The organism is Flavobacterium sp. FlaQc-47, from assembly GCF_044006475.1.
In the GTDB taxonomy this organism is placed as follows: domain Bacteria; phylum Bacteroidota; class Bacteroidia; order Flavobacteriales; family Flavobacteriaceae; genus Flavobacterium.
Genome location: NZ_JBIPCQ010000001.1, coordinates 1,268,772 through 1,447,667 on the forward strand (window position 1 = coordinate 1,268,772; position 178,896 = coordinate 1,447,667).

The 178,896-nt window shown below is 33.2% G+C and carries 152 protein-coding genes and 1 tRNA gene (1 of these 153 cut by a window edge); 97 read left to right on the top strand and 56 right to left on the bottom strand.

Annotated features, from left to right (window positions below; all coding sequences use genetic code 11):
• A protein-coding gene (locus ACHRVX_RS05325) for a zinc dependent phospholipase C family protein (RefSeq protein ID WP_395329960.1) crosses the window boundary here: on the top strand, window positions 1-650 show its 3' portion. Its footprint begins 349 nt before the window's first position; 650 of the gene's 999 nt are visible here — the last part of the coding sequence; its start codon lies beyond the left edge, outside the window; it ends in the stop codon at window positions 648-650.
• A 370-nt stretch (window positions 651-1,020) separates the two neighbouring features.
• Here ACHRVX_RS05325 and ACHRVX_RS05330 read toward each other — a convergent pair whose 3' ends face one another.
• Window positions 1,021-3,111, bottom strand: coding sequence for an LTA synthase family protein (locus ACHRVX_RS05330; protein WP_395329962.1), 2,091 nt, complete (start codon window positions 3,109-3,111; stop codon window positions 1,021-1,023).
• A 196-nt stretch (window positions 3,112-3,307) separates the two neighbouring features.
• Between ACHRVX_RS05330 and ACHRVX_RS05335 the strand changes: the two genes are divergently transcribed.
• From ACHRVX_RS05335 to hisIE, 10 genes are all read left to right on the top strand, one after another.
• Entirely contained in the window at window positions 3,308-3,973 is a 666-nt protein-coding gene (locus ACHRVX_RS05335) for a response regulator transcription factor (RefSeq protein WP_395329964.1), read from the top strand.
• A complete protein-coding gene (locus ACHRVX_RS05340) occupies window positions 3,974-5,374 on the top strand; it encodes an ATP-binding protein (protein ID WP_395329966.1) in 1,401 nt (466 codons plus the stop codon). It begins immediately after the preceding gene.
• A gap of 309 nt (window positions 5,375-5,683) precedes the next feature.
• A complete protein-coding gene (gene hisG, locus ACHRVX_RS05345; RefSeq protein WP_395329968.1) occupies window positions 5,684-6,541 on the top strand; it encodes an ATP phosphoribosyltransferase in 858 nt (285 codons plus the stop codon).
• Window positions 6,542-6,644: 103 nt separating this feature from the next.
• The gene (gene hisD / locus ACHRVX_RS05350; RefSeq protein WP_395329970.1) at window positions 6,645-7,937 is read left to right on the top strand and encodes a histidinol dehydrogenase; all 1,293 of its coding nucleotides are present in this window, start codon (window positions 6,645-6,647) and stop codon (window positions 7,935-7,937) included.
• Between the two features lie 146 nt (window positions 7,938-8,083).
• On the top strand, window positions 8,084-9,130 hold the full coding sequence (gene hisC, locus ACHRVX_RS05355) for a histidinol-phosphate transaminase (RefSeq protein WP_395329972.1): 1,047 nt from the start codon (window positions 8,084-8,086) through the stop codon (window positions 9,128-9,130).
• Between the two features lie 300 nt (window positions 9,131-9,430).
• On the top strand, window positions 9,431-10,567 hold the full coding sequence (hisB, locus tag ACHRVX_RS05360; protein WP_395329974.1) for a bifunctional histidinol-phosphatase/imidazoleglycerol-phosphate dehydratase HisB: 1,137 nt from the start codon (window positions 9,431-9,433) through the stop codon (window positions 10,565-10,567).
• A 40-nt stretch (window positions 10,568-10,607) separates the two neighbouring features.
• The gene (gene hisH, locus ACHRVX_RS05365; protein ID WP_395329976.1) at window positions 10,608-11,240 is read left to right on the top strand and encodes an imidazole glycerol phosphate synthase subunit HisH; all 633 of its coding nucleotides are present in this window, start codon (window positions 10,608-10,610) and stop codon (window positions 11,238-11,240) included.
• 129 nt (window positions 11,241-11,369) lie between these two features.
• Window positions 11,370-12,098: a 1-(5-phosphoribosyl)-5-[(5-phosphoribosylamino)methylideneamino]imidazole-4-carboxamide isomerase gene (gene hisA, locus ACHRVX_RS05370; protein WP_395329978.1), complete on the top strand. Its 729-nt coding sequence runs from the start codon at window positions 11,370-11,372 to the stop codon at window positions 12,096-12,098.
• A gap of 79 nt (window positions 12,099-12,177) precedes the next feature.
• Entirely contained in the window at window positions 12,178-12,933 is a 756-nt protein-coding gene (gene hisF / locus ACHRVX_RS05375) for an imidazole glycerol phosphate synthase subunit HisF (RefSeq protein WP_395329980.1), read from the top strand.
• Window positions 12,934-13,127: 194 nt separating this feature from the next.
• Complete coding sequence (gene hisIE, locus ACHRVX_RS05380; RefSeq protein WP_395329982.1) at window positions 13,128-13,727, top strand: bifunctional phosphoribosyl-AMP cyclohydrolase/phosphoribosyl-ATP diphosphatase HisIE; 600 nt, start codon at window positions 13,128-13,130, stop codon at window positions 13,725-13,727.
• A gap of 86 nt (window positions 13,728-13,813) precedes the next feature.
• Here the strand turns inward: hisIE and ACHRVX_RS05385 are convergent, their stop codons facing one another.
• The gene (locus ACHRVX_RS05385; protein WP_395329984.1) at window positions 13,814-14,512 is read right to left on the bottom strand and encodes a carbohydrate-binding family 9-like protein; all 699 of its coding nucleotides are present in this window, start codon (window positions 14,510-14,512) and stop codon (window positions 13,814-13,816) included.
• 182 nt (window positions 14,513-14,694) lie between these two features.
• Between ACHRVX_RS05385 and ACHRVX_RS05390 the strand changes: the two genes are divergently transcribed.
• The 4 genes from ACHRVX_RS05390 (at window position 14,695) to ACHRVX_RS05405 (ending at window position 20,536) form a co-directional block, all read left to right on the top strand.
• Window positions 14,695-16,350, top strand: a complete 1,656-nt coding sequence (locus ACHRVX_RS05390) for a M1 family metallopeptidase (RefSeq protein WP_395329986.1) — start codon at window positions 14,695-14,697, stop codon at window positions 16,348-16,350.
• Window positions 16,351-16,701: 351 nt separating this feature from the next.
• Complete coding sequence (locus ACHRVX_RS05395) at window positions 16,702-18,333, top strand: NADP-dependent glyceraldehyde-3-phosphate dehydrogenase (protein ID WP_395329988.1); 1,632 nt, start codon at window positions 16,702-16,704, stop codon at window positions 18,331-18,333.
• A 258-nt stretch (window positions 18,334-18,591) separates the two neighbouring features.
• Entirely contained in the window at window positions 18,592-19,410 is an 819-nt protein-coding gene (locus ACHRVX_RS05400) for a 1-acyl-sn-glycerol-3-phosphate acyltransferase (protein ID WP_395329990.1), read from the top strand.
• Between the two features lie 169 nt (window positions 19,411-19,579).
• The gene (locus ACHRVX_RS05405; protein ID WP_395329992.1) at window positions 19,580-20,536 is read left to right on the top strand and encodes a YheT family hydrolase; all 957 of its coding nucleotides are present in this window, start codon (window positions 19,580-19,582) and stop codon (window positions 20,534-20,536) included.
• Window positions 20,537-20,570: 34 nt separating this feature from the next.
• Here the strand turns inward: ACHRVX_RS05405 and ACHRVX_RS05410 are convergent, their stop codons facing one another.
• Window positions 20,571-21,050, bottom strand: coding sequence for a hypothetical protein (locus ACHRVX_RS05410; protein WP_395329994.1), 480 nt, complete (start codon window positions 21,048-21,050; stop codon window positions 20,571-20,573).
• 479 nt (window positions 21,051-21,529) lie between these two features.
• On the opposite strand from ACHRVX_RS05410, the gene ACHRVX_RS05415 reads away from it, so the two are divergent.
• The 3 genes from ACHRVX_RS05415 to ACHRVX_RS05425 all read left to right on the top strand — a co-directional run bounded on the left by ACHRVX_RS05415 (window position 21,530) and on the right by ACHRVX_RS05425 (window position 25,334).
• Complete coding sequence (locus ACHRVX_RS05415) at window positions 21,530-22,303, top strand: hypothetical protein (RefSeq protein WP_395329996.1); 774 nt, start codon at window positions 21,530-21,532, stop codon at window positions 22,301-22,303.
• A gap of 114 nt (window positions 22,304-22,417) precedes the next feature.
• Window positions 22,418-24,997, top strand: coding sequence for a DUF6892 domain-containing protein (locus ACHRVX_RS05420; protein ID WP_395329998.1), 2,580 nt, complete (start codon window positions 22,418-22,420; stop codon window positions 24,995-24,997).
• Between the two features lie 145 nt (window positions 24,998-25,142).
• On the top strand, window positions 25,143-25,334 hold the full coding sequence (locus ACHRVX_RS05425; protein ID WP_072958530.1) for a cold-shock protein: 192 nt from the start codon (window positions 25,143-25,145) through the stop codon (window positions 25,332-25,334).
• Between the two features lie 139 nt (window positions 25,335-25,473).
• Here ACHRVX_RS05425 and acnA read toward each other — a convergent pair whose 3' ends face one another.
• On the bottom strand, window positions 25,474-28,245 hold the full coding sequence (gene acnA / locus ACHRVX_RS05430) for an aconitate hydratase AcnA (RefSeq protein WP_395330000.1): 2,772 nt from the start codon (window positions 28,243-28,245) through the stop codon (window positions 25,474-25,476).
• A gap of 671 nt (window positions 28,246-28,916) precedes the next feature.
• On the bottom strand, window positions 28,917-30,128 hold the full coding sequence (hmpA, locus tag ACHRVX_RS05435) for an NO-inducible flavohemoprotein (protein WP_395330002.1): 1,212 nt from the start codon (window positions 30,126-30,128) through the stop codon (window positions 28,917-28,919).
• Between the two features lie 716 nt (window positions 30,129-30,844).
• On the opposite strand from hmpA, the gene ACHRVX_RS05440 reads away from it, so the two are divergent.
• The 3 genes from ACHRVX_RS05440 to ACHRVX_RS05450 all read left to right on the top strand — a co-directional run bounded on the left by ACHRVX_RS05440 (window position 30,845) and on the right by ACHRVX_RS05450 (window position 34,695).
• Window positions 30,845-31,663, top strand: coding sequence for an alpha/beta fold hydrolase (locus tag ACHRVX_RS05440; protein WP_395330004.1), 819 nt, complete (start codon window positions 30,845-30,847; stop codon window positions 31,661-31,663).
• A gap of 333 nt (window positions 31,664-31,996) precedes the next feature.
• Complete coding sequence (locus ACHRVX_RS05445) at window positions 31,997-32,404, top strand: aegerolysin family protein (protein ID WP_395330006.1); 408 nt, start codon at window positions 31,997-31,999, stop codon at window positions 32,402-32,404.
• Between the two features lie 71 nt (window positions 32,405-32,475).
• Entirely contained in the window at window positions 32,476-34,695 is a 2,220-nt protein-coding gene (locus ACHRVX_RS05450; RefSeq protein WP_395330008.1) for a hypothetical protein, read from the top strand.
• A 142-nt stretch (window positions 34,696-34,837) separates the two neighbouring features.
• Here ACHRVX_RS05450 and ACHRVX_RS05455 read toward each other — a convergent pair whose 3' ends face one another.
• The 4 genes from ACHRVX_RS05455 to ACHRVX_RS05470 form a co-directional block, all read right to left on the bottom strand.
• Window positions 34,838-35,401, bottom strand: coding sequence for a hypothetical protein (locus ACHRVX_RS05455; protein WP_395330009.1), 564 nt, complete (start codon window positions 35,399-35,401; stop codon window positions 34,838-34,840).
• Between the two features lie 122 nt (window positions 35,402-35,523).
• Window positions 35,524-36,648, bottom strand: a complete 1,125-nt coding sequence (locus ACHRVX_RS05460; protein WP_395330011.1) for an FAD-dependent monooxygenase — start codon at window positions 36,646-36,648, stop codon at window positions 35,524-35,526.
• A 78-nt stretch (window positions 36,649-36,726) separates the two neighbouring features.
• Complete coding sequence (locus ACHRVX_RS05465; RefSeq protein ID WP_395330013.1) at window positions 36,727-37,599, bottom strand: helix-turn-helix domain-containing protein; 873 nt, start codon at window positions 37,597-37,599, stop codon at window positions 36,727-36,729.
• A gap of 975 nt (window positions 37,600-38,574) precedes the next feature.
• Window positions 38,575-38,979 carry a helix-turn-helix domain-containing protein gene (locus tag ACHRVX_RS05470; protein WP_395330015.1) on the bottom strand — a complete coding sequence of 135 codons (405 nt, stop codon included), beginning with the start codon at window positions 38,977-38,979 and terminating at the stop codon, window positions 38,575-38,577.
• Between the two features lie 517 nt (window positions 38,980-39,496).
• On the opposite strand from ACHRVX_RS05470, the gene ACHRVX_RS05475 reads away from it, so the two are divergent.
• The 9 genes from ACHRVX_RS05475 (at window position 39,497) to ACHRVX_RS05515 (ending at window position 48,089) form a co-directional block, all read left to right on the top strand.
• Window positions 39,497-39,718 carry a tautomerase family protein gene (locus ACHRVX_RS05475; RefSeq protein WP_395330017.1) on the top strand — a complete coding sequence of 74 codons (222 nt, stop codon included), beginning with the start codon at window positions 39,497-39,499 and terminating at the stop codon, window positions 39,716-39,718.
• A gap of 37 nt (window positions 39,719-39,755) precedes the next feature.
• Window positions 39,756-40,160 (top strand): nuclear transport factor 2 family protein, encoded by a 405-nt coding sequence (locus tag ACHRVX_RS05480; protein WP_395330019.1) that lies wholly within the window; start codon window positions 39,756-39,758, stop codon window positions 40,158-40,160.
• Window positions 40,161-40,171: 11 nt separating this feature from the next.
• On the top strand, window positions 40,172-41,134 hold the full coding sequence (locus tag ACHRVX_RS05485) for a zinc-binding alcohol dehydrogenase family protein (protein WP_395330021.1): 963 nt from the start codon (window positions 40,172-40,174) through the stop codon (window positions 41,132-41,134).
• Between the two features lie 87 nt (window positions 41,135-41,221).
• Window positions 41,222-42,016: an SDR family NAD(P)-dependent oxidoreductase gene (locus ACHRVX_RS05490; protein ID WP_395330023.1), complete on the top strand. Its 795-nt coding sequence runs from the start codon at window positions 41,222-41,224 to the stop codon at window positions 42,014-42,016.
• Between the two features lie 192 nt (window positions 42,017-42,208).
• Complete coding sequence (gene egtD, locus ACHRVX_RS05495) at window positions 42,209-43,204, top strand: L-histidine N(alpha)-methyltransferase (RefSeq protein ID WP_395330025.1); 996 nt, start codon at window positions 42,209-42,211, stop codon at window positions 43,202-43,204.
• A 17-nt stretch (window positions 43,205-43,221) separates the two neighbouring features.
• Window positions 43,222-44,403 carry an ergothioneine biosynthesis protein EgtB gene (egtB, locus tag ACHRVX_RS05500; RefSeq protein ID WP_395330027.1) on the top strand — a complete coding sequence of 394 codons (1,182 nt, stop codon included), beginning with the start codon at window positions 43,222-43,224 and terminating at the stop codon, window positions 44,401-44,403.
• Window positions 44,404-44,419: 16 nt separating this feature from the next.
• On the top strand, window positions 44,420-45,343 hold the full coding sequence (locus ACHRVX_RS05505) for an ABC transporter ATP-binding protein (protein ID WP_395330029.1): 924 nt from the start codon (window positions 44,420-44,422) through the stop codon (window positions 45,341-45,343).
• Window positions 45,340-46,908: an ABC transporter permease/substrate-binding protein gene (locus tag ACHRVX_RS05510; protein ID WP_395330031.1), complete on the top strand. Its 1,569-nt coding sequence runs from the start codon at window positions 45,340-45,342 to the stop codon at window positions 46,906-46,908. The genes ACHRVX_RS05505 and ACHRVX_RS05510 overlap by 4 nt, the downstream gene beginning before the upstream one ends.
• A gap of 23 nt (window positions 46,909-46,931) precedes the next feature.
• Window positions 46,932-48,089 (top strand): MalY/PatB family protein, encoded by a 1,158-nt coding sequence (locus ACHRVX_RS05515; RefSeq protein ID WP_395330033.1) that lies wholly within the window; start codon window positions 46,932-46,934, stop codon window positions 48,087-48,089.
• Window positions 48,090-48,160: 71 nt separating this feature from the next.
• On the opposite strand, the gene ACHRVX_RS05520 is transcribed toward ACHRVX_RS05515, so the two are convergent.
• On the bottom strand, window positions 48,161-48,826 hold the full coding sequence (locus tag ACHRVX_RS05520) for a YceI family protein (protein WP_395330035.1): 666 nt from the start codon (window positions 48,824-48,826) through the stop codon (window positions 48,161-48,163).
• Between the two features lie 334 nt (window positions 48,827-49,160).
• On the opposite strand from ACHRVX_RS05520, the gene ACHRVX_RS05525 reads away from it, so the two are divergent.
• On the top strand, window positions 49,161-49,718 hold the full coding sequence (locus ACHRVX_RS05525; RefSeq protein WP_395330037.1) for an NADPH-dependent FMN reductase: 558 nt from the start codon (window positions 49,161-49,163) through the stop codon (window positions 49,716-49,718).
• A 130-nt stretch (window positions 49,719-49,848) separates the two neighbouring features.
• Complete coding sequence (locus ACHRVX_RS05530) at window positions 49,849-50,466, top strand: Crp/Fnr family transcriptional regulator (protein WP_395330039.1); 618 nt, start codon at window positions 49,849-49,851, stop codon at window positions 50,464-50,466.
• Window positions 50,467-50,548: 82 nt separating this feature from the next.
• Here ACHRVX_RS05530 and ACHRVX_RS05535 read toward each other — a convergent pair whose 3' ends face one another.
• The 3 genes from ACHRVX_RS05535 to ACHRVX_RS05545 form a co-directional block, all read right to left on the bottom strand.
• Complete coding sequence (locus tag ACHRVX_RS05535; protein WP_395330041.1) at window positions 50,549-51,517, bottom strand: NAD-dependent epimerase/dehydratase family protein; 969 nt, start codon at window positions 51,515-51,517, stop codon at window positions 50,549-50,551.
• A 76-nt stretch (window positions 51,518-51,593) separates the two neighbouring features.
• Window positions 51,594-52,172 (bottom strand): Crp/Fnr family transcriptional regulator, encoded by a 579-nt coding sequence (locus tag ACHRVX_RS05540; RefSeq protein WP_395330043.1) that lies wholly within the window; start codon window positions 52,170-52,172, stop codon window positions 51,594-51,596.
• Between the two features lie 21 nt (window positions 52,173-52,193).
• Window positions 52,194-52,577: a winged helix-turn-helix transcriptional regulator gene (locus ACHRVX_RS05545; protein WP_395330045.1), complete on the bottom strand. Its 384-nt coding sequence runs from the start codon at window positions 52,575-52,577 to the stop codon at window positions 52,194-52,196.
• A gap of 151 nt (window positions 52,578-52,728) precedes the next feature.
• On the opposite strand from ACHRVX_RS05545, the gene ACHRVX_RS05550 reads away from it, so the two are divergent.
• The 11 genes from ACHRVX_RS05550 (at window position 52,729) to ACHRVX_RS05600 (ending at window position 69,512) form a co-directional block, all read left to right on the top strand.
• Window positions 52,729-53,721, top strand: coding sequence for a Gfo/Idh/MocA family protein (locus ACHRVX_RS05550; protein WP_395330047.1), 993 nt, complete (start codon window positions 52,729-52,731; stop codon window positions 53,719-53,721).
• A gap of 72 nt (window positions 53,722-53,793) precedes the next feature.
• Window positions 53,794-55,494 carry a right-handed parallel beta-helix repeat-containing protein gene (locus ACHRVX_RS05555; RefSeq protein ID WP_395330049.1) on the top strand — a complete coding sequence of 567 codons (1,701 nt, stop codon included), beginning with the start codon at window positions 53,794-53,796 and terminating at the stop codon, window positions 55,492-55,494.
• 501 nt (window positions 55,495-55,995) lie between these two features.
• On the top strand, window positions 55,996-56,574 hold the full coding sequence (locus ACHRVX_RS05560; RefSeq protein ID WP_395330051.1) for an RNA polymerase sigma factor: 579 nt from the start codon (window positions 55,996-55,998) through the stop codon (window positions 56,572-56,574).
• Between the two features lie 222 nt (window positions 56,575-56,796).
• Window positions 56,797-57,642, top strand: a complete 846-nt coding sequence (locus ACHRVX_RS05565) for a FecR family protein (RefSeq protein WP_395330054.1) — start codon at window positions 56,797-56,799, stop codon at window positions 57,640-57,642.
• A 146-nt stretch (window positions 57,643-57,788) separates the two neighbouring features.
• Complete coding sequence (locus ACHRVX_RS05570; RefSeq protein WP_395330057.1) at window positions 57,789-61,022, top strand: TonB-dependent receptor domain-containing protein; 3,234 nt, start codon at window positions 57,789-57,791, stop codon at window positions 61,020-61,022.
• Between the two features lie 446 nt (window positions 61,023-61,468).
• Window positions 61,469-62,776: a hypothetical protein gene (locus ACHRVX_RS05575; RefSeq protein WP_395330060.1), complete on the top strand. Its 1,308-nt coding sequence runs from the start codon at window positions 61,469-61,471 to the stop codon at window positions 62,774-62,776.
• 64 nt (window positions 62,777-62,840) lie between these two features.
• Window positions 62,841-63,698, top strand: a complete 858-nt coding sequence (locus tag ACHRVX_RS05580; protein ID WP_395330062.1) for a T9SS type A sorting domain-containing protein — start codon at window positions 62,841-62,843, stop codon at window positions 63,696-63,698.
• 57 nt (window positions 63,699-63,755) lie between these two features.
• A complete protein-coding gene (locus ACHRVX_RS05585; protein ID WP_395330065.1) occupies window positions 63,756-64,544 on the top strand; it encodes a hypothetical protein in 789 nt (262 codons plus the stop codon).
• A gap of 56 nt (window positions 64,545-64,600) precedes the next feature.
• Window positions 64,601-65,956 (top strand): S41 family peptidase, encoded by a 1,356-nt coding sequence (locus tag ACHRVX_RS05590; RefSeq protein ID WP_395330068.1) that lies wholly within the window; start codon window positions 64,601-64,603, stop codon window positions 65,954-65,956.
• Between the two features lie 69 nt (window positions 65,957-66,025).
• A complete protein-coding gene (locus ACHRVX_RS05595) occupies window positions 66,026-66,283 on the top strand; it encodes a hypothetical protein (RefSeq protein ID WP_395330071.1) in 258 nt (85 codons plus the stop codon).
• Between the two features lie 286 nt (window positions 66,284-66,569).
• Window positions 66,570-69,512: an Ig-like domain-containing protein gene (locus ACHRVX_RS05600; protein ID WP_395330074.1), complete on the top strand. Its 2,943-nt coding sequence runs from the start codon at window positions 66,570-66,572 to the stop codon at window positions 69,510-69,512.
• A gap of 134 nt (window positions 69,513-69,646) precedes the next feature.
• On the opposite strand, the gene ACHRVX_RS05605 is transcribed toward ACHRVX_RS05600, so the two are convergent.
• Complete coding sequence (locus ACHRVX_RS05605) at window positions 69,647-71,149, bottom strand: ATP-binding protein (protein ID WP_395330076.1); 1,503 nt, start codon at window positions 71,147-71,149, stop codon at window positions 69,647-69,649.
• Between the two features lie 540 nt (window positions 71,150-71,689).
• Between ACHRVX_RS05605 and ACHRVX_RS05610 the strand changes: the two genes are divergently transcribed.
• Window positions 71,690-72,148 carry an RNA methyltransferase gene (locus tag ACHRVX_RS05610; RefSeq protein ID WP_395330285.1) on the top strand — a complete coding sequence of 153 codons (459 nt, stop codon included), beginning with the start codon at window positions 71,690-71,692 and terminating at the stop codon, window positions 72,146-72,148.
• Between the two features lie 134 nt (window positions 72,149-72,282).
• Here the strand turns inward: ACHRVX_RS05610 and ACHRVX_RS05615 are convergent, their stop codons facing one another.
• From ACHRVX_RS05615 to ACHRVX_RS05630, 4 genes are all read right to left on the bottom strand, one after another.
• Window positions 72,283-73,125: an alpha/beta fold hydrolase gene (locus tag ACHRVX_RS05615; protein WP_395330079.1), complete on the bottom strand. Its 843-nt coding sequence runs from the start codon at window positions 73,123-73,125 to the stop codon at window positions 72,283-72,285.
• A 17-nt stretch (window positions 73,126-73,142) separates the two neighbouring features.
• Window positions 73,143-74,144 (bottom strand): amidohydrolase family protein, encoded by a 1,002-nt coding sequence (locus ACHRVX_RS05620; protein ID WP_395330081.1) that lies wholly within the window; start codon window positions 74,142-74,144, stop codon window positions 73,143-73,145.
• Window positions 74,145-74,155: 11 nt separating this feature from the next.
• A complete protein-coding gene (locus ACHRVX_RS05625; RefSeq protein WP_395330083.1) occupies window positions 74,156-74,773 on the bottom strand; it encodes a hypothetical protein in 618 nt (205 codons plus the stop codon).
• A gap of 102 nt (window positions 74,774-74,875) precedes the next feature.
• A complete protein-coding gene (locus ACHRVX_RS05630) occupies window positions 74,876-75,442 on the bottom strand; it encodes a Crp/Fnr family transcriptional regulator (protein WP_395330085.1) in 567 nt (188 codons plus the stop codon).
• 292 nt (window positions 75,443-75,734) lie between these two features.
• Between ACHRVX_RS05630 and ACHRVX_RS05635 the strand changes: the two genes are divergently transcribed.
• From ACHRVX_RS05635 to ACHRVX_RS05645, 3 genes are all read left to right on the top strand, one after another.
• Entirely contained in the window at window positions 75,735-76,757 is a 1,023-nt protein-coding gene (locus ACHRVX_RS05635; RefSeq protein ID WP_395330088.1) for an LLM class flavin-dependent oxidoreductase, read from the top strand.
• 187 nt (window positions 76,758-76,944) lie between these two features.
• Window positions 76,945-77,112 (top strand): hypothetical protein, encoded by a 168-nt coding sequence (locus ACHRVX_RS05640; protein ID WP_395330091.1) that lies wholly within the window; start codon window positions 76,945-76,947, stop codon window positions 77,110-77,112.
• 195 nt (window positions 77,113-77,307) lie between these two features.
• Window positions 77,308-77,814, top strand: a complete 507-nt coding sequence (locus ACHRVX_RS05645; protein ID WP_395330093.1) for a PRC-barrel domain-containing protein — start codon at window positions 77,308-77,310, stop codon at window positions 77,812-77,814.
• Between the two features lie 230 nt (window positions 77,815-78,044).
• Here ACHRVX_RS05645 and ACHRVX_RS05650 read toward each other — a convergent pair whose 3' ends face one another.
• Both ACHRVX_RS05650 and ACHRVX_RS05655 read right to left on the bottom strand, forming a co-directional pair.
• Window positions 78,045-79,817 (bottom strand): DNA mismatch repair protein, encoded by a 1,773-nt coding sequence (locus ACHRVX_RS05650; protein ID WP_395330095.1) that lies wholly within the window; start codon window positions 79,815-79,817, stop codon window positions 78,045-78,047.
• 66 nt (window positions 79,818-79,883) lie between these two features.
• A complete protein-coding gene (locus tag ACHRVX_RS05655; RefSeq protein ID WP_395330097.1) occupies window positions 79,884-80,717 on the bottom strand; it encodes a universal stress protein in 834 nt (277 codons plus the stop codon).
• Between the two features lie 184 nt (window positions 80,718-80,901).
• Between ACHRVX_RS05655 and mnmE the strand changes: the two genes are divergently transcribed.
• Entirely contained in the window at window positions 80,902-82,302 is a 1,401-nt protein-coding gene (gene mnmE, locus ACHRVX_RS05660; protein WP_395330099.1) for a tRNA uridine-5-carboxymethylaminomethyl(34) synthesis GTPase MnmE, read from the top strand.
• Between the two features lie 221 nt (window positions 82,303-82,523).
• On the opposite strand, the gene ACHRVX_RS05665 is transcribed toward mnmE, so the two are convergent.
• The 3 genes from ACHRVX_RS05665 to ACHRVX_RS05675 all read right to left on the bottom strand — a co-directional run bounded on the left by ACHRVX_RS05665 (window position 82,524) and on the right by ACHRVX_RS05675 (window position 84,770).
• Complete coding sequence (locus tag ACHRVX_RS05665; protein WP_395330101.1) at window positions 82,524-82,877, bottom strand: DUF4260 domain-containing protein; 354 nt, start codon at window positions 82,875-82,877, stop codon at window positions 82,524-82,526.
• A gap of 77 nt (window positions 82,878-82,954) precedes the next feature.
• Entirely contained in the window at window positions 82,955-83,776 is an 822-nt protein-coding gene (locus ACHRVX_RS05670) for an AraC family transcriptional regulator (protein ID WP_395330103.1), read from the bottom strand.
• Between the two features lie 130 nt (window positions 83,777-83,906).
• Window positions 83,907-84,770: an MBL fold metallo-hydrolase gene (locus ACHRVX_RS05675; protein ID WP_395330105.1), complete on the bottom strand. Its 864-nt coding sequence runs from the start codon at window positions 84,768-84,770 to the stop codon at window positions 83,907-83,909.
• Window positions 84,771-85,489: 719 nt separating this feature from the next.
• On the opposite strand from ACHRVX_RS05675, the gene ACHRVX_RS05680 reads away from it, so the two are divergent.
• The 4 genes from ACHRVX_RS05680 (at window position 85,490) to ACHRVX_RS05695 (ending at window position 86,977) form a co-directional block, all read left to right on the top strand.
• Window positions 85,490-85,879, top strand: coding sequence for a hypothetical protein (locus tag ACHRVX_RS05680; protein ID WP_395330107.1), 390 nt, complete (start codon window positions 85,490-85,492; stop codon window positions 85,877-85,879).
• Window positions 85,880-85,888: 9 nt separating this feature from the next.
• Entirely contained in the window at window positions 85,889-86,305 is a 417-nt protein-coding gene (locus ACHRVX_RS05685; protein ID WP_395330109.1) for a hypothetical protein, read from the top strand.
• A 343-nt stretch (window positions 86,306-86,648) separates the two neighbouring features.
• Window positions 86,649-86,849: a hypothetical protein gene (locus tag ACHRVX_RS05690; RefSeq protein ID WP_395330111.1), complete on the top strand. Its 201-nt coding sequence runs from the start codon at window positions 86,649-86,651 to the stop codon at window positions 86,847-86,849.
• Window positions 86,846-86,977, top strand: a complete 132-nt coding sequence (locus tag ACHRVX_RS05695) for a hypothetical protein (protein ID WP_395330113.1) — start codon at window positions 86,846-86,848, stop codon at window positions 86,975-86,977. Before ACHRVX_RS05690 ends, ACHRVX_RS05695 begins: the two co-directional genes overlap by 4 nt.
• 133 nt (window positions 86,978-87,110) lie before the next feature.
• On the opposite strand, the gene ACHRVX_RS05700 is transcribed toward ACHRVX_RS05695, so the two are convergent.
• Window positions 87,111-87,518 (bottom strand): XRE family transcriptional regulator, encoded by a 408-nt coding sequence (locus ACHRVX_RS05700; protein WP_395330114.1) that lies wholly within the window; start codon window positions 87,516-87,518, stop codon window positions 87,111-87,113.
• Window positions 87,519-88,037: 519 nt separating this feature from the next.
• On the opposite strand from ACHRVX_RS05700, the gene ACHRVX_RS05705 reads away from it, so the two are divergent.
• Complete coding sequence (locus ACHRVX_RS05705) at window positions 88,038-90,050, top strand: M13 family metallopeptidase (protein WP_395330116.1); 2,013 nt, start codon at window positions 88,038-88,040, stop codon at window positions 90,048-90,050.
• A 172-nt stretch (window positions 90,051-90,222) separates the two neighbouring features.
• Here ACHRVX_RS05705 and ACHRVX_RS05710 read toward each other — a convergent pair whose 3' ends face one another.
• The 6 genes from ACHRVX_RS05710 to ACHRVX_RS05735 all read right to left on the bottom strand — a co-directional run bounded on the left by ACHRVX_RS05710 (window position 90,223) and on the right by ACHRVX_RS05735 (window position 96,538).
• On the bottom strand, window positions 90,223-90,852 hold the full coding sequence (locus ACHRVX_RS05710) for a DsbA family protein (RefSeq protein ID WP_395330118.1): 630 nt from the start codon (window positions 90,850-90,852) through the stop codon (window positions 90,223-90,225).
• A 378-nt stretch (window positions 90,853-91,230) separates the two neighbouring features.
• Window positions 91,231-92,349: a DNA polymerase III subunit beta gene (gene dnaN / locus ACHRVX_RS05715; protein WP_395330120.1), complete on the bottom strand. Its 1,119-nt coding sequence runs from the start codon at window positions 92,347-92,349 to the stop codon at window positions 91,231-91,233.
• Between the two features lie 80 nt (window positions 92,350-92,429).
• Window positions 92,430-94,142, bottom strand: coding sequence for a gliding motility-associated ABC transporter substrate-binding protein GldG (gene gldG, locus ACHRVX_RS05720; protein ID WP_395330122.1), 1,713 nt, complete (start codon window positions 94,140-94,142; stop codon window positions 92,430-92,432).
• Window positions 94,142-94,867 (bottom strand): gliding motility-associated ABC transporter permease subunit GldF, encoded by a 726-nt coding sequence (gldF, locus tag ACHRVX_RS05725; RefSeq protein WP_395330124.1) that lies wholly within the window; start codon window positions 94,865-94,867, stop codon window positions 94,142-94,144. Before gldF ends, gldG begins: the two co-directional genes overlap by 1 nt.
• A 226-nt stretch (window positions 94,868-95,093) precedes the next feature.
• The gene (locus ACHRVX_RS05730; RefSeq protein ID WP_395330126.1) at window positions 95,094-95,390 is read right to left on the bottom strand and encodes a putative quinol monooxygenase; all 297 of its coding nucleotides are present in this window, start codon (window positions 95,388-95,390) and stop codon (window positions 95,094-95,096) included.
• 320 nt (window positions 95,391-95,710) lie between these two features.
• A complete protein-coding gene (locus tag ACHRVX_RS05735; protein ID WP_395330128.1) occupies window positions 95,711-96,538 on the bottom strand; it encodes an S-adenosyl-l-methionine hydroxide adenosyltransferase family protein in 828 nt (275 codons plus the stop codon).
• A gap of 336 nt (window positions 96,539-96,874) precedes the next feature.
• On the opposite strand from ACHRVX_RS05735, the gene ACHRVX_RS05740 reads away from it, so the two are divergent.
• From ACHRVX_RS05740 to ACHRVX_RS05765, 6 genes are all read left to right on the top strand, one after another.
• Window positions 96,875-97,825 (top strand): PhoH family protein, encoded by a 951-nt coding sequence (locus tag ACHRVX_RS05740; RefSeq protein ID WP_395330130.1) that lies wholly within the window; start codon window positions 96,875-96,877, stop codon window positions 97,823-97,825.
• A 315-nt stretch (window positions 97,826-98,140) separates the two neighbouring features.
• A complete protein-coding gene (locus tag ACHRVX_RS05745; protein ID WP_395330133.1) occupies window positions 98,141-98,503 on the top strand; it encodes a DUF1801 domain-containing protein in 363 nt (120 codons plus the stop codon).
• 139 nt (window positions 98,504-98,642) lie between these two features.
• Window positions 98,643-99,476 carry a Cof-type HAD-IIB family hydrolase gene (locus tag ACHRVX_RS05750; protein ID WP_395330134.1) on the top strand — a complete coding sequence of 278 codons (834 nt, stop codon included), beginning with the start codon at window positions 98,643-98,645 and terminating at the stop codon, window positions 99,474-99,476.
• Window positions 99,477-99,668: 192 nt separating this feature from the next.
• Entirely contained in the window at window positions 99,669-102,014 is a 2,346-nt protein-coding gene (locus ACHRVX_RS05755) for a prolyl oligopeptidase family serine peptidase (protein ID WP_395330136.1), read from the top strand.
• A 309-nt stretch (window positions 102,015-102,323) separates the two neighbouring features.
• Window positions 102,324-103,277 carry a phosphoribosylaminoimidazolesuccinocarboxamide synthase gene (locus ACHRVX_RS05760; RefSeq protein ID WP_395330138.1) on the top strand — a complete coding sequence of 318 codons (954 nt, stop codon included), beginning with the start codon at window positions 102,324-102,326 and terminating at the stop codon, window positions 103,275-103,277.
• Window positions 103,278-103,791: 514 nt separating this feature from the next.
• A complete protein-coding gene (locus tag ACHRVX_RS05765) occupies window positions 103,792-104,169 on the top strand; it encodes an ankyrin repeat domain-containing protein (protein ID WP_395330140.1) in 378 nt (125 codons plus the stop codon).
• Window positions 104,170-104,959: 790 nt separating this feature from the next.
• Here ACHRVX_RS05765 and ACHRVX_RS05770 read toward each other — a convergent pair.
• The 6 genes from ACHRVX_RS05770 to ACHRVX_RS05795 all read right to left on the bottom strand — a co-directional run bounded on the left by ACHRVX_RS05770 (window position 104,960) and on the right by ACHRVX_RS05795 (window position 113,680).
• A complete protein-coding gene (locus ACHRVX_RS05770) occupies window positions 104,960-108,058 on the bottom strand; it encodes an efflux RND transporter permease subunit (RefSeq protein WP_395330142.1) in 3,099 nt (1,032 codons plus the stop codon).
• A 3-nt stretch (window positions 108,059-108,061) separates the two neighbouring features.
• Window positions 108,062-109,147: an efflux RND transporter periplasmic adaptor subunit gene (locus tag ACHRVX_RS05775; protein ID WP_395330144.1), complete on the bottom strand. Its 1,086-nt coding sequence runs from the start codon at window positions 109,145-109,147 to the stop codon at window positions 108,062-108,064.
• A 12-nt stretch (window positions 109,148-109,159) separates the two neighbouring features.
• Window positions 109,160-110,404: a TolC family protein gene (locus ACHRVX_RS05780; protein ID WP_395330146.1), complete on the bottom strand. Its 1,245-nt coding sequence runs from the start codon at window positions 110,402-110,404 to the stop codon at window positions 109,160-109,162.
• 83 nt (window positions 110,405-110,487) lie between these two features.
• Complete coding sequence (locus ACHRVX_RS05785; RefSeq protein ID WP_395330148.1) at window positions 110,488-111,849, bottom strand: ATP-binding protein; 1,362 nt, start codon at window positions 111,847-111,849, stop codon at window positions 110,488-110,490.
• A complete protein-coding gene (locus tag ACHRVX_RS05790; RefSeq protein ID WP_395330150.1) occupies window positions 111,846-112,526 on the bottom strand; it encodes a response regulator transcription factor in 681 nt (226 codons plus the stop codon). The genes ACHRVX_RS05785 and ACHRVX_RS05790 overlap by 4 nt, the downstream gene beginning before the upstream one ends.
• A 65-nt stretch (window positions 112,527-112,591) precedes the next feature.
• Entirely contained in the window at window positions 112,592-113,680 is a 1,089-nt protein-coding gene (locus ACHRVX_RS05795; protein WP_395330152.1) for a M42 family metallopeptidase, read from the bottom strand.
• Between the two features lie 81 nt (window positions 113,681-113,761).
• On the opposite strand from ACHRVX_RS05795, the gene ACHRVX_RS05800 reads away from it, so the two are divergent.
• The 3 genes from ACHRVX_RS05800 to ACHRVX_RS05810 all read left to right on the top strand — a co-directional run bounded on the left by ACHRVX_RS05800 (window position 113,762) and on the right by ACHRVX_RS05810 (window position 122,386).
• A complete protein-coding gene (locus ACHRVX_RS05800) occupies window positions 113,762-114,445 on the top strand; it encodes a DUF4294 domain-containing protein (RefSeq protein WP_395330154.1) in 684 nt (227 codons plus the stop codon).
• A 304-nt stretch (window positions 114,446-114,749) separates the two neighbouring features.
• Window positions 114,750-121,643, top strand: coding sequence for a S8 family serine peptidase (locus tag ACHRVX_RS05805; protein ID WP_395330156.1), 6,894 nt, complete (start codon window positions 114,750-114,752; stop codon window positions 121,641-121,643).
• Between the two features lie 533 nt (window positions 121,644-122,176).
• The gene (locus ACHRVX_RS05810) at window positions 122,177-122,386 is read left to right on the top strand and encodes a hypothetical protein (protein WP_395330158.1); all 210 of its coding nucleotides are present in this window, start codon (window positions 122,177-122,179) and stop codon (window positions 122,384-122,386) included.
• Window positions 122,387-122,480: 94 nt separating this feature from the next.
• On the opposite strand, the gene ACHRVX_RS05815 is transcribed toward ACHRVX_RS05810, so the two are convergent.
• Window positions 122,481-124,025 carry a hypothetical protein gene (locus ACHRVX_RS05815; protein ID WP_395330160.1) on the bottom strand — a complete coding sequence of 515 codons (1,545 nt, stop codon included), beginning with the start codon at window positions 124,023-124,025 and terminating at the stop codon, window positions 122,481-122,483.
• A gap of 155 nt (window positions 124,026-124,180) precedes the next feature.
• Here ACHRVX_RS05815 and ACHRVX_RS05820 point away from each other — a divergent pair, with 155 nt between their 5' ends.
• The 7 genes from ACHRVX_RS05820 (at window position 124,181) to acs (ending at window position 134,876) form a co-directional block, all read left to right on the top strand.
• Window positions 124,181-125,356 (top strand): 2-isopropylmalate synthase, encoded by a 1,176-nt coding sequence (locus ACHRVX_RS05820; RefSeq protein WP_395330162.1) that lies wholly within the window; start codon window positions 124,181-124,183, stop codon window positions 125,354-125,356.
• 106 nt (window positions 125,357-125,462) lie between these two features.
• Window positions 125,463-126,581 (top strand): 3-isopropylmalate dehydrogenase, encoded by a 1,119-nt coding sequence (gene leuB, locus ACHRVX_RS05825; protein WP_395330164.1) that lies wholly within the window; start codon window positions 125,463-125,465, stop codon window positions 126,579-126,581.
• Window positions 126,582-126,849: 268 nt separating this feature from the next.
• Window positions 126,850-128,523, top strand: coding sequence for a dihydroxy-acid dehydratase (gene ilvD / locus ACHRVX_RS05830; protein WP_395330166.1), 1,674 nt, complete (start codon window positions 126,850-126,852; stop codon window positions 128,521-128,523).
• 115 nt (window positions 128,524-128,638) lie between these two features.
• A complete protein-coding gene (gene ilvB, locus ACHRVX_RS05835) occupies window positions 128,639-130,327 on the top strand; it encodes a biosynthetic-type acetolactate synthase large subunit (RefSeq protein WP_395330168.1) in 1,689 nt (562 codons plus the stop codon).
• 87 nt (window positions 130,328-130,414) lie between these two features.
• Complete coding sequence (gene ilvN / locus ACHRVX_RS05840) at window positions 130,415-130,936, top strand: acetolactate synthase small subunit (protein WP_395330170.1); 522 nt, start codon at window positions 130,415-130,417, stop codon at window positions 130,934-130,936.
• A 65-nt stretch (window positions 130,937-131,001) separates the two neighbouring features.
• Window positions 131,002-132,471, top strand: a complete 1,470-nt coding sequence (gene ilvC, locus ACHRVX_RS05845; protein WP_395330172.1) for a ketol-acid reductoisomerase — start codon at window positions 131,002-131,004, stop codon at window positions 132,469-132,471.
• A gap of 494 nt (window positions 132,472-132,965) precedes the next feature.
• Complete coding sequence (gene acs / locus ACHRVX_RS05850; RefSeq protein ID WP_395330174.1) at window positions 132,966-134,876, top strand: acetate--CoA ligase; 1,911 nt, start codon at window positions 132,966-132,968, stop codon at window positions 134,874-134,876.
• Window positions 134,877-135,080: 204 nt separating this feature from the next.
• Here acs and ACHRVX_RS05855 read toward each other — a convergent pair whose 3' ends face one another.
• The 5 genes from ACHRVX_RS05855 to ACHRVX_RS05875 all read right to left on the bottom strand — a co-directional run bounded on the left by ACHRVX_RS05855 (window position 135,081) and on the right by ACHRVX_RS05875 (window position 139,196).
• Window positions 135,081-135,677, bottom strand: coding sequence for a PolC-type DNA polymerase III (locus ACHRVX_RS05855; protein ID WP_395330176.1), 597 nt, complete (start codon window positions 135,675-135,677; stop codon window positions 135,081-135,083).
• A 2-nt stretch (window positions 135,678-135,679) separates the two neighbouring features.
• Window positions 135,680-137,596: a DUF294 nucleotidyltransferase-like domain-containing protein gene (locus ACHRVX_RS05860; RefSeq protein WP_395330178.1), complete on the bottom strand. Its 1,917-nt coding sequence runs from the start codon at window positions 137,594-137,596 to the stop codon at window positions 135,680-135,682.
• Between the two features lie 392 nt (window positions 137,597-137,988).
• Window positions 137,989-138,288, bottom strand: a complete 300-nt coding sequence (locus ACHRVX_RS05865) for a hypothetical protein (protein ID WP_395330181.1) — start codon at window positions 138,286-138,288, stop codon at window positions 137,989-137,991.
• Between the two features lie 14 nt (window positions 138,289-138,302).
• Window positions 138,303-138,680 (bottom strand): hypothetical protein, encoded by a 378-nt coding sequence (locus ACHRVX_RS05870; protein ID WP_395330184.1) that lies wholly within the window; start codon window positions 138,678-138,680, stop codon window positions 138,303-138,305.
• Between the two features lie 96 nt (window positions 138,681-138,776).
• Window positions 138,777-139,196, bottom strand: coding sequence for a hypothetical protein (locus ACHRVX_RS05875; RefSeq protein ID WP_395330186.1), 420 nt, complete (start codon window positions 139,194-139,196; stop codon window positions 138,777-138,779).
• 149 nt (window positions 139,197-139,345) lie between these two features.
• Between ACHRVX_RS05875 and ACHRVX_RS05880 the strand changes: the two genes are divergently transcribed.
• Entirely contained in the window at window positions 139,346-140,575 is a 1,230-nt protein-coding gene (locus tag ACHRVX_RS05880; protein WP_395330188.1) for a multidrug effflux MFS transporter, read from the top strand.
• A gap of 299 nt (window positions 140,576-140,874) precedes the next feature.
• Here the strand turns inward: ACHRVX_RS05880 and ACHRVX_RS05885 are convergent, their stop codons facing one another.
• From ACHRVX_RS05885 to ACHRVX_RS05905, 5 genes are all read right to left on the bottom strand, one after another.
• A complete protein-coding gene (locus ACHRVX_RS05885; protein ID WP_395330190.1) occupies window positions 140,875-142,134 on the bottom strand; it encodes an NAD(P)/FAD-dependent oxidoreductase in 1,260 nt (419 codons plus the stop codon).
• 122 nt (window positions 142,135-142,256) lie between these two features.
• A complete protein-coding gene (locus tag ACHRVX_RS05890; RefSeq protein ID WP_395330192.1) occupies window positions 142,257-142,781 on the bottom strand; it encodes a GNAT family N-acetyltransferase in 525 nt (174 codons plus the stop codon).
• Window positions 142,782-142,854: 73 nt separating this feature from the next.
• A complete protein-coding gene (locus tag ACHRVX_RS05895; RefSeq protein ID WP_395330194.1) occupies window positions 142,855-144,189 on the bottom strand; it encodes a DEAD/DEAH box helicase in 1,335 nt (444 codons plus the stop codon).
• 375 nt (window positions 144,190-144,564) lie between these two features.
• A complete protein-coding gene (locus tag ACHRVX_RS05900) occupies window positions 144,565-146,109 on the bottom strand; it encodes a DEAD/DEAH box helicase (protein ID WP_065450162.1) in 1,545 nt (514 codons plus the stop codon).
• Window positions 146,110-146,217: 108 nt separating this feature from the next.
• Window positions 146,218-146,751, bottom strand: coding sequence for a DUF6155 family protein (locus ACHRVX_RS05905; protein ID WP_395330196.1), 534 nt, complete (start codon window positions 146,749-146,751; stop codon window positions 146,218-146,220).
• A gap of 103 nt (window positions 146,752-146,854) precedes the next feature.
• Here ACHRVX_RS05905 and ACHRVX_RS05910 point away from each other — a divergent pair, with 103 nt between their 5' ends.
• Window positions 146,855-147,145 carry a DUF3817 domain-containing protein gene (locus tag ACHRVX_RS05910; protein WP_395330198.1) on the top strand — a complete coding sequence of 97 codons (291 nt, stop codon included), beginning with the start codon at window positions 146,855-146,857 and terminating at the stop codon, window positions 147,143-147,145.
• On the top strand, window positions 147,135-148,394 hold the full coding sequence (locus ACHRVX_RS05915; RefSeq protein WP_395330200.1) for a mechanosensitive ion channel family protein: 1,260 nt from the start codon (window positions 147,135-147,137) through the stop codon (window positions 148,392-148,394). The genes ACHRVX_RS05910 and ACHRVX_RS05915 overlap by 11 nt, the downstream gene beginning before the upstream one ends.
• Window positions 148,395-148,807: 413 nt before the next feature.
• Here the strand turns inward: ACHRVX_RS05915 and ACHRVX_RS05920 are convergent, their stop codons facing one another.
• Entirely contained in the window at window positions 148,808-149,233 is a 426-nt protein-coding gene (locus tag ACHRVX_RS05920) for a hypothetical protein (protein WP_395330202.1), read from the bottom strand.
• A gap of 196 nt (window positions 149,234-149,429) precedes the next feature.
• Between ACHRVX_RS05920 and ACHRVX_RS05925 the strand changes: the two genes are divergently transcribed.
• From ACHRVX_RS05925 to ACHRVX_RS05940, 4 genes are all read left to right on the top strand, one after another.
• Window positions 149,430-149,837 carry a glyoxalase gene (locus ACHRVX_RS05925; RefSeq protein ID WP_395330204.1) on the top strand — a complete coding sequence of 136 codons (408 nt, stop codon included), beginning with the start codon at window positions 149,430-149,432 and terminating at the stop codon, window positions 149,835-149,837.
• An 8-nt stretch (window positions 149,838-149,845) separates the two neighbouring features.
• The gene (locus ACHRVX_RS05930; RefSeq protein ID WP_395330205.1) at window positions 149,846-150,301 is read left to right on the top strand and encodes a hypothetical protein; all 456 of its coding nucleotides are present in this window, start codon (window positions 149,846-149,848) and stop codon (window positions 150,299-150,301) included.
• A gap of 20 nt (window positions 150,302-150,321) precedes the next feature.
• Complete coding sequence (locus ACHRVX_RS05935) at window positions 150,322-150,897, top strand: Crp/Fnr family transcriptional regulator (protein ID WP_395330207.1); 576 nt, start codon at window positions 150,322-150,324, stop codon at window positions 150,895-150,897.
• 146 nt (window positions 150,898-151,043) lie between these two features.
• Window positions 151,044-152,015, top strand: coding sequence for a zinc-binding alcohol dehydrogenase family protein (locus ACHRVX_RS05940; RefSeq protein WP_395330209.1), 972 nt, complete (start codon window positions 151,044-151,046; stop codon window positions 152,013-152,015).
• A gap of 555 nt (window positions 152,016-152,570) precedes the next feature.
• Here the strand turns inward: ACHRVX_RS05940 and ACHRVX_RS05945 are convergent.
• Both ACHRVX_RS05945 and ACHRVX_RS05950 read right to left on the bottom strand, forming a co-directional pair.
• Entirely contained in the window at window positions 152,571-154,313 is a 1,743-nt protein-coding gene (locus ACHRVX_RS05945; protein ID WP_395330211.1) for a DUF885 domain-containing protein, read from the bottom strand.
• Between the two features lie 67 nt (window positions 154,314-154,380).
• Window positions 154,381-156,357, bottom strand: a complete 1,977-nt coding sequence (locus ACHRVX_RS05950; protein WP_395330213.1) for a thiamine pyrophosphate-dependent enzyme — start codon at window positions 156,355-156,357, stop codon at window positions 154,381-154,383.
• 172 nt (window positions 156,358-156,529) lie between these two features.
• On the opposite strand from ACHRVX_RS05950, the gene ACHRVX_RS05955 reads away from it, so the two are divergent.
• The 19 genes from ACHRVX_RS05955 to ACHRVX_RS06045 all read left to right on the top strand — a co-directional run bounded on the left by ACHRVX_RS05955 (window position 156,530) and on the right by ACHRVX_RS06045 (window position 170,790).
• Entirely contained in the window at window positions 156,530-157,480 is a 951-nt protein-coding gene (locus tag ACHRVX_RS05955; RefSeq protein ID WP_395330215.1) for an isopenicillin N synthase family dioxygenase, read from the top strand.
• Between the two features lie 101 nt (window positions 157,481-157,581).
• Window positions 157,582-157,965, top strand: a complete 384-nt coding sequence (locus ACHRVX_RS05960) for a GxxExxY protein (protein ID WP_395330217.1) — start codon at window positions 157,582-157,584, stop codon at window positions 157,963-157,965.
• Between the two features lie 34 nt (window positions 157,966-157,999).
• Window positions 158,000-158,332, top strand: coding sequence for a translation initiation factor (locus ACHRVX_RS05965; RefSeq protein WP_395330219.1), 333 nt, complete (start codon window positions 158,000-158,002; stop codon window positions 158,330-158,332).
• A gap of 241 nt (window positions 158,333-158,573) precedes the next feature.
• Window positions 158,574-159,443 (top strand): nucleoside phosphorylase, encoded by an 870-nt coding sequence (locus ACHRVX_RS05970; protein ID WP_395330221.1) that lies wholly within the window; start codon window positions 158,574-158,576, stop codon window positions 159,441-159,443.
• 40 nt (window positions 159,444-159,483) lie between these two features.
• Window positions 159,484-159,957 carry a DUF4265 domain-containing protein gene (locus tag ACHRVX_RS05975; protein WP_395330223.1) on the top strand — a complete coding sequence of 158 codons (474 nt, stop codon included), beginning with the start codon at window positions 159,484-159,486 and terminating at the stop codon, window positions 159,955-159,957.
• Window positions 159,958-160,036: 79 nt separating this feature from the next.
• Entirely contained in the window at window positions 160,037-160,888 is an 852-nt protein-coding gene (locus ACHRVX_RS05980; protein ID WP_395330225.1) for a substrate-binding domain-containing protein, read from the top strand.
• An 18-nt stretch (window positions 160,889-160,906) separates the two neighbouring features.
• Window positions 160,907-161,839 carry a transglutaminase gene (locus ACHRVX_RS05985; protein ID WP_395330227.1) on the top strand — a complete coding sequence of 311 codons (933 nt, stop codon included), beginning with the start codon at window positions 160,907-160,909 and terminating at the stop codon, window positions 161,837-161,839.
• 242 nt (window positions 161,840-162,081) lie between these two features.
• The gene (locus ACHRVX_RS05990; RefSeq protein WP_395330287.1) at window positions 162,082-162,222 is read left to right on the top strand and encodes a DUF2798 domain-containing protein; all 141 of its coding nucleotides are present in this window, start codon (window positions 162,082-162,084) and stop codon (window positions 162,220-162,222) included.
• Between the two features lie 49 nt (window positions 162,223-162,271).
• Complete coding sequence (locus ACHRVX_RS05995; RefSeq protein WP_395330229.1) at window positions 162,272-162,847, top strand: Crp/Fnr family transcriptional regulator; 576 nt, start codon at window positions 162,272-162,274, stop codon at window positions 162,845-162,847.
• Between the two features lie 56 nt (window positions 162,848-162,903).
• Window positions 162,904-163,602: an FAD-binding oxidoreductase gene (locus ACHRVX_RS06000; RefSeq protein ID WP_395330231.1), complete on the top strand. Its 699-nt coding sequence runs from the start codon at window positions 162,904-162,906 to the stop codon at window positions 163,600-163,602.
• A gap of 174 nt (window positions 163,603-163,776) precedes the next feature.
• Window positions 163,777-164,145 carry a hypothetical protein gene (locus ACHRVX_RS06005; protein WP_395330233.1) on the top strand — a complete coding sequence of 123 codons (369 nt, stop codon included), beginning with the start codon at window positions 163,777-163,779 and terminating at the stop codon, window positions 164,143-164,145.
• Window positions 164,146-164,295: 150 nt separating this feature from the next.
• Window positions 164,296-164,604 (top strand): ArsR/SmtB family transcription factor, encoded by a 309-nt coding sequence (locus tag ACHRVX_RS06010; RefSeq protein WP_395330235.1) that lies wholly within the window; start codon window positions 164,296-164,298, stop codon window positions 164,602-164,604.
• Between the two features lie 113 nt (window positions 164,605-164,717).
• Window positions 164,718-165,275 (top strand): DUF4256 domain-containing protein, encoded by a 558-nt coding sequence (locus ACHRVX_RS06015; RefSeq protein ID WP_395330237.1) that lies wholly within the window; start codon window positions 164,718-164,720, stop codon window positions 165,273-165,275.
• 151 nt (window positions 165,276-165,426) lie between these two features.
• Window positions 165,427-165,930, top strand: a complete 504-nt coding sequence (locus ACHRVX_RS06020) for an endonuclease V (protein ID WP_395330239.1) — start codon at window positions 165,427-165,429, stop codon at window positions 165,928-165,930.
• An 81-nt stretch (window positions 165,931-166,011) separates the two neighbouring features.
• Complete coding sequence (locus ACHRVX_RS06025) at window positions 166,012-166,419, top strand: VOC family protein (protein WP_395330241.1); 408 nt, start codon at window positions 166,012-166,014, stop codon at window positions 166,417-166,419.
• Window positions 166,420-166,714: 295 nt separating this feature from the next.
• Complete coding sequence (locus tag ACHRVX_RS06030) at window positions 166,715-167,791, top strand: calcium:proton antiporter (protein WP_395330243.1); 1,077 nt, start codon at window positions 166,715-166,717, stop codon at window positions 167,789-167,791.
• A gap of 343 nt (window positions 167,792-168,134) precedes the next feature.
• Window positions 168,135-169,700 carry a serine hydrolase gene (locus tag ACHRVX_RS06035; protein WP_395330245.1) on the top strand — a complete coding sequence of 522 codons (1,566 nt, stop codon included), beginning with the start codon at window positions 168,135-168,137 and terminating at the stop codon, window positions 169,698-169,700.
• Between the two features lie 148 nt (window positions 169,701-169,848).
• Window positions 169,849-170,139, top strand: a complete 291-nt coding sequence (locus ACHRVX_RS06040; protein ID WP_395330247.1) for a helix-turn-helix transcriptional regulator — start codon at window positions 169,849-169,851, stop codon at window positions 170,137-170,139.
• A gap of 156 nt (window positions 170,140-170,295) precedes the next feature.
• Entirely contained in the window at window positions 170,296-170,790 is a 495-nt protein-coding gene (locus ACHRVX_RS06045) for a GyrI-like domain-containing protein (protein WP_395330249.1), read from the top strand.
• A gap of 451 nt (window positions 170,791-171,241) precedes the next feature.
• Here ACHRVX_RS06045 and ACHRVX_RS06050 read toward each other — a convergent pair whose 3' ends face one another.
• The 5 genes from ACHRVX_RS06050 to ACHRVX_RS06070 all read right to left on the bottom strand — a co-directional run bounded on the left by ACHRVX_RS06050 (window position 171,242) and on the right by ACHRVX_RS06070 (window position 175,137).
• A complete protein-coding gene (locus ACHRVX_RS06050; protein WP_395330251.1) occupies window positions 171,242-171,928 on the bottom strand; it encodes a hypothetical protein in 687 nt (228 codons plus the stop codon).
• A 164-nt stretch (window positions 171,929-172,092) separates the two neighbouring features.
• A complete protein-coding gene (locus ACHRVX_RS06055) occupies window positions 172,093-172,506 on the bottom strand; it encodes a helix-turn-helix domain-containing protein (protein ID WP_395330253.1) in 414 nt (137 codons plus the stop codon).
• 158 nt (window positions 172,507-172,664) lie between these two features.
• Window positions 172,665-173,834 carry a PQQ-binding-like beta-propeller repeat protein gene (locus tag ACHRVX_RS06060; RefSeq protein WP_395330255.1) on the bottom strand — a complete coding sequence of 390 codons (1,170 nt, stop codon included), beginning with the start codon at window positions 173,832-173,834 and terminating at the stop codon, window positions 172,665-172,667.
• A gap of 341 nt (window positions 173,835-174,175) precedes the next feature.
• A complete protein-coding gene (locus ACHRVX_RS06065; RefSeq protein WP_395330257.1) occupies window positions 174,176-174,637 on the bottom strand; it encodes a MarR family winged helix-turn-helix transcriptional regulator in 462 nt (153 codons plus the stop codon).
• A 140-nt stretch (window positions 174,638-174,777) separates the two neighbouring features.
• On the bottom strand, window positions 174,778-175,137 hold the full coding sequence (locus ACHRVX_RS06070) for a VOC family protein (RefSeq protein ID WP_395330259.1): 360 nt from the start codon (window positions 175,135-175,137) through the stop codon (window positions 174,778-174,780).
• A 309-nt stretch (window positions 175,138-175,446) separates the two neighbouring features.
• Here ACHRVX_RS06070 and ACHRVX_RS06075 point away from each other — a divergent pair, with 309 nt between their 5' ends.
• A complete protein-coding gene (locus ACHRVX_RS06075) occupies window positions 175,447-175,968 on the top strand; it encodes a GNAT family N-acetyltransferase (RefSeq protein ID WP_395330261.1) in 522 nt (173 codons plus the stop codon).
• A gap of 589 nt (window positions 175,969-176,557) precedes the next feature.
• Here ACHRVX_RS06075 and ACHRVX_RS06080 read toward each other — a convergent pair.
• Window positions 176,558-176,632: transfer RNA gene (locus ACHRVX_RS06080), tRNA-Val, on the bottom strand.
• A 264-nt stretch (window positions 176,633-176,896) separates the two neighbouring features.
• Between ACHRVX_RS06080 and ACHRVX_RS06085 the strand changes: the two genes are divergently transcribed.
• Window positions 176,897-178,684, top strand: coding sequence for an ABC transporter ATP-binding protein (locus ACHRVX_RS06085; RefSeq protein ID WP_395330263.1), 1,788 nt, complete (start codon window positions 176,897-176,899; stop codon window positions 178,682-178,684).
• The last annotated feature ends 212 nt before the right edge of the window (window positions 178,685-178,896 follow it).

A 178,896-nucleotide genomic window follows, 5' to 3' on the forward strand; every position in this document is an offset into this window, starting at 1 on the left:
ATATTGAAGATATGATGGCAAAACTAACAAAAGCATTTAAAGATAAAAACAGAGCCGAAATCTTGTTTCTTGCTGCAGATTTAGGTCATTATGTTGGTGATGCGCACATGCCTTTGCATACTTCTGCGAATCATGATGGACAATTAAGCGATCAAAAAGGAATTCATTCACTTTGGGAAAGCAAACTTCCTGAGTTATTTGCTAAAAACTACAAATTAAATGTTCCTCAGGCAGTTTATTATGAAGATGTTCATAAAGAAATCTGGAAGATGATCAACGATACACATAGTTTTGCTCAGCCATTATTAGACATTGATAAAAAACTAAGAACGGCAACTCCGGAAAATCAGGTTTTTAAAATGGACGCCGACGGTAAAGTATTGAAAAGCAAATACAATACAGCTGTTTTTTCTGATGAATATGCAAAGAAACTGCACGAACAATTAAACGGAATGGTTGAAAGCCAAATGCGAAAAGCCATTACAGCAACAGCAAGTTTCTGGTATACTGCATGGGTAAATGCAGGAAAACCAGATTTAAGCAGTCTTGATGCACCGGCAGTTACACAAAGAAACTACCAGGCCTTAAAAGATGATCAAAAGTTGTTTCAACAAGGAGATCTTTTCGGAATCAGAAATCAGAATGACTAGTGACAGTTTTCAGTCTCAGTTTACAGACTTATAACAGTTTTCAGTCTCAGTTTACAGACTTGTAACAGTTTCAGTCTCAGTTTACGGACAAAAACAATAAAAGCCTCAAATTTTAATGAATTTGAGGCTTTTATTTTTGATTAAAACTATGTGGATTTAAATATTCAGAATAATAGAAAGAGACAAGAAGCAAGACAATAGAAAATAGAAAAGAGACAATAGACAAGGAGCAAGACAAGACAATAAAAAATAAAAATCCGCGTCAAACCAGTTCAAATCAGTGTCATCCGTGTGCCATTTTCTCCAACATCCACAAAACCTGCGCACTCATAATTTTGGAATTTGGAATTTAAAAATTTGGAATTTAATTTTACTTTTGATATTTCTTATGTTTCAACATATCCGAAGCCGTTTGATAAAAAGAAATCGTTTCATTTATCAAATCAGTTCTTTTCGTTTTTAAACACTTTTCATTATAATAAATTTGATATTCCGGAGCAATTCCGGGTTTAGGATTAATTTGTAAATCAAACTGTTTCACTTGTTGTTTAGGTGATAAAACCGTCAGAACATTATCTTTTATCAAACCCAGATCCTGATAGGTGGCAATAAAAGCCCTTGGTTTGTAATCGGGTTTCAAAACATCCTGACCAAAAAACTTACTTTCATAGCTAAAATGCAATAATCCAAAAAGCGTTGGCATCAAATCAATCTGCGACATCAACTGATTGTATTTTGCAGGTTTTCCTGTAGGATCATAAATAAAAGCCGGAATTCTGTACTTATCTAACGGAAGTTGCGTTTTCCCCGCGCTCGAAGCACAATGATCTGCTACAATCACAAAAACAGTATTTTTAAACCAAGATTGTGTACTAACCATTGCAAAGAATTTTCTCAACGCATAGTCCGTATATTTTACGCCACCGTCACGAGATTTAATATCACCCGGAATATCAATTTTATTATTCGGGTAGGTAAAAGGCCTGTGATTACTCACCGTCATAATATGATTAAAGAAAGGTTTATTTTCCTTCGCTTCGGCATTCATAACCTTAATCGCCTTGTTATACATATCTTCATCACAAACTCCCCAAACATTCGAAAACGTAATTTCGTCAGGAGAAAAACTGGATTTATCTACAATATCATATCCATTTCCGGAATAGAAATCCTGCATATTATCAAAAAACGCATCACCGCCATACATGAATTTTACATTATAACCTCGTTGTTTAAAAAGCGCTCCCGTCGAAAATTTATTTTTATTGTCTTCCCTTTTTAAAACACTTTCACCTGCAGTTGGCGGTAAACATAAAGTCACTGCTTCAAGACCGCGAACCGTTCTGTTTCCCGCAGCATAAAGATTAGTAAATTCTAAACTTTTCTGCTTTAAACTATCTAAGAAAGGCGTAATATTTTGCTCGTTTCCGTACGTTTTCATGAACTCGGCACTATAACTTTCGATAGTAATCAAAACGACATTTTTATGATTTTCAACAGAATCGCTTGTTATTTTTCTAATTGTATTTTCTCCTGAAATAGCAGGAAATTGTTGTTTTAAAATTGCAAAAGCTTTCTCGTTTGAAATTGTTTTGTAAAACTTAAAATAGTCAAGTTTGTTATTTTGAAAAGCAAGATAGAACTTATACAAACCATTAGCTTGTAATTCGTTCACGAAAACATTTTTAGAATTTTCTGTTTTTGCCAGAGTTGGAATCGCAATCAAAGAAATTAAAAACAAGCCCAGATAAATACAGCTCATCTTTAGTTTTTCGCTTAAATTAGGAATCTCACTAATATAATTTTTAGATTTTTTCAGAATAAAATAAGTAACAGTTCCCGTTACTAAAAACAACGCAGAAAATATCGGGATTACAGGATAAGACTGCATAATGTTTCCGATAACTTCATTGGTATAAATCAAATAATTAACCGCAATAAAATTGTATTTAACACCAAATTCATTCCAGAAAAAGTATTCACTCAATCCGTTTTGTAAAATCAACAAAACGTACAAAAACAGCACAAAAGCAAACAACCAATATCTGATTTTGTCTCTTAATTTTGGAATAAAAAGCAAAAGCGCAAAAAGAGCCGTTTTGATTCCAATAAACATCAAGACAATTCTGGGTAAAGCACCGCCATATTCATCGAGAATACTTTTCCCGGAAGCCACATATACAAACAAGGCAATAAAAAAGCCCAAAATAATATAACCGTAAGGTTTATTGTATTTACAATTGGAGATAAAAATGAGATACAACCATAAAAATAAACTGGCAATTACAAAAACAAAAAAATCTGAAATAAGTCCTAAACTAAAGATTTTCAAACTCTCAATTATTGTAAACGAACTTTGAGTTATGGGATGAAAAAATAAAACAATTCGTAAAATAAAGCTTACGATAAAATAGAATAATGCAAGATTGTAAAACGGAGAAAACTTCTTGTAAAATGTCATGAAATTAATTTTTTACAAAATTAATTCTGATTCATTAGTTCCAGATGAAGTTACGCTTTTACCTTGCTTACGGTTAACTTAATGTTTACTTAAGATAAAGTTGTTTGCGTTATTATCGTGATTTTAAGCATTTTCAAAGTCATAAAATATTTATCTTTGAATCATAAAAAAATACTTAATCTTAACAAACAAATAAATGCACATATTAATAGTTGAAGATGAATTAGGTATTGTTCAGTTTTTGCAACAAGGTCTGCAGGAAGAAGGATATCAAATTACGACAGCAAGTGATGGCTCAAAAGGTTTTGAATTGATTCAGAATCAAAAATTTGATTTGATTTTATTAGATTGGATGCTTCCAAAAATCAACGGATTAGACTTATGTAAAGCTATTAGGGTGAAGGATAAGTCAACTCCAATTATTTTTTTGACTGCAAAAGATACCGTTCAGGAAACTATTGAAGGTTTAAAAGCCGGAGCCAATGATTATATCAAAAAGCCTTTTAGTTTCGAGGAATTGGTTGAAAGAATAAAGATTCATTTTAGAAGTCAAAAAGGGTCAGAATTACTGACTTTGGGAACCATAAAAATTGATTTGTCTAAACATGTTGTTTTTAAAAACGAAGATGAAGTATCCCTTACGCAGCGTGAATTTGAATTGCTGACGTATTTGATTAAAAATAAAGGAACAGTATGTACCCGAAATCAGATCTTAAAAGATGTTTGGGAAATAAATTTTGAATATGATACAGGCGTAATTGATGTTTTTATGAACGCAATCAGAAAAAAACTCAATTTAAAAATAGAAGAAGATTATATTAAAACAATTCGCGGTATTGGTTATATCGCTAACGATTTATAAATGGCACAGCTTTCCTTTAAAAACAGAATTGCATTAAATTATATCATTACAACCGGTTTGATGATAGTGGTTGTTTTTTCGGTTATTTATTCTATTGTAAAACATACCGTTTACAGTCATATAGATGAAAATATAAATGTCGAAGTTAACAATCATCTTGAAGAAATTAAGGAAGTTGGAGGTAAGGTGATTCTTATTGATGAGGAAGAATGGAAAGAACGTGAGCACAATACCGTAGACGTAAATCCTGTTTTTGTAGAGTTTCTCGATGTCAATAAAAACATCATAGAAAAAGCGCCAAATCTTAAAAAGGAAACTCTTGAATTTAATGATTCTGTAAAGGATTTTGAGTTATTTGATACAAAAATGGGCGATCACGCCATCAGGCAAATTCAGGTTCCACTTCAAATAAAAAACAAGAAAATAGGATATGTTATTGTAGCAATGTCATTAGCAGATTCTACAATGGTTTTAGATAATTTGTTTGATATCATGTGTTTGTCTTTTTTAGGGATTTTATTATTGTTGTTTTTTATAGCGCGTTTTTTTGCCGGAAGAAGTATAAAACCAATAAATGCTATCATCAATACTTCGAAAATAATTACGAAAGACAATCTAAAAACACGTATTACGCTCCCCAAAACAAAAGACGAATTATACACACTTTCTAAAACCATCAATAATTTACTGAACCGTATTGAAGACGCCATAGAACGTGAAAAGCAATTTACATCTGATGCTTCACATGAATTAAGGACACCATTAACGGTTATTAAAGGAACTCTTGAAGTTTTAATTCGTAAACCTCGTGACAATAAGGAATATGAAGAAAAAATAAATTATTGTATCAATGAGGTAGATCGTTTAAATACATTAGTGGATCAGCTGCTTTTAATGGCTAGATTTGAAAATCAAAAAAAGACTATTAATACAGAATCAGTTCATTTGAATTCATTAATTCTCGATGTTCTGACATTGAAGTCAGAAAAAATAAGCAATCAAAATATCAGGATTAACTTCGATGCACAGGAAGATTATTACATTGAATCAGATAATTTTTTAGTAGTTACAATTCTTAGAAATATTATTTCTAACGCAATTAAATATTCTAATAAGGATGGAGAAGTAAATGTTTTACTTTACCGACAAAATGAAATCATTCTCTGTAAAATTTCTGACAACGGAATTGGAATTGCAAAGCAGGATTTAGAGTCGATTTCTAATCCGTTTTTCAGATCAAATTCAACAGATCATCCTGAAATTAAAGGAACTGGATTAGGATTGTCTATTGTGAAAAGAATTACAGAATTGCTTCATATTAACTTCAAAATCGAAAGCGAAATAGGCGTGGGAACTACGGTGGTTTTAAGTTTTAACGAAAAAATGCAAACGTTATCGTAAATGCAAAAGAATGAATTAGAAAAGCTTGTCAGCTTTTTTTTAACAATAAACTACCGTTAAGTTAAATTAAAAATTGTTTTTTTATGAAATTAACTAGTATATTTGCAAACGAATCAAAGAATTATAAAACAAACCCAGTCATGATTTCTATTCAATTACATCATCATCATTTTCATAATTGCTCTCAGGCGATGTGTTAATGGTATGCATGTAAATCATCATATTTTAAAACCCGTTTGAGTACATCAAACGGGTTTTTTAATTCCTATTCTTTGTACTCAGATTATTAATCCAACAAAAACAAGAAAAATGAGTACGTTAAAAATTGCAATTCAAAAATCAGGTCGTTTAAACGAAGACAGCATTCAAATTCTAAGAGATTGCGGTATTTCGATCAACAACGGAAACGATCAGTTAAAAGCCGAAGCTTCGAATTTTCCTTTAGAAGTTTTATACCTTAGAAATTCAGATATTCCTCAATATTTAATTGACGGAGTTGTAGATCTGGCAATAGTAGGAGATAATCTTTTAGTAGAAAAAGGAAAACATATTGAAGTAATTCAAAAGCTTGGATTTTCAAAATGCAAAGTTTCCGTTGCCGTTCCTAAAACCTTCGAATACAATTCTATTCAGGATCTGGCAGGATTACGAATCGCAACTTCTTACCCCAATACAGTAACAGAATATTTCAATTCTTTTGGATTAAAAGTGGATATTCACCAAATTTCAGGTTCTGTAGAAATCGCTCCAAATATAGGTCTTGCCGATGCAATTGTAGATATCGTTTCAAGCGGAAGTACGTTATTCAAAAATAACTTACGTGAAGTAGAAGTAATCCTGAAAAGTGAAGCAGTTTTAGCCGTTTCACCAAAAGTTTCACCGGAAATTCAGAAACATATCGATACTTTAAAATTTAGAATTCAGGCAGTTTTAAGAGCAAGAAATTCAAAATATATTTTGATGAACGTTCCAAACGATAAAATCGACGAAATTGGAAAAATTCTTCCCGTTTTAAGAAGTTTAACTGTTTTACCATTGGCTCAGGAAGGATGGAGCAGCGTACATTCGGTAATTGATAAAGATACTTTTTGGGACGTCATTGACAAATTAAAAGACGCCGGAGCCGAAGGAATTTTAGTTTGCCCAATTGAGAAAATGGTACTTTAATGCGCTTTGCGCGCTTTAGGCAATAGGCTTTAAGCTTTACGCCAAAAAAACACAAAGTTAAAAAGCTTAAAGCCTACAGCTTATAGCATAAAGCAAAAAAATAATGAACAAAATAGACAATCCAAAACCAGATACCTGGTCAGAAATATTAAAAAGACCAACCAAAACTATCGATGATATCGAAGTTACGGTAAAAGAAATTTTTAAAGAAGTACAGAAAAAAGGAGATGAAGCCGTTGCAAAATACACTTCAATCTTTGATGGAATTGCCCTAGAGAATTACGAAGTTTCGCCGGAAGAAATTCAGGAAGCTGTAAATTCAATTTCTGCCGAATTAAAAGAAGCGATTCAATTAGCAAAAGCTAATATTTTAAAATTTCACACCGCTCAAAAAACCGATAAAATTTCAATTGAAACTATCGAAGGCGTAAATTGCTGGCAGGAAAAAAGACCAATTCAGAAGATTGGTTTGTATATTCCAGGTGGAACCGCGCCTTTATTTTCAACCGTTTTAATGTTGGCAGTTCCAGCAGAAATTGCGGGTTGTAAAGAAATCGTATTATGTTCACCACCGGATAAAACAGGAAAAATAAATCCTGCTATTTTGTACGCTGCAAATTTATGCGGAGTAACAAAAATCTTAAAAGTAGGCGGAATCCAGGCAATCGCCGGAATGACGTTTGGGACAAAATCAATACCAAAAGTGTATAAAATTTTCGGACCGGGAAACCAGTTTGTAACCGTAGCAAAACAATTGGCAACACAATTTGGAGTAGCGATTGATATGCCGGCAGGACCTTCGGAATTGCTTGTTGTGGCAGATGACACAGCGGTTCCGGCATTTGTAGCCTCAGATTTATTGTCTCAGGCAGAACACGGAACGGATAGTCAGGTGATTTTAGTTTCGACTTCAAAAAAACTAATTGACGAAGTAGAAAAAGAAATTCAGATTCAGGTTGAAGTACTTCCACGAAAAGAAATTGCAAAAAAAGCAATCGAAAATTCAAAATTAATTTATGTCGAAAATGATCAGATTGCTTTAGATTTAATCAACGAATATGGACCGGAACACTTTATAATTTGTTCTGAATATGATAATTTTTATTGCAACGGAATTGTAAATGCAGGTTCGGTTTTTATTGGGAATTATACTCCGGAAAGTGCAGGAGACTACGCTTCAGGAACCAATCATACATTGCCAACAAACGGATATGCAAAGAATTACAGCGGTGTAAATCTGGATAGTTTTATGAAATCAATGACGTTCCAGAAAATAACCGAAATAGGAATTCAAAACATAGGAAAAGCAATTGAAATTATGGCAGAAGCCGAAGGTTTACAAGCGCATAAAAATGCTGTAACTTTGAGATTGAGGAGTTTAGAAGAAAGATTGTAAGAGCAAGAAAGAAGCAAGAAGCAAGAAGCAAGAAGCAAGAAGAAACAAGATGCAAGAAACAAGATGCAAGATTTAGGATTTAAGAAATGTAGGTAAGTCTACAATCTTGCATCTTGCATCTTTCATCTCATAAAAAAAATAAAATAATGGAATTCGATATAAATACGATAACAAGAGAAAACGTAAAAATATTAAAACCCTATTCGTCGGCGCGGGATGAGTTTGAAGATTTTGATACTGCCGATATGATTTTTTTGGATGCCAATGAAAATCCGTTTCAAAATGGTGTGAATCGTTACCCTGATCCGCAACAGAATTCGGTTAAAGCGATTTTGGCGAAGAATAATAGCGTAAAATCAAGTCAGATTTTATTAGGAAACGGAAGTGATGAAGTTTTGGATTTACTTTTCAGGGCTTTTTGCGAACCAAAAATCGATAATATTATTTCGTTGCCGCCAACGTACGGAATGTATAGTGTTCTGGCAAATATTAACGCAGTAGAAAACAGAGAAGTTTTACTTTCAACCGATTTTCAACCGCAAGTAGAAAAGATTTTAGACGCTGTTGACGACAATACAAAAATCATCTTTTTATGTTCGCCAAATAATCCAACCGGAAATTCTTTTTCGGATGAAAGTGTGGTAAAATTACTTCAGAACTTTAAAGGATTGGTTGTAATTGATGAAGCTTATATCGACTTTTCAGACAAAGAAAGCTGGTTGACAGAAATTGATACCTATCCAAATTTAGTGATTACACAAACTCTTTCAAAAGCATATGGTTTAGCGGGAATTCGCTTAGGAATATGTTATGGTTCTGAAGCTGTAATTTCTGTTTTAAACAAAATAAAACCTCCGTATAATGTAAACGAATTAACCCAACAAAGAGCAATATTACGTTTGAATGATTCGGATAAAATAAAGCAGGAAATAGGTTCTATTATTGAACAAAGAGAGGAATTACTTAAAGTGTTACTGGAGGTTGATTTTGTAGAAAAAGTTTATCCTACAGAAGCTAATTTTGTGTTGGTAAAAGTAGATGATGCCAATAAAAGATACGATCAGTTAATTGCAAAAGGAATCGTAATTCGTAACAGAACAACCCAGCCTTTATGCGAAAATTGCCTGCGTTTTACGATTGGAATTCCAGAGGAAAATGCCATTTTAATTAAGGAATTGAAATTGTTGAGCTAAAAGAATTGACCCACAGATTTTACAAATTAAACGGATTATTTTTTCACGAATTTGAAGGATTAGAAAGATTCTTTCATGCAGATTTTGCAGATTAAAGCAGATTTAATTTTTAATTAAAAAATAATTTGTGTGCATCTTCTTAAATCTTTTTAAAATCTGGGTGAAATTGATAGCAGAATAAAAAATATCTTGAAAACGATTTGCGTGAGGGATAGAGGCGGTATCCTTTTGTGAAGAGAAACGGAACAAAAGATATAGCCGAAAGCCCGACCCGGAGGGACACGCCCAAAATAATAAAATATGAAAAAAGTACTTTTTATCGATCGTGACGGAACGATTGTTTTAGAACCAGAAAATTTACAATTAGATGCTTTGGATAAAATAGAATTTTACCCAAAAGCGTTTCAATATCTGGCTAAAATTGCCAGTGAATTAGATTACGAATTAGCGATGGTAACCAATCAGGATGGACTTGGAACGGATAGTTTTCCGGAAGATACGTTTTGGCCAACGCAGAATTTCATTTTGAAAGCCTTTGAAAATGAAGGCGTTTTGTTTGATGAAATCTTTGTAGACAGATCGTTTCCTGCAGATAACGCGCCAACCCGCAAACCAAGAACAGGAATGTTGACAAAATATTTAAACAATCCTGAATATGATTTAGCCAATTCATTTGTTTTAGGAGATAGATTGACGGATGTTGAACTGGCTAAAAACCTGGGCGCAAAGGCTATTTTCGTGAATATGACAGACGGAGCCGGAAGCAATGAGATTTCGTCGAAACGTGAAGAATTAGACGATACCATCATTTTACAGTCAACAAGTTGGAAAACTATTTATGAGTTTTTGAAACTGGAAGCACGTTCGGCTTCGATTACGCGTAAAACCAATGAAACGGATATTTTTATCGACCTAAACCTTGACGGAACCGGAAAAAGTAAAATCGAAACCGGAATTGCTTTTTTTGATCATATGTTAGATCAAATCGCGCGTCACGGTCAAATGGATTTGGAAATTTTCGTAAAAGGCGATCTGGAAGTTGATGAACACCACACGATTGAAGATACGGCAATTGCTTTAGGTGAAGTTTTCGCCAAAGCTCTCGGAAATAAACTGGGAATTGAACGTTACGGATTTTGTCTTCCAATGGACGATTGTTTAGCGCAGGTTGCGATTGATTTTGGCGGAAGAAACTGGTTGGTTTGGGAAACCGAATTCAAACGCGAAATGGTAGGTAAAATGCCAACAGAAATGTTTTATCATTTCTTTAAATCATTCTCTGACGGTGCCAAAGCAAATATCAACATTAAAGCTGAAGGAACAAACGAACACCATAAAATTGAAGCAATTTTTAAAGCTTTTGCAAAAGCCATAAAAGTTGCGGTGAAAAGAGATACAGAGAAAATGATTTTGCCATCGACAAAAGGGATGCTGTAGCCCCCTAACCCCCGAAGGGGGAATTAAAAAACAAAAACTAATGAATCAAGATACAACACAACTAAGGTCAACTCCCCCTTCGGGGGCCGGGGGGATAGTAATCATAAATTACGGAGCAGGAAATATTCAGAGCATTATGTTTGCTATTGAAAGGCTTGGTTTTAAAGCTGTTTTGAGTAATAATCCAGAAGAAATTCTGGCAGCTGATAAAGTGATTTTTCCGGGAGTTGGAGAAGCAAGTTATGCTATGAAAAAACTGAAAGAAAGCGGTTTGGATAGTTTGATTCCGACTTTGAAACAACCTGTTTTAGGTATTTGCCTGGGAATGCAATTGATGTGTAAATCGACTGAAGAAGGAAATACTGAAGGTTTGGGGATTTTTGATGTTGATGTGATTAAGTTCACGCCAAAAGTAAAAGTGCCACAAATGGGATGGAACCAGATTTATGATTTAAAATCGGATTTGTTTAAGGGAATTCAAGAGAATGAATTCATGTATTTGGTGCATAGTTTTTATGCCCCATATTGCGATGAAGCCATTGCCACAACGAATTATGAACTGGAATATGCATCGGCTTTGAAGAAAGATAATTTTTATGGGACTCAGTTTCATCCTGAAAAAAGTGGAGTTGTTGGGGAGAAAATATTGGAGAATTTCTTGAAAATCCCCTAGCCCCCAAAGGGAGAAGCCACAACCGATAAAAAAGTATTAATAACGGCTCTAATTTGTATAAAAATGTTAGAGTTTTAAAACCTATTACCCTCTAATAGGATTCCCCCTTTGGGGGTTAGGGGGATAAACATGAGAATAATACCAGCCATAGATATCATTGACGGAAAATGCGTTCGTTTATCCAAAGGTGATTATGATACAAAAATAATTTACAACGAAAATCCGCTTGAAGTCGCGAAATCATTTGAAGCACACGGAATCGAATATTTACATTTGGTAGATCTTGACGGAGCAAAATCGAGTAAAATTGTCAATTATAAAATATTAGAGCAAATTGCGACACAAACCGGATTGAAGATTGATTTTGGCGGTGGTTTAAAATCAGATGAAGATTTAAAAATTGCTTTTGAAAGTGGTGCAAACCAAATTACAGGCGGAAGTATTGCGGTAAAAAACAGGGTAATTTTCGAAAAATGGATTTCAGAATACGGTTCGGATAAAATTATTTTAGGAGCTGATGCCAAAGATGAAAAAGTAGCTATTTCAGGCTGGCTAGAAGATTCAAAGGAAGATTTGATTCCGTTTATTCAGGATTATCAAATCAAGGGAATTCAATATGTTATCTGTACGGATATTGCAAAAGATGGTATGTTAGAAGGTCCTAGTTTTGATTTGTATGAGAAAATATTAAAAGAAGCTATTGGAGTAAAATTAATCGCTTCAGGAGGAATTTCAACTTTCGACGAATTGCCAAAATTAGCCGAATTAGGTTTCGAAGGAACGATAATAGGGAAAGCGATTTATGAAGGCAGAATTACTTTGAAACAATTGGAAAATTACATTATTGGTAAAATGTAAAAAGTGAATTGTAAAATGAAAGCTGGATTTTTAGGAAATAGCATTTCACATTTTACATCTAACTATTAACAACAAAAAAATGTTAGCAAAAAGAATCATTCCTTGTTTGGATATAAAAAACGGAAGAACCGTAAAAGGGGTTAATTTCGTGGACTTGCGTGATGCGGGAGATCCGGTTGAACTGGCCGAAATTTATTCGGCAGAAGGTGCAGATGAGTTGGTCTTTCTGGATATTTCGGCTACCGAAGAACGTCGTAAAACGTTGGTGAATATGGTGCGAAGTGTTGCCGAAAAAATCAATATTCCGTTTACGGTTGGTGGTGGAATTTCGTCTGTAGAAGATGTGGAGATTCTGCTGAATAACGGCGCTGATAAAGTTTCGATCAATTCATCAGCAGTAAAAAATCCGCAATTGATTAATGATTTAGCTCAGAAATTCGGAAGCCAATGTGTTGTTGTTGCAATAGATGCCAAACAAATTGACGGACAATGGATTGTACACTTAGTTGGTGGAAAAGTACCAACGGAACTTAATTTGTTCGATTGGGCAGTTGAAGTAGCTGAACGAGGCGCAGGTGAAATTTTATTTACATCGATGGATAATGACGGAACTAAAAATGGTTTTGCCAATGATGCTTTGGCTAAACTTTCAGGACTAATTAATATTCCAATTATTGCTTCTGGGGGAGCGGGAAATATTCAGCATTTTGTAGATTCCTTTAAAATAGGAAAAGCGGATGCGGCTCTGGCTGCGAGCGTTTTTCACTTTAAGGAAATTGAGATTAAGGCTTTGAAAGAAGAATTGAGAAATAATGGGATTGAAGTAAGGATTTAGAAGGAAGAGGGAAGAAGCAAGAGGGAAGAAGCGAGAGGAAAGAAGCAAGAGGGAAGAAACAAGAGAAAAGAAGCAAGAGGAAAGAAGCAAGAGAAAAGAAACAAGAGAAAAGAATAAAGAGAATAGAAATAAAAATATAGAATTTAGGAAGATCTGAAAATCTGAAATCTAAAGTCTAAAATCTAAAATAAAATATGAACGTAGATTTCACAAAAAACGCAGACGGATTGATTCCGGCAATTATTCAGGATTCAGAAACAAAAAACGTTCTGATGTTGGGATATATGAACGAAGAATCACTTCAAAAAACAGTAGAAACACAAAAAGTAACTTTTTTCAGCCGTTCAAAACAAAGACTTTGGACGAAAGGCGAGGAGAGTGGTAACTTTTTGAATCTGGTAGATATTAAAAACGATTGCGATGGCGATACGCTTTTGATTCAGGCAAAACCTGTTGGACCAACGTGTCATACTGGTGCTGATACTTGTTGGCAAGAGGAAAATAAGGAGAATTATGGTTTTCTTTCGAATCTTGAAAATACAATTAAAGTTCGTAGAGAGAATGCTGATTCAGAGAAAAGTTATGTCGCTTCATTATTTGAAAAAGGAATCAATAAAATTGCCCAAAAGGTAGGTGAAGAAGCTGTAGAAGTGGTCATTGAAGCAAAAGATGATAATGACGATTTATTCCTTAGCGAAAGCGCTGATTTATTGTTTCATTATTTGATTTTACTGCAAGCAAAAGGCTTTCAGCTGAATGATGTGGTAGATGTTTTGAAGAAACGTCAGAAGTAAAATATTTTGTTTCAGGTTTCAAGTTTCAGGCTATCTCACAGAACTTGAAACGTGAAACCTGAAACAAATTAAAACGACTAAACTTTTTACTCCACAAACTCAAAAACCGCAAATTCTTCCGGTTGATGAAAACCATGTTTTGTACTCTTATAATTTTTTAAAGCGAGATATTCAATTGTATTGCCGAAATCGATTCTAAAAATATTTCCTTTCCATTTTGTTCCCGTTTTCGGTTTACTGAAATTACCGTTTTTAATATTTTCTAAACTTGAATATGGGATTTTAATTTCTGTATTGAAACCTTCCGGATCTATTTTGCTTTGCGCTTCTAATCCTTGAATATCAAAAGTCATTTTTGTATTCCAGCCTCCGCAAACTGGAGAAATACATTTGAGTAACATATCATAATGTGATGAAAATGCATTTACTCCAATTTCGATATAATGCTGACCATCACCATCAGGATCGATAAAAATCTCGACTAAATCATCTGTAGTAAAAATTGGAGAATCTTTTTTCTGAGCTTTTCCTATTATATTAGAATCGGCAGTACGATAGGCAATATATAGATTTTCGTCATTCCAGGAAAGTGAAACAAATGTATTTTGAGTAGCTTTTTCGCCCGAATTATGAATCACGAACGGACCCAGAAAAGGAGTTTTCCAATCTGATAAATCGCCATCGACAGTAATTATTTCATTTGTTTTATAGATCGAAATGTTTTGTGAATAGTTTGTTGCTGTGCTCATAAAACATAAAAAGGCGATGATTGTACTAATTTTCATAAGAGAAATAAAATGAAATTTGATTGGCTAAAATAAGGAAGAATACATGATTTAACATTAAATCTTATGATTAGAGATTGTAAAATGAATTAAAAATTGATTCGAATGTTTACATTTGTTGGAAGTTAAAGTTAGTTGAAATACCTTTTTTTATTTCGATTAAAGGAAAATATTTACTTCGTATGAAAAAATACTTTGGTGGCGTCTTTATCGCCTTTTTGTTTGGTTTTACTGCCAATGCACAGGGACTTTTGAATAAGTTTGAAACGGTTTTTACACATCAGGATTCTTTACGCGGAAGCATTACTAAAGAACGTGTTTGGTGGGATTTAAAATATTATCATTTAGATGTTAAGGTAAATCCAAAAGAAAAAACTATTAGCGGTTCAAATACAGTTCGTTATACTGTTTTGACAGAGAATAATAAAATGCAAATTGATTTGCAGGAACCAATGCAGATTTCCAAAGTGACTCAAAACGGAAAAGAATTGAAGTTTGAAAGAGATGGAAATGCTTTTTTTGTTCAATTGACTGAAAAACAAAAAGTTGGAGAAACTAAAGAAATCGTAATCTCGTTTGGAGGAAAACCTAAAGAAGCGATTAAACCACCATGGGATGGCGGAATTACCTGGAAAAAAGATAAAAATGGTAAAGATTTTATTGCTTCTTCATGTCAGGGATTAGGCGCCAGTGTTTGGTGGCCAAACAAAGATCATATGTATGATGAAGTAGAAAATATGTTGATTTCTGTAAATGTTCCCGGAGATTTGACAGATGTTTCGAACGGAAGATTGCAAAGCGTTAAAAAAGAAAAAGACGGTACAAAAACTTTTAATTGGTATGTTTCAAACCCAATTAATAATTATGGTGTCAATATTAATATTGGAGATTACGTTAATTTCTCAGAGAAATACAAAGGAGAAAAAGGAGATTTAGATTGTAATTATTACGTTTTGAGAGATAATCTGGCTATAGCCAAAGAGCAATTTAAAGATGCTCCAAGAATGCTAAAGGCGTTCGAAAACTGGTTTGGACCTTATCCTTTTTATGAAGATAGTTATAAACTGGTTGAAGCTCCATATTTAGGCATGGAACACCAAAGCAGTGTAACGTACGGAAACGGTTTTAAAAATGGTTATTTAGGTCGTGATTTAAGCGGAACCGGCTGGGGATTAAAATTTGATTTTATTATTATCCATGAATCCGGACATGAATGGTTTGCAAATAATATCACGTATAAAGATATTGCAGATATGTGGATCCACGAGAGTTTTACCAGTTATTCTGAAAGTCTTTTTGTTGAATTTTATTATGGAAAAGATGCTGGTGCTGAATATGTAATTGGCTGTAGAAAAGGTATCAAAAACGATCAGTCAATTATTGGTCATTATGATGTAAACAATGAAGGTTCAGGCGATATGTACCCAAAAGGTGCAAATATGCTGCACATGATGCGTCAGATTATTAATGACGACGCAAAATGGAAATCAATTTTGAGAGGTTTAAATAGTACTTTTTATCATCAAACAGTTACGTCTAAACAAATTGAAGATTATATCAACACACAATCAGGAATTAATTTTAACAGAGTTTTTGCTCAGTACTTAACAACAACTCAAATTCCGGTTTTTGAATATATTTTTAAAAATGGTGCTTTAGGGTATCACTGGACAAATTGTGTGGCTAAATTTGATATGCCGGTTAAAGTAACTTTAAATGGTCAGGAAATTTGGTTAAAACCAACAACAGAATGGAAATCAGAGAAAACAACCACTGATGAACGAAAAGTTGAAGTTGACAAGAATTTTTATGTAACAAGTTCTAATATTGTTGAATAGAATTTTTTGAATTCCAGAATTTTTTAAAAATCCCAAATTTCAATTTAGAATTTCTTATAGCAAAAACGATAGTTTGAAATGCCCCCAAAAAGTTAGACACTATTTGGGGGCATTTTTATGGAAAAAAGAATAAAATACAATTAATAGTATTCTGTTTTTTGTGAACAGTACTTAAGGATTTAAGTCTAAATAGCTGTAATATAAATAAAACCTAATTTATTAGCTCTGGCTTGGGTATTTTGGCAGAAATTCACTAATTTACATCTTCAATCCGGCCAATGAAAATCAACAATAAATTGGTCAGGAATTTGTCTAATTAAGAAATTAATATTTCAACTAAAAAAAATATTTATGGATTCTCAACAAAATTCTCCTCTGCATAACAAGATTTTTAAAAGCGAAAGCGAAATACCTGATGAATTTAAAGTAGAGGAAATACACCAAAGAACCTATTTGCTAAATGGGGAACTGGTTGAATGGAACGGCGAAGTTTTAGAACTTTATTCTCCGGTATGTATTCCAACCGAAAACGGGTTACAAAGAAAACTTTTAGGAAGCGTACCCAATACAGGAGTTAAAGAAGCTCTGGAAGCGCTTGACGCCTCTGTAAAAGCATACGATAACGGATTTGGCGAATGGCCGAAAATGCCTGTCGAAGACCGAATTAAATGCATGGAAAAATTTGTGTATTTGATGGGACAGCAACGCGATTTAATCATAAAATTATTAATGTGGGAAATAGGAAAAACACTGCCGGATTCGACTAAAGAATTTGACAGAACCGTTGACTATATTAATCAGACAATTGATGCATTAAAAGATATAGACCGCGAATCGTCAAGATTTGAACAGGCAGAGGGAACTATTGCTCAGATTAGAAGAGCGCCTTTAGGAGTTGTACTAAGTATGGGACCTTTTAATTATCCTTTAAATGAGATATTTACAACGCTTATTCCGGCGTTAATAATGGGGAATACTATTTTATTTAAGCTTCCTAAACACGGTGTTCTGGCACATTATCCTTTGCTAAATGCCTTTAAAGAAGCTTTCCCAAAAGGAACGGTAAATACTCTTTACGGAAAAGGCGCGGAAATTATTACTCCAATTATGGAAAGCGGAAAAGTAAATGTGCTGGCATTTATTGGTTCAAGTAAAGTAGCAAACGGACTTAAAAAACTCCATCCTAAAGTTAATCGTCTTCGTGCAATTTTGAGCCTCGACGCTAAAAATGCGGCAATTGTAACCAAACATGCCGATCTTGATGTTGCAGTGAGCGAATGTTTGTTAGGTGCTTTATCGTTTAACGGACAAAGATGTACTGCCTTAAAATTAATCTTTGTACAAAAAGAAATTGCGGACGAATTTAATAAAAGGCTAACAGCTGCGGTTTCTCAATTAAAACCAGGACTTCCGTGGGAACAAAACGTAAAAATTACGCCATTGCCAGAGGTGAATAAACCGGCATATCTTAAAGAATGTCTGGACGATGCGATTGCAAAAGGCGCTAAAATCCTTAATGAAAACGGAGGATATAGTGAAGAATCATTTGTTTTTCCGTCAGTCGTTTTTCCGGTAACTCCAGAAATGAAATTGTATCACGAAGAACAATTTGGACCAATTATTCCCGTAGTTCCGTTTGAGGATATTCAGGATCCTATTGACTACCAAATTAATGCTTCGCACGGGATGCAGGTAAGTATTTTTAGTGAAGAACCTCAGGAAGTTTCCGTATTGATCGATTCATTTGTCAATTTAGTAAGCAGAGTAAATATCAACTGTCAGGCACAAAGAGGACCGGATGTTTTCCCATTTACAGGAAGAAAAGACAGTGCAGAAGGAACACTTTCGGTTTTTGATGCCTTGCGTTCTTTCTCTATCAGATCTCTGGTTGCAGCAAAAATTACACCTGCTAACAAAAAACTTTTAAATACAATTGTAAAAGATCACGATTCGAGCTTTTTAAGCACAGATTATATCTTTTAATACATTTTAATAAGTTGTAAAAAATCCGGATTTTTGAAATCCGGATTTTTTTTTACCCTCAGTTTACGTCAGTTTTAAAACCTGTTGGATTTAATTTTTATTATCTTACTACCATTTTTTAAGAGAACCTTGTACTAAATAATTTACTTTTTGATCAATTATCCTCAAACAACATTTATTACAAATAATTAACATGACTAATTTCAATTTCTTTCCTCTTTTTTAATATCTTTCGCTCCAACCTAAAAGCTTTACACTATGACATTGATTTCCAAAGAAAAATTTACTAAAGCTTCGGGACTTTCTAAAATTCCTATTCCGGGATTACCATCGTATTTAATGAAAGTAATGAAAATTAACAATTTAAATGCAATTGTAAAAGAAGCAGGTACTCTTGAGGGTGCAGATTTCTCTAATTATGTCTTAAATAAAATAGGCGTAAAAGTGCAATATGACGCAACCGAATTACAAAATATCCCTCGCGAAGGAGCATTCATAGTAATTGCAAATCATCCTTATGGTGGTATTGAATCATTGGCTTTATTAAGTACTATTTCGAAAATCAGACCTGATACAATGTATATGGGGAATTTTTTATTAAAGGAAATTCCAAATTTGGCCAAATGCATTATAGCCGTAAATCCGTTTGAAAATGTGCAAAATTCTGCGAGTATTACGGGATTAAAAATGACATTTAAAGCGCTTGCCGAAGGTACTCCTGTTGCTATATTTCCTGCCGGAGAAGTTTCTTCCTATAATTTTAAAACCAGTAAAATTACAGATCCTGAGTGGCATCCAGTAGTTGGGAAAATTATTTCAAAAGCCGATGTGCCTATTATACCAATATACTTTCACGGAAATAATGGTCTTTTCTTCAGTATGTTAAAAACAATTCATCCTATGCTGCAAACGTCAAAACTCATCTCTGAGCTTTTTAACAAGCAAGGATATATACTTAAACTGACTATTGGCAAAGCTATTCTTTTAAAAGGGGCAAAAGGAAAAGCTTTCGATCCTTTATTACTGCAAAATCTTAGAAATAAGCTTTATGCACTAAAAAAGCAACCACAAAATTAATAACATCTATTATAAAATACAGCCTCCGGAGTCATTTGATCCTGGAGGTTTTTTTATTTCTGAAGATCACAGTTGATATAAATTCTAAAGAATGAAATAAAAAAGGCAGTTTTAAATTACTTGTTGATGGATTGCTTAGATTTGTATAAAGCCAAAAACATTTGTTATCATGCCTATAATTGAACAATCAGAATATAATTTTCCTTCGATTATTCATCGTAACAAGCACATTACTACTATTTATGCTGCGTTGTTTAAAAGGTTTGATGCTCCGGGTTACACCAGAGAAAAGCATGAATTAAGTGACGGAGACTTTATCAATATTGATTTTATCATAAATGACCCTAAAAAAGCAGTTATTTTATGTCATGGTTTAGAAGGCGATTCCCGCAGAACGTACGTTAATAGCTGTTCGACATATTTTGAGGAGAAAGGTTTTTCGGTTTTTGCATGGAATAACCGTACTTGTGGAGGCGAAATGAATCGTTTGCCAAGACTGTATCATCATGGCGCAGTTGATGATCTGGACGAAGTGGTTCAGTTTGTTTTGCAAAAAGGATTTGAAGAGGTTTATTTGATTGGATATTCAATGGGAGGGGTTCAGCTTTTGAATTATTTAGGCTGGTCAAAAATCGATAAACGTATAAAAGCAGCAGTTACCATCTCGGTTCCAACCCATATCGCCACAAGTGCTGAAATACTCAAGCAAGGTTTTAACAGAGTATATTTAAAGAATTTTACAATTGATATTAAAAGAAAACTAAAGCATAAAGCCGCGCAATTCCCTGATTTTATAAACAGTGATCAAATTGATAAAATTACTTCTTTTGATGAAGTCGATCATTATTTTACGGCACCATTACATGGTTTTGCAAGTCGTGACGACTATTATCAACGCGTTTCTCCTGAATTTTCGCTTAAAGATATTACAACTCGTGTTTTAATTATTAATTCACTTGATGATCCTTTTTTAGGCGAAAGATGTTATCCAACGGCTATCGCAAAAGAAAGCGCTTATGTATATCTGGAAACCCCAAAGTATGGAGGTCACTGTGCTTTTCCATTGCGCAATTCAACTTATTCGTATGCAGAGAAAAGAGCTTATGAGTTTTTTACTTCTAAATAATCAGGAGATATTCCAAAAAAGATTAGAAAAAAACTTATATTTTATTTTCAAGTTCCACTCTGAATTTACCCCAAAAAGGACTGTCGGCCATTTGCGAATGTCCAATTACTATAATATGATTTCCTTTTTGTTTTAGCGGAACTTTTAGATCTATACTAAAAGGTCCGTCTGAAGTATTATCAGGAAAAATAATTTGATTGAAACGGATATTTCCCTTTCCGGTAGTTGGAACAATCTTTCCGGTCAATTCACCTAAATCTTCATTGTTGAATTTGACATATATTCTGGGATGAATAGAATCTAAGGAACCTTCAGCGATAAAAAGACCTTGTTCATTTTTAAACTTCATGAAGATCGTGTCGCCAATTTGTTTGTTTTCTTCTTTTGGTTTGACCTCTTCCTTATTTGGTTTTACGCCAATTGAATCTTGAGCATCAACGACAGTATTCTTGTTATCTTTCTTTTGACATGAAAAAAAGAAAAGCGAGATTAAAAGTATGGAGAAAATTTTCATGGGAGTATTTTTAGTGATCATTTCAAATTTAGTTTTTTTACAGGATTTTTTGTTACACAATTGCAGTTTTGATTTTGCAGAATTTCTAATTTTTTGAATTATAGAATAGCATGTGGAGCGTAAGGGTGAATTTAACGCAAAGTGCGCTAAGATTTTTTTATAGGTATAGTGTAAAAAAAAAAGTTCGCAAAGCTTTATGTTGATCTAGCTTTGGGAACTTTGTGTTTTTATGCGTAAATTAAAATTAATCTAGCGGACTTTTGCGGTTAAATTTTTTACTCCATTATTTTATCAAAATGCTCTCCTCAATGTGTTATAATTAATGTTTGTGAATTTATTTTTTGGATACCCTTAAATCATGAACAATCATCTAATATGTCTTGTTTTTATTACTAAAACAAAAAGCTTATGTTTGTGATAAAATACCATAATTATAAATTTCCGCAGACATTTAACCCTTTAAAAAAGCAAAAACATAAATGATTTTTATTTATCAAATTGTAACAAAACCATTAACGTCAAGGCTAATTGCTGACGAAAGTTGTCCTTCCTGTAACGAAAAAAATTCTCTTGAAGTAACCTTGTATATGAGATACATTGCCATGGGAATACCTATTTTTGGAATGGGCAGAAAAACGAGTGTCGTTTGTAGAAACTGCGGAAATGTCATTAAAAAAACAGACACATCTATATTTAAAAAACGAAAATATTCTGATAATGTAGCTGCAGCCATAAAGGATATTAGAAATCATAAAAGAACCTTATGGCAACTGCTTTATCCCTGGTCACTTTGTTTTGTTTTACCCGTTTTGATTTTAGTATTTATGGGAATTGCTGCTATTAATAAAAAAAACACCAACAATAAAGCCAAAGAATATGCCGCGCTTTTAATGAATCCTAAATCAGGAGATATTTATAAGGCAACCTGGTCAGAAAACGGAATGTCTGAAGGAGTTCTGGTAAAATTACTGCGTACAAATGGAGATACAATGTACGTGGTTAGAAGCAAAACAAAAATCCCAATGAGTTTTGCAAAAGAAGAATGGGATAAACTTTCTTCAGATGCAGGAGCATTTGAAACTAAAGAATATAAGGTAAAGAAATTTTCGGCATTAAAAGAAACCAATTATGCTGATTTCTTCCAATATAATAAAGATGCAAACAATAAAGAATATCCAATATATTTAGGTCAGGTACTTAACAGTAAATGCGAAATGGATCTGGATTTTGAAACGATAGAACGTAAAAAATAGAAACAACATTCTATTTTAAATAAGTGAAATGCTTTAGCTAAATAACCTATATTCTGTGTTAAAATAATTACGCCCAATGGATTAAATATTGTATCAGAATAATTTTAAAACACAATGAAAGACGAAACAAGTCCGTTTAAAACCATGCAATTTAGTGGAATCACTTTTCAAGTTATAAATAGAGATCAGGCTCAGGAAATTATTGGTGAACTGACTGATTTTAATGACGAAAAAATCTATGATGTTTTTGAAGACAAATGGCGTTTTCCGGATTTTCAGGATAATTCTTGTTTTCTACTGGCAGAAGACGATGTAGAAACGGATACTTTTCTGATGGATTATAGTACAGAAGAATATCCGGATGTTTTTATTTTAGGATTTATTTTTAAACGAAATCTGACAGTTCATAAAGTAATAAGCTCTTATGACACAGATAATTCTCCTGCTTTTATTGTAATAGGTAAAACTACCGTTCCTAATATTACCTTATTTGGAAACGTACATTACATTGGCAGCGGTTTAGACTGCGATTCGCTTTTAGGCAAGTACAATCATGGGGAACTTTTTGTAAAAGGCGAGACCAACGCAACACTTGTTTATAGTGATGATATGCGAATGCATTTTGAAAATTTCAGATCTGTTCAGGCAATTATTAATAAACAGCATCCTGAAATATCGATATTATTTAAAGTATCGGATCAAAATGGAACTATCACCACGCTGGAAAACTTTATGCCTTCCAGTCATAAATTATCTGATATTGTAAAGGATAATTATATTGAATATTCTCAGGATTATTATAAAGACGTTTTTAATAGTACTTATTATGATGCTTTTAAAACCGGAATTTCCCTTATTGATCCAGATAAAAAAGAGTTGTGCGAATATGCCAATTTTCGTACCCAATTTATTGATAGCATCACGTTTTTAGAAGATACAGATGATGCAAAAAAAGATGGTTTTTTATTTATAGAAGAAGATAATTGCAAATATTCATTTCAATCTTTTACGCATGACGAAAAGATGTACAAGGAAATAAGTTCAGAATTAGAAAATTTTGACCTTAGAATGCGTGTTTTACTTTGCGTCAATACAAATGAAATTACGGTTGTAATGGAATATCTTGACGAAGCCGGAAATTCAAAATATCAATTTTATGAAAGTGAAAAAGCCGCCGGAGTAGTTTTTTGTGCGGTAAAATATGCTGTTTTAGAAACCTTTGAGATTCTTAAAGCAAGTGTTTTTGATACGGCTATTGAAGATAGGAATACAAACGGACATGGCTTAAGCCTTATTGATTTAAAAAAAGTTATCGACTCTCAAATCGTTCAGAATAGTGAAACGGACGGTATTAATTTTGAAATAGGAAATGCTGAAATTTCTATTAATAAAACCGGTGTAGATTCTGATGGTAACGAAACAGGCAACAGTATTTATGTTTCTCATCCTGATCATACTTTGTTTTTTAAAATTATTGAAGATTCGCCTTTTGTATTGTTTCTGGAAAAGGAAACAGATGAATTTAGACATATAAAAAAAGACAGTCCTGCCGAAATTGTAGAATTCTACAAGGAAATATGGACAAAAATTGTCAATGAAGTGGAACAATTTGATCAAGATATCGCTAACAGGTTAACTCTCGAAGATTTCACGGCTCAGTTTGATCATCATGAATTGCCTCAGGATCTGAAAAAACTGTATGAAATTGAACATATATACGGCGCAGAGAATTTATCTCAATGTTTCTGTTTGAGTTCAATAGATAAAACGGGTTTAAAAACGTATTCATATGATGCTGCTTTTTATGACAGCTTTATTGAGTTTGCATCTGCTAACGGAAGCGGAAGCACTTATGCCTATTGGTTAATTGATAATGATTTAAACAATTGCCCAATAGTAGTTTTTGGAGATGAAGGCGGTATATATGTAGTGGCAGAAAACACTAAAGAACTTATTCATTTACTTACTTTAGGAACAGAGATTAGCGTAAATCATGATGGAGCGAGTTTTTATGAATTAGAAGATGATGAAGAAGAACCTCCATACAGACAGGAATATCTGGACTGGGTTAAAAAGAATTTTAATCTTGAACCAGTTTCAGATAAGAAAGCAGTGCAAATTTTAGCTGAAGCCAAAAAGAAATACCAAAAGAAACTAAATGAATTTCTGGAAAAATTTGGCATTGAAACCAACGATGAAGCCGAAGAAATTGTTTTAGATAATGTTTCAAAAAAAGAAAAATCAGATAAATATGCGTTTCAAAAAATTGAAGGCGAAAAGATAGAATTTAAGGATTTCAATTTCAAACTTGCCGTAATACAGATTTTGATGTATGAAAAAGAATTAATTACGCCAAAATTTGATCTCTATGAATTTGTTGATTTATATGGTCAAAGAGAAATAGATATAGAGGAGGAAGGTTATGATTTTATCCCGGAAGTAACAGCATATTTCGAGAATTTAGAAATTGATTCAGCCTTTGCCGAACATGTTACAGAGATAATTCAGGACGGTGGTGACGATATTTATTTAGAAATGTGTCGCTTTTGGGATGGTGAAGATGATATTTTTAATATAAAATCTTCAAAGGACTTCGTTAATTTTAAAAATATTACAAAAGTAGAATTGTTTTATGATCAGGATGATACTTTGTCGAACGAGCTAAGGAATATGGGAATTCACGTAGAAAATTAAGGTAATATCTTGCGTTAATAATACTTATTGATGCCGGAAAATTCGTGATCTTTTCTGTAAAATAATTTTTTTTTGAATAAAAGTGAGTATTTTACGAATTGTACTAGTAAATAGACTACATTTATACTCTATAAATAATTATAATATGCAAGAAGGTACAGTAAAATTCTTCAATGAAGAAAAAGGTTTTGGTTTTATTACGCCAAAAAACGGTGGAAGTGAAATTTTTGTTCATGTTTCAGGTCTATCTGAAAATATCCGTGAAAATGATGAAGTACGTTACGACATAGCTGAAGGTAAAAAAGGACCTAATGCTGTAAACGTAGTAGTAGCTTAAGATACTAATGTGACTCAATCTTTTTAGATTGACCATTTTACATAAGTAAGGTAAAACCAGTGAAGTTTATTCACTGGTTTTTTTATGCTTACAATTCAATGAAATCAAAGTATCTCTGCTATGATTTGCATATTTTTAATTATTCCTTTTCAAGAAATTGTCTTAAAACATATTGCAGGATTCCGTCATTTCTGTAATATTCAATTTCAATTTGTGAATCCAGTCTGGCAATAGCGTTAAAATTGATTTCCTGACCATTTTCCTTTACAGCTTTTATAGCTAACTCTTTTAAAGGTTTTATGTCTTGTGCGATTCCGGATATAGAGAAAGTTTCTTTTCCTGTAAGACCAAGACTCAAAGCATTTTCACCATTTTTATATTGTAAAGGCAATACGCCCATACCCACTAAATTGCTTCGGTGAATTCTTTCGTAACTTTCGGCAATTACTGCTTTTACGCCTAAAAGAAAAGTTCCTTTTGCAGCCCAGTCTCTTGATGATCCGCTGCCATATTCTTTTCCGGCAAGAATAACTAAAGGCGTATGATCTTCTTTATACTTTACAGATGCATCGTACACGCTCATTTCTTCACTCGTAGGAAGATATTTTGTATAGCCGCCTTCTTTATCTGCTAATGCATTTTTAATACGAACATTGGCAAAAGTTCCTCGTATCATAACCTCATCATGTCCACGACGTGAACCGTAAGAATTAAAATCGGCTTTTTGTACATCACGGCTAACCAGATATTTACCAGCTGCCGAATTTTCATTGAATGATCCTGCCGGCGAAATATGATCTGTAGTAATACTGTCACCAAGAACTAATAAAGTTCGCGCATTTTCAATGTCTTGTAACGGTTTTGGGTTTTCAGGAAGATCTTTAAAAAAAGGTGCTTCTTTAATATAAGTAGAATCATCATTCCAGGCGTAAATTTTTTCTTCAGGTATTTTTAAATTTTGCCAGGTTTCATTTCCGTCAAAAATAGTCTCATAACTTTTTGCAAACTGTTTAGGAGATAATACAGCGCTTAAAACTTCATGGATTTCATCATCACCAGGCCAGATATCCTTTAAATAAACCGGCAATTGATTAGAGTCATAACTTAAAGGTTCATTAAGTAAGTCGATATCAACTCTTCCCGCAAGGGCAAAAGCCACGACAAGCATTGGTGACATTAAAAAGTTCATTTTGATCTGAGGGTGAATTCTTGCCTCAAAATTTCTGTTACCGGATAAAACAGATGCCAGAACAAGGTCATGATCCTCAACAGCTTTAGCAATATGTACAGGCAAAGGTCCTGAATTTCCAATACATGACGTACAGCCGTAACCTACAACATGAAATTTTAATGCTTCAAGATCGCCCAGTAAATCAGCTTTTGCCAGATAATCAGTTACTACTTTTGAACCTGGTGCAAGTGAAGTTTTCACCCACGGTTTTACGTTCAGTCCTCTCTCTCTTGCTTTTTTGGCAACAAGTCCGGCACCAATCATAACATACGGATTAGAGGTATTGGTACAAGATGTAATTGCTGCGATTGCAACTGCACCATCCGAAAGCATAAACTGTTCGTTACCAAGAGTTACGGCAACAGTTTTTATACCATTTTCAATTTTTTTCTCAATTTTTGCATTATCAGGAAGTACAGCTTCACCTTGTATAGGTTGTGAACCGCCTTCACCTTTCCAGCGTTCATCTTGTTTCGCAGGTGATTTTTTTCGTCCAAAGGTTTTATCCAGCATATCTATAAGTGACGGCTGAAGATTTTTAAGCAAAATTTTATCCTGTGGTCTTTTTGGTCCTGCAATAGTAGGTTCTATAGTAGATAAATCAAGTTCAAGAATATCAGTATACGTTATCGATTCATCTCCTGTTCGCCATAATAAATTGGCTTTGCAATATTGTTCAACAAGATCAATTTGTTCCTCAGACCGGTTGCTGAGGCGCATATATTCTAACGTTTTTTCATCAATAGGGAAGTAAGTCACAGTACAGCCAAATTCAGGTGACATATTACCAATTGTGGCACGGTCAGGAACACTTAAACTGTCAAGTCCGGGACCAAAAACCTCTACAAATTTACCTACAACTCCATATTTTCGAAGCAGTTCTGCAATTGTAAGCACCATATCTGTGGCTGTAGATCCAAGCGGAATTTTACCTGAAAGCTTAAGTCCGATAACTTCCGGCATGATAAAATAAATAGGCTGACCTAAAATAGCAGCTTCGGCTTCAATTCCTCCAACTCCCCACGCTATAACGCCAATTCCGTTAACCATAGGAGTGTGGCTGTCGGTTCCTACCAGAGTATCTGGGAAAATTTCACCGTTTCTTTCAATAACACCTTTTGATAAATATTCCAGATTCACCTGATGGCAAATTCCCATTCCGGGAGGAACTACGCTAAAATTACTGAAAGATTGCTGTGCCCATTTTAAAAATTCGTAACGCTCAGAATTTCGTTTGTATTCTTCCTCCATATTTCGCAGATACGAATATTCTGTTCCAAAGTAATCCACCTGAACAGAATGATCAATCACTAAATCGACCGGAATCAGTGGGTTTATCATATCTGGGTTTTTTCCTCTTCTTGCAGCTTCAGCTCTTAAAGAAGCAATATCTACAACAGCAGGAACTCCGGTGAAATCCTGCATAAGGACACGTGCAGGTTTAAAAGGAATGTCTTTGTCTGATGCTTCGGGTTTCCAGTTGAGGATTGTTTCGATGTTTTCTTTTGTAATGGCGAAATCATCATAATTTCGTAATACATTTTCTAAAAGAATTCGGATGGAGAAAGGCATTTTTTGAATGTTAAACCCCTGATTTTCCATCTCAGCCAGACTGTAATATGAAAATGTTCTGTTTTTTGTAGTTAGAAGTCTTTTAATTTGATAGATATCATTTTGCATAATTAACAATGTTTAATTTAAATAATGAGACTTTATTGATGCCCGCGTTGTATCGCAAGATTTTGAAATAATTTATCGTGAACATTTTTGACTGAGCTTGTAATTATTTTCAAAAATCCTGCCATCTGATTAAGGTTCAGATTGTCAGTTTATTGCGATTTTAATAATTATTTTTTTTTCGATATATCACTAATTTACAAATTTCTTCGGGAACATTGTAAAAAGTAAGAACGCCTTAACAAAAATTTATCCTTCGCGTTTCAATAGCGCATCAGTTTATGCAGAAACTACTTTCACATCATATCAAATAGGAAATATTTTACATAAAGATAAGATTTTTACAGATAGCTATAAATGTATAACGTATTTAATAACAGGTATCTAAAGTTTAATTTTGAAATATAACCTTAAAAAAATTATATATCGCGCATAAAAAAGCCCTCACGTTAATGAAGGCCTTTTGGTTATTTGTTATTCGGAAATATAAAAAATGAAAATAAAAGTGATATTGAACTGGCGATTATCCAGGAGCGCATCCAAAAAATTAAGATATGAGATCTGTCGGCGCAATTTACACATGCCAAAATCAAGGTAATAAAAAAGGTCGTCGTCAGGTTTTTTAAGAACTTTTGCTACGCATTTTTGAATGTAGTTTTGCACAGCTTCCATGCTTATTTTAAATTCATTAATTGAGGTCCAAATTCTTCGTAAAAAATATTTTCATGACTTACGTTTAAATTAATTAGTGATTCATATTGTGTTTTGATAAACATTTCAGGACCGCAGATATAAAATTTTGCTCCTTCTAATAAAATAGAATCTTTGCATTTATCAAGATCTACACGACCCTGAATGATTTGATTAGATTCAAGGTGATGATCATCGACAGTGTCATAAAATGTATAGCTTTCAAGCCATTGTGCATTTTCTTTTAAAGTATCGATTTGACTCTTAAATGCGTGAACGGATTCATTTCTGCAACCGTGAATCCAGACTGTTTTTTTATTCTGAATTGCATTCAGATTGGTTTCTAGCATACTTAACATCGGTGTAAAACCAACTCCGCCGCTTATTAAAACCAGTGGATTTTCAGATTCTTTTTCTAAATGGAATAATCCGGCTGGAGCCGAAATTGAAATCACGTCGCCTTCAGATTTAGAATGAAGCGTATTAGAAACCATTCCGGAAGGATTATCAGCGATTCCATTTTCTTTTTTAACAGAAATTCTGTAGTATTCAGGATTAAAAGCGCTTGATAAACTGTATTGTCTGGGTTGTAAAAGACCTAACTGATTAACAAAAACCTGTATGCTAATAAACTGACCAGAATAGAAATCTGCAATTTCTTTTCCGTCTTCAGGATACAAATAAAAAGATTTTATTTCTGTTGATTCCTCAACAATTTTCTTAATTATAAATTTTCGCCATCCGTTCCAGCTGCCTGGTTTAGCGGCATTTTCAGCGTAAAGTTCTTTTTCAAGTTCAATCATAATTCCGGCAAGCTGGTGATAAGCGACGGTCCACGCGTCAAGAATTTCAGGCGTTGCAGCTTCGCCAATAACTTCACCTATTGAAGCAACAAGATGAGTTCCTACAATTTTATATTGCTCCGGCTGAATGTTAAGGCTTCTGTGTTTTGTACCAATCGCTTTTAATACGCCCATCAAAACGCTTGGATCATCTATGTTTTCGGCATAAGCCAATACTGCGTTTGCTAAAGCTGATTTTTGTCTTCCGTTTGCCTGATTTCCCATGTTGAATATGTTTTTCAGTTCAGGATGATGTCTGAACATTCGCTTATAGAAATGTTGGGTAAGATCTTCTCCGTGGGATTTTAAAATAGGAATCGTTGCTTTAATAAGCTCTTTTTGATGTGAATTCATGTTGTGTTTTTTAGGACTATAATATGATGTAAAAAAAATATTTGGATTTGTTTTTTTACAATTACAAAAATAGGTTTGATGTAATCCCTTATTTTATGATTCAAATCATAAGAGTTTTATTCAATTTACAGTCGTAGTTTTTAGTTTAATTGGAAAATCTTTGATTGAATTCTCTACGAGATATCCCTGGCATTTTTAATATTGATAAAAAAACAAAACAATACTCCGTTAGGAGTTATATGTTGATAGAAAAATATCCGCAAGCCTGTCTCAAAAATCGGCAAAATGATGTGTAGTCCCTACGGGACAAATCTTCGAATGATATTTTTATTTTTTACCAATATGTAATCTCTACGAGATATTTCTGGTATTTAAATAGTGATAAAAACAAAGTAATACTCCGTTAGGAGTTACATGTTGGTAGAAAAAATATTGAGAAAAGAAACAAAACAATACCTCGTTAGGAGTTATATGTTGGTAGAAAAAATTGCTAAAAAAATTACATTTTTTTAGATTTCATAACAACGATATAAATTAATGAAATATAGTAAATAAATAAAGTTGGTTATTTTGTATGTTGTTAGTAGTTAGGTATTTAGTAAATTAGCATAGTTGTTGATTTTCAAATTTTAGCTTAGTAAAAGGAGAAAATAGAGTTACAAGTAATGGTAAAAGAATTTAACTTAAGTAAATTAATAATTATTAAAAAAAACAAAATGGACAAAATTACAGTAAAAGACGGAACCGAAATTTATTATAAGGATTGGGGAACAGGGCAGCCTATATTTTTTCATCACGGCTGGCCATTGTCTGCGGATGATTGGGATGCGCAAATGATATTTTTCCTGGAGAAGGGATTTAGGGTAATTGCGTATGACAGACGCGGACATGGACGATCAACACAAACGGTTACAGGAAACGAAATGGATACTTATGCAGTTGATGTTGCAGAACTTACAACATTTTTAGATTTGAAGGATGCCATACATATCGGACATTCTACGGGAGGCGGAGAAGCGATAAGGTATGCAGCAAAATATGGCAAAAACAGGGTGGCAAAAGTAATTCTTATTAGTGCCGTTACGCCTTATATGATTAAAGACGACAGTAATCCGGAAGGAGTTCCTATTGAAGTTTTTGATGATATCCGTTTTAATACAGCAAATAACAGACAGCAATTTTATCAGGATATTACTTTTCCTTTTTACGGATATAACAGAGAAGGTGTAGACATAAAAAAAGGAATTCAGGATAACTGGTGGCGTCAGGGAATGATGGGCGGAATTAAGGCGCATGTTGATTGTATAAAAGCATTCTCTGAAACAGATTTTACCGAGGATTTAAAAAGTGTTGATGTTCCTGTCTTGATTTTACATGGCGAAGACGACCAGATTGTTCCTTATAAAGCAACAGCTTTGAGAGCTGTAAAACTGGTAAAAAACGGAAAAATAATTACATATCCCGGATTTTGCCACGGAATGCCAACAACTAATGCCGATACTATTAATGCTGATATACTTGCCTTCATTAAATAAGAGGTATCGATTTAATAATTTTCAGAATAAAATAGAAATCACTTTTTTAAACATGGGGTGATTAATTTAAATGGAGTCAGTGGTCAAAAGCCACTGACTTTTTTGTTTTTTATAATTTTTGGGGCATTTCTTTTTATGGCAGTAAATGAATGAGTCATAACTAAAAAAAGAGGATTGGTAACAATTTATTCCATGACGAGTTGAATTCAGTTTACATTTATTGTGTTTAAAATGAGATTGTTATTAAAATAAGTTGAATAGTGGAGCAGAATCCACTTTAAAAAACGAGGCAATATCCGAAAGGCCAAGAAGTAGGAACTAAATTTAGAAATTATGGCATATTCACAATGGATTGAAGTTAAAATTGTATCAGAAAACATGACCTTAAGCGTAAAAAACGCATCATTAAGTTGGGGCAAGTTTTATGAAGCCGGTGATAAAGACAAGGAAATTAGTACTGACGATATTAATAAAATAACAGTAGCTTCCGGAAAAACAGCCCTTATTTGTTCTTGCGGAAGATCCGGTTCAGCAACTGGAACAGAAGGCAGTTTTGACCTTTATAACGGAGATACTAAAATTGGTAAATTTTACTGGGATTGCCCTTTTAACAAAAAGACCAATAGCTTTAACTGGACTATCGAGAAAGACATTGAGAAACATTATAATACCGATCGAGAAGGCGGTAATAAAGATTCCGGTGCAATAGGGAATGTTATAATTACGTGCATAAAATTATAAGTTACTGCAATTAAATAATGCAGGAGATTCAATTAAAACCTATTTCTATACAATAAATACTTACAAATATTATGGACAATAATGATAACAATGTAAAAGAAATGAATGGTGCTATTAACCCTTTTTATGCAGTAGAGGTTGGAAGTATTATAAGAGGCGATAGCGGCAGATTCCTGGCATCAATAATAAAGGGGGATATTACCAAAATGGTTCCTGACAAAGAGGTAAAACAAACCATGACAGGAAGCAGTTCATATGCTTACACGGATAGTTTAAATCAGGGTTCAGTGGGAGTTTCAGGATCATACGGAATTTCAGGACTGGCAAGTCTGAATGCCGGATTATCTGTTTATGCCGGTTATGCAAATGCTGAACTCACAAAAACAGTAGCTGTTAATTATAATGTGCAAATGCTGTCTGGCGTTGAATATTTGAATTTTAATGATTTAAAAGCGGAGCATTTAATCGGTGCTTTACAGGAAAATCCAAAGCAAATGATAATGATTGCTTTAGAGAATTATAATCAATTGGTTAAAAAAATAGGCAACAATAACCTGTTAACCATTATGCAGCATCCTGATGAGCATCCTGAAATTATTAAACTTGTTGACGAATGGGTAAAATCTGTTCAGCGATTTTTTAAAGAACATGGAGATGGTATTGTGGTAGGTGTAGTTTGGGGCGGTATGGGAACGGTTTCTTTAAAAATGATAAGTTCATCTGGCGAAAGCAGCTGGAAATACGGCACTAAAGGTAATTTTACTTACTCAGGAGTGGGCAAAGCAATAACCGTTGAAGCTGCCTATGACGGAAGCAATGCTAAAAGAGAATCAAAAGTTGATGTGTCAGCAGATTCATGGTCAAGTGGTGGCTGCGTTTCGGAGCAGGTTCAAAAATGGGGTGATATAGTACAAGGTAAGGCTTTTAGCGAAATTAGTTCGATTAGTTTACTGGAAAAAGCGCCTCAGTTGAGTACAGTAAAAGATCCTCCAAAAATTCCTGAATTTAAATTACCTGCAAAAGATCCAAAGATTACTGATAAAATAAAAGAAATCACAAGTTTAGATGGTTTAAATGCATTAGCGAAAGCATCTGCCTATGAAAAAGCCAAAGAAACAGAGAAAGACCTGACACTGGATGAATTCCTAAAGCGCTCTGAGGCAAAAGCGAACCCTAAAAAGGTTGATGACCTTAAAAAAAACGTTGCTGAAAATAATTTAGATGTACTTCAGGATGATCCATTACAACAAAATCGCAGCCTTGTCGCTAAATCCCGAATAATTGGTCAGCTGGAAACTAAAACTGCGGTAAAATCCGAAACAGAAAAAAAAGATGACAGTTACACCGTACTTGGGGCATGGATCGCTAACTGGCCGGATATATTTCCTTGGTTAGCAACTGGTTATTTAAATTCAATAGACGATATAAGTTCAACGCAGGAAATTATAAAAAAACAATGTCTGATCCAGGATTTTCTAACCTTGGGTAAAACATATTATATGCTTGATGCAAGCGGGATTTCAAATAAGGATTTTAAGATGTCTCCTTTTACACAAATTGCCGCTTCGTTCAGTCAGCAAGCCGGATATATCAGAGATAATTTTGATGATATCGATGTAATAAAAAATGCCTACACCAATTTAAGTAATGATGCCCAGAAAATTTATACAAAATGGAACGATATTAAATTTCTACGTAGTGCAGAGTTAGGTTTAGGGTTGATGTACGAAGGTGAAAAATCTATTGCCAATACCATTAAAAAAACAGATCATGTAGGGAATTACACAAGGATATGGTATACAATGGACGAATGTTCGTTTTTACCTAAAAACTATAGTGCGTTTAGTACCTTTTTAAAATTAATTCCTTTTATTACACCTTCAGGCGATGTTTATGCTTTTGGACCTTCACAAATGTTGTTAAATCAGATTACAACCGATGGTGCAATATTCTCTAAAAACCCCTTAACTGCTGCAAAGCTTGAAGTCGATGCTGTAAACCGTGTATTGAAAAAAGGTGATTTAATACTTTATCCTGTTAAATTTAATGCAGCAAAAGATATTTCATCTTCATGGGAAGGACAAAGTATTAGTACGAATGTTGCGTCTATAAAAAACATTAACGAACATCTTGAACATGCATCAAAGGCAATGAAAGATTTAAATGTTTACAGCTTTAGCAGTTCGAACTGGAAAACGAACTGGAAACCCGAAGACTATTACAGTATTAATTCTATCAAAAAACAATATATTGGAATTGTAGAAGAATTACGTAATGTTTTTGGTAATTAGAGATTCAACTTAAATTTAAATATCCAATCAAGATAGTTCCAGAGCTATTTTGATTGGATATTTTTATAGTAATAAAAATGTATTCGCTAAAGCAAAACGACTTTAACACATAGAAACATAGATTTTTTTAATCCACAGAATATTAATGAGAAGTATTACTTACGGCTGATAATAAATCTAGTTGAAGCATAGCTGTTATTTTTTGTATTGCATCCGGTTCTTGCCGTTCATAATTTTTATTAAGCAGGAGATACGAACTCTTTTCCTCTGAATAAGAATGTGCAAAATTTTCAGGATAGAAAAAACACTCCACAAAGGATTTATACACTAAAAGACGTTTAGTAGTATTAAATCCCGTTGTACCTAACTCATCAGGAGTTGGACTTGCAATAAAACCAAAAGAGGCAAGTGGGTTATTTTCATAAATTGACATTGCGATATGAATACAGGTTAAGATTGCTTTTCGAGCTTGGGTAGCACCAATATTGATAAGTACATTAAATTTATCATTGTTATCCTGATGGTTTTCCAGACAAAATTTAAGAACAAAAACATGATGCTCGTATTCCTCAACGGTTACCAGATAATGATTATTTTCGCCCACATGAAATTTATACCTATGGACTGCCTTAAAATAATTATCAGGATTATTTGATTTTTCTACATCATAATAATCGAACTTATATTCTTTTAGTTTGGATAACATTCGATAACTGTTTTAAATTAAGGTTAGTAACTCATCTTAGTAAATATACAAAGAAATGTATTTTTATACTACCGGATTTCCTACATAGTTCAATTATTATTGACAAATAAAACACTCAAAAACTAAAACTGTTTTGCCTGGGAATTTCTGGTATTTATAGCTTCTATAGTTCTTGGAATAAGAATCTCTAAGCCAAAGCTTACGGCATTTGCCTGAACCTCATCTATAAAAGGACGAAAGTTTTTATTGTATTCCTGAAAGGCTAATTCATAATTTTCGTTATTATTTTGAAAAGCATCTGCTAAAGCTGCAGCTCCGTTTATTGCTAATGAACCGCCCATTCCGGCTGCCGGCGACGCACAATAAGCAGCATCGCCCACAAGTGCAATTCGACCTTTTGTCCAAGAAGGCATTTTTATCTGGCAAAATTTATCAAAGTAAAAAGTTTTTGAATCCTGTACTTCTTTCAATAATTCGTGGGTTCTCCAACTTTCTCCGGCGAACTTTTCTAAAATGATATTTCTTTGCTGTTCCTCATCACGATAATTATAGGGAATCTCAGTTTCTGAGCGAAAGCAAAGAATAATGTCTGTTTTATTGTTGTAAGCATTTAGCATAACTGCTTTATTTGGCACATTATATAAAACGGCAGTATCTTCCTTAATCAATAATTTATTTACTATTGTGATCGAAAAATATTGCTGTAAAAAATGCATGTATTCACTTTCATCACCAAACCAAAGTTTTCGTACAGTAGAATGGATTCCGTCGCAACCAAATACATGATCAAAGTTTTTTTGAGAACCGTTTTTAAAAGTAACTTTTATAGCGTCATCTGTTTCGTTTAATGCCGTGATACTTTCGTTAAAAATAAATTCAACATCATTTTTTACCGTATCAAATAAAATTTTAAGTAATGTATCACGTTCAATTTCAATTTCATCTTCCTGAATTTCCTCATCATCGTTTTGATGATCCATGAATCCTGTTGTAATATTATCAATGTCTTTAAATTCTATTAATCTGGGATTTAGTCGGTTTGATTTTATCTGGTCAAAAATCCCCATTTGCTTGACAATATCAACAGTATTTTCTTTTATATCCACTGGCGTACCGCCTGTTTTCAGGTTGGCTGCAACTTCAACAACCGTTACTTTATAACCTAATTTTTTCATCCAGAATGCAGTTGAAAGTCCTGCAAAACTTGCTCCGGATATCAGCACTTCTTTGTTTTTTAATGTGTTCATTTCAATACGATTTTAGTTCATGGCAAAGGAACATCGTAAAGTGAGGAGATAAAATAGCGAATCGAAGTAAGTATTGGACTAATCGCGGTTTTTGTTTCTGAAAGCTAAAGCAGACATTCCTGTGACTTTAGTAAAAAGCCTTGAAAAATAAGCATAATCATCGTATCCTAAAACCGAAGCGATTTCTTTTACCGATTGATCAGAATGGTAAAGCAATCGTTTTGTCTCTAAAATTATCCGCTCCTGTATGTAATGTGAAACTGAATTTCCGGTTGTATTTTTGACACATTCGTTTAAATAGGATGTAGAAATATTTAATTTTTCGCTGTATTCAGCCGGACGTTTGTTCGTGGTATAATGCTTCTCTAAAATTTCTCTGAAATCTTTGGTTATAACTTCAAATCTTGAAATTTTGTCTGTGGATTTTGTTTGTTCTGAATATTGTGAAATCACTAATGCTATCAATGCATTACAAGTGTCTTTTAATACAGAATGGTATAGTTTATCGCTTTTTCGCTTAGAGAATTGTAAGCCTAATGATACAGTGTCTGAAATAATATTAAATGTTTCCTGTTCTAAAACCAGTGGTTTTACCGGAGTCATTTCTTCCAGCAATTTCAGGTATTCAGGATTAAGATTTTCATTGTTAATTGCCCAGCAGCTCACAATTACATTTTCTGCCGTAACCGTATGATGCACTTGATTTGGGTGAATGTAGATAACGGATAATGGTTTTATAATATACTTCTGGAAATCAATCTCTAGAGAAACCGTTCCTTCCTGAAGCAGAAAAAAAGAATGTCGGTCGTGCCGATGAGCTTGATTTTCATCTTCAAACTCCGCTTTTTCTGCAACGCTTAAATCATTAAAATTCAGCCTTTCAATAACAATACCATTATGTAAATCTTCTGTCATACGATTTACAGGAATGTTCTTTAATTTTTTAGACATCAGTTTTTGATTAAGATTGCAAAGTTAGCTATTTTTCAAATTTAGCTAAATAAAATTATTGCAAACAAAATCCGTTTATATCCGCGTTTTTACGAAGTAAATCTGTTTTTATCTGCATCAAATTAGACGCTGATTTTACGGATTCGCTAAAGCGAAAATACTGATAAAACTTTTTCTACCCTCGCTGGAGCGAGATTCCCGCTCGTGAACGCAATCTAGTATGTGGATATTATGTTTTTAAAGATCTTTAATTACCATTTACTAATTTTATCAGATTCTAAACTTTGGGTTTCACGAGCGGGACGCTCGCGCCAGCAGCGGAGCCGCAGGTACGCAACAAATGTTAAATATTGCGTACCTACGGCACGCTATATTTATTTCATTTCATATTAACTACCAATATTTAGTGCCTAACGGCACAAATAGTAAGTTTTCAAATCGTGATTGTCATGAAATAATATGATTGTCGATTTTATGCTTTTTCACACAATCTAAAATCTTTTTTATCCTTTTTTTTAACTTAATGAAATTGGGCGCGAGCGAAATGTCATTAAGTTAAGCTTTGTTTGATAAATTATGAGTAATGCAAACCAAGAGTTGAAATGTGCCGTTAGGCACTAAATATTGGTAGCTAATTAGATTAGAAGTACGTTGGCGTGCCGTAGGTACGCAACAAATGATAACTATTGCGTACCTACGGCACGCTATAATTATTCCATTTCATATTAACTAGCAATATTTAGTGCCTAACGGCACAAATAGTAAGTTTTCAAATCGTGATTGTCATGAAATAATGTGATTGTCGATTTTATGCTGTTTCACACATCTAAAATCAAAAATATTAAATCTTTTTTATCCTTTTTCTTAACTTAATTAGCTAGCGCCAGCAGCGGATTAAATCGTTATGCAATTTCCAAAACAAAAAAAAGAGACTTCGAAAGTCTCTTTGTAGAATTAATATACCTTTATAAATTATTATTTATTAATCAGTTTTTCAAGTCTCGCCATCATTTCATCTTTCTCTTTCAACAGATGCTCATACAAAGCAATTTTTTCATCATATAATTGTACGATTTTATCAATTGGATTAAAGGTACAAGTATCATTGTTTTGATAACCAATTGCTCCGTTATCAAACTTATTAGAAATAATATTCACTGCTTGTTCTTCATCAAAATTCTGAAAAGCTTCAACAGGAATTCTCATTGCATCTGAGATTTGTTTCAGCAAATTACCTTCAATTACATCTTTTTGCTCCAGCATAGAAATTTTCTTTTGGTTCCATTCATTTCCCAGATCAAAAGCCAATGCTTCTTGTTTGATTCCAAGCATTTCTCTGAAGCGTTTTACGTTTCTTCCCTGATGTATTTTCTGTTCCATAATGAATATCAATTTTTGTAAAGGCTCAAAGATAAAGCCATTTGGATTAAAAATCCTGAATTTCAAAGATAAAAAAATATCCCGTAAAATATCCTTTTTGTAAGATAAGGTTTTTTGATTCAGATTTGTGGAAAGCTTGTAATCTGTGCCGTTAGGCACTAAATATTGGTAGATAATAGGAATCGGAATAAATCCAGCGTGGCGCAGGTACGCAACAAATGACAAGTACTGCATACCTGCGGCACGCCAAGGTATTTATAATCTTTATAGTTGATTTAGTGCCTAACTGACATTTCAACTCTTTGGCATTGCTTTGTAATGCAAGGCAAAATATTTTGTAAATTTAGATATTGCCGTTTTTGTTATTCTTAATCTGGTTTAAGAATTAGTATTAAACTAGATTAAGAGTATTTCTTAAACATGTTTATAAGCACCAATAATAGATTTGATGCAATTTTGTAAAGCAAATTTGCTGATGAAAATCAGCAGTAATAATTCAACTTTAAATAAAAATAATATGCCACACGTAAACGTAAAAATGTACCCGGGAACTTCTGAGGAAGAAAAAGAAAAAATTGCACAGGAAATTACTGAAATCATCATGAAACATACAGGCAAACCTGACGCAGCAGTTTCTATTGCTATAGCTGAAGTTGCTGAAGATGTTTGGATGGAACAAGTATATGACAAAGAAATAAAGCCGAATATGGAAAAGCTTTATAAAAAACCCGGGTATTAAACCTGAATTTAATGCTGAAGTAATTAATAATACAGCTATGAATTACACAAAAGAAAAAGAAGCAATTAGTACATTCCTGGGCAATTTTGCCCAGATACTAAATAATGGAAATACAAAGGCAATTGCTGATTTTTTTGATCGCGATGCTATTTTTATTCCGGATGGTATGAAAAAGATTATTGCCGGTAATCAATTAGGAAAAACCGGCAATGGATTTCTGAAACGTTCTGATTTTAAAATTGGCTACACTATAAAAGATATTACAATAGAAAATCAATTTGCTTTTGTTGAAGCCTTTGCAGATACAACAGAAAATCGAATGTCTGATTTAAAGACAGTACAAAAAAGAAGTATTGATTTTTTTGTGCTTAAAAATGAAAGCGCAAACTGGAAGATTTACCGTTACATTTTCAATAATGTTAGGGAACTGGAATTAATTTAAGACATTAAAAAATGAAGGCAGCGGTAATACGAATTGCAGGCGGGGCAGAAAATTTTTCTTTGGAAGAAATTCCTATGCCAATTCCCTTAAAAGATCACGTACTTATAAAGATAAAAGCCTTTGGACTTAACCGATCTGAGCTCATGACTAGAAAAGGATTATCACCAGCTGTACATTTCCCGAGAGTTTTGGGAATTGAATGTGTTGGTGAAGTTGAAAGTGATCCTTCGGGTATATTGGCAAAAGGACAAAAAGTAGCTGCCTTTATGGGCGGAATGGGTCGTGATTTTGATGGAAGTTATGCTCAATATACTGTAGTCCCAAATGCTATTATTATGCCTTTTGAAAGTACACTTTCGTGGGAAATTTTGGGCGCTCTGCCCGAAATGTTCCAAACTGCGTATGGATCACTTTATCGTGCTCTTAAAATAAAAGAGGGAGAAACATTGTTAATTCGCGGAGGAACATCGTCAGTAGGTTTATTGGCGCTGCAACTGGCTAAAAAATCAGGACTTTTTGTGATTTCAACTACCAGAAGTGACGATAAAAAAGATTTACTACTCACAAACGGAGCTGATGAAGTGCTCATTGACAACGGAAACCTTGCAGAAACAATAAAAAGTCAATTTAAAATTGATAAAGTACTCGAACTTGTGGGTACAAGTACATTACAGGATTCTCTTAAAAAAGTAATTAGCGGTGGAAGCGTTTGCATGACCGGCATGTTATCAGAACAATGGTCAATTCCAGAATTTGCTCCTATGGATTATATTCCAGCAACCGTTAATCTAACGGTTTATGACAGTGGTCAAATTAGAATTGAGGAAACATATTTTCAGGAATTTGTTAAGGATATCGAAAAAGGATTTATAAAACCACCCATAAAACGTATCTTTAATCTGGACGAAATCGTTGCTGCACACCGTTTTATGGAAAGCAGTTCCGGAGGAGGAAAAATTGTAGTACTTCCGTAATGATGATTTCGAGCAGTTCAAAGTTCAGGTTTTTTCTTTGCGATTGATCTGCTTTTTTTTTCTAAAAAATTACTAAAAAATAACAAAATGGATTTACAATTAAAAGGAAAAACAGCTTTTGTAAGCGGTTCAACAGGAGGTATTGGTTATGCAATTGCACTTGGATTGCTTCGTGAAGGAACAAAAGTATACATTAACGGAAGAACTGAAGAAAGAGTACAAGCTACTATCGAAAAATTAAAAAAAGAAGTTCGTGATGCATTAGTTGAAGGTATTGCTGCTGATTTTGCCAAAGTAGAAGAAATCAACAATCTTTTTACAGTTTTGCCTGAAGTTGATATTTTAATAAACAATGTGGGAGTATATGGAGATCAGCCTTTTGAAACCACCGGTGATGATGTATGGCTTCATGATTTTGAGGTAAATGTATTAAGCGGTGTTCGTCTTTCCCGTTATTATGCGCCCAAAATGAAAGCGAAAAATTGGGGACGTATAATTTTTATCTCTAGCGAATCTGCTGTAAATATTCCGGATGATATGATTTTGTACGGTGTAACAAAAACAGCTTATCTTGCTTTAAGCCGCGGATTGGCAAAGCATTTAAAAGGAACTAATGTGACGGTAAATGCGATTCTTCCCGGTCCAACTTTGGCTGAAGGAACGGAAAAAATGTTTGAGGATATTTCTAAAGAAAAAGGCATCAGTATAAAAGAAGCCCAAATTGATTTTATTAAAGAAAAACGTCCTTCATCAATTATTCAGCGTTGGGCAGAGACTGAAGAAGTAGCTAACATGGTAGTTTATATTGCAAGTCCGCTTTCATCGGCAACATCAGGTGCGGCATTGCGGGTAGATGGCGGTGTGGTAGACAGTGCTTTTTAAGGTAAAAAATATTTATTCCATAGAAATTAACCTGTACGAAGTTAATTTTTGTGGAATATTTTGAGACAATAGTACCCTTTTCTACTGATGAACTGCAAAATAAATTGAAGTAATTTTTTCGCAAACTTTATTGTATAAATTACTACCTTTAATAGAACGTCAGAAACTGAGTACTTAATTTAATACGATAATATGATACTAAAAACTGAGAAAACTTTAACCAAAGAAGTTGCAAGTCAGGATAATGCAATTGAGCAGTTTCGTTTTGATGTGCTTAAAGGTTTAAACAGTACACCAAAAAAACTACACTCTAAATATTTTTACGATAAAATAGGTGATACGCTTTTTCAACAGATAATGGCAATGCCGGAATACTATCTGACGAATTGTGAAATGGACATCTTTCAAAATAAAACTGCAGAACTGGCTCAGATTATTCTGGAAACCGATGAAGCATTCGATCTGATTGAACTTGGTGCGGGTGACGGAACCAAATCTGCTTTTTTGCTAAAATACCTTTTAGATCAAAAGGCTGATTTTAATTATATGCCAATTGATATATCCGCCAATATATTAGCTGTTTTAAACCATAAACTTAAAGCAGATCTTCCTGAACTTAACATTACCTGTCTGGAAGGAGAATATTTTAAGATGCTGGAAAAAGCAGCCGATTTATCTTCAAGACGAAAAGTAGTTTTGTTTCTGGGAAGCAATATTGGGAATATGGAGAAGGAGGAAGCGCTTTCGTTTTGTCGCGGTCTTAATACCTATCTTTCACCTGGCGATATTGTTTTGATGGGATTTGACCTTAAAAAAAATCCACAAATTATTCTGGATGCTTATAATGACAAAGCAGGAATTACGGCAGCCTTTAATCTTAATTTACTAACGCGAATTAACAGAGAACTGAATGCTGATTTTGTGGTAGAAAAGTTTGAGCATTACCAGACTTATGATCCAATAAGCGGTGCCTGCAGAAGTTATTTAATTAGTTTAGATAATCAGCTTGTTATTATTGACGGTCAGCCTGTTAATTTTGAAAAAGATGAATTGATTTATATGGAACTTTCGCAAAAATATTCCTTAGAAGAAAGTGAAGAACTGGCCAACAATTCCGGTTTTGAAACAATAAATCATATTATGGATTCTAAATCGTGGTTTACAGACGTAGCCTGGTTATCCGTTTAAAATTTAAAGATAATACTATGCAAGTACAAGCCTCAGCAATTCGTAACCTAAATATACTGGACAAATTCAATAAAATCAGATTGCACTCTGAGAATATCTGCAAACCTCTGGAAATAGAGGATTATGTTGTGCAGCCCATTGTAGATGTGAGTCCGCCGAAATGGCATTTAGGACACACGACCTGGTTTTTTGAAACTTTTATTCTGAAACCAAATTACAAGGATTATCAGGTTTTTAATGACCAGTACGATTTTGTTTTCAACAGTTATTATGAAAGTGTTGGTGCGCGCGTTGTACGCACGGATCGTGGTAATTTAAGCCGACCTTCGGTTACGGATGTATATCGTTATCGTGCTTATGTAGATCAGCACATGGAAGCTTTTCTGCAAAAGAATTCCCTTTCGGCAGAATTAACAGAATTGCTTCAACTCGGACTTAATCATGAGCAGCAGCATCAGGAATTATTATACAGCGACATCAAATATATATTAGGACACAATCCGCTTTTTCCGGTTTATAGTGCAGATGCTGTTTTCGATCAAAAAAGCATTCAAAACAACGAATTTATAAAAGTCGAATCCGGTATTTATGAAATTGGCTATCAGGGCGAAGATTTTTGTTTTGATAATGAACTTGGGCGTCATAAAGTATATGCAGATAATTTTGAAATTGCTAAATATCCTGTAACCAATGCGGAATATCTCAAATTTATTACTGACGGAGGATATACTAATTTTAAGTACTGGCATTCTGAAGGTTGGGAATGGGTAAAAGAAAATACAGCAAAATCACCCTTATACTGGCATTATATCGATGAAAAATGGATGAATTATACTTTTGCCGGTTTGAAAGAAATCGATTTGAATGAACCCGTTTGTCATATCAATTTTTATGAAGCTTCGGCATTTGCCTCCTGGAAAGGAATGCGTTTGCCAACAGAAGCAGAGTGGGAGATTGCTTCGCCAAATTTAAACTGGGGACAACGCTGGGAATGGACAGATAGTGCGTATTTGCCTTATCCGGGATTTAAAAAAGCACCTGGAGCAATAGGCGAATATAATGGTAAATTTATGGTAAGCCAAATGATTTTGCGCGGTGCTTCTGTAGCAACTCCGGAAGGACATAGCCGTACTACTTACCGTAACTTTTTTCATCCGCGCCATCAATGGCAATTTATGGGCATTCGTCTGGCAAAATAATTTATCAGTATTATATATGATTAGTATAGAAGGAGTTTCCAAAAGTTTTGGTGCAAACAAAGCAGTAGATTCAATTTCACTTGAAGCCCATGATAAGGAAATTCTGGTATTATTAGGCACTAGCGGTTGTGGTAAAACAACTACTTTAAAAATGATCAATCGGCTTATTGAACCGGATAGTGGGAATATTTTTATTGACGGCAAAAATATCAGAAATCAAAAGCCCGAGGAGCTTCGCAAAAACATTGGTTTTGTGATGCAGCATGCGGGACTTTTTCCGCATTATAATGTAGCGCAGAATATCGCGATTGTACCCAATTTGCTTAAATGGGAAAAGCACAAGACAGAAAAAAGAACATTTGAACTTTTAGAAAAATTACATCTTACAGCAGACTTGTTAAAGGTTTTTCCTCATGAACTCAGCGGAGGACAACAACAGCGCATTGGTATCGCGCGGGCATTGATTGCCGATACTCCGGTTCTTTTAATGGATGAGCCTTTTGGTGCATTAGATACCATTACAAAGTCGGCGATTCATAATGAGTTTAAGAATCTTGATGAACTTAAAAACAAAACCACTATTTTAGTAACGCACGATATAATTGAAGCCTTTGAACTCGGACATCGTATTTGTCTGATGGATAAAGGAAAAATTGTGCAGACAGGTTCTCCAACCGAAATACTATATCATCCTGCAAATAATTTTGTGAAGGATTTTTTTGCCAGTAATCGATTAATGCTGGAATATAAAATTGCTTCGGTAAAATCAGTATTATCTTTTCTTGGAAAACCATTATCCGTAAAAGCACAGGAACAACTCAATAAAAATGCTACTATTTGGGAAACCTTACAAATTTTTAGTGCCGAAAATGATTTTAATGAGGACTACGAACAACTTGTGCAGGCTTTTAATCACTACAGAAAACTCCAAACAGTATGACACAACAGCAAAGCCTTTGGCAATTTATGGTGTCACAACATGAAAAGCTTTTTGTACAAATTGGGCAGCATCTGGGACTTACTTTTTTATCGTTGCTTCTGGCAATTCTAGTCGGAATTCCGTTAGGTGTTTTAATTTCGCGAAGACGCAGATTAGCTGCTTCGGTATTAGGAACAGCAGGAATATTACAAACTGTTCCCAGCATTGCGCTTTTGGGTTTTATGATTCCGCTTTTTGGTATTGGTGCGGCACCCGCAATAATTGCATTGCTTATTTATGCCTTACTTCCCATTATACGAAATACTTATACCGGAATTACGGGAGTAGATCCTGTAGTTATTGAAGCCGCAACGGCACTTGGAATGAACAAAACCCAGCGATTGTTTAAAGTTGAATTTCCGTTAGCGATGCCCGTGATCATAGCCGGTATTCGAACTGCTGCCGTAATTAATGTTGGTGTTGCTACTCTTGCATCTTTTGTAGCGGCGGGCGGATTGGGCGAATTTATTTTTGGAGGAATCTCGCTCAATAATAGCAATATGATTTTAGCTGGAGCAATTCCTGCGGCGGCATTGGCTGTTTTATTGGATTTGATTATTGGTTATCTTCAAAAGGCGACCTTAAAAACACTTCGAAACGCTTTTTATATTATTTGCGCTATTGTAGTGGTAACAGGTCTTTATTTTATGTTTTCGGCTAAAACGGAACGAAAGATAATTGCCGGATTCACACCTGAATTTATGGGACGTCAGGATGGGGATTTGGGGCTTCGATCTGTGTATGGATTAAAAGTGAATCCGCTTGTGGTTTCAGATGCTATTATGTACGAAGCGGCATATCAGAAAAAACTGGATTTGATTAGCGGTTATTCTACAGATGGAAGGATTAAAGCGTTTGATTTAGTCGTTTTAGAAGATGATAAAACCATATTTCCGCCTTATTATGCTGCGCCGATAATTAAAACCCAAACGCTGAAAAAATTTCACGGATTAGAACAAACTTTAAATCTTCTGGCAGGAAAAATCAACGACAGTATTATGACCGATCTTAATTATAAAACCGAACTTTTAAAACAAAGTCCGGAGAAAGTGGCTAAAGATTTTTTGGTAACTCAGGGTTTATATAAAAAAGGAAATCATGCAAACGGCGAAACGATCAGAATTGGTTCCAAGATTTTTGGTGAGCAATATATTTTGGCAGAAATGTACAAAATGCTCATTGAAGGTTATACCAATTATAAGGTTGAAACCAAAACCGGACTTGGCGGAACAAAAATATGTTTTGATGCTTTAATGAATGATGGTATTGACTTTTATCCGGAATACACAGGAACAGGATTGTTAGTATTGCTAAAACCATCGGAACAAAAAATTAAAGAAGTTTCAAAAAACAGCAGAAAAACCTATGATTATGTTCAGGCAGAATTTCAGAAACAATATCAATTGCAATGGCTCAAACCTATAGGCTTTAACAATGCTTATGCATTAATGATGCGCAGATCTCAGGCGAAACAATTGCAGATTAAAACAATTTCTCAACTTAGTGAGTATTGTGCTAAAAAATAAAATGTAAACCAAAACTTCCTATCATGAAATATAATTTTGATGAAGTAATAGCACGCAAAGACAGTGATTCTATTAAATGGGATGAAGTTCCGTTTGGGGAAGTACTGCCAATGTGGATTGCCGATATGGATTTTAAATCGGCACCAGCCATTTTAAATGCTTTACAGAAAAGAGTAGATCACGGTATTTTTGGCTATACCGCAATTCCCGAAGCATTTTATGCTGCCATCATGAAATGGTGGAAAAAAAGATATGGTTTTACTCTTGAAAAAGAATGGCTCGTACCCGTTTCAGGAGTTATACCTGCATTATCCGCAGCCATACAATCGCTCTCAAAAACGGGAGACAAAGTCATGATACAATCACCGGTTTACAATCATTTCTACAGCAGTATCGAAAATAGCGGACGAATTGCCATCGAGAATAATCTGCTTTACAATAATGGTGAATACAGTATTGATTTTGAAGATTTGGCACAAAAAGCCGCTGACCTTCAAGTCAAGCTTTTGATTATCTGTAATCCCCATAATCCTGTGGGAAGAGTGTGGAAAAGAGAAGAATTACAAACCGTTGGCGATATTTGTTTGAAAAATAATGTGACAATTATTTCAGATGAAATCCATGCCGATTTGGTTTTTACAGGATACAATCACATTCCGTTTGCTTCATTAGGCGAAAAGTACAGTCTTAATTCCGTAACGCTGAGTTCGCCAACGAAAAGCTTTAATTTAGCGGGATTACACGTTGGTTATTTTTTTACCCAAAACGAACAATTCCGTAAAGCAATTCAATCCTCATTTCAATTAATGGGCATAGAATTACTCAATATATTTGGCATCACAGCACTTATTGCCGCTTATGAAGAATCAGAAGAATGGCTTGATACTTTAAAAGAATATCTTTATGAGAATTATCTTTTTCTCGTAGAATTTATCAACTTAAATCTTCCTCAAATTAAAGTTACCCGTTTAGAAGCCACTTATTTGGTTTGGCTGGATTGCACAGCATTAAGAAAAACCGCTGATGAATTAGCGCATATACTTCTTGACGAGCAAAAGCTTTGGATTAATTCGGGCACTATGTATGGAACTTCGGGAGAAGGATTTCTGCGAATTAATATTGCAACGCCACGAGTTCTTTTTCAAAATGGACTTGAAAGACTTTTAAAAGGATTATCATAACTATAAAAACAAAAAAGGCAGTCTAAAATAACAGACTGCCTTTTTTACGAAGAATAATGAAACGTTCCTTATTATTTTCCCGCCGTAACATTGATACCAATTTCGATATCTTTACTGATCATCCATTCTGCAGGATCAGCTTCAGATGCTCCAAATTTAATATCCCAATCGGTACGGTTAACAGTAAATTTAGCTTGTATAGTTACAGTTCCGTTAGCTACAGTAACTTTTGCAGGGAAAGTAACATTTACTGCTTTGCCTTTAAGAGTAAGATTCCCGCTTACTGTTTTATTTGGAGCTTCTGATAAAGTATCTTTTGCAGTTAAGTTAGTTACACTTGTAATTTTAAAGTCAGCTGTTGGATTTTTTTCAACGTCAAAAAAGTCAGCGCTTTTTAAGTGTGCTTCTAGTTCTGAATATTTTTTATCTTTTTCAGTTACAGACGCCGGATCTACTTTAATAGATTTCATATCAATCACAAAATCACCTGCAGTAAGTTCATTACCTTCAACTGATACTTCACCTGATGTAATAGCAAGAGTTCCCCAACGAGGAGCAAAACCTCCTTTGTGAAACGCTTTCCAGTCTACTTTTGACGTCTCAATGTTTACGGCTAATACTTCGCCCTTTTTTTCGGCAACCTGCTTTTCATCGGTCGTTGTTGTTTCCGAAGATTTTTTGCATGCTGTTATAAATAAAGTAACAGCGACTAGTGATAATACAGTAAATTTTTTCATTTGTTTACGTTTAATAAGTTTTGTTAATGAATGCGTCTTATTTTAATTCAAAGTTCATTTTATTAAAAAAAGACAGGTTTATACTAATCGGAAATTTAGTGATAATTTCAGGAAAATCAAATAAATCATTCGTTATACTTATTCAATAATTTGTCTCTCCTGTCAGAATTAGTCGTTTTTAATTTCTAATAAAAATGTGCAGTTCAATTTATTTTGTAAGTATTTCAGGTGTAATTTATGAAGAAATTAAGGTTCCCGCTGTATTTTTTTTGTAAATTAGAGAAGTAAACGATGCCTAAAAAGCATCAGGTTATTAATATAAAACAGAATAATTATGAGTAAAATAATTGGAATCATCGCAGGAAGTCTTCGTAAAGAATCATTTTCAAAAAAAATAGGTAAAGCTTTATTAGCTATGGCGCCCGAAGGATTTGAGTTTAAAACCATCAGGTTAGATGACCTGCCGATATACAATCAGGATTTTGACGATAATAATGAAGTGCCGGAAGCTTATACAACTTTTAGAGAGGAGGTAAAAAAGCTTGACGGATTTATTTTTATTACTCCTGAATATAACAGATCTGTGCCGGCAGTGCTTAAAAATGCACTTGATGTAGGTTCACGTCCTTATGGTAAAAGTGTCTGGGATGGTAAACCGGGAGCGATTTTTAGTAATTCGCCAGGTGCTGTAGGAGGTTTTGGTGCAAATCATCATTTAAGACAAAGTCTTGTATTTTTAAATATTCCTGTGATGCAGCAACCGGAAGTGTACCTTGCTAAAATTAATGAGCTTTTTGATGAAAGCGGAACGATAAAAGAGGGCGATACCAAAGATTTTATTAAAAAAGCGGTTGACGCTTATATAATTTGGTTCAGCCAAAATCAAAAATAATCTTTTGAAGCATATAGCTTCTTAAAACAAAAGGATCTTAAAGAAATGTGAGCCGTATTAAAACTTTTTTAATACGGCTCACATTTCTTACTTTTACTACTTAAACAATTCTATCTTTTTAAACAATTCTATGAATACTACTAAAGCATCAGCCGTTAATGATTCTCTGGCAGAACAATTGATTCGTTTTTTTACGGGCTATTTTGCCCTTGATAAAAAGGAATGTGATGAAGTTATTCGGCTGTTCTCGCAAAGAAATATCAGGCGCAAAGGTTATCTTTTGCAGGAAGGTGATGTCTGTCGTCATTATTCGTTTATAGTTTCGGGCTGTTTTAAAATGTTTGCCGTAGATCCTGTCGGAAAAGAACACAATTTACAATTTGCTGCTGAAAATGAATGGATAAGCGATCTTCATAGTTTTTATGAAGAGGAGCCAAGCCGAATGCACATAGAAGCCATAGAACCTTCGGTTGTTTTGCAAATTCAGCACGATGATTTGCTGTACTTATTTATAAATTACCACAAATTCGACCGCAATTTCAGGATCATAACAGAGCGAAAATACATCAACTTTCAAAACCGAATCCTTCAAAATATCAGTTCTACTGCAGAGGAACGATATGTTAGTTTTACAAAAGAGTTTCCTGCATTTGTAAACAGAATCCCCAATACGCAAATCGCTTCATACTTAGGGATTACTCCCGAGTTTTTGAGTAAGATTAGAAAAAAAATAATGACGGATCAGTAGTATTTAAAATAAACACTTTAACAACCACGGATTTCTTTTATTATATTTCATAAAGCTAAACCCGTGGCTGTTGTCTGTAATTTTATTCCCTCATCAAATTTAGTCCTTCCATAATCGTTACTACAGGCTTGTAATCAAGTTGTTGTCTTGCTTTTTTGTCATTAGTAATAAATTCTAATCCCAATGCATTTACAAGACCTTTGTAAAGTGGCGGATGTCCTTTAAGTTTAAAAGTCTTCCAGAAAAATTCCATTACAGCAGCCACTCTATTTGCCATTGCTAAAGAAATCTCTTTATCAGGAACAAGTATTCCTTGTGTCCCAACATATTTTTTAATAAAGTCCTTGAAAACAGGTGTTTCGCCATCGGTCAGGAAATACGCCTGACCGCCACTTTGTTCAGACTGATTGGCTAAAATGAGGGCGTGACAAACATTAATAACGTGACAAGTTACAAAACGATGATTACCGCCATCAATAAATTGCATATTTCCTTTTTTCACAGTATCGATAATTCCGGCTAACGTATTAGGATCACCTTTTCCCCAAATCATCGGCGGCCTGAGTGACACCGTTTGGAATGTTTTTGTGTTGGCACTTAAGACCAGCTTTTCAGCTTGTAGTTTTGTTCTTGAGTAGCCATCGATAATATGGTCAGATATAAACGTTTCGTCAGCGTTTATAATGGGTTTACCGTTCATAATTACAGATGCAGCGCCAAGATAAACAAATTTTTTAATGTTGGCATTTTTAGCTACTGACAACAATAATTCTGTAGCTTCGACGTGTAGTTTTTTCAATTTTTTTTCAGAAGCAAAAAAATCAACTGAGGCAGCTAAATGGAATAGTGTTGAACATTCTTTCACGCCTTCAGCTAAAGCTTTTGCGTCGTTTAAATCCCCTTTTACTGCTATTGCCCCCAACTTTTCTACTTTTTGAATAGCTGCTGATGAACGTGCTAATGCCTTTACTTTATAGCCTTTTTCGATAAGCATCGGGATCAGATTCTGACCTACAAATCCGGAGCCTCCTGTTACAAATACTTGTTTCATACTTTGATTGTTTAAAATTACAAGGCAAAGTTGGAGATAGCAGCAGATAAAAAACGTTTACAAAAGACAAGAAATGTTAGATCTTCTTAAAAATTCGTTTTCTGATACGGCTTAGTGAAGTAGCAGTAATGCCTAAGTATGTAGCCAGCATATGCTGTGGTACTCTTTTTAAAATTTCAGGATTTTCAGAAAGAAGCTTTTCGTATCTCTCTTCCGGATTGTCAAGAATAAAGGCTGTTAAAGCTTTTTGAAATTGAATTAAAGTCTGTTCTAAAATTCTTCGTATAAACTCATTCATCAAAGGAATTTCTTTATAAAATCTGTCTAAATCTTTTTTGGTAAGAATGAGCATTTCTAAAGGTTCCAGACATTCAATAGTTTCATTACTTTTTGATCCTGTTATCAAACTGGTAAAAGCTCCTATAAAGTTGTTTTCGGTAATGATATTCGTTGTGATTTGTTCTCCATCTTTGACATAATATTTTCTTACACATCCTTTTAATATGAAAAATAATTCATCAGAAGGTTCATCAAACACCACTAGTTCTGTTTTTGCATCCGCCTTTTTAAAAGTTAACGCAGCCTCAAGTAATTCTTTGTCGGTTTGTGTGAATTCGACAAATTTATCAGTGTAATTAAAAAATTGTTCTGTCATTTTGGTAATTCATATCACGATTTAATAATTAGTTTCTCCGTTACGATGTTTTAAAAAACAGCCAAAATTTCTCAATGCCACAATCACAGGAATAATACCTTTGCCACTTTCTGTAAGGCTATATTCTACTTTTGGCGGTACTACGGGATAAACATTTCGGTTGACCAGTCCATCATTTTCAAGCTCTTTCAGCTGATTGCTAAGCATCTTTTCTGAAATTGAACCCAATTCTTTTCTTAATTCACTATATCGTATAAATTCGTGTAAAGACAATCTGAAGAGAATGAGTATTTTCCATTTTCCGCTGATGCTTTTGTTTGCGAGTTCAACATGACAGGAAAAAAAAGTATCACCATCTGTATAGTTTGCTTCCATCGTATTTTTTTCCATTTTTTTTTCGTCCATAACCATTTGGTTTTGTGCAAATCTAACTAATATGTTCATAGCGAACCAAATGGTTAGTACTTTTTCGTATGAAAGCATACTGTTACATTTGATTCCTTAACACGGTTTAATGGAATAAAAAAACCGATAAATTTTAGAAAATATGCTCAAAATGGGAATTATAGGAACGGCTAATGTTTCGCGCTCTTTTATCGAGGTTTTAAAAGAATCTGCCACAATTAAAATTACGGCAGTGGCAAGTCGCAGTTTTGAAAAAGCGCACTTATTTGCACAAGAATTTGGTATCGAAAAAGCATACGCATCTTATCAGGAACTTTTGGATGATCCACAAATCGATGCCGTTTACATCCCGCTTCCTAATTCGCTTCATGCAGAATGGGTGATTAAAGCAGCACAGGCTAAAAAACATATTTTATGTGAAAAACCAATTGCTTTAAAAGTCGAAGATGTAAAAGAAATGTATGAGGAGGCAATAAAAAATAATGTATTCCTGATGGAAGGCTACCCGTATAAGTTTCAGCCACAAACTATTTTGATGCTTAAAATGATACAAGACGGAATTATTGGTGAAGTAGCGCAAATCTATGCTGATTTTGGTTTTACTGTTGATGATGCCGAAAATAATATACGCTTAAAACCAGAACTTGGCGGTGGTGTAATGTGGGATGCAGGAGCTTATCCGGTGAGCATAATACGTGCTGTTACAGGACAAAAACCGAGGGAAATACTGGCATTCGGAAAATTGAATAATCACGATCTGGACACTGCCGTTGCTGCAATGTTCAGGTTTGAAAATGGAATAACCGCACAGTTAAACTGTAATTTTAATGCAGCTCCGCACCGTCATGTTCGCGTAATAGGATCAAAAGGAATCATTACTGCCGGATATAATAATATAACGAAAGCCAATACCGCCTTTATAGAAATTAAAAGAGATTTAGACTGGAATTATGAATTAGAAAAAATTGAAGTTCCTTATGGAAGTGGTCTTTTGTTTGAAGCCGAAACTTTTGTCGATCAGATTAAAAATTACAATAAAGAGAAACAGATCTTGGCGATGAATGAAGCAATAGATAATACGGCTACTATTTTGGATATTTTGAATATTATAAAAAAAAATAACAAAGAGAATATCAGTCTTTAATTAATACATTTGGCTAACCAAATCTCTAACAAAACGCCAAACCCAATGGCGTTTTAAAATAAAAAAAATAAAATGAATAGAAAAATTACAATTGTACTGTTTTGCGTTTTGTCTAATTTTTGTTTTGCCCAAACCAACTATTATGTTGCCGTAACAGGCAGTAATACGAATTCAGGTTCGCTGGCTTCTCCTTGGAAAACCATACAATACGGACTGAATCAATTGCCGGCAAACGGCGTTTTAAATGTTTTTCCGGGAACCTACTTAGAAAAAATTCTAATTCCGAACAATAATATTACCCTGAAAAATTATTCTGCAACACTTCCTGTTATTGATGCAGGAGGAATAAAAACTCAAAATGCTGTTCTTGCCATCAACAATAAAAGTAATGTTACTATTGATGGAATTGAACTTCAAAATAATATTCAAAATGATGCGCAGGGAATTTTAGTCGAAGGAAGCGGGGCAAATATTACCATTAAAAATTGCAAAATACACGATATTCATTTTTCATCAAATGTAAATGCAGCGGTAAGTGAAACCGTAAATGCGCAGGGAATTATCGTTTTTGGTACAAACGGAACAACCGCTATTACCAATTTAAAAATACAAAATAATGAATTGTATAATTGCAGATTAGGCTATAGTGAAGGAATTGCAGTAAATGGAAACGTAAACGGATTTGAAGTCACAAACAATACTGTTTATAATCTAACCAATATTGGTATCGATTTAATTGGTCACGAAGGCACTTGCCCAACTCCTGCAAATGATCAGGCACGAAACGGACTTGTTAAAAACAATATTGCACATCATTGTATTGCAGCCTATTCAACATCCGGAGGAATTTATATCGACGGAGGCAAAAATATAATTGTCGAAAACAATACTTCATATCATAACGGTTACGGAATAGAGGTTGGCTGTGAAAAAAAGGGAGAAACTACAGATGGAATTATCATTAGAAACAATGTTTTTTACGACAATCAAATTTGTGCCGTTGCCATGGGAGGATTTGATTATCCGTCTGGTTCCGGTAAAGTGATCAATTCGTCTTTTAGAAACAATACTTGTTTACAGAATGATTACAGCAATTCAGGAAACGGAGAATTATATCTTTCTTACAGTGAAAATAGTACTATTGAAAACAATATTTTTTATACCCGTACTCAAAATGTTCTGGCTTACGCAGAATTAACGCAGCCAGGTTTAAATTTTAATTATAACACCATTTTTTGTCCGGCAGGTACAGCTGGTTTAACAGCAGACTGGAACGGCAAATCATATTCAGGATACAATGCTTTTGTAACAGGAACTTCAACAAACGCTAATTCAACATTTGCCAATCCACAATTAACTAACGCCACAATTACAAGTCCTGATTTTCATCTTCTGACAAATTCTCCGGCTAAAAATGCCGGAAATCCAACTTATGTTGCTGCCAATACGGAGACAGATTATTACAATGAATCCAGAATCGAAGGTGGAAGAATTGATTGTGGAGCTGATGAGTTTGGAATTACTACTTTGGGACTAATAGATCAAATAGAAATTGCAACATTCAGTGTTTATCCAAATCCAGCCACCAATTTTATCAATATTGATTCTGAAATGAAGGTTGATAAATACGAAATATTTACTATTATCGGGCAAAAAGTTATGGAAGGATTTGATAAAAACAAAATCAATATCTCAGAATTGCCTTCCGGAATGTACTTTATAAAGTTTGAAATTGAAAGTAAAAGTTTCGTATCCAAAATCATAAAAAAATAAAATTTTTACAATACAAGATCTTATCAGTTTGTTTCTATTCTTTGTAATTCAGTAGGAGAGCAGCCCAATTGTTTTTTTAATGTAGAAGAAAAATGCGAATAAATTATAAAAGCCTGTTGAATAATAAATTCCAACAGGTTTTTTGTTTTTTCGGTAAGTGGGTAACGCCCTAATTCTAATCTTTTTGGGTTACGGGTAAATGCTTCGGTCTGTCTGAATTCAAAATCCTTGAAAGTATTGCTATAATTATAACTATAGAGATAGCGATGTGTATTAATGTAAGCGAAACGCCTTTTTTCGAGTTCAATAATTCTATGTTTCTATGTGTTAAAAATAATTACGCACACGGCTTAACACCTTGTATTTTCATTTAAAATCAATTATAAAAATTAAAACGATATCGTAATATTAATAAATTATTAAATGACCGGATCGCAAAAATATCAATAAAGGTTTATTATACTTTTGTAAGGGTCTTCTTTAACAATTTAAAATTACATTATGAGTTCTAATTTGCTAATTAGCTTACGCGCCGGTGATGATTCCAGCTTTAAAGAAATCTATGATCTGTATCATTATAAAGTATTTTGTTTTGTTAAAAAATATACCGCACAACTGGCAGATGCCGAAGATGTGACACAAAATGTATTTATTCATCTTTGGAAATACAGAACAAAAGTAGATCCTGCAATAGATTTAGAAGCTATTTTGTTTAAAAGCTCTAAACAGGAAATTTCTAAATGGTATAAAAAACAAAACAGAATTTTTTCTGTAGAAGATGATCAGTTAATCAAAGAGCTTGATATTGCCTCAGAGACAGATGATGATATTACTTCAAAACTCGAAGAAATAGAATATCTCTTAAATAAAATACCTGAAAAAAGAAGAAAAATATTCAGCCTTCATAAGTTTGAAGACCGAAGCTATAAGGAAATTGCTGTAGAAATGGACATGTCCCAAAGTGCCGTTGCTAACCAGATTTCAAAGACATTGCAATTTCTTAGAAAAAACGCCGTGAAAAACCATGAACTTTATTGGTTTGCATTATTTTTTATAAGTCAGTCAGAATTAGTTTCGTAATTATTTATTTTATTTTTCCTGATTAATAATGCAATGTCACCTCGCGCTTTTGCTGATTTTAGGTCTTATTTCCTTCAAAATTAAAGTGACGATAATCGTCTGTTGCATTAAGAAAACGTTAACTGTAATGTTAGCCCGTGATATTTAATAGACTGAAAATCTAATGTAGTTGAATCGATAAAATTCATGCCTGATTTTTTTAATATTAAATGTTACTTGTAAATGAAATCCAGAAAATTAAGACAAGAGTGGAATGCCATTCCTAACAGAGGGATTCTGCCAAATGAAACTAATTCGCGTATGTGGAACAATATACGCAGTGTTACAATTGACCAGTATAAAAGTTTTTATAATTGGACAGCTGCTGCCTGTGTCTTATTTATTTTTTCGATTACAAGTTATCAGGTATTCACAAAAATGAATAATAATAAAGTTGAAGTTACTGATGCAAAAACATTCAATGATGATATTCGTCTTTTATGTTTATCAGATGGAACGCGTGTCTGGCTCAATGAAAATTCGGAAATTGAATATCCTGTTCAGTTTGCAAAAAATGAAAGAACGGTAACTTTAAAAGGAGAAGCTTTTTTTGAAGTAAAACGTGATCCTTCCCGACCTTTTATTATTACATCAGGAACCATAAAAACTACTGTTTTAGGAACATCATTTAATATTAAGGCTTATAATAATACACCTGAAGTAAATGTGAGAACCGGTAAAGTCCAGGTTGAAAGCTTAAAAAATACCGTTTTACTGGAACGCGGTTATAAAGCCGTTTATACATCAGACAATTCATTACTGCAAAAACAAAAAACAAATGTGTTAGAACCGCAATGGAAAAAGGTTTTAATATACGTAGACGGATTGACTTTAGAACAAGTTTTAAGTAAGCTAAAGGCAGATCATCAATTTGAGGTGAATTATCTTAATGATGATTTAAAAAACCTGACTATAAAAGGAACTCTCGATACAAGGCAAGGTTTGTATGAAATGCTTCAAACTATTGCTTTTGCTCTTGAAATTAAAATCAGATCTACGGGCAATAACACTTATTTAGTGAGTAAATAAATCAGCACAAATTTATTGAAAAATGATTGTGGCTTAGCCAAGTTTAAAAACTGGATTTAAGCGACAGGAAACCTGCTGAATTTCTATAAAAATATTAACGCTAATAATCATATTAAATTAATTACATAAACTAACAATCATCAATTATGAACAATGACATTTCCAGGCAATTTGCCTTTTGGATTTTATTTTTTGGATTTTTCTTCGGAATACACAATAGTTATTCACAAACCGGAACTGTATCGGTTGATTTTAAAAATTCATCTCCACAAAAAATTATTGATAACCTAAAATCCCGCACTCCTTATCAATTTGTGTATCAAAAGGATCTTGATTTGAGTTTACCGCTTATTACGCTTAAAAAAGACAATGTTTCGATAGACGAAATTTTAAGTGATTTACAAAACATGACGAACTTAAATTTTAGAAGAAATGAAAATAATATAGCCGTAAATAGTAAAGACGCGGCCAAAAAAAAAAAGAAAGGAAAAATAACTGGTAAAGTAGTAGATGTCAACGGACTTTCATTACCGGGAGCTAATATCAAAGTGGCTCAGCTAAGTTTAGGGACACAATCTGACATTGATGGTAATTATGTTTTAGAACTTGAACCGGGCGAATATACTATTGAAATTAGTGTTATATCATTTCAGACCCAAAAGATTACAGGAGTAAGGGTAAATGAAGGAATGGAAACTCCATTAGTAGTTTCCTTAAAAGAAGATGCACAATCGCTTAATGAGGTAATTATTGTTCAGGATTATAAAAAAGCAACAGCATCTGTTCAGGGAATGTTATTACAGCAAAAAAAAGCAGCTCAATTCTCTGATGGAATTTCATCAGAACAAATTGCAAGAACTCCGGATAAAGATGTAGGAAGTGCATTAAAACGTATCACGGGCGTAACAACAGTAGGCGATAAATATGTTGTGGTGCGTTCTATGGCAGAAAGATGGAATCAGGCTGTTATGGACGGAATAACATTGCCAAGTACTGATGCTTATCAGCAAAATTTTTCATTTGACATTATTCCTACCGCGATTGTTGAAAGTATTGTAGTCAGTAAATCTGCAACTCCGGATATGTATGCCAATTTTGCCGGAGGTTATGTTGAGGTTAAAACGATGGATATCCCGAAAGAAAATTTCACCAATTTCTCTATTAGTACTTCTTACAATAGCAGAAGTGCTTTTAAAGAAAGGCTGACCAAACAAGAAGGTGATCACGATTATCTGGGTTTTGATGACGGAACACGCAATTATCCCGGCCGTATTAGCGGACTAGAAAAACCTACAAACGAAGCCGAATCAGGACCTTTTATTGAGCATTCAAAACAATTTACTCAGGATAATTTCACGACTTATAAAACATATGGTGCGCCGGGAACTACGCTTCAATTTGGTATTGGGCGAAATTATAAATTAAACAATGATAACAAATGGGGATTTGTAGGTTCGTTAATTTTTAAAAATACACAGGAAAAATTAGATATTGAACATACAGAAAGAGGTAATTATAAAAGTAATTCACAGTTTTTAGCAGAAACAAAAGGGGCACCATATTCTACTTTTACAAAATATGGGTTTAAAAACTCAGGCGCTAATTATAATTTTAATTCGACTTTGGGCGGAATGTTTAATGCCGCAATACAATTGGGAAACCATAAAATTACTAGTCGTAATACGGTAATGCATATTTACAACAATCAATTGAACCAAATTTCTGGTTGGGACAATGCTCAAGAGACTGCGGATATCTTGAGCGGTAACGATCTGGGTTCTGTAGACGAATCTAATTATCCGGTTTACACGACTTTTATTCAGAATAAAATTGAAGGAAATCACAAATTCAACAAATTAGAGATCAATTGGTACGGTGCTTACGGGAACGTGACAAAGGATACAAAAGACGCGACATTTTTAGAAATTATGAAGCAAAAAGTGGGAGATGATGAATTGCTTTATTATACGGTTTATAATGAAGGAACAAGATTGCCGTTTAGCAGAAGTAATTTTACAAATGATGAGGTTGATTATAATGCTGCCATTAATTTTAAATATTCTTTTGATTTTAATGATTCCTTTACAAATGATATTAAGGCAGGATATTTTGGAACCTATAAAAAAGCAACCAATCAGCAGGAATCTTCAAAATTAGTTACAGTTGGTCAAACGACTGACAGAGCAAATATTTACGAACCGCTGACACAATTTTTAGACGGATCAAATTATTATTACGGTGGTTTTGGGTGGCAGAATTTTGGAATTTATGGCAATAAATATGTTGGGGACGTAAAAGTACATTCACCATTTTTAATGCTCGATAATAAAATGAGCCGCTTTGTCAGACTGGTTTGGGGTGTTAGGGCGGAAAGTTATATGTATACACAAATTGAAAGCCAGTCTGAAACTCCGGACGGATTTTCTGAAATTCAGGGCGATGATAAAGTGTGGCAATTTCTGCCATCTGCAAGTTTAATTGTTAGTCCTACCAATAAAATGAATGTACGACTTGGTTACAATAAGTCGGTTTTAAGACCTCAGTTTGCAGAGCGTTTGACAATTCCGTATTACGACCCCATTCGTTCTGCTAAAATTTATAATTATACAGGAGGATTAATTTCGAGTATTGCCAATAATTATGATTTAAAATTAGAATGGTTTCCTTCTGGCGGAGAGATTTTATCTTTTGGCGTATATCATAAAAATATCGATGATCCCATTGAATCTGTTGGTTATTTGAATCCGTCAGGAGTTAGGGATATCTATAATATCAATTCAAGCAACGCCAAACTTTGGGGCGTAGAATTAGAGTTTTATAAAAGCCTTTCTTTTTTAGGCGAAGGCGAGATTTTAAAAGACTTATTTATTTACGGAAACGCCTCTGTAAACGATACAAAAGTTACTTCATATGTCAATTTAGATGGAACAGGCGGACTTTATGAAGCTAACAGGCCACTTTACGGACAATCACCTTATACGTATAATTTAGGTTTGGATTATGTAGGCGAACGTTTAGAATTCAGCTTGAGGCACAATGCAATAGGAGATCAATATATACTTGTTGGTTTTGAGTATTTTGCTGAGGAAATTCGTAAACCTTATGCTGTAACAGACGCTCAGGTGAGTTACAAATTTTTTAAGGAAAGAAATCTGGAATTAAAATGCAGTATGAAAAATATGTTTGATGCCGGTATAGAAACGTATAACAATGCTAACAGTTACAGTAAAATTGAAGATGTGCCTGAAGGAACAAATCCAAGAGCGAGATTTAGTCTGGGAGCCGGAGCAACTACAAAATTTGATCAGGATCTTGACAGAGAAGTATTCAAAGCCAAAAACGGAAGAACAATAAGTGTATCAATCAATTATTCATTTTAAGATTGATAATTACTGCGGTTTATTCTAAATCCAATTCAAATGACGGGATATATTAAGAAACCGTTAACAATAAAAAAAGACATGATATTTTGGTTTTTCAAAAGCTAATGTATGTAGTTATAAGTATCAGATTTGATTTTTGTTTAGTGCATTAAATAAAAATGTAAAAATGAACTTTAAGATGTTCTTTTAAAATTTAGTATTTGAAGTTCTTCTTTATAAGATAGAAATTTTAAAAGAATGGAAAGAAAACCTTTTCACTGCGTTAAAAAAAACCTATGAGTAAAAAGATGGAATTATAGGTATAAACCCCGATGGTAAAGCGGGATCGTTTATTGAAAAAGATCTTTACCAAAAAAAGAGAAAGACCTAAGGAAAGATATTTTGCTGCTCTCTCCAAAGGCCTAGTTTGTAATAGCAGCAAATATAGCATTAATAAAATTATTATGAAAAAATTTTTTCTATGTGCAATGATAGCTCTGGCTGTGAGCTCTTGCCAAAATGATGATTCATCTGCTGATTCTTCTTTTTCAATGAAAGCTTCTGGTGCTGATTACACAGGATATCCTGCAACAGTACAAACTGTAAGTGGCGATATTACAACAAACACAACCTGGACAAGCGATAAAGTTTGGGAAATTAACGGAGTTGTACGTGTAAAATCCGGAGCTACATTAACAATTCAGGCAGGTACATTTATTAAAGCGAAACCATTAGCAGCAGGAGTTGCCACAGGAGTTCTTGTAATTACTAAAACAGGTAAGATCGATGCTCAGGGAACTGCAACAGCACCGGTTATTTTTACAAGTTATAATTTATTAGATGGCAGCGCAGGAACAGTAGCTACTCCGGGAGATTTTGGAGGACTGGTTGTTTTGGGTGATGCTCAGGTAAATAACGGTTCAGTTACTAATATTGTCGAAGGATTAGGAGATCAGCCAACTGTTTCTGATTTTTATTACGGAGGTTCAAACAACGCTCACAACGGTGGAGCTTTAAATTATGTTCGTATCGAGTTTGCAGGACGTATTTTAGATGCTGCAACAGGAGTTGAGATCAACGGATTAACTTTAGGAGGTGTTGGTTCAGGTACTGTAATCGATCACGTTCAGGTTTCATACGGAAGAGATGATTCATTTGAATTTTTTGGAGGAACAGTAAATGCTTCACATTTAGTTTCTTTTGCACCGGATGATGACAATTTTGATTTTGATCTTGGTTATACAGGAACAATAACAAAAGCTATCGCAATTGCCGACAGTAATTCTACACATAGTTTAAGCGGAGGAAATCCGGATTCTAATGGTATTGAGTTAGATAACAACGCTACAGGAACCGTTACAGCACTTATTACACGTCCTGTAATCAATCAGTTATCCATCATTGGTGTAAGCTCAACTACAGTAGCAGATTTATATGAAAATGCTATTCACGTTCGCAGAGCAGGTAACATAAGCCTTACAGATGTTACAGTTACAGGATACAACAAAGGAGTTAATTTTGAGTCTCCATCATTACCAAGTGGTTCTACTTATTCTAAAGTTTCTATTCATGGTTTTGATAATGTAGCATTACCTGCAGGTACAACTTTTACAGGAATTGGTACTGCAACTTCTACGGCAAACCCGGCTACAAAATGGGCTTTGACACAACCATTCTTTAATGATGGTCCGTTGAATTTAGCAGGAGCTACAGGAGCATTCAAAACAGAAGCTACGTGGACAAACACTTGGACTAAGTTTACAAATTTTTAATATTGGTTAATAAAAATTTACATGGGCAGACTATTTCTGCCCATGTTTTTAAAAAATAAAAAAAATGAAAAAAATTATACTTTTTATATTTGTTTTGGTTACTTCAATCTCATCAGCGCAGGTGACTGTTTGGGAGGATGATTTTGATGATGCAGATTTGTCTGACTGGACTTTACTGGACAGGGATGGAGATGGAATAAACTGGATTGCCAGAAAAAACATCAACCTTGATGAAAGCGGAAGCGCAATTGTAGATGGTGAATACAGCATTTTAGGAAATTATCTAATGGATCTTAATGATCTTAGCACCGTAGTTCGTTTAGTAGAAAACTGGGCGATTACACCGGCAATTGATTTATCACAGCAATCCGGCAAAAACGTGCAGCTTATTCTAAATGCGCAAACCAGTATTTATGATACCAATCAGGATTTATTAGTATATGGTTCTACCTCAACAGATCCGGATACATTTACACTTTTAGGCACTGTTAATTTACAAAGACAAACAGAACTTGACGCCGAGTTTAAAGATTACAGCGTAGATATTTCTCAATTTGCAGGCGAAGCAGTCGTTTATTTAGCCGTATCAAACGTAGCAGATGAAAACCTGAACTTTATAGGTTTTGAAATCGATAAAGTTTCAGTGGTAGCAGGAGGAAATTTAGGAACAGGCGATAATATCCTTGATAAAAATGTTTCATTCCTGAAGCAAAATCCAGTAAAAGAAAATTTAGAACTACAACTAGCAGCGCAGTTTCAGGATGATAAAACCTCTTTGAAAATTTATAATGCAGCAGGAAATCTTGTAAAAGAAACAAATTACAGCGAAAATATTGCTTTAGACAATTTACCGCAGGGATTATATTTTCTGTTAATAACTAACGATACCAATTCACAAACAATAAAATTTATTAAAAAGTAAAAAAAGGGCAGCCAATTTTATTTTATATAAAATAGCTGCCTTAATAAAAAATATCATATGAAAAATAAGATTACAAAAGCATTTTTCCTTTCCGTTATACTGGCCATTTTTGGTTCTTGTACAAATGATGAATTAACGCCTTATTATGATCAGAGAAAAAGAGAAATTGGCAAAGTCGCGATACACGGTTACAACGCTTTAAACGACTCTATTCAAATGACGGTAAACGGCAAATTGATTGAGATAGGCAAGGATAAAAACAATACAGCTTTCGTAAAAAAAATAGAAAAAGATTATGATTTTGTTTTTTTTAATGATGAGGTAAAAACGTTGGTAATTACCAATAAAAAAACCAGCCAAATTCTGGGAACGTACCTTTTTACAAACCAGACACCAAGTAGTGCTTTGTATTTTTATGCTAAGGAAGATTTATATATAGATGACGTTTCATTTTTAAAAGCAGGCACATTAACCCAAACCGGAACTGCAGGTTTTAAGTTTCTGTTTCCATCATTAAATAAATATTCCGGCAGCAGTTATCAGGGAACACTAGACGGAATTATTACAAAAAGCAACGGTCAGGTTTTAGGCACCGTAAAAAATATCAGTAAAGATGCTCCAAGTGATTTTATCGAATTTCCGTTTAGCACTCCGGCAGCTATAAAAATGGAACTGGTAAAACACGGCACGAAGGAATCTTATATTACAGGTCAAAAAGTTATTGTGGCATTAACCATGACAAACAATAAATCAAAACAAATTATTCTTGAAGAAAAACAAGATGCAAACGGAAAGTTTTCCGGAGTGGAAGGCGTAATCAATTTAGCCGATTTTTTTACTTTTTAATCCGTTAATTGTCAGGATTCAGGAATCAATATTTTTTTGGAAACAAAAATTAAAAAATGAAATACTTAAATTATAGCCCAATATTTATTTTTCTTTTATTGTCTTTTTTAATCCTTTCCTGTGAAAGTGATGATGCACCAACAATTTATAAAGAAAATTCAAATGAATATGTAAACGATTGGATGTACCAGCAAATGAAAAAATATTATCGCTGGAGCGCAACAATGCCGGCTCAGGGTAATTTATCGGTAAAGCCAAAAGAGTATTTTAAAAATTTATTGCAAAAAGAAGATATTTATTCTTACGCCATACATCCTGAATTGCCTGAAACCGCGCCACAAAGCCTCAGACGAAGCTTTGGGTTTGATGTATCTTTTGTTGAATTTGAAGGGAAATATTATGGTGTAATACTATATGTTTTAGCAGATTCTCCTGCTAAAAATAGTGGTTTGCAAAGAGGTCAGCTGATAACTAAAATCGACGGAACATTTTTGGCTGCGGGAAATTACGACCAATTGTATAAAAATATGATTGGTGCGCAAAAGCTAAACCTGCAAACGACTTTATATTCTTCAAAATCCGGTTTTTCTGCTCTCAGGGAAGTTTCCTTATTGCAGGGATTTAGTTTTTTACAGCCCATTTCGTATCAGGTTATTTCAGATAAAAATACTAAGATTGGCTATGTTGAAATTCCGCATTTTGATGTAGGTCAGGCGCAACAATTTCTGCAGATTTTTCAGGAATTAAAAAGCAAATCCATCACAGAACTTGTATTAGATTTAAGATATAATGGAGGAGGAGATATCGCATCTGCAACAGCATTAAGCAGTATTCTGGCGCCAAATATTAAATCAACAGATGTTTTTATAAAATTTGAAGGAAATGCAAATGGAGGCAATGTCGACCAGACATTTGACCAGGCTTTAAAAAGCAATGAATCAAAAATAACGTTTGATGCTTTGCGAAGTGCTCATCCGTCAATAAACCGAATCTATATATTATGCGGAAACAGGACCGCATCAGCATCAGAACTTATAATTAATAATCTGAAACCTTATACAAATGTTATCGCTCTTGGCGAAAAAACTTTTGGGAAAGACGTTGCCGGATTTCCTATAGAAGATGATCGAATTGCGGGAACTAAAGGCTGGATATTGTATCCATCAATATATAAGTTGTTTAATTCCAGACATGAAGGTGATTATTCTAAAGGAATAAGTCCCAATATTTATGCAAAAGAACTTCAGGAATTAGAAGTTTTTCCTCTAGGCAATCGTTCAGAAATTTTGTTAAGCGAAGCATTAGGAAACATATCCGGAACTACAAGTAAAATGAAGGTTACAAATTTACGATTTCATTCTCCGTCTAAAATCGATATAGATGCAGATCCAATGTTACGTTTTAATCCCTAATAATTTTTTAGAATCTTAGTCAATATTACTGTTATTATGCAAGGAATAAATTCTAAAGAGCATCGGATCTTGCTAAACGCATTTCATAAATTCGAACATCTTTCTACTATTTATAAAAATAAAATTGAAGAAGCGGAAGATGCCAGAACGCGAAAAGCCATGGAAGAACTAGATGCTCTATATGATAAGTTTAAGTTACTATATGCTGAACTAGAAAGATGCACAAAAGCATATGAGATCAAAAAAAAATCAACGAGAAGCATTATTAACAGCAACATCAGGAAAATGAATCCAGTTGTACAAAAAAAAAGCAATTTGTCACGTTGAATTTGTAATCTCACATTATTTTCAATTTAAAAGATGATATTAATATAAAAAGGCGAATAAAAATTCCATATTCACATTGATTTTGGCTTAAATCAGAAACTTCTTACCTATACTTATTCTGGATTATCTGTTTTGAGAAAAAGAATTATTGTGCTGATTATTAAATACTTATGAATAATTCATCGTGGTATAAATCTTGATTTTTAACATATCTTTTTTTTAAATTTTATAATAAGTCTAATTTCGGTTTGTCCTTTTCAGGACCTAACTATTTAAAACCGAAATTATGAAGAATCAATTACATGCTATTTTTAAAAGAGGCAAATTTTGCCTTTTAACAGGGATCTTTTTTGTCCTTTTGACCTCAAATTTATATGCGCAGCGAGGTTATTATGATGCACCCTATAAAAGGTATGAAGCCAATCTGGGTCAATTGTCTAATGGAGCCACAACTACTTCAAAATCATACGTTCAGGCTGATCTTCAATCTGAAGCTACAGATCAGCAATGCGTAAACATGTCTGCAACAAATGCCACAATTCAATGGAATCTTACTGAAGCGGCAGACGGACTTGTAGTTCGTTATAGCGTTCCTGACGGACAAACAGCGACTTTAGGTGTGTATAACGGAAACACAAAAATTACAACTATTACATTGACTTCGACCTGGTCGTGGGAATATTTGTGGAGCAACGGAAATCCTAATAATGGAGGAATTACAAATCAAAATCCAAGAATGCGATTTGATGAAGTACGCTACAAACTTCCCTCCAAAATTGCAGCATCGGGAACCTTAAAACTGGTGAGAGAAACGGGGAATATTCATTTGGATTTTGCAGAAATGGAACCTGTTCCGGCAATTGTTACAGCTCCTTCCGGTTCAGTAACTTATACCGGAAACGGAAATGATCTTCAAACCTTTATTGATGCTAATGGCGGTAAAAAAATATTTGTGCCAAGTGGTGTTTTCAACGTAAATCGCGAATTGTATTTTGGTTCGGCAAACACTTCATTAATTGGTGCCGGAATGTGGTATACTCAAATTAATTTCACCAATACAAGCAGCGGTAATGGCGGATTACGCGCAAATGCAAGCAATATTTCATTTGCAGATCTTTACTTAACAACTAATTCAGCATCCAGAAGTAATTCATACAAAGCGATAAATGGAGTTTTTACAGCCACTTCAACCATAAAAAATATTTGGGCAGAACATTTTGAATGTGGTGCCTGGATTGCCCAATACAATGTGGGAGGTCCGGCTATTGCCGATGGATTTACATTATCACATTGCCGTTTTAGAAATAATTATGCAGATGGAATCAATCTTTGCAAAGGAACTGCAAATGCTATTGTAGAACATTGCAGTTTTAGAAATAACGGCGATGATGATCAGGCAATTTGGTCCGCTGACGGTCTGGAATGTATCAATAATACTTTTAGATACAATACATCTGAAAATTGCTGGCGTGCCACAGGTTTAGCGATTTATGGCGGGAAAAATAACAAAGCCTACAATTTAATTATAAAAGACAATCTGGAAGCCGGGATCAGAGTTAGTAATAATTTCCCCGGAGCGCCATTTAACAATGATGGAAGCCATGAAATACACGATATTACGATAACCTCATGCGGAACCTTTAATGACACGTATAACAATCCGGTGGCGGCAGTAGATATTTTTAGTGCCAGTAATGCAGGAACTCAGGTTAAAAATGTTCAGCTTTATAATATTGATATTTTAGATTCAAGAAATGATGCTATTTCGATAAGCAAAAGGGGAGGAGACGGAATTTACAATCTGACTTTTAAAAATATAACCGTTAACGGAACCGGTAAAGAATATCCAAATAATAATGCACTTAATAGAAATTGGGGCAGAGGATTTTTTGTACTTATAGGAGGTTCTCCAAGCGGAAACGGAACATATTGCAATATGAATTACTCCAATAGAGGCGGTAATGCAACAAATAATGAAGAATTAAGTGCAATTGGTACGTTTTCATGGACACAAAGCTCAAATTGTTCTACCACGTCAATTCCAGTAACAGGAATTACACTTTCACCAGCAACGGCGACTTTAAGCGTGGGCGGAACACAGCAATTGACACCAACTGTTGCTCCGGCAAATGCAACAAACAAAACAGTAAGTTATAGTTCTAATAATACCGGCGTAGCAACGGTAAATGGATCAGGTTTAGTTGCTGCTATTGCTTCAGGATCTGCTACTATTACGGTCACAACTCAGGACGGCAACAAAATAGCAACTGCTGTAATCACTGTAAATTCATCAAATGTAGCTGTTACAAGTGTGAGTTTGAGCCCTGCAACTGCGACTTTAAGCGTAGGCGCAACACAACATTTAACGCCAACAGTTTTACCAAATAATGCAAGCAATAAATCGGTTAGTTATGCTTCAAACAATACAGGAGTTGCAACCGTGAATTCTTCAGGTTTAGTAACCGCAATAGCAAACGGAACAGCAACAATCACAGTAACAACCCAAGACGGAAATAAAACCAGTACAGCTTTAATTACCGTTAATACTGCAACAGGCAACTACTTTACCATTAAAAACAAATGGACGAACAACTATTTATATGATGCGGGAGCAAATGTAGGTTATGGTGCAAGTATTGCCAATAATAATTACAAATGGGAAAAAGTAGCCATTGATGCCACTTATTTTGTTCTGAAAAATGTTGGTACGGGAGAGATAATGCATATTGAAAACTTAACAGGCGCGGTACAATGTACTGCAGGACAAACAACCTGGTATAGTGCACAATGGTCAAACGAAAATGTTGATGGTACCTGGGTAAGAATTAAAAACAGATGGCAAACCGGAAGCATGATTCATATCGAAAACCTCAATGGATCTGCGCAATATGCAGGAGCTCAAAACAATTGGGAAAGCGCACAATGGCAATTTCAAACCACATCGACATCAAAAAGAATTGAAACTATTACAGAAGTAAATGCCGAAAACAACGCTTTCATAGGTATTTATCCGAATCCGGCAATTAACAATGAATTCAATATTGTATTTCCGGAATTGAAAGCGGGAGATATCGCCACAATAACCATTACTGATATAAACGGAAGAGAGGTTTTGGTAAATAAACTAAACTCTTCTTCAACAATCAATCATAATTTAGCAGCAGGAATATATGTTGTAACAATTAGTTCAAATGTATTTAATGTTTCTAAAAAAGTGATTGTCAAGTAATCAATATTAGAAATTTAAATAAATTAAAAAAAAACCAGTGAAGTTAATTTCACTGGTTTTTTCAATTATAAAATAAGTTCTTGTAATTGAAAATATGTTCTGCCAAAATCCTTCTTTATTATTTACTCAATCAATCAATTAATTAATTGTTTTAAAGGAAGCGTAACTGTAAATTCTGCTCCATTATCTTTTTCACCTGTTGCAGTAATTGTTCCATGGTGTCGTATGGCAATTTTTCGGCAAAGTGCAAGGCCCAGGCCGTTTCCTTCATAGTCATCTTTTGAATGTAATCTTTCAAATGCTGAAAATATCCTTTCAGCATACGCAGCATCCATTCCAATACCATTATCTTTAATTACAATTTGTACAGCATCTTTTCCTTCAATAATTGTTTTAGAACAGGTTATTACCACTCTGGGAGGTTCACTTGCTTTAGAAAATTTTAATGCATTTTGCATCAGGTTATAAAAAAGCTGGCTGATGAGAATAGGAACTCCTTCAATTTCAGGAAGATCGCAACCAACAAGTATGGCGCCTTTTTCCTTAATAACAAGTTCCAGATCTATTTTTATATTTTCAATAACTGCGTTAAGATCTATTGGTTGAACAGGCTGTGTATTTTTACCAACAGTTGAGTAGGAGAGGATTCCCTCTATAAGATTTTGCATTCTTTGGGCAGAATGATCTATTTTTTGAAAATACTTTTTACAATTGTCATTATAATCAATATTTTTTTCATCCCGCAAAATGTTATTGTACATTTTAATTTTTCGAACAGGCTCTCTCAGATCATGACTTACAACATTTGCAAAATGCAAAAGATCATCATTAGATCTCCTCAGTTCCTCGGTACTGCTGACAACCTGTTTTTTTAATTCTTCCTCAAATTCGCGCTGCTCAGAAATATCCTGAATTATTCCGATAATAGTAGTTGGCTTTCCATTTTCGTCTTTGATAACTTCGCCTCTAATTTTCACCCACTTAATAGTATGGTCTTTATTTATAATGCGCGTTTGGCAACCTATTTTTGCCGTTATAAGAGCATTTTCATATTCTTTTTTGAGCATGACGAGATCATCCTGATGTATCTTTTCGATCAGTTCCTCATTGGAAGCATCTGTGCTAATGGATAAAATAGAATTGAAACTTCCGGATGTTTGTAGTTTTTTTGTCGTCAGGTCTATTTCGTAAGTTCCCAGATCAGATGTATCAATGGCCATTTTAAGCCTTTCCTCTGAGCTTTTTATTTTTTGTTGTGCCACATACAGATCAGTAACATCTGTACCGGTGTTCATTACTCCATAAATAATTCCTTCCGCATTAATAAGCGGTATAAAACTATAATTGAAATAATGTGTAGTCATTATTCCGTCTATAACCAGGTCCACTCGTTTAATTTTACCATGAAAAGGCATGCCGGTTTTTAGAACATCGGTAGCCTCTTTAAAAAAATCTTCATTTTTGATTTCCGGCAATACATCCAGGTATTTTTTTCCTATTACCTGATCGCCTTTTCCCCAGGTCTTTATCATAGCAGCATTTGCAAGCTCTATTTTAAGTTCATTTCCTGAGTAAACTGCTATGGGCAACGGCGTATTATTAACTATATCATTTAAGAGCCCTATATTTAAGTACATAGTATTGTGATTTAGTTTTGTTTTGAAACTATTTTATTTATATGTATAACTTTATGATACATATAAATATATGTAATATCTGAATGAGTTATTGTCAGAAAAAAATGCTGTTGGTTTAATTAAATCTGTTAATTCCATTCTTAGTTTTTTAATTAACTATTATTTTCAATTAGAAAAAAAATTCTGCAAGTAATTAAAATAGTCAACGTTACTAAGCTAAGTTAATAAATTAAAAAACATTTTGTTTAATATTTATCTTAAATACTTAAACAATTTTAAATCTTTAACAATTATGTATCGCAATATTTTGATTTACATAAAAAATAATTTTTTAGAGAATAATAATTAATAATAAAAATCTCATTTGATTATATCCCTTTCATTTTCTCACCACATTATTACAATGTTCAGATGCTATTTATGTAAAATACAAAATCAACATTTGTGCTATTTTGAAAAGTGATTCTGATACATTTATCAAACCTGTGTTTCATTCAATAAAAATTGACTGATGTACTTACAGTTTGTACTTTTGCCGTTATGAATGATAATTTTATAAATGAATATTTCGGGATAGGAATACAAAATGGTAAAACGCCTGAAAATTTGGGTGTTTTATGGCGATCTGCTCAAAACTTAGGCGCTACTTTTATATTTACCATAGGAAATCGATATGCCAAACAAGCCAGTGATACTCATGATGCGGTAAAGTCAATTCCGTATTTTCATTATGATACTTTTGAAGTTTTTTTTGAAAACTTACCTAAAGGAGCGCGATTAGTTGGTGTTGAATTAGACGATAAAGCTTCGGACTTAGAGACTTTTGAACATCCAAGACGTTGTGTTTATTTATTAGGAGCAGAGGATCATGGGTTATCCAAAAAAGTAATGGATAAATGCCATCATTTAGTGAAATTCAAATCAGTAAAAAGCTTAAATGTAGCTGTGGCAGGAACTATTATTATGTACGACAGAAATTTGCCCAAACCACGATCTTAAAACAAAAACGTAGTTTATTTTCTGACTTCTGCAAATTATATCTTTAAAAAAAAAGTGTTCGGTTACTGAACACTTTTTTTGGTTTAATAGTTACAAATCTTAACTTATTAATGATTTTTATAAGACAGAAGGATCTAGATTTTTCCACGTCTTTGTAAACCTTCAATAAAATCTTTTGCAAAATCAGCAGGATGAAGCGCATATCCTAAATGTCCTCCCGGAACAGATAAAACTTCGGTTCCAAATTGTTTTGCAAGATTTGTAACAGGCCATGCAGGCATTGTATGAACAGAATCTCTTCCTACGCAAAAAAGGATTTTGTCTTTGTTTTCTTCTAATTTACCAGTATCAAAATCAGTCGATGGATATTGTCTCATTTCATGCTGAAACCAGTATTTTGTATTTGGCGTTTCAGAACCTTTTCCGCCGCGCATCAATTCTCCATCTTGTGTTCCGGAAATAAGATCATCTACAAATTTATTTTTTGCAGGGCCTTCACCTTCTTTAGTGTAAATATCATAAATTTCTTGAACAGTGGCTTTCCATTTATCAACATCAGGAAGATATTTTAAAGCTGTTGGCTCATGTGGAATCAATGCTTTAATAATTTCCGGATGAAGCGTCATCAACTGAAGTGAAACCAAAGCTCCTGAACTGCTTGCAAATACAAAAGCAGGTTCAGTTGTAAAAAGTTTTATTAAACTTGCCGCATCATTGGCATCCGTATCTATTCTGTGGCTATAGTCTTGTTCTCCAATAAGTTTTGAGCCTGAAAATCCTCTTCGGTCATATGTAACTACCGTAAACGTTTTTGATAATATTTCGCGAATAGGCGTAAAGATAAAATGATCTCCATTTGCACCCGGAATCATTAATAAAACAGGACCTTCTCCTTTAGTTTCATAATACAATTCAGCTCCTGAAACTTTTAATATGCCTGTTTTTACACCTTCGATTGGTTGTTTATTAGTATCCATTTCTTTCTATTTTAGGGTTATAAATTCAATAATTTTTCTACATTCAAATGCCCGATTTTAGCTTTGTCTTCTTCAGAAATTGGAGCATTTTTAAGAAAATATCCTGTTTCATTTTTTATCAGATAGGGATAATCTCCAGCATAAATAATATGATCGGCGCCCATTTGTGCAATTGCAAATTTTAGTTGTACTTCAGAGAAAATTCCGCTTGGCGTTATGTAAACATTCTCTTTATAATAGTCTGAAATATTGCGTTTCAAATGTGTCATTTCCTGATAAAGTGTTTCATCTAATCTTTCCAGAAAAAAAGGAACAAATTCTCCCCAGTGTCCGGAAATCAGTTTAAGATTAGGCAATTTGTCAAAAACACCTGAAAGAATCATTCTTAAAACATGAATTCCGCTATCCATGTGCCAGCCAAATCCTGCTGCCGGAAAAACTCCGTTCACTAATTTTGACCAATTTTCATTTTTAAAATAATGATCTGCAACACCTTTGTCAATAATTCCGGGATGCAAATAAACAGGCACATTCAATTCAGCTGCTTTTTCAAAAATTGGAAAGAATTCCGGTTCATCAAAGAAATTCCCCTGAAAAGTTCCTGCTAATAAAGCTCCTTTAAATCCCAGAATTTTTACGGCACGTTCTAATTCTGCAGCCGCTGCAATAGGATCAGCAACCGGCAAAGTAGCAAAACCTGCAAATCGGGTTGGGTTCTGTTTGATCAATTGAGCTAATTCATCATTGGCTTCTGCACAAAGTTCAACAGCAATCTTTGGATCTGCAATTCCCTGTGGACTTCCGCTTCCGTAAGAAATGACCTGCATGTCAATACCGCTTTCATCCATAAATTTAAGTCTGCGTGCGCCAACATCTTCAATATCATCATTTGTTGGTAAATAATGTTTTATTAATTCTTGAATATCTTTATCAACATCTGCATTTTTACGCTGAAATTGTTTCATTTTTGCGCTTATTTTCGGAGAGCTGAAATGTTCTTCTATCGTGATAATTTTCATTTTTTTTAATTTTAAGAGTTCAGCCAATTTTCTGATTCCTGATACAATTTTGTTACTGTTTCGGGTTTATCAATTCCTGGTAAATTAACATTTACATCATAACCACTTTTGCTTAAAGCATAAGACATATTAGCATAACTTGGTCTGAATTTGGCAATTTCATCTTTTGGGATCAGGATTCCGTCCGATGGAGAAACGGGTATTAAAGCATCTTTTTCATAAATGCCTTCCATAGAAATGATTGCCCATTTATCGTTTATTTTCTGAGTTTTATACAATAGTTTTACATCAGAGCTTAATTCTAATAAATGTCCCTGAATCACCATTCTCATCTGGATCGTTGCCATTGTAATTGCAACCGCTTTATCATTATTAATCCATACTAAAGTGTCAAATAATTTATGTGGGGCATACGTTTCCATTTTGCTTGATGCAGCTACAAATTCATGTCCGGAACCTTTAAACCATGAAATTGTTACGGTCGAATTTTCTGCAAAACATTTCTTCATTTCTTCCCATTGCGCATTGTCTCTGCAAAAACGTTCGAACTCGATTAATTCTTTGATACTGAATTTATCAATTACGCTTTGAGCAGTATTGAGTTCAGGTTTTTTTAATAATATTTTCATGATCCTAAAAATTTATGTTTGAATCCCAGTTTGTTTTCTGATGATTTATAGTACAAAATTAGGACGATATAAAAACCTGTGCATTGACAAATGTCAAAATCGTTACTTTGATTTTAATCGGCTTAAAGTTTCCTGAGAAATTCCCAGATAGGTAGCCACAACTCTGTTGGAAAGGCGTCTAATATAATGAGGTTGTTCTTTTAAAAGTTTTTCGTAGCGCTCTTTGGCAGACAAAGTGACCAAATCTTCGATTCTGCTATTTTGAAAAGCAAACGCTAATTCTAAGTTTTTTCTGTAGAATAATGCCCAACTTGGAATTTCGTCCAAAAGCATAAAAAAATCAGTCTGAGAGATTGACAGTAGTTCAGAATCTTCTAAGGCATCAATATATTCAAGAGAAGGTTTTTGAGTAATAAAACTGGTAAGTGCTGTTACAGGAGTATTGTCAAAAGAAATTAATCGTGTTTTTTCCAGACCTTCTTTTGTTACATAATAGGTACGCATACAACCTTTTTCTAAAAAATAATAATGAGAACAAATTTCCCCCTGAGATAAAATAATTGTATTTCTTTTTACCTTATAAGTATTAATGCAAGACATTATTCTATCCATGTCCTTCTTATTAACTTTGGCTAATTCAGTAATAAAATCTTTAAATATATCTGTCATAAGAATAATTTGTATTGATGTGCTTAACAATAATTTTTATAATTATTTAAGCAATTAGATACCTATAAATATAAAACAAATTTAATTCCTGAAGAATATAAAAGTAAGAAAAATAACCGTTTTATTAAAAAGATAAAAGTTTTCAATGCTACGCAGAAAGCCAAATATTTTTTTGAGTAACTTATTAATAAATATTTTACAATAGATATTGCTATTATTTTTTCCTAACGGATATAAACTCACTCGATAATGATGCTTATATTTGGAATTGTAAATAATAACAATGGTAACTATGAAGAAAATCGGATTTTTATCGTTTGGGCATTGGGCAGATCATCCTTCCTATAAAGCTCGTACGGCAAGCGATACACTGCTTCAGTCTATAGATTTGGCCGTTGCCGCAGAGGAAATTGGTTTAGATGGTGCTTATTTTAGAGTACATCATTTTGCCAGACAGCTGGCATCGCCTTTTCCTTTACTTTCTGCCATCGGTGCTAAAACGAGTAAAATAGAGATTGGGACAGGTGTAATTGATATGCGGTATGAAAACCCTTTATATATGGTAGAAGATGCCAGTGCCGCGGACTTAATTTCAGAGGGACGTTTGCAATTAGGGATTAGCAGGGGATCGCCGGAGCAGGTCGTTGATGGCTGGCGTGCTTTTGGTTATGAGCCTATACAAGGTGACACAGATGCTGATATGGGACGCAAAAAAGCGTTAGAGTTTTTAGATAAGCTTCGTGGTGTGGGATTTGCCGAACCAAACCCGTATCCCATGTTTCCTAATCCGCCTGGATTATTGCGCCTTGAGCCACATTCTGAAGGATTACGAGACAGGATCTGGTGGGGAGCTGCATCAAATGCTACCGCTATTTGGGCAGCCGAAAACGGAATGCACCTGCAAAGTTCTACACTAAAATATGACGAAAACGGAAAACCGTTCCATATCCAGCAGGCAGAACAGATTAGATTGTACAAAGAAGCCTGGAAAAAAGCGGGACATCAACATGAACCACGCGTTTCAGTAAGTCGTTCCATTTTTGCACTGGTCAATGATCAGGACAGATATTACTTTGGAGATCAAGGTAAAGGATCTGATAGTTTTGGAAATATAGAAAGTGATAAACGCGCAATTTTCGGAAAGAGTTATGCTGCTGAACCGGATAAGCTTATCGCAGAGTTGGCGCAGGATGAAGCTATTCAGGAAGCTGATACGCTGTTGCTGACTATACCTAATACTTTGGGCGTTGAGTACAATATACATGTACTTTCGGCGATTCTGGAATATATTGCCCCGGAAATGGGTTGGCGTTAAAATTTTTTACAGCAAATACAAAAAGCCTCCTCTTTATGGGAGGCTTTTTGTATTTACTTGATTTCTAAATTTCAAGCTGCTGGGAATTGTGTAACATCCTGTTGAAATTAAATACTTTATAACCTCCTGTCATTTGTATCTTTAATGGTAAATAAAAAACTATTAAATAATCAAAAAAAAACAAGTTATGGCAGAAATTAAAATTGAGAAAAAAAAGGCAATATGGCCATGGATTGTATTGGTCCTGTTGCTCTCAGCAGTTATATATTATATCTTTTTGAGAGATAATGACGCACAAAGTCAAAATACTGTAGAAATTGAAAACACTACAAGTACAGACAATACGACTAATTAACCAGCGAATATGCAGGAATAAAAATAGCTCTTTCGTCAGCTTTTGAAATTTGTTAACATAACGTGTTGTGTTTAAAATAAGTTTATAAAGTTATCATCGTGATTTTTATTGCGGCAATAGAAGTGAAGGACTATAAAGCAAAAAATTCCTGCAATGAGACTAGCGGAAAATAATTTTAATACTAAAAAATAATTTATGGAAAATAAAGACAAAAACTTATACAAACTGGACGAACTATCTAATTATAAAATTTCTTCAAATTATTCTGATGTAAGAGGATGGAAGATCGTTGATGCTGACAACCGTACAATAGGTAAAATTGATAACCTTTGGGTTAATAAAGATATGCAGCGTGTGGTTTATCTGGATGTGAAATTAGATAAAGGGTTAGTAGAAGACAACCATAATGAAGTTCGTGATGTTATAGCAAGCGACAACGGAAAAGAGTTTGTTTATAATGAAGGAGATAGTCATATTATCATACCAATAGGATCTGTAAACATAAATAAAGACACTAAAATTGTTATGGCTAACAGTATAGGATATGATACGTTTAGAAACACAAGCAGATATAACAGGCAGCATAATTTTGACAGAGAATATGAAAGAAGAGTAATGAAATCGTATTATCCTGAAAATGATCCGAACTACGACAGCAATGATGATGCTTTTTACAACCGTAGAGAATTTGAAGACAGATAGTGATTTTATGCGATGTTTAGCATTAATAAGCCGTCATTTATAAAGTAAACAATAAAAAAAGATCAAACGTTTTACAATGTTTGATCTTTTTTTATGGATTTTAGTTTTGATTAAAGTTGTAACGATTTACCTGAATATTGGTTTCTTTCGTGAATAAGATGTGCCGTTAGGCACTAAATTTTGATAGTTAAAAGGAATCGGGAATCAGAATCTATCCCGAAATCTCAACATTAAATAACACCCATTTTTTGCATTAAAAAGGTGGCGCTTTTATTTTTACAGATTCCGTTGCGGAGTTTATAATCAAAATGAAGTTCGTTGTTTTGAATTTCGACTTCGAAACACTGATTCGTTAAAATAGCAGGATATTCATTTGTTGTGAGACAAACTTCGATATCGTGTGTAGCGATTGCTCCAATGGCATTTTTGGCAATGATCTTTTTCACGACTTCAATTGTTCCGTTTCGTTTGTCATCAGAATTTGTTCCTCTTAAAATTTCATCTAACAAAACAAAAGCAGGCTGATCTTCCAGCGCGTCCATAATTTGCTTTAAACGCTTGATTTCGGCAAAGAAATAAGATTCACTATCTGCCAGAGAATCCGATAATCGCATTGAAACCAAAACTGGAAGCGGATGGATGTTAGCTTTTGACGCACAGATAACTGAACCAATTCCGCCGAGCACCATATTGATTCCTAAACTTCTCAAAAAGGTACTTTTTCCAGACATATTAGAACCTGTCAAAATCATAAACGATTCCGGATAAAAATGAGTGTCATTACCAACTCTTGTCGATGGATTTAACAAGGGGTGACTTAAATTTGAAAAGCCTATTTTATATTCTGAATTGATTTCAGGAAAAACAAAATCAGAATTATTAAAGGCTAAATTTGCTAAACTATTTAAGGCTTCAAATTCGCCAATTATGGTAATCCATTTTTCAAGTTCGGTCGAATAATTATCTTTCCATTTTAAAAGAGCTTTTAAAACGTGAAGATTGAATAAAAATGTTCCGTTGAATAAAGTCGCCGTGAAAAGATTACTAATCGTATCCATTCGCGAAAACAATTCTGATAAATCTTTTAAATGTTTGCTCGCGTTGGCATTTCTAAAAATAAGCTGCTTTTGTAAATCGATTAATTTCTTAGATTCAAAAGTTTCAGTTTCAATTTTCTGTACTAATAAGCTATATTGTTTAATGATTTTATCGACATTGTCAGCTTTTGCAATTTCGGCTTGAATTCGCTTAAAGGACTTTCCTAAAACTACCATGTTGGCAATAAAAACATACGTTAACCAGGATAATAAAATAGTTTTTGAAGTAATAAAGTAAGCTGTTAAAAGTCCAAAAAACAGCGTTGGAAGAATAATTGATAATGCAACTACAACTTTAGGAAGTGTATTGTTTTTAAATGAATTCCAGTAAATTAAAGAATCAAAAGAATGTTTAGAATCATTACTAATCATTGCCAAAGCAAGGAAATCCTGTCGCCAGTCAATTTTAGTTTTCAGCTCATTGATCGCTTCCTGATTTTCAAGGATTGTTTCATTTGAGGATAAATTCAATAGTTGATGTGCTAACGTTTTTTTTCCGATAAAAGTAGCGGTTCTGTTAATATTCTGGAATAATGAATGTTCCCCAAAAATATCAAGATCATAAGCATACGGATGATGAAAATCATTGAATTCGATTCCGGTTTCAAAAGGGATTTTTTCTCTTTTTAAATACGTAATCTCATTTTGATTCAGCTTCAATAGTGCGGTTGTCAAATCTTTTTGAAAAGATAATTTTGAATGGATTCGCATTAAAAAAAGAAAACCAAAAAAAGAGAGAAAAGCAAAAACTGCGTAAAGGATTTCATTGGTTTTTATATAATAAAATAATAAAAACAAACAAAGAAAAATACTTAAAAGGCGCAGAATACTAATGCTGTTGTATCTTTTATTGATTTGATTAAAAATTGTGGTGTAATGGACCACTTTATTTAGATATGCTTCCATTTTTTTTGATTTAATGAAATACAAATATAGGTTTTACACTTACAAATGTACCATCAAAACAAAATTTTAGGTTTCATGCATTACTAAAACCGGTACAGAAACTTCTTTGGCTATTTTTTGTGTGAAGCTTGAGTCAAAAATGCTTTCAAAAAAAGATCTTTTATGTGTAATTGTGGTTAAAACATCAATATCCTTGTACAATATAAAGTCGAGAATTGTCTCTTTTACTTCATCACTTGGTAAAACTAAAAACTCTACATTTTCGTTTTCGAATTCTTTTTCCCACTCTTTGATAGTTGCGTCAGAAACATCAGAGGATGAAGTTTTAACATACAAGCTTTTTACTTTTGCATTTGTTTTTCCTGCAATCTCCAGAACTTTTATTAATTCGACTTTGTCTTTTTCACGATAACGTGTTGTAAAGCCAATCGTTTTTATTTTTTTGAACTTTGTATCGGCAGGAATACATAAAACAGGAACTTTAACTTCTGAAATTACTGAACTTGTATTTGATCCAAGAAAAAATTTTGTCCAGTCTGAAACTCCTGAAGTTCCCATGATTACAAAATCTACATTATCTTCTTCAACGGCGTTTTTTAAATTGTAAATTAAATCGCCATCCATTAAGCGGTGTTTTATTACAATATCTTCTAAATTCCGTTCCATTGCAATGGTTCTTAATTTCGGAATTTCATCTTTGAACATTTCAAATTTTGCTAATTCTATTGAACTGTAAATTACGGCATAATTTTCAGGAAAGAATTGGCTGTCATAAACCGGAATCTCAAAAGTATGTAACAAAATAAGTTCTGCATTAACAATTTTAGCAAATTCTAAAGCATGCACAAATGCATTTGTTGATGACTCGGAAAAATCTGTGGGAAATAATATCTTTTTCATTTTGATTCGGATTTAGAAGTTGTTCTCTCAAATTTACTCATTCTAAAATAAAAATACTCTGACAATTATCAGTATTTTAACATTTAATAAATTCTTAATAAATGAATTTAGAACAATTTTAGAATATATCGTCAACAAGACATCAACCAGAATAATTTTATAGCTTTTTTTATACCTTTGCACCATGATAAATCAAGATTCTATAGTTGCATTGGCAACTCCGTCCGGAGCGGGAGCCATTGCTATAATTCGAATTTCAGGAGCCGAAGCTATTGCTATTGGAAATTCGGTTTTTAAATCCATCAAAAATAAAGACTTAACTAAACAAAAAACCCACACTTTGCATTTGGGTCATATTGTTGATGATACAAAAACACTTGACGAAGTTTTGGTTTCGGTGTTTAAAGGACCAAACTCTTATACAGGCGAAAATACAATTGAAATTTCCTGCCACGGATCTACATATATTCAACAGCAAATTATTCAGTTACTTTTAAGAAAAGGCTGCAGAATGGCAGATGCAGGTGAATTTACACTACGCGCTTTCCTTAACGGAAAACTTGATTTATCGCAGGCAGAAGCAGTTGCAGATTTAATTTCATCTGATAATGAGGCGTCTCACCAAATTGCAATGCAGCAAATGCGTGGCGGATTTAGTAATGAAATTGCAAAGCTGCGTGAAGAACTTTTGAATTTTGCTTCTTTAATTGAATTGGAACTGGATTTTGCTGAGGAAGATGTAGAATTTGCAGACAGAACTCAGTTTCATGAATTATTAAACCGAATTGAATTTGTTTTAAAACGCTTAATTGACTCTTTTGCAGTTGGGAATGTTATTAAAAATGGAATCCCGGTTGCAATTGTGGGAGAACCAAACGTAGGGAAATCAACTTTATTGAATGCTTTATTAAACGAAGAACGCGCCATTGTATCTGATATTGCCGGAACTACGCGTGACACTATTGAAGATGAATTGGTGATTGGCGGAATTGGTTTTAGATTTATCGATACTGCTGGTATTCGCGAAACTAAAGATGTTGTGGAAAGCATTGGAATCAAAAAAACTTTCGAAAAAATAGAACAGGCACAAGTTGTAATATTCTTGTTTGATGGTTTCAAGTTTCAGGTTTCAGGTTCTGAATATATTGTTGAAATAGAAAAAGTCAAAAATAAATATCCTTTAAAACCAATATTAGTTGTTATTAATAAAGTAGATTTATTAAGTGAAAACGAAATTGAAACTATTAATGCAAAACTTGAAACTTTAAACCTTAAACTTTTAAAAATTTCAGCTAAAGAGAATATTGGTGTGGAAGATTTAAAAAATGAATTATTATCTTTTGTAAATACAGGAGCATTACGTAATAATGAAACAATTGTAACTAATACAAGACATTATGATTCTTTACTAAAAGCTTTGGATGAAATACAAAAAGTAAAATTTGGACTTGAAACTAATCTTTCAAGTGACTTAATTGCACTTGATATCCGTGAAGCTTTATACCAATTCGGACTTATTACAGGGCAGGTCTCGAATGATGAATTGCTAGGAAATATTTTTGCTAATTTCTGTATTGGGAAGTAGGACAACCAAACAACGTAAAGTAACGAAAAGAAAGTGGTAACTATTAATTATAATTCCTGAAGATTTATACTCAATAAATTTTATATAAAAACCTCCAAAAATGAAATGCCCCCAAAATGTCGTACACAATTTGAGGGCATTTTTTTGGAAAGAAAATTAAATCACAAATTGTATTTTTGTTGATGCAATTTAACTTCCCTTTATGTGGTGTTTTTTTATAACTACCAAAATACTTTTGAGCTTAAATTGGTGTGCCAAAATCCATCAGGATATTTTAGACCAGCACCTATAGCTCTGTCCATAGTGGCATGGGCGAGTAGGATTATACCAACGAGCATTAATTTACGATTGTTTTTTGCCAGTCCGTAAAGTCCAATAACAACACCAACACCTTTAAAATGAACAATATTGTACGTAAATGCACCTGTTGCAGGATTGACTAGATATCCCATCATTCCAAGATCAGGAAGTATTAATAATAGCGGAAACCACCACCATTTTAAATTTAAACGGGAGAATAAGTAAATGCAGCCAACAAACATCGTTAGCTCTTCAAGTTGAATTAGAATTTCCATAATTTCTGTTTTTTTAGTTTAATACTATGGAGCAAATGTAAAAGGTCAACATTGACTAAAATTGTATCAAAACGAAATCAGGATACGGGATTGCAAATATTCTGCTGGAACTTGATGTACTTAGTAGGACTTAAATTAATATAGTGCTTAAAATCTTTTATAAGTTGACTTTGATCATAATAACCGCATTCTGTCACCACATCAAGCCAATCGACTTTTGAAGTATGTAAAGCTATATTTTGCAGGTAATCGATTGTTTTTAAAAATCTTTCGTACCGACTGACTTCTTTGGCAGAATAACCAAAATGTTTTTTATGCTGCAGTTGTGTATTACGTTGCGTCTGAGAATTTTGTATCGCAACAGATTTTATCGAATCTAAGCTTTGTGCTTTGAAGTTTGCCAATTGTTCAGCAATTTTATTTCGATGTTGTAAATAGGGTTCGCAAAATTTCAGAATATGATCTACTCTTGCATTGATATCACTAATTTTGTTGAGTTCATGCCACAAAACAGCAAAGCAATTGTTATTTAATAGTTCGTCAGGATTTATTGGCAGATGTTCAGCCATGCTAATATTACCAAAAAAACGGTAAAATGCATCATTTTTAAAGTTGAGCGCCAATATTTCAGCCTGGGGCGGCAAGGAATAATCAAATGCCTGTTTAATTGGTCCCAGGATTAAATATTTATCTATTTCAATAGGATTGTTAAATTGGCTAGAAAAAGAGGGTTTTGCACCAAAGTTGAAAATCAAAATAGTTTGATAGGAGGGGAGTAAAGTTTTGGAGATCACTTTACCGCATTTATTTTCGACAAAATAAAAATGCGAGAAAACTTCATTATACGCTGCAGGCACAGCAATTCTGAAGTCATTATATTCTGAATTTTGTTTTTTCATATCTCTATCGGCTTGCTAATGATAAGCAAGAGTTTTTGATTTCAATTTTTAAAAATTATTTGTAAATCTATACATAAAACTAGTAGAATGAAGTTTTTGCAGGATTTTTTATTAGTACTATCAAGGGATTTTACTTAATCTGAATTATATTTTCGGTTATTTTCGGGAATCTCGAAAACAATAAATTATCATGCCCGGGAATAATAAATTTAACGTCAGAAACTAATGTCTTCATTCTGATCATGGCGTTGATATATCCATCTGCATCAAAAGTGGCATGTGCCGGAGCAGATTTTAATTGTTCTAAATTATAATAGGTAAAAACATTATCTGAAGCAATTATTATTTTGTCAGCACCACTTTTTATTAAAATATACTGTGAGTCAAAAGTATGTCGTGAACCTGTATAAGCTATAATTCCGGGAATTATTTCCTGATCATCGCCATTGATAAGAGTAAGTTTTCCTTCCAGATTTCGTTCGATTATTTTGTGTACATCTTCTTTATTAAAACCTCCATTGTGTCCTTCTTCCTGCCATGCCCCTCCAACAAAATAATTGTAATCTTCTTTTTGAATCCAGACATGTGCATTCGGAAATAAATCAATACCACCCATATGATCCCAATGCGGATGCGTTAGAATAATATCAGTAATGTCTTCTTTCTTTACATGAAGTGCCGTGAGCAGGGCATCGGGTTGGATATATTTTGCGATTCCAAAATCTTTTACTTGCGGTATGTCTGGTAAAAAACCGGCATCAATTAAGATGTTTTTACCCTGATTGTCTTTTATCAGCCAAAAAATAAAAGCAGGATCTACGGTTTCGTTTTCAGGAGCATTTAAAACATTTACCGATAATGGAAGTAGTTTTCCTGTAGATGCAAATTTTAGAGCATATACTTCGTAATTTGGTTTTTGTGAAAATGAAGTTCCACAAATTGCCAAAGAGATTAAAACCCATAAAAAAGAGGGACTTACTTTTTTAACTGTCATATTCTATAATTAATTTTAATGGTTAGTATTTCGACAAATATATTTAAGAGATGTATACTATGTTGTTAACGGCTAGACAATCACTGTTAATGAAATGTCAAGACCATTTAGTAAACTTTTTTAAGAAATGATTTTGTTGAATTATTAGGTCATTATAGCAGCAAGAACAACGAAATTTACCCCTATGTTAGTACGAATAGTATCAACAAATAAAGAGCCCATTTGATGATTTATGAAATAAAAAATCTATTTTTGAATGTAATAAACACTAATATTTAGCAGATATATCTATCTAAAGGCATATATACAAGTTGGCGGTTATTTTGCCGAAAAACTATAGAATTCAGTTAATGAGATAATTTATGAAAAAACTAAATCATATGTTTTTTGGACTTTTTCTAATTATTATAATTAGTAGTTGTTTCTTGATTATAGTTTTACATTTACTTGTACGAAAACCTATCCACTACCAATTTATCACTATAAAAATAAAAAATGGAACCGAATTGAAAAATAAAAAAACTAATGGTTTTTATTAATTTAAAAACGGGCACCAAAAGAATTTCCGTGTTATCGTTGCGAATATCCGAGAGATCGAGTGTTAACTGAATTTTCTTTTAAATCTGTTAGGATATACTTTGCGGGCAAGGATTACAAAACCGCGCGATAGGATCAAGGGGAAATGGAATATAAACAGACATAAAAATATGGTAAGTAAAATGAAATATTATAAATCAATTATATTAGTTGGATTAATTCTAGTCCTTTATGCTTGTGAATATATAGGTAATCATAAGAAGTACAAACAAATTAATTCTAATATTGAATTTGATTTTATAGTTTATCAAATAGAATCAGAGAATGGTTATATATTAAATAAAGAATATTATTATTCTGGAGGAGTTTTTTTGCAAAAAAATAATAATTCTAAGAATTTAATTTTACAAAATATGACTCTTAATGATGGTACAATACTTATTGATGACGATGGTCAAATATTGTTAGATATTTATAAAATAAAAAGACCTTTTCAATTATATAAAAAAAAGAATTCAAATGTTTTAAGTTTAATCAAAGACAATGATACTTTAAAATTTAGAATAAATTAATAATAACTTATGATAAAAATTTTAAGATTAATAATTACGCTAATTATTGTGATTGTATTTTTTAATTGCAATACTAATAATCACAAAGAAAAAGATTTTTATTTTTTAAATTTTAATGATAGTATAAATATTAACGTAGAAAAAATAGCTATTAATAATAAGGCTTTAGTTTTAAATGACTCTATAGTTTTGTATAAAAGCAGTAAATTAATTTATGAAAAACTTAAACCAAAATGGTTATTTAACAAAACTAAAAATAAAGAATTGTTTCAAAATGTTTATATTTATAAACCTGATGTTTCAGAAATAGAACCTCCCTACAAGTTAATAAAATATAAAAAATCAAATATTTTTCAAATTATAAAAGAAACAGATACACTAAATTTTGACTTTGAAAATTTTGAAAAACTAGATTATTGGTTATAACTTTTGCTCTTAGCTGGTGAAAACAATAACAATCGTAACGGCTCGCGCCATACTAACAGCTCGTGTCGGAAACGAACCTGATCGATCTAATATGCGCGCAACGATAGCGCGGAAATTCTTTCGGTGCTCGTTTTTAAATTAATAATAACTGGATTTTCTTTTAGATATACTTTGTGGTCACGGATTTCAAATCCACGCGATCGGGGTTTAATTAAAAATTACTGTATAAAGAATTAGTATATTCTATCTTTACAATAGTAATAGAATAACAACTAAATTTGTAAAAACTTTAAAATAATGAAAGCCATAATATTACATCAATAACAAAACACAATTATCTCTATTGAAAAATTTAGCAAAAGATGGAATGATGTTTAAAACAAAAAATCAAGAAGAAATAATAGTCGGATATACTCTGAATGGTAAAGCTTTTTCTGTTTATGAATATAAAGAAAATATACAGAATCGTATTGATGATGTAAAAGAAGGAACGGCTAAAACGTACACTTCTGAACAAGTCCTAAGTAGTATTCTAAAAAAATGATTGTTTGGGAATCTAGAGGACAACAAGAGTTTCAAGATATAGATTTTTATTCTTCTGAAGGAAAAGATATGTCAGGAACCATCGCATTATTAAAATTACAAGAACAAGGAATAAGAATTAGAAAGTAGAATTTAAAAATCCCTGCTATCCGAATAATTCTTATGAAAAACTGTGCGAATAACTCCTGACTTCTTACCCGTAAATACTGTTCCAAAACAAAAAAAGAGACTTCAAAAGTCTCTTTATAGAATTAATATATCTTTATTTAGTAATTAATTTTTCAAGCCTCACCATCATTTCATCTTTCTCTTTCAACATACGCTCATATAATGCAATTTTTTCTTCGTGAAGTTGGATCAATTTTTCGATAGGATTAACATTAAATGTTGAACTATTACCTGTATTTAAGAAAGCTCCGTTATCAAAAGTATTAGAAATAATATTTATTGCCTGCTCTTCATCAAAATTCTGAAAAGCTTCAACAGGAATTTTTAATACTGCCGAAATTTGTTTCAGTAGTCTGTCTTCGATTACATCTTTTTGCTCCAGCATTGAAATTTTCTTTTGATTCCATTCTTCGCCCAGATCATAAGCTAATGCTTCCTGTTTTATGTTAAGCATTTCTCTAAAACGTTTTATGTTTCTTCCCTGATGTATTTTCTGTTCCATAACAAATATCAATTTTTCTAAAGGCTCAAAGATAAAGCCATTTCGATTAAAAATCCTGAATTTCAAAGATAAAAAAATATCCCGTAAAACATTTTTTTTGTCAGATATTATATCGATTTTTTGAATACCAGAAAAAACAGGAAGTACAAGAATCTCTACGCTGTGAAACTGTTTTTCATCATTCTTTACTGACGAAAAAAGAAAAGATTAAGTAAAGACAAAAGAAATAATTATTATTCAGGATAGAAGGGGAGGTATTTCGAACAATTTTGCCTTGTCCCCAATATTAAAACTCGTTTATTGATTAAATCCCGATATAATCGCTTGTTGGATAATAAATAAAACTTTTCGATCATCTTAGTTCTCAGTCACTTCATGATTGGTAATTCTAACAAAATTTCAGAATTAAAAACCGAATTCGTATATTGTTCTGCTAAATTAATTATGTCGGGCATCTTATATTTTAAAATAGCCGCTTTTAAACGTTTTTCAATTCATTTAATAGAAATCATCCAGATTATGAAAAAATCATTAATCCTCTTAATTGCATTCTTAGCTTTTACAGCTTGCTCAAAACATCAGGGAGAAAAAAATATTGCGATCACCGGAATAGATTCCACATTGCGGCCTGGTGACGATTTTTTTAAATATGTAAATGGAAAATGGTATGATTCTGTAAAAATACCTCCATCTCAAGCCGGTGTTGGTGCCTATATGTTTATGAATTACCCACAACGAATGCGCCTTCAGGGAATATTAGACAGTATTTCGAAAAGCAACAATCCGGCAGGAAGTACCGCACAAAAGGTAGGAGATTTTTATGCATCAGGTATGGATACTCTAACCATTGACATACGCGGCTACACACCTATTAAACCCTTACTTGCTAAAATTGAAGCAATTAGCGATTTACCTTCGTTAATGAAATTTGTAGTTAATGAAGTAAAAGGGGGCAATTCTTCTATTATAGCTTTTGGAGTATCGCCCGATGATAAAAACAGCAGTATGAACATTGCCCAAATTTATCAAACAGGTATTGGTTTGCCTGACAGGGACTATTATTTCAAATCAGATTCATCAACTGTTGCCATACAGGAATCGTACAAAAAGTATCTTGCTACATTATTTCAGCAAACAGGCAGTAATGCCAGTGAGGCTAAAAAGAATGCTAATTTGGTTTACGATATTGATAAAAAACTCGCCGTTTCGCATAAAACAAAAGTTGAACTTCGCGATGTACATGCCAATTATAATAAACTGGCTGTGACAGATCTTGTAAAAAGACATCCCAACATTGACTGGACTACTTTTTTAAATAATTTAGGGGCTAAAACGGATTCTATTAATGTAGGTCAGACTGCCTATTATGATGCTCTTAATAAGCTCTTGAAAACCATCCCAATTAGTAATTGGAAAATTTACCTTAAAGCAAATTCTATTGAAAGATATGCAGATGATTTAAGTAAACCTTTTGCTGATGCCTCATTTGAGTATACCAAAGTACTTTCTGGTCAGGCTGTTCAAAAATCACGTGGCGAAAAAATGGCGAATGTCCTTGATAGTTACTTAGGTGAAGCGTTAGGAGAATTGTATGTGAAAAAATATTTTTCTGAAGATGCCAAAAAACGTATGTTAATCCTCGTGAATAATTTGCAAAAAGCTTATGCCCAAAGAATTGATAAACTGGAATGGATGAGTCAGGATACCAAACAAAAAGCGAAGGAAAAATTGGCAGCCATGACTAAAAAAATAGGATATCCCGATAAATGGAAAGACTATAGTAAGGTGAAAATAGCCAGAAATACTTACTTTGAGAATATGGTTTCGGCCGCTACAGCTGCATATCAATTTCAATTGGCAAAATTGGGCAAACCAGTTGACAAATCAGAATGGTATACTACAGTTCCAACAGTTACGGCATATAATAACCCTACTGCAAATGAAATTGTTTTTCCTGCAGGTATTTTACAACCACCATATTTTGATAATAATGCAGATGATGCGCTTAACTATGGAGGTATTGGAATGGTTATAGGTCATGAAATAACCCATACTTTTGATGATCAGGGTGCGCAATATGACAAGGATGGTAACGTGAAAAACTGGTGGAAAAAAGAAGATTATGCAAAGTTTAAGTCAAAAATACAACAGGTTATCAATTTATACAGTACCTATACCGTTTTAGGCGATCTACATATTAATGGGGCAATGACTGTTGGCGAAAATACGGCGGATATTGCCGGAATAGCAGTTGCTTATGATGCTTTTAAAATGACCGAACAAGGAAAAGGAAATACAAAAATTGATGGTTTTACTCCAGATCAGCGATTCTTTATTTCTATAGCCAAAATATGGAGAGTAAAAATGAAAGATGAATTCCTGCGTTTGTGGATTAACAATAATCCGCATTCTCCACCAAATTGGCGTGTTAATGGTCCTCTAATGAATACTACTCCTTTTTACGAAGCATTTCATGTAAAATCTGGAGATAAAATGTTTTTACCAAAGAAAGACAGAATAACAATTTGGTAGTATAAAAACCAACTGGCTTTTACAAAGGTGGACAAAGCATCGCATAAAATTCAAATGAAAAAAGCAAAAAACGAGTTAAATATTGATAATCAATATTTAACTCGTTTTTTTATTTTGTGCAGGATTACAAGTTTTGTACTACTTTAGTTTTTTACTTCTATCAAATCTAAAATTACTTTTGCATTTCTTTGATCGTATTCACAAAAGCCTCAACAGGCTGCGCTCCGGAAACGGCATATTTTCGATCAAAAACGAAGAAAGGAACTCCTTGAACCCCAATTTCCTGAGCTTCGGTAATATCGTTCTGAACTTCTTTTAAAAATAAGTTTTCATCTTTTAAAACTTCTAAAACCTGATTCTGATCTAAACCAGCTTTTACAGCCAATTCTATTAAAGTTGGTCCGTCATTTAAATCTCGCCCGTCAGTAAAATACGCTTTAAAGAAAACTTCTTCCATTGCATCGCCTAATTTTTTGGTCTTAGCCAATTGTATAATACGATGTGAAGTTAAAGAGTTTGAGATAATGGCTTTATCAAAATGATACTTTAAACCAACGCTTTTTGCGCGCTCTGTTACACCTTTATGCATTTCTATAGATTGTTCAACCGACATACCTTTTCGCTCGGCTAAAAACGTATAAAAATCTTTACCGGATTGAGGGGTAATAGTTGGATCAAGCTGAAAGCTTTTCCATTCAATTTCAAATTCATCATTAGGAAATTCAGCTAAAGCTGTTTCCAGTTGTCTTTTTCCGATGTAACAAAACGGACACATGATGTCCGACCAAATTTCTATTTTCATAGTACAAAGTTAGAAAAAAAGTTTCAGGTTTTAAATTTAACCGCAAAGTGCGCTAAGGTTTACGCAAAGTTCGCAAAGTTTTCACTCAAAGCTTTGCGAACTTTGCGTTTGTAAACGTTAACGCTGGAAAAAACTTTGCGCGCTTTGCGGTAAAATCCACACAATCCACACAATCCAGGAAAAACTTGAAACCTGAAACTTGAAACAAATTAAAACTTGAATCAAAAAATCCTCCAAATAAAAAACCGCAAATCTTTTGAAAGAATTGCGGTTTCCAGGTATAAAAAATGGTTGGTTAATAGCGATGTTTTTTTTTACAATGATATGTCTTTAATTTGAAACTAAAAAAAATCCCTGTAACAAAAAGAGCTTTTGATGTTAACTATTTAACATCACGGGCATTACCAACATTGTAACAGTTTCACCTTCTTCTAAACCATCAACAGGCGTTAAAATCCCGGCTCTGTTAGGTAATGACATTTCTAACATAATCATATCTGATTGCAGGTTGGTTAACATCTCCGTTAAAAAACGAGAGTTAAAACCAATCTGAAGATCATCTCCTTGATAATCACAAGTCAATCTTTCTTCTGCTTTGTTTGAGTAATCGATATCTTCAGCAGAAACATTTAATTCGGCTCCGGCGATTTTCAAACGAATTTGGTGTGTAGTTTTGTTAGAGAAAATAGCAACACGTTTAACTGAACTTAAAAATAAAGAACGGTCAATCATTAATTTGTTTGGATTTTCTTTTGGAATTACTGCTTCGTAATTAGGGTATTTCCCATCAATTAAACGACACATTAATATATAATTATCAAATGAGAAAGTCGCATTTGAATCGTTGTATTCGATTTTTACTTCGGCATCAGAACTTCCCAGAATACTTTTTAGGATATTTAAAGGTTTCTTTGGCATAATAAAATCTGCAACCTGAGATGCTTTTACATCTGTACGTGCATATTTTACTAATTTATGAGCATCTGTAGCAACAAAAGTCAATCCTTCTGGCGAGAACTGGAAAAAAACTCCTGACATTACCGGACGTAAATCATCATTTCCGGCTGCAAAAATAGTTTTACTAACTGCAGTTGCTAAAACATCAGCAGGAACTAGTGTTACAGATGGTTCTTCAAGATTTACTGATTTAGGAAATTCTTCTCCGGCAGCATATGCTAAAGCATATTTTCCTGAGTTGGAACTAATTTCAACCGTATTGTTTTCTTCAACTGTAAAAGTTAAAGGTTGTTCCGGAAACGTTTTTAAAATTTCAAGCAAAAGTTTTGCCGGTACAGCAACGCTTCCTTTACTTGTAGAATCGATTGATAATGTAGCAGACATTGTGGTTTCAAGATCCGAAGACGAAACTGTCAACGCCTCATTGTCCAATTCAAATAAAAAGTTATCTAAAATAGGCAACGTATTGTTACTGTTAATTACACTACCTAAAACTTGTAATTGTTTTAATAAGTACGAACTCGATACTATAAATTTCATCTCTTTTGTTTTATTTTTTTGCTCTTTTTCTTAGTTTTTCTTTCGCTAAGATAGATTTTACAAATATATCGTAAACAATCTTAGTTTCGCAATTTTTTTATTAACATCTCTTTACTATATATTCTTTTTCTTATATATGTAAATACCAATCCGAAAACCAATAAAATTAGAATTGGAAGTCCGATAGTTATGAATTGGGTGAGACTGTAATTTTCATAAACTTTCTCTTTGTCTAATAAAGGCAAATTGACATCTTTGCTTCTAATGTTAATAAGTCCCGTATCATCCAGCAAATAATTAACGCAATTCATCATGAAATCTTTGTTATCATAAAGGTTTCCTGTACGCTGATCATAACCCAATTCCACTGGCATCATGTTTTTATCCAATTGATTTCTTGCTAAATCACCATCGGCAATTACGATCATTTTGTTTGGTTTTCCTTTTGCTAAAAATGCATTTTCTTTAAAAGGTAAAACACGATTCTCAAAAGCCGAGTGAAAATTTCCTTCCAATAAAACAGAAAGTGGAATATTTCCTTTATTGAGGTAATCTTGTGGGGAAGTTTTTTCGGTTACACTATTTAAATTGATTTCAACCGGTGTCCCGACTACTTTTGAATATTGAGACGATTGCAATAAAACTGTTTTTTTGATTCCGTTTTTCAAAGTGTCGATCGGGCTTGCAAAATCAAATTTAATTCCGCCTAAGTTTTTTACAATCGGATGCTGGCTTGCGGGATAAACCTGCGGAGCATATTTCCAGACAAAATCCTGATATTGTGTTGCACTTCCTTGTTCGCCAGTTGCCAGTTTTATTGGACTTCCTTGTTCGTCTTTTATTAAATCGGGATTAATTCTGAATCCGTATTTAAAGAACATGTCATTAAGGTTCAAATCTCTGGGATATGCCAGAGTTGCTCCGGCCTGATTGTACAAACTATCCATATCTGCGGCAACCTGGTCGATTAACCACAGCGTTTTTCCGCCGTTCATGATAAACTGATCCAAAACCTGTTTTTCTTCATCAGAAAAAGTTTCTGTTGGTTTTGAGATAATGGCTAAGTCATATTTTTTTAAAGCTTCTAAAGTTCCGGTTGGATTTTTGGCAACAGAATCCAATGTAAAAGGTCCAATATAATAGCTTTCGCGGATTTGCTGTAATAATTTAGCAATGTGAATTTCGCTTAATTCGCCGTTTCCTTTTATGATGGCGACTTTCTTTTGTCGGTCTTTTGAAATTTTGTTAATCGCATCAGCAATCGAGTATTCTAAATGCTGAATTGACCCAATAACTTTTTGAGTTGTCGAAGCACCCATTATATTTTTCAATAACGGAATATTAACTTCTTTATTATTGTAAACGGCAACTGCCCACGGGAAAACCATTGCCTGGGATTGTTTTCCTTTATCGTCAACAGTAATGTTTATTGGCGTAAGCCCTTTTTGATACAAGGATTTCACAACATCCATGCTTTCGTCTTTGTTCTCCATTGGGTTCACAAATTCAAAAACAATATTGCTGTTATACGCCTGAAATTCTTCCAGTAATTGTCTGGTTTCTTGTTGCAAACGTTTAAAATCTGCCGGTAAGTCGCCTTGCATGTAAATCTTGATCGATAGCGGATTTTTAACCTGTTTTACGATTTGTAAAGAGGTTTCGGATAAAGTATATCGTTTGTCTTTTGTTAAATCGAAGCGATGGAAGAATAAAGTTCCCAATACATTTAAAACGATTAAAACAAAAACCGTAATACCTAATGTTTTGATATTTTGTTGAGTAGATGCTTTCATTACGCTTTAAATGATTTTAATTGATAAACAGTAAAAGACAGAAATAATACCGTGATGCTTAAAAAATAAATAACATCGCGTGTATCAATAACGCCCCGACTCATACTTTTAAAATGATCCTGCATACCAAATAATGAAATAGTATTAGAATATCCTGGAACTAATGAAGCTAGGCCTTCAAAACCAAAATAAAAAATGAAACATAAGAAAACGGCAATAATAAAAGCAACAATTTGATTTTCAGACAGGGTAGAAGTGAAGATTCCGATTGCGGAATAGGCTGCAATTAAAAACAATAATCCGAAATAAGAACCAATCGTGCTTCCCATATCGATATTTCCTTCAGGTGAACCTAAATTAGAAATTACTTTTACATAAATAAATGTTGGAATAATTGCCAAAACGATTAATAGGAGCGAACCCAGAAATTTTCCGTTTACAATTTCCCAAATTGATAATGGTTTGGTTAAAAGCAATTCAAGCGTTCCTTGTTTTTTTTCATCAGAGAAACTTCTCATTGTAACTGCCGGAATCAGGAAAATCAAAATCCAAGGTGCTAATGTGAAAAACGGAGTCAAATCAGCATAACCGGTATTTAATATATTGTAATCTCCTTCAAATACCCATAAAAATAGTCCGTTGCTAATTAAGAAAATAGCAATGACCAAATAGCCAATAGGAGAGCCAAAAAAGGATTTTATTTCTCGTAAAATGATTGATTTCATGTATAACGTTTATTCGTTTATTTGTTTAATCGTTTATTTTGTTTCAGGTTTCACGTTTCAAGTTCAGCTTTGCGAACCTTAATTTTGTTTCAGGTTTCACGTTTGAAGTTGACAAAGCTTTGCGAACTTTACGTTTTCTAAAAACCTTTAATATAATCTTTGCGTTCTTTGCGGTTAAATAGCCCCAATTTTCAGATCCAGCATATAATCTGAAACCTGAAACAATTTAAACTAAACTAACTAATTTATCCACGCTCCACGCTTCCGGTTTTGCATTGAATAGCTTTTTAGTAAAACTCCAAACTGTATTAAAAAGTTCAGATTGTCTGTAATTTTCTAAATCAGCTTCGGTTTCCCAATAACTATAAGTGAAAAAGATACATTTGTCATTTTTATCCTGATACAATTCTAAAAAACGATTTCCTTCTGCATTTCGTATTTTGTTTTTCACGCTTTCAAAATTCTCCAGAAAATCCGGAATTTTTTCTGCGTGAAAACTCATTTTTACTATTCTAATGAACATATTTTAATTTTAGATTTTAGATTGCTGATTTTAGATTTGTTGAAGTCTAAAAAGCATTTCAGGTGCGCAAAAATACCAATTTTGATTGTTCTTTTTAAGAAAATTTAAAATATTATGAAAAGCTTATTTCACAATGCTTTTCTGCAATATTGTCATTTCGACGAAGGAGAAATCTTCGTAAGTAACTCCGCGTAGAAAATTGCTAATTTTTGTAGATTTACTTGTGGAGATTCTTCGTTTCTCAGAATGACAAAAACAACGAGAAAATCTGTGTAAATCTGTTTGATCAGTAAAATCCGTGTGCCATTGAATCTAAAATTTTATTGAAACTGAATCGTAATAACATCGCGATAATTCAATCCCAGCAAACTGTTTGCAGAACCTACTTTTGAAGGATTACTTCTAAAAATAGCGATTTCGAGAAAACCCGCTTCGTTAAAAATTGCCAGTTTTTCACCTTCATAGGTTTTTATGGGATATTTTTCAGATGTTGCAATAGCGGAATAATTGGGTAAAATTGTTTTGATGCTTTTTGGTTTCATTACAATCTCATACGGACGTCCTTTTGCAACTTCTAAGAATTGCTGTTTAGAAATGTTAGTTACGATATTTCCAAAATGATCAATATAAATTACGTATCCTTTAAGTGAATTTCCATCATTTGAAACTACAGGCTGTAACTCGGTAATTTCTTTGATTGAAGTAATTTCTTTACCAATAACATTCAATAAACCGCCTTTTGCAATGTGACAGGCAACTTGTATAAAAATATCCAAATCAGATGATTCACTCGCAAAACGATCGTGAATGTTGATTGCTACAATTTTTTGCGGAACAATTTTCTGCGTCAGCATACTTAGAATACCATTATCGGCACAAATAAAGTAGTGATCGTTCCATTCCATAGCAAGATGCTGATTTTCTTTATTGCGCTCTATATCAACGCCAATAAGATGTACAGTACCTTTTGGAAAACTTAAATAGGAGGCACCAAGAATGTAACTTGCCTCGGCTGTGTTAAATGGATCTATGTCATGTGAAATGTCAATAATTACAGCTTCTGAATACTCAGATAAAATTTTACCCTTAAGCGAACCAACAAAGTGGTCTTTTAAGCCGTAATCGGTAGTAAGGGTAATTATTGACATAATTTTGTTTATAACTATTGGTAGTATTTAAATCTAATTTTTATTAAATTTGAGAAATGCAAAGCTAATAATAGTAAATGCAAAATGAAAGAAAGGATAGACAATTTGCAATAAATATAGAGTAGTCTCAGTTTCCGGTTTCAGTTTTCAGTGTTTTAACAAAAAGCGATTTTATTCAATAATAAAAAGGTTGAAATAGTCTCCGTTTTAGTTTTGAAACTGTGAATGCGTACTGCGACTGAGAACTGCGACTGTAAACTGAAAACTGTCAACTAAAAAATAACCCGACAACCACTAATTATAAACTGATTTATTTTTAATTTAAAATTATCTCATTTGAACGAAAGAATTATCGAGCTCATAGACATCGCTCCAAAAGACTTTTGGGGCGCTCAAGACACTCATCTTGAAATCATTAAAAAGTATTACCCAAAGCTTAAAATCGTAGCGAGAGGTACCACTTTGAAAGCATTTGGCGAAAAAGAAGTTTTAGATGAATTCGAAAAAAGATTTCAGAGACTTATGCTTCATTTTACCCGATACAACAACATTGACGATAATGTAATTGAACGCGTAATAATGAGTGATGGTCAGGATGAAAAAAAATCATTAGATCATGACAAAATATTAGTTCATGGTGTTGGAGGTAAATTAATTAAAGCCATGACGCCTAACCAGCAACTATTGGTAGATACCATCAGGAAAAATGATATGGTATTTGCTGTTGGTCCAGCCGGAACAGGAAAAACGTACACAGGTGTTGCAATGGCAGTTAAAGCGCTTAAAGACAAAGAAGTAAAAAGGATCATATTAACGCGTCCGGCGGTAGAAGCAGGAGAAAATCTTGGTTTTTTACCCGGCGATATGAAAGAAAAACTCGATCCTTATATGCAGCCTCTTTATGATGCTTTACGCGATATGTTACCCAACGAAAAGCTCGAAGATTACATTTTAAAAGGAATTATACAAATTGCGCCATTGGCATTTATGCGTGGTCGTACGCTTGATAACGCCTTTGTAATTCTGGATGAAGCACAAAACACAACGCATTCGCAAATGAAAATGTTTTTGACCCGTATGGGAAAAAATGCAAAATTCATGATTACGGGTGATCCCGGACAGGTCGATTTACCACGCAGAACTATTTCTGGTCTTAAAGAAGCTATTTTAGTCTTGAAAGACGTTGACGGAATTGGAATTATTTATCTGGATGATAAAGATATCGTGCGTCACAGATTGGTGAAAAAGGTAATTGATGCTTATAAACAGATAGAAAATCACGATTAGGTTTTTAATTTGTAAAATGTCAAATGTCAAATGTAAATCGTAAAATGTGTTTTGATGTTTAATGATATTCGTTTTATTCATGTTCTTTTATAGAAATGGGTAAAACGAATATTTTTTATAATAGGTGTTTTGTGCCGCTAGGTACAAAATATTGGTAGAAAAACATGAATTATAAAAGATTAAGCGTGCCGTAGGTACGCAACAAAATTTGATGTTGAGTACCTACGGCACGCCAATAAATTTGGAAACTAATTACTACCGACATTTTGTACCTAAATGTACATTTAAAATCTTAATTTGATCATTATTAGAAAAATGAAACAACTAGATGATTTCTACCTAAACCAACAACAACCCATAAAAGGAACACTTTTGGCATTAAGAGAAATTATCTTAAAACAAGACAAAGACATTACAAATGTCCTGAAATACGGAATGCCGTTTTTTTGTTATAAAGGAAAAATGTTTTGCTATCTATGGATTCATAAAAAACTCCGACAGCCTTATATCGGAATTTTAGAAGGAAAACATTTTAATGAACCATTTTTAATTCAGGAAAATCGGTCACGCATGAAAATTATAATGTTGGATTTTGATAAAGATTTGCCATTGGAACAAATTGAAAAAGTCGTATCTAAGGCATTGAATTTATACAAATCTGGAATTATTAAAGTTTAAATTGTTTAAAAATGATTATTTAATCAAATAGTTAAATAAATAATAAACTTGGCTTATTTTGGGCTTTTATGGCTTTCAATCTTTGTTCTTCTAAGGTTAAAGCAGTAAATTTGCACATCATAAATACTTGATCTTTAATATGAATTCAAATCTTAAAAATATAAAAGTTGTCGTTAGTGATTTAGACGGAACTTTACTTAATCCACAACACAGAATATCAGATTACACCAAATCAATTTTTCAGGAACTTCACGATCAGGGTTATCTTATTTTAGTTGCTACAGGTCGTCATCATCTTGATGCTATGGCCATTATAGAAACGCTTGAAGTGCCTGTTTATCTTGTAAGTTCAAACGGAGCTAGAATCCATTCACCTGAAAAAGAAGAACTTTTTGCCTTCAACTTAAACAGCGACGTTGTAAAAGCGGCTTTGAATGTTGAAATTGATCCTGAAATTACGGTTGTTTTATTCAAGGAAAAGGTTTGGCAAACCAATAAATTAAGCGAAAAACTAAATGCTTTTCAGGCGAAATTAGAATACCATCCAGAATTGGTTGATTATAATAAGCTGGAAGATTTTGGCGCGATAAAAATATTCTTTTCATGCGACAATCATGAAAAATTAGTAAAATTAAAAGATGATATTTTAGCCAATTCATCAGAACATTTGCATCATGCTTTTAGTTTGCCAACGTGTTTAGAATTTATGGATAAATCTATAGATAAAGCAGTTGCAATTGAAATGGTGCTTGAAAAATTAGGTTATACTTTAGATCAGGCAGTTTCTTTTGGCGACGGATTCAATGATGTTCAAATGTTATCAGCGTCAGGAAAAGGTTTGATTATGGGAAATGCTCCTGACTTATTAAAAGAGACTTTACCTAATTTACAAGTAATTAAAACTAATGCCGAAGATGGTGTTGCAAAATATATTGCTTCTGAAATTTTGAATAAAGAATTCGCTGCAAGTTAAATTTAAAATATTTTTTTAGATTCTGAAATCCAAATTTTAGAGTTTTGATAAAAATCAGATCCCTGAAGATAATTCTTCAGGGATTTTTTTTGTTAAATGAATAATACGCAAAGAATTTCGTAAGCTAATGACAAAAACATTTTTTTAGTAATTTTCAAAGTGTATTTTTGTTTTCTCAAAAAAACTACTACCATGACAAAAAACATTTTTATCCTTGCCTTTTTAATTTTTTCAATATCGGGCAAAAGCCAGACGTTGAAATTAGAAGAAATAATGAAAGGCGAATCTTTTATTGGAAATCAACCCACAAACGGACGCTGGTCTTTGGATGGTAAAAAAGTTTATTTTGAATGGAATCCTACGGATGATTTAGGTCAAAACACCTATTCATGGCAAAAAGGGGCAGTAAAACCTGTTTTGGTTGAACCAAAAGAAGCTGTTTTTTCTAAACTTGATTTTAAAAGAAAACCCAATGCTGATGTCGCTTATTATACAGATAAAGGAGGTTTGTATTCGTATACCATCAGCACAAAAGCAGTTAAAAAAATCATTCAGCAAAGTGCGCCGGTTTCAAATCTTGAATTAGGAACAGCAGCCGGAATATTATTTTTTGAACAAAATGATAATCTTTTTAAATACAATGCTAAAGAAGGAACGATTTTACAAATAACTAATTTTTCTAAAGGAACTAAAAAGGAAAAACCTGCCGAAAAAGATTCTTTCTTAAAAACACAGCAAAAAGAGTTGTTTCAGTTTATTAAAGATAAAGAAGCAAAAAAACAATGGAATGTTGCTAAAAACAAAGCCGTTAAATCTGATTTTGCAAAAGAATATTTTTATGGAAAAGATAATTTCTTTAATCTAAAAGCAAACCCGAACGGAAATTTTGCCACATTTAGTTTAGTAGAAGAATCTGATAGTAGAAAAGAAAAAATGGAGGTTATTATAACGGATGATGGTTATAATCAAACTCCGGAAACTAAAAATAAAGTTTCTACATCAAACTTGGTTAAAACAAAATTCGGAATTTATTCTGTTGCAAAAGATACCGTTTATTATGTTAATTTTTCAACTTTAAGTCATATTCAGGATGCTCCAAAGTATTACGAAAACTATGATAACCTAAAAAGTAAAGCCAAAGAAGATAAACTAATTATGGCTCAGCCTCCGGTTTATAATGAAGATGGAACTTTTGGTATTGTTGAAATCAGAAGTCAGGACAATAAAGACAGATGGTTGGTGAGCTTAAACCCTGAAAACGGAACTTTTAAAGAAATCGAACATCAACATGATGATGCGTGGATTGCCGGTCCCGGAATTCCGTCGTATTCTTTTGATTCGGGAACTCTTGGTTTTTTATCAGATAATGAAACAATTTATTTTCAGTCTGAAGCTACAGGATATTCGCATTTGTACACTTACAATTTAAAATCAGGTACAAAAACGCAATTGACAAACGGAAATTGGGAAGTGCGCGATGTAACTTTATCTAAAGATAAAAAAACATTTTACCTAACTACCAATACAACACATCCGGGAAATAGAAACTTTTACAAACTTGCTGCTGTTGGCGGATCTTTAGAACCAATTTTAACTAAAGACGGAGCACATGAAGTTGTAGTTTCGCCTGATGAAAAATCACTTTTAGTTCGTTACTCTTATAAAAACATTCCGTGGGATTTTTATGTTGCAGATAATAAAAAGAACACAACTCTACAACAAATTTCTTCATCAACATCTGAAAGTTTTAAAAACTACAAATGGAAAATCCCTGAAGTGATTACGTTTAAAGCGCAAGACGGAACTCCTGTAAACGCTAGATTGTACACGCCAAATGCAGCAACTGCAAATAAAGCGGCTGTAATTTTTGTTCACGGTGCAGGTTATTTACAAAATGCTCATAATTATTGGAGTACGTATCATAGAGAATATATGTTTCATAATTTGTTAACTGATTTAGGTTATACTGTTTTAGACATTGATTATAGAGGAAGTGACGGCTACGGACGCGATTTTAGAACTGGAATTTACCGTTTTATGGGCGGAAAAGATTTATCTGATCACCTTGACGGAAAGAAACTTTTAGTAGAAAAATACGGAATTGACGCAAATAGAGTAGGGATTTACGGCGGTTCATATGGTGGATTTATTACTTTAATGGGAATGCTGACAACGCCAGGCGAATTTGCTTCGGGTGCTGCTCTGCGTTCTGTTACAGATTGGGCACATTACAATCACGGATATACAGGGAACATTTTAAATTTCCCTGAAACTGATCCTGAAGCTTACAAAAAAAGTTCTCCTATTTATTATGCAGATAATTTAAAAGGAAATCTTGTAATGTTACACGGAATGGTGGATGATAATGTGGAGTATAAAGATATTGTGCGTTTATCTCAACGTTTTATAGAATTACAGAAAAAGAATTGGAGTCTGGCTTCTTTCCCTGTTGAATCACACGGATTTAAGGAAACCTATTCCTGGATTGACGAATATAGCAGAATTTTGAATTTGTTTAATTCGACGCTTCTTAAATAGTTTTTAGTCACAGTTTTCAGTCACAGTTTTCAGTCTCAGTCGCGGTTTTTAGTCACAGTTGAAATGGTTAAAATATTTTGAAAACGTAAACTAAGCTTCGGCAAAGCTTACACAAGATTTTCACTGCAACTGAATACTGAATACTGAATACTGAATACTGAATACTGAATACTGAGACTGTAAACCGAGACTGTAAACCGAGACTGAAAACTAAAAACTGCGACTTAAAAAAAGAATCTGAATAGATTCTTTTTTTATTTTAATTAGTTTTAAATTTGCATTTATAAAAAAACAATACAACTAACAATAATGAGCAATACAATCACAACTACAAATTTTAATTTTCCAGATCAGAAATCAGTTTACCGCGGAAAAGTCAGGGAGGTTTATAACATCAGCGACGAACTTTTGGTAATGGTGGCAACAGACAGACTTTCGGCTTTTGATGTGGTTTTACCAAAGGGTATTCCGTACAAAGGGCAAATCTTAAATCAGATTGCAACAAGATTCATGGAATTAACAGAAGATATTGTACCAAACTGGTTGATTGCCACTCCGGATCCAAACGTTGCTGTTGGTCATTTATGTGATCCTTTTAAAGTAGAAATGGTAATTCGTGGTTATCTTTCCGGCCATGCTGCTCGTGAATATGCTGCAGGAAGAAGACAAATATGTGGCGTAACAATGGCAGAAGGGTTAAAGGAAAATGATCAATTTCCGGAGCCAATTATTACGCCAACTACAAAAGCAGATAATGGATCTCATGACGAGGATATTTCTCGTGAAGATATTTTAGCAAAAGGAATTGTTAGCGAAGAAGATTATCTTGTATTAGAAAGATTTACTCGTGCCTTATTTCAAAGAGGAACTGAAATTGCTGCAGAACGCGGTTTAATTTTAGTAGATACTAAATATGAATTCGGGAAAACCAAAGATGGTGTTATTGTTTTAATTGATGAAATTCATACACCGGATTCTTCCCGTTATTTCTACGCTGACGGATATCAGGAAAGACAGGATAAGGGTGAAGAACAAAAACAATTGTCTAAGGAATTTGTACGTCGCTGGTTGATCGAAAATGGTTTTCAGGGGCAAGACGGACAACAAATTCCGGAAATGACAGATGCTTATATAGAATCTGTTTCTGAAAGATATATTGAATTATACGAGAATATCTTAGGAGAGAAATTTGTAAAAGCTGATATTGCTAATATTGATAATCGCATTGATCAAAATGTAAAAGAATATCTTTTAAATAAATAATAATTTGGTTTAGTATATTCTGGACTAATTACAAAAATAAAAATGCCTTGCTATCACCAATAGCGAGGCATTTTTATTTACATAAATGTCAAATGATATTTAGTGAAAGTTAGGACTGAGACTGAAAACTGAGACTAATTTTCCTACCCACATAACTTATCACTTTAAAATTTATTTAAATACTTTTTTCAATTCTAAGTGTCTAATAACATAGGATTTATATTTAATAAAGTTAGATGAATAAACATTTTGAATTATCGAATTTAAATTTTTTAGATCCTTTTTTAATTAATTTTCATTTTACTGTAACATTTTTGGTTTTATGGCGTCTATTGTAAAGAAGCTTTTAATGAGATAACATAAATTTTAAGTTTTCAGGACATATATTAAGAGAATGTTAAGAATCAGTTAAAACATAGTACTTTGTTATGCATAATACATCAAATAGAATTACATTTACAAAGAATTTAATAATCATCATTAATCAAATCAACAATTAAAACAATCAATCATTATGAAAAATTCAATTATTTATTTAGGAGTAGCTTTAGTAGCATTTGCAAATGTTTCAATGGCTTCCAATCAAACATCATTTGTACAACCACAAATGGAAATCGTAAACAGTTTTTCTACACCACTAAATGTGGCTGTTAGTAAAGGAGATCTTGATTTTGTTAAAAAACTTATCGAATATGGTGCAGATGTTAACGAGATATCTGAAGATTTATCACCGTTAATGATTGCAGCACGTTATAATAAGGTAGAAATCATGAACGTTTTATTAGCAAATGGAGCAAATCCATCTGCTAAAAACGAAAAAGGTTTTACAGCTTTAAAATTCGCACAATTATCAAACGCGAAAGAAGCAATTGCTATTTTGTCAAAAAAATAACAGTTTAAATCTAGTTTGAGTTAGTATAAAAAAACGACCTTCTTTGAGCAGAAGGTCATTTTTTTATTTAAGGGTTTTTAGCCCCGATGGGAGGGAAAATCCTTTTACTTTTTTCGAATCAACACGAAAACCTGTGGAGAGAGAAAAAAAACACCACAGAGCACTCAAAGATTTTTACTAAGGAATATGGATATAGACACAAAGACCACAAAGCTATGTCAACATAAAGCTTTGTGGTCTTTGTGTTTGTCAACACGCTCTACTATAAAAAACTTTGCGCGTTCTTTGCGGTAAAAATCATCCAGTATTTAAATGTAATCTTTCCGGGATATTTTTTTTACTCCGTTAGGAGTTTAATATTGGTAGGATAAAAATCAACAAGAAAAATATCCCGTAGGGATTAAACTTTTTAAGGCCACTTTATTTGTTGAATTATCAACAAGCAACTTCAATTAAGTACTAATCTCTTTTATGTTTTTCCACAACATTTAGTCTTGATCCTTTTTTTCTTTAAAAATTAAAAGATTTGAAAGGACAGCGGGAATAGCTTCTAATTCTTAATTTTATGATTCCTCATCTTTTATTATGGGTATTGGTATTATAAACCAATTTTTTTGACACGGTTTTTTTATTTCTCGCAGATTTTGCAGATAGAGCAGATTTTTTCCTTTTTTACATTATTCTTTTATAAATTATACTGCAAAAATAAAAAAGCACCATTAAAAATAATGATGCTTTTTCGTCAAACCTAATCAAATTAATTTAACCAATTAATTAATCGTAAAGTCCTTTATTCAATAGGAACATGTTTTTTACGGTTGAATACCCAAAATATAATTGGAAAAACCAGGAGTGTTAAAACTGTTGCAGTAATTAAACCTCCAATAATCACAATAGCTAATGGTTTTTGTGATTCTGAACCAATTCCTGTAGAAATTGCTGCCGGCATTAAACCTATTGATGCCATTAGAGCAGTCATTACTACTGCTCTTGTTCGTGCTTTTACTCCCAAAAATATGGATTCTTCAAGGGTGAATTTTGCTTTTAAATTATGATGGAATTCGGATATCAGAATAACTCCGTTTTGAATACAAATTCCGAGTAAGGCAATAAATCCAACACCTGCCGAGATTCCGAAGTTCATTCTGGTAAGATGCAATGCGATGATTCCGCCAATAATTGCAAAAGGCACATTGGCTAAAACCAGTAATGAATCTTTGATGTTTCCGAATAAAATAAACAGCAACACAAATATCCCGATTAAACTTATTGGAACAACCTGAGCTAAACGTGCACTGGCACGAACCTGATTCTCAAATTCTCCTGTCCACCCAACAGTATATCCTGTTGGAAGCTTCATTTTTGCCACTTTAGCCTGCGCTTCGGCAATTGTACTTCCTAAATCACGATCACGAACAGAGAATTTTACGCCAATAAAACGTTTTGTATTATCTCTGTAAATAAAGGCAGGTCCTGTAATTGTTTTTAAATCGGAAATTTCTTTTAACGGAATTTTGATTCCGCTAATTGTTGGCACTTTAAGTTCGGCGATATCATTTTCATCTTTTCTGTATTCTTGTGAAAAACGTACTCGCACATCAAATTTCTTATCGTCTTCATATTTTTGAGTGGCTGTTTTTCCTCCAAAAGCAAGTTCTAAAACTGCCTGAGCATCACTTAATGTTACTCCGTAAGCGGCCATTTTATCGCGATCAAGAACAACGCTTATTTCCGGCTGACCAACATTTCGTAGAATTCCGGCATCTTTTATTCCCGGAATGTTTTTTATCTGAGCCAGAACTTCGTTCGATAATTCATCTAATTTATCAAGATCATCTCCGTAAATTTTTACGGCGTTTGATGCTTTGAAACCGGCAACAGATTCGGCTACGTTATCAATAACGGGCTGCGAATAATTATAAGTGATTCCCTGATGGACTTTTAGTTTTTGATCCATTTGATTAATTAAATCATCCATGCTTATTTTTCGTGTCCATTCTGATTTTGGTTTTAAATCTACCTGAAGCTGGATAAAACCAAAACCATTTGGGTCAGTTCCGTCATTGCTTCGTCCGGTTTGCGATAAAACATTTTTTACTTCGGGAAAACTTTCTAAATCTTTGCGGATCATTGCGGCAGTTTTTACACTTTCCGGCAACGAACTGCTCATTGGCAATTCGGCAGTTACCCATAAAGCACCTTCGTTTAACTGTGGTAAAAATTCTGTTCCTAAAAATGTAGCCGAAAAGAAAACCGCAACTAAAAGTACTATTGAACCAATAAGTGTCTGTACTTTATGTTTGAACGTCCATGCAAAACCGCTGCTTACAATTCGGTCCCAGAAATTGACAAACGGATTGTTTTTTTCTTTTACATTTTTATTTAATAGAATATGTGACAAAACCGGAACTAATGTCAACGTAAAAAGTAATGCTCCCATTAAGGCAAAACCTAATGTGTAGGCCAGAGGAGAGAACATTTTTCCTTCGACTTTCTGGAAGGAGAAAATGGGTAATAATGCGGTAATGATGATTAATTTAGAAAAGAAGATGGCTTTACCCATTTCTGCTCCGGTTTTTTTAATCAGGCTTCCTTTTGCAATTTTATTATAAGCTGTCATTCCTAATTGATGCGCCCTGTGATCTAATACTACAAATAATCCTTCGACCATCACGACAGCACCATCAATGATAATCCCAAAATCGACGGCACCTAAACTCAGTAAGTTGGCGCTCATTCCCATCATTTTTAAGCATAAAAACGCAAATAATAAGGATAACGGAATCACAATTGAAACGGTGAAAGTAGTTCTCCAGTCTGCCATGAAAAGAAACACGACGCAGGTAACGAGAATAATTCCTTCGAATAAATTGTGCATTACGGTTTCGGTCGTGAAATTCATCAAATTATCACGATCATAAAAGGTTTTAATTTTAATGTCTTTTGGAAGCACATTGTCATTTAAATCCTTGATTTTTGCTTTGATTAAAGCTAATGTTTCCTGAGGATTTTCTCCTTTACGCATTACCACAATCCCTTCAACAGCATCGTCATTTTTGCCTAATCCGGTTTGTCCCACCCTTGGCATGGCACTTTCATAAACTGTAGCGAGGTTTTTGACCAGAATTGGGTTTCCGTTTGCATCATCGACAATAATATTTTCTATATCCTGAATTGATTTTAAAAGACCAACCCCGCGAACTACAAACGCTTGTCCGTTTTTTTCAATAATATCACCGCCAACATTTAGATTTCCTCCGTTAACAGCATTAAAAACCTGAAGCGGTGTAATATTATATTTGGCTAACTTGATTGGGTCAACTCCAACTTCATATGTTTTAGTTTGTCCGCCAAAAACATTTAAATCGGCCACACCGGGAACTGAACGCAATTGTTTGTCAATTACCCAGTTTTGATAGGTTAATAATTCTCTACTGTCTCTGCTGTCACTTTTTACAATATATCTGAAAATTTCTCCCGTTGGTCCATATGGCGGCTGAACATCCGGTTCGACATCATCAGGCAGGGAAACATTTTTTAATAAATTATTTACCTGCAAACGTGCAAACTGATCATCGACCCCGTCATCAAAAATAATTTTAATTACAGATAAACCAAACATGGTAATACTGCGAACGCTGGTCTTTTTTTGGACTGAGTTCATGGAGATTTCGATTGGCGAAGTCACAAAACGTTCTACTTCTTCGGCACTTTTTCCGTTCCATTGTGTGATGATAATGATCTGCGTATTGGTTACATCAGGAAAAGCGTCAATTGGCATATTCTTGAAAGAAATAAATCCGGCAACGGCCAATAATCCTACCCAAAAAAAGGTAAATGCTTTGTTCTTAAGTGAAAAAGCAATAATATTTCTAATGAATTTGTTCATGTCTTATTCGTTTAAAGCGCGATAAATAAATAACTGATTGTTGGTAATGACTTTCTCATTTTCTTTTAAACCACTTGATATATAAGTAGTTTCTCCAACAACTCTGTAAACTTCAACTTGTCTGGTTTCTATATTGTTACGGTCTTTAAATACCATTACAAAGTTTTTGCTTTTGTCAAAAACAATTGCCTTACTGGGTACGGCTATCATAGATTCGCCTTCGCTATAGGACAGTTTAATATTAGCGTTCATATCCGGTTTTAACATATAACCGGGATTCTGCAATTTTATACGCGCTTGCATTGCTTTTGTTTCAGGATCGATTACATTGAATATTTTATCGACTTTTCCTTTAAAAACTTTATCCGGATAACTTAATGTGGTGACATCAGCATCGATTCCTAATTTTACTTTATTAATATCAATTTCATTTATATTTGCTAATGCCCAAACTTCGCTGATCTCAGCAATATCAAAGATGTTCTCAGAACGATCGTTTCTTAAAAGCATATCCTGATTGATACTTTTTTGAATGATAAAACCACTTATTGGTGCGGTCACTTCATAAATCGAACCTGCTTTAATATTGTAGATTTTATAGGTTTCCTGAACTTTGCTTAATTGCGATTGTGCTTTATTGACTTCGGATTTAGCCTGAAGTACATCACTTTCAGAGTTTAATTTTCCGTCAAATAATTCCTGAGCAACTTTCATATGGTTTTTTGCTACTAACAAATCATTTTTGGCATCGATGGATTGTTTTTCAAAATCGGCAATATCTGTACTTTTTATGGTCGCCAGGACTTGTCCTTTGCGCACATAATCGCCAAGTTCTACATTTACTTTTACTACATTTCCTCCAACAAGTGGATAAACGTCAATCATTTTATTATTATCAGCCGTAATTTTTCCGTAAAAACTCAATACATTTTTTACGGGTTGTGTTTGCGCCGTTGAAGTTGTGGTTGTTTTAAGCATTGAATCGCTTAAAGCAAATGATGTATTGGTATCTGTATTTTCAACTTCCTTTTTGCAGCTTGCAATTGTTAAGCTCACAAATGCAATTGCTATAATTAGTTTATATTTCATTTTGTCTCGTTTTTAGAATAAGTCTTTGTTAATGGTACTATTTAATTCTTCGCCTGAAAGCACTACTTTTTTCTTTAATTCATTTACCTGAATCGAAGCCTGATTGTAACTTTCCATAAAATCAGTAAATTCTAATAAACTTATATTTCGTTTTTGAAAGTTGGTCAGGATTCCGTTATAAACAGCTTCAAAGTCTGAGTTTACGGTAGGTTTTATTACAACATAGTTTTTGCGGGATTCATCCCATTTGTTCCATGCGGTTGTTATTTCAGTTTGTAATTGCAGGTCAAAATTTTGTTTTTCAACTTTTGACTGTTCTAAAATTGTTTGTGCGTATTTGATATTTCCTTTGTTTTTGTTCCAAAGCGGCAAAGGAATTCCAAGTGTCAAATTCGCTTCTTTATTAAAAGCTCCGCTTCGCTGATCGTAATTGGCTCCAACCGTAATATCCGGAATAGAAAGGGATTTTTGCCATTTTACGTTTAGTTCGTTAGCTTCAATATCTTTTTGTTTGATGAGATAATCCGGACGATTGGCAATTGCATCGTCCTGAAATGTTTTAAGATCAAACGGAATTGTTTTAGTATATTTATTAAAATCTTCCTTAGTAACTTCCGGAACTACATTTTCGGCAGAATTCAACAGTAATTTTAAATTGGCTTGTTCTTCAATATTTTCATTCACAACTTCCATACGTTCGTTTTTAAAATTGAGATACAATGATTGTAAACGAACAAGATCTCTTAACGGAATATTCCCTTTTTGAACCTGGGTAGAGTAGGAGTTGATCAATTCTTCGATATGTGCAAGCTGATTGTCTGTGGTTTCAAGACTTTTTGTGTTGTAATAAACAGTGAAAAAACTCTTTCGAAGTTGTAGCTTTAGCGTTCTCAGCAAATCATTGAATTGTAATTCGGCTAATTTTTCATTGGTTTGAGACAGTTTTATTTCGTTGCGCTTTTTTCCGCCTAAATAAATTAACTGCTCGATGCCAAATGCTTTTTGTCCTTGTTTTCCAATATCAAAATATTGGTTTCTTTCTGGATTGTAAGCATTTAATTCTGCCGTAATTGTGGGATTGTCCCAAATTTTGGACTGAATTGTCAGTGCTTTTGATGCATCGATGTTGTATTGCGATGCTAATAAAAAGAGGTTGCTTTTAAGAAATTGGCTTTCACAGTCTTGAAGGGTAACTGTGTTTTGAGCCAAAACTACCGGACCGAAAAGTACAAGTAGGAATGCACATAGTTTTCTCATTGTATTATTTTTAATTATACAAATATGCTATCACCAGACTTTAAGATGCCTTAAAATCTACCTTAAAAATACCTTAAAAAAGATTACAAATGAAAAAATAAGTGAAATAAATTCGTGTTAATATTTGGTACACTGTAAGTTATGGTTGCATTGTGGAGTGTTAAAATGCGCTGAACGATGCGTAAACCAAGCCCAAAGCCTGAAGTTCCCTTAGAATTTTGTCCCCGCATAAAAGGCTCAAAAAGAATTTTTTGTTCCTCGTCATTTAATGTGGCGCCAGTGTTTGATATCGAGATAATTAGAAAATCTTCATTCGTACTTATAATAACTTTTGCTTGTTTGTTGTCTGAGTAAACGCAGGCATTTTTAAGAACGTTGCTTATGGCAATTTCTAATAAGTTTTTATTTCCTTTTATTTCTAATGCGGTATCTAAATTTTCGCTTTCTTCAATTTCAAATGAAATTACAAATTCGGGAAAGCTTTGATTTAATTTTTCTATTGCCGAAAACAGAATTTCATCCATACGATGTACTTCGTTGTTTTCATGATTTTTATTGTCAATTTTAGATAAAATCAAAAGGGAATTAATTAATTCAGTCAATTGGTTTACATCTGATAAAATGTTGGTCAGAAAACTTTTTCTTTCATCGCTTGTTTTAGTATCGGCAATAACATTTTCTATTTGAGACGTAATTCTGGATAAAGGAGTTCGCAGTTCGTGAGAGGCGTGTGCGGTAAATTCTTTTTGCCTTTGATAGGAAATTTCGATCCTGTCCATCATAAAATTGAACTCGTTGGCAATCAAATCAATTTCGTTTTTATTACTTTTTGATTCGACACGTGTATCAAGGTTATTTTCGTTTATATTTTTTATTTTTTGATGGAAGGTATTTAACGGATTCATTAACTTTTTGACGGTTATTGAGGTTATAACCCAGCAAAGACAGGTAAAAAATATATAAGACGCTACTAAAGTATATCTTAAAAAGAGTAATCGTCGTTGACCGAAATCATCAGTTGCGGATATTAAGGCATAAAAATCCCTGTCTTTTGTATCATAAAAAACACCATAAACTTCGTAATTTCCTTGTTGTTTGAAAAAAGTTTTATTCTTTTTTAAGTATTTCAGATCTTCAATCGACCATTTAATTTTAGCATCGTCAATACTGCTGTAAATAAGGTTGTATTTAGAATCAAAAACCAATGTTTTCTCATCATACAATTTATTGATGGAGTTTTGATCAATCATTTTTAAAAGCTGATTGTCAACTTCTTTTACATTTACTAAAAGTTTAATGTTTGAGAGTGCCTTGATTTCTAATCGATCACGAAATTCGTCTTTTCTAAAGTTAGAATATAAAATGAATATCAATGTAGATGCCAATCCGTAAAGGATTGTAAATAATAAACTTACTAATAATGATATTCGGTTTTTTAATGTCATTCCTGATCGCTTAGATAATATCCGTAGCCTATTTTGGTTCGGATAAGTTTTGTTTCATGATCTTTGTCTATTTTTTTTCTTAGAAAATTAATATAAACTTCTATCGTATTCTGATTGGTTTCGATATGATAATCCCAAAGTTTTTCGGCTATAAACTGCTTTGATAGTACTTTTCCTTTGGCATGAGCCAAAATTAAAATCAATTTGAACTCTTTTGGAGTCAGTTTGATTTCTTCGCCGGAACGAAATACTTTCATATCCTCTTCGAGAATTTCTAAATCCTGAATGATAATTTTTTTCTCTACTTGCTGCGGAATTTCTTTTCGTCGTAAAAGTGACATTATTCGGGCATATAATTCCTGAAAATGGAATGGTTTAACCAAATAATCGTCTGCGCCATTATCAAAAGAAGCCAGTTTATCTTCTATTTCGCTAAAAGCGGTTAACATTATAATGGGTGTTTTTTTGTCGATTTCCCTGATGCCTTTGCAAACATCGATTCCGTTTATTCCGGGAACATTAATATCCAGAATGATTAAGTCATATTCGTACGGGAAATATTTTTTTAATAATAATGAGCCATCGTAATAAGGAAAACACTCGAATTGTTTTGAAGTAAAAAATGCTGAAATTTCTTTTGATAAAGTAAAATCGTCTTCGAGTAATAGTATTTTCATTTTGGTTTTTATTAGCAACTTCGGTTATTAATTAAATACCCGAAGTTGCGTTTTTAGAATTTATCTTATTTGAAATAAGAAAACTTTTCATTGTTTTCAATCTTCAATAAAGATTCATAAATAAGCTTAATTACATTTTCAACATCATCTCTATGAACCATTTCTACAGTGGTATGCATATAACGCAAAGGCAAGGAGATCAATGCAGACGCAACACCGCCGTTACTGTAAGCAAAAGCATCTGTATCTGTTCCCGTAGCACGAGAAGTGGCATGACGCTGAAACGGAATTTTATTTTCTTCGGCTGTATCTACGATCAAATCACGTAATTTATTTTGAACTGCGGGAGCATATGCAATTACAGGACCTTTACCCATTTTAAGATCGCCTTCTACTTTTTTGTCGATCATTGGTGTTGTTGTATCGTGGCAAACATCAGTAACAATGGCAACATTTGGTTTAATGGTTTGCGCAATCATTTCGGCTCCACGAAGACCAATTTCTTCCTGAACTGAGTTTACGATATACAAACCAAACGGAAGTGTTTTTTTGTTTTCCTGTAATAAACGGGCAACTTCGGCAATCATAAAACCGCCCATTCTGTTGTCAATGGCGCGACAAACAAATTTATTTTCGTTCAGGATCATAAATTCATCAGGATATGTAATTACACAACCGACATGGACGCCCATTTCCAGAACCTGTTCTTTGGTTTCGCACCCTAAATCAATAAAAATATTGCTGATTTTTGGTGATTCTTCTTTGTCACGCAAGCGCGTATGAATTGCCGGCCATCCAAAAACTCCTTTTACAATTCCTTTTTTAGTATGAATATGCACTCTTTTTGATGGTGCAATCTGATGGTCAGATCCACCGTTCCTGATAACATATAACAATCCATCATCCGTAATATAGTTGACGTACCAGGAAATTTCATCGGCATGACCTTCAATTACCACCTTAAATGGGGCATCAGGATTAATAACTCCTACAGCCGTTCCATAAGTATCTGTAATAAAAGTGTCAACATATGGTTTTAAATAATTCATCCAGAGTTTTTGGCCTTCGCTTTCATATCCGGTAGGAGAGGCGTTATTGAGGTAGCTTTCCAGGAAAGCAATTGAGGTATCTTTTAAGATAGATTCTGTGCTCATAAAAATATTTTTTTGCTAATTTATAAATTTGGTATTAGAGTTGTATATAAATATATAATTTTACACTTAAATTATGATTCAATGAGATTTACTTACTGCATTTTATTCTTTATACTGATTTCGTTTACAAGTCAGGCTCAGGTCACGCCAAAGGAAAACCAGCAAATGGGGTATATATTGACGGAACAGGATTCTATTTTAAACGATACTATCGAGTTGCCTGAGATTATTATCTCTAAGGAAAAACTGGATCCGGAGTCGCAAAAGCAATTTCTGATTCTGCAAAACAGGGTTTATAAAGTATATCCGTATGCAAAATTAGCTGCGGACAGACTTACTGCCCTGAATAACGGAATGGCGCGTTTGAAAACCAATCGTGAAAAGAAAAAATATTTTAAGATTGTGGAAGATTATCTTAATAATGAATTTGAAGCGCGTTTAAAAAAACTATCCCGAAAGCAGGGGCAGATTTTAGTAAAACTGGTACACAGACAAACCGGAATTACAACGTATGAACTCATAAAAACCTTAAAAAGCGGTTTTAAAGCTTTTGTGTCTAATACAACTGCTAATTTATTTGACATTAGCTTAAAAAGCGAATACAAACCTTTTGAATCCAATGAAGATTATCTGATTGAAACAATCCTTTTAAGAGGATTTGAATCCGGACGATTAGTAAATCAAAAACCAGCAAATCCTGTCAATTATGATGACCTCATGAATCATTGGGAATCTAAGGCGAAACAGGTAAAAGCAGATCGCTAATGTAAATATATCTGTCTTAAAATTTTCACTCTAAAAAAATCCTACAAGTAATTGTAGGATTTTTTTTGGACTACAGTTTTTGGATTACGAATAATTTTGATTTAAAAGAATTTACCTACTTAATTCGTAAATTTTTTTTTTCACGCCATATGCGGTGAATACTGCGTTTTTGTTATAATTTTCTTCGTCGGGGTGTTTTTTTTATGTTTATTTAACAAATTATTTAGAGATAAAATTTGTTGTTAAAAGTATAATTTGTAGGTTTACTCTTCGCAACCATTTGTTAACCAAAATATAATACATTATGAGAATAAAATTACTTAGTTTATTTATGTTATTACTAATCATTCCCCTGTGGGCTCAGAAGGGAAGTGATGCTGATTTTACTATCTCCATTAATGGAAATAGGATTCCAACAACAGCTAATTTTAAACAACAGTTTAAAGATAAAAAAATTACAAGCAAACAAAATCCCAAAACGGAGTACACTTTATTGCAGTTTACAAAAATTCCATCTTTAGACGAGCAGCAAAAATTAAAAAGTCAGGGAATAACTTTGCTAAGTTATTTATCTAACAATGCTTATTATGCTTCAATTTCTTCTGACTTTTACAGCAAAAGCACTGCATCTGATAATATAAGAGCAACAATTGCAATAGATCCGCATTATAAATTAGATCCAATGGTTGTTGATAACGCTATTCCGGATTATGCCGCAGAAGGTGGTAACGGAATCAAAGTGGTGGTTAGCTATTTTGAAGGTGTTGATAATAAACTTATTGCAAATGATTTAGCAGGTTTATTTATCAAAAGCAGTAAAAATGTATCAGAATTCAATCAATTGTACTTATCTGCTTCTAAGGAGAAACTGGAAGAAATTGCCAAACTAAATTGGGTTCAGAACATAGAACTAGTTCCGGCTCCGGTGGAAAGTGATAATAAACCAGGTTTAACTTCGCATAAAGCGAATGTATTAGGATCCGCAATTCCGGGATTAGGATATGGATTAACAGGAAAAGGGGTTAAAGTGGGTATTTGGGATGGAAATCTTGAACAGCATAAAGACCATACCGGACGTGTTATTAATAGAGAATATGAATATAATTCATCACACGGAGATCACGTTTCAGGAACTATTGGAGGTGCAGGTTTATTAGACCCAAGAGCGAGAGGAATGGCGCCTGAAGTTCAAATGTACGGATGGAATTTTAATACTCAGTCCAATCAATTAACAGTTCAGCAGGAAAGGGTTATTGCTGCTAATCAGGATGGTATTGAAATTACGTCAAATTCTTTTGGGGTAAATTTAACTTCGGGATATAATACCAGACGTTATGATGCAGGTGACTATGGCGATGATCAGGTTACCAACTTGTTTCCTTATCTTTTAACGATTTATTCTAACGGAAATGCACAAACGGCATATCCGGGAGGATTTAATACTTCTACAAAAAATTCTAAAAACGCACTGCATGTTGCTGCTAATAATCCTGATGATTTAATTAGTAGTTACAGTAGCTTCGGACCTACGATTGACGGACGTTTAGTTCCTCAAATTGCTGCTGTTGGAAGTGATGTTTATTCATTAGATTACAGCAACTCTTATCAGGTAATGAGCGGAACATCTATGGCAACTCCAGGAACTACTGGAACTGTAGCTTTGCTTTATGAAAGATATAAAAATATTTACGGCACAAAACCTTTGGCTTCCTTAATGAAAGCTTTAGTAACAAATACTGCTAAAGATGCTGGTAATCCGGGTCCTGATTATAAATACGGATTTGGAAACTTAAATGGTCTTAGAGCTGTTAAAGCCTTAGATAACAAAAACTTTTATACGGCAAGTGTCGCTAATGCGGCCACTTACGAAAAAGATATCGTAGTTCCTGCGGGACTTGTTACACTAAAAGTTATGCTAGCGTATACAGATATACAAGGTACGCCGGGAGCAACTTCGATTCAGATAAATGATTTAGATATTAAAATCGTAAAAGATGGTACAACAACTTTACCATGGGTTTTAAATCCAACTGCACCAAATGCTAATGCTGCGCGCGGAGTTGACAATATGAACAATATTGAGCAAATAACTTTAGATAATCCTGCAGCAGGAACGTATAAAATAATTGTTACAGGTACAAAAGTTCCACTTGCTACTCAGGAATTTTCTGTAGTGTATGATTATGTGGCTCCTGAATTAATTTTGACTTATCCTATTGGAGGAGAAAAATTCAATACAGAAACTACAGAATATATTCGTTGGGATTATGAAGGAGAACCTAAAAACTTTACTCTTGAATATTCAGTTGACGGCGGAATTAACTATCAGTTAATAGCAAAAGATATTCCATCAGCAGCTAGGAATTTTGCATGGAAAGTTCCTGCGGGAATTGTTGCTAATGCAAAAATCAGAGTTATTGCGGGAACAAAAGTTGACGCTTCAACAGCTATTTTTAATATTATACCAGAACCTAAAAATTTAGTTATTGCACCATCTGTTTGTGGTACATCATCTTATAAAATGGATTGGGATCCAATTGCAGGAGCTAAATATGAAGTTTTAAAAATGAATGGATACAAGTTTGACGTTGTAGCAACTGTTACGGATCCTACTTATACATTTACAAATCTTACTTCGGGAACTGATAACTGGTTTTCAGTACGAACTGTAGATATTGCAACAGGAATTGTTTCTGAAAGAGTTAGAGCTGTAAATGTAGAGCCGGTTTCTGCACCAGTAATCAATGCTGTAACCTTACCTTTTGTTGAAAATTTTAATTCAAGAAAAGCAACTAACTACGTTTTTTCAAAAGGAACAACAGGAATTGTAAAATACGAATATATTGATGCTAATTTCTTAGATGGAGCAAAAATGGCTGGATCAGGTGACGTATCTGCATCTCCGTGGGTTGCCAGCACATCAGCAAACGCTTTTGCAAATAATCCTAATTTTATTAAAAAAGTATCTTTTTGTGATATTGATGCCTCAACACTTGCAGGAAAAGCACTTCGTTTAAAATTTAATCTAATCTGGAACAGTGTTGGCGCAGTAAATAAAAACTTTTTCAGACTTGTCGTAAACGGAACTCCGGTAAACAGCTATGAAAATGTAGCAGTTTACGGTGGAACTGCTTTAGCAGGAAATACGGAATTAATATATGATTTATCTGCGTATGCCGGCACTACATTTAGCATCGCTTTTGAGTCGGTTATGGATAATGATGTTATTGTGGTTAGTAACGAGAACGTTTATAGTTCAGTATTTATTGATAATGTTTCACTGTTTGAAGCTACAGCTACAGATCTTGAATTGTCCTCTTTAATTCCTAATACAGGAGTTACAGCTGCCGAAACAGTAAAAGTAAAAGTGTACAATCACTCTCCGGTTGCAGTAAGCAATATTCCGGTTTCCTATAAAATAAATGGTGGAGCAGAAGTAGTTGAAACTATTCCTGGACCTGTAAATCCTTTGAGTGAAGTATCTTATGACTTTGTACAAAAAGCAGATTTTTCAGCTCCGGGTTTATATACGGTAATAGCAAATGTTAATTATACAGGTGATACTGTAATTGATAACAATACTATTGAAAAAACAGTGACAAATGTAGGAACTGATGTCGTAATAGGAACAATGCCTTCTGTAACAACTTGTTCGGCCTCATTTACAGATGGCGGAACTCGTTATGGAAACTATGGTGATCAGCTAACTCAAGTAATTACATTTAAGCCTCAAACAGCCGGAAGCAGCATTAATGTAAATTTTACAGACTTCGATTTAGAACAAGACTATGACTTTTTATACATTTATAATGGACCAACAACTGCAGCTACATTATTAGGTACTTATACAGGCGGCAATTTGCCACCATCATTAACATCTACTGCTGTTGGAGGAGAATTGACTTTCAGATTTGTTTCTGATCAGATTGAAAACGGAAGAGGATGGATTGCAGATATTACCTGTGTTGCAAAACCAGTAGTTAATGATGCAGCTATAGCTTCAATAGTTACTCCTGAAGTTCTTGGTAAAAAAACAAATGCACATGATATCACTATCAGAGTAACTAATTTAGGACCAAATGTTTTAACAAATTATCCTGTTTTTTATCAGATAAATGGCGGGGCAAAAGTTACTGATGTTGTTCCTACTATTGCAGCTTATGCAACTGTGAGTTTTACTTTTACAACAAAAGCAGATTTATCAATTGTTGATGCCACTTACACAATCAAAAGTGGAGTTGATATTGCCGATGATAATGCAACTAATGATACACGTGAAAAAATTGTTTATAACAAAAATGAATTGCCGGTTCACACTAATACAAATGGATACGCCATTGCGAAGTTAAAATGGAATGACATTGTAAATACTTCTGGAACTACTGCATATTCTGATTTTAAAGCAATCAAGATTCCAGTTTACGCAGGATTTACTTATCAGCCGGAAGTAACAATTACAAAACCGGAAACACCAATCACTAGAGATCAGTCAGCATCGGCTGTAGGAGTCTTTACAATGATTGTTATAGATTTAAACGGAGATGGCAATTTGACAGATGAATTTTATGCAGGAACTTTTTGGGTAAATACTACACCAACTTCTGCATCACCTGCAATCCCGTCAACAACAAATACCCACTATTTTAGAAATAATTTCACTTTAGTTGGAGGATTAACAATTCCGGCAGGAACTGTTGGAGGTGAAAAATTAATGCGTGTAATACACATGTTCCGTTCACCATCAGAATATTATAATGTTAATTTAGGACCCACTTTTGATGGTTTAACAAGTTCAAGAAGCGATTTTGAAGTAGAAGAATATACCATTAATGTATTGCCTTTTACAGCTGCTGATGCAAGTGTAGAAAGAATTGCAGCGCCAGTTAAACCAGGTAATGCACCGGTAACAGTTGCTGCTGTGATTCGTAATTATTCAACTACGGCAATTACTAATTTTCCCGTAGCCTATAAAATTAACGGAGGTACAGAAGTAGTACAAAACTTTACAGGTTCAATCGCTGCAGGAGCAACAGCTAATTTTACATTTACTACAAAAGCTGATTTAGGAGCGCCCGGAGATTATACAATCGATGTTTATACACAGTTAGCGGGCGATACAGATGTTACCAATGATGCTAAATCATTAGTGCTATCACATGCTGCAAATTATGCAACAAATGTTACAGGAACTTTTGATGGAGTTAATGATTTTATCAAAACAGATGTTACTCCAGCTTTAAATCTTACTAATAATTATACATTCGAAGCGTGGATAAATCAAAAAGCGCCAACAGTATATGGCAGAATTATAGATAAAAGTACAGTATTGGCATTTGTACATAATAATAGCAATTTATCTATTTACAAAGAGAATAGTTTAGTAGTTTCAATTACAACTCCTACAGGTTCGTATGTTATAAACACAGCAGTAAATTCTATTAAACAAAATACGTGGCATCATATTGCTTTTACAGTAAGTGCTGCTAATGTGTATACAGTTTATATTGATGGAGTTGCTGTTCCTTACACAAGCACAGGAACTGCAAATGCAGCATCTACAAATAGTACTGCTGCTGCCTACATAGGTAATAATGCAGGTTTAGCACGTGGTTTAAATGGTAATATAGACGAAGTTCGTATTTGGTCAGTTGTTCGTGATCAGGCGACAATTGTTGCTAATGCAATGACAAAATATGTTGGAAATGAGCCTGGATTAGTGGCTTACTATTCTTTTTCAGAAGGAGATAAACAATTTGTTTTTGACAGCACAACTAATGATAACACTGCTGTAGTAACAAACGCAGATACGAATGGTTTAGGAGAAGGTAAATTTTGGAATGTACCAGTATTGTTACAAAAATTAGAATTTGTAAATCAACTTTCATCTTCGTATGATATTCCGACGAAAACTTATTCAATTCTGTTAAATGACGGAGCTGATATTACGGCTGCAATTGCTAATTATTCATTAGGAATGAATAGTATTGCAAAAATAAACGGAACTACTCAGGTTAATGGAGTTACGTCAAACGATTTTACAAATCCGGTCACTTTAACAGTAGAAGGTGTTGGTTTCAATACCGGAATCACTGAAACATATACGATTAAAGTAATTACAGGATTAAGTAATGAAAGTAAATTACTTGCTTATGACTTTAAAACAGCATCAAATCCAGGTTTAGTTCAGGAAATCAATACAGATATAGTTGGAAATAATGCTACAAAAACAGTTCCATTTGGTTACAATGTATCAAATTTAGTAGCAGATTTCGCTGTTTCTCCTGGAGCAGAATTGTATATTGATGGAGTAAAACAGTTAAATTCAAAAGTAACTGCTTCAGATTATACAAATAGTTTCCTGGTAACTGTAGTTTCAGAAAATAAACTATCACAAACCAATTATACGGTTACTATTAATGCTAAAAATTCAGAAGCAACTATTATCAGTTATTCAGTTGCAAATCAAGTAGGAGCAAGCGTTATAGATCCGGCATTAAAAACCATAAAAGTATTGGTTAATAATAATGCTAATTTGAGTGCATTAGTTCCTAATTTTCAGCTTTCAGATTTTGCTGCATTGCGTATTGGAACATATATTCAAAATAGCGGAGTAACAACTCTAAATTATACGGCACCTGTAGTTTATACTGTAACTGCTCAAAACGGAACTGTAGAAAACTGGACTGTAACAATTGAAGTTGCTAAACCAACGATTACTCTTTTAGGTAATCCAACAATTACAATTGATAAAGGTTGTGCATTTGTAGAGCCAGGTTATTCAGCCGCTGATAATTTAAATACAGACTTAACAGCTTCGGTTGTCGTTTCAGGTACGGTTGACGTAAATACTACGGGTCAATATACCTTAGTATATACTGTTAAAGATGCATTGCTAAATGAGACTATTGTAAGTCGTATAGTAAATGTTTCAAGTACTGTATGTACTTTAGGATTGCCTACAAATGCTATAAACGGTTTTGTATTGTATCCAAATCCTGTTACAGAGGATAAAGTTTACATAGAAACAGCATCAGCAGGAACAAAAAGTATTTTGATTTCTGATATGGCTGGAAAAAAAGTACTTTCAGTTCAAACAGAAAAAAATGAATTAAATCTTTCAGGTTTACAAACCGGAGTATACTTGATTAAAGTAGAACAAGATGGAAACACATCTATTCAGAAATTAATTATAAAATAAATATTTTTGATTAAACCATTAAAGCGACTACTTAGTAGTCGCTTTTTTTTTGGTATATATATTAATTGAAAATTTCTATTAAAGTATAAATGATAGTTTTTACGGATCAATCCCAAAACCTGTGGAAAGAAAAAAATTACCGCAGATTTCTCAAAGTTTTTTTACCAGGGAAGATGGATATAAACACAAAGTTCACAAAGCCAGGTCAACACAACTTTGTGAACTTTGTTTTTGTCAACAAACTCTACGATAAAAAACTTGCGCGCTTTGCAATAAAAATCACCCAGGAAAATATCACGTAAGGATTAAATTTATTTAATTGTTAAACCAGCAACTTGAACAATCCACCAGGTTTTTAAACCTGTCGGATTGCTATTTTATGCCAATTATGTTTTTCTACTTTTGTACGAAAATTACTTTTTATTTTGTAAATTAGACATAATCATTTGGATTTAAGCGAGTTAGTCCAGATTAGTAAAATAAGCGTAATCCGAAAAGCTAAAGAGTAGGAAAACAAATCAAATCAAACTATTATGAAAAATTTAAAAAACCTAAAAAACGTTGAAATTTTGTCTAAAAATGCTCAGAAATTTATTATTGGTGGGGCTAATCCTCCGTATGTAAACCCAACCATAGGTTTATGCGACAGATTATGTGGACCAGCGGGTGGAGTTTTATCCAATACTCCCGGTCGTGGAGATATTTGTTTAGAAGGTACATCAACTTGCTGTTATTGCAGGTAATAAAAGTTATACAGAAATAAACCCGACAGGTTTTAAAACTTGTCGGGTTTGCTATTGATTGGAATTTGGAATTTTATATTTGGAATTTTTATTCCTATCGACTATTAAACTTCGCCTTTTCTTTTATAATATCAGCGATTTTGCGGTTTTCAATTTTACTTTCAAGCCAGGAAATAATATCAAGATACAGGAACGCTCTTTTCTCGTAAGTGTTTTTCTCTAATTCAATAAAACGCAAACGCATTTTTATAAATTCCTTTTTAATATCAGCCGGATATAAGTTATTCAGGTTTCTTAAAAACTTAATGATTTCCTTTTGAACTTCATGTAAGTCGTTCATTTTGATTAGAAACTTATAAGTGTTTTTGAGATGATTTTCTAAATAATAATCTTTCCCTAATTCATAATGTGCAATTAGAGATAGTAATCTGGCAAAACACATTAAATCCTCACGCATTGATAAGTTCTTATTGTTGATGATCTTATCTAAATAATGAATACATTCAGTATAATTTTCATTTCCAAAATAAATCGAAGCAATCTTGTAATAAAACAACATTTCGTGATGTTCATCCAAGTGTTCATTGTGTATTTTAATTTTATCTAAAATTTCAGGAATCAAGTATTCACTTTCGGCAAAAGTACCTTCCAGAATATGTAAATTCAGTTTGTTGTTGTAAACATATAGAAATGATAGTGATGCAATGTTATCGTTTACCGGAAATTTGTCGTCGTGAATTGTTTTCTCTAAAAGTGTTAGATATTTCTTGAAGTTCGATTTATACTTCAGCATATAAAGTGACTCCAGAAAATAATGATTTCCTTTTAAGAAAAATACAGGATTCTGATAAATCATGTTCGGGTTATCATAAAATAATGTCACCCATTTGTACGCATATTTATAACTGGCAAGGAAATCCTGCACAAGGAAACTTCGCCAAAGATTAGCATTATAAAACCAGTATTTCTCCCGGAAACCAAATTTGGTTTCATCTAGTTTTGCAATGTGCTTGTTGAAATAATCATCAATGTATTTGTATTCATCATCATTTTTTACATAACCCGTTTTCAGCATGATTCCGTAAAGCTGAAGCGATAAATTTGATAATTTACTTGAAATCGTATTTCGGTAATTCAGTTCTTTAGCCTGAATCACCAATTCATCGGCGCGGCCCTGAATACTTCGGGTAATATATTGTGATTCGATTAATTTTTCGAATTCCACAATTTCATACGCCATATATTTTTCGTCATTTTCAAGCGCAATGATTTTTGTCTTATCAAGAATTTTCAAACTCTGTTTATATAAACCTTTATTATATAAAATACCGGCAAAATCTATTTGTTCACGCAATTGATACCGAATATTCTGACTCGGAATATTTAATCTGATACTTACCAGAATTTGTTTGTATAGGTATGATTTTAAGTTAGATAACTGAACTTTTTTAATGATTCCGCTCTTTAAAATAAGCTTTTCATCGTAGGTTTCGGATTTATCTAAAATATTAAATAATTCGATGAATTTCGTATTTGAACTCGTTTCTAAACGGCTTGCAAAAATCTTAAACTGCCTTTTTTCAGATTTAGAAAGAGATTTAATCAATACAAATAAGAAATCTTTTTGATGGTTAGCCATTGTAAAATATAATAATGTAACTTATTGATTTTTAGTTATTTAATACGTTATAAATTGTGTTATGAACAGTATAATTTCATTAAAATGAATTTCGTACTGAGGAAGTACAATATATATTTGTTATCAAGATGTGAAATTACATTAAATAAATGAATATGAATAGAGAGAAAGTTCAAATTTTTGACACCACTTTGCGCGACGGCGAACAAGTTCCAGGATGTAAGTTAGATACGAAACAAAAATTAGTTATCGCAGAAAGACTTGATAAAATGGGAGTTGACGTTATCGAAGCAGGTTTTCCTGTGTCAAGTCCTGGCGATTTTTTATCCGTCTCTGAGATTTGTAAAATTGTAGAAAACGCTACCGTCTGCGGACTAACCAGAGCTGTAAAAAACGACATTGATGTTGCCGCAGCTGCTTTAAAGCATGCTAAAAGACCTAGAATCCACACAGGAATCGGAACATCTGAATCTCATATACTCCATAAATTAAATACCACAAGAGAAGATATTATTGCCAGAGCAAAATACGCTGTATCACACGCAAAATCTTATGTAGAAGATGTTGAGTTTTACGCCGAAGATGCCGGCAGAACCGATAACGCTTTCCTTGCAAAAGTTTGTGAAGAAGTGATAAAATCCGGAGCAACCGTATTAAATATTCCTGATACAACAGGATATTGTTTACCGGATGAATACGGAGCGAAAATTAAATATTTGATGGAAAACGTAAAAGGTATCGAAAACGTAATCCTTTCCTGTCACTGTCATAATGATTTAGGAATGGCGACTGCAAACTCTATTGCAGGTGCTATAAATGGAGCAAGACAAATAGAATGTACTATTAATGGTATTGGTGAAAGAGCCGGAAACACAGCTCTTGAGGAAGTGGTGATGATTTTTAAACAACATCCTTACTTAAATCTTGATACCAATATCAATACAAGAGAATTGAACGAAATGAGCCGATTAGTTTCTGAAAGTATGGGAATGATCGTGCAGCCTAATAAAGCTATTGTAGGAGCGAATGCTTTTGCTCACAGTTCTGGAATTCATCAGGATGGTGTGATCAAAAACAGAGCAACTTACGAAATCATGGATCCGCTTGACGTAGGTGTGAATGAATCTTCGATTATCCTTACAGCAAGAAGCGGAAGAGCAGCTTTAGCTTACCGTGCTAAAAAAGTAGGTTACGAGCTTACAAAAGTACAATTAGACATTGTATATGTTGAGTTTTTGAAATTTGCTGATATTAAAAAAGAAGTTGTTGATGCTGATATTCATCAGATTATAGAAGCTGCTAAAATTCAGGACGAATTAGTTAGAAGCTAGGTGAAGAAGAGAATAGAGGAAAGAGAATAGAGGAAAGAGAATAGAAGAAAGACGAAAGAACAAAGAGAAAATATAAAAGATTTAAATACATAAAGAACGAGACGTTATGAATTTGAAAATAGCAGTTTTACCAGGAGACGGAATTGGACCAGAAGTAGTTGCACAAGCAAAAAAAGCATTATATGCGATTGGAGAAGTGTACAATCATGAATTTGTTTTTGAGGAAGCTCTCATGGGAGCAATTGCCATTGACAAAACTGGAAATCCATTGCCGGAACAAACCTTAAATCTTTGTTTAAACACAGATGCCGTTTTGTTTGGAGCCATTGGAGATCCTAAATATGACAATAACCCTAATGCAAAAGTGCGTCCGGAGCAGGGATTACTAAAACTCCGTAAAGAGCTGGGTTTATTCGCGAATATTCGTCCTATAAAACCTTATAGATCATTGCTTGATGCTTCTCCTTTAAAAAGAGAAATTATCGAAGGTGCTGATTTTACTATTTTCAGAGAATTAACAGGCGGAGCTTATTTTGGAGCCAAAACATTAAATGAAGAAGGAACACATGCTTCAGATTTATGTGAATATTCAGAAGAAGAAATTACCAGAATTGCACATTTAGCTTTTAAATCGGCACAAAACCGACGTAAAAAGTTAACTATGGTAGACAAAGCAAACGTTTTGGAAACCTCAAGATTATGGAGAAAAGTAGTTCAGAAAGTAAGTCTGAATTATCCTGATGTAGCCTTAGATTTTTTATTTGTGGATAATGCAGCAATGCAGATTATTTTAAATCCAAAACAGTTCGACGTGATTTTGACAGAGAACTTATTTGGAGATATTTTATCAGATGAAGCAAGTGTTATTACAGGTTCCATTGGTTTATTGGCTTCGGCATCTTTAGGAGAAAAAAATGCGCTTTTCGAACCAATTCACGGTTCTTATCCTCAGGCAAAAGGAAAAAATATTGCCAATCCAATTGCTTCGATTTTATCTGCTGCAATGTTGTTAGAGCATTTCGGTTTATTCAAAGAAGCCAATACAATTTATCAGGCAGTTGAAAAAGCAATTGAATATAAAGTTGTTACAATTGATTTAAAACCAGATTCAAAATTCGGTACAAATGCAGTAGGCGAGTTTGTTTCTAATTTTATTTTCAGCAAAGACGACTTATTATATTTTAATAATGACAATGTTCATATCGGGCAATCGACAATTGTTTAATTTTTTTATTAAAATAATGATATAAATAACAAGAAGTATGTGAAATGTTGAGATTTTATTTTTTTAGTCCTATTAGTTTTCATACTTTTGTGACACTAAAAAATAAATGATGCAAATCTCAATTATTATTACTTCTGTCGTTGTTGTCAATGTGATTCACACATATGCATCGGGAATGGTATAAATATAATTGAAAAACTATATTACAAACCTTCCAAATACTGGAAGGTTTTTTTTTGGAATAAAAATTAAAATAAAATAATACATAATGGAATTAAATAAGTACAGCAAAACCATCACTCAAGATCAAACACAACCTGCGGCGCAAGCGATGTTGTACGGTATTGGTTTAACTGAAGAAGATTTGAAAAAAGCACAAGTTGGTATTGTGAGCATGGGTTACGATGGTAACACCTGTAACATGCACTTGAATGATTTGGCAAAAGATGTCAAAAAAGGTGTTTGGGATGCAAATCTGGTCGGACTTATTTTTAATACCATTGGTGTTAGTGACGGAATTTCCAACGGAACTGAAGGAATGCGTTTTTCATTAGTTTCCCGCGATGTTATTGCAGATTCTATTGAAACAGTTGTGGGAGCACAATGGTACGATGGTATTATTGCTATTCCTGGCTGTGATAAAAATATGCCCGGAGCTTTAATCGCAATGGGAAGAGTAAATCGCCCGTCGATTATGGTTTATGGAGGATCGATTCATTCCGGAAAATGGAAAGGTGAATCTTTGAATATTGTTTCCGCTTTTGAAGCTTTAGGAAAAAAAGTAAAAAACGAAATCACACCCGAAGATTTTAAAGGTGTCATTCAAAATGCATGTCCCGGAGCTGGTGCTTGTGGCGGAATGTATACTGCAAATACCATGTCGTCTGCAATTGAAGCATTAGGAATGAGTTTGCCATACAGCTCTTCTAATCCTGCTTTAAGTCAGGATAAAAGAGATGAATGTCTTGCCGCGGGAGAAGCTATTAAAATATTATTAGAAAAAGATATTAAGCCAAGAGACATCATGACTCGTAAGGCTTTTGAAAACGCCATTACAATTGTCGCCGTTTTAGGAGGTTCTACAAATGCAGTTATGCACTTAATCGCTATGGCTCACGCGGTAGATATCGAAATTACACTTGATGATTTTCAAGCTATTAATGACAGAACTCCTGTATTGGCAGACATGAAACCAAGTGGAAAATACATGATGGAAGATATTCATGAAGTGGGAGGAATTCCATCTATAATGAAATATTTATTAAAAGTAGGATTGCTTCACGGAGATTGTTTAACCGTAACCGGAAAAACAGTAGCAGAAAATTTAGCTACTACTCCGGATTTACAAGACGGACAACAAGTAATTCATGAAATTCAAAAAGCGTTAAAACCAACAGGAAATATTCAGGTTTTATACGGAAATCTTGCTTCTGAAGGTGCTGTTGCAAAAATCAGCGGAAAAGAAGGAGAATATTTTGAAGGCCCTGCTGTTGTTTTTGAAGGAGAATTTGAAGTAATTCCGGGACTTGAAGCCGGAAAAATAAAACCCGGAAATGTAGTCGTCATTAGGTATTGTGGACCCAAAGGTGGTCCGGGGATGCCTGAAATGCTAAAACCAACATCGGCAATTATTGGTGCCGGATTAGGAAGCAGCTGTGCTCTTATTACAGACGGCAGATTCTCTGGAGGTTCACATGGCTTTGTTGTAGGACACATCACACCAGAAGCTTATGATGGTGGCGGTATTGCTCTGGTAAAAGATGGGGATTTAATTGCCATCGACGCTGTAAACAATACAATCAACCTGAAGATATCTGACGAAGAATTTGCAGCTCGCGCAGCAGCTTGGGTTCAGCCTCCTTTAAAAGTTACCAAAGGAGTTTTACTTAAATATGCCAGATCGGTTTCAAGCGCTTCTACAGGTTGCGTTACCGATAAATAATCCCCCTAACCCCCAAAGGGGGAATAAAAGGGCTTATTTTAAATATTAATAATAATTACACTTCTCTGCTCCCTTTCCTTTGGAGAGGGTTGGGGAGAGGAAAACAAAATATACTATGAAAATATCAGGGGCAGAGGCCGTAATAAGATGTTTATTAGCAGAAGGTGTAGATTTGGTTTATGGATATCCGGGAGGAGCCATAATGCCGGTTTACGATGAATTATTTAAATTTCAGGATCAGTTACACCATGTTTTAGTACGTCACGAACAAGGAGCGACGCATGCAGCTCAGGGATATGCAAGAGCTACAGGAAAAGTGGGAGTCGCAATTGCTACTTCAGGACCCGGAGCTACAAACTTAGTAACCGGAATTGCAGATGCCCAAATTGATTCAACTCCATTGGTTTGTATTACAGGTCAGGTTGGAAAACATTTACTAGGTTCTGATGCATTTCAGGAAACAGATATTATTGGGATTTCGACTCCGGTAACAAAATGGAATTATCAGGTAACAGAAGCTTCTGAGATACCAGAAATCATTGCAAAAGCATTTTATATTGCCCGTTCTGGTCGTCCGGGTCCTGTATTAATTGATATTACTAAAAACGCTCAGTTTGATGAGTTCGAATTTAGTTATGAAAAATGTACTGCAATCAGAAGTTATGTTCCAGTTCCGAAATTAAAATTAGATAAAGTTGCCGAAGCTGCTGCTTTAATTAATAGTGCTAAAAAACCTTTTATTGTTTTTGGTCAGGGAATTATTCTCGGTCAGGCCGAAGAGCAATTAAAAGCGTTGATAGAAAAATCAGGAATTCCGGCAGGATGGACAATTTTAGGACTTTCGGCTCTGCCAACAGATCATCCTTTAAATGTGGGTATGTTAGGAATGCACGGAAATTATGCACCAAATATGCTGACAAATGAATGTGATGTTTTAATTGCTCTTGGAATGCGTTTTGATGACCGCGTTACCGGAAATTTAAAGACTTATGCTAAAAATGCAAAAGTAATTCACTTTGAAATTGATCCTGCAGAAATTGATAAAAACGTAAAAACAGAAGTTGCCGTTTTAGGAAATGTAAAAGAAGCTTTGAATGCCTTATTGCCTTTAATTGAAAAGAATTCTCATGATTCCTGGCACAATGAGTTTAAAGAACTACTTAAAATTGAGGTAGAAACAGTTATAAACGAAGAGTTAAACCCAACCAATAATAAAGGTATTTCTATGGGTGAAGCTATGGAAATGATCAATAAACATTCAAAAGGTGATGCCATAATTGTTTCAGATGTTGGTCAGCATCAAATGTTTGCCTGTCGTTATGCTAAATTTAATACCACTAAAAGTAATATTACTTCCGGAGGTTTAGGAACAATGGGATTTGCTTTGCCGGCTGCAATTGGAGCTAAAATGGGAAGACCGGATCGTGAAGTTGTAGCAATTATTGGTGATGGAGGTTTCCAGATGACAATTCAGGAATTAGGAACTATTTTCCAGACAAAAGTTCCCGTGAAAATTGTCATCTTAAACAATGAATTCTTAGGAATGGTGCGTCAATGGCAGGAATTGTTTTTTGATAACAGATATGCTTCAACAAATATGATTAATCCAAATTTTGTCGCAATTGCCGAAGGATATTATATCAAATCTAAAAAAGTAACACAAAGAGAAGATCTGGATGCAGCCGTTGCAGAAATGATGGCATCAAAAGATTCTTATTTCTTAGAAGTTATGGTAGAGAAAGAAAACAACGTTTTCCCAATGATTCCAACAGGAGCATGTGTTTCTGAAATTAGATTAAGCTAGGGAAAAGTTTCAGGTTTCAGGTTTATTTTGTTTCAGGTTCAGCAACTTGAAACGTGAAACCTGAAACAAAAAAAACTAAAAAACAACATGGAAGATAAAACATTTACCATATCGGTATATTCAGAAAATAACGTGGGCTTATTGAATAGAATATCAGGAATATTCTTAAAGCGTCACATTAATATATTAAGTCTAAACGTTTCAGAATCAGAAATAGACAATGTTTCAAGATTTATAATAGTTGTAGAAACTACAGAGAAATGGGTTAAGAATATAGTAGGTCAAATCGAAAAGCAAATCGAAGTTATAAAAGCTTTTTATCATACAGATGAAGAGACGATTTATTTAGAAAATGCCCTATTCAAAATTGCTTCAAGCTTGTTATTTGATGAAAAACAAATTCAGAATATCATCAAGGAAAGTCAGGCAACAATTGTAACCGTTTCCCGGGATTTTTTCGTGATTTCAAAATCCGGAAGACGCTCTGAAATCGAAGAATTATATTCAAAATTTAAACCTTACGGCATTATGCAATTTGTACGTTCGGGCAGAATATCAGTTTCTAAAGAAAAAATGGAAATTTCGACACTATTAGAAACATTCAAATAGCATTATTTTAGTTTATCTATTAACCCAATTATTATAATTACAATTCATTAAATATTAAAAAGAAAATGGCAAATTATTTCAATACATTACCACTTAGATTACAATTAGAACAATTAGGAGTTTGCGAATTTATGGAGCAATCAGAATTTGCAGACGGAATTTCGGCATTAGCGGGAAAAAAAGTTGTGATTGTAGGTTGTGGTGCACAAGGTTTGAATCAGGGGTTAAACATGAGAGATTCCGGTTTAGACATTTCATATGCATTACGTGCAGATGCGATTGCCGAAAAAAGAGCTTCTTATAAAAATGCTACTGAAAACGGTTTTACTGTAGGTACTTACGAAGAATTAATTCCAACTGCTGACTTAGTTTGTAACTTAACACCAGATAAACAACATACTGCTGTAGTTACCGCCATTATGCCATTAATGAAACAAGGTTCAACTTTAGCTTACTCTCACGGATTCAACATTGTAGAAGAAGGAATGCAGATTCGTAAAGATATTACGGTAATTATGTGTGCTCCTAAATGTCCCGGATCTGAGGTTCGTGAAGAATATAAAAGAGGATTTGGTGTACCAACTTTAATTGCGGTTCATCCTGAAAATGATCCAAACGGTTTTGGTTTAGATCAGGCAAAAGCTTACGCTGTAGGAACTGGCGGACATAAAGCCGGAGTTTTGAAATCATCATTTGTTGCTGAAGTAAAATCAGATTTAATGGGTGAGCAAACCATCCTTTGCGGATTATTGCAAACCGGATCTATTTTATGTTTTGATAAAATGGTAGAAAAAGGAATCGATCCCGCATATGCTTCAAAATTAATTCAGTACGGATGGGAAACTATCACAGAAGCGTTGAAACATGGTGGAATCACCAATATGATGGACCGCCTTTCAAATCCAGCAAAAATCGAAGCTTATGAAATTGCAGATGAATTAAAAGACATTATGCGTCCGTTATTTCAAAAACATCAGGATGATATTATTTCCGGTGAATTCTCCAGAACAATGATGATTGACTGGGCAAATGACGATGTTAATTTATTGAAATGGAGAGCTGCTACAGGAGAAACTAACTTCGAAAAAACAGCTCCAACTGATGCTGCAATTTCTGAACAAGAATATTTTGACAATGGAGTTTTAATGATTGCAATGGTAAAAGCCGGTGTAGAATTAGCTTTTGAAACGATGACAGAAGCCGGAATCATTGAAGAATCTGCTTATTATGAGTCATTACACGAATTGCCATTAATAGCAAATACAATTGCAAGAAAAAAATTATTTGAAATGAACCGCGTTATTTCAGATACGGCAGAATATGGTTGTTATTTATTTGACCATGCTTGTAAACCATTATTAACTGAGTTCATGAAAAAAGTAGAAACAAACGTAATAGGAAAACCATTTTCAACTTCAAACGGAGTAGATAATGCAGTTTTAATTGCAGTAAACAAAGAAATTCGTCAGCATCCTATTGAAGAAGTAGGAGCGTGGTTGAGAGAATCGATGACTGCAATGAAAAAAATAGGATAATAAATTGGGAATTACCACACGTTCGAATGTGGGATTTGCACTATATCGCTGTTCTGAATAATATTTTGAATTAGTAAGCACTTATTAAGAAAAATGGATATAGAGGCATATTGCATTCACTTAACTTCTGCAAGCAAGTAAGTTAAGTGAAGCTAATCCCGAATGAGGGGTATATTTAGTCGTAAATATACTTTTTGAAGCTTCATTTTAATTATTTAAGATGCTGCTATTTTCAAAATAGAATAAAGAATTGTAATGCAGAATTACGAAAATTAATTGTTATTGAAATTGTTAAAAATAAAAAGGCATGGTATTTATTTATCGTGCCTTTTTTGCAACACGCTTTTTTAATCAAAAAAGCAAAAATTTATAGTATATACATAAAAAGACAATATTTTTTTTAATATGTGTTTTTATATGATAAAATTTATGAATTAAATAATTTTAAGAATACGCTGATATTTAATACATTTATAGAAAAATTCCAGAAACATATGAGTTATTATAAAATTGAAAATTTAGAACAATATTTTAAACATTACAATAAGTCAATAAGGGAACCAAGGAAATTTTGGGGGAAAATAGCAGAAGAAAATTTCACGTGGTACCAACAATGGGAGAAAGTTGTTGATTTTAATATGGCTGATGCTGAAGTAAAATGGTTTACAGAAGCAAAAGTCAACATTACTAAAAATTGCATTGATAGACACTTAAGTAAAAGAGGAGAAAAAACGGCTATTATCTTTGAACCGAACGATCCATCTGAAACTGCTTTACATATTACATATAACGAACTTTACGAAAGAGTTTCAAAAATGGCGAATGTTTTGCGTGAGCAAGGAGTTCGTAAAGGCGACAGAGTTTGTATTTATTTACCAATGATTCCTGAATTGGCAGTAGCCGTTTTGGCTTGCGCCAGAATAGGAGCAATTCACTCCGTTATTTTTGCAGGATTTTCAGCTTCGGCAGTTTCTGCAAGAATCAATGATTGCGAATGTAATATGGTAATTACTTCTGACGGAGGTTACAGAGGAAATAAAACTATCGATTTAAAGGGAATTGTTGATGAAGCATTAGATACTTGTCCAACAGTTTCTAAGGTTTTGGTTGTAAAAAGAACCAATACCGAAATCAAAATGAAAGAAGGACGTGACCAATGGTTGCAGCCTTTATTAGACGTAGCTCTAGATAACAGCGTTGCTGAAATCATGGATGCCGAAGATCCTTTGTTTATTTTATATACTTCAGGATCAACAGGAAAACCTAAAGGAATGGTACATACCACAGCCGGATATATGGTTTATACCGCTTATACATTTAAAAATGTTTTTAGCCACGAAGAAAATGATATTTTCTGGTGTACTGCTGATATTGGCTGGATTACAGGTCACTCCTATATATTATACGGTCCATTATTGAATGGTGGAACAACCGTGATTTTTGAAGGAGTTCCATCTTATCCGGACTTTAGTCGTTTTTGGGATATTATCGAAAAACATAAAATCACACAATTTTATACAGCACCAACAGCAATTCGTTCTTTAGCAAAAGAGAGTTTAGATTATATTCAAAAATATCCTCTAAAATCTTTAAAAGTTATTGGATCTGTTGGAGAACCAATCAACGAAGAAGCCTGGCACTGGTTCAATGACCACGTAGGAGATAAAAGATGTCCTGTGGTTGATACCTGGTGGCAAACAGAAACTGGCGGAATCATGATTTCTCCAATTGCTTTTGTTACACCAACAAAACCAACATACGCAACTTTACCATTACCGGGAATTCAACCTGTTTTAATGGATGAAAAACGCAATGAAATTGAAGGCAATCAAGTTGTGGGTAGTTTGTGCATCAAATTTCCATGGCCGGGAATCGCCAGAACAATCTGGGGTGATCACCAACGTTATAAAGACACGTATTTCTCTGCTTTCCCTGGAAAATATTTCACAGGAGACGGCGCTTTAAGAGACGAAGTTGGATATTACAGAATCACCGGTAGAGTAGATGACGTTGTAATTGTTTCTGGGCACAATCTGGGAACTGCGCCAATTGAAGATGCTATCAACGAACATCCTGCAGTTGCTGAATCTGCAATTGTTGGATTCCCACATGATATTAAAGGAAATGCTTTATATGGTTATGTGATTCTAAAAGAATCAGGAGAAGTTAGAAATAAAGAAAACTTATCTAAAGAAATCAATCAATACATTTCTGATCACATTGGGCCAATTGCAAAACTGGATAAAATTCAGTTTGTTTCCGGATTACCAAAAACCCGCTCAGGAAAAATCATGCGTAGAATTTTACGTAAAATAGCCGAAGGAGATTTTTCTAATTTTGGAGATACGTCAACATTATTAAATCCTGAGGTAGTAGAAGAAATTACAAAAGAAAGAATTTCTTAATTCAGATATAAATAAAAGTAAAAATGCCTCTTAAAATTTAAGAGGCATTTTTATTTAATATCATTTTTTACTGAGGATTCTTTTGAGTACCAATCTTTGTCAAAGTTTAAAACAACTGAAGTCTGACAAATGCATTATTATTTTTATTCTTGTCAAAGATTTGAACTTGAACTTTCTTATAGAACTTATATGGTTTAAATTTTCTTATTTAATTCCCAACCTCGATTTCAATTTCAAAAATAAAAGGGCAATTTTATACGCATCTTCAGATGAAGAATTTCTGTCGCTTTTTGGAATTTTATAGATTTCGCTTAAATCGTCTAAGGAAAATTGTTTGTCGTTAATATCTGTTAATTTGCGATACATCATATCAATGTCTAAAGCTTCGTTTTTCAATCTTCCGCAATCCAGACGTTCTAATGCTGCGTTGAGCATTTCGATATCAAAATTAATATGATGACCCACTAAAACAGCATTGCCTATAAAATTCACAAATGCTTCAATGGCATCTGGTTCAGGCATTTTGATCATTTTACTTTCAATAATGAATTCATTCGAAAGTCCGTTATCCTGCAAAAATTTGTATTGCAATAAAACAGCTTCAAAATTATCTTTTATAATGATGCTGTCATCAAGTACAGAAAATGCACCTAAAGATAAAATCACATCTTTATTCGGATTCAATCCTGACGTTTCAGTTGATACTACTACAAACCTATTCGGTTTTGTTTCGAATTTAGTCAGATAGTCTTTCCAGAAATCCGGATACTCTTTGCTGATATTTTTAATCCAGTCTAACATATTTATGAGAATTGTGTTAGTTGAAATTTACTCTTAATCAGTTCCTCAAGGTCTTTCATTGGGGTTAAGGCATTTTTTAACTTTTCTCTGTCAGTTTTAGACATTTCTCTGATATTGATATATTGTCCGGAATCGTCGTTTTTTAATCCTTCAACAGTTCTGAATTTAGATAATGTCAAAAATGCTTCGGCACAGCTTAAGTAAATTTCGGCATTTTTAGAATCTGTTATGGCTAATTGTTTGAATCTCAAATAGGTATTTTTGATTCCTTTTATATTAGAATTCAATATCAACAAACGTGCAGCATCAATTAATGGCATTAACGCTCGGGTTTTGATATCAAATTTTGTTTTATGCGGACCTTCTTCTTCTAAAATAAATTTTTTGAAAAAGCTTAAAGCCGAATTCTTTTTTAAAGCGTCATTCCCTAAAAAGTCAAAAAATAAAGTATTGTTAACGGCATTTTTGAAAATAACATTTTCAATTACTTCTTCGATTTTTGGTTCTCCAAAAACAATTTCATAATCAAAGAAAATACTACTTAAATCATTGCTGTTTTCACCTGGAGTATTCATCCAGCTATTGTACTGTTTTGTCCAGTCAGTCAATGATTTACACCATAGCATATTACTTCCCATATGTCCGTTTGGACAATATTCGTAGCCTACTTTTTCCAGGATAGCTGTAGTTCTTTTGGCTAATCTCAAAAAATAATCTTTTACTTCTCTGTATTTCTCAGGCGCAACATCTTCAAAAATTAAAATACTATCCTGATCTGTAAGCAATAATTGTTCTTTACGTCCCTGACTACCAATACTTAACCATGCAAAACGGGCAGGAGGTGAGCCTAAATCTAAAATAGACAGTTCGACAGCACGTTTTATAATCGCCAGATTAATTTCACTGGCAATATTGCTAATGTGAGAGATTGGAATATTTTTCTGAATCGAATTCTGAATCAAATCAGACAAACGATCACGTATTTGTTTTAAGTCCTTAGGAAGCTGCGAACGTTTAATTTCCTTAATCAAAACACCGGGATTGCTGGCTTGAGCAACAATTAAATCGTGTTCAGAAATAATTCCTTTCACAACAGATTTGCTCGTACCGTCTTTAGTAACACATAAATGCGTCACATTATGTTTCAGCATCAATAATTGAGCTTCTGCCAAAGAAACATTTTCAATCACAGTAACAACCGGCGAAGACATAATCTTGTCGATAGTTTCTGTAATAGGATAGCGGCCTGTTGCAATTTTTGAGGATAAATCAGCATTTGTTACAATACCAATTGGGTGGTTTTTTTCGCAAATCACAATATTATCGACCATTGATTCGGTCATTAAAATAGCAACGTCTTTTACAATACGGCTAGATTCAGTTGTTAATGGCGAATTATTATATACCAAAGATTGGATATATTGCATTTCTGTTTGCTGATCAACATAAAAGGCAGTATCAGAAATGAGTTTTCCCTGAGAATTCACATTGTCCTTAACATGACGTGAATTGATCGCGAAATTTTCTAATAAAAAGTTTAAAACATCTGAATTATTAGCCACAAATGGTCTGAAAACAGCGATAGGAATAGCATAAATAATACTTTCTTCACGTGCTTTTGCTGTCATCATATAATTATTCTTGGCAAAAAACGGACGTAAACCAAAAATATCGCCTTCATGACATTTGTTTATAAGAGTTTCCTCGGCATCTGCAATTGTAGTTAAATTTATGACGCCAGAAGCCACAACATAAAAACTATCATGAAGGGTATCATTGATTTGAAATAATACTGCGTGTTTTTCTAAATTGATAACACGAATATTAGTAGCAATATCAGATAATTCCTGAAAAGTTAAATTATTAAATGGCGGGTATTCTTTCAAAAAATCTGCAATATGCTCAGCAATTGTATTCATATATTTTGATAATTTTTTTAAAGTATCGAATGTAAAAATAATAAAATAAACTCTTACAATGAAAGCATCTTCAAGAGAATATATTTATTTTAAGATAATCTAAAAATTTCATGATTTACAAGCTCTGTAAATCAATTTTTGACGTTTAAAATATTTATAATTTATTGAATTTCTACAAAAGATCAGGAATCAAGATAGGGATTGATTCTAATTAATGATTTATCTTTTGTGTGATAGATTCTAACAAAGCTCAGGATTGAACTGGAGAAGGTTTTCGAAATATTCTATTTTACATAATATAAATTATAGTTCAAATAGTATATGTCAAAACAGGGCTGAGATATCGGCTTTCCAAGCCTTTCATTATAAAAACTTGATGGCTCTCGAAATTACTATTGCCCATTTTGTTTTTTTATTTTGGTATTTATAGTATTCTTTGTGAATAGTTCGTTATTCAGTTTATACAATTGTAGAACTGAATTTTGAAATATTCCATAAACCTTAAATTTAGAATTTTTGGAATAATCTTTCGCTAATTCGTCAGTTATACAATTATTTTCATAATAAGCGTTTTTCCATAAATCAAAATCATCCATATCATATGGACCAATATACACATTATGTTCACGGCGATTTATTGTAATTTTTTCACCAATAACTTCTTTCGCTTTTAAAGCTTGCTCAAATGTCATACGCTCTTTTTCTATTAATACAACTTCGTGAGAATCGTTTCTTTGGGAACTAAATCGTCACCGCCTCGTTTATTGAATTGTAGCGATTGATCATTTGCAAAAAGAACTGCGCTTGCAGTACCGTTTTTAGCTTTGATAGTGATTTGAGCTTTTTCACCAAATCCGCTTACATATCCGGTAACTTCCATAATACCGGTTACAAATTTTTCATTGCTGCTGGTGATTTCTGCAGTTCCAAAAATTTTGCTGTTGGATTGCGCTATGTTTAGTGTCAAAATATATTCCTTGCTGCAGTCTTTACAATTTTCAGTGCTCCAGGTTCCGGTAAATCGATTTGTTTGTGAATGTGCTGAAAATGAAATTAATAATAACAGTAGAATAAATTGTCTCATTTTGACTCAAATTTTATTAAATAAATTATTTTCAAATATAAACGAAAAAAAAGCATCCAACGTATCGGATGCTTTTCTTTTGAATATAAAATACTGTTATTTCAGTTTTTTCACGTAAACTGGTTTCCCGTTTAATGCGACATTTATTTCATTGCTTTTTTCTGAAAACGTTGTTCTTAAAGCATTTCCTTTAAAAATTGTAACATCTCCGTAAACTTTTCCAGTTTCAGTGGAAACATATTCAAACAATAATTTTTTGTTATCCGGCTCAATTCCAATTCTATAACTTGAAAATTTAGAAGTGTCTAAGTTGAATTCTTGTTGCGTGTCGATAATTTTACCGTCGGCGTAGAAATTTGTAACTGATTTATTCAGCGTAATATCCGGATAATATTCATTTACTTTTTGAAGAAGCGCATATTGCTCCGGACTTGCGTCTTCTTTTTTAGATACAATTGTTTGAGCAAATGAAAGTGTTGTAAAAATAAGAGCTAAGAGTAAAGTGTAATTTTTCATATATGTTTTATTTTAAATTAAAATTGATGCCAGTTTGAAATCAATCCTTAAAAAATAAACGCCGTTTTCTATATAATAAGGCGTTTAATTATATAACAAGTTACTAAATATTTACCTTTGCACGAAATTAAAAGCAATTATTTAAGACAATGACAACTAAAAAATACATTAAACTCATACTTATTTTAGGTTCTTTAACAGCACTTGGTCCTTTTTCAATTGATATGTACTTGCCTGGTTTCTCAGGAATTGCAAAAGACTTACATACAACAGTTGCAAAAGTTTCTATGAGTTTATCAAGTTACTTTATCGGAATTTCTGCCGGACAATTGCTTTACGGACCATTATTAGACCGTTTTGGACGAAAAAAACCTTTATTTATTGGTTTGATGGTTTACATTTTAGCTTCTTTAGGATGCGTTTATGTTACTGATATTGATTCGTTTATATTGTTACGTTTTATTCAGGCTGTTGGTAGCTGCGCCGCAACAGTTGCTTCGGTTGCAATGGTCAGAGATTTATTTCCGGTAAAAGATATCCCAAAAGTTTTTTCATTATTAATGTTGGTTCTTGGGCTTTCGCCAATGTTGGCGCCAACTATAGGTGGATATGTAACAGAAGATTACGGCTGGCATACGGTGTTTTTTATTTTAATGTGTATGGGAATTGCAATTTTGATTGCTGCTCAGCTTGGTTTACCAAACAGTTATAAACCGGATACTTCAATTTCGTTAAAACCAAAGCCAATTATTGCTAACTTTTTGAAGGTACTAAAAGAACCTCAGTTTTTTACTTATGCATTTACCGGATCTATTGCTTTTTCAGGATTATTTACATACGTTGCCGCCTCTCCTATCATTTTTATGGATATTTATCATGTAGATGCTAAAACATACGGATGGATTTTCGCCTTTATGTCGGTTAGTTTTATTGGTTCCAGTCAATTGAATTCTGTTTTATTGAAAAAATTCACGAGTGAGCAAATGATTTTTGGAGCATTGATTTTACAATCTGTTATCGTTATCGTTTTCCTGATTCTTTCTGTAAATAATCTATTAGGATTGTACGAGACTATTGCAATGTTATTTTTGTTTTTAGGCTGTTTAGGAATTTCAAATCCCAATACTGCCGGACTTACAATGGCTCCTTTTGCTAAAAATGCAGGAAGCGCTTCGGCGTTAATGGGTGCTATTCAATTAGGTTTGGGAGCTTTAGCTTCGTTTGCTGTTGGGGTTTTCGTTAAAAATTCTGTAGCACCAATGGTTTTTATTATGACCGCAACTACCATTATCGCTTTTATTGTGCTAAATGTTGGTAAACGTTTTATTAAAAATAAGGTTGAAGTAGCTGAAAATGATGATGTTTTGGTTGGGCACTAAAAATAAAATAAAATTCAAATCTTTTGAAATTCCAAAATCCAATTTTACATAATATTGTTATTTCATGACAAAATTTGATGTTTTTTGCCCATTCTTGTCATTCTGAGGAACGAAGAATCACACGAGAAATTCCGCATAGAATGTCGTTAAACTTTGTCGATTAAAGTGTGTGATTTCTCCTGCGTCGAAATGACAAAACATAAAAAAGCCAGAACTTAACGAATTCTGGCTTTTTTATGTTTAAATATTATTCCCAATCATTGGAATTTGGAATTTCAAAAGGATTGGAATTTAAAATTTTAAGATCTCTTATCAGGTCTGATAATCATTCTTAATGACTGATCGCTGGCAAAATATGCTACCATCCAGTTCCAGAATGTATTTAATCTGTTTCTATAAGTAATTAGCGATATCAAGTGGATAAACAGCCAGATAATCCAGGCAAAGAATCCTTTGAAATGCCATTTTGGACTTGGTAAATCTACCACAGCTTTATTTTTTCCTATAATTGCCATAGAACCTTTATCGTTATAAGCAAATGGTTTTAAGGGTTTGTTTTTGATTAATGCTTTAAAGTTTTTGGCTAAATTTAATCCTTGCTGAATTGCAACCTGAGCAACTTGTGGATGTCCGTCCGGAAAATTTTTATCTCCGGATGTTATAGCCGTGTCCCCAATAGCGTAAATATTTGTAAGACCGTTTACTTTGCTATATTGATCTGTTGCCATACGTCTTCCGCGACCGTAACTTTCTTTAGGAATTCCTTCAAATATTTTAGCAGAAACTCCTGCTGCCCAAATTAAGTTTTTGGTTTTGATCGTATCTCCATTTTCAAAATGTACAGTATCATCAACATAGTCTACAACTCTTGTGTGCAATTTAACAACAACACCCAATTTAGTAAGTGCATCCAGAGTATCTTTTTGTGAAGCTTCGCTCATTGGCGCAAGTAAGGCATCTCCCCCATCGACCAAATAAACATTACTCGCAGATGTTTCAAGTTCAGGATATTCTTTAAGCAGGATATTTTTACGCATCTCGGCAAACATTCCTGAAACCTCTACTCCTGTTGGTCCGCCTCCGGCAACAACAATTGTTAGTAATTTACGGCGTTTACGAATATCTTTGCAAATAGCTGCTTTTTCAAGATTTTTAAGCAATGTATTACGCATTTCGATGGCATCATTTAATGTTTTCATCGGAATAGCGTTTTTCATTACGTTTTCCATACCAAAATAACTCGTTTCTGCTCCTGTAGCAAAAACCAAATGATCATACGTTAATTCTCCGTTGTTCAGGATTATTTTATTTTCGGAAGGAACTACAGATAGTAATTCGCCTAAACGAAATTGAAGATTTTTTTTGCCTGCAAAAAATTTTCTAAATGGATAGCTGATACTTGAAGGCTCTAGAAATGCCGTAGCAACCTGATATATAAGTGGTGGAAAAAAATTGTAATTATTTTTGTCTACAAGGGTTACTTGTATTTGAGGTTGGTTTACAAGCTCTTTTGCCAGATTTAGTCCTGCAAAACCACCTCCTATGATGACTATATTCATATGTTATTTATTAAATAGGATTCATGAGTAAAACTATTCTGCTTTTAGCAGTTGTATAAATTTAACATTATAATTCCAATTACAAAACCCTATTTTGAGTTTTCTTTTAAAATCTTATGGAATTAATTTGTCAATTTAAGTTTCATCATAATGTCGGTTTGTTCCTCATCTCCTAACTTAAAAATATGTTTGTCAAATTCAACAAATCCATTTTTTGTATAAAAGGCAATGGCTCGCAAATTTTCCTCCCACACACCTAACCATACATAATCATTATTTTTTTGTCGGGCCACTTCTATTGCTTTATCATAAAGTAATTGTCCGACCTTTTTGCCGTGAAATTCTTTTGAAACATAGATTCGCTCAATTTCAAGTGCTTTATCATCTTTTAATTCGGTTTGTGATGCGCCGAAATTTACTTTCAAATAACCAATTACTTCATTGTCTAAGGTTGCAAAATAAAACTCAGAATCTTTGTTGGTCAATTCTTCTGTTAGTTTTGCTGTAGCAAAACCTTTGTCCAGATAATCTTTCATATTCTCTTCAGAATTGGAATCTGAAAATGTTTCCTGAAAAGTTTGTCGGCCAATTTTTTGCAATTGCTGAATCTCGTTGATTGTAATCTTTTGTATTTGAATATCTGCCATAATATGCTGTATAATGCGTTGTTTATGCACTATAAAATTACAACATATATAAAGAAATCAAAAGTTGGAAGTATTACTTTTTGAATTTTTTAACAGGTTTCTCCGTTACTTCGACTTTGTTTTGAAGCACGTAATTTGCCATTAATTTTTCAATTAATTCATCCTTAGTAAGATGATGAAAAACAGTTTTTACTTTTGTTTTTAAATCATCTGAGATATCGTGATTGGGTTTTGTTTTGAAGATTTGTTTCGCCCATAAAAGCGTATTATTTTCTTCTAAACTTATTACAGAAGGTTTTTGGAATTGGGTAAATTTAATGCCTAATTCTTTTTCAAATTCCGGAATTTCAACTACTTCTTCTTGTTGTAAAACGGTTAAAGAAAGTCCCTTTGCTCCTGCTCTTGCAGTTCTTCCGCTACGGTGAACGTAGTTTTCGTAGGTGTCAGGCAAATGATAATTGACCACATAAGATATTTCTTTTACGTCAATTCCTCTTGCTGCTAAATCGGTTGCAACCAGAATATTAATATGTCCTTCACGAAATTGTTCCATGATTCTGTCACGAATTCCCTGAGATAAACTACCGTGAAGTGCGCCTGAAGAAAAACGATTAATGGCTAAATTTTTAGCCAGTTTATTGACTGCAGCTTTAGTTTTGCAGAAAATAATACCACGTTCTCCGTCTTTTGAATTCAGGAAATGCATTAATACGTCCAGTTTCTCAATTGGGTCAACAACTATATATTCGTGATCAATTCCTTGGTTACCAACAGTTTCCATGTTAGCGCTAACCTGAACTACATTTTTGTCTAAGTAATTCTGAATCAATTGTTTGATTGTTCCTGGCAAAGTTGCTGAGAATAATAAAGTTCTGTGTTTTTTAGGTAGTTCAGCTACGATTTCGTCTAAGCTTTCTTTTAAGATTGAAACCATTTCATCGGCTTCGTCTAACACTAAATATTTTGCTTGTTTTAAGTCAATTGCTTTACGCTGAATCAAATCGATTAAACGTCCCGGCGTGGCTACAACAATATGTGTTGGCTGTGATAAACGCTCAATTTGTGGTTTGATTGGGATTCCGCCACAAGTTGAAGCTATTGAGATATTAGGAATGTGTTTCCCGAAATCTTCTAAATTTCTGAATATCTGTTGTCCAAGTTCTCTGGTTGGTACTAAAATTACAGCCTGAACGATTGCTGATTCAGTATCGATTAATTGCAATAATGGTAATCCGAAAGCGGCTGTTTTACCGGTTCCGGTTTTGGCTAAACCTACAACATCGTGGCTTTCAGAAAGCAATAACGGAATTGTTTTTTGTTGAATTTCTGTTGGTTCAACAATGTTCAATTCGCCTAAGGCTTTTAAAATTGGTGCTGAAATTCCTAATGCTGAGAATTGTTTAGACATACTATATTTTTGTTTTTTTTGTTTGAGGTTTCATGTTTCAAGTTCGTTCGAATCTAAGAACAAATTGAAAACTGAAACCTGAAACTTTTAAATTTTAGTACCGATAACTATCGGGATGATGTTACTTATTATGAAACCTAAAGCCCTAGCCCTGATGGCAGCGGCATCCTTTTTCTGGCTTCTTTAGCCGGGAAAAGATACAGTGGACAGCAGGAAATAGCTCCTAATTCTTGAAATTCCAATAAATCAATAATGGAAATTCCAATTTCTTTAAATCCCAAATTCCAATTGGAACGCGCGCTTCTCCAGATAGTTATCGGGATCGCTCAGCTTTACAACCTGAAACCTGAAACTAAAAAAACTTGAAACATTTTTTTAATCTTCGTCCGGTTCGTTCATGATTTTTTCACGATACTTTTTACCTATTAGTAAAACTAGTTTCAGTTTATAATCATCAACTAACCATTCACGGTAGTTTTTACTGCACTGGCTCAAACATTTAGAATAGCGTTTGATACGGCAATCGATGTCGTCGTCCAGTTCTCGTCCTAATGATTTTGCTTCTTGCAGCGTTTCGGTATTATCGACACACATTGCTGCGTGCTGTTCTAAGGATTTGTCCAGTACTACTTTTGAACGTAAATTTTGTTTGATGATGAGTTTGTGTTCTTCATCAACATCAAAAGTAACATCAGCAGTTTTGGCGAATTTTGCACGTAATTCCGGTGGCATACTGTATTTAAAATACAATTCGATTTCAGTATCATCACGTAAATTCTCCAAATAAAATTCAGGTGATTTAAAGATATGCTGCCAGTTTACAGGCTCGCTCCATAAACCAAAACGTGCTGCATTATTTCCTAAATCGATCACTGTAAACTCGTCTTTACCAGGTAATTTACGAGATCCACGACCAATCATCTGGTAATATAATGTTAGTGATTTTGTTGCTCTGTTTAAGATAATTGTTTCAACTGTTGGTTCATCAAAACCTGTTGTTAAGATTCCAACAGATGTTAAAATAGCATCCGGAGTCTTTTTGAACCAAGCCAGGATATCTTTACGTTCTTCTGAACTGCTGGTGTTATCAAGGTGTCTGATATCGTAACCGGCTTCTCTAAAGGTTTCATATACATATAGTGAAGTATGAATACCGTTGTTGAAAATCAGGGTTTTTTTGCCAAGAGAACGTTCTGTATACGCATGCAAAAGTTTTTCCTGCATGATGGTATTTGTATATAAATCGTCTGATGATTTTACGGTGTAATCTCCATTGATACCTACTTTTAATGATGTTAATCCCACATCATAACTATAAGTTGTTGCACGAGCAAGGAAACCTTTGTCGATTAATGAACTAATGGTGTCTCCCACAATAAGTTCATCATAACTCTGGTGCATTGGTAATTTTATATTTGAACTCAAAGGGGTTGCTGTTACTCCAAGAATAAAAGCATTTTTGAATGAGTTTAATAATTTTCTGAATGAGTTGTAATGTGCCTCATCAATAATCACCAGACCAATGTTGTCAAGATGTAATTTCTCGTCATTGATACGGTTTTTTAAGGTCTCAACCATTGCCACGAAACAAGAAAATTCGTTTTGATCCGGTAATTCCTTTACTTTACTATTGATTATTTTATTAGAAACCCCAAACCCTTTTAACATTTTTGAGGTTTGTTTGCAAAGTTCGATACGGTGCGTTAAAACCACTACCTTTTTATCATTATTGGCTAAATAACGACGCACGATTTCAGAAAAAATCACAGTTTTTCCGCCACCTGTAGGCAATTGATATAATAAATGATGTTTCGAAGGAGCATTGTCTAAACGTTCAAAAATGGCATCGATATCGCCTTTCTGGTATGCATATAGTTCTTTTTTCTCTTCTCTTTCTATTTCTAAAGTGTTTTGAGACATTGTTTATTTTTGGATTTTTGCAAAAATACACCGAAAAAACAGTTATTCATCTTATTTTAACGTAAAATAAATCATTTTTTTAAATAAGATTTTTTATGAGAAAAGCCTCTATAAGTCTATTTTGTCTGAAATTGCCTCAAATTCGTACTTGTTTTTCCATTTCTGCCGAATAGTTTCTTGCTGAATGGCTAAAATACGTTCCTTAAATTCAGACAAAATTCCGTTAGAAATTGTGAAATTCACAGCTTGTTCAAAAGAATTCAGCATACTTTTGTAAAACAATTCCTGCTTAATAAAATTACTTGACGAATATGTTTGCGCTATTTCGATGTTATACAGCATGATATCTGCAATTACGAAAGGATCAACGCCTAATAAAATGAAATGTTTAATGTATTTCTGTGCTACAGAACGTCTCAATTTGGCTTTTGGTTTCCATCTTGATGAAGGCTTTTTTATTGGGAAATATTCGTGTGAGATTTTAACCTTGCTTTCCTGCAAAAGTTTATCTTCTTTAGGACTAAAAACAAAATCGTAATATACTTTTACTGGAGCAAATTTTTCATACAACTCAATAATTTGTTCTTCGAGCTGCTCCTTATTTAATTCGGCTAAATATTTTTTTAAATCGCGTTTACTCATTATCAAAGTTTAAGATTACAAAAGTAAATTACTTTCTTGATTCATACTTCAAAAACCAACCATAATACTTAATTTTGCTTGTATAAATTTAAAAAAAATATACATGCTCAAGATTTTCAAAGTTACTGCAATTTTAGAAGGAATCTCTTATTTAGTGTTATTTGCCAATATGCTGGTGATAAAAAACAATAATCCTGAACTTTATCATACTATTTTACGTCCGTTAGGAATGACGCACGGTGTTTTATTTATTGGTTACATTATATTGGCGGTTTTGCTTAGAAAATCTCAAAACTGGGATCTTAAAACTTTTGGAATTATCCTGATTGCTTCTCTTATACCTTTTGGAACTTTTTATGTGGAGAAAAAATACTTAGAAAATAATGCAAAATAAGCCTTTAGATAAAATATTTAATTTTTTATATCCGCTTTTTAGAGATTGGGGAATGAGCCGCAATTTTGCGTCTTATATTAGTCTTTTCTTTAATATTGTGATCATGGTGGCTTTGGCTTTTGCCATATACTATGTTGCAAAATTTGTTTTAGTAACGTTAACGGCCATTTTTGCCCAAAAAACAAAAACCAAGTTTGACGATTATCTAATTCACAATAAAACCACTAAGTACACCGCTTATTTAATTCCGTTTTTCTTTGTTTATAAGGCTGTACCGATAATTCTGGACAAATATGATTATTGGGAATCGCTGTTTGGAAAAATAGTTGGGATTTATATCGTTTTGATTAGTTTATGGATCATCAGAACGATTTTTAATGCATTACGAGATTATCTAAAACAGAAACCTGAATATAGCGACAAACCAATTGATAGTTTTGTTCAGGTTATTATGATTGTCCTTTGGATTTTTGGTGTAGCGATGATTATTTCAACGTTATTCGGAGTCAAAAAAGGCGAATTACTGACGATTTTGGGGACGCTTTCCGCAATTATAATCTTGATTTTCAGAGATACTATTTTAGGATTTGTTTCAAGTGTTCAGGTTGCAATTAACGATATGGTCAGGATTGGTGACTGGATTACAATGGATAAATTTGGTGCTGATGGTGATGTAATCGAAATTAACCTGACAACGGTAAAGGTTCGTAATTTTGACAATACGATTACCACGATTCCAACATATGCTTTAAGTTCAGACTCTTTCCAGAACTGGCGCGGGATGCAAAAATCTGACGGAAGACGTATCAAAAGACATATTTTAATAAAAAGCAGCAGCATTCGTTTCCTTAATAATGATGATCTCAACCATATGAAACGTGTGCAATTAATTAGTACTTATATTGAAACCAGACAGGCTGAAATTGAGAAATACAATGATTTACAAGGCGTTGATAAATCGCTTTCGCTGAATGGTCGGAATATGACGAATTTAGGTTTGTTCAGGAAATATATTATGCAGTATTTAATAACGCATCCTGGTTTGAATAAAGACATGCACATTATGTGCCGTCAGTTACAATCGACAGCGCACGGAGTTCCGTTAGAAATTTATGCTTTTTCAAGTGACAAACGCTGGGCAAATTATGAATATATTATGGCCGATATTTTTGATCATGTAATGGCTTCGGTAATTTACTTTGATCTTGAAATATTCGAATTGCCGTCGACGATTGGGCCTTTGAGTTAGTTTTCAGTTTTCAGTTATCAGTCGCAGTTTTCAGTCGCAGTCGCAGTTCAACTGAAAACTGCCACTGCGACTGAAAACTATTTTACTTTGATATTGAAAGTTGCTTTGAGTATAATTTTACCGCAAAGACCGCTAAGATTCTAATCTTATTTCATGTGTTAGAAAAAGTAAAGTTCGCAAAGCTTTGTGTTTATCAATGAGACAAATTTTATAAGTTGCATTTTTTTTAATCTCGCAAAGACGCAGAGCCGCATAGTTTTTAAGCTTTATGTGGTTATTTTGAGATTATCTAAAAATGCTGAATTCGTCAGTAATATAAACTTTGCGTCCTTGCGCCTTTGCGAGATTATTTCAGCCCAATAAAAAAATATTTGCATTCTTTTCGATTGAAAACTGAAAACTGCGACTGAAAACTATTTCCTAATTTCTTCAAAAACAAACTTTGCATTATTATATTCTATAGGAGTTCCAGGCATGAAACATGGCAAGTTGAAGTAAGTTGTTATAATCCCGTTTCCTAAAAGTAGTTTGTCTTCCTTTTTCAACAAAGCGAGCGGAATCCTTTTCCAGCTTCCTCCGTTTGAGATAAAATGAAAATCTCCCCGTAAAGTGTCTCCTTTAATATCTCCCCTAACATCACCGGAATCTTTTCCTATTTTATGATACAAAACTTCGTAATGTCCGTAGAAACGTTTGTCGTTGATATGGATGCTTAAAGTAGCCGTGTCTTTGTCATTTACAGCCTGATATACAATTTGATTGTATTTGCTTTTTTCATCTTTAGAATTGCAGGAAACAATTGCGATTACAATTAAAAACAATAAATATTTTATATTCATAGATTGAAGGATTTTTTCTTTTTTCACCATATAAGTTATGTAAGTTCATTTAAAGCTATTGGATTATTTTCTCTGGATTATTTAAGTTGCTTTGTAAACTCATTTCAGATAACCTTATAATGGTGAAATTTAATATATAACTTATAAGGTAAAATTAATTTTGCATTAGAATTTTTTCTAAATTTAAAGAAAAAACATGGAAGATAGAGATGCTTTTTTAAGAGAATTCAGAGGAGAGACTTTAGGAACCGTAAATGCTCAATCTTCATCGGAAGAATTGTTTCAAAATCAAACGATTAGACCCATTTTAAAACTGCAAAATGATTTATTTATTGCCGTTTTTATCAATTACGTCAATAAAAATAAAGCTGATTTTTACTCGTATACTGTCGAAAAGAAAATCCAAACCATCGAAAACTCGATTCAAAAAGATATTAAGTTCAGGAATTCTCTTAAAGGAATTATTATGGGACTTTTTACTATCGAAGAATATGATATTTACATTCAGAATTCTTCCAGTTTAAACAAACGAATGATGAATTTATTGGTTGAAAGATTAAGAAGTCAGGTGCAATTGTTTGAAGTGGAAAAGGATTTGAATTAGATTATTTAATGGAAATAGAAATAATCGAGAAACAAAATCAAAGTCTGGTTGCTTATAAAGAAGGTGAGCTGTTGTTTTATTCGACAATTAAACACAATTGGTTTAGTAGGGTTATAAAGATATACAATCCTCATGATGTCTTAGTTTTAGAGTTAAAATATGATTCTTTTTCTTTTGAAATTTTACATCAAAACAAATTTATGACTAAGCTTGTATGTAAAATAGATAATGAGTTTATAATTTTTAATAATGACAAGCGATTGTATATTAAATCGGCATATTTTATTTCTATAAATAATAATTTTAATTACTTTTTTGAGGGAAGAAAAATAGCTCAGGTAAAACAAAAATTCATAAGCTTTTCAACTACATTTTTTTTAACTGTAAATGATGAAAATCTAGAATTTCTGGATCAAATAATTTTTCATGTATTATCAATTAAAACTGGATTTTCAATAGATTAGAATTCCTCAAAAAATAATTAATGTTCGAAAAATTCCGAAATAAATTCCCTTTAACCGACGATAAATGGATCGAATATACCAGCCATTTTAATCGTATTCAAGTTCCGGCAAAAACAATACTTTTAGAAGAAGGTGAAATTTCAAAAAAGCTATTTATTATCGAAAAAGGCTGTATCAGGGTTTGGTTCAATAACAACGGAAAAGATCTTACCACGCAGTTCTTTTTTGAGAATCAAAGTGTTGCTTCTATCGAAAGTTTTATGAAAAAATTACCAAGTCCCGTGGTTGTTGAAACTATTGAAGCTTCTGAGATTTGGTGGATTTATAAAAATGATCTCGATAAAATTCTCGAAGAAATTAAAGAAATTCCAGAATTGAGAGATCGTCTAATTGATATGCTTTTTCAGCGTACATTTGATTATATGAAATATTTTGTTTCTTTCATAAAGGACTCTCCTACTCAGCGTTATCTTAATTTAATTGAGGAAAGACCTCAAATTACTCAGCGTGTTCCCCAGCATTATATTGCTTCATATCTTGGCGTAAGCACCGTACATTTAAGCCGGATTAAAAGTAAATTGGTTCATAGAAAATAATTAAATTTCACCATATAAGTTATATAAGGAAACGTAAGGCAAGATTAAATGAACTTATATAACTTATATGGTAAAAAAATTAATAACAAATGTTATCGTCTGCCCTTAAACAGCTGCCTAATTTTGCTTCATAAAATTTAATAATTATGAAAGCAGCAGTTATTTATAAAAAAGGCGAATTGCCAAAATATGCAGAATTTGCAACACCAATTGTTCAAAACGAAAATGAAGTTTTGATTTCGGTTAAAGCCGTAGCCATTACCAATCTTGATAAAGGAATTGTAAGCGGAGATCATTATTCGGCAGAAAATGAAAATCAAAACGGAACTGTAATTGGCAGTGACGGAATTGGTTTATTAGAAGACGGAACAAGAGTTTACGCTCGCGGAATTTCAGGAACAATCGCAGAAAAAGCACTTGTAGAAAAAAGCAGAATAGTTCCTTTACCTCACGGAATTAGTGATGCAATTGCCGCTTCAATGCCAAATGCAGTGGCGGGTTCTGCAATGGCTTTACGATTCAGAGCCGGAATCCAATCCGGAGAAACGGTTTTAATAAATGGAGCAACTGGTTTTACGGGACAAATGGCGATCCAGATTGCCAAACATTATGGCGCTAAAAAAATCATTGTTACCGGAAGAAACGAAAAAACGCTTCAAAGTCTTTTATCTTTAGGCGCTGACGAAATTATTTCCCTTCAACAAGATGATGCAGCTATTATCAAGCAACTAAAGACAATTCAGCAAAATACGCCAATTGATATTATTCTGGATTATTTATGGGGACATTCAGCAGAGTTGCTGTTTTCGTTTTTAAAAGGAAAAGGAAATTTTACCCATAAAGTAAGATATGTTTCTATTGGTGCAATGTCCGGCGATATCATACAATTATCAGCGGCTATTTTAAGAAGCGTGGATTTGCAACTATCAGGTTCCGGATTGGGAAGCTGGAAAAAAGAAGAAGTCAAATTATTATTTTCAGAAATACTTCCGGAAATGTTTCTTTTGGCAGCGCAAAACAAGATAAAAGTAAATATTGAAACCGTTAATTTAATTGATATCGGGAAAGCATGGAATATTGAAGTTCCTGATGGCAAGCGATTGGTGGTTATTATTTAAAAATAAATAGTGTTGAATTGATTGAACGCGGATAAAAACGGATCTTTTTCTGATTTTAACATCACTATTCTTTTATTCAATTTGTTTTGTCCCTAGCGGGACAATAATATTTCTGTAATTTTAATATTCTACCAACATATAATACCTACGGGATAAAAATAATGGCGATTTTTATGAAAGCCGTTTATTCTAGAAATATTTAATGTATTTATCCAGTAGGTATAAAATAATAATGTGATTTAGAATGCATTGGTCATTTTTCAAACAAGCGATTTATCCCTTAGGGATTATATATTGGTAGAAAAAAACAATAATCATTTCTATTGTCCCGTTAGGGACTACACATTTATTTTGTGTTGTCCCTAACGGGAACAAATGACTTTGACTATCAATAAATGCTACCAATATGAAATCCCTAAGGCATAAAACGATGACAAATATTATAATATCAAATTATGTCATTTTTAAATACAAATCCATCAATCCCATAAAACAAAAAAAAGGTTTGACAAGATAATTCTCGTCAAACCTTTTCTATAAAAATGTCATTGAAAATTACTCTTTCGACAACATCAATTCTTTGATATATTTTACCGGAGCACTTCCGAAACTTAAGAATTTCTCATGGAATTTTTTCAGGTTAAATTTATCTCCCTCTTGTTTTTTAAGTTCTTCTCTCAGGTTGTAAATTTCAGTATATCCCGTAAAATAAGAACACAATTGAACTTGTGATAATGTTACGCGTTTCCATTTTCCATCGGCTTCAGCCTGTTGCTGGAAAGCTTCTTTGGTCAATAAATCAATTGCAGCTTCTTTTGACATGTTTTTTGTATGAACACTAATATCTAAAATAGTATTACAAGTTGTTCTTAAATTCCATTTGTAGTACATCAACCACATTTCATCAGAATTTTTATAACCACTTTCCAGCATCATTTTTTCAGCATAAACAGCCCAGCCTTCAACCATCGCACCATTTCCTAAAATAGATTTAATAATACTCGGCGATTGATTACTGTAGACTAACTGTGTGTAATGTCCCGGAATTGCTTCGTGGATATTTAAGATCTGAAGGATATAATCGTTGTATTCACGAAGGTAACTTTCTGAGTTTTCAGCGGTCCATCCTGTCATGCTTCCTACATTATAGTAGGTATTTGCATTTTTATCATATGGTCCCGGCGCAGAAATAGAAGCTCCTGCAACTCCAGCCATATAAGCCGGTTCTTTACGAACTACAAGTGGTTTTGAAGGATCAATGTATAATAAATCCTTTGCTTTTACATAAGCGGTTAATTCCGGAATTTGCTTTTCTATTTCAGATTGAAACTTTTCTGGTGTAGTATGCTGTAACGAGATTTTATCAATTACTTGTTTGATTAAATCTAATTTGTTTGTTGGTTTTGGTTCAGTTCCTTTGTATTTTGTCCAAAGTTTATCAGCCAAAACAAACATTTTATCATGTAAATCTTTTTTGTGATCAACTGCAATTTTAAAAATCTCATCTGCGGTATAGCTGGACTGAATATTAAAATCGAATTTTTTAGCGTATAACGCAGCTCCTAATCTAAAAGAACGAGGTGTTTTGTTTGGCGTTGTTTTTAACCATTCAGCATAATCAGAAATGGCTTTTTTAGCTACTATAGCTTTTTCAAGCATTTCTTTTTTCTCAGCGTCGCTTAATTTACTTTGTTTTAAAGCAGCATTTAAATCGGCATCAAAAACAGATGAACCTCCAAGATTTTGCGCAATTGCAAGTTCTGTGTGTTCAATTGTTGGATTTTTGATATTCGCTTTGGCGGCTTCATAATACGCAGGAACATTATTCATTTTTGCATTAAAGGCACGCAAACGAACTTCTAATGAATCATATTTACCATTTAAAATTTCTGCAAAAGATCCGCAAACATTATATTCTGACGGATTCCATTCGTATGATTTTAATTCTTTGATGCTAAAAACAGAACTTTCCAGTTGATTTTTGATCATTCGGAAATCAGTTTTGTTGTTATCTGACAAATTCTCAACATCAAATTGTTTTAATGAATCCAGTTGAGCATTGATAAAATCCAGCTCGACTTTTTGTTGTGCTTCATTTGGAACAACCAACACGCTGTCTAATTTATGGTAGCCAACCCCGGCGGCCCAATCAGGACTAATCTTCCATAAAGCGGTAACAAAACCGTCTTTGTATTTATCGAATTTTCCGTCTAAAGCCTTTTCCTCGTTAGACTTAGTACTTTTATTGCAAGAAAATAGCAGGGTAATTGCAAAAAATGAAACAAATAGTTTTTTCATAAGTTAATTTTTAATGGTTTAAAGATAAAAAAAATGTCCTTTATGCAAAACTATTTGCCAATTGTAATTAATATTTCAATAATTCCAGTAAAACTTCTTCAAAACGATTCTTTGGTAAAAACTGATCTTCTAATGCTTTTGTAAACGGAATTGGAGAGTCTAAACTTGCCACTCTTTTTACAGGCGCATCGAGATATTCAAAACATTCTTCCATGATTAAGGCCGAAATATCACTTGCAATTCCGCCAAACAAAGTATCTTCCTGATAAATAATTACTTTTCCTGTCTTTTTGACTGATTCAAAAATAGTTTCGGTATCAAGAGGCTGCAATGTTCTCAGATCAATTAAATCGGCTTCGATTTCAGGATTTTTTGCCAGAGTTTCTAATGCCCAGTGTACAGGCGCACCAAAAGATATAATGGTAACCTGACTTCCTTCTTTCAATAAAGCTGCTTTTCCTAAAGGAATAGTGTAATAATCAACCTGAACATCTTGGTAAACACTTCTGTACAATTGTTTGTGTTCGAAAAATAAAACCGGATTAGGATCGTTTATTGAACTGTTTAATAAACCTTTTGCATCATAAGGAAATGCGGGATAGACTACTTTTAAACCCGGAGTTTTAGTAAACCAGGCTTCATTTGTCTGAGAGTGAAAAGGTCCTGCCTGCGTTCCGCCACCACATGGCATTCGAACCACAACATCAGCTTTTTCGTCCCAGCGATAATGGGATTTCGCTAATAAATTAACAATGGGGTTAAAACCAGTCGACACAAAATCAGCAAATTGCATTTCTACAATCGCTTTATATCCGTTAATCGATAATCCCATTGCGGCAGAAACAACGGCACTTTCGCAAATTGGCGTGTTACGAACACGATCTTTGCCGAAAAACTCTACAAAGCCATCTGTGATTTTAAAAGCTCCTCCATATTCGGCAATATCCTGCCCCATGATTATGAGGTTTCTATGACGTTGCATAGATTGTTCTAAACTATTTCGAATCGCATCTATAAAACGGACATTTTTATTTTCTTCAGAAGGATTAACTTCTTCATATTGAAAAGGTTTATACACATCATTTAACTCTCCGCTTAATGTTGGTACAATTTCAGGTTCGGCATTTGCAATGGCTAAATTTTCGTCAATTTCCTGCTTGATTTCAGCATGCAACTGCTCATCATATTCTGCTGTTAAAACCCTATTTTTAATTAAATACGCTCTATAATTGGTTACCGGATCTTTGGCAGCCCATTCGTCCATTAATTCCTGAGGAACATATTTTGTACCACTTGCCTCTTCGTGACCCCGCATTCTAAAAGTTTTAAATTCCAGTAAAACCGGATGCGGATCATTTTGCATATCTTCTTTTAACTGTGACAATTTATTATAAACTTCCAGAATATTATTTCCGTCAATAATATAACTTTCAATTCCGTAGCCAATGCCTTTATCTGCAAGGTTTTCACAAGAATACTGCTCATTTGTAGGGGTCGAAAGTCCGTAACCATTATTTTCAATAATAAACATTACGGGCAATTTCCAGACTGCGGCAATATTCAAAGCTTCGTGAAAATCACCTTCACTTGTTGCGCCTTCTCCTGTAAATACGGCGGTTATTTTTTTATTTTTCTCCAGTTTATCTGCTAAGGCAATTCCGTCTGCGATTCCTAATTGCGGGCCTAAATGCGAAATCATTCCGATAATTTTATATTCCTGGGTTCCAAAATGAAAACTACGGTCTCTTCCTTTTGTGAATCCGTTTGCTTTTCCCTGCCATTGCGAAAATAATCGATGAAGCGGAATATTTCTGGTAGTAAAAACACCCAAATTTCGATGCATTGGCAAAACATATTCAGATTCATCCAAAACCGATGTTACTCCTACTGCAATTGCTTCCTGTCCTATTCCGGAAAACCATTTGGAGACTTTTCCTTGTCGGATTAAAATCAGCATCTTTTCCTCAATCAGGCGGGGTTTAAGAATTTTTTTATATAAATCTAATAATTGAGCATCGGTAAGGTTTTGTCTGTAAAAGATCATTTGGTTTGTTGTTTTAGTGTTTCAAATATAGAAAATTATAACAATTTTATTAATTTTTGTTATAATTTTTTAATTTTTATATAACTTTTAAAATTCAAATATAAAATATTCTCTACCTTTGTTACTGAAAGGCTTTTAACACCTTTCATTTCTTAAAATAAAAATGTAAAGTATGCAAAACATTCCTAGTGTAGACTTACGTGATTTCCTTTCGGACGACCCGAAACGTAAACAAAAATTTGTAAATGAAATCGGCAGTGCATTTGAAAACATTGGCTTCGTAGCCCTAAAAGGTCACTTTTTAGATGATCAGTTAGTAGACGAGCTTTATGGCGAAATTAGAAAATTTTTCGCTTTGCCAGTAGAAACTAAGCATAATTATGAAATTCCCGGAATTGGCGGACAAAGAGGTTATGTTTCTTTTGGAACAGAGCATGCTAAAGGACGTAAAGAAGGTGATTTAAAAGAGTTTTGGCATTTTGGTCAGTATGTTGACGAAGATTCCAAATATGCTGCAGAATATCCTGCAAATGTTGAAGTGAAAGAATTGCCCCGTTTTAATGCTGTAGGTAAAGATGCCTACCAAATGCTTGAAAAAACAGGCGTTTATGTGTTAAGAGCCCTGGCTTTGCATTTAGGTTTAGATGAGTTTTATTTTGACCAGTATGCAAAAGAGGGAAACTCTATTTTAAGACCAATTCATTATCCTCCAATTACTTCTGAGCCGGCCAATGCGATTCGTGCCGCTGCTCACGGAGATATTAATTTGATTACTCTTTTAATGGGTGCTCAGGGAAAAGGATTGCAGGTTCAAAATCATGATGGGGAATGGATTGACGCCATTGCCGAAGATGATGAATTAGTAATAAATGTGGGTGATATGTTGTCAAGACATACCAACAACAAATTAAAATCAACGATTCACCAGGTGGTAAATCCGCCAAGAGAATTATGGGGAACTTCACGTTACTCAGTTCCGTTTTTTATGCATCCTGTGAGCGATATGCGCCTGGATTGTTTAGAAAATTGTATTGATGCTGAAAATCCTAAGAAATTTGAAGATATTACTGCGGGAGATTATTTATACGAACGTTTAGTAGACTTAGGTCTGATTAAAAAATAAACGTAAATTAATACTAATTTGTAAAGAGGCATTGGGTTATTTCCTGATGTCTCTTTGCTATTAAATTAGAACGCGGATAACGCGGATTTAAAATTATAAATATGAATAGTCTTTTGCATGAAGAATTAACGAAAGCTATCTTAAAAATATTTTATGATGTTTATAACGAATTGGGATATGGTTTTCTTGAAAGAGTTTATCAAAATTCATTATTTTATGAACTTCGATTGAACGGATATAAAGTAGAAGCTCAGAAAAAAATAAAAGTATATTATAAAAATATTGACGTTGGAGATTACGTTGCAGATATTATTGTTAATGATTGCGTAATTTTAGAATTGAAAGCGCAAGAATGTTTAATTGAAGCAAATGAGTTTCAAATAATAAATTATTTAAAGGCAACTGATTGTGAAGTTGGGCTACTTTTAAATTTTGGAAAGAAACCCGAATTTATTAGAAAAGTATATCAAAACTTCAGAAAATAAAATCCGCGTCATCAGCGTTCAAAAAACATATAAAATGGACTTACAAGATCAATTAAAAAACTTATTTCCGGATCACGTAGAATCTAACGAACCTGAAGAAGTTCAGGAACAAGAACATGTGCTGTATGTGCAAAAAGAGCCCATGATTTGTAAATTCGAAAAACGAAAAGGAAAAGCCACCACAATTATTGAAGGTTACGAAGGAAGCGACGAAGATTTTAAAATTCTGGCTAAAGAAATTAAAACGAAATTAAGCGTTGGCGGAACTTTTAAAGATGCTTCGATCATTATTCAAGGCGATTACCGCGATAAAATAATGGAAATCCTTAAAGCAAAAGGATTTAAAACAAAACGTGTTGGGGGATGAAAGTGTTTAAAATTGTTTCAGGTTTAAAGTTTCAAGTTTGTTGTAAGACTTAAAGCAAATGCCTAAAATGATCTGATAAAAAAGACGCACTTCTGTGCGCCTCTACAAAACCGTAGAACCTTAAAAAACTGTGACAATCTGCTCAATCCATTAAATCTGTGGGCTAAAAAGATGCAGAATAGTACGCCTCTACAGAAAACCTTTGAACCTTTGCCACTTAAAACCTAATTACCTTAAAAAAATGATACAAAATTCAGAATTAATACTTAATCCGGACGGGAGCGTTTATCACTTAAATCTTCTTCCTGAACATATAGCACACGATATAATTTTTGTTGGAGATCAAAACAGAGTCGAAAAAATCACTCAGTTTTTTGATTCTATTGAATTTTCTACACAAAAAAGAGAATTTAAAACCCAAACCGGAATTTACAAAGGGAAAAGAATAACAGTAATGTCAACGGGAATTGGTCCTGATAATATTGATATTGTTATCAATGAATTAGACGCTTTGGTCAACATTGATTTAGAAACGCGTCAGCCAAAAGAAAATCTTACTTCATTGAATATTATCAGAATTGGAACTTCAGGATCTTTGCATGCTGATATTCCTGTGGATAGTTTTGTAATGTCTAAATATGGACTTGGTTTAGATAATATGCTTCGCTCTTATTTAATCGACAAAGTTTCGAATGCAGCCATTGAAGATGCTTTTGTTACGCATACCAATTGGGATATTAGAAAAGGAAGACCTTATGCGATTGCTTGTTCTGAAGTTTTAGAAAAAATAATTGAGTCAGATAAAATGTTCAAGGGAATTACTGCAACTGCCGGAGGATTTTATGGTCCACAAGGTCGTGTGTTACGTTTGAATATCCAGGATGACGAATTAAACAGTAAAATGGATAATTTTGACTTTAATGGCGAAAAAATCACTAACTTAGAAATGGAAACGGCAGCAATTTACGGACTTTCGGCACTTTTAGGGCACAATGCTTTGTCATTGAATGCAATAATTGCCAATCGTGCATCTGGAACTTTTAGTGAAGATCCTTATAAAGCTGTTGATGAGTTAATTGCTTATACATTGAATAAATTGGCTGGGAATTAATTGGAAAATTTGTCAATTAGAAAATGAGATAATTAAAGAGATGGCAGAGACACATAAAAAAATACTATTTAAATATTACAGTACATATTTAGAAGAAATTGTATCAGAGACAATGTGGGGGGAAATTATAGATTTAGAGAAAGGACATTTCAAATTAGATAATATTCCGTTTTTTGGACCTTTGATCGCAACTGATGATATTTTTCGTGCTGAATATGATGAGAATGAAAAATACTTTATCCATAAAGAAACCATAGAACATTCAGGAAACTCAATTGTTCAGGTTTTAATTTTAGACAAAGAATTTGACAAGGAAATAATAAGAGAAAAACTAAAAGCAATAAATTGTTTGTCAGAAGCATTAAATGATACGTTTCTTGCTGTTGAAGTAATCAAAAATGTAGATTATTCGATTGTAAAAAGCTTATTTACAGAGTATGAAACAAATGCGATAATAGAATTTGCTGAACCTTGCCTGTCTGATAAACACAGAACCGATTTATTGAAGAATTAGAAAATATATTAATTTGATAATAACATAATAAAAAAACTTAAACTTAGAATACGCTTACCAAACTTAAACTTAACTTAAAATGAAAACTGTAAAAATTGTAGGTGTTCCTGAACACTTCAATTTGCCATGGCATTTATGTATTGAAAATGGCGAATTTGAAGCTGAAAACATTGATTTACAATGGCAAAACATTCCTGAAGGTACAGGCAAAATGTGTCAGATGCTTCGTGATGGTGAAGCTGATATTGCTGTTATTTTAACCGAAGGAATTGTAAAAGATATTGTTGCCGGAAATCCAAGTAAAATTGTTCAGATTTATGTTCAGTCACCTTTGATCTGGGGGATTCACGTTGCTGCAAAATCTGATTTTCAAACTGTAAAAGACCTTAAAGATAAAAAAGTAGCGATTTCAAGATTAGGTTCAGGATCACAATTGATGGCGTATGTGAATGCACATGAAAATGGCTGGAAAACAGATAATCTGGAATTTGAAATTATTAATACAATTGATGGTGCAGTTGATGCCTTGACAAAAGGAACCGCTGATTACTTTATGTGGGAACGTTTTATGACAAAACCTCTTGTAGATCAGGGAATCTTCAGGCGAGTTGGCGACTGCCCTACTCCATGGCCTTCATTTGTAATTACTGTACGTGATGAATTTCTTAAAAAAAATCCTAAAACTGTAGAGAAAATTCTTGAAATTATAAACAAAACAACCCAGGATTTTACTGAGATTCCTAATATAGATAAAACATTATCAGAACTTTTCAATCAAAAAATTGAAGATATTCAGGAATGGCTTACACTTACACAATGGTCTCAGAAGAATTTGAGTGAAAAAGCATTTATTAAAATCCAAAATCAGTTATTTGATCTGGGAATTATTGATAAAAAAAGTACTTTTGTTGAAACTGTAAAAGCGCTGTAAATACTGCTTTTGATTCTTATGATAAAATTTCCTAAAATTGACTTTCCGCAATTAAAATCCAAATTACAGGTGAAATCACCCTGGGACAGGATTATTATTATGCTGTTGAGTCTTTTAATTACGGTACCGGTTTTTATCATACTGCATCAAAACCTGATTGATTTAGAATGGTCTTTCAATTTAGACCGTATTTTTATCTTCATTTTTGTTTTTGCCGCGATTTTCTTTTTGCTAATGTATTTACGAACCATAATAATTTTGTGTATTGCGGTTTATTTATTGGTTTTAATCTACGGAAGTGTTATTGGTAATTATGGTTTTAGTGAAATCTCAGAGGATTATAATTCAATGATTTATACCATGTCAGATAATCCTTTTCCTCAGGATATTATTGTGGCAAAATTGCTTCCGTTTCCCAATAAATCAAAAATTATAAACGCAATCGAATATCAGAATCCAAAGGTTCGGAATTTTGCCATTATGGCGACAACTGAACATTTTAAAGGCATCAAAGGATATTCAGATTACAGAACTATAATTCAGTGTTTTGCTGTTTTTAAGGAGATTAACAGCCGCTGGAACTATGTAAATGATCCTAAAGAAGGCGATTATATTGCGACGGCAAGCGAATCATTAGAATATTTTTCAGGAGATTGCGACGATCATTCCATTTTAATGGCAGCCGCAATTCGCTCTATTGGCGGAACTCCGCGTTTAATTCATACCAAAGGTCATATTTATCCCGAAATCCTGATTGGCTCTTTAATCGATCTGGAAAAAGTCAATTATTTAATCAAAAATGTACTTTTTGTAAAAGAAAGTTATAAAAAGAAAATCCATTATCATATTGATGAACGCGGTCAGGTATGGATGAACCTTGATTATACAGCTAAATATCCCGGCGGACCATTTATGTACGAGGAAATTTTAGGAGCTTTAACTCTTAACTAAGGTTCAAAGTTGCAAGGTCTGAGGTTCTTGTCAAGGCGCACTGGAATTATTTTTTTCTAAGTCTTACATTTTATTTCCATAAAAAAATTCGTTTTTGATCTAAGTCAATTTTGAATTTATACTGATACAACATCTTTGCAGCATTATAAATTCAAAATTTTTAAAATGAAAAAGAAATATTTCAAGTACATCAACACCTTATTTGTTGTAATCCCAATGACGTTAATTATGGCATTTGTTGGATTCGTAATTATGGATTTGGAGAAGATTGGTTCTTTAAGTTTCTCAAGGCATGGAGTATAATGCTGCCGGTGGCTTATATTGCCGCTTTTTTAATAATACCAAATGCAAGGAAACTTTCTGAAAAGATAACTACCGGATAATCTGAATTATAATCCATGCAAACTTCCTAAAACTAATAGTTGAGTATCAATGTATAAACAAATTGAAGATTACATTCGCAAAGAAATAATAGTTTCAGATTCTGAATTCAATACAATATTGTCTTTCTTTAAGCCATTGACGCCTTCAAGAAACGAAGTTTTAGTAACTCAGGGACAAACGAGCCAGCGAATGTTTTTCGTTGGCTCGGGCTGTCTGCGAATTTTCTTTATTAATGAAGAGGGCGCAGATTCAACCCGATATCTGGCTTTTGAAAATAATTTTGCAACGGCTTTAGTCAGTTTTATAACAGAAGAACCTTCTTTTGAATTTATTCAGGCTCTTGAAGAAACAGAATTGCTTTATATAACAAGAAAAGATTTTTATCATTTGACAGAAATAATTCCGGCTTGGGAAAAATTTTATCGTCATTATCTGGAAATGGCGTATGTTACTAATACAAAACGCTTAATGTCATTTATAACAATGGATGCCAGAGAACGTTACAAATTATTATTAAGCCAAAATCCAAATTTTGTTCAACGCCTGCCCAATAAAATGGTAGCTTCCTATTTAAATATTTCCCAGGAAACTTTAAGCAGGTTAAAATCGAAAATCAGATTTTGATCTAAGTCAATAAAAGCGCTGTTCTGTTTTTGATATTTGCATTTAAAATTAAAAATATGGAAACAAATATTGAAATTCAAAAAGGACAACTGATTGAAATAAAACAGCTTAACAGACATGTGTTTCATCTAAAAATACAAAGTGAGGATTTTGATAAAATGCAATATGTTCCGGGATTTACTTTAGATATTTATCTTGGTAATGGTGAAATTTTATCAAATTTAGAAACTCGTAAATATTCTATTTGGAATTATGAACCCGTTCACCAGATTATTGATGTTGCTATTTGTACATTTTCAAATGGAAAAGGTGCTCATTGGGTAAGTACGCTCAAAAACGGTGATATTCTTTATTTTAATCCGCCCAAAGGAAAGCTCCTTATCAATGAATCGGCAGACTATTATTATCTCATTGGCGATATCACATCACTTTCCCATCTTTATGAAATTAATAGAAATCTTTCAATTAATAAAAAGGTATTCAGCTTTATTTATGCTTACAGTCAAAGAGACATTTTTCCTGATATTGATGGTAGTTTTCCTTTTGATTATTATGTAATTAATCCCTTGATTCCAGAATTGGTACAGCAGAAAATAGAGGCTCTTGAACCTGATTTTTCGGGAACGGGATTTGCTTATATTTTAGGTGAACCAAAAACGGTAATCACTTTGCATGACTATTTTAAGAATCAAAAAAAATGGAATAGTAACCAATTGCGATCAAAACCTTTTTGGAAAGAAATTAAAGATATTTAATTAGCTCAAAAAAATCGAGAATTTATGCCTTTAATCTTTGGCTATAATTGCCAATTAATGTTCGGATTTAAATTGTAAGTTTATTTTTCTGATTATTTTATAAATATTTGATTTTTAGATTTTTATTAAAATAATTTTTGTAATTTTCTCTTGTCTAACTTTAATCCCAAAATCATGAGAAATTCTAAATTATTTATCTTCGCAATTGCATTATTAGCAGTATTAATGGTTTCGTGTCACAATGGTCGCAATAAACTGGTAAACTCCTGGAAAATTACAGCTGTTGAACCTAAAGCACCTCTTTCTGATTCGGTAAAAAATGTGATTCTTACTAACGGAACGCTTACTTTTACAGAAGATGGACATGTAACAGGATATTTACAAAATGAAATAAATAATGGTACTTTTGCATTAACAAAAGGTGGAAAGAGTTTAGTGATTAAAGATGAAACAGGAACTCCATATCCTTGTGAAAGTACTATTACAGACGACCAATTAATACTGGATAGTAAGGAAATGAAAATTACACTTAAAAAAATATAGGGCAACTTTAAAAAAACATAATGAAACCATGTTAATGTAAAATTAGCGTGGTTTTTTATTTTATAAATAGCTGATATTGAATGAATAAAATGGAATAAAATTTTGCGCAGTCGAATAACTGCATTATATTTGCAGTCAAATAACTGCACAATGGAAATTCGTAGAGATGTTTTTCAAGCTATAGCCGACCCTACCCGCAGGGCAATATTAAGTTTAACGGCCATTCAGGCAATGACACCCGGTATTATTGCTGAAAATTTTGATTCGTCGCGACAAACAATTTCAAAACACATTCAGATTCTTACGGAATGTGAATTATTAAGTCAGCAACAAAACGGACGAGAAATTTATTATCTCACGAATGCTAAAAAAATGAAAGAAGTTGCTGATTTCATTGAGCCTTTCCGCCAGATGTGGGAGGATCGCTTTAATAAATTAGAGGCAATAATGAAAAACTAATGAGGGTTTAGCATATTTTGGACCAGGCTTATTAGTAGTTCTAACGGTTATTTCCTGGTATTTCAGACCTTTAGACAGAAAAATTATTGCGGTTAAACTATAAAATAAAAAGTATGAAAAATAAATTATCATCTGAACAAATACAGGAGTTACTGAATGTTTTAGAAACCCGCTTCGAAAATAATACAAATAGACATAAAGATATTGAATGGTCAAAAGTAAAAGCGAAACTCGAAGCAAATCCGGATAAATTATGGTCGCTGGACGAAATGGAAAGAACTGAAGGAGAACCCGATGTAGTAGGTTTTGATAAAAATACAAACGAATATATTTTCTACGACTGTTCTGCCGAAAGTCCTAAAGGTCGAAGAAGTATATGTTACGATCATGAAGCACTAGAAAAAAGAAAAGAAAATAAACCCGCAAACAGCGCAATTAATATGGCTGAAGAAATGGGAATTGAGATATTGAATGAACTACAATATAAAGAACTTCAGCAATTGGGCAAATTTGATTCTAAAACGTCAAGCTGGATCGCAACACCGGCAGATATCAGGAAATTAGGCGGTGCAATATTCTCTGATTTTCGTTATAATACAGTATTTGTTTATCACAATGGCGCTGATTCTTATTATGCTGCAAGAGGTTTTCGCGGATTGTTGAAAGTATAATCATGTACAAAATAAAAAAGTGTTTTTTAAACCTTCAGCTTTAGTTGAAGGTTTTCTTTTGTTATAATAAGAGATTTGCTCATAATTAAAACTGTAATCTTGTATAGGAACTTACTAATTATCTATATTAGCAAAACAATAAAAATATCTTATGATTTTAGCCTTCGACACTTATTATTACGACGGAAAAGCAAAAACTATCTGCCTTGAATTTACAGAATGGAATCAAAGCGAAAATTTTAAAATTCATTCTGAAATCATTGACAACGTGGAAGAATATATTCCGGGAGAATTTTATAAAAGAGAATTGCCTTGTATATTGAGTGTATTAAATAAGATGGATTTAAAAAACATTGAAGTTATTATTGTTGATGGTTTTGTTTATCTTGATGATCAAAAAAAGTATGGTTTAGGAGGTTATTTATATGAAAAACTAAATAAGGAGATTCCGATTATTGGCGTTGCAAAAACAAACTTTGCATCTATCGAAAAATACAAACGCGCTATATTTAGAGGTGAAAGTAAAAAGCCACTTTATATTACTTCTATAGGAATTGAATTGGATGATGCTTTCGAGAAAATACAAAGCATGTCTGGTGAATATAGAATGCCAACTCTGCTAAAGGAAATGGATCGATTGACTAAGGATGATTAATTTTTACTCTTAACTAATTAAAAATCAATATTTCTTGATAAATTTTTTAAATTTATCATAGCAATGAAATAAAAAGACATCATGGAAGATCAAAAAAATCAAACAGACAATTCTACACCAAAAGTGACAGGAATTGGCGGTATTTTCTTTTTTACAGAAAATCCGCAGGAGACCAGAGATTGGTATAAAACGAATTTAGGATTTGATGTCAATGATTGGGGTTCGACTTTTGAATCCAGAAATCTCAATAATCCTGATGAAGTCAATTCGCTTCAATGGAGTCCTTTCAAAAAAGGAGATGAATACTTCTCCCCTTCTAAAAAAGATTTTATGATTAATTATCGCGTTCAGAATATTGAAGGACTTGTTGAACAACTCCTGAAAAATAAAGTAACGATTCTCGATACTATTGAAACATCTGAATATGGGAAATTTGTGCATATTATAGATGCTGACGGTAATAAAATAGAACTTTGGGAACCTGTTTAATGAGATAAATATGGAAATAAAAGGTCTGAAAATGATCTTGATTTAAAATAATTAAAAAAAAGCTCCATTATTTCTGACGGAGCTTTTTTCGTGTCTGTAAAATTCTGTTTTTTAATGTTTTATCTTAAAATTATTTTTTTGTAAAGATGCTTTTTTTGGCTTCAAAATGCCCAAAATGTAGTCTTTTAACTATTTCAACTAAAATAAAAGCCTTATATTGGGGAAAATAAAAATGCTGATTTGCGTTAAAAGCAATTAGCAATAATTAATTTATAAGCATTAAAATAGTACAAAAATGAAACAATTACTTCAGTGGACGATTATAATTCCAGCCTTATCCTGGATTCTCTTTTTTAGCGGACTTGTTGACAATAGCAGCATCTTTCAAATTATTGCAAGTATATTACTTATTCTGAGTGTTATGTCAGCGGTACATCATTCTGAAATAATTGCAGAACGAGTTGGAGAACCTTACGGAACCATTATTTTAGCAATATCTATAACTGTGATCGAAGTTTCAATTATTGTTTCATTAATGTTGTCCGAAGGATCTGCGGCGGCTTCATTAGCGAGAGATACTGTTTATGCCGCCACAATGCTTATTTTGAACGGTATTATTGGTTTATGCCTTTTAATTGGAGGATTAAAACATTACGAACAAAATTTTTCTCCTTCGTCAGTAACCATTGGTTTAGTTTCACTGGTTTCAATTATCGTATTTACATTGGTATTCCCAACTTTTACCGAAAGTGTTGCCGGATCCTACTATTCAATACCACAATTGGTTTTTGCTTCTATTGCCTGTATTGTTATTTATGCTTCTTTTTTATTCGCCCAAACCAGCAGATACAGACAATATTTTCTGACTGTTGGCGATGATGAAAACGAAGAAGTAGTTGAACCAATAGCAATCAATAATAAAACCTTTTATACAAGTCTGGTTTTCCTGATTGTAAGCTTAGGAATTGTTGTATTATTAGCAAAAACGCTTTCTCCTACTATCGAAAGTATTATTGTAGGCTACAATTTGCCAAAGACATTAGTTGGGGTTGTAATTGCAATTATAATTTTATTGCCTGAAGCGATTGCGGCAATTATAGCGGCAAGAAAAAACCGACTTCAAACGAGTATTAATTTGGCTTTGGGTTCTGCTTTAGCAAGTATTGGATTAACGATTCCTAGTGTTGCAGCAGTTTGTATCATGATGGATATGCCTATTATTCTGGGACTTGACATTAAATCAATAGTTCTTTTGGCATTATCAGTATTTACCGTAATGTTGTCCTTAAGCAAAGGAAAATCGAATATTGTTTACGGAGTTGTATTGCTCGTAAATTTATTTGCTTTTATATTCCTGATGATATATCCTTGATTTATTATAAAATCACATAAACTAAACAAAAAACTCCAGCTAATACTGGAGTTTTTTTGCTTTATGAAATGTTTTTTCGAGAATTTTTTACCTTGTCTGTTTAAGATTATTCCGGTAAATCTAAACGAATTCTCAAAAAAATAGAATGTTCATAAGTCTTTAATTAACTTCAATTGTACAATTATTCTGAGTAAAGATATTTCCTATATTAGCAGGAAATAACTATTAATTTAGAATATAAATCTTATAAATTAAAATTGTAAAAGGCATTTGTTTACTCTTTAGCTATTATTTATTAACTAAAAACCGCAATCAAAAAACATAATCAAAAATCAAAACCAATATGAAAAAAGCAACAATTCGTTTTACTTCCCTCCTCTTTATTTGTTTTTCATCTTCAGTAACATTTGCACAATTATCATCGCCAAAAATTGATTTAATGATGCTCGATGCTTTGAAAAAATTCAATGTTGCAGGTGCCTCAATTGCCGTTGTTAAAGATGGAAAAGTAATTCACGCAAAAGGATATGGCTTTGCTAATATTGAGACAAAAAAACCTGTAACCGAAACAACTAATTTTCAAATAGCGTCAAACAGTAAAGCTTTTACAACTACGGCACTTTCTATTTTAGAAGATGAAGGCAAAATAAAATGGACGGATAAAGTAAAAGATATTCTTCCTCAATTTAAAATGTATAACGACTATGTAACGGAGAATTTTAATATTCAGGATTTATTAACGCATCGCAGCGGACTTGGACTTGGCGTTGGCGATTTGATGTTTTTTCCTGATGGTGCCAATTTTACAATTACAGATGTTTTAACGAGTTTTCAGCATTTTAAACCCGTTTCGGCTTTTCGAACCCAATTTAATTATGACAATTCACTTTATCTGGTCGCAGGAGAAGTAATTGCAAAAGTTAGCGGAATGAGCTGTGAAGCGTTTGTACAAAAGCGAATTATTGATCAATTGCAAATGAAGAATACATATGCAGGAATGAGTTTGATGAAAGGTAAAAGCAATCTTGCAACACCACATTCATCAGAATCAGGAACTATAAAAACAATTCCTACTCTTGAATTGCAAGTCAATGGTGCTGCCGGCGGGATAATTTCAAACGCTGCCGATATGGCAAAATGGATGATTGTAAGATTAAATAAAGGCAAATACGGAACAGATTTAAAGGAAACCCTTTTTTCTGAGAAAAACCATAACGAAATGTGGCGTATACACACCGTTATGAATGTTCACCCGGATCCTCGATACAATCCACACTTTAATGGTTACGGTTTGGGTTGGGGAATAAATGATGAAAAAGGATATCTGAAAGTTTCCCATACCGGAGGATTACCCGGAATGTTATCGATTGTGGTAATGTATCCGGATTTGAATTTAGGTCTTGTAATTTTTACCAATACTGAAAACGGAGGTGCCGGACTTTTCTCTGCCGTTGCCAATTCTATTTCTGACAGTTATTTAGGTTTAGACGATTTTGGCTGGACAGATAAAATAGCCGAATCAATGCAACAAGGCAAAAATAACGGTGATGATGTAACTAAAAAAGTCTGGGAAAAGGTACAATCTTCAAAAAGCGTAAATATTAAAAATGAAAACTTTACAGGTGTTTATTTAGACAAATGGTTTGGAAAAATTGAAGTGTTTGAAAAAGACAAACAATTATGGTTTAAATCCTATCGATCGCCTAAATTAAATGGTCCAATGTCTTTTTATAACGCCAACACATTTGCCATAAAATGGGAATACCAGGCAATGAATTGTGACGCTTTTACTATGTTTTCGCTTGACGAAAATGGCAAAGCACAATCTATTAAAATGAAAGGAATCTCGCCAAATATTGATTTTAGTTTTGACTTTCAGGATTTAGACTTGCAAAGAGTGGAGAAATAAAGTTTACAATAAGCTCTTTTTAATAAATAAGAGACTAAGACTTCATTAGAAATAATGGAGTTTTTTTTGTGTTCTTTCTTTTGATATTAACAGTTTATGCTAAAATAATATCAATTATCTTCGCACAAAACACATGAAGTACTAAAGCATGACAAAGGAAGAGTCTATAAAGGAATATTACTTTAGAATCAACAAAAGCATTGATTATATTAAAGAAAATCTTCATGAAGAATTATCCTTAGAGAAATTAGCGTCGTTATCTAATTTTTCAAAATTTCATTTTCATAGAATTTTTAAATCGGTTACGGGAACAACGTTAAACGAATTTATCAAGAATGCGAGGATAGAAAGATCTCTATTTTTTCTGATGAATAATTCTTCAAAAACTATAAATGAAATCTCTATTGATTGTGGTTTCTTAAGTATTTCTTCGTTTTAAAGAAGTTTTCGTGAAACTCAAAATATAACTCCCAGCGAATGGCGTAAAGCAAATAAAAATAGCAATATTGGTATAATGGATAGCAATATTGGACAAATGGAACTCAGAATTGAAAATTACCTTGCACTCAAATTAAATAATATAAATTTTAATAAAATGAGTGAAACAAATAAAGTAGATTTTAAAATTGAAAACCTTGATGAATTTAATGTAGTTTATATCAGAAATCTTAATATTGGAAGTCATGACAGTGAAACATTTGGTAAAATGTTTGAACAGCTTTTTAGTTGGGCCGGTCCCAGAAACCTGATTAATTTTCCTGAAACGAAAGCGTTAACTGTTTATCGAAGCAATGCTAATTTATCAGGAATGGTTCAGGCAGATGTTTGTTTATCTGTTCCTGAAAATATAATTGGCGAAGGCGTAATTGGCAACACAAAAATAAGCGGCGGATTATATGCGATTTTCCACAAAGAAGCGCCAATGTCTGAATGCATGACAACGTGGAATTATATTTATGAAGTTTGGTTTGAAGAAAATGGTTATCAGCCAGATAGTAGAAATTTCTTTTTAAGTCATTTAAATGATCCAAAAACGCATCCGGAAAACTTGCATATCATAGATATCTATATTCCTATAAAATTGCTTTGATAGTTTTAAAGAAGTTTTTAAAAAGAGAAATTAACTAAATTCAACCTCAATGAAATTATCATTCATAATCTTATTTTCGCTCACACAAAAAGGCTTGTTTTTTAATTTTAAAATAAGATATTTGTAAATCAAAAATAATTAATTCTATGCAGCGCACTACGAAATTAATTTAAAAGTAAAGATTGCCCTGAAAGAGTAAAAGAAAATAAAAATTTGGATTAGGCTTTTGCCCTTTCAGGGCTCAAACAGCAATTGTTAACTATTTTTCATAGTGCTTCGCACCATGCTATTGCTAAACCTCTTTCAGAGGAATCTGTTTCGCATACTTCTCATTTTTAAAATAATAGAGCGGATTTCTAATATATTTGCAATAGTGCTATATCAAATTAAATCATAAAAAAAACTCCATTATTTCTAATGGAGTTTTTAAGCGTTATACTAGAATTAATTTTTATATTTTTTTTATTTTTGAAATATTCTTCTCAATATTTTTTAAATAAATTGCGTTATTACTTTTATTTCTCCAATCTCTATTAATTGAATCCCAAGATTCTTGTTTTATATCTTGAATTAATGGAGAAATTTGGAAATGTACAACCTTTTTCTCTCCTAAAACATTCTTGTATGATATCTCAATATAACTTTTCACATCAATATCTCCAAAATCTGAAATTGCTTCACGAGTTAAAAATTCGTCTTGACTACAATATTTATTGTCAAATTCATATACAAGACCTTCATTTGGACTTGTTAGTTTACCTACATGATTAAGATATTCTACAAGTGGCATATTTATTTCTTTATTATCTTTTTTTCTAATATTTAGATATGAAATCTCTTTTTCAATTTCGAAATTTGATATCTTACTATTATTATTGTATACAAGCCATCTAGTATCAAAACTTGTTTTAGTTGAATCACTATATATTTGTGTTCTTTTAATTTCTATTCTCGGTGTATTTTCCAACTCCATAATTTCTGTTTGACTGCTTGATATTTGATTAGCCTGATTAGCAATACTATTGGCTTTGAAAGAAACAAAAATACTGGTAGTAGTTAATGCAGTTGCTGCCAAAACTTCAAAAAATATTTTATTTCGTTCCAGAAAGCTACGTAATTGGATAATTTTATTTTTCATACTTAAATTTAAATTATTGCTTTGTGTTTAATTTTTTACTTAAAACTGTTGCGAATTTAGATAAACTCAATAAGAGCTAATCCAGTAGAAATACCTGTTTTGAATAAAAAACACATAAAAAAACTCCATTATTTCTAATGGAGTTTTTTTATGATTTTAAAAGATTATTTTTCTTTTAAAAACTTTTCTAGATATTCGTTTTTTTCTTTTTCTGTCTGAACTAAACGCTCATAAAGTTTTTTATTTTCATCGTACAATTCAACCATTTTGTCTAAGGGGTTAAAAGTACAAACACTGTTATTTATAAAATTACTATTTGAAACAGCTTCATTAAAAGTATTAAAATAATTAAAAATTGATTCTTCTGAAAAATTTTCAATGGCTTCTACTGTAACGCCTAATGCTTTAGCAATAATATCAAGTTTCTTTTCATCAACTGTCTCACTTGATTCAATATTAGAAACAGTTTGTTGACTTATACCTATTGTCTCTGCAAGAGTTTCTTGCTTCATGCCTTTTAACTCTCTTATTCGGCTTATATTTCTGCCAATGTGTTTTGGTTTTGTTGCTGTGCTCATAATTCAAAGATATTTAAAATTTGTTTACACTTTTCTATTTTGGTAAAAAACAGGTTAATTTAGTATTTTACTTACAATTGCTATTGCGGGAAAAAATTTGTATAAAGCCATTTTGAATAAATAAAAAATCCGTTTCGGTTGAAACGGCTTTGTGTTTTTTATCGAATCATTTTTACAAATGCACTATAAACGTCATCTTTAATAGTAGTTCGCAGATAAACCTCATTTTCGTCTTTTGATTTAAATTCATATTGAATTAATGCAGCATCAGAATAGTAAAACAAAGATTCATCATCATTAGAAAATTCAATATTTGAGATAGGTTTTGTTGTTAATTTTACTTCAAGTGCTATTTCACCATTTGTTACGTCTATCTGAAAAAGTTTTGCTTTACGAGTATATCCCCAAATATTATCACTTTCCTCCAGAATGTATTGAATATTATCATCTTTAAAATCCCTTTTCCATAACTGAGTTCCTGTTTTAGAATCTACAGCGTATATTGAAGAAACTTCTTCGCCTTGTGCTGCAAAATATACTTTTTTGTCTTTGCAAACGATATGTTCCTTAATAGAATGTTGATTTTCATCTACTTTAAATTCCCATAAAATATCTGGTTTATTAGGACTTAAGGCAAAAAGCACATTTTTTTCGCTTGCTACAAATACATTTTCACCATCTGTTACCGGTTTTCCTGTAATAGGTTCTTCAAAGGTTTTTTGGTAAATAAGTTTTCCTGTATTTGCGTCAAGGCTATAAAAACTTGATGCACTTTGCGTGAAAATTTTGTTGTCAAAAAACAAAACAGGATTGTCATTATTTGATGATTCCAGCTGATATTTCCATGCTAAACTGCCATCTTTTATATTAAGAGCATAAATGTTGTTAACAGGACTTTGAGTCGTGATATACAATTTTCCGTTATTTATTACCGGAATTTGATTTTTTAAAACGATTTGATCTGTAACATTTCCTAACCTTGATTTCCAGAAAATTTCACCTGTTTGATTATCAACGGCAAAAATTTCACCGTTAATAAACGGAATGTATATAACTCCATCTAATAACGTGATTTGATTCGCGCACATTTCAGTATAAGCATCTGTAGCTTTTACTGTCCAGTTAATATGTTCAGCTTCAAGATCAAATGAAATAAGTGAGCCATCATAATCATACATTAAGATTGATGCTAAATCTAAAGGAACTTTTTTAAGCGGATTAAGAACTTTATGAACGACCAAATCATTTGGTTTTGGATCCGTTGGCGCTTGTCCAAAGATATTTATAGCAGTAAATACAACTAAAAGAGTTATTATGTTTTTTTTCATTTTTAAAATTTGGGTTTGATATTTTATTTCTAATAATCTGAAATTACTCTTTTAAAAGTAACTATTTATAGTAAAAACATTCTTGGGATATTTTCTAATTAACTGATTTAAAATAAGTTAAATATTAATAATTAAGCTAATATCTGCGTCAAATATAGTAAAAATTTATTATAGCGTTGTGAAGTTATAAGTTGCTTAAATTGTGGGTAATACTGTTGTTATCTCCGAATTTTAAAAGCTAAAAAAGTCAAATACTCCATTTAAACAATGGAGCATTTGACTTTTAAAAATTATCTAAATGAAAATTTTAAAATTGCTAAATATTAATCATTAAATTTTCTTTATTCGGTTTTATTGATGTCTATCAATTTTGCCATATTAGAATTGAACGAAGGAAGATTTTCGTTTAAGGCAGAAAAAAAATCAAGGTCGGCATTTTCAACTTCTATGATTGCTTTTTGCAAAACGGTTTCTCCAGCATTTGTTAACCTGATTGTTTTTGCTCTTGTATCCGTTTCATGTTCTTTTCGTGTTATGAAACCTTTTTCTTCCAGCGTTCTCAATACTTTTGATACCATCATTCTGTCGGCATTACTTTGATTGGCAATATCGACTTGTGTGACAGAGTTACTTTTTTTTGAAAGCCAGCCTAAAGCGGCCAATAATACAAATTGCGTCTGCGTTAAATCTAACGGATCTAAAACTTTTTTAAGTCTGCGTTGCCAGAGCATGGTTAGTTGCCCCAATAAATAACCCGGACTATCTTTTGGACTTTTAAAATGAAAATTAATTTCTTTAGTCATAATGATGTTAAAGCATTTGTGTCAATATTAAATCAAAATCGGATTTATTAATTTCAAAGATAGCCATCGGAATCAAATAACTTTGATAGTAAAATTGTTTTTCTTTCAAATCTGTTCTAAACCAGGCAAATCATTTATTTTTATTTTGACTCTAAAAATGTAAGTTTATAACCGTCAAGATCTTTCACGTGAAATGCTCTGCCAAAAGGTGTTTCAATAATTGGTCCGGCAGTGGTTATTCCGTTTGATATGAATTTTTCTTTCAATTCGTCGACATTTTCATCCACGGCAAACCAAAGAGCCACGCCAATTCCCAATTCTTTTTCTTCAAGAGACTCAAGAGGTGTTCGAATAGCAAAACTTGCTTGTCCCTGATTATATTTAAAAATGCAGGCTTGCGGATTTTCGTTTCCAATCTCAAAACCTAATTGTTTTACGTAGAAGTCTTTTGATGCTTCCAAATTTTTTACTTGTAGTGATGAAAATGTAAGTTCTCTCATTTTTATAAATTTTATTGTTGTCACAAATATAGTATACTCGACAACAATGTGCAAATTTTTATGAATTTTATTTTTTAGTTGGTAAATTTGATTGTGGATTTGATAATTAAATTATACTTTGAAATTCTGATCAACAATAACTTTTTAAAGGTTTCTGTTTTAAAAAAGTTTAATAAGTGGCAGTAAAAATATTTCTTACATTCGCTTTATAAAAACTACTTATTACTAAAAGCGAACATAGAAAAGTTTTATAAATGCCTTTCTAGGTTAAGTAGAGTCCTATTATTAGCAGAAATAAACATCTTAAAAATGAACAGAGATTTACAAAATTTCCCAATATTAAGGACCGAAAGACTTACACTTCGGAAACTTTCAAAAAAGGATTATCAAGAAATATTTCAATTGCGTTCGGACAAAGAAATAAATAAATTTCTCGACAGGAAACCAAGTAAAACATTAGAACATAGCCTAAAGTTCATCAGTAATATAATTGAAAATGAAAGTGATACACTTTTTTATTGGGTAATTACAAAGACTGGTGAGGATAAATTAATTGGTACAATTTGTCTCTTTGAATTTTCAGGAAATTTAAAGAAATGCGAAGTTGGATATGAGCTTCGTACAGACAATCAGGGTCAGGGAATTATGATTGAAGCTGTCAGGGAAGTTTTAGAATATGCAATGACAACACTCGGAATAAAAACGATAAATGCACGAACACATAAAGATAATCAAAGCTCAACTAAACTTCTTGAAAAATTAAATTTTAAGAAACTTGATGTTGCAATCGAGAACAATTCAAATGTTGTTTTATTTAGATTGAACTTTTAATGGATCAAGACTAAATGTTGTGGAAAAACATAAAAGAGATTAGTAGTTAATTGAAGTTGCTCGTTTAATAATTCAACAAATAAATTGGCTTAAAAAGTTTAATCCCTACGGCATATTTTTCTGGTTGATTTTTATCCTACCAATATTAAACTCCTAAAGGAGTAAAAAAAATATCCCGAAGAGATTACATTTATATACTGGATGATTTTTACCGCAAAGCACGCAAAGTTTTTTATCGTAGAGTGTGTTGACAAACACAAAGTTCACAAAGCTTTGTATTGACATAGCTTTGTGAACTTTGTGTTTATATCCATCGTGCTTGGTAAAAAATCTTTGAGTGCTCTGTGGTATTTTTTTCTCTCTCCACAGGTTTTCGTGTTGATCGCTATTATCTCAGGTAATAATAATTTCAGAAGGTCGATAAAAGAATCTTGCATTAGGGAGAATTTTAAAATACAAATATCTAGATTTTAATATTTCCCCACAACAATATGTATTGATCCATTGATCCCTCATAAATCAATTTTTAATGAAATCAGCAAAATATAAAGCATAAAAAAAACTCCTTAATTTCTTAAGGAGTTTTTTGTGGGCGATGAGGGGTTCGAACCCCCGACCCCCTCGGTGTAAACGAGGTGCTCTGAACCAGCTGAGCTAATCGCCCTATTTTACTAGGTCGCTATCATTGTGTGATTGCGAGTGCAAATATACAGCTAGATTTTGTATTTGCAAGTGTTTTTATAAATAAAATGAAATAAATTTTCATTGATTATTTTAATAAACTCTTTTACAGTTCTTTAATATCAGGATAATAATAAGTTTTTTTGTGAATCAATTTATAAAATAGTATTCAAACAGCTAATTTTGAATATTACTTTGTATTCATTCACTATAATCATACATTTGTATACCTTAATTGTATACTCAAATGGCAAGAATGAAAGAAAATGATTTACCAAAATCAAAAATTACCGCTACTTCACTAAACAAAGCAACCATAATATTTAAATACGCCGGAAAACACCAATGGAAATTTTACGTTGGATTAGTTTTCCTATTACTTACCGGAGCCACTGCCCTCGCCTTTCCTAAATTAATGGGAATGTTGATTGACTGCGTAAAAAACAAAGACGGCGCTCAGGCTAATCAAATTGCATTAGGATTGATCGTAATTTTATTTCTACAATCGTTCTGTTCCTTTTTCAGATTATCATTATTTGTAAATTTTACCGAAAATACACTGGCAAACCTTCGTTTATCCTTATACACTAATTTGGTAAAATTGCCAATGACATTTTTCTCCCAAAAAAGAGTTGGAGAATTAAACAGCCGTATAAGTGCTGATATTACTCAGATTCAGGACACCTTGACATCAACAATTGCAGAGTTTCTGCGTCAATTCATACTAATTATTGGCGGCGTTATTTTATTGGCTACAGAAAGCTTTAAATTAACCTTATTAATGTTAGCCGTTGTTCCTCTTGTTGCTGTTGCTGCTGTAATTTTTGGACGTTTTATCAGAAAATATTCGAAACAAGTACAAGATCAGGTTGCCGAAAGCCAGGTAATTGTTGAAGAAACCATGCAGGGAATTAGCATTGTAAAAGCTTTTGCAAACGAATGGTACGAGGTTGCCCGTTACAAAGGTAAAATTAGCGAAGTAGTAAAACTGGCTATAAAAGGTGGAAAGTATAGAGGTTACTTTGCTTCGTTTATTATTTTCTGTTTATTTGGTGCCATCGTTGCTGTGGTTTGGTATGGTGTACGTTTGAGTATTGCGGGTGAAATGAGCGTAGGACAATTGATTTCATTTGTATTGTATTCTACCTTTGTAGGTGCTTCTTTTGGAGGAATTGCTGAATTATATGCTCAGATCCAAAAGGCAATTGGAGCGACCGAAAGAGTTTTTGAATTATTAGAAGAAACTCCGGAAAAAATAAATGCAACTCAAAACGGAACTCCGTTAGAAAAAATAAAAGGAAATGTTTCTTTCAAAAATGTAGCTTTTAGTTATCCATCACGAAAAGAAGTTCAGGTTTTAAAAGATGTAAATTTCACTGCTGAATTTGGACAAAAAATAGCAATTGTGGGTCCAAGTGGAGCCGGAAAATCGACTATTTCTTCTTTATTATTACGTTTTTACGATATCGAATCCGGAGAAATTACTATTGACGGAAAAAATATTTACGACTTTGATTTAGAAAATCTTCGTGGTAATATGAGTATAGTTCCACAAGATGTTATTTTATTTGGCGGAACCATAAAAGAAAATATAGCGTACGGAAAACCAGATGCTACAGATGAAGAAATCATGCTCGCTGCAAAACAAGCCAATGCACTGAACTTTGTTGAAGGTTTCCCTGAAAAATTCGAAACAGTTGTAGGCGAACGTGGTGTAAAATTATCAGGAGGTCAGCGTCAGCGTATTGCAATTGCGAGAGCATTGCTTAAAAACCCAAGTATCCTGATTTTAGATGAAGCAACATCATCATTAGACAGTGAAAGCGAAAAACTGGTACAGGAAGCATTAGAAGTTTTAATGGAAGGAAGAACAAGTATTATCATTGCCCATCGCCTTTCGACGATTAGAAACGCTGATAAAATCCTGGTTCTGGATAACGGAAAAATCACCGAAGAAGGAACACATCAGGAATTAATAAATCTTGAAAACGGAATTTATAAAAACCTTAGTAATCTTCAGTTTAGTAACTATTAGACGAGGAAATTCCAATTTTAAAAATTCCAAATTCCAATAAAAAAACTCCATTGCGAAGCAAATGGAGTTTTTTTATGCAAAATCTAAAATCTAAAATCTAAAATCTAAAATCTAAAATCTAAAATCTAAAATCTAAAATCTAAAATCTAAAATCTAAAATCTAAAATCTAAAATCTAAAATCTAAAATCTAAAATCTAAAATCTAAAATCTA

Coding starts and splice junctions, on each gene's coding strand:
- ACHRVX_RS05330 (WP_395329962.1), bottom strand. CDS start 3,111: ATGACATTTTACAAGAAGTTTTCTCCGTTTTACAATCTTGCATTATTC.
- ACHRVX_RS05335 (WP_395329964.1), top strand. CDS start 3,308: ATGCACATATTAATAGTTGAAGATGAATTAGGTATTGTTCAGTTTTTG.
- ACHRVX_RS05340 (WP_395329966.1), top strand. CDS start 3,974: ATGGCACAGCTTTCCTTTAAAAACAGAATTGCATTAAATTATATCATT.
- hisG (WP_395329968.1), top strand. CDS start 5,684: ATGAGTACGTTAAAAATTGCAATTCAAAAATCAGGTCGTTTAAACGAA.
- hisD (WP_395329970.1), top strand. CDS start 6,645: ATGAACAAAATAGACAATCCAAAACCAGATACCTGGTCAGAAATATTA.
- hisC (WP_395329972.1), top strand. CDS start 8,084: ATGGAATTCGATATAAATACGATAACAAGAGAAAACGTAAAAATATTA.
- hisB (WP_395329974.1), top strand. CDS start 9,431: ATGAAAAAAGTACTTTTTATCGATCGTGACGGAACGATTGTTTTAGAA.
- hisH (WP_395329976.1), top strand. CDS start 10,608: ATGAATCAAGATACAACACAACTAAGGTCAACTCCCCCTTCGGGGGCC.
- hisA (WP_395329978.1), top strand. CDS start 11,370: ATGAGAATAATACCAGCCATAGATATCATTGACGGAAAATGCGTTCGT.
- hisF (WP_395329980.1), top strand. CDS start 12,178: ATGTTAGCAAAAAGAATCATTCCTTGTTTGGATATAAAAAACGGAAGA.
- hisIE (WP_395329982.1), top strand. CDS start 13,128: ATGAACGTAGATTTCACAAAAAACGCAGACGGATTGATTCCGGCAATT.
- ACHRVX_RS05385 (WP_395329984.1), bottom strand. CDS start 14,512: ATGAAAATTAGTACAATCATCGCCTTTTTATGTTTTATGAGCACAGCA.
- ACHRVX_RS05390 (WP_395329986.1), top strand. CDS start 14,695: ATGAAAAAATACTTTGGTGGCGTCTTTATCGCCTTTTTGTTTGGTTTT.
- ACHRVX_RS05395 (WP_395329988.1), top strand. CDS start 16,702: ATGGATTCTCAACAAAATTCTCCTCTGCATAACAAGATTTTTAAAAGC.
- ACHRVX_RS05400 (WP_395329990.1), top strand. CDS start 18,592: ATGACATTGATTTCCAAAGAAAAATTTACTAAAGCTTCGGGACTTTCT.
- ACHRVX_RS05405 (WP_395329992.1), top strand. CDS start 19,580: ATGCCTATAATTGAACAATCAGAATATAATTTTCCTTCGATTATTCAT.
- ACHRVX_RS05410 (WP_395329994.1), bottom strand. CDS start 21,050: ATGAAAATTTTCTCCATACTTTTAATCTCGCTTTTCTTTTTTTCATGT.
- ACHRVX_RS05415 (WP_395329996.1), top strand. CDS start 21,530: ATGATTTTTATTTATCAAATTGTAACAAAACCATTAACGTCAAGGCTA.
- ACHRVX_RS05420 (WP_395329998.1), top strand. CDS start 22,418: ATGAAAGACGAAACAAGTCCGTTTAAAACCATGCAATTTAGTGGAATC.
- ACHRVX_RS05425 (WP_072958530.1), top strand. CDS start 25,143: ATGCAAGAAGGTACAGTAAAATTCTTCAATGAAGAAAAAGGTTTTGGT.
- acnA (WP_395330000.1), bottom strand. CDS start 28,245: ATGCAAAATGATATCTATCAAATTAAAAGACTTCTAACTACAAAAAAC.
- hmpA (WP_395330002.1), bottom strand. CDS start 30,128: ATGAATTCACATCAAAAAGAGCTTATTAAAGCAACGATTCCTATTTTA.
- ACHRVX_RS05440 (WP_395330004.1), top strand. CDS start 30,845: ATGGACAAAATTACAGTAAAAGACGGAACCGAAATTTATTATAAGGAT.
- ACHRVX_RS05445 (WP_395330006.1), top strand. CDS start 31,997: ATGGCATATTCACAATGGATTGAAGTTAAAATTGTATCAGAAAACATG.
- ACHRVX_RS05450 (WP_395330008.1), top strand. CDS start 32,476: ATGGACAATAATGATAACAATGTAAAAGAAATGAATGGTGCTATTAAC.
- ACHRVX_RS05455 (WP_395330009.1), bottom strand. CDS start 35,401: ATGTTATCCAAACTAAAAGAATATAAGTTCGATTATTATGATGTAGAA.
- ACHRVX_RS05460 (WP_395330011.1), bottom strand. CDS start 36,648: ATGAACACATTAAAAAACAAAGAAGTGCTGATATCCGGAGCAAGTTTT.
- ACHRVX_RS05465 (WP_395330013.1), bottom strand. CDS start 37,599: ATGTCTAAAAAATTAAAGAACATTCCTGTAAATCGTATGACAGAAGAT.
- ACHRVX_RS05470 (WP_395330015.1), bottom strand. CDS start 38,979: ATGGAACAGAAAATACATCAGGGAAGAAACGTAAAACGCTTCAGAGAA.
- ACHRVX_RS05475 (WP_395330017.1), top strand. CDS start 39,497: ATGCCACACGTAAACGTAAAAATGTACCCGGGAACTTCTGAGGAAGAA.
- ACHRVX_RS05480 (WP_395330019.1), top strand. CDS start 39,756: ATGAATTACACAAAAGAAAAAGAAGCAATTAGTACATTCCTGGGCAAT.
- ACHRVX_RS05485 (WP_395330021.1), top strand. CDS start 40,172: ATGAAGGCAGCGGTAATACGAATTGCAGGCGGGGCAGAAAATTTTTCT.
- ACHRVX_RS05490 (WP_395330023.1), top strand. CDS start 41,222: ATGGATTTACAATTAAAAGGAAAAACAGCTTTTGTAAGCGGTTCAACA.
- egtD (WP_395330025.1), top strand. CDS start 42,209: ATGATACTAAAAACTGAGAAAACTTTAACCAAAGAAGTTGCAAGTCAG.
- egtB (WP_395330027.1), top strand. CDS start 43,222: ATGCAAGTACAAGCCTCAGCAATTCGTAACCTAAATATACTGGACAAA.
- ACHRVX_RS05505 (WP_395330029.1), top strand. CDS start 44,420: ATGATTAGTATAGAAGGAGTTTCCAAAAGTTTTGGTGCAAACAAAGCA.
- ACHRVX_RS05510 (WP_395330031.1), top strand. CDS start 45,340: ATGACACAACAGCAAAGCCTTTGGCAATTTATGGTGTCACAACATGAA.
- ACHRVX_RS05515 (WP_395330033.1), top strand. CDS start 46,932: ATGAAATATAATTTTGATGAAGTAATAGCACGCAAAGACAGTGATTCT.
- ACHRVX_RS05520 (WP_395330035.1), bottom strand. CDS start 48,826: ATGAAAAAATTTACTGTATTATCACTAGTCGCTGTTACTTTATTTATA.
- ACHRVX_RS05525 (WP_395330037.1), top strand. CDS start 49,161: ATGAGTAAAATAATTGGAATCATCGCAGGAAGTCTTCGTAAAGAATCA.
- ACHRVX_RS05530 (WP_395330039.1), top strand. CDS start 49,849: ATGAATACTACTAAAGCATCAGCCGTTAATGATTCTCTGGCAGAACAA.
- ACHRVX_RS05535 (WP_395330041.1), bottom strand. CDS start 51,517: ATGAAACAAGTATTTGTAACAGGAGGCTCCGGATTTGTAGGTCAGAAT.
- ACHRVX_RS05540 (WP_395330043.1), bottom strand. CDS start 52,172: ATGACAGAACAATTTTTTAATTACACTGATAAATTTGTCGAATTCACA.
- ACHRVX_RS05545 (WP_395330045.1), bottom strand. CDS start 52,577: ATGGACGAAAAAAAAATGGAAAAAAATACGATGGAAGCAAACTATACA.
- ACHRVX_RS05550 (WP_395330047.1), top strand. CDS start 52,729: ATGGGAATTATAGGAACGGCTAATGTTTCGCGCTCTTTTATCGAGGTT.
- ACHRVX_RS05555 (WP_395330049.1), top strand. CDS start 53,794: ATGAATAGAAAAATTACAATTGTACTGTTTTGCGTTTTGTCTAATTTT.
- ACHRVX_RS05560 (WP_395330051.1), top strand. CDS start 55,996: ATGAGTTCTAATTTGCTAATTAGCTTACGCGCCGGTGATGATTCCAGC.
- ACHRVX_RS05565 (WP_395330054.1), top strand. CDS start 56,797: ATGAAATCCAGAAAATTAAGACAAGAGTGGAATGCCATTCCTAACAGA.
- ACHRVX_RS05570 (WP_395330057.1), top strand. CDS start 57,789: ATGAACAATGACATTTCCAGGCAATTTGCCTTTTGGATTTTATTTTTT.
- ACHRVX_RS05575 (WP_395330060.1), top strand. CDS start 61,469: ATGAAAAAATTTTTTCTATGTGCAATGATAGCTCTGGCTGTGAGCTCT.
- ACHRVX_RS05580 (WP_395330062.1), top strand. CDS start 62,841: ATGAAAAAAATTATACTTTTTATATTTGTTTTGGTTACTTCAATCTCA.
- ACHRVX_RS05585 (WP_395330065.1), top strand. CDS start 63,756: ATGAAAAATAAGATTACAAAAGCATTTTTCCTTTCCGTTATACTGGCC.
- ACHRVX_RS05590 (WP_395330068.1), top strand. CDS start 64,601: ATGAAATACTTAAATTATAGCCCAATATTTATTTTTCTTTTATTGTCT.
- ACHRVX_RS05600 (WP_395330074.1), top strand. CDS start 66,570: ATGAAGAATCAATTACATGCTATTTTTAAAAGAGGCAAATTTTGCCTT.
- ACHRVX_RS05605 (WP_395330076.1), bottom strand. CDS start 71,149: ATGTACTTAAATATAGGGCTCTTAAATGATATAGTTAATAATACGCCG.
- ACHRVX_RS05610 (WP_395330285.1), top strand. CDS start 71,690: ATGAATGATAATTTTATAAATGAATATTTCGGGATAGGAATACAAAAT.
- ACHRVX_RS05615 (WP_395330079.1), bottom strand. CDS start 73,125: ATGGATACTAATAAACAACCAATCGAAGGTGTAAAAACAGGCATATTA.
- ACHRVX_RS05620 (WP_395330081.1), bottom strand. CDS start 74,144: ATGAAAATTATCACGATAGAAGAACATTTCAGCTCTCCGAAAATAAGC.
- ACHRVX_RS05625 (WP_395330083.1), bottom strand. CDS start 74,773: ATGAAAATATTATTAAAAAAACCTGAACTCAATACTGCTCAAAGCGTA.
- ACHRVX_RS05630 (WP_395330085.1), bottom strand. CDS start 75,442: ATGACAGATATATTTAAAGATTTTATTACTGAATTAGCCAAAGTTAAT.
- ACHRVX_RS05635 (WP_395330088.1), top strand. CDS start 75,735: ATGAAGAAAATCGGATTTTTATCGTTTGGGCATTGGGCAGATCATCCT.
- ACHRVX_RS05640 (WP_395330091.1), top strand. CDS start 76,945: ATGGCAGAAATTAAAATTGAGAAAAAAAAGGCAATATGGCCATGGATT.
- ACHRVX_RS05645 (WP_395330093.1), top strand. CDS start 77,308: ATGGAAAATAAAGACAAAAACTTATACAAACTGGACGAACTATCTAAT.
- ACHRVX_RS05650 (WP_395330095.1), bottom strand. CDS start 79,817: ATGGAAGCATATCTAAATAAAGTGGTCCATTACACCACAATTTTTAAT.
- ACHRVX_RS05655 (WP_395330097.1), bottom strand. CDS start 80,717: ATGAAAAAGATATTATTTCCCACAGATTTTTCCGAGTCATCAACAAAT.
- mnmE (WP_395330099.1), top strand. CDS start 80,902: ATGATAAATCAAGATTCTATAGTTGCATTGGCAACTCCGTCCGGAGCG.
- ACHRVX_RS05665 (WP_395330101.1), bottom strand. CDS start 82,877: ATGGAAATTCTAATTCAACTTGAAGAGCTAACGATGTTTGTTGGCTGC.
- ACHRVX_RS05670 (WP_395330103.1), bottom strand. CDS start 83,776: ATGAAAAAACAAAATTCAGAATATAATGACTTCAGAATTGCTGTGCCT.
- ACHRVX_RS05675 (WP_395330105.1), bottom strand. CDS start 84,770: ATGACAGTTAAAAAAGTAAGTCCCTCTTTTTTATGGGTTTTAATCTCT.
- ACHRVX_RS05680 (WP_395330107.1), top strand. CDS start 85,490: ATGAAATATTATAAATCAATTATATTAGTTGGATTAATTCTAGTCCTT.
- ACHRVX_RS05685 (WP_395330109.1), top strand. CDS start 85,889: ATGATAAAAATTTTAAGATTAATAATTACGCTAATTATTGTGATTGTA.
- ACHRVX_RS05695 (WP_395330113.1), top strand. CDS start 86,846: ATGATTGTTTGGGAATCTAGAGGACAACAAGAGTTTCAAGATATAGAT.
- ACHRVX_RS05700 (WP_395330114.1), bottom strand. CDS start 87,518: ATGGAACAGAAAATACATCAGGGAAGAAACATAAAACGTTTTAGAGAA.
- ACHRVX_RS05705 (WP_395330116.1), top strand. CDS start 88,038: ATGAAAAAATCATTAATCCTCTTAATTGCATTCTTAGCTTTTACAGCT.
- ACHRVX_RS05710 (WP_395330118.1), bottom strand. CDS start 90,852: ATGAAAATAGAAATTTGGTCGGACATCATGTGTCCGTTTTGTTACATC.
- dnaN (WP_395330120.1), bottom strand. CDS start 92,349: ATGAAATTTATAGTATCGAGTTCGTACTTATTAAAACAATTACAAGTT.
- gldG (WP_395330122.1), bottom strand. CDS start 94,142: ATGAAAGCATCTACTCAACAAAATATCAAAACATTAGGTATTACGGTT.
- gldF (WP_395330124.1), bottom strand. CDS start 94,867: ATGAAATCAATCATTTTACGAGAAATAAAATCCTTTTTTGGCTCTCCT.
- ACHRVX_RS05730 (WP_395330126.1), bottom strand. CDS start 95,390: ATGTTCATTAGAATAGTAAAAATGAGTTTTCACGCAGAAAAAATTCCG.
- ACHRVX_RS05735 (WP_395330128.1), bottom strand. CDS start 96,538: ATGTCAATAATTACCCTTACTACCGATTACGGCTTAAAAGACCACTTT.
- ACHRVX_RS05745 (WP_395330133.1), top strand. CDS start 98,141: ATGAAACAACTAGATGATTTCTACCTAAACCAACAACAACCCATAAAA.
- ACHRVX_RS05750 (WP_395330134.1), top strand. CDS start 98,643: ATGAATTCAAATCTTAAAAATATAAAAGTTGTCGTTAGTGATTTAGAC.
- ACHRVX_RS05755 (WP_395330136.1), top strand. CDS start 99,669: ATGACAAAAAACATTTTTATCCTTGCCTTTTTAATTTTTTCAATATCG.
- ACHRVX_RS05760 (WP_395330138.1), top strand. CDS start 102,324: ATGAGCAATACAATCACAACTACAAATTTTAATTTTCCAGATCAGAAA.
- ACHRVX_RS05765 (WP_395330140.1), top strand. CDS start 103,792: ATGAAAAATTCAATTATTTATTTAGGAGTAGCTTTAGTAGCATTTGCA.
- ACHRVX_RS05770 (WP_395330142.1), bottom strand. CDS start 108,058: ATGAACAAATTCATTAGAAATATTATTGCTTTTTCACTTAAGAACAAA.
- ACHRVX_RS05775 (WP_395330144.1), bottom strand. CDS start 109,147: ATGAAATATAAACTAATTATAGCAATTGCATTTGTGAGCTTAACAATT.
- ACHRVX_RS05780 (WP_395330146.1), bottom strand. CDS start 110,404: ATGAGAAAACTATGTGCATTCCTACTTGTACTTTTCGGTCCGGTAGTT.
- ACHRVX_RS05785 (WP_395330148.1), bottom strand. CDS start 111,849: ATGACATTAAAAAACCGAATATCATTATTAGTAAGTTTATTATTTACA.
- ACHRVX_RS05790 (WP_395330150.1), bottom strand. CDS start 112,526: ATGAAAATACTATTACTCGAAGACGATTTTACTTTATCAAAAGAAATT.
- ACHRVX_RS05795 (WP_395330152.1), bottom strand. CDS start 113,680: ATGAGCACAGAATCTATCTTAAAAGATACCTCAATTGCTTTCCTGGAA.
- ACHRVX_RS05800 (WP_395330154.1), top strand. CDS start 113,762: ATGAGATTTACTTACTGCATTTTATTCTTTATACTGATTTCGTTTACA.
- ACHRVX_RS05805 (WP_395330156.1), top strand. CDS start 114,750: ATGAGAATAAAATTACTTAGTTTATTTATGTTATTACTAATCATTCCC.
- ACHRVX_RS05810 (WP_395330158.1), top strand. CDS start 122,177: ATGAAAAATTTAAAAAACCTAAAAAACGTTGAAATTTTGTCTAAAAAT.
- ACHRVX_RS05815 (WP_395330160.1), bottom strand. CDS start 124,025: ATGGCTAACCATCAAAAAGATTTCTTATTTGTATTGATTAAATCTCTT.
- ACHRVX_RS05820 (WP_395330162.1), top strand. CDS start 124,181: ATGAATAGAGAGAAAGTTCAAATTTTTGACACCACTTTGCGCGACGGC.
- leuB (WP_395330164.1), top strand. CDS start 125,463: ATGAATTTGAAAATAGCAGTTTTACCAGGAGACGGAATTGGACCAGAA.
- ilvD (WP_395330166.1), top strand. CDS start 126,850: ATGGAATTAAATAAGTACAGCAAAACCATCACTCAAGATCAAACACAA.
- ilvB (WP_395330168.1), top strand. CDS start 128,639: ATGAAAATATCAGGGGCAGAGGCCGTAATAAGATGTTTATTAGCAGAA.
- ilvN (WP_395330170.1), top strand. CDS start 130,415: ATGGAAGATAAAACATTTACCATATCGGTATATTCAGAAAATAACGTG.
- ilvC (WP_395330172.1), top strand. CDS start 131,002: ATGGCAAATTATTTCAATACATTACCACTTAGATTACAATTAGAACAA.
- acs (WP_395330174.1), top strand. CDS start 132,966: ATGAGTTATTATAAAATTGAAAATTTAGAACAATATTTTAAACATTAC.
- ACHRVX_RS05855 (WP_395330176.1), bottom strand. CDS start 135,677: ATGTTAGACTGGATTAAAAATATCAGCAAAGAGTATCCGGATTTCTGG.
- ACHRVX_RS05860 (WP_395330178.1), bottom strand. CDS start 137,596: ATGAATACAATTGCTGAGCATATTGCAGATTTTTTGAAAGAATACCCG.
- ACHRVX_RS05865 (WP_395330181.1), bottom strand. CDS start 138,288: ATGACATTTGAGCAAGCTTTAAAAGCGAAAGAAGTTATTGGTGAAAAA.
- ACHRVX_RS05870 (WP_395330184.1), bottom strand. CDS start 138,680: ATGAGACAATTTATTCTACTGTTATTATTAATTTCATTTTCAGCACAT.
- ACHRVX_RS05875 (WP_395330186.1), bottom strand. CDS start 139,196: ATGAAAAATTACACTTTACTCTTAGCTCTTATTTTTACAACACTTTCA.
- ACHRVX_RS05880 (WP_395330188.1), top strand. CDS start 139,346: ATGACAACTAAAAAATACATTAAACTCATACTTATTTTAGGTTCTTTA.
- ACHRVX_RS05885 (WP_395330190.1), bottom strand. CDS start 142,134: ATGAATATAGTCATCATAGGAGGTGGTTTTGCAGGACTAAATCTGGCA.
- ACHRVX_RS05890 (WP_395330192.1), bottom strand. CDS start 142,781: ATGGCAGATATTCAAATACAAAAGATTACAATCAACGAGATTCAGCAA.
- ACHRVX_RS05895 (WP_395330194.1), bottom strand. CDS start 144,189: ATGTCTAAACAATTCTCAGCATTAGGAATTTCAGCACCAATTTTAAAA.
- ACHRVX_RS05900 (WP_065450162.1), bottom strand. CDS start 146,109: ATGTCTCAAAACACTTTAGAAATAGAAAGAGAAGAGAAAAAAGAACTA.
- ACHRVX_RS05905 (WP_395330196.1), bottom strand. CDS start 146,751: ATGAGTAAACGCGATTTAAAAAAATATTTAGCCGAATTAAATAAGGAG.
- ACHRVX_RS05910 (WP_395330198.1), top strand. CDS start 146,855: ATGCTCAAGATTTTCAAAGTTACTGCAATTTTAGAAGGAATCTCTTAT.
- ACHRVX_RS05915 (WP_395330200.1), top strand. CDS start 147,135: ATGCAAAATAAGCCTTTAGATAAAATATTTAATTTTTTATATCCGCTT.
- ACHRVX_RS05920 (WP_395330202.1), bottom strand. CDS start 149,233: ATGAATATAAAATATTTATTGTTTTTAATTGTAATCGCAATTGTTTCC.
- ACHRVX_RS05925 (WP_395330204.1), top strand. CDS start 149,430: ATGGAAGATAGAGATGCTTTTTTAAGAGAATTCAGAGGAGAGACTTTA.
- ACHRVX_RS05930 (WP_395330205.1), top strand. CDS start 149,846: ATGGAAATAGAAATAATCGAGAAACAAAATCAAAGTCTGGTTGCTTAT.
- ACHRVX_RS05935 (WP_395330207.1), top strand. CDS start 150,322: ATGTTCGAAAAATTCCGAAATAAATTCCCTTTAACCGACGATAAATGG.
- ACHRVX_RS05940 (WP_395330209.1), top strand. CDS start 151,044: ATGAAAGCAGCAGTTATTTATAAAAAAGGCGAATTGCCAAAATATGCA.
- ACHRVX_RS05945 (WP_395330211.1), bottom strand. CDS start 154,313: ATGAAAAAACTATTTGTTTCATTTTTTGCAATTACCCTGCTATTTTCT.
- ACHRVX_RS05950 (WP_395330213.1), bottom strand. CDS start 156,357: ATGATCTTTTACAGACAAAACCTTACCGATGCTCAATTATTAGATTTA.
- ACHRVX_RS05955 (WP_395330215.1), top strand. CDS start 156,530: ATGCAAAACATTCCTAGTGTAGACTTACGTGATTTCCTTTCGGACGAC.
- ACHRVX_RS05960 (WP_395330217.1), top strand. CDS start 157,582: ATGAATAGTCTTTTGCATGAAGAATTAACGAAAGCTATCTTAAAAATA.
- ACHRVX_RS05965 (WP_395330219.1), top strand. CDS start 158,000: ATGGACTTACAAGATCAATTAAAAAACTTATTTCCGGATCACGTAGAA.
- ACHRVX_RS05970 (WP_395330221.1), top strand. CDS start 158,574: ATGATACAAAATTCAGAATTAATACTTAATCCGGACGGGAGCGTTTAT.
- ACHRVX_RS05975 (WP_395330223.1), top strand. CDS start 159,484: ATGGCAGAGACACATAAAAAAATACTATTTAAATATTACAGTACATAT.
- ACHRVX_RS05980 (WP_395330225.1), top strand. CDS start 160,037: ATGAAAACTGTAAAAATTGTAGGTGTTCCTGAACACTTCAATTTGCCA.
- ACHRVX_RS05985 (WP_395330227.1), top strand. CDS start 160,907: ATGATAAAATTTCCTAAAATTGACTTTCCGCAATTAAAATCCAAATTA.
- ACHRVX_RS05995 (WP_395330229.1), top strand. CDS start 162,272: ATGTATAAACAAATTGAAGATTACATTCGCAAAGAAATAATAGTTTCA.
- ACHRVX_RS06000 (WP_395330231.1), top strand. CDS start 162,904: ATGGAAACAAATATTGAAATTCAAAAAGGACAACTGATTGAAATAAAA.
- ACHRVX_RS06005 (WP_395330233.1), top strand. CDS start 163,777: ATGAGAAATTCTAAATTATTTATCTTCGCAATTGCATTATTAGCAGTA.
- ACHRVX_RS06010 (WP_395330235.1), top strand. CDS start 164,296: ATGGAAATTCGTAGAGATGTTTTTCAAGCTATAGCCGACCCTACCCGC.
- ACHRVX_RS06015 (WP_395330237.1), top strand. CDS start 164,718: ATGAAAAATAAATTATCATCTGAACAAATACAGGAGTTACTGAATGTT.
- ACHRVX_RS06020 (WP_395330239.1), top strand. CDS start 165,427: ATGATTTTAGCCTTCGACACTTATTATTACGACGGAAAAGCAAAAACT.
- ACHRVX_RS06025 (WP_395330241.1), top strand. CDS start 166,012: ATGGAAGATCAAAAAAATCAAACAGACAATTCTACACCAAAAGTGACA.
- ACHRVX_RS06030 (WP_395330243.1), top strand. CDS start 166,715: ATGAAACAATTACTTCAGTGGACGATTATAATTCCAGCCTTATCCTGG.
- ACHRVX_RS06035 (WP_395330245.1), top strand. CDS start 168,135: ATGAAAAAAGCAACAATTCGTTTTACTTCCCTCCTCTTTATTTGTTTT.
- ACHRVX_RS06040 (WP_395330247.1), top strand. CDS start 169,849: ATGACAAAGGAAGAGTCTATAAAGGAATATTACTTTAGAATCAACAAA.
- ACHRVX_RS06045 (WP_395330249.1), top strand. CDS start 170,296: ATGAGTGAAACAAATAAAGTAGATTTTAAAATTGAAAACCTTGATGAA.
- ACHRVX_RS06050 (WP_395330251.1), bottom strand. CDS start 171,928: ATGAAAAATAAAATTATCCAATTACGTAGCTTTCTGGAACGAAATAAA.
- ACHRVX_RS06055 (WP_395330253.1), bottom strand. CDS start 172,506: ATGAGCACAGCAACAAAACCAAAACACATTGGCAGAAATATAAGCCGA.
- ACHRVX_RS06060 (WP_395330255.1), bottom strand. CDS start 173,834: ATGAAAAAAAACATAATAACTCTTTTAGTTGTATTTACTGCTATAAAT.
- ACHRVX_RS06065 (WP_395330257.1), bottom strand. CDS start 174,637: ATGACTAAAGAAATTAATTTTCATTTTAAAAGTCCAAAAGATAGTCCG.
- ACHRVX_RS06070 (WP_395330259.1), bottom strand. CDS start 175,137: ATGAGAGAACTTACATTTTCATCACTACAAGTAAAAAATTTGGAAGCA.
- ACHRVX_RS06075 (WP_395330261.1), top strand. CDS start 175,447: ATGAACAGAGATTTACAAAATTTCCCAATATTAAGGACCGAAAGACTT.
- ACHRVX_RS06085 (WP_395330263.1), top strand. CDS start 176,897: ATGGCAAGAATGAAAGAAAATGATTTACCAAAATCAAAAATTACCGCT.